The organism is Hoeflea sp. IMCC20628, assembly GCF_001011155.1.
Lineage (GTDB): Bacteria > Pseudomonadota > Alphaproteobacteria > Rhizobiales > Rhizobiaceae > Hoeflea.
In genome coordinates, this window is sequence record NZ_CP011479.1 from 3,342,450 (window position 1) to 3,573,135 (window position 230,686).

At 58.4% G+C, this 230,686-nt stretch carries 214 protein-coding genes, 1 tRNA gene, 3 pseudogenes and 2 riboswitches (2 of these 220 only partly in view); of the genes and pseudogenes, 100 read left to right on the forward strand and 118 right to left on the reverse strand.

What is annotated here, in order from left to right; genetic code table 11:
• The 5 genes in view from IMCC20628_RS15740 to IMCC20628_RS15760 are tightly spaced (at most 1 nt apart) and all read left to right on the forward strand, a layout consistent with a single transcriptional unit that may run on beyond the window.
• Positions 1-199, forward strand: the 3' portion of a protein-coding gene (locus IMCC20628_RS15740; RefSeq protein WP_047031008.1) for a sugar ABC transporter permease. The gene continues 707 nt to the left of window position 1, outside the view; 199 of the gene's 906 nt are visible here — the last part of the coding sequence; the start codon falls outside the window, past its left edge; its stop codon occupies positions 197-199.
• A 1-nt stretch (position 200) separates the two neighbouring features.
• A complete protein-coding gene (locus IMCC20628_RS15745; protein WP_047031009.1) occupies positions 201-1,163 on the forward strand; it encodes a carbohydrate ABC transporter permease in 963 nt (320 codons plus the stop codon).
• Positions 1,160-1,432 (forward strand): hypothetical protein, encoded by a 273-nt coding sequence (locus IMCC20628_RS15750; protein ID WP_082128167.1) that lies wholly within the window; start codon positions 1,160-1,162, stop codon positions 1,430-1,432. The genes IMCC20628_RS15745 and IMCC20628_RS15750 overlap by 4 nt, the downstream gene beginning before the upstream one ends.
• Positions 1,432-2,520: an ABC transporter ATP-binding protein gene (locus IMCC20628_RS15755; RefSeq protein ID WP_047031010.1), complete on the forward strand. Its 1,089-nt coding sequence runs from the start codon at positions 1,432-1,434 to the stop codon at positions 2,518-2,520. The genes IMCC20628_RS15750 and IMCC20628_RS15755 overlap by 1 nt, the downstream gene beginning before the upstream one ends.
• Positions 2,520-3,590 carry an ABC transporter ATP-binding protein gene (locus IMCC20628_RS15760; protein WP_047031011.1) on the forward strand — a complete coding sequence of 357 codons (1,071 nt, stop codon included), beginning with the start codon at positions 2,520-2,522 and terminating at the stop codon, positions 3,588-3,590. Before IMCC20628_RS15755 ends, IMCC20628_RS15760 begins: the two co-directional genes overlap by 1 nt.
• Positions 3,591-3,625: 35 nt before the next feature.
• Here IMCC20628_RS15760 and IMCC20628_RS15765 read toward each other — a convergent pair whose 3' ends face one another.
• The 4 genes from IMCC20628_RS15765 to IMCC20628_RS15780 are packed head-to-tail and all read right to left on the reverse strand — an operon-like array spanning position 3,626 to position 7,474.
• Positions 3,626-4,600: an NAD(P)-dependent oxidoreductase gene (locus tag IMCC20628_RS15765; RefSeq protein WP_245307796.1), complete on the reverse strand. Its 975-nt coding sequence runs from the start codon at positions 4,598-4,600 to the stop codon at positions 3,626-3,628.
• Between the two features lie 28 nt (positions 4,601-4,628).
• Complete coding sequence (locus IMCC20628_RS15770) at positions 4,629-5,360, reverse strand: FadR/GntR family transcriptional regulator (protein WP_052766459.1); 732 nt, start codon at positions 5,358-5,360, stop codon at positions 4,629-4,631.
• Positions 5,357-6,526 (reverse strand): mandelate racemase/muconate lactonizing enzyme family protein, encoded by a 1,170-nt coding sequence (locus IMCC20628_RS15775; protein ID WP_047031012.1) that lies wholly within the window; start codon positions 6,524-6,526, stop codon positions 5,357-5,359. Before IMCC20628_RS15775 ends, IMCC20628_RS15770 begins: the two co-directional genes overlap by 4 nt.
• Positions 6,527-6,586: 60 nt before the next feature.
• A complete protein-coding gene (locus tag IMCC20628_RS15780; protein ID WP_047031013.1) occupies positions 6,587-7,474 on the reverse strand; it encodes a sugar phosphate isomerase/epimerase in 888 nt (295 codons plus the stop codon).
• 249 nt (positions 7,475-7,723) lie between these two features.
• Here IMCC20628_RS15780 and IMCC20628_RS15785 point away from each other — a divergent pair, with 249 nt between their 5' ends.
• The 3 genes from IMCC20628_RS15785 (at position 7,724) to IMCC20628_RS15795 (ending at position 10,977) form a co-directional block, all read left to right on the forward strand.
• On the forward strand, positions 7,724-8,569 hold the full coding sequence (locus IMCC20628_RS15785; protein WP_047031014.1) for a sugar phosphate isomerase/epimerase: 846 nt from the start codon (positions 7,724-7,726) through the stop codon (positions 8,567-8,569).
• A gap of 152 nt (positions 8,570-8,721) precedes the next feature.
• A complete protein-coding gene (locus tag IMCC20628_RS15790; protein ID WP_047031015.1) occupies positions 8,722-9,777 on the forward strand; it encodes a sugar phosphate isomerase/epimerase in 1,056 nt (351 codons plus the stop codon).
• A gap of 15 nt (positions 9,778-9,792) precedes the next feature.
• Positions 9,793-10,977, forward strand: a complete 1,185-nt coding sequence (locus IMCC20628_RS15795; protein ID WP_047031016.1) for a Gfo/Idh/MocA family oxidoreductase — start codon at positions 9,793-9,795, stop codon at positions 10,975-10,977.
• A 105-nt stretch (positions 10,978-11,082) separates the two neighbouring features.
• Here the strand turns inward: IMCC20628_RS15795 and IMCC20628_RS15800 are convergent, their stop codons facing one another.
• The 10 genes from IMCC20628_RS15800 to IMCC20628_RS15845 form a co-directional block, all read right to left on the reverse strand.
• Positions 11,083-11,973: an amidohydrolase family protein gene (locus IMCC20628_RS15800; RefSeq protein ID WP_047031017.1), complete on the reverse strand. Its 891-nt coding sequence runs from the start codon at positions 11,971-11,973 to the stop codon at positions 11,083-11,085.
• Positions 11,970-13,139 carry a VWA domain-containing protein gene (locus tag IMCC20628_RS15805; RefSeq protein WP_047031018.1) on the reverse strand — a complete coding sequence of 390 codons (1,170 nt, stop codon included), beginning with the start codon at positions 13,137-13,139 and terminating at the stop codon, positions 11,970-11,972. Before IMCC20628_RS15805 ends, IMCC20628_RS15800 begins: the two co-directional genes overlap by 4 nt.
• Positions 13,136-14,014 carry a MoxR family ATPase gene (locus IMCC20628_RS15810; protein ID WP_047031019.1) on the reverse strand — a complete coding sequence of 293 codons (879 nt, stop codon included), beginning with the start codon at positions 14,012-14,014 and terminating at the stop codon, positions 13,136-13,138. Before IMCC20628_RS15810 ends, IMCC20628_RS15805 begins: the two co-directional genes overlap by 4 nt.
• A 2-nt stretch (positions 14,015-14,016) precedes the next feature.
• Entirely contained in the window at positions 14,017-15,039 is a 1,023-nt protein-coding gene (locus IMCC20628_RS25810; protein ID WP_047031020.1) for a molybdopterin cofactor-binding domain-containing protein, read from the reverse strand.
• Position 15,040: 1 nt separating this feature from the next.
• The gene (locus IMCC20628_RS25815) at positions 15,041-16,408 is read right to left on the reverse strand and encodes a xanthine dehydrogenase family protein molybdopterin-binding subunit (protein WP_047031021.1); all 1,368 of its coding nucleotides are present in this window, start codon (positions 16,406-16,408) and stop codon (positions 15,041-15,043) included.
• Between the two features lie 11 nt (positions 16,409-16,419).
• Positions 16,420-16,902: a (2Fe-2S)-binding protein gene (locus IMCC20628_RS15825; RefSeq protein ID WP_047031022.1), complete on the reverse strand. Its 483-nt coding sequence runs from the start codon at positions 16,900-16,902 to the stop codon at positions 16,420-16,422.
• A 61-nt stretch (positions 16,903-16,963) separates the two neighbouring features.
• Positions 16,964-17,764, reverse strand: coding sequence for an FAD binding domain-containing protein (locus tag IMCC20628_RS15830; RefSeq protein WP_047031023.1), 801 nt, complete (start codon positions 17,762-17,764; stop codon positions 16,964-16,966).
• Between the two features lie 23 nt (positions 17,765-17,787).
• Positions 17,788-18,231 carry an SRPBCC family protein gene (locus IMCC20628_RS15835; protein WP_047031024.1) on the reverse strand — a complete coding sequence of 148 codons (444 nt, stop codon included), beginning with the start codon at positions 18,229-18,231 and terminating at the stop codon, positions 17,788-17,790.
• Between the two features lie 81 nt (positions 18,232-18,312).
• On the reverse strand, positions 18,313-19,170 hold the full coding sequence (locus tag IMCC20628_RS15840; RefSeq protein WP_047031025.1) for an AraC family transcriptional regulator: 858 nt from the start codon (positions 19,168-19,170) through the stop codon (positions 18,313-18,315).
• A gap of 300 nt (positions 19,171-19,470) precedes the next feature.
• Positions 19,471-21,168 carry a sulfatase-like hydrolase/transferase gene (locus IMCC20628_RS15845; RefSeq protein ID WP_052766460.1) on the reverse strand — a complete coding sequence of 566 codons (1,698 nt, stop codon included), beginning with the start codon at positions 21,166-21,168 and terminating at the stop codon, positions 19,471-19,473.
• A 14-nt stretch (positions 21,169-21,182) separates the two neighbouring features.
• Between IMCC20628_RS15845 and IMCC20628_RS25165 the strand changes: the two genes are divergently transcribed.
• The 5 genes from IMCC20628_RS25165 to IMCC20628_RS15875 are packed head-to-tail and all read left to right on the forward strand — an operon-like array spanning position 21,183 to position 25,816.
• Positions 21,183-21,668, forward strand: a complete 486-nt coding sequence (locus IMCC20628_RS25165; protein WP_156174536.1) for a hypothetical protein — start codon at positions 21,183-21,185, stop codon at positions 21,666-21,668.
• A 30-nt stretch (positions 21,669-21,698) separates the two neighbouring features.
• Positions 21,699-21,959 carry a hypothetical protein gene (locus IMCC20628_RS25170; RefSeq protein ID WP_156174537.1) on the forward strand — a complete coding sequence of 87 codons (261 nt, stop codon included), beginning with the start codon at positions 21,699-21,701 and terminating at the stop codon, positions 21,957-21,959.
• 58 nt (positions 21,960-22,017) lie between these two features.
• Positions 22,018-23,391, forward strand: coding sequence for an aspartate aminotransferase family protein (locus IMCC20628_RS15855; protein WP_047032649.1), 1,374 nt, complete (start codon positions 22,018-22,020; stop codon positions 23,389-23,391).
• Between the two features lie 28 nt (positions 23,392-23,419).
• Complete coding sequence (locus tag IMCC20628_RS24315) at positions 23,420-24,910, forward strand: M81 family metallopeptidase (RefSeq protein ID WP_052766461.1); 1,491 nt, start codon at positions 23,420-23,422, stop codon at positions 24,908-24,910.
• 30 nt (positions 24,911-24,940) lie between these two features.
• Positions 24,941-25,816: a MurR/RpiR family transcriptional regulator gene (locus IMCC20628_RS15875; RefSeq protein ID WP_052766462.1), complete on the forward strand. Its 876-nt coding sequence runs from the start codon at positions 24,941-24,943 to the stop codon at positions 25,814-25,816.
• A 295-nt stretch (positions 25,817-26,111) separates the two neighbouring features.
• Here the strand turns inward: IMCC20628_RS15875 and IMCC20628_RS15880 are convergent, their stop codons facing one another.
• From IMCC20628_RS15880 to IMCC20628_RS15910, 7 genes are all read right to left on the reverse strand, one after another.
• The gene (locus IMCC20628_RS15880; protein WP_047031029.1) at positions 26,112-27,089 is read right to left on the reverse strand and encodes a 2-dehydropantoate 2-reductase; all 978 of its coding nucleotides are present in this window, start codon (positions 27,087-27,089) and stop codon (positions 26,112-26,114) included.
• Positions 27,090-27,217: 128 nt separating this feature from the next.
• Entirely contained in the window at positions 27,218-28,753 is a 1,536-nt protein-coding gene (locus IMCC20628_RS15885) for an acyl--CoA ligase (protein WP_047031030.1), read from the reverse strand.
• A gap of 74 nt (positions 28,754-28,827) precedes the next feature.
• Complete coding sequence (locus IMCC20628_RS15890; RefSeq protein ID WP_047031031.1) at positions 28,828-29,580, reverse strand: ABC transporter permease subunit; 753 nt, start codon at positions 29,578-29,580, stop codon at positions 28,828-28,830.
• 6 nt (positions 29,581-29,586) lie between these two features.
• Positions 29,587-30,387 carry an ABC transporter ATP-binding protein gene (locus IMCC20628_RS15895; RefSeq protein WP_047031032.1) on the reverse strand — a complete coding sequence of 267 codons (801 nt, stop codon included), beginning with the start codon at positions 30,385-30,387 and terminating at the stop codon, positions 29,587-29,589.
• Positions 30,374-31,132, reverse strand: coding sequence for an ABC transporter permease (locus tag IMCC20628_RS15900; RefSeq protein ID WP_047031033.1), 759 nt, complete (start codon positions 31,130-31,132; stop codon positions 30,374-30,376). The genes IMCC20628_RS15895 and IMCC20628_RS15900 overlap by 14 nt, the downstream gene beginning before the upstream one ends.
• A 75-nt stretch (positions 31,133-31,207) precedes the next feature.
• The gene (locus IMCC20628_RS15905; protein ID WP_047031034.1) at positions 31,208-32,185 is read right to left on the reverse strand and encodes an ABC transporter substrate-binding protein; all 978 of its coding nucleotides are present in this window, start codon (positions 32,183-32,185) and stop codon (positions 31,208-31,210) included.
• Between the two features lie 211 nt (positions 32,186-32,396).
• Complete coding sequence (locus IMCC20628_RS15910; RefSeq protein ID WP_082128170.1) at positions 32,397-33,092, reverse strand: FCD domain-containing protein; 696 nt, start codon at positions 33,090-33,092, stop codon at positions 32,397-32,399.
• Between the two features lie 159 nt (positions 33,093-33,251).
• Between IMCC20628_RS15910 and IMCC20628_RS15915 the strand changes: the two genes are divergently transcribed.
• Entirely contained in the window at positions 33,252-33,935 is a 684-nt protein-coding gene (locus tag IMCC20628_RS15915) for a fumarylacetoacetate hydrolase family protein (RefSeq protein WP_047032651.1), read from the forward strand.
• Between the two features lie 108 nt (positions 33,936-34,043).
• On the opposite strand, the gene IMCC20628_RS15920 is transcribed toward IMCC20628_RS15915, so the two are convergent.
• Positions 34,044-35,264: a 2-isopropylmalate synthase gene (locus IMCC20628_RS15920; RefSeq protein WP_047028627.1), complete on the reverse strand. Its 1,221-nt coding sequence runs from the start codon at positions 35,262-35,264 to the stop codon at positions 34,044-34,046.
• A 256-nt stretch (positions 35,265-35,520) separates the two neighbouring features.
• Here IMCC20628_RS15920 and IMCC20628_RS15925 point away from each other — a divergent pair, with 256 nt between their 5' ends.
• From IMCC20628_RS15925 to IMCC20628_RS24770, 3 genes are all read left to right on the forward strand, one after another.
• Positions 35,521-35,829 (forward strand): hypothetical protein, encoded by a 309-nt coding sequence (locus tag IMCC20628_RS15925; RefSeq protein ID WP_047031036.1) that lies wholly within the window; start codon positions 35,521-35,523, stop codon positions 35,827-35,829.
• A gap of 35 nt (positions 35,830-35,864) precedes the next feature.
• Positions 35,865-36,608 carry an FCD domain-containing protein gene (locus tag IMCC20628_RS15930; protein ID WP_047032652.1) on the forward strand — a complete coding sequence of 248 codons (744 nt, stop codon included), beginning with the start codon at positions 35,865-35,867 and terminating at the stop codon, positions 36,606-36,608.
• 138 nt (positions 36,609-36,746) lie between these two features.
• A protein-coding gene (locus IMCC20628_RS24770; RefSeq protein WP_156174391.1) for an IS630 family transposase occupies positions 36,747-37,704 on the forward strand; the annotation gives its coding sequence in 2 pieces (ribosomal slippage) (positions 36,747-37,097 and positions 37,099-37,704; 957 coding nt in all).
• A 12-nt stretch (positions 37,705-37,716) separates the two neighbouring features.
• Here the strand turns inward: IMCC20628_RS24770 and IMCC20628_RS15945 are convergent.
• The 6 genes from IMCC20628_RS15945 to IMCC20628_RS15970 all read right to left on the reverse strand — a co-directional run bounded on the left by IMCC20628_RS15945 (position 37,717) and on the right by IMCC20628_RS15970 (position 42,800).
• Positions 37,717-38,589 (reverse strand): dioxygenase, encoded by an 873-nt coding sequence (locus tag IMCC20628_RS15945; RefSeq protein ID WP_047031037.1) that lies wholly within the window; start codon positions 38,587-38,589, stop codon positions 37,717-37,719.
• A 21-nt stretch (positions 38,590-38,610) separates the two neighbouring features.
• A complete protein-coding gene (locus IMCC20628_RS15950; RefSeq protein ID WP_047031038.1) occupies positions 38,611-39,921 on the reverse strand; it encodes a TRAP transporter large permease in 1,311 nt (436 codons plus the stop codon).
• Entirely contained in the window at positions 39,918-40,502 is a 585-nt protein-coding gene (locus tag IMCC20628_RS15955) for a TRAP transporter small permease (protein ID WP_197078316.1), read from the reverse strand. The genes IMCC20628_RS15950 and IMCC20628_RS15955 overlap by 4 nt, the downstream gene beginning before the upstream one ends.
• A gap of 92 nt (positions 40,503-40,594) precedes the next feature.
• A complete protein-coding gene (locus IMCC20628_RS15960) occupies positions 40,595-41,653 on the reverse strand; it encodes a C4-dicarboxylate TRAP transporter substrate-binding protein (protein WP_245307952.1) in 1,059 nt (352 codons plus the stop codon).
• A gap of 82 nt (positions 41,654-41,735) precedes the next feature.
• Positions 41,736-42,197 carry an OsmC family protein gene (locus IMCC20628_RS15965; RefSeq protein ID WP_047031041.1) on the reverse strand — a complete coding sequence of 154 codons (462 nt, stop codon included), beginning with the start codon at positions 42,195-42,197 and terminating at the stop codon, positions 41,736-41,738.
• Positions 42,198-42,218: 21 nt separating this feature from the next.
• Entirely contained in the window at positions 42,219-42,800 is a 582-nt protein-coding gene (locus IMCC20628_RS15970; protein WP_047032653.1) for a malonic semialdehyde reductase, read from the reverse strand.
• Positions 42,801-43,074: 274 nt separating this feature from the next.
• On the opposite strand from IMCC20628_RS15970, the gene IMCC20628_RS15975 reads away from it, so the two are divergent.
• Entirely contained in the window at positions 43,075-43,467 is a 393-nt protein-coding gene (locus IMCC20628_RS15975) for a YciI family protein (protein WP_197078318.1), read from the forward strand.
• A 94-nt stretch (positions 43,468-43,561) separates the two neighbouring features.
• On the opposite strand, the gene IMCC20628_RS15980 is transcribed toward IMCC20628_RS15975, so the two are convergent.
• The 11 genes from IMCC20628_RS15980 to IMCC20628_RS16030 form a co-directional block, all read right to left on the reverse strand.
• Positions 43,562-44,266, reverse strand: a complete 705-nt coding sequence (locus IMCC20628_RS15980) for a sulfite exporter TauE/SafE family protein (protein ID WP_047032655.1) — start codon at positions 44,264-44,266, stop codon at positions 43,562-43,564.
• A 63-nt stretch (positions 44,267-44,329) separates the two neighbouring features.
• The gene (locus tag IMCC20628_RS15985; protein WP_047031042.1) at positions 44,330-44,869 is read right to left on the reverse strand and encodes a cupin domain-containing protein; all 540 of its coding nucleotides are present in this window, start codon (positions 44,867-44,869) and stop codon (positions 44,330-44,332) included.
• A gap of 21 nt (positions 44,870-44,890) precedes the next feature.
• On the reverse strand, positions 44,891-46,774 hold the full coding sequence (locus IMCC20628_RS15990) for a TRAP transporter fused permease subunit (RefSeq protein ID WP_047031043.1): 1,884 nt from the start codon (positions 46,772-46,774) through the stop codon (positions 44,891-44,893).
• Positions 46,775-46,862: 88 nt separating this feature from the next.
• A complete protein-coding gene (locus tag IMCC20628_RS15995; protein ID WP_082128172.1) occupies positions 46,863-47,795 on the reverse strand; it encodes a TAXI family TRAP transporter solute-binding subunit in 933 nt (310 codons plus the stop codon).
• Between the two features lie 353 nt (positions 47,796-48,148).
• Positions 48,149-49,042 (reverse strand): VOC family protein, encoded by an 894-nt coding sequence (locus tag IMCC20628_RS16000; RefSeq protein ID WP_047031044.1) that lies wholly within the window; start codon positions 49,040-49,042, stop codon positions 48,149-48,151.
• 43 nt (positions 49,043-49,085) lie between these two features.
• Positions 49,086-49,919 (reverse strand): fumarylacetoacetate hydrolase family protein, encoded by an 834-nt coding sequence (locus IMCC20628_RS16005; RefSeq protein ID WP_047031045.1) that lies wholly within the window; start codon positions 49,917-49,919, stop codon positions 49,086-49,088.
• A gap of 85 nt (positions 49,920-50,004) precedes the next feature.
• Positions 50,005-50,820 (reverse strand): glutathione S-transferase family protein, encoded by an 816-nt coding sequence (locus IMCC20628_RS16010; protein WP_082128173.1) that lies wholly within the window; start codon positions 50,818-50,820, stop codon positions 50,005-50,007.
• A gap of 22 nt (positions 50,821-50,842) precedes the next feature.
• Positions 50,843-52,231 (reverse strand): MFS transporter, encoded by a 1,389-nt coding sequence (locus IMCC20628_RS16015; RefSeq protein WP_082128174.1) that lies wholly within the window; start codon positions 52,229-52,231, stop codon positions 50,843-50,845.
• A gap of 6 nt (positions 52,232-52,237) precedes the next feature.
• Positions 52,238-53,335 carry an ABC transporter ATP-binding protein gene (locus IMCC20628_RS16020; RefSeq protein WP_047031048.1) on the reverse strand — a complete coding sequence of 366 codons (1,098 nt, stop codon included), beginning with the start codon at positions 53,333-53,335 and terminating at the stop codon, positions 52,238-52,240.
• Positions 53,332-55,113, reverse strand: a complete 1,782-nt coding sequence (locus IMCC20628_RS16025; RefSeq protein WP_047031049.1) for an iron ABC transporter permease — start codon at positions 55,111-55,113, stop codon at positions 53,332-53,334. The genes IMCC20628_RS16020 and IMCC20628_RS16025 overlap by 4 nt, the downstream gene beginning before the upstream one ends.
• A 72-nt stretch (positions 55,114-55,185) precedes the next feature.
• The gene (locus IMCC20628_RS16030) at positions 55,186-56,355 is read right to left on the reverse strand and encodes an extracellular solute-binding protein (protein ID WP_047031050.1); all 1,170 of its coding nucleotides are present in this window, start codon (positions 56,353-56,355) and stop codon (positions 55,186-55,188) included.
• A 645-nt stretch (positions 56,356-57,000) separates the two neighbouring features.
• Here IMCC20628_RS16030 and IMCC20628_RS16035 point away from each other — a divergent pair.
• From IMCC20628_RS16035 to IMCC20628_RS16105, 15 genes are all read left to right on the forward strand, one after another.
• Positions 57,001-57,696, forward strand: coding sequence for an FCD domain-containing protein (locus tag IMCC20628_RS16035; protein WP_047032657.1), 696 nt, complete (start codon positions 57,001-57,003; stop codon positions 57,694-57,696).
• A 207-nt stretch (positions 57,697-57,903) separates the two neighbouring features.
• Positions 57,904-58,683 (forward strand): SDR family NAD(P)-dependent oxidoreductase, encoded by a 780-nt coding sequence (locus IMCC20628_RS16040; protein WP_047031051.1) that lies wholly within the window; start codon positions 57,904-57,906, stop codon positions 58,681-58,683.
• 1 nt (position 58,684) lies between these two features.
• Positions 58,685-59,341: a hypothetical protein gene (locus IMCC20628_RS16045; RefSeq protein WP_047031052.1), complete on the forward strand. Its 657-nt coding sequence runs from the start codon at positions 58,685-58,687 to the stop codon at positions 59,339-59,341.
• The gene (locus IMCC20628_RS16050; RefSeq protein WP_047031053.1) at positions 59,334-60,173 is read left to right on the forward strand and encodes a cyclase family protein; all 840 of its coding nucleotides are present in this window, start codon (positions 59,334-59,336) and stop codon (positions 60,171-60,173) included. The genes IMCC20628_RS16045 and IMCC20628_RS16050 overlap by 8 nt, the downstream gene beginning before the upstream one ends.
• A 33-nt stretch (positions 60,174-60,206) precedes the next feature.
• Positions 60,207-61,685 (forward strand): coproporphyrinogen-III oxidase family protein, encoded by a 1,479-nt coding sequence (locus tag IMCC20628_RS16055; RefSeq protein WP_047031054.1) that lies wholly within the window; start codon positions 60,207-60,209, stop codon positions 61,683-61,685.
• Positions 61,678-62,112, forward strand: a complete 435-nt coding sequence (locus tag IMCC20628_RS16060; protein ID WP_047031055.1) for an SRPBCC family protein — start codon at positions 61,678-61,680, stop codon at positions 62,110-62,112. Before IMCC20628_RS16055 ends, IMCC20628_RS16060 begins: the two co-directional genes overlap by 8 nt.
• A gap of 134 nt (positions 62,113-62,246) precedes the next feature.
• A complete protein-coding gene (locus IMCC20628_RS16065) occupies positions 62,247-62,753 on the forward strand; it encodes an EVE domain-containing protein (protein WP_082128176.1) in 507 nt (168 codons plus the stop codon).
• On the forward strand, positions 62,750-64,039 hold the full coding sequence (locus tag IMCC20628_RS16070; RefSeq protein ID WP_156174538.1) for a beta-ketoacyl-[acyl-carrier-protein] synthase family protein: 1,290 nt from the start codon (positions 62,750-62,752) through the stop codon (positions 64,037-64,039). Before IMCC20628_RS16065 ends, IMCC20628_RS16070 begins: the two co-directional genes overlap by 4 nt.
• Positions 64,036-65,136, forward strand: coding sequence for a beta-ketoacyl synthase N-terminal-like domain-containing protein (locus tag IMCC20628_RS16075; protein WP_047031057.1), 1,101 nt, complete (start codon positions 64,036-64,038; stop codon positions 65,134-65,136). The genes IMCC20628_RS16070 and IMCC20628_RS16075 overlap by 4 nt, the downstream gene beginning before the upstream one ends.
• Positions 65,137-65,169: 33 nt before the next feature.
• On the forward strand, positions 65,170-65,430 hold the full coding sequence (locus IMCC20628_RS16080; RefSeq protein WP_047031058.1) for an acyl carrier protein: 261 nt from the start codon (positions 65,170-65,172) through the stop codon (positions 65,428-65,430).
• Positions 65,431-65,432: 2 nt separating this feature from the next.
• Positions 65,433-66,980 carry a fatty acid--CoA ligase family protein gene (locus IMCC20628_RS16085; RefSeq protein WP_082128177.1) on the forward strand — a complete coding sequence of 516 codons (1,548 nt, stop codon included), beginning with the start codon at positions 65,433-65,435 and terminating at the stop codon, positions 66,978-66,980.
• A complete protein-coding gene (locus tag IMCC20628_RS16090) occupies positions 66,977-68,440 on the forward strand; it encodes an SRPBCC family protein (RefSeq protein WP_047031059.1) in 1,464 nt (487 codons plus the stop codon). Before IMCC20628_RS16085 ends, IMCC20628_RS16090 begins: the two co-directional genes overlap by 4 nt.
• Positions 68,437-69,585, forward strand: a complete 1,149-nt coding sequence (locus IMCC20628_RS16095) for an alpha/beta hydrolase (RefSeq protein ID WP_047031060.1) — start codon at positions 68,437-68,439, stop codon at positions 69,583-69,585. The genes IMCC20628_RS16090 and IMCC20628_RS16095 overlap by 4 nt, the downstream gene beginning before the upstream one ends.
• Before the next feature lie 347 nt (positions 69,586-69,932).
• A complete protein-coding gene (locus IMCC20628_RS25820; protein WP_052766466.1) occupies positions 69,933-70,637 on the forward strand; it encodes a helix-turn-helix transcriptional regulator in 705 nt (234 codons plus the stop codon).
• Positions 70,638-70,970: 333 nt separating this feature from the next.
• Positions 70,971-71,417, forward strand: coding sequence for an SRPBCC family protein (locus IMCC20628_RS16105; RefSeq protein WP_047032661.1), 447 nt, complete (start codon positions 70,971-70,973; stop codon positions 71,415-71,417).
• A gap of 188 nt (positions 71,418-71,605) precedes the next feature.
• On the opposite strand, the gene IMCC20628_RS16110 is transcribed toward IMCC20628_RS16105, so the two are convergent.
• From IMCC20628_RS16110 to IMCC20628_RS16155, 10 genes are all read right to left on the reverse strand, one after another.
• Positions 71,606-72,445: an NAD(P)-dependent oxidoreductase gene (locus IMCC20628_RS16110; protein WP_047031061.1), complete on the reverse strand. Its 840-nt coding sequence runs from the start codon at positions 72,443-72,445 to the stop codon at positions 71,606-71,608.
• A gap of 79 nt (positions 72,446-72,524) precedes the next feature.
• Entirely contained in the window at positions 72,525-73,742 is a 1,218-nt protein-coding gene (locus tag IMCC20628_RS16115) for an FAD-binding oxidoreductase (protein ID WP_047031062.1), read from the reverse strand.
• Between the two features lie 376 nt (positions 73,743-74,118).
• Entirely contained in the window at positions 74,119-74,592 is a 474-nt protein-coding gene (locus tag IMCC20628_RS16120; RefSeq protein ID WP_047031063.1) for a 6,7-dimethyl-8-ribityllumazine synthase, read from the reverse strand.
• Positions 74,593-74,671: 79 nt separating this feature from the next.
• Positions 74,672-74,801, reverse strand: a riboswitch (FMN riboswitch).
• A gap of 98 nt (positions 74,802-74,899) precedes the next feature.
• Positions 74,900-75,847 (reverse strand): FAD:protein FMN transferase, encoded by a 948-nt coding sequence (locus IMCC20628_RS16125; protein WP_047031064.1) that lies wholly within the window; start codon positions 75,845-75,847, stop codon positions 74,900-74,902.
• Entirely contained in the window at positions 75,844-76,395 is a 552-nt protein-coding gene (locus IMCC20628_RS16130; protein WP_245307797.1) for a nitrous oxide reductase accessory protein NosL, read from the reverse strand. The genes IMCC20628_RS16125 and IMCC20628_RS16130 overlap by 4 nt, the downstream gene beginning before the upstream one ends.
• On the reverse strand, positions 76,392-77,225 hold the full coding sequence (locus tag IMCC20628_RS16135; protein WP_047031065.1) for an ABC transporter permease subunit: 834 nt from the start codon (positions 77,223-77,225) through the stop codon (positions 76,392-76,394). Before IMCC20628_RS16135 ends, IMCC20628_RS16130 begins: the two co-directional genes overlap by 4 nt.
• On the reverse strand, positions 77,225-78,142 hold the full coding sequence (locus tag IMCC20628_RS16140) for an ABC transporter ATP-binding protein (RefSeq protein ID WP_047031066.1): 918 nt from the start codon (positions 78,140-78,142) through the stop codon (positions 77,225-77,227). The genes IMCC20628_RS16135 and IMCC20628_RS16140 overlap by 1 nt, the downstream gene beginning before the upstream one ends.
• Positions 78,139-79,407, reverse strand: coding sequence for a nitrous oxide reductase family maturation protein NosD (locus tag IMCC20628_RS16145; protein ID WP_047031067.1), 1,269 nt, complete (start codon positions 79,405-79,407; stop codon positions 78,139-78,141). Before IMCC20628_RS16145 ends, IMCC20628_RS16140 begins: the two co-directional genes overlap by 4 nt.
• A 19-nt stretch (positions 79,408-79,426) precedes the next feature.
• On the reverse strand, positions 79,427-81,343 hold the full coding sequence (gene nosZ / locus IMCC20628_RS16150; RefSeq protein WP_047031068.1) for a TAT-dependent nitrous-oxide reductase: 1,917 nt from the start codon (positions 81,341-81,343) through the stop codon (positions 79,427-79,429).
• 15 nt (positions 81,344-81,358) lie between these two features.
• Complete coding sequence (locus IMCC20628_RS16155; protein ID WP_197078321.1) at positions 81,359-83,611, reverse strand: NosR/NirI family protein; 2,253 nt, start codon at positions 83,609-83,611, stop codon at positions 81,359-81,361.
• A 442-nt stretch (positions 83,612-84,053) separates the two neighbouring features.
• Between IMCC20628_RS16155 and IMCC20628_RS16160 the strand changes: the two genes are divergently transcribed.
• Positions 84,054-84,749 carry a Crp/Fnr family transcriptional regulator gene (locus IMCC20628_RS16160; RefSeq protein ID WP_047031069.1) on the forward strand — a complete coding sequence of 232 codons (696 nt, stop codon included), beginning with the start codon at positions 84,054-84,056 and terminating at the stop codon, positions 84,747-84,749.
• Between the two features lie 91 nt (positions 84,750-84,840).
• On the opposite strand, the gene doeB is transcribed toward IMCC20628_RS16160, so the two are convergent.
• From doeB to IMCC20628_RS16210, 10 genes and pseudogenes are all read right to left on the reverse strand, one after another.
• On the reverse strand, positions 84,841-85,848 hold the full coding sequence (gene doeB, locus IMCC20628_RS16165) for a N(2)-acetyl-L-2,4-diaminobutanoate deacetylase DoeB (RefSeq protein ID WP_047031070.1): 1,008 nt from the start codon (positions 85,846-85,848) through the stop codon (positions 84,841-84,843).
• A 4-nt stretch (positions 85,849-85,852) separates the two neighbouring features.
• Positions 85,853-87,046, reverse strand: coding sequence for an ectoine hydrolase DoeA (gene doeA, locus IMCC20628_RS16170; RefSeq protein WP_047031071.1), 1,194 nt, complete (start codon positions 87,044-87,046; stop codon positions 85,853-85,855).
• Positions 87,047-87,077: 31 nt separating this feature from the next.
• Entirely contained in the window at positions 87,078-88,070 is a 993-nt protein-coding gene (gene eutC, locus IMCC20628_RS16175; RefSeq protein WP_047031072.1) for an ectoine utilization protein EutC, read from the reverse strand.
• Complete coding sequence (gene eutB / locus IMCC20628_RS16180) at positions 88,067-89,071, reverse strand: hydroxyectoine utilization dehydratase EutB (RefSeq protein WP_047031073.1); 1,005 nt, start codon at positions 89,069-89,071, stop codon at positions 88,067-88,069. Before eutB ends, eutC begins: the two co-directional genes overlap by 4 nt.
• Positions 89,068-89,853 carry an ectoine utilization protein EutA gene (gene eutA / locus IMCC20628_RS16185; protein WP_047031074.1) on the reverse strand — a complete coding sequence of 262 codons (786 nt, stop codon included), beginning with the start codon at positions 89,851-89,853 and terminating at the stop codon, positions 89,068-89,070. Before eutA ends, eutB begins: the two co-directional genes overlap by 4 nt.
• A complete protein-coding gene (ehuD, locus tag IMCC20628_RS16190; RefSeq protein WP_047031075.1) occupies positions 89,850-90,512 on the reverse strand; it encodes an ectoine/hydroxyectoine ABC transporter permease subunit EhuD in 663 nt (220 codons plus the stop codon). Before ehuD ends, eutA begins: the two co-directional genes overlap by 4 nt.
• 3 nt (positions 90,513-90,515) lie before the next feature.
• Positions 90,516-91,175 (reverse strand): ectoine/hydroxyectoine ABC transporter permease subunit EhuC, encoded by a 660-nt coding sequence (gene ehuC / locus IMCC20628_RS16195; protein ID WP_047032664.1) that lies wholly within the window; start codon positions 91,173-91,175, stop codon positions 90,516-90,518.
• Positions 91,176-91,287: 112 nt separating this feature from the next.
• Positions 91,288-92,136: an ectoine/hydroxyectoine ABC transporter substrate-binding protein EhuB gene (gene ehuB / locus IMCC20628_RS16200; protein WP_047031076.1), complete on the reverse strand. Its 849-nt coding sequence runs from the start codon at positions 92,134-92,136 to the stop codon at positions 91,288-91,290.
• A 62-nt stretch (positions 92,137-92,198) separates the two neighbouring features.
• Entirely contained in the window at positions 92,199-92,984 is a 786-nt protein-coding gene (gene ehuA / locus IMCC20628_RS16205) for an ectoine/hydroxyectoine ABC transporter ATP-binding protein EhuA (protein WP_047031077.1), read from the reverse strand.
• A 121-nt stretch (positions 92,985-93,105) separates the two neighbouring features.
• Positions 93,106-94,526 (reverse strand): annotated as a pseudogene (locus IMCC20628_RS16210) (PLP-dependent aminotransferase family protein).
• 71 nt (positions 94,527-94,597) lie between these two features.
• Between IMCC20628_RS16210 and IMCC20628_RS16215 the strand changes: the two are divergent.
• From IMCC20628_RS16215 to IMCC20628_RS16230, 4 genes are all read left to right on the forward strand, one after another.
• Complete coding sequence (locus tag IMCC20628_RS16215) at positions 94,598-95,074, forward strand: Lrp/AsnC family transcriptional regulator (protein ID WP_047032665.1); 477 nt, start codon at positions 94,598-94,600, stop codon at positions 95,072-95,074.
• Between the two features lie 119 nt (positions 95,075-95,193).
• Entirely contained in the window at positions 95,194-96,690 is a 1,497-nt protein-coding gene (locus tag IMCC20628_RS16220; protein WP_047031079.1) for an NAD-dependent succinate-semialdehyde dehydrogenase, read from the forward strand.
• A gap of 33 nt (positions 96,691-96,723) precedes the next feature.
• Positions 96,724-98,103 carry an aspartate aminotransferase family protein gene (locus IMCC20628_RS16225; RefSeq protein WP_047031080.1) on the forward strand — a complete coding sequence of 460 codons (1,380 nt, stop codon included), beginning with the start codon at positions 96,724-96,726 and terminating at the stop codon, positions 98,101-98,103.
• Positions 98,104-98,330: 227 nt separating this feature from the next.
• On the forward strand, positions 98,331-99,101 hold the full coding sequence (locus IMCC20628_RS16230; protein ID WP_047031081.1) for an SDR family oxidoreductase: 771 nt from the start codon (positions 98,331-98,333) through the stop codon (positions 99,099-99,101).
• A 104-nt stretch (positions 99,102-99,205) separates the two neighbouring features.
• Here the strand turns inward: IMCC20628_RS16230 and IMCC20628_RS16235 are convergent, their stop codons facing one another.
• The 4 genes from IMCC20628_RS16235 to purU all read right to left on the reverse strand — a co-directional run bounded on the left by IMCC20628_RS16235 (position 99,206) and on the right by purU (position 102,768).
• Positions 99,206-100,489 carry a glycerate kinase gene (locus IMCC20628_RS16235; protein WP_047031082.1) on the reverse strand — a complete coding sequence of 428 codons (1,284 nt, stop codon included), beginning with the start codon at positions 100,487-100,489 and terminating at the stop codon, positions 99,206-99,208.
• Positions 100,486-100,797 (reverse strand): Dabb family protein, encoded by a 312-nt coding sequence (locus IMCC20628_RS16240; RefSeq protein WP_047031083.1) that lies wholly within the window; start codon positions 100,795-100,797, stop codon positions 100,486-100,488. The genes IMCC20628_RS16235 and IMCC20628_RS16240 overlap by 4 nt, the downstream gene beginning before the upstream one ends.
• A gap of 47 nt (positions 100,798-100,844) precedes the next feature.
• Positions 100,845-101,663, reverse strand: a complete 819-nt coding sequence (iolB, locus tag IMCC20628_RS16245; RefSeq protein WP_047031084.1) for a 5-deoxy-glucuronate isomerase — start codon at positions 101,661-101,663, stop codon at positions 100,845-100,847.
• A 220-nt stretch (positions 101,664-101,883) separates the two neighbouring features.
• A complete protein-coding gene (gene purU, locus IMCC20628_RS16250; RefSeq protein WP_047031085.1) occupies positions 101,884-102,768 on the reverse strand; it encodes a formyltetrahydrofolate deformylase in 885 nt (294 codons plus the stop codon).
• 301 nt (positions 102,769-103,069) lie between these two features.
• Here purU and IMCC20628_RS16255 point away from each other — a divergent pair, with 301 nt between their 5' ends.
• The 5 genes from IMCC20628_RS16255 (at position 103,070) to glp (ending at position 106,666) form a co-directional block, all read left to right on the forward strand.
• The gene (locus IMCC20628_RS16255; protein ID WP_047031086.1) at positions 103,070-103,300 is read left to right on the forward strand and encodes a sulfurtransferase TusA family protein; all 231 of its coding nucleotides are present in this window, start codon (positions 103,070-103,072) and stop codon (positions 103,298-103,300) included.
• Positions 103,301-103,378: 78 nt separating this feature from the next.
• Complete coding sequence (gene fdhD, locus IMCC20628_RS16260) at positions 103,379-104,281, forward strand: formate dehydrogenase accessory sulfurtransferase FdhD (protein ID WP_245307798.1); 903 nt, start codon at positions 103,379-103,381, stop codon at positions 104,279-104,281.
• Positions 104,278-104,898, forward strand: coding sequence for a molybdenum cofactor guanylyltransferase MobA (gene mobA, locus IMCC20628_RS16265; RefSeq protein ID WP_047031087.1), 621 nt, complete (start codon positions 104,278-104,280; stop codon positions 104,896-104,898). The genes fdhD and mobA overlap by 4 nt, the downstream gene beginning before the upstream one ends.
• A complete protein-coding gene (gene mobB, locus IMCC20628_RS16270; RefSeq protein ID WP_047031088.1) occupies positions 104,895-105,413 on the forward strand; it encodes a molybdopterin-guanine dinucleotide biosynthesis protein B in 519 nt (172 codons plus the stop codon). Before mobA ends, mobB begins: the two co-directional genes overlap by 4 nt.
• Positions 105,410-106,666 carry a gephyrin-like molybdotransferase Glp gene (glp, locus tag IMCC20628_RS16275; RefSeq protein ID WP_047031089.1) on the forward strand — a complete coding sequence of 419 codons (1,257 nt, stop codon included), beginning with the start codon at positions 105,410-105,412 and terminating at the stop codon, positions 106,664-106,666. Before mobB ends, glp begins: the two co-directional genes overlap by 4 nt.
• Here glp and IMCC20628_RS16280 read toward each other — a convergent pair whose 3' ends face one another.
• The 4 genes from IMCC20628_RS16280 to IMCC20628_RS16295 are packed head-to-tail and all read right to left on the reverse strand — an operon-like array spanning position 106,667 to position 110,181.
• Complete coding sequence (locus IMCC20628_RS16280) at positions 106,667-107,485, reverse strand: substrate-binding domain-containing protein (RefSeq protein WP_047031090.1); 819 nt, start codon at positions 107,483-107,485, stop codon at positions 106,667-106,669.
• A gap of 31 nt (positions 107,486-107,516) precedes the next feature.
• Positions 107,517-108,302 (reverse strand): ATP-binding cassette domain-containing protein, encoded by a 786-nt coding sequence (locus IMCC20628_RS16285; protein ID WP_082128179.1) that lies wholly within the window; start codon positions 108,300-108,302, stop codon positions 107,517-107,519.
• Entirely contained in the window at positions 108,295-109,002 is a 708-nt protein-coding gene (locus IMCC20628_RS16290; protein WP_047031091.1) for an ABC transporter permease, read from the reverse strand. The genes IMCC20628_RS16285 and IMCC20628_RS16290 overlap by 8 nt, the downstream gene beginning before the upstream one ends.
• A gap of 3 nt (positions 109,003-109,005) precedes the next feature.
• A complete protein-coding gene (locus tag IMCC20628_RS16295) occupies positions 109,006-110,181 on the reverse strand; it encodes an Mrp/NBP35 family ATP-binding protein (RefSeq protein WP_047031092.1) in 1,176 nt (391 codons plus the stop codon).
• An 89-nt stretch (positions 110,182-110,270) separates the two neighbouring features.
• Here IMCC20628_RS16295 and IMCC20628_RS16300 point away from each other — a divergent pair, with 89 nt between their 5' ends.
• A complete protein-coding gene (locus IMCC20628_RS16300) occupies positions 110,271-110,549 on the forward strand; it encodes a DUF3144 domain-containing protein (protein ID WP_047031093.1) in 279 nt (92 codons plus the stop codon).
• An 8-nt stretch (positions 110,550-110,557) separates the two neighbouring features.
• Here IMCC20628_RS16300 and IMCC20628_RS16305 read toward each other — a convergent pair whose 3' ends face one another.
• Positions 110,558-111,286: a DUF3306 domain-containing protein gene (locus IMCC20628_RS16305; protein ID WP_197078322.1), complete on the reverse strand. Its 729-nt coding sequence runs from the start codon at positions 111,284-111,286 to the stop codon at positions 110,558-110,560.
• Positions 111,279-111,824, reverse strand: coding sequence for a DUF3305 domain-containing protein (locus IMCC20628_RS16310; RefSeq protein ID WP_245307799.1), 546 nt, complete (start codon positions 111,822-111,824; stop codon positions 111,279-111,281). The genes IMCC20628_RS16305 and IMCC20628_RS16310 overlap by 8 nt, the downstream gene beginning before the upstream one ends.
• 92 nt (positions 111,825-111,916) lie before the next feature.
• On the opposite strand from IMCC20628_RS16310, the gene IMCC20628_RS16315 reads away from it, so the two are divergent.
• Together IMCC20628_RS16315 and IMCC20628_RS16320 are read left to right on the forward strand one after the other, a co-directional pair.
• Positions 111,917-113,947, forward strand: coding sequence for a 4Fe-4S dicluster domain-containing protein (locus IMCC20628_RS16315; RefSeq protein ID WP_047031096.1), 2,031 nt, complete (start codon positions 111,917-111,919; stop codon positions 113,945-113,947).
• Positions 113,948-114,063: 116 nt separating this feature from the next.
• Positions 114,064-114,321, forward strand: a complete 258-nt coding sequence (locus tag IMCC20628_RS16320; protein ID WP_047031097.1) for a hypothetical protein — start codon at positions 114,064-114,066, stop codon at positions 114,319-114,321.
• 6 nt (positions 114,322-114,327) lie between these two features.
• On the opposite strand, the gene IMCC20628_RS16325 is transcribed toward IMCC20628_RS16320, so the two are convergent.
• The 13 genes from IMCC20628_RS16325 to IMCC20628_RS16380 form a co-directional block, all read right to left on the reverse strand.
• Positions 114,328-115,320 carry a DUF6352 family protein gene (locus IMCC20628_RS16325; RefSeq protein ID WP_245307800.1) on the reverse strand — a complete coding sequence of 331 codons (993 nt, stop codon included), beginning with the start codon at positions 115,318-115,320 and terminating at the stop codon, positions 114,328-114,330.
• 26 nt (positions 115,321-115,346) lie between these two features.
• Entirely contained in the window at positions 115,347-116,081 is a 735-nt protein-coding gene (locus IMCC20628_RS16330; RefSeq protein WP_047031098.1) for a biotin/lipoate--protein ligase family protein, read from the reverse strand.
• A gap of 8 nt (positions 116,082-116,089) precedes the next feature.
• Complete coding sequence (locus IMCC20628_RS16335) at positions 116,090-116,281, reverse strand: DUF6494 family protein (RefSeq protein ID WP_047031099.1); 192 nt, start codon at positions 116,279-116,281, stop codon at positions 116,090-116,092.
• Positions 116,282-116,309: 28 nt separating this feature from the next.
• Positions 116,310-116,438, reverse strand: coding sequence for a hypothetical protein (locus IMCC20628_RS25825; protein ID WP_280949420.1), 129 nt, complete (start codon positions 116,436-116,438; stop codon positions 116,310-116,312).
• A 19-nt stretch (positions 116,439-116,457) separates the two neighbouring features.
• Positions 116,458-117,624: a formate dehydrogenase subunit gamma gene (locus IMCC20628_RS16340; protein WP_245307801.1), complete on the reverse strand. Its 1,167-nt coding sequence runs from the start codon at positions 117,622-117,624 to the stop codon at positions 116,458-116,460.
• Positions 117,625-117,716: 92 nt separating this feature from the next.
• Complete coding sequence (fdh3B, locus tag IMCC20628_RS16345; protein WP_047031100.1) at positions 117,717-118,313, reverse strand: formate dehydrogenase FDH3 subunit beta; 597 nt, start codon at positions 118,311-118,313, stop codon at positions 117,717-117,719.
• Between the two features lie 12 nt (positions 118,314-118,325).
• Positions 118,326-121,307: a formate dehydrogenase subunit alpha gene (locus IMCC20628_RS16350; protein WP_047031101.1), complete on the reverse strand. Its 2,982-nt coding sequence runs from the start codon at positions 121,305-121,307 to the stop codon at positions 118,326-118,328.
• 51 nt (positions 121,308-121,358) lie between these two features.
• On the reverse strand, positions 121,359-121,556 hold the full coding sequence (locus tag IMCC20628_RS16355; protein WP_047031102.1) for a twin-arginine translocation signal domain-containing protein: 198 nt from the start codon (positions 121,554-121,556) through the stop codon (positions 121,359-121,361).
• A 105-nt stretch (positions 121,557-121,661) separates the two neighbouring features.
• Complete coding sequence (locus IMCC20628_RS16360) at positions 121,662-122,267, reverse strand: molecular chaperone TorD family protein (RefSeq protein ID WP_052766469.1); 606 nt, start codon at positions 122,265-122,267, stop codon at positions 121,662-121,664.
• A gap of 239 nt (positions 122,268-122,506) precedes the next feature.
• Positions 122,507-123,793: a TRAP transporter large permease gene (locus tag IMCC20628_RS16365; RefSeq protein WP_047031103.1), complete on the reverse strand. Its 1,287-nt coding sequence runs from the start codon at positions 123,791-123,793 to the stop codon at positions 122,507-122,509.
• A gap of 1 nt (position 123,794) precedes the next feature.
• Positions 123,795-124,277 (reverse strand): TRAP transporter small permease, encoded by a 483-nt coding sequence (locus tag IMCC20628_RS16370; RefSeq protein ID WP_052766470.1) that lies wholly within the window; start codon positions 124,275-124,277, stop codon positions 123,795-123,797.
• Between the two features lie 83 nt (positions 124,278-124,360).
• The gene (gene dctP, locus IMCC20628_RS16375) at positions 124,361-125,383 is read right to left on the reverse strand and encodes a TRAP transporter substrate-binding protein DctP (protein WP_245307802.1); all 1,023 of its coding nucleotides are present in this window, start codon (positions 125,381-125,383) and stop codon (positions 124,361-124,363) included.
• A 21-nt stretch (positions 125,384-125,404) separates the two neighbouring features.
• The gene (locus IMCC20628_RS16380; protein WP_047031104.1) at positions 125,405-126,106 is read right to left on the reverse strand and encodes a GntR family transcriptional regulator; all 702 of its coding nucleotides are present in this window, start codon (positions 126,104-126,106) and stop codon (positions 125,405-125,407) included.
• A 340-nt stretch (positions 126,107-126,446) separates the two neighbouring features.
• Here IMCC20628_RS16380 and IMCC20628_RS16385 point away from each other — a divergent pair, with 340 nt between their 5' ends.
• The 3 genes from IMCC20628_RS16385 to IMCC20628_RS16395 are packed head-to-tail and all read left to right on the forward strand — an operon-like array spanning position 126,447 to position 131,091.
• Positions 126,447-128,528 carry a hydantoinase/oxoprolinase family protein gene (locus IMCC20628_RS16385; protein ID WP_052766625.1) on the forward strand — a complete coding sequence of 694 codons (2,082 nt, stop codon included), beginning with the start codon at positions 126,447-126,449 and terminating at the stop codon, positions 128,526-128,528.
• The gene (locus tag IMCC20628_RS16390) at positions 128,525-130,306 is read left to right on the forward strand and encodes a hydantoinase B/oxoprolinase family protein (protein ID WP_047031106.1); all 1,782 of its coding nucleotides are present in this window, start codon (positions 128,525-128,527) and stop codon (positions 130,304-130,306) included. The genes IMCC20628_RS16385 and IMCC20628_RS16390 overlap by 4 nt, the downstream gene beginning before the upstream one ends.
• A complete protein-coding gene (locus IMCC20628_RS16395; RefSeq protein WP_047031107.1) occupies positions 130,306-131,091 on the forward strand; it encodes an SDR family oxidoreductase in 786 nt (261 codons plus the stop codon). The genes IMCC20628_RS16390 and IMCC20628_RS16395 overlap by 1 nt, the downstream gene beginning before the upstream one ends.
• A gap of 74 nt (positions 131,092-131,165) precedes the next feature.
• Here the strand turns inward: IMCC20628_RS16395 and aldA are convergent, their stop codons facing one another.
• The gene (gene aldA, locus IMCC20628_RS16400) at positions 131,166-132,731 is read right to left on the reverse strand and encodes an aldehyde dehydrogenase (RefSeq protein ID WP_245307803.1); all 1,566 of its coding nucleotides are present in this window, start codon (positions 132,729-132,731) and stop codon (positions 131,166-131,168) included.
• A 162-nt stretch (positions 132,732-132,893) separates the two neighbouring features.
• Here aldA and IMCC20628_RS16405 point away from each other — a divergent pair, with 162 nt between their 5' ends.
• From IMCC20628_RS16405 to IMCC20628_RS16415, 3 genes are read left to right on the forward strand one after another with little or no spacing between them, the layout of a single operon-like run.
• On the forward strand, positions 132,894-133,868 hold the full coding sequence (locus tag IMCC20628_RS16405; protein WP_082128182.1) for a dihydrodipicolinate synthase family protein: 975 nt from the start codon (positions 132,894-132,896) through the stop codon (positions 133,866-133,868).
• 37 nt (positions 133,869-133,905) lie between these two features.
• On the forward strand, positions 133,906-134,667 hold the full coding sequence (locus IMCC20628_RS16410) for an aldolase (protein WP_245307953.1): 762 nt from the start codon (positions 133,906-133,908) through the stop codon (positions 134,665-134,667).
• Between the two features lie 42 nt (positions 134,668-134,709).
• Positions 134,710-135,609: a dihydrodipicolinate synthase family protein gene (locus IMCC20628_RS16415; RefSeq protein ID WP_047031111.1), complete on the forward strand. Its 900-nt coding sequence runs from the start codon at positions 134,710-134,712 to the stop codon at positions 135,607-135,609.
• 81 nt (positions 135,610-135,690) lie between these two features.
• Here the strand turns inward: IMCC20628_RS16415 and IMCC20628_RS16420 are convergent.
• Together IMCC20628_RS16420 and IMCC20628_RS16425 are read right to left on the reverse strand one after the other, a co-directional pair.
• Positions 135,691-135,894, reverse strand: a pseudogene (locus tag IMCC20628_RS16420) (4-oxalocrotonate tautomerase); the annotation flags it as partial.
• Positions 135,895-135,983: 89 nt separating this feature from the next.
• A complete protein-coding gene (locus IMCC20628_RS16425; protein ID WP_245307804.1) occupies positions 135,984-137,504 on the reverse strand; it encodes an altronate dehydratase family protein in 1,521 nt (506 codons plus the stop codon).
• Between the two features lie 304 nt (positions 137,505-137,808).
• Here IMCC20628_RS16425 and IMCC20628_RS16430 point away from each other — a divergent pair, with 304 nt between their 5' ends.
• From IMCC20628_RS16430 to IMCC20628_RS16445, 4 genes are all read left to right on the forward strand, one after another.
• On the forward strand, positions 137,809-138,441 hold the full coding sequence (locus IMCC20628_RS16430) for a hypothetical protein (protein WP_047031113.1): 633 nt from the start codon (positions 137,809-137,811) through the stop codon (positions 138,439-138,441).
• Between the two features lie 330 nt (positions 138,442-138,771).
• The gene (locus tag IMCC20628_RS16435) at positions 138,772-140,133 is read left to right on the forward strand and encodes a diguanylate cyclase (RefSeq protein ID WP_052766472.1); all 1,362 of its coding nucleotides are present in this window, start codon (positions 138,772-138,774) and stop codon (positions 140,131-140,133) included.
• A gap of 88 nt (positions 140,134-140,221) precedes the next feature.
• Complete coding sequence (locus tag IMCC20628_RS16440; protein WP_047031114.1) at positions 140,222-141,481, forward strand: response regulator; 1,260 nt, start codon at positions 140,222-140,224, stop codon at positions 141,479-141,481.
• A 105-nt stretch (positions 141,482-141,586) separates the two neighbouring features.
• Positions 141,587-141,934, forward strand: coding sequence for an Hpt domain-containing protein (locus tag IMCC20628_RS16445; protein WP_047031115.1), 348 nt, complete (start codon positions 141,587-141,589; stop codon positions 141,932-141,934).
• A 171-nt stretch (positions 141,935-142,105) separates the two neighbouring features.
• On the opposite strand, the gene IMCC20628_RS16450 is transcribed toward IMCC20628_RS16445, so the two are convergent.
• Both IMCC20628_RS16450 and IMCC20628_RS24325 read right to left on the reverse strand, forming a co-directional pair.
• Positions 142,106-142,492 carry a response regulator gene (locus tag IMCC20628_RS16450; RefSeq protein WP_047031116.1) on the reverse strand — a complete coding sequence of 129 codons (387 nt, stop codon included), beginning with the start codon at positions 142,490-142,492 and terminating at the stop codon, positions 142,106-142,108.
• A 116-nt stretch (positions 142,493-142,608) separates the two neighbouring features.
• Positions 142,609-146,961 carry a CHASE domain-containing protein gene (locus IMCC20628_RS24325; protein WP_052766473.1) on the reverse strand — a complete coding sequence of 1,451 codons (4,353 nt, stop codon included), beginning with the start codon at positions 146,959-146,961 and terminating at the stop codon, positions 142,609-142,611.
• A 309-nt stretch (positions 146,962-147,270) separates the two neighbouring features.
• Here IMCC20628_RS24325 and IMCC20628_RS16460 point away from each other — a divergent pair, with 309 nt between their 5' ends.
• From IMCC20628_RS16460 to IMCC20628_RS16475, 4 genes are all read left to right on the forward strand, one after another.
• Positions 147,271-148,404, forward strand: coding sequence for an aminotransferase class V-fold PLP-dependent enzyme (locus IMCC20628_RS16460; protein ID WP_047032676.1), 1,134 nt, complete (start codon positions 147,271-147,273; stop codon positions 148,402-148,404).
• A gap of 232 nt (positions 148,405-148,636) precedes the next feature.
• Positions 148,637-149,512, forward strand: a complete 876-nt coding sequence (locus IMCC20628_RS16465; protein ID WP_047031117.1) for an amidohydrolase — start codon at positions 148,637-148,639, stop codon at positions 149,510-149,512.
• Between the two features lie 111 nt (positions 149,513-149,623).
• Positions 149,624-150,169: an invasion associated locus B family protein gene (locus IMCC20628_RS16470; RefSeq protein ID WP_156174541.1), complete on the forward strand. Its 546-nt coding sequence runs from the start codon at positions 149,624-149,626 to the stop codon at positions 150,167-150,169.
• Positions 150,170-150,174: 5 nt separating this feature from the next.
• Positions 150,175-150,558: a hypothetical protein gene (locus IMCC20628_RS16475; protein ID WP_052766474.1), complete on the forward strand. Its 384-nt coding sequence runs from the start codon at positions 150,175-150,177 to the stop codon at positions 150,556-150,558.
• Positions 150,559-150,630: 72 nt separating this feature from the next.
• Here the strand turns inward: IMCC20628_RS16475 and IMCC20628_RS16480 are convergent, their stop codons facing one another.
• On the reverse strand, positions 150,631-151,131 hold the full coding sequence (locus tag IMCC20628_RS16480) for a GNAT family N-acetyltransferase (protein WP_245307805.1): 501 nt from the start codon (positions 151,129-151,131) through the stop codon (positions 150,631-150,633).
• A gap of 129 nt (positions 151,132-151,260) precedes the next feature.
• On the opposite strand from IMCC20628_RS16480, the gene IMCC20628_RS16485 reads away from it, so the two are divergent.
• Positions 151,261-152,538 carry an IS66 family transposase gene (locus tag IMCC20628_RS16485; protein WP_047029005.1) on the forward strand — a complete coding sequence of 426 codons (1,278 nt, stop codon included), beginning with the start codon at positions 151,261-151,263 and terminating at the stop codon, positions 152,536-152,538.
• Positions 152,539-152,568: 30 nt separating this feature from the next.
• Positions 152,569-153,330: pseudogene (locus tag IMCC20628_RS16490) on the forward strand (transposase); the annotation flags it as partial.
• Between the two features lie 20 nt (positions 153,331-153,350).
• On the opposite strand, the gene IMCC20628_RS16495 reads toward IMCC20628_RS16490, so the two are convergent.
• The 3 genes from IMCC20628_RS16495 to IMCC20628_RS25175 all read right to left on the reverse strand — a co-directional run bounded on the left by IMCC20628_RS16495 (position 153,351) and on the right by IMCC20628_RS25175 (position 156,782).
• Entirely contained in the window at positions 153,351-155,426 is a 2,076-nt protein-coding gene (locus tag IMCC20628_RS16495) for an inverse autotransporter beta-barrel domain-containing protein (RefSeq protein ID WP_047031119.1), read from the reverse strand.
• Positions 155,427-156,139: 713 nt separating this feature from the next.
• Positions 156,140-156,583 (reverse strand): Lrp/AsnC family transcriptional regulator, encoded by a 444-nt coding sequence (locus tag IMCC20628_RS16500; protein WP_245307806.1) that lies wholly within the window; start codon positions 156,581-156,583, stop codon positions 156,140-156,142.
• 10 nt (positions 156,584-156,593) lie between these two features.
• Entirely contained in the window at positions 156,594-156,782 is a 189-nt protein-coding gene (locus IMCC20628_RS25175) for a hypothetical protein (protein ID WP_156174542.1), read from the reverse strand.
• A 50-nt stretch (positions 156,783-156,832) separates the two neighbouring features.
• On the opposite strand from IMCC20628_RS25175, the gene rocF reads away from it, so the two are divergent.
• The 5 genes from rocF to IMCC20628_RS16525 all read left to right on the forward strand — a co-directional run bounded on the left by rocF (position 156,833) and on the right by IMCC20628_RS16525 (position 162,041).
• Positions 156,833-157,756, forward strand: coding sequence for an arginase (gene rocF, locus IMCC20628_RS16505; protein ID WP_047031120.1), 924 nt, complete (start codon positions 156,833-156,835; stop codon positions 157,754-157,756).
• Positions 157,757-157,796: 40 nt separating this feature from the next.
• Complete coding sequence (locus IMCC20628_RS16510; protein ID WP_047031121.1) at positions 157,797-158,849, forward strand: ornithine cyclodeaminase; 1,053 nt, start codon at positions 157,797-157,799, stop codon at positions 158,847-158,849.
• A gap of 66 nt (positions 158,850-158,915) precedes the next feature.
• Complete coding sequence (locus IMCC20628_RS16515; RefSeq protein ID WP_047031122.1) at positions 158,916-159,398, forward strand: YaiI/YqxD family protein; 483 nt, start codon at positions 158,916-158,918, stop codon at positions 159,396-159,398.
• A 125-nt stretch (positions 159,399-159,523) separates the two neighbouring features.
• A complete protein-coding gene (locus tag IMCC20628_RS16520; RefSeq protein ID WP_047031123.1) occupies positions 159,524-160,459 on the forward strand; it encodes a LysR family transcriptional regulator in 936 nt (311 codons plus the stop codon).
• Positions 160,460-160,682: 223 nt separating this feature from the next.
• Positions 160,683-162,041, forward strand: coding sequence for a nucleobase:cation symporter-2 family protein (locus tag IMCC20628_RS16525; RefSeq protein ID WP_047031124.1), 1,359 nt, complete (start codon positions 160,683-160,685; stop codon positions 162,039-162,041).
• A gap of 86 nt (positions 162,042-162,127) precedes the next feature.
• Here the strand turns inward: IMCC20628_RS16525 and rpe are convergent, their stop codons facing one another.
• Positions 162,128-162,790, reverse strand: coding sequence for a ribulose-phosphate 3-epimerase (gene rpe / locus IMCC20628_RS16530; RefSeq protein WP_047032680.1), 663 nt, complete (start codon positions 162,788-162,790; stop codon positions 162,128-162,130).
• 189 nt (positions 162,791-162,979) lie between these two features.
• Here rpe and IMCC20628_RS16535 point away from each other — a divergent pair, with 189 nt between their 5' ends.
• Positions 162,980-163,372 (forward strand): VOC family protein, encoded by a 393-nt coding sequence (locus IMCC20628_RS16535; protein WP_245307807.1) that lies wholly within the window; start codon positions 162,980-162,982, stop codon positions 163,370-163,372.
• 30 nt (positions 163,373-163,402) lie between these two features.
• On the opposite strand, the gene IMCC20628_RS16540 is transcribed toward IMCC20628_RS16535, so the two are convergent.
• On the reverse strand, positions 163,403-164,617 hold the full coding sequence (locus IMCC20628_RS16540; protein ID WP_047031126.1) for a mandelate racemase/muconate lactonizing enzyme family protein: 1,215 nt from the start codon (positions 164,615-164,617) through the stop codon (positions 163,403-163,405).
• A 184-nt stretch (positions 164,618-164,801) separates the two neighbouring features.
• Between IMCC20628_RS16540 and IMCC20628_RS16545 the strand changes: the two genes are divergently transcribed.
• The 13 genes from IMCC20628_RS16545 to IMCC20628_RS16605 all read left to right on the forward strand — a co-directional run bounded on the left by IMCC20628_RS16545 (position 164,802) and on the right by IMCC20628_RS16605 (position 177,342).
• Positions 164,802-166,004, forward strand: coding sequence for a glycosyltransferase family A protein (locus tag IMCC20628_RS16545; protein ID WP_047031127.1), 1,203 nt, complete (start codon positions 164,802-164,804; stop codon positions 166,002-166,004).
• On the forward strand, positions 166,001-167,176 hold the full coding sequence (locus tag IMCC20628_RS16550) for a glycosyltransferase family A protein (RefSeq protein ID WP_047031128.1): 1,176 nt from the start codon (positions 166,001-166,003) through the stop codon (positions 167,174-167,176). The genes IMCC20628_RS16545 and IMCC20628_RS16550 overlap by 4 nt, the downstream gene beginning before the upstream one ends.
• Before the next feature lie 53 nt (positions 167,177-167,229).
• Entirely contained in the window at positions 167,230-168,075 is an 846-nt protein-coding gene (locus tag IMCC20628_RS16555) for a phytanoyl-CoA dioxygenase family protein (RefSeq protein WP_047031129.1), read from the forward strand.
• On the forward strand, positions 168,068-169,237 hold the full coding sequence (locus IMCC20628_RS16560) for a class I SAM-dependent methyltransferase (RefSeq protein WP_047031130.1): 1,170 nt from the start codon (positions 168,068-168,070) through the stop codon (positions 169,235-169,237). Before IMCC20628_RS16555 ends, IMCC20628_RS16560 begins: the two co-directional genes overlap by 8 nt.
• A 52-nt stretch (positions 169,238-169,289) precedes the next feature.
• A complete protein-coding gene (locus tag IMCC20628_RS16565) occupies positions 169,290-169,967 on the forward strand; it encodes a formyltransferase family protein (RefSeq protein ID WP_047031131.1) in 678 nt (225 codons plus the stop codon).
• Positions 169,964-170,686, forward strand: a complete 723-nt coding sequence (locus IMCC20628_RS16570) for a WbqC family protein (protein WP_047031132.1) — start codon at positions 169,964-169,966, stop codon at positions 170,684-170,686. The genes IMCC20628_RS16565 and IMCC20628_RS16570 overlap by 4 nt, the downstream gene beginning before the upstream one ends.
• On the forward strand, positions 170,673-171,452 hold the full coding sequence (locus IMCC20628_RS16575; protein ID WP_047031133.1) for a cephalosporin hydroxylase family protein: 780 nt from the start codon (positions 170,673-170,675) through the stop codon (positions 171,450-171,452). The genes IMCC20628_RS16570 and IMCC20628_RS16575 overlap by 14 nt, the downstream gene beginning before the upstream one ends.
• A 234-nt stretch (positions 171,453-171,686) precedes the next feature.
• The gene (locus tag IMCC20628_RS16580; RefSeq protein ID WP_047031134.1) at positions 171,687-172,613 is read left to right on the forward strand and encodes a branched-chain amino acid ABC transporter permease; all 927 of its coding nucleotides are present in this window, start codon (positions 171,687-171,689) and stop codon (positions 172,611-172,613) included.
• A complete protein-coding gene (gene livM, locus IMCC20628_RS16585; RefSeq protein ID WP_047031135.1) occupies positions 172,613-173,968 on the forward strand; it encodes a high-affinity branched-chain amino acid ABC transporter permease LivM in 1,356 nt (451 codons plus the stop codon). Before IMCC20628_RS16580 ends, livM begins: the two co-directional genes overlap by 1 nt.
• Positions 173,969-173,979: 11 nt before the next feature.
• Positions 173,980-174,960, forward strand: a complete 981-nt coding sequence (locus IMCC20628_RS16590; protein WP_047031136.1) for an ABC transporter ATP-binding protein — start codon at positions 173,980-173,982, stop codon at positions 174,958-174,960.
• Entirely contained in the window at positions 174,957-175,688 is a 732-nt protein-coding gene (locus IMCC20628_RS16595) for an ABC transporter ATP-binding protein (protein ID WP_047031137.1), read from the forward strand. The genes IMCC20628_RS16590 and IMCC20628_RS16595 overlap by 4 nt, the downstream gene beginning before the upstream one ends.
• Before the next feature lie 29 nt (positions 175,689-175,717).
• On the forward strand, positions 175,718-176,068 hold the full coding sequence (locus IMCC20628_RS16600) for a DUF6867 family protein (RefSeq protein ID WP_047031138.1): 351 nt from the start codon (positions 175,718-175,720) through the stop codon (positions 176,066-176,068).
• A 170-nt stretch (positions 176,069-176,238) separates the two neighbouring features.
• On the forward strand, positions 176,239-177,342 hold the full coding sequence (locus IMCC20628_RS16605) for a branched-chain amino acid ABC transporter substrate-binding protein (RefSeq protein WP_047031139.1): 1,104 nt from the start codon (positions 176,239-176,241) through the stop codon (positions 177,340-177,342).
• Positions 177,343-177,513: 171 nt separating this feature from the next.
• On the opposite strand, the gene IMCC20628_RS16610 is transcribed toward IMCC20628_RS16605, so the two are convergent.
• The 4 genes from IMCC20628_RS16610 to IMCC20628_RS16625 form a co-directional block, all read right to left on the reverse strand.
• Positions 177,514-178,152: a nucleoside triphosphate hydrolase gene (locus IMCC20628_RS16610; RefSeq protein WP_047031140.1), complete on the reverse strand. Its 639-nt coding sequence runs from the start codon at positions 178,150-178,152 to the stop codon at positions 177,514-177,516.
• Positions 178,153-178,160: 8 nt separating this feature from the next.
• The gene (locus IMCC20628_RS16615) at positions 178,161-178,937 is read right to left on the reverse strand and encodes an ATP-binding cassette domain-containing protein (protein WP_047031141.1); all 777 of its coding nucleotides are present in this window, start codon (positions 178,935-178,937) and stop codon (positions 178,161-178,163) included.
• A complete protein-coding gene (locus IMCC20628_RS16620; RefSeq protein ID WP_047031142.1) occupies positions 178,937-179,998 on the reverse strand; it encodes an ABC transporter permease in 1,062 nt (353 codons plus the stop codon). The genes IMCC20628_RS16615 and IMCC20628_RS16620 overlap by 1 nt, the downstream gene beginning before the upstream one ends.
• Positions 179,999-180,131: 133 nt before the next feature.
• Complete coding sequence (locus tag IMCC20628_RS16625) at positions 180,132-181,169, reverse strand: sugar ABC transporter substrate-binding protein (RefSeq protein WP_156174544.1); 1,038 nt, start codon at positions 181,167-181,169, stop codon at positions 180,132-180,134.
• A gap of 221 nt (positions 181,170-181,390) precedes the next feature.
• Between IMCC20628_RS16625 and IMCC20628_RS16630 the strand changes: the two genes are divergently transcribed.
• The 12 genes from IMCC20628_RS16630 (at position 181,391) to IMCC20628_RS16685 (ending at position 197,672) form a co-directional block, all read left to right on the forward strand.
• Positions 181,391-182,614, forward strand: coding sequence for an ROK family transcriptional regulator (locus IMCC20628_RS16630; RefSeq protein ID WP_047031143.1), 1,224 nt, complete (start codon positions 181,391-181,393; stop codon positions 182,612-182,614).
• A 236-nt stretch (positions 182,615-182,850) separates the two neighbouring features.
• Positions 182,851-183,741, forward strand: coding sequence for a metal ABC transporter substrate-binding protein (locus IMCC20628_RS16635; RefSeq protein WP_047031144.1), 891 nt, complete (start codon positions 182,851-182,853; stop codon positions 183,739-183,741).
• Entirely contained in the window at positions 183,738-184,649 is a 912-nt protein-coding gene (locus tag IMCC20628_RS16640) for a manganese/iron ABC transporter ATP-binding protein (protein WP_047031145.1), read from the forward strand. The genes IMCC20628_RS16635 and IMCC20628_RS16640 overlap by 4 nt, the downstream gene beginning before the upstream one ends.
• Positions 184,646-185,509, forward strand: coding sequence for a metal ABC transporter permease (locus IMCC20628_RS16645; protein WP_047031146.1), 864 nt, complete (start codon positions 184,646-184,648; stop codon positions 185,507-185,509). The genes IMCC20628_RS16640 and IMCC20628_RS16645 overlap by 4 nt, the downstream gene beginning before the upstream one ends.
• Positions 185,509-186,357: a metal ABC transporter permease gene (locus IMCC20628_RS16650; protein ID WP_082128185.1), complete on the forward strand. Its 849-nt coding sequence runs from the start codon at positions 185,509-185,511 to the stop codon at positions 186,355-186,357. Before IMCC20628_RS16645 ends, IMCC20628_RS16650 begins: the two co-directional genes overlap by 1 nt.
• A gap of 369 nt (positions 186,358-186,726) precedes the next feature.
• Positions 186,727-187,146 carry a cupin domain-containing protein gene (locus IMCC20628_RS16655; protein WP_047031148.1) on the forward strand — a complete coding sequence of 140 codons (420 nt, stop codon included), beginning with the start codon at positions 186,727-186,729 and terminating at the stop codon, positions 187,144-187,146.
• A 381-nt stretch (positions 187,147-187,527) separates the two neighbouring features.
• A riboswitch (glycine riboswitch) is annotated at positions 187,528-187,615 on the forward strand.
• 148 nt (positions 187,616-187,763) lie between these two features.
• Entirely contained in the window at positions 187,764-188,903 is a 1,140-nt protein-coding gene (gene gcvT / locus IMCC20628_RS16660) for a glycine cleavage system aminomethyltransferase GcvT (protein ID WP_047031149.1), read from the forward strand.
• A gap of 20 nt (positions 188,904-188,923) precedes the next feature.
• Positions 188,924-189,286, forward strand: a complete 363-nt coding sequence (gene gcvH / locus IMCC20628_RS16665; RefSeq protein WP_047031150.1) for a glycine cleavage system protein GcvH — start codon at positions 188,924-188,926, stop codon at positions 189,284-189,286.
• An 8-nt stretch (positions 189,287-189,294) separates the two neighbouring features.
• Positions 189,295-192,147: an aminomethyl-transferring glycine dehydrogenase gene (gcvP, locus tag IMCC20628_RS16670; RefSeq protein ID WP_047031151.1), complete on the forward strand. Its 2,853-nt coding sequence runs from the start codon at positions 189,295-189,297 to the stop codon at positions 192,145-192,147.
• A gap of 395 nt (positions 192,148-192,542) precedes the next feature.
• Entirely contained in the window at positions 192,543-193,166 is a 624-nt protein-coding gene (locus tag IMCC20628_RS24330; protein WP_156174545.1) for a TetR/AcrR family transcriptional regulator, read from the forward strand.
• Between the two features lie 11 nt (positions 193,167-193,177).
• The gene (locus tag IMCC20628_RS16680; protein ID WP_156174546.1) at positions 193,178-194,377 is read left to right on the forward strand and encodes an efflux RND transporter periplasmic adaptor subunit; all 1,200 of its coding nucleotides are present in this window, start codon (positions 193,178-193,180) and stop codon (positions 194,375-194,377) included.
• A gap of 10 nt (positions 194,378-194,387) precedes the next feature.
• Positions 194,388-197,672 carry an efflux RND transporter permease subunit gene (locus IMCC20628_RS16685; RefSeq protein WP_047032683.1) on the forward strand — a complete coding sequence of 1,095 codons (3,285 nt, stop codon included), beginning with the start codon at positions 194,388-194,390 and terminating at the stop codon, positions 197,670-197,672.
• Between the two features lie 22 nt (positions 197,673-197,694).
• On the opposite strand, the gene IMCC20628_RS16690 is transcribed toward IMCC20628_RS16685, so the two are convergent.
• The 5 genes from IMCC20628_RS16690 to IMCC20628_RS16710 all read right to left on the reverse strand — a co-directional run bounded on the left by IMCC20628_RS16690 (position 197,695) and on the right by IMCC20628_RS16710 (position 202,248).
• Positions 197,695-198,381, reverse strand: coding sequence for an ABC transporter ATP-binding protein (locus IMCC20628_RS16690; RefSeq protein WP_047031153.1), 687 nt, complete (start codon positions 198,379-198,381; stop codon positions 197,695-197,697).
• The gene (locus IMCC20628_RS16695) at positions 198,378-199,130 is read right to left on the reverse strand and encodes an ABC transporter ATP-binding protein (protein WP_047031154.1); all 753 of its coding nucleotides are present in this window, start codon (positions 199,128-199,130) and stop codon (positions 198,378-198,380) included. The genes IMCC20628_RS16690 and IMCC20628_RS16695 overlap by 4 nt, the downstream gene beginning before the upstream one ends.
• Positions 199,123-200,112 carry a branched-chain amino acid ABC transporter permease gene (locus tag IMCC20628_RS16700; RefSeq protein WP_047031155.1) on the reverse strand — a complete coding sequence of 330 codons (990 nt, stop codon included), beginning with the start codon at positions 200,110-200,112 and terminating at the stop codon, positions 199,123-199,125. Before IMCC20628_RS16700 ends, IMCC20628_RS16695 begins: the two co-directional genes overlap by 8 nt.
• On the reverse strand, positions 200,105-201,025 hold the full coding sequence (locus IMCC20628_RS16705; RefSeq protein WP_047031156.1) for a branched-chain amino acid ABC transporter permease: 921 nt from the start codon (positions 201,023-201,025) through the stop codon (positions 200,105-200,107). Before IMCC20628_RS16705 ends, IMCC20628_RS16700 begins: the two co-directional genes overlap by 8 nt.
• Before the next feature lie 80 nt (positions 201,026-201,105).
• Positions 201,106-202,248: an ABC transporter substrate-binding protein gene (locus IMCC20628_RS16710; RefSeq protein ID WP_047031157.1), complete on the reverse strand. Its 1,143-nt coding sequence runs from the start codon at positions 202,246-202,248 to the stop codon at positions 201,106-201,108.
• A 339-nt stretch (positions 202,249-202,587) separates the two neighbouring features.
• On the opposite strand from IMCC20628_RS16710, the gene IMCC20628_RS16715 reads away from it, so the two are divergent.
• Positions 202,588-202,824 (forward strand): Lrp/AsnC ligand binding domain-containing protein, encoded by a 237-nt coding sequence (locus IMCC20628_RS16715; protein WP_047031158.1) that lies wholly within the window; start codon positions 202,588-202,590, stop codon positions 202,822-202,824.
• 108 nt (positions 202,825-202,932) lie between these two features.
• Here the strand turns inward: IMCC20628_RS16715 and IMCC20628_RS16720 are convergent.
• Positions 202,933-203,009 (reverse strand) — tRNA-His (locus IMCC20628_RS16720).
• Positions 203,010-203,168: 159 nt separating this feature from the next.
• A complete protein-coding gene (locus IMCC20628_RS16725; protein ID WP_047031159.1) occupies positions 203,169-203,627 on the reverse strand; it encodes a phasin family protein in 459 nt (152 codons plus the stop codon).
• 244 nt (positions 203,628-203,871) lie between these two features.
• On the opposite strand from IMCC20628_RS16725, the gene IMCC20628_RS16730 reads away from it, so the two are divergent.
• A complete protein-coding gene (locus tag IMCC20628_RS16730; protein WP_047031160.1) occupies positions 203,872-207,783 on the forward strand; it encodes an ATP-binding protein in 3,912 nt (1,303 codons plus the stop codon).
• A gap of 306 nt (positions 207,784-208,089) precedes the next feature.
• Here the strand turns inward: IMCC20628_RS16730 and IMCC20628_RS16735 are convergent, their stop codons facing one another.
• The 4 genes from IMCC20628_RS16735 to IMCC20628_RS16750 all read right to left on the reverse strand — a co-directional run bounded on the left by IMCC20628_RS16735 (position 208,090) and on the right by IMCC20628_RS16750 (position 214,251).
• Positions 208,090-209,424 (reverse strand): cytochrome c, encoded by a 1,335-nt coding sequence (locus IMCC20628_RS16735; RefSeq protein WP_047031161.1) that lies wholly within the window; start codon positions 209,422-209,424, stop codon positions 208,090-208,092.
• 12 nt (positions 209,425-209,436) lie between these two features.
• A complete protein-coding gene (locus IMCC20628_RS16740; RefSeq protein ID WP_047031162.1) occupies positions 209,437-211,209 on the reverse strand; it encodes a GMC family oxidoreductase in 1,773 nt (590 codons plus the stop codon).
• Positions 211,210-211,212: 3 nt separating this feature from the next.
• Positions 211,213-211,914: a gluconate 2-dehydrogenase subunit 3 family protein gene (locus IMCC20628_RS16745; RefSeq protein WP_047031163.1), complete on the reverse strand. Its 702-nt coding sequence runs from the start codon at positions 211,912-211,914 to the stop codon at positions 211,213-211,215.
• A gap of 384 nt (positions 211,915-212,298) precedes the next feature.
• Positions 212,299-214,251 (reverse strand): acetoacetate--CoA ligase, encoded by a 1,953-nt coding sequence (locus IMCC20628_RS16750; protein ID WP_047031164.1) that lies wholly within the window; start codon positions 214,249-214,251, stop codon positions 212,299-212,301.
• 271 nt (positions 214,252-214,522) lie between these two features.
• Between IMCC20628_RS16750 and IMCC20628_RS16755 the strand changes: the two genes are divergently transcribed.
• Positions 214,523-216,400: an AsmA-like C-terminal region-containing protein gene (locus IMCC20628_RS16755; RefSeq protein WP_047031165.1), complete on the forward strand. Its 1,878-nt coding sequence runs from the start codon at positions 214,523-214,525 to the stop codon at positions 216,398-216,400.
• A 110-nt stretch (positions 216,401-216,510) separates the two neighbouring features.
• Positions 216,511-216,753 (forward strand): DUF6460 domain-containing protein, encoded by a 243-nt coding sequence (locus IMCC20628_RS16760; RefSeq protein ID WP_047031166.1) that lies wholly within the window; start codon positions 216,511-216,513, stop codon positions 216,751-216,753.
• 27 nt (positions 216,754-216,780) lie between these two features.
• Here IMCC20628_RS16760 and IMCC20628_RS16765 read toward each other — a convergent pair whose 3' ends face one another.
• The 6 genes from IMCC20628_RS16765 to IMCC20628_RS16790 form a co-directional block, all read right to left on the reverse strand.
• Positions 216,781-217,602, reverse strand: a complete 822-nt coding sequence (locus IMCC20628_RS16765; protein ID WP_047031167.1) for an ABC transporter permease — start codon at positions 217,600-217,602, stop codon at positions 216,781-216,783.
• On the reverse strand, positions 217,599-218,507 hold the full coding sequence (locus IMCC20628_RS16770; protein WP_082128187.1) for an ABC transporter permease subunit: 909 nt from the start codon (positions 218,505-218,507) through the stop codon (positions 217,599-217,601). Before IMCC20628_RS16770 ends, IMCC20628_RS16765 begins: the two co-directional genes overlap by 4 nt.
• A gap of 10 nt (positions 218,508-218,517) precedes the next feature.
• The gene (locus IMCC20628_RS16775) at positions 218,518-218,886 is read right to left on the reverse strand and encodes a hypothetical protein (RefSeq protein ID WP_156174547.1); all 369 of its coding nucleotides are present in this window, start codon (positions 218,884-218,886) and stop codon (positions 218,518-218,520) included.
• Between the two features lie 9 nt (positions 218,887-218,895).
• Positions 218,896-220,035 carry an ABC transporter ATP-binding protein gene (locus tag IMCC20628_RS16780; protein WP_047031170.1) on the reverse strand — a complete coding sequence of 380 codons (1,140 nt, stop codon included), beginning with the start codon at positions 220,033-220,035 and terminating at the stop codon, positions 218,896-218,898.
• Positions 220,036-220,107: 72 nt separating this feature from the next.
• Complete coding sequence (locus IMCC20628_RS16785; RefSeq protein ID WP_082128350.1) at positions 220,108-221,166, reverse strand: polyamine ABC transporter substrate-binding protein; 1,059 nt, start codon at positions 221,164-221,166, stop codon at positions 220,108-220,110.
• Between the two features lie 283 nt (positions 221,167-221,449).
• The gene (locus tag IMCC20628_RS16790) at positions 221,450-222,889 is read right to left on the reverse strand and encodes an XRE family transcriptional regulator (RefSeq protein WP_047031172.1); all 1,440 of its coding nucleotides are present in this window, start codon (positions 222,887-222,889) and stop codon (positions 221,450-221,452) included.
• Positions 222,890-223,136: 247 nt separating this feature from the next.
• On the opposite strand from IMCC20628_RS16790, the gene aceA reads away from it, so the two are divergent.
• A complete protein-coding gene (gene aceA, locus IMCC20628_RS16795; protein ID WP_047031173.1) occupies positions 223,137-224,426 on the forward strand; it encodes an isocitrate lyase in 1,290 nt (429 codons plus the stop codon).
• 84 nt (positions 224,427-224,510) lie between these two features.
• Positions 224,511-224,747, forward strand: a complete 237-nt coding sequence (locus IMCC20628_RS16800) for a hypothetical protein (protein ID WP_047031174.1) — start codon at positions 224,511-224,513, stop codon at positions 224,745-224,747.
• A gap of 107 nt (positions 224,748-224,854) precedes the next feature.
• Here IMCC20628_RS16800 and IMCC20628_RS16805 read toward each other — a convergent pair whose 3' ends face one another.
• Positions 224,855-226,057, reverse strand: a complete 1,203-nt coding sequence (locus IMCC20628_RS16805) for a multidrug effflux MFS transporter (RefSeq protein WP_047031175.1) — start codon at positions 226,055-226,057, stop codon at positions 224,855-224,857.
• Between the two features lie 1,241 nt (positions 226,058-227,298).
• On the opposite strand from IMCC20628_RS16805, the gene IMCC20628_RS16810 reads away from it, so the two are divergent.
• Positions 227,299-227,778 (forward strand): hypothetical protein, encoded by a 480-nt coding sequence (locus IMCC20628_RS16810; protein WP_047031176.1) that lies wholly within the window; start codon positions 227,299-227,301, stop codon positions 227,776-227,778.
• Between the two features lie 4 nt (positions 227,779-227,782).
• Here IMCC20628_RS16810 and IMCC20628_RS16815 read toward each other — a convergent pair.
• The 3 genes from IMCC20628_RS16815 to IMCC20628_RS16830 form a co-directional block, all read right to left on the reverse strand.
• A protein-coding gene (locus IMCC20628_RS16815; protein WP_156174385.1) for an IS3 family transposase occupies positions 227,783-229,134 on the reverse strand; the annotation gives its coding sequence in 2 pieces (ribosomal slippage) (positions 227,783-228,798 and positions 228,798-229,134; 1,353 coding nt in all).
• Between the two features lie 44 nt (positions 229,135-229,178).
• On the reverse strand, positions 229,179-229,853 hold the full coding sequence (locus IMCC20628_RS16825) for a NotI family restriction endonuclease (protein ID WP_082128188.1): 675 nt from the start codon (positions 229,851-229,853) through the stop codon (positions 229,179-229,181).
• 249 nt (positions 229,854-230,102) lie between these two features.
• Positions 230,103-230,686, reverse strand: partial view of a methyl-accepting chemotaxis protein gene (locus IMCC20628_RS16830; RefSeq protein WP_047031177.1) — the 3' end only. Its footprint extends 1,945 nt past the window's final position; only the last 584 of its 2,529 coding nucleotides appear in the window; its start codon lies beyond the right edge, outside the window — the gene reads right to left on this strand; it ends in the stop codon at positions 230,103-230,105.

Below are 230,686 nucleotides of genomic sequence, written 5' to 3' on the forward strand. Positions count from 1 at the left end.
AGCCTTCAAGACGTTCGATCTGGCCTATGTGCTGTCTTCACAGCCGACAACAGAACTGATCGCGATCCGGCTTTACAAAATGGCATTTCAGGAATGGCAGACCGGCATGTCATCGGCTTTGGCCTATATCGTGCTGATCATGGTGGTCGCAATCACCAACATCTATGTGAAATACCTCAACAAAGTGAAGGCGCGCTAAGATGGCCGGCGTTCGTACCCCCCAAGAAAAATGGACGAACCGCGTGGCGATTGTCGCAGTGTTCGTTGCCGTAGCAATCATGCTGACCCCAATCTACTGGATTGCCGCAACGTCTTTCAAACCGCGCAACCTGGCGACCACGATTCCCCCGACTGTGGTGTTCCAGCCGACAGTGTCGCCATTCGTCAAGCTGTTCACCAAGCGCTCGCAACTGCGCGATCAACCAAGCGCGGAAGAGTATGCCGCGGCCCCCTGGTGGGAGCAGATGGTCTTCGACGGTGGCGAGAAGGTGGTTCGAAACGGCAAGACCGGTGAGGTCAGATCATCAGGCTATGGCGACCGTTTTACCAATTCGCTGATCATCTCGATCGTGTCGACCATTCTGGCTGTCTCGATGGGAACACTGACGGCCTACGGGTTCAGCCGATTCAAGGTGAAGGGCGAGGATGACTGGCTGTTTTTCATCCTGTCGACCCGAATGCTGCCGCCAGTTGTTGTCGCGATCCCCATGTTTCTGATGTACCGGGTGGTAGGCCTCAACGACACCCATCTGGGGCTGATCATCCTATACACCGCGTTCAATCTGAGTTTCTCGGTGTGGATCATGAAAGGCTTTATTGACGAAATCCCCCGCGAATACGAAGAAGCGGCGCTCGTCGATGGCTACACAAGAATGCAGGCGTTCTTCAAGGTCGTACTGCCCGAGGCACTGACAGGCATGGCGGCCACGGCAGTGTTCTGTTTCATCACCGCCTGGAACGAATATGCTTTCGCCCTGATCATGACCAACCGCAACGCCCAGACCGCGCCACCCTATATTCCGTCACAGGTCGGCAGCGGTCTGCCGGACTGGACCGTGATCGCGTCAGGCACGCTGTTGTTCCTGATCCCGGTGGCGATTTTCACCTTCCTTCTGCGCAATCATCTGCTGCGCGGCATGTCCTTCGGAGCGATCCGCAAATGAGTTTTCGCAGCATCAACCAACGCTTCCTCGCCCCCGCGGCACAAAGCCTGATGATCTTCGGCATCATCTCGCTATGCCAGCCCTGGAGCCTGTTCCTGCACCAATACGGCGTCACGCTGACGCTGATCGGACTTATAACCTTCATGATCACCTCGAAAATTGCGCCTGATCCGGAGCCCGAAGAAAGCTTCATCGACGAATCCCTCGACATGCTCGAACTCAACGACACGTCTGCCAAGAATGGCTCCGGCATTGCGGGGACCAACTGATGGCACAGATAGATATCCGCAATGTGCAGAAGTTCTTTGGCCATCACCAGGTGCTCAAGGACCTGAACCTGACTATCGCGGACGGCGAGTTCGTCGTCATGCTGGGCCAGTCCGGTGGTGGCAAAACCACCGCCCTGCGCGCCATTGCCGGCCTCGAAACCGTGACCTCAGGACAGATCCTGATCAACGGCACCGAGGTGCAGGACCGCAAGGCCGCCGACCGCGACATCGCTTTCGTGTTCCAGTCGTTCTCGCTCTACCCGCACATGACGGTCCGCGAAAATATCGCCTTTCCGCTGCGCGCAGTCCGAATGAATGCAGCCGAGCGTGACAAGGCTGTCAACGAGGTCGCAGAAACGCTGCAGATCGCCGAGCACCTGAACCGCAAACCGTCTGCGCTATCAGGCGGAGACATGCAGCGTGTGGCGATCGGCCGGGCGCTGGTCCGGCGCCCACAGGCGCTGTTGATGGATGAGCCGCTGGGCGTGCTTGATGCCAAGTTGCGCGAGCAGATGCGCGCCGAAATCAAGCGTCTGCATATCGCGCGTGGATCGACGTCGGTCTATGTCACCCATGATCAGATCGAGGCGATGAGCCTCGCCGACCGCATTGTCATTCTGCACGATGGCGTGTTGCAGCAGGTCGGTGCGCCCGATGAAGTCTATCTACATCCCACCAATTTGTTCGTTGCCAAATTCGTTGGCTCACCGGTGATGAATATCAACGACGTCCGCATTGAAAATGACACGGTTGCATTGGATGGCGCTCAATCGGGCTTTCACTTTCCAGCCGATGCGTTGACCAAAGTCCGCAATGCCGGCGCCGCACTTACGCTGGGCATTCGTCCCGAAGCGGTGCTGCTCGAGCATGTAAAACACAACGGCTTCATTGAGGCCGAGACAACAAACATCGAGCCATTGGGCAGCCATGATATCGTCGATGTCCGCGTCGGCAACACATCGTTCCGTGCCCGCACCGCAAGCGGGTTTGTCTCCGGTGAGGGACAGCGTGTCTGGGTCAACCTGGATCCCGCACAAGCGCATTTCTTTGACACGGCCACCGGCCTAAATTTGCGGGGAGCAAACTGATGGCCGATATTTCGCTGAAAGGCATCACCAAGAAATTCGGCTCCAACAGCGCCTTGCGTGATCTTGACCTCGACATCAAGGATGGCGAGTTCTTTGTGCTTCTCGGACAGACCGGGGCCGGCAAGACCACCACGTTGCGGGTGATCGCCGGGCTGGAAACACCCAATTCGGGCCAGGTCATGATCGATGGGCAGGACGCAACCAGGTGGAACGCGGCCGAGCGCGACGTCGCGCTGGTGCTGCAGCAGTACTCGCTCTATCCACGCCTGACCGTGCGCGGAAATCTGGAATTCCCGTTGAAATCCCGGACCCAAAACTTTACCGCGGCCGAGATCAAGGAACGCGTCGATCGTGTCGCTGAAACCCTGCAAATCACACGATTGCTGGATCGCAAGGTCGAGCGCCTTTCGGGCGGCGAAATGCAGCGGGTCTCGATCGGCCGTGCAATTGTTCGGCAGCCGCGCGTATTCCTAATGGATGAGCCACTGTCGGCGCTTGACGCCAACTTGCGCGATGTCCTGCGGGTCGAACTCAAGAAGCTGCACAATGAACTGGGGGCGACTTTCGTATTCGTGACCCACGATCAGGTCGAGGCGATGTCGATGGGCGACAAGATCGGCGTGCTCAACAAGGGCAAACTCGTGCAGGTCGGGACCCCATCAGAAATCTATGCCAAACCGATCAACACATTCGTCGCCCGCTCTGTCGGGACACCACCGATGAACCTGCTCGACGGCACGCTGAAGGGTTCGGCGGCGATCCTGGATGCCGGCAAATTCAGTCTGCCGGTCAATGCACCCGCTGGGTCAGATGGCGCAAAGCTGCGTTTCGGGATCCGGCCAGAGGATGTGCTGCTGGACCCCGAGGGTCTCGCATCAGGCCGCGTGTTTGACATCGAAAACCACGGTGTGATCAAGATCCTGACGCTGGATATTGACGGTGTTCATCTGCATGCCACTGTGTCGGCGCAGACAAAGGTGCAAATTGATGAGACTCTCAAATTCGGCTGGAAGCCGGAGAAGGTGCTTTATTTCGATCCGGCGACCGGGCGCAATCTCGGCCTGAACTGAGCCCGGAGCGTCTGGCAGAAGGCAGCAAAACTACGTCAGCCGAACCGGCTGACGTAATTGTCCCAAACGGCTGGATTGCACAAATTTACCGGCTTGTTTCCGGCCAGAATTCGTCTGGTTTCCATCACCACGCCCTGTCCCATGCGCAGCATGCTTTCTTCGGTAATGCCCGCCATGTGCGGTGTCAGGATGACGTTGCGCATCGACAGGAAAGGATGATCGTCGGGCAATGGCTGCCGGTCGAATACATCCAGAACGGCTCCGCCGATCGGGCCCGATCGAAGCGCCTCAATGAGCGCCTTTTCATCGATCACCGGACCGCGGGCAACATTGACAAGGATCGCGCCCGGCTGCATCAGCGCCAATTCGTCGGCTCCGATGATTCCGCGGGTCTTGTCATTGAGTGGACAGGCGAGGACGACGACATCGCTGTGTGAGAGCACATGCTTCAGATCCGCAGCTTCGGCACCTGCTGGCAATGCCTCCGGCCTGCTGGTAACGGCCAGAACCTTCATACCAAATCCACCATGCGCGATCCGGAACAGTGCGTTTCCAACATTTCCCATGCCGACAATGCCGATGGTCCGTTGGCTCAATTCGCGTCCATGATCCGAATGGGCCCGCGCCACGGCCCAGCCAGCCGACCTGAGATCAGCGCTTACAGCCGGATAGCGCCTCAGCAGCGCCAGAGATGACCAGATGCAATGCTCGGCCACGGTGACGGCATTCACGCCGGGCACATTGGCCACCAGAACACCTGCGTCGGTGGCCGCGTCGAGAGGGATCATGTCGAGCCCTGCCCCGTGCCTGACCACTGCTTTCAAGGCTTTCTCGCGGCCAAAGATCTCGGACGGGATCGGTGCCCGCACCACGATGATAGACGCACCGGCGCTTTCTCCAAGGATTGCCGAAGGAGACGGTTCGCTGGCGATGACCAGGTTTCCAAGCGTCTGCAGTTCGGCTGTCACATCGGGATGAAGCGGATGGGTGGAGAAAATCATGTCAGGCATCACATTCCCCGGAATCGAAAAGCGGTGTTCAGACGTGCGCCGGCGGCAAATCCGCGGCTTGTGAAGCCTGCTCGCCATTGGGATCGAGAATTTCGGTCCAATAGCTCTGTGCACGGCCCAGATGTGTGTTCATCAAGGCCTGCGCCAAGATGCTGTCGCGACGCGACAGCGCGTCGAAAATCTGTTTGTGCTCGTTGTGCGACTTGATGTTGCGCTCGGTCTTGCCGAAGTAAATCGGCAAGCGCTGTTCGCTGGCGGCATAAAAGCTCGCACAAATCTTGTAGAACATCTCGTTCTGAGTAGCGCGAACGATCTCGAGATGAAATTCGCCGTCAAGCCGATGCAGGCCGAGTCCCGCTGCGATCTGCTTTTCCGACCGATCCAGAATATCACTCAACCGTTCGAGGTTTTCGTCGGTGGCGCGCTGCGCTGCCAGTTCGGCAGCCTTGATTTCGTGAATTTTGCGCAATTCGACAGCTTCAAAAATCTGACGCGGCTTGAGTTGCACGCCAGCCCGGGCAAGCAGCGCCATCGAGCTCAACCCGGCTGAATCCATGGTCAGATAGATGCCGGATTTGGCACGCCGCTCGATCAGTTGCAAGGCTTCGAGAATGGCCAGCGATTCGCGCACCTGGCCGCGGCTGACCGCAAAATGCTCAGCAAGCTCCCGCTCCGAAGGCGCCTTGTCTCCATTGGCGCTGGCCGTTTTGACGATATAGGCCACAAGGGCGGGGAGAAATTCGCTTTCGGTATTGTTCATATGGGCTTGGCATATTTCTGCAAAATGGCTTCGTTCATGGTGAAGCCGAGACCCGGTTTTTCGGGAAACTCGATCATCCCGTCGCGCGCTTCGACTGTTTCATCAACGATATCATGTATCATCGGGTTGGCGCCAAGGGAAAACTCAATGGTAAAACTTGCCGGTGACGCCGCACAGACGTGCAGCCCGGCAAAAAAGCATGGCGCACCCGCCCATAAATGCGGCGCCAATCGTAGATTGAAGGCCGACGCAATTGTGCCGATACGCATGGCTTCGGTAATTCCGCCACAGAAAGCCGGATCAGGCTGGAAGATATCGGCAGCGCGCATGACGGCAAGGTCTCGGAAGGCGTAACGGGTCGCTTCGCTTTCGCCAGTTGAAACCGGGATCGAAATCGAGGCGCGCACCTCGGCGATACCCGCCTTGTCGTCAGCGATGATCGGTTCTTCGAACCACGCCAGATCGCAATCCGCGACCAGGTGGGCGAAGCGCTTCGCCCCAGCGACTGTGTAGGTGCCATGTGCGTCGACAGCCAATTCAATGTCCGGTCCGAGCGCCTTGCGCGCTGCCTTGACGCGCATTGCGGAGGCATGGGGCGATGCATCCATCGCGCCAACCCGCATTTTGACCGTACGGAAACCGCCGGTGTCGATGTAGGATTGCAATTGTTCGCCGATCTTGTCGGCGCTTGCCCACCCACCGGAGGCATAGGCCTGCATCCGGTCGGCTTTGCGGCCGCCCAGAAGCTTCCAGACCGGCTTGCCATCAGCCTTGCCGAGAATGTCCCACAAAGCGATATCGATTGCGCTGATGGCGGAAACCGTCAAGCCACGGCGGGCCATTTCGGGCATGGCGTGGCCTGCCATCGCAGCCTTCTGAGACCGCACACCATTGTAGAGATCCTCCCAGATGAAGGAGATGTCTGCCGGGTCGCGCCCAATGATGCGCGGCCCGAAATCCTCGTTGAGAATGCGGACCAGCGTTGCATAGTCACCGGCGCTGCCGGCCGCATTTTTGCCCTCGCCCCAGCCGACGATACCGTCATCCGTCTCGATCCGCAGAATCGCTGCGTCAAACGTCCGCAACGTGCCGAAGTCGCTTGTGTGCTGCCGCGCTTGCTCGATCGGTATCTGAATCCACCGCGCATGGACGGATTTGATTTTCATGACTGGACCCTCGCCCCTCCGGCGGCGGAACATTCCGCCCCGGTGGGCCGCCTTTTCGGATTACTTGATCAGCGGCAAAAGCGTTTCTGCCGTTATGCGCATCTGGTCCGAATAGAATTTTTCGGTCAGCAGACTTGATCCATGGTCCTGGATGAATTTCAGCTGTTCGGGCGAGATATCGACCGGATCACGTTCCACCATGTCGGGATAGATCGCAGCAGGCGTGCGGTCGACGGGTGCTACAAACTCGTTGGTGAGTGCGCCGTCATAACCGATCTCTTTCAGCGTTTCGACGATCTTGGGCCAATTGAGATGACCAAGTCCTGCGGCAAAGCGATTGTTGTCGGCAACATGGAAGTCGAACAGGCGTTTGCCCGCCAGACGGATGGCATCGTAAATGTCCGATTCCTCCATATTGAGATGGTAGGCATCAAGACACACGCCGCAATCGGGGTGCACCGCATCGGCGAGAGCCAGCGCCTGGGCCGCGCGGTTGAAGATGTAGGTTTCAAACCGGTTGAGGGGTTCGATACCGATCTTGACGCCAACCTTCTGTGAATGAGCGAAACACTCCTTGGTCGCATCGACCAACCAGGCCCATTCCTCTTCCTCTGTGGCGTCGGGCTGCACCTTGCCAACGGTCGCCGGCACAAGTGTGATCACTTCGCCTTCCAGTTCGCTGACCATGGTCAGCACGCTCTTGACGTAATCTACAGTCCGGGCCCGCTGGCCTTCATCCTTGGCGGCCAGGTTGCGTTCGCCAAGTGTCAGCGTCACCGCGCCCCAGCAGCGAATGCCATGCTCCTTGAGAAGCGCCCGGGTTTCCTTGGTGTCGTACTGCGTCGGCTCGCCCGAAATCTCAATGCTTTCATAGCCGAATTTCTTGATCCGGCGAAGCGTGACTTCGAGCGGTTCGGCGCGCATCCAGTTGTGGGTCGACAGGTGCATGATATTCCTCCCTTGCAGCGGGACTCCACAACCCCGCCACTCGTTTCACTAGTTCATTCTGGTTAGACCAATTAATCCCAATTTCAAATCTAATCAAGCCTTCGAGTGTCATTTTCCAGATGATCGTCGCTCTATAGCCATCATTTTGGGGCTTGCGTACGGCTAACAAACATGATGACGTATTCTCATTCGTTGTTTTGGTATTACCAGTTTGACGAAAACCCGAAACAACTGAATTGGGAGTCCGCGATGAAAATCGGTATGAACATGTTCTTGTGGACCACGCATGTAGGCCTTGAACACCAAGCTCTGCTGCGCGACATAAAGGCGACCGGTTTTGACGGTGTGGAAGTTCCGGTGTTCGAGGGCGACATCAACCACTACAAAGAGATCGCTGCCATGCTTGATGACATCGGGCTTGAACGCACGGCAGTATCAGCGATGGGCGATCCGTCGATGAATCTCATCGGTGATCCAACGGCCCGCGCCAAAGGTATCGACTTCATGCGCGCTACGCTGGACAAATCCCAGGCGCTTGGCGCGAAACTTATCTGCGGGCCGTTGCACTCGACACTGGGGCATTTTTCCGGTGAAGGTCCGACAGAACAGGAATTTGCCAATTCCGTCTTATCGCAACGCCTGATCGGAGATCACGCGGCTGGTCTCGGCATCACGGTAGCTCTTGAGGCGCTGAACCGTTTCGAATGCTATCTGGTCAACACCATGGATGGCCTGGCGTCCCATCTGGCTGAGGTTGACCATCCGAACATTCGTGCGATGTACGACACGTTCCACGCCAACATCGAGGAAACCGACCCTATCGGCGCGTTGACACGGAATGCCGGCAGCGTTGCCCATATCCATATTTCCGAGAATGATCGCGGTGTTCCGGGTCGCGGCAACATCCCATGGCAAGAGACCTATTCAGCAATCGGCAATATCGGCTATGACGGATGGCTGACAATCGAGAGCTTCGGCCGGGGGTTGCCGGATCTTGCGGCGGCCACCAAAGTGTGGAGAGATTTTGCTGAAAGCCCGGAAGCGGTGTATCGCGAAGGTTACACACACATTGCCAATTCGCTGAGGGTTCACTGAGGAGACGAACCCGACAAGTAAACTGGAAGGCTGGCTGTCAGTATGACGTTACCGCCGGCGACAAACCCAACCCTGTCTCTGGCCCAGCCGGAGATTGTATTTATAACAAGCCCCTAGCGGCCGAACCGAACTGAATTCTGGAGGAGAGATCAATGAAGACCATCAAGGGCCCGGCACTGTTTCTTGCGCAATTTGCTGGCGACGCGGCACCGTTCAATTCCTGGGACTCCATTACCAAATGGGCGGCAGATTGCGGCTACAAGGGTGTGCAGGTCCCCAGCTGGGACGGACGTCTGATCGATCTTGCCAAGGCTGCGTCATCAAAAGACTATTGCGACGAATTCAAGGGTGTGGCGCGCGAGAACGGTGTGGAAGTCACCGAGTTGTCTGCGCACCTGCAAGGGCAGCTTGTCGCCGTGCATCCCGCCTATGACGAAGCCTTTGACGGGTTTGCAGTACCGGAAGTGCGCGGCAATCCAAAAGCGCGGCAGGAATGGGCGGTCGACCAGGTGAGAATGGCGCTGTCGGCCTCGAAGAATATGGGCATCAGCGAGATGGCGAGCTTTTCCGGCGCGCTGGCCTGGCCTTACATCTATCCATGGCCGCAACGGCCGGCAGGCCTGGTCGAGACCGCCTTTGACGAGTTGGCCAAGCGCTGGCACCCGCTTCTCGATCACGCCGAGGACTGCGGCGTCGACATCTGTTACGAGATCCACCCGGGCGAAGATTTGCATGACGGCGTCACCTTCGAGATGTTCCTCGAACGCGTCGGCAATCATGCCCGCTGCAACATGCTCTACGATCCTTCGCATTATGTGCTGCAGTGTCTCGATTACATCGACAATATCGACATCTACAAAGACCGGATCAAGATGTTCCACGTCAAGGATGCGGAGTTCAACCCGACCGGTCGGCAGGGTGTGTATTCCGGCTACCAGCCTTGGGTGGACCGGGCCGGGCGGTTCCGTTCACTCGGCGACGGACAGGTCGATTTCGGGGCGATCTTCTCAAAGATGGCAGCCAATGATTTTGGCGGCTGGGCCGTTGTTGAGTGGGAATGCTGCCTCAAGCACCCCGAAGACGGCGCACGCGAAGGCGCACAGTTCGTCTCCGACCACATCATCCGTGTGACCGAGAGGGCTTTCGATGATTTCGCCGATGGCGGAACCGACGATGCTGCCAACCGTCGCATGCTCGGCATTTCCTGAGCGGGAGGGACAACAATGGCTATTGAAGGTTCCAACGCATCAGCACCCCGGCGCATCCGTCTCGGCATGGTCGGTGGCGGACGTGACGCATTCATCGGCGGCGTCCACCGCATCGCCTCACGCATCGATGACCGCTACGAGCTGGTCGCCGGTGCTTTTTCTTCCACACCGGAGAAATCCAAGGCCTCGGCCGCCGATCTCGGTGTGGCCGCTGACCGGGCCTATGGCGACTATGTCGAAATGGCCAAGCGGGAAGCGCGGCTGAAAAACGGTATTGAGGCGGTCTCAATTGTTACTCCGAACCACATGCATTATCCGGTCGCGCGCGAGTTTCTCAAGCGCGGCATTCATGTGATCTGCGACAAGCCGCTGACCTCGACGCTTGCCGATGCGCGCAAGCTCAAGAAAGCTGCCGAAGCCTCAGGTGCGCTGTTCGTGCTGACGCATAACTACACCGGCTATCCGATGATCCGGCAGGCGCGCGAGATGATTGCCGCTGGCGAACTTGGGGCGATCCGGCTGGTGCAGGTTGAATATGCGCAGGACTGGTTGTCGGAAAAGCTTGAGGAGACCGGACAAAAGCAGGCGGGTTGGCGTACTGACCCTGCCCGCTCCGGCCTTGGAGGCTCGACCGGCGACATCGGCACCCATGCCTTCAACCTGGCGAGTTTTGTCTCGGGCCTTGAGCTCGAGCAGCTTTGCGCCGATCTCGACAGTTTCGTCGAAGGCCGGCAGCTTGATGACAACGGTCATGTGCTGATGCGGTTTTCAGGTGGTGCCAAGGGCATGCTGTGGTGCAGCCAGGTTGCGCCCGGAAACGAGAATGCTCTGAAACTACGCATTTATGGCGAAAAGGGCGGACTCGAATGGGCCCAGGAAGACCCGAACTATCTCTGGCACACGCCGTTGGGACAGCCGAAGCGATTATTGACCCGCAACGGTGCCGGTGCCACAGCCGCCGGTCAACGTGTCAGCCGCATTCCTGGCGGGCATCCGGAAGGCTACCTGGAAGGTTTTGCCAATATCTACACCGAAGCCGCCGAAGCGATTGTCGCACGCCGGGACGGCAAACCAACGCCGGACGGGGTGATGTTCCCCGGCATCGATGAGGGGTTGGCAGGTGTCGCGTTCGTGACAGCCTGTGTGGACTCCTCGCGGCGTGGAGGGTCCTGGGTGAAGTTCAGCAATTACGCTTCATAATCCGAAAGCAGCTTGACCTGCCAACTCTCACTACGGAGTTGGCAGGACCGCCTCCAGCGGTTTGGAACACCGCTCCATTAGCCGCCCCGCCTCACCCTCAGGTTTTCAGGCCGGGCGGTAGACCCGAGTGGCCGTGCCCCGAAAAATCGCAGAGCGGGTCGCCTCATCGTATTTGGCAGCGGCATCATGGAAGGACGAAACCATTGTCAGGTGATCGGTCCAGAGTTTCTCGATTGGAAAGTTCGAACCGAACATCACCCGGTCGCTGCCGAGGATTTCGACCGCATTGGAGACAACGTAATCGATCAAGGCTGGATCATTGCGGTGCAGAAAAGTGCCGAGCCCGGATAATTTGGCGCTGAGATTCGAATAGGGCGCGAGCGCGCGCAATCCTGCCTGCCAGGCCTCCTGCGTGGCCGGGTCCATCCCGGTCAGCATGCCGGCATGGGTGAGAATGAATTGTGTTTCCGGGTTTTCTGCCACCAGTTCGGCGCCGTCAGCCATCTGTCCGGGGAACAGTTGCAGATCGAAGGACAGACCGTAATCCTTCAGCCGGGCTACATTGGCGCGCACATTCGGCTCAAACATTTGCTTCGCCGATGGCGCAAAGCGGAACTCCGGCGTGTCGTGCCAGTGCAATTGCATGCGGACGCCGCGCAACAGCGGATAGTTTTTCAAACGGTCAAGTTGTGGCCGCACATCCTCAACTGTCATGTCAGCATAGCCGACGATCGCATGTGGCCAGCCGGTGCGCTCGGCGGTTGCCTGAACCCAGGCCACTTCGTCTTCAAAGTGCTCCTTGGCCCAATTGGTCTGCACATAGATTGCCTTGTCGATACCGGACGACTGCTGATCGGCAAGAAACTCCTCGACCGGATAGTCGCGGCGAATAGACTGATACGGACCAAAGATGCGCGGAACCATGGGGCCGGCAAGCCAGGGCAGATCCGCCTGCCGCCAGATATGAAAATGCGAATCGACAATTCCTGAGGTCACAGGCCCCTCCCCGACATGGTTTCAATTTGTGGAGCGGCACGCCCCAATGACAGAAGAAATTTCGTCAGACCGGCTACCGACGATCCATCCACCAGATCATCGAGCGTCGGCAGGATGGCGCGCAAAGCCTCGGTCTCCGGACGAAAGCGCGGATCACCCGCCAGTGGTGTCGCCAGCGACAACCGGTGCGCCGAGGCGGCGAAGCGGCGGAACGCGGATTCCATCTCGGTCGGCTCGCCGCGTTCAAGTGCGTCGGACAGGATGACTACAACAGCGCCTCTGGCGAAAGCCGAGAACCGCGGCACTGACAAAAACGCCAGCAATGTCCCGCCGATGCGGGTGCCACCGTCCCAGTCTTCGACCAGTGCTGCCGCCTGCGCCAGCGCCTGCTCGCGATTGCGGATCCGCAAGGCTGATGTCAGTCGTGTCAGTCTGGTTCCGAAGCAGAACACCTCGGCCCGTCCGGTGCCATGGACTGCGGCATAGGCAACCTTGAGATAATCCTCGGTGTGAAGCTTCATTGATCCCGAGACGTCAAGCAGCAGCAGCAGCCTGCGCGGCACACGTTGCTGGCGGCGCAGTTGCGGAGACGGAATATCGCCATCGGCTGACAAAATCTTCCGCATCGACCGGCGGATGTCGAGATTCTTGCCGGTCGCGGTTCTGACCGTTCGAAAAGACCGGCGACAGGGAAGGGCCGAGCCAAGCTTGCGCTCAAGCGCATCGAGGCGAAGTCCATCATTTGCGAAGGCGCGAATGCTGAGTTGTTCCGTCCCCGATGTCAGTTCGCCACCGGTTTCTTCCTGCACCGGGCCGGTTTCTTCCTCTGCGGTATCGCTATTGTCCTTGATCTGGGGCTCGTCCTCGTCTTGCCCCTCGCCCTCAATGTTGACCCTGGCCTCGCCATGGAACCAGCTTTCAAACAGCGCATCGAACTCGACGCGCCGCTCCGGCGCCGGCGCGAATGTGGCGACCGCCGAGCGGCGGATATCGTCCATCGAGCGTGGCCCAAGCAGGGTTACCGCCTGCATGAAGGCAATTGCCTGTTCGGGTGCGATGGCAAAGCCGAACCGGCGCAACAACCGGGCAAAGCCGAACAAGGGGGCGGAGCCGCGCGGCAATTCACCCGGAACCGATGCTGTATCGCAAACCAGAAACTTGTTCATGACATCGCAGCCTCAATGATGCGCCCCATCTCGGGCTCAATGTGGTGAACGTCTTCCTCATCCTTGATCAGAACGCCGATCGCACGGCGAAACGCCTCGGGCCAGGGACTGCCGCCTTTTTCCAGGATGGTTGCCGCATTGGCCCATTCAATCGCCTCGGCGATACCCGGCGGCTTGGCCAGTGGCCGCGCGCGGATGTCACGCACCGCGCCGGCAACAGCTAGCGCCGTCTCGCGCGCCACATCACCGGCACGCGCCATGATGATCGCGGCCTCGCGGTCTGCGTCCGGATAGCCGATCCAGTGATAGACGCAGCGGCGGCGCAGTGCCTCGGCCAGTTCACGGGTGCGGTTTGACGTCAGAACCACCAATGGCCGGGCAGCAGCGCAGATGGTGCCGCGTTCAGGAATGGAAATCTGGAAATCGGAGAGAAATTCGAGCAGCAAGGCTTCGAATTCATGGTCCGATCGGTCTATCTCATCGACCAGAAGAACCCGCTGTTCTGGCGACTGCAACACCTGCAGCAGCGGACGGGCGATCAGGAACCGGTCGCCGTAGATATCGATCTCGGCTTCACCGGCCTGACGGATGGCCAGCAATTGCCGCTGGTAGTTCCATTCGTAAAGCGCATGCGCGGCATCGATGCCTTCATAGCATTGCAGCCGCACCAGATCGCGGCCCAGCGCCTCGGCAACAGCCTTTGCCGCTTCCGTCTTGCCGACGCCCGGCGCGCCTTCGAGCAGCAAGGGCTTGCCCAGTCGAATGGCCAGGAATATCGCCGTTGCCAGGCTTTCATCAGCCAGATAGTGCAACTGCGATAGACGGGACATCACGGCTTCTGGCGAGGTTGCCATCGCGTCAACGCCGTGGGCCATCGTCACTCGGTCCGGCCTTCGCCCGCAGCGGCTTTCGCCCTCAGCGCGCGCAGGATCCGCTCCGGGGTGATCGGCATGGTGTCGATGCGGACCCCGACGGCGTCGAAAATGGCATTGGCCACCGCCGGAATCTGCGGGTTGGCGCACATCTCGCCCGGCCCCTTGGCGCCATAAGGTCCGTCAGACGACGGCCGTTCCAGCACATAGGTTTCGGTCTCTGCCAGATCGCCGGGTCCGGGCATGAGATACTGATTGAAATCGGTGCCGCCATGATCGCGGTTGGGATAATAGGGTTCGGTGGTCTCGTAGAGCGCGTGGCTGATGCCCATCCAGGAGCCGCCGACCAGTTGCTGCTCGACCATTTTCGGGTTCAGCGCCCGGCCGACCTCATAGACATTCTTCACCGATTGCACGGTGACTTCGCCGGTCTCGTCATCCACCTCGACATCGGCCACAACGCAGGCATGAGCGTAGCACGTGGCAGGCTTCATCGCGCCGGTCTCGGTGTCGGGATAAGAGCGCTGCACCAAAAACATTCCACGTCCGGAGATCGACCGGCCCTGTTTGAAATGCGCCGCCAGCGCGGTGTCGAAGATCGAAATCGACTTCTGCGGCGCGCCCTTGACGTGAATATTGCCTTCGCCATCGGTCTCGAGGTCGGACGCATTGACCTCCAGTTCCTCGGCCGCCACTTCGAGCATCACCTGGCGCGCTTCCTGGGCTGCCTGCAGCACCGCATTGCCGACCCGATGCGTGCCGCGAGAGGCAAATGTGCCCATGCAATGTGGTCCGGTGTCGGTGTCCGCGGTATCGATGGTCACGCATTCAGTGGGAACGCCGATGGTTTCGGCGCAGATCTGCGCCATCACCTGCTTGAGACCCTGGCCGAGATCAACACTCGACAGCGAGACCATGAAATTGCCGGTGGGGGTCGAGTGGACCAGCGCCTGGCTTGGGTCACCGCCGAGGTTCATGCCTGTGGGGTAGTTGATTGCCGCGACACCGCGGCCATGTTTCATTGCCATTTCAAGCCTCCCTGGTCCGCGAGGACATGTCGAGATATTTTTGTGCGACAGGCCAGCCTGAAACCCGCGCGGCTTCCTGCATGCACTCGATCAGCGCAGCACCTTCTGTGGGCTGACGGTGTGCCTTCATGTCGCCGTCGCGATAGGCATTGATGAAGCGGAATTCGAGCGGGTCCATGCCGATCAGTCGCGCCAGCTTGTCCATCTGAACTTCCAGCGCAAAATCGGCGATGGTGACGCCGAAGCCACGCATGGCGCTCGATGGCGTCCGGTTGGTGTAGACGCAGTAGGTGTCGATCCAGACATTGGGCACCGTATAGGGGCCGGGATAATGCGCCGCACCCTTTTGCGCGCCATAGGGTGAATGGCGCGAATAAGCGCCGGCATCGGTGTAGCCGGTGACTTGCCGGGCGATGAGGCGTCCATCTTTGGTGACGCCATCCTTGATGGTGATTGTCTCGGCAGCACGCGGCGAGGAAATCTGCATTTCCTCCTCGCGGCTGTAGATGAATGACACCGGCCGTCCGGTCAGTTTGGCTGCCAGAATGGCGATCGGTTCGACGATGACATCGACCTTGCCGCCAAAACCACCACCAACGGTGCCGCCGACCATGTGCAATTTGTGGCCGGGCATCTGGAGGATGATCGAGGCGTTGTCGAGAGTGAAGAACATCGCTTGCGTGTTGGTGTAGCAGGTGAAGCGGTCATTGCCTTCAGGGGCGACGATACAGCCGGTGGTCTCTGTCGGCGCCTGCTCTATCGGCGAGGAAGAATAGGTCTCCTCGAGAATGTGGTCGGCCGCCGCAAAGCCGGCCTGAACATCTCCAAAGCGCACCTTGCGGTGATCGCCGCTGTCATAATGATAATAGTTGCCGGGATGATGCTCGTTGACCTCGGGCGCATCCGGCTTCAGCGCTTCGAGCACGTCGAAGACGGCTGGTAGCACCTCATAATCAACCTTGACCTTGGCGGCGGCTTCCTGGGCAGCACGCTCGCTGGTGGCAACCACCGCGACCACCGCCTCGCCTTTCCAGCTGACCTTCTTGTCGGCCAGAACAGTCTCGTCCTCGGGGCCAACCTGGATCAGGATCAGGATCGTGTAAACATTGTGCGGCACATCCTTGGCTGTCAGCACCCGGATGACGCCGGGATGTTTCTCGGCCTCCGATGTGTCAATCGACCGGATTTTGGCGTGATGATGCGGACTGCGGACCATCTTGAGATGCAGCAGGTCGGGAAAAGTCCGGTCGGCGAAATAGACGGTCTTGCCGGTGACATGGCCCGGTGCGTCGGAGCGCGGCCGGGAATGGCCAATTTCGTTAAGGTCGTCTTTGCGTTCATCGGCGAAATAGTTCTTGCGAAGTTCCATTGCCTGTCTCCTCAGCCTGCGTTCTGCGAGTTTGACCGGGCAGCGGCGAGCACCGCATTGATGATCGGTTCATAGCCGGTGCAGCGGCAGATATTGCCGGAAATTGCTTCGATCACATCTTCACGGGTGGGGTTGGGGGTGTGGTCGAGCAACGCCTTGGCGGCCATCACCATGCCTGGTGTGCAGAAGCCGCATTGGGTGGCAAAGCCATCAAGGATGGCGCGTTGCACCGGGTGCAGGACGCCGTCCCGGCCCAGGCCGGCCGTTGTCTCGACTATGGCGCCCTCGCAGGCTTCAACCAGCGTGAGGCAACTCAGCCGCAATTCGCCATCGACGATCACGGAGCAGGCACCACAGGTGCCCTGATGACAGCCGCCCTTCGGCGAAATATCATCCATTGTGTCACGCAGTGCGTGAAGCAGCGTGGTGCCGCTTTCGACAAATTCGGCCCGGTCTTCACCGTTGAGCCTGAATTGAACCGGTACTCTGGCCATCCGTCCTCCTCCCGCCGCCTGCCTCCCAGCAGTTGGCAAATCTTCTTTGCAGTCCTTTGTCTCAGTCGAGCAGCAACCTGCCGAAATGCACCGGCAGAACCTCGCCCCGGTACCAGGCGCTGCCGATCGCGTCGGTCATCGGATCCGTCCCCGCCCCGATGACGCCGATGGCTTCAGCGATTCCGTCTTTTGTAAGCTTCGCCCCTGACAAGGCCTTTTCGGCGGAGATCGCCCGCATCGGCCGGTCAGCCATGCAGCCCAGCGCAATCCGCGCCGATTTGACCGTGCCGTTTGCATCGGTTTCAATCACCGCTGCGAGGCTGAGAACCGACACACCCTTGGGCTTGACCCGAGAGACCTTTAGGAACCGGAAGCTGTCTTCCGCCGGGATCGTGAAGCTCACGGCGATAACGATGCCGCGCTCAGTGAGATCATCGCGGCTGGCGAGAAAGGCATCGACATCCATGTCACCGTCGGAACAATGGACCGTGGCGTCGAGCGCCAGAAGCGCCACGGCGAAATCGCCATAGGGGGCGGCGGCAAACAGATTGCCGCCGACAGTTGCCATGTTGCGAATGGCCGGTCCGCCGACAGCCTTCGCAGCCCGGCTGATCATTGCAAGATCTTTGCATCGGGCGACCGCGGCCATCGTCACCGAAGCGCCGATGCGCACCCAGCCATCCGAAACGTCGATGCCGGACATGACCGGGTCGGTGGTCCGGACATAACCAGTGGTGGCAATGTCTCCCTCATTGACCGCCCGCACCACCAGGGTGCCGCCGCCGAGATACCGGGCGCCGCCCTGTTTCAGGGCAGCCGAGACCTCCTTGGCCGATGCAAATGTAGTCAGAGCAAGCGACATGGCGACACTCCTTCAGGCCTTGGTCATGATTTCGAGGTGAAATGCTCCTGCAGCGCATTGAAGCCGCCCTGGAACACATTGGCGCCCATGCCGGCGGCCAGCTCGTCGGCTTTTTCTGCCGGCGCGTCGAAGGTTGCGGTCCACTCCGCATAGGTCCGGTCGCCATCAGTGACGCGGCGCAATTGCAGCGTGGCGCTGTGACTGCTGATCGGCTGCGGCGTTTCCACAATCGCGTAGCTGGTCAGAAACTCATCATCGGAGAAGGCGGTCAGCTGCTCGCGCAGCTTGGGGCCGCTGGCCAAGGTGAAATTGCGGATACAGCCGATTTCAGTGGCCGGCTTGCCATCTTCGATGTGACTTTCAACCATCCGTGGATGCCAGCTTGGCAATCCGTTGAAATCGCGAATACGTGCCCAGACTTTTTCCACGGGCGCGTCGATGATGCTGGAAATGGTTACAGTCGTCATTGATAGAAGTCCTCACGAGTTCAACAGGTCTTAACTGTAAGACGGTCAAACTGGCGGTGCTTATCAATGCGTCTTGACGGTTTATCTCTCAGTCGGAAAAACGGCAGGCCAGTCGATACGAGCCGCTGCGGCCTTGCGATACTGGATCGGCGGGACCCCGACATGATCCCTGAAAAAGCGCGAAAAATTGCCTTGAGTGGTGAAGCCAAGATTGCAGGCAACGGAAATGAGCGAATCCTGCGAGCCCTGCAATTGACGCCGCGCCTCCTCCATCCGCAGCGTGTTCCAGTAGACATTGGGTGTCAGCCGGGTCTGTTCCTTGAACAGCGAAAAGAAATGCGCCCGAGAAAGCCCGACATTGCGCGCCAGTTCGTCAAAGCAGATCCGTTCGCAGATATTGAGCTTCATCAATTCGATTGCCTTGCGGACACGGAAATCGAGCAGGCTGGATTGAGAGCGCAGCGGGCGCAGCCGCAATGATTGCGGACGCGCCACATCGAGAAGACTGTCAAGCAACCGCTCCATTTCATAATCGACAAGATCATCAATATTGGCATCATCATAAAGCAGTTCGAAAATCTGCATGGCCGCGCGATAGAGCCAGAGATCCATCGGGATTGTCGGCCGGGCAAACAAGGCGGCCCCTGCCGGCAGATCATAGCGCCGCCGGGCCCAGTCAGGGTCGATGTAGAACGCCAAGAACAGACCCGCTTCATCTTCACTGGACATGGAGTGGCTGTGCGGCTCGAACGAATTGACGGCTGCCGCGATACCGGGTCCGAGCGTGACCGCCTCGTCTCCGATCATCATCGCGCCTGAGGCGCCCTCGAGCCAGATGATGATGTGCGCCTCGGTATGGGCATGGGTGACCAGATCGCTGGAAACGGTGAGCACGGAAACATGCCCGAACTCGCCCCGAAAGAGCTTGATCGATGACATTGGCTATTCCTCCCGAAGCGGCATCCTCCTGCGCTTCTGGGTGAAATCTTGGGCTGCACGAATGCTTCCGTCAAGAGGTCGATGATTGTTAGCGGTTAACGAGGCAACAGCGACAGGCCAAACCTGCCCAGCAATTCAGCCAAATCGCCAGCTCCAAATGCTTTTCAGTTATCTGCCTTTGCCGCCGTCAGATTGGCTTTGCATATTCATACAAGCAGGCCGTACAAGTCGACTTTGTGAGCGAACCAGCAGTTCCAATTACCAGGTCACCACACGCAGAATTTCGTTACGGTGCGCAGCCTATTCGACAGATAGAAAATTCGATGCAATGCGTTTTTGCAGGTGCCGGTCCACTGCAGCCCGATCCGCGCAGAAATGCAGCTTGCCTTCGCATCGGTCCCTGAGTGCTGCAAGGTCAGCGAACATGGGAGATTTGGCCATTCCCGCTGCTTCCAGCAAAGACACCCCCAAATATCCGATATCGAGGTTGGCATAATCAAACGGACCCATATCGAGTTCAATTCCCATGCCGTGAACGGTATAATAGGTCTGGTAGGCCGATGATGTCAGCTCGTCGATAGCAAAATCCGGATACAAATGATGGACCAGCTCACGCGTGGCAAATGATTGATGGTCGCCAAATTCCAACACAATGGAAGGGTGATCTTTGCTCTCAGCCTCAGCTTGGCCGAGATACCATTCGAAATCTTTCTGGGACTGAGCAACCCGCCGCACATATTCGTCGAGTTCAAAGATACCGCTCTCGCCGGAGATTTCTGAATCAGAGTCAGCCAAATGGTCCGAATAGGGCGAATGCGCGAACATGGTTTGTACTTCGAGAAACAGCGGTCTGCCGTCCGTTTTCCGATGCTCTTCAATGAACGCTCGGGCAGCTTCGAAATAGAACCGGTCGTGGTGGGCGTATTGGGTGGCTCCGATGCGATTGAAATCGAGAACTTCGTCAAAACCGATCGACTCGAGAAACGGCCCTTCGTTGACAAAACCATGATCCATCGGCATCAGCACCGCGGTTCTGTATCCGCAACGGGACAATTCCGTTGCAAGAGATTGATGGATTTTACCTTCCATCGCGGTGGTGAGATAGGGAGCCCGCCATCCGAAATCGAGGCTGGAAAGCCCTGTCATCAACGAAAAGTTTGAGATCCAGGTGCCGCCGCCGAAGGTTTCCACACGGAGGGCCCGGTGTTTTCCATCTGCCGATTTGAACTGCTGGGAAAACTGCTGGTCGATGCCGTATTGGTTGAGACGACTGAGATCGGTTTGGCTTTCACTGAGAACGACAAACAGATCGGGCTTCGGTCCCGTTGTTTCGCACGGGCCGGCAGAGGCGAAAGGCGCGACCGCCGGCATGTCTGTGAAGCGATCGGCGATACCTCTTCCTATAGCTGCATCCCTGAGGTCGAGGAAGGAGACGAAAAATGCCGAGGCATTGAAGCCGCCGAGATAGTGAAAATACCGCGGCTCGTCTTCTGCCAGCGGATAACTGACCGGGATCAGCGCAAAGGTGATGACCACGAGGGAACCTCGCTTCAGAACAGTCATCCCGTTCTTTCCGTCCCAAATGAAGATGAGAGAAAGCACGATGAGGGAGCAGAGCATGAGCCCGGCGATCGGCACGATATAAGCCGCAAACCCATCGAGAAGGAAAGCAAAGGCTTTTGGATCGGTTCCGGTGAAAACGAAGTCGTAGATGTGAAGATCAAACCCCTTGGTCCGGTATTTCAGCACCGAGGAGATGGATATCAGGGTTGTCACCACAAGTGCGGTGTAGATGGAAAAATAGATACGCCGGCTCAAGAGGAAAAGTAACGTGGCTATGCCCAGAACCGAGAGCATTACAAACGGCATGTGTTTAACTGCCTGCTCAAGAGCATATAGAAATCCTGTGCAGGCAAGTGTTGCTACGATCGCCGTCACCGGATTGAGGATCAACGCCGAGACCCTGTCAATCAACGTTTCACTGTTTGCTTTCGTCATGTGACCGTCTCCGCTTGCAATCGCGCAAGTGCGCATTCTTTGCCCGACAGTTCAAACGCAATGATATTTTAACCTTAACAGGCAGAGCGTCGGCCAACGGCCTGAAGCGAAGCTGTCGGGCAGAAGAACAAAGCGCACCAAATTTCCCGATGCGTCTGTCAAGGCCAGGATTTTGGTGGTCCTGCCACCCTTTGATCGGCGATGCCTGGTTTCGGGGCCCCTTTTGCGCCCTACCCGTGGCGATGAACTTTGATGATGGTGGCGTCAACCATGGCGCAGTCGATGTCCGAACCGCCGGAACACTTCGAAAATCTAATGAAAACATCGACATCGACCCAATCGCGATGCCATTTCAACGCTCGGCGATTGAAGCCGAAGTGTCCCCACAAAAAGCATTCTTCGGAAACCGACAGAACTCCATGAGCGGCGTACTGGCGATGCCTGCCGGACACCTCTGCCGAACTTCTCTGAGACAGAGCACGGATAGTCAAAACCCTTGACAATGGCCGGTAAAATGAATGTTTTATAGAATGAAAAACGCACGCATCTGTTTTACAATGGCCTCCTGTCATATGGGGAAACTTACCACTCATGATTGCCATGGCTCCTGCTCCGCGGTGGACATTGGAGGGCTGAAAAGAGCATTGACCAAGACAAGGTTCTGCGCTGATCCGCAGCATCCATGCCTTGCCGCTGATACCTCTATGCCGATCGAGGTCCAGACGTTGGCCGCAATGACCTATCTCGCGCAGGCCCTTGCCGTGAGCCAAGTCATTCATCTGCTGGAATGAAAAATGGATGTCACAAGGGCGCGCGCATGAAGCACAGATGCCGGACGGAGAGACCAGAATGAAAAACAGTTTTCATAATCGCACTGCGGAGGCTCTGAAGGCAGCCGATCTGACGCATCACCTGCACCCGTTCACCGATCACCGCGCCCTTGCCGCCGAGGGCGGGCCGCGCATCATCACCCATGGCGAGGGCGTCTACCTGTGGGACACAGAAGGGCGCCGGCTGCTGGATGGCATGGGTGGTCTGTGGTGCGTCAATATCGGCTATGGCCGTAAGGAGTTGGGCGAAGTGGCGCATCGCCAGATGGATCAGCTGGCCTTTTACAACACCTTCTTCAAGACCTCGCACGAACCAGTGATCGAACTGTCGGAACGTCTGGCCGCCCTGACGCCCGAAGGTATAAACGACTTCTTCTATGCCAATTCCGGGTCCGAGGCGAATGACACCGCCTTGCGGCTGGTGCGCGGCTATTGGGCGGCTGAGGGCAAGCCCGAGCGCCAGGTCATTATCAGCCGAGAATTTGCTTATCACGGATCGACCGTCGCAGGAGCCAGCCTTTGTGGCCTTCCGTCGATGCATGATGTGCCCAGCCTGCCTATCCCCGGCATTGTCCATGCGGATGGCCCCTATGCGTGGCACGCCGGGCGCGATCAGCACGATCCCGTTTATGGAGTCGAGGCTGCCGATGCCGTCGAGACCAAGATCCTTGAGGTCGGCCCCGAAAACGTCGCCGCCTTCATCGGTGAGCCTGTTATGGGTGCAGGCGGCGTAATTACCCCGCCGCCCGGCTATTGGGCCCGTGTGCAGGAAATTTGCCGCAAATATGATATCCTGCTTATCGTGGATGAGGTGATCTGCGGATTTGGCCGGACCGGCGAATGGTTCGGGTCCCATACATACGACATTCAGCCCGATATCATCTGCATGGCCAAGGGGATGAGCAGCGGTTACCAGCCGATTTCGGCGGTCGGCGTGGGCGCACGAGTGGCTGATGCGCTGCGTGGGCGTGCGGGTGTTCTGCCGCATGGCTTCACCTATTCCGGCCATCCCGTAGCCTGCGCCGTTGCACTGGAAAACATCGATATCATCGAGCGCGAAGGGATCGTCGAACATGTGCGCGACACCGTCGGTCCCTGCATGGGCGACAGACTTGGCCGTCTTACCGCACATCCGCTGGTGGGCGAGGTGCGCGGCGTTGGCGGGATGTGGGCGCTGGACCTAACCGCCGACAAGGCCACGCGGGCGCCGTTCGATCCGCTGGGCTCGGTTGCGACGCAGGTGCGCAACCTCTGTTTCGAGCGCGGCCTTGCCACGCGCGCGGTGCGCGAAGGGCTGGTGTTTTCGCCGCCGCTGATCATAACCGAGCCACAAATCGACGAGTTGGCCGGTATCTTGATGAGCTGTCTGGATGACGTGGCAGCGACGCTCTGATGCGCGTGCAGGGCAAGGAGAGACAAGCATGAAGATCGGGATCGCACGGCTCTGGCACGAGGCCAACTCATTTACCACAGGCACGGTCGGGCTGGAGCATTTCCAGGGGCGCGAATATGCACGCGGTGCGGATGCGGCTCAGCGCTTCCGCGGCACCACGGTTGAAACTGGCGGCGCTTTCGAATGGGCGGACCGGACAGGCGCGGAACTGGCATTCTCAAGGCTCGCGGCTTCTGCCCCTGGGGGGCAGGTAGAGCAGGACCTGCTGGACGCACTGACGGATGAGATCGTGGACGATCCCATTTTCGACGATGTGGACGGCATATACCTGTCGATGCACGGCTCCTGCATCGGCACGGTTGACGCGTCGCCCGAAACCACGCTGATCACGCGGCTGCGCGCGCGCTTTCCCAAGCTGCCGATTACGGCATCCTTTGACATGCACTGCATCCCTACTCAGGAGATTTGTGCTGCACTGGATGGTGTAACAGTTTACCGCGAATACCCGCACACGGACATGCCGCAATCCGCAATCCGCGCGCTGAACCTGCTGGCCGATCTGATTGAACGCGGCGCACGGGGCCAGGTGGTTCTGGCCTGTTGCGACCTGATCCTTCCAAGCTTCAACATGCGGACCGATGAGCCCGGCCCGATGGCCGAGATCGAGGATCTGGCGCAGCGGCTGGAGATCGAACAGGCTTCTGCAGGGCATCCTCTGGCCATCTACCCCTACGCCAGCTTCGCCTATGCCGATGTGGCAGCCGCCAATTCAGGTGTGATGGTCAGCATGAATACACATGATGACCCAGCGGCCTTGCAGGCGGCGCAGGGCGTGGCCCGGCGTGTAGTGGATGAAATGCTGGCGCGCAAAGCCCGCTTTCGCCCTGATTTGCCAAGCGCAAAGAGCCTGCTGGCGCAAGCCCCGTGGCGCGATGGTCGCCGCTGGGCGATCCTCGAGCCGTCCGATAATCCCATGTCAGGCGGCAACGGCGACACGACCGGCCTTTTGTCCGCAGCACTTGCGGCCGATCTGCCCGATGGCACCGTCTTTGCCTTCATCAGCGACCCCGGCGCGGTCGACCGCGCCCGCCATGCGGGCGTGGGCGCGTCCCTGACGCTGGATCTTGGCGGCAGGCAAGACGCCAGATTCGGCAGTCCGGTCCGGGTCAACGGCATCGTGGAAAAGCTGACTGACGGGAGATTCGTCAATTCCGGCCCGATGGAACATGGCATTTCAGTAGCCCTCGGCCCCACCGCGCTGCTGAAGGTCGGGCCGATGCGGATCATCATTACCAGCCACGTCTATTCGCCAAATGATCCCGGCTATTTTCATCTGCACGAGATCGAAGCCACGGAAATCCCGTTGTTGCTGGCCAAGGCCAAGAACCACATCCGTGCCTCCTTCGGGCGTAGCTTTGACGTATTTGCGCAGGTGGAAACGCCTGGGCCTGCGATGGCCGATACCACGCAATTGCCGTTCCGGCATATTCCGCCCCGGCGGTTGAATCTGGAGATCTGAAATACGAAAGTTACACAGGATACCACTTTCATGACCCTGGCCGAGCTTCATGCCCGTATCATGGACAGCCTACCGGACATGCCCCGCCAAGTGGCGCTGGCCGCGCGATATGTGGTGGATCATCCCGACGACGTGCCGCTGATCTCTATGCGTGATCTGGCGTCGCGGGCAGGTGTATCGCCGGCCACGCTTCTACGCCTCACCCAGACGCTGGGTTTCGGAAACTGGGGCGATTTTCGGATACTGCATGTCAATCATCTGCGCCAGGCCCCGATCCCCTATACCGAACGCGCCAAGCGCGCGCTGTCCAGGAATGGGGTCGATGCACTGGTGGCCGAGTGTTTCAGTGCCTCCCGCGCCAACCTGGATCAATCCGAATGGGCCAACCCGCCCGAGGTGTTCGCCCGCGCCGCCTCGCATCTGGTCCGGGCCGATCGGGTATTCATCTCTGCCTTCATGAGCTGCCGGGGGCCGGGCATGACATTCGCCTATCTCTGCCGGATGCTGCGCAACAATGTCGCTCTTCTTGGAGCCGAAGCAACCTCACTCGGCGTTGATCTGGCGCTGCTGCGACCCGGCGACCTGGTCCTGTCGATCAATTTCAATCCTTATGGGCGGGAAATTCACCAGATCGCTCGTGCTGTCGAGTCAACAGGCGCCACGCTGATATGCATGTCGGACAGCCGTGCTACGCCGCTCACACGGTTTGCGGCAGAAACATTGATCTTTCCGGTTGACGGGCCATCCTTTTTTCCATCCATCGTCGCTGCCCAAGCGCTGGTCGAGGCGCTGATCGCTGCTGTGCTGACGGAACTTGGCTCCGATGCTACCGCACGCATCGGCCATATCGAAAAAGCTCTTTATGATAGCGGTACATACGCCGACCCCCACAAATGGAACTCATGACCTGAGCGACATTTTCAACCGCTGCGCCCAGAGCCGTACGGGTATAGGACGCGTGTGTCTTCGGCACCAAAAGCAGGGGTTATCTGGATGCGTCGGGGCGATTGAATGAACAGAACCAGATACCGTGACTCTGGCCAAGGGGCTGAGCGGTGGCTATCTGCCCATAGGGACAGGTGCCGCCGCATCGGTTTCGCAAGCTGGCAGAAGCAGAGCGGACCAGTCGGCGCTGTACCGTATTGCGGGAATTTGCCGATTTGCCAAAGGCGACCCAGCTTGAAGAGATCAGCGCAGATATTTACGGGTACAGGCCGGCGACCCTTGCCCTGAGCTGCGTCAGTCCGAGGACGGTATCGATAATGGGCGTGGGGGTCTGGGTGATCTGGCCCAACTCCTGAACAGAACGAACCAGAGCATCAATTTCCATCGGGCGGCCGGCATCGAGATCCTGCAGCATCGAGGTTTTATGCGCGCCAACGGCAGCCCCGCCATCGATGCGCCGGTCGACGTCGACTGGAAATTTGACGCCAAGCTTTTCCGCGATGATCTGGGCTTCGAGCATCATGTTGCGCGCAACCTGCCGCGTTCCCGCATCCGTGCACAACACATCAAGTGTGGCATGCGTCAGCGCCGAAATCGGATTGAACGACAGATTGCCCCAGAGTTTTGTCCAGATTTCGTCGCGAAGCTTTGGACGCACCGGCGCCTTGAGCCCCGCTTCGGTGAGTGCTTTGGACAATGCAAGCACGCGTTCGGATTTGGAACCATCCGGCTCCCCGAGCGAAAACCGGTTTCCCTCGATGTGCTTTACAATTCCGGGCTCAATGACTTCCGCGGCCGGATAAACCACGCAACCCAGGACATTGTCGGGGCCAAACCCATCCCATTGCGCACCGTCCGGATCGACGCTTTCAAGGCGTGTGCCTTCCAGCGGCCCGCCGATTTTGTGAAAGTACCACCAGGGCACACCGTTGACGCCGCTGACAATCGTCGTGTTTTCGCCAATCAGTGGCTTCATCCTGCCCACGACTGCCGGAACAGAATGCGCTTTCAGCGTTACGATCACATAATCTTGTGGCCCCAGATCGGCAGGATTGTCGCTGACAGTGACAGCCACATTGGTCGTGCCACTTTCCTCGATCAGAGTAAGCCCGTTTTTGCGCATCGCAGCCAAATGAGGCCCACGGGCGACGAGACTGACGTCCGCACCTGCATGAGCCAGTTTTGCACCCACATAGCCGCCAATTGCACCGGCGCCAAAAATACAAATCTTCATCAGGTTTGCCCTAACCCCTAGAGCGCCGTGCGTCCAATTGGACGCACAAAGGTCGCTCTACCTCTGTGATTCTAGAGCATCTTGTCTGCAAACCGGCGATTTCGCCGGATTGCAGGATGCTCTGGTCGTCATGCTGATGTGACCAGGCCCAGTTTTTGAGCGAGCCCGATGCGCTGCATCTTGCCGGTCGCCCCTTTGGGAATCTCATCGAGGATGAGCACTTTGCGTGGGACCTTGAAATCAGCCATTCGTGTTGCGGCAAAATCGCGAATGTCGCGCTCAGTTGCCTCCATGCCTTCTCTCAACACCACCGCTGCCGCCACTTCTTCACCCAGCTTCGGATGCGGCAAAGCAAAAGTCACAACCTGCGCAACAGCCGGATGATCCATCAAAACGCCATCGACCTCCAGCGGGCTGATCTTCTCACCGCCGCGATTGATGATTTCCTTGAGACGACCGGTCAGTCGCAAATATCCCTCATCGTCAAGCAAACCGCGATCCCCGGTGCGGAACCAGCGTTTGCCTTCGGCAACGAAGAAACTTGACTGGTTGGCTTCATCGTTGCTTTCGTAGCCGAGCGTCACATTCGGACCGGAGATAACAACTTCACCCGCATCATTGATCAGGGTGTTTTCAAGTTCGGCGGCAATTCGTACCAAGGGTCCGGCAGCGATGCCGACCGAACCTGGTTTTTGAGCTCGTGGTGGCAGCGGGTTGCAGGTCATTTGATGAGCTGCTTCCGTCATCCCATAGGCTTCAATCACAGGCGCGTTGAACGTGGCGACGAGTTCCCCCATCACCTGAGCGGGAAGGGAAGCCGACGAAGACCGCAAAAAGCGTAGCGGAACGTTCTTGATGACATCTTCGTTCCGCGACGCACGGGTCAGCAAGGCCTGATGCATGGTTGGTACAGCCGTGTACCATGTGGGACGGGCATCCTTCATCCACCCGAAAAAGCGCAATGCGTCAAAACCCGGCGCGCACCAGATGGAAGCTCCCGCTGCCAAAGATGCAGTGACCGCAGCAATCAACCCGTGAATGTGGAAAAGCGGCATGACATTCATGCACCGATCATCCCGCGTGAGCTGCAAGGTTTCCTTGATGTGCTCAGCCGACGCAACGACATTGGATTGCATCAGCGGCACGATCTTGGGGCGTGATGTGGTGCCTGACGTGTGAAGGATCAGCGCGATGTCATCGTGACTTGGTTGCCTCACATCGGCACTCGACGACATCTCACCGTCCGGCTCCAAAGTGAAATGGCCTGCTGGCGCGGACGCATCGGTTTTCAACCTTAGAATGGAGATGCCATTCGCCCTCGCCGCCGCGACCGAGGGGCCCTCGTCCCCTTCCAGCACGACCAAAGCCTTGGCTTTCAGGTCATCCAGATAGAAGACATATTCCTCCTCGCGATAGGCCGGGTTTAGCGGCGCGGTGACTGCTGCCTGGGCAATCGTGATAAAAGCTGTCGCCATTTCCGGGCCGTTTGGCAGGACAATGGCGACGCGGTCCTTTGCTCCAATACCCAGGCCGTTCAGCGTGCGGCCGACACTGGCCGCGAGATCGCGCAAACCGCCATAGGTGAGCCATTCGCGATCAGGTGCACCAATGGCGAGAAGGGTTTCATCATGGTCTGCAATGAGTGCTTTGAGGGTACCGCTCATCTTGCTCTTTCTTGCTATTGCCCGGCCCGGACGGGAATTCCAATCCGGCCTCCGGCGTTTTATCGCTTGGTGCTCTAGCGCGAGGCAGCGTAGTAGGACACGCGCCGCTCCAGATAGGCCAGGAATTCAGACATTGTGAACGCGACGGCGAACAACACGATCAGCACCGCCCAGAAGTGTTTCATCATGAAGTTGTTGGAGTAGAGCTCAAACAAGGCGCCGAACCCGACAATCGAAATCAACAACTGGCCGATGATGACACCCTTGACCGCGCGGATCACGCCGATACGCACACCGCCCAAGATCTCGGGCAAGGCCGCCCAGAAGTAGATCTTGAAGAACGCATCCATCGGCGTCGCGCCGAAGCTTCTCGCCATATCGACCAGAGATCGGTTGATCTGCTTCACACCGGCACGCGAATTCAGGATGATGATCCAGATTGCAAACAGGGTTGTCGTGATGATGATCGACTTCATACCAAACCCGAACAGAACCATCAAAACCGGAACGAGCGCGGTGAGCGGTGCGCTCAGAAAGATGTTCACCCATGGCAGGATCAATTCATCGAGCAAGCGGCTTTTACCGATCAGGATGCCGACCGGAATGCCGATGATGACGGCGAAGAATACGCCGGCAAAAAACGCATAGGCAGTTTCATACATCGCCTTGAGGAAAGCCGGCGTGCCGATCACCTCAAACAGCGTGATGAGAACATCTGACAGGGGTGGAATGAAGAATGTCCAACCTGTCCGCCCGACAATTTCCCACAGCAGCGCCCATAGCAGCAGTGAAGACATTCCCGGCAGTCTGTATCCAAATACCGTCATGTCACCCTACTCCACATAGTTGCGCAACGACGCCCAGATTTCATCCACGATATCGAGATATTCCGGCGAACGACGAATGTTCTCGATGCCGGTTCCCCGAAAGCTCTGGGGACGAATAATCTCGGAAACACGGCTTGGCCGCGGCAAGAGAATGGCGATTTGGTCAGATACGTAGACCGCTTCTTCGATCGAGTGGGTCACGAAAATGAAGGTCTTGTTTTCGTGGCGCACCAGTTCGAGCATATCCTCTTGGAACTTGCGCCGGTTCTGCTCATCAACCGCTGAAAACGGTTCATCAAGCAGCAGCACCTGCGCGTCGACCGATAGGGCCCGGGCCAATCCCACACGCTGGCGCATGCCCCCGGAGAGTTCGTGCGGATAGGCTTTTTCAAATCCAGACAGCCCGACATTCTTGATGTATTTTTCGGCGATTGCATCGCGTTCGGACTTGGCCACGCCGCGCAATTCGAGGCCGAAGGCGACATTGCGGATGACACTTGCCCAGGGCAGCAGGGCAAAATCCTGAAACACGAACGCACGATCCGGTCCGGGGCTGTCGATGATCTTGCCTTCGATCTCGACTTCGCCGGAGTCCGGCTTGAGCAGACCGGCAATGATCTTGAGCAAGGTGGTCTTGCCGCAGCCGGACGGTCCCAGCAATGACGTCAGTTGCCCGCGTGGAAACTCGAGAGACAAGTTTTTCAGCGCCTCGACTGGCCCATAGTTCTTGGAGACATTGCGAACAGAAACAGCGCTGTCGCTGTCCAGAGGAACCGCCTTTGTGAAAGCATCATTAGTCTGAGACATAACCACGATTGTTCCCTTCGAACAGATAGTTTTCGGTGCGCTCAAGCAGGTTCAGGAAGAGAACGGCGAGCACGATGATGGAAAAGATCGCCGCGTACATCGACGGATAATCGGCGATTGAGCGGCTATAGGTGATGATGTCCCCGACACCGGTCGGGGTGATCTTCAGTTCGGACAGGATGGCGCCGATAAAGCCCGCCGAGATCCCTAGCCGAAGGCCCGAGAATATGACGGGAGACGCTGCAGGTATGATGATCTTGAGGATGATGTCGCGATCGGAAGCCAGAAAGGATTTGCCCATATCCTTGATTGATGCGGGCGTATTGCGCACCGCACTTGCCGTATTGAGGACGATCACCGGCATCGCCATGATGCACACGACAAAGACTTTGGATGTCAATCCGATGCCATAGGCCATGACAAGAATGGGGATGAGCGCGGCCAGCGGGGCTGCCTGCATGACCACGAAGATGGGCGAAAACAGCCATTCGAAACGGCTGCTCAGACCAACCCAGAGGCCGATGATGATGCCGAAGAACGCCGAGATCGCGACCCCGATGACAAGTGGCTTCAGCGTTTCCGCATAGGCGGTGAATATCGACCCGTCGAAGGTCATGACGACCAGGGCGCGCATGGATTCGAGGAATGTCGGAAAGGCGTAGCTGACAGGGACCCGACCGGCGATCTCCCATGCGCCGAACACGATGGCGGCAGACAACAGCTTTAATGCAAGAGAACGATTCATCGTCTTGGATCACCCCAAGCTTGAGAAAATTGCCACCCGTCCATGTGGAGGACGGGTGGCTTCCATAAATGTGTCTTATTTCTTCATCGCTGCATCGAGCGGCGCCAGGTACCAGAAGTCCTCGATGTTCAAGGTCGACGGATCGCCATCAAGCTGTCCGGCAGCAGAGTACCACTCCATGTCGGCCTGAGCCGCTTTGCGTCCACCGCCATTGGGATCATACAGACCACCCGCGACTGCGTCCGTGTAGAAGCCATCCAGTTCGGCGAGGATCTCTTTCGGCAACTGGCCGATCGGACCATCAGGATTGGTCTCTCTGGAAATGATGGTCGGATCTTCCTGCATGTCCTGCCAGACGCTGGACAGTGCCTTGACCAGGATATTGACCTGCTCTTCATTCTCCTTGATCCAGTCAAGGTTGGCGAAGAGCGCTTCGTCGCTGGAATCGACTTCAAACATAGGCAGAACGTTGAACTTGTCCGGGAACTGCTTCACGACCTTGTTCTTGTTCGAAAGGTCGATGATTGTTGCATCGGTCTGCCCCGATACCAGCGCCACAACACGGTTGGACGATCCGGGCACATAGGAACGGTCACCGAATTTGATGCCGACCTTGTCTTCAATCACGTTGGCGATCGAATCCGTTCCGCCACCGCGCGAGTGCAGCAGAATTGGCTGACCATCAAGGTCCTTCAATTCCGAATACTTCTTGGATGTGACCGGAAAGAACTTCAGCTTTGAAAGCTGGAAGATAATCCGGATTGGCGCCTTTGAACGCTGCATTGCCGAATAGGGCGTGCCAAAGCCGATATTCATCTGACCGCTCAACACCGCTTGAATGGCAAGTTCCTCGTCCGAGAATGCGGTCCATTCATAATCGAGACCATTGGCTTTTGCGCGGTCAAGGGCGACGAAGAACGCCGCCAACTCGTCCGATGGCGTCTCCGCCAGTGCAATCTTGAGCGTTGCGGCTTGTGCGCCTGACAGCATCAGGCCAACGGCCATCGGTACTGCGACCGCCAAACCCGCCATTTTTTTGAGTATCTGTTTCATCGGTTCTCCTCCCAAAGTGCAGGGGCACATGCCCCTCCGGTTAAAACGTCTCTAATGCATACAACTCCAATAATTCAACTTTTTCAATATTTTTTTTAGTGTTTTAAATAATTATCGATTTAATCTTTCTTTTTAATTTTTTGTCTATTTAATTGATTGTGACGACGGGTTTGGATCTTGATCCTGAATCGGCAGTCCCGATCTCCGCGAATCATATTTCGCCAAAAAGACGCTCAGCCACTGAACGCAAATGTTTGCGCATCGCCTCATGGGCCGCAGTTGGATCACGGTTGGTAATCGACAGCACAATCTCTTCATGTTCTGCGAAGCTCCCGTGATCTGCAGGCGGTCTGACTGACTGTCGCTTGACCGCCCCCCAGGCAACGGCACGCCGAACCAAATTGAGTTGATCGAACACCGAAAGCAGCAAAAGATTGTCACTCGCCTCTGCAACTTCGCGATGAAAAACATCATCTTGCGTTTCATAAAGCTGCCAGTTGGGTGCAGCGCGCATGCGCTGTATCGTGGCATTCAACCGCGCAAGCACATCGCCAGAGGCGTTGATTGCAGCTTCGCGTGCAATCGCTGGCTCGATCGCCAACCGCGCTCGCATCATACGATACGGCGTCAGCTGCTTTCCAAGCTCAACCGGTGACTTGGTCATCTTGTCGAGATCGTCTGCTGATGCGGCGACAAACGTGCCCTTGCCGACGTGGCGCCATATCCTGCCATCGCGCTCCAGAGCATCAAGCGCCTTGCGCAATGTACTGCGCGTAATGCCCAACTCCGCCGTCAGAGCCCTTTCAGCGGGCAATCTCTCACCGGGCTTCAGACCATTTGACGTGATGTACTCACGCAAACCGGTAACTGCCTCGCCTGCCGACAAAAAACTGTCCCTATTGAGCATACAGATCTCCATATTGGTTGACCAATTACCCAACCAATCAACAGAGGATTACAAATTGGTTTGGAAACTGCAACCGATTTATTCACATTGGTTGCGATTGATTTTCATCAGACTCTGCAATATGTCGTTACCACAACGCATTTCAGCTGGGAGACTTCAATGTCTGATTACGTAATTTCTGCTCCGAAAATTCCGACAATTCCCGTACAGGGCGGCGGGGAGTTTCCCGTGAGGCGTGTCTATTGTATTGGCCGCAATTATGCTGCCCACTCCATCGAGATGGGTGACGATCCGGATCGCGATCCGCCGTTCTTTTTCCAGAAGAACCCGGATAACCTTGATAGTTCTGGGGAATTTCCTTACCCGGACAAGACAACGGACGTGCATTACGAAGTCGAAATGGCGGTCGCGCTGAAGACCGGCGGGACCAACATTCCTGTCGCCGAGGCGCTCGATCACGTTTATGGCTATGCGGCGTGCCTCGACATGACTCGCCGCGACCTGCAAAACGAAGCCAAGAAAAAGGGGCGCCCGTGGGAAATCGGCAAGGCCTTTGAGCGCTCCGGACCAATTGCACCATTGCAGACCGTTTCCCAGGTCGGGCACCCGGCCGTTGGGCGCGTAGAACTTCTGGTCAATGGCGAAGTCCAGCAGGAAGGCGATCTCAACCAGATGATCTGGAAAGTGCCTGAGATGATTTCCTACCTGTCTGACTACTTTGAACTTCAGCCAGGCGATGTGATCATGTCAGGAACACCATCGGGCGTCGGTCCGATCGTCAAGGGCGATGTCATGGTGGTCAATATTGAAGGACTTGAATCCCTCACCATCAAGGTTGTGTAACGCATCAGCCCGTCGCACATATCTATGTGCGACGGGCTGGCATTATCCTGCTCGGACGCAGGTAGCCCATAATTGAATGCTCCACTGTGCGTCTGATGGCGACGAAACTTAAGCGGCTCTACGGGCGAGAACGGGCTCGGCAATTGCCTTGAATTCATCGTCGGTCAGGGTATCGCGCTTCTTGATGCCGGCCTGCTTTACAGCATCCAGAATCTCGGCGAGATCAGCATCTTCTGCGGTCCCCATGCCCAACTGATCGAGCTTGTAGACAACCGATGCCTTACCGCTCTTCTTGCCAAGCACCACTTCGCCCACGCGCCCGGTCAGGGCCGGATGGGTTCCAAACATCACCAGCGGATCATGCATCACATACTGGATGCCGATGCCGGATTCACGGGTGAAGTTGCTGGCGCCCAGGATCGGCTTGTTGCGGGCAATCGGAATATTGGCGCGCTCGGACAGCAACCGGCCGAGTTCAGGCATCAGGTCGAAGCGGTACCCGGTGTCATAGCCATAGAGCAGATCAAGCGCGAGCATGAGCTCCTCAAGCGCCGCATTGCCGGTGCGCTCGCCAAGTCCGTTGCCACAGCTGTGAACCACTTCAGCACCGGCCGTGACCGCGGCCAGTTCGGTTGCCACACCCATGCCGAAATCATTGTGCGTATGGATCTCGATCGGAAGTCCGGTCATGCGCTTGACCCAGCGCACCATGTACTTGATCGCTTCAGGGGTAGCGCAGCCCATCGTGTCGACGATGCCGATGGAGTCCGGCGGCGATTCCGCCATGATTCCCTTGCAGAGGTTCTCCAGATCATCCGGACGGGCGCGCGTCGTATCATAGGGAAAGAACACGGCGTAGAGCCCGTTTTCACGCGCATAATTGATCACCGGCGCGCTGCGCTCGAGGACATCTCGCCAGGTCCAGCCGAATTGGGTCGTGAGCTTGGGGTAGCCAATCGGCACTTCGATGATGACGCCCTGCGCACCACATTCGAGCGCCATGTCGATATCCTGCTTCATCGCCCGGGCAAAGGTGAATATGCGGGACTTCAAGCCCATCTTGCTGATTTGCTTGATAGCTTCCGCATCCTGAGGCGACACGGCAGGCATGCCCGCCTCGATGCGGTCGACGCCAACATCGTTGAGCATCTGGGCGATGGCAATTTTGTCATCGACCGAGAACACCACGCCGGGCGTCTGTTCGCCGTCGCGCAAGGTTGCATCATGGATCTGCACTTTCGGGGGCAACTCAAGCGAATTGCGCACTTCGGGCACAAAATTATATGGGCTCACCCACCATTTTCCGTCTTCAAAATGCGTCTCGCGCATGAATTGGCCTCCTCTGCCTTAAAATGTGATCTTCGAAAATACGACCATGAACATCATGATAGTCAGCCAATGTTATGTAGTTTTTAGCGTGCAACCCAAATATATCAACATTTTATTCCATCTTGATTTTTGATGGCTTTGCCGAAAATGCCGATCCAGCGCCACCAAACGAACATTAGCTGTGTAAATATACGAATTATTTATACATTTTTCGCGTCTATCAGTTTTTCGTACTCAGAGTTCCGAAAACTGATGCTTGCAGATTGACTACAAAATCGATATTTTTGACGCAATGACGCCTTCATTGATCCAATCACGATCGCAAACCGTTGCCGATAAAGTCTTCTCCAACGCCTCAGGCGCCGCTATCCCCGGCGAAATTCTGACCTGCTACAAACCGCTGGGCGACTGCCACGAGATGTTTGCCAACAAAGGAGTGGTCGTTGCATCACCCGTCGTTATAAAGGCGGCAAAAGCTTATGGCAGTGTGCTTGCCAGGCAAAATCCGGTGGAAGCCTCGTCAGAAGGCGGGGCTGCTTCCATCGAATCATCGGGAGTGCCATGATGCCGGTAAAGACAGAACCCAGGTCGGGGACAAATTTGGACGAGCTTAGCCAGAAAAACGAGGTAGCAGCCCAGGATGAAACCACGCTTGGGCAGCAGGAGGATTCGTCCGGATCAAGCTCGATTACAAGCCAAGCTTACACAAGACTTCGCGCCGACATCATGTCAGGCGTTCTTACTCCGGGTAAAAAACTCAAGATTGAAGAGCTGCGCAGCCTTTATGACTTCGGCTCAAGCCCGATCCGTGAAGCGCTGAGCATGCTGACCTCAGATCTTTTCGTCGAACGTATCGACCAGCGCGGTTTTCGCGTCGCCGATGTCAGCGAAAAGGAGTTTGACGAGCTTCTGCGCACCCGCCGCTGGCTCGAAGAACGGGCCTTGCGGGAATCCATTGCCCATGGAGACAGCAATTGGGAGGAACAGGTGGTCCTTTCAGCCTACCGGCTTTCACGTGTGCCGCGTTCGCAGACAAATGATCATTTCGTTGCCAATGAAGAATGGGAAAGGCGCCACAAGCATTTCCATATGTCGCTGATTGGCGCCTGCCCCTCCTCAATCATGCTCAAATTCTGCGACCAGTTGTATGATCAGAATGTGCGCTACCGCCATTTGTCCGGTTCAAAGGCCTATCCCTCGCGCGACATCAACGCAGAGCACAATGCCATCACAGATGCCGTGCTCGAGCGGAATGCCGATCTCGCTGTCGAACTCTTGATGTCGCATTACGCAACGACCGGAGGTTTTCTCAAGGACGAGCTGGCGGCGAAGAAAAAGGCCTGATGCATGTCAGCGCCGCGCATACAACTTGCCTTCGGCTGTTCGAGGATGACGCAATCTACAGCATCGGTCACGAAACGTGAATCAGGTGGGATTCCATTTCGTTCGGTTTCATGGTTGTTTCGGGAATGGAGGTGTCTCATGGGCAAACCGCATTCCGTAGATATCCGAGCACGGGTCATTGCTATGGTTGAGGCCGGGCATTCCTGCCGGGCAGCAGCACGTCGTTTCGCCATCGGCGACAGCACGGCGATCCGTGTCATGCAGCATCGCCGCAAGACCGGGTCTGTGTCGCCACCGCGCCAAGGCCGCCCGCCGGGCGGCGGCAAGCTTGCGGCTTACCGCTCCTTCCTGATTGCCGAAGTCGAGAAAAAGCCCGATATCACGATGCCGGAATTGGTCGACAAGCTTGACGAGACGCATTGCGTTCGCGTTCCGCCATCGTCCCTGTCGCGCATTCTGGTGGCGGAAGGGTTCACATATAAAAAAAGCGCTGATGGCATCCGAACGCGCCCGCGCGCCAGTGCGGCTTTCTCGTGATGTCTGGATCGCCAAGCGACAGCCGAGGATGCGGCTCGAACCGCATCGTCTTGTCTTCATTGATGAAACATCGGTGAATACGAAAATGGTGCGTCTTCGCGGGCGCTGCCCGCGCGGTGAGCGGCTGCATATGGATGCACCATTCGGTCATTGGGGCACGCAGACCTTCATCGCCGCCCTGCGCTGCCATGGCCTGACCGCTCCGTGGATCATTCACCACGCCATGAACCGCATATCCTTCGACACCTACGTCGAGACACAACTCGCCCCGACCCTATCGCCCGGCGACGTCGTCATCCTGGATAACCTCGCCGTTCACAAAAGCGAAAAAGCCGCCGAGATCTTGAAGGAAAGCAAAGCCTGGTTCCTGTTCCTTCCGTCCTACAGCCCAGATCTCAATCCCATCGAAATGGCTTTCTCGAAGATCAAGGCACATCTGAGAGCCGCGGCCGCCAGAACATTCGACGCGCTTTCAGACGCACTTGGCTCTATCTGCCATCTCTTCGAAAGAACCGAATGCTGGAACTATTTCAAGGCAGCAGGCTATGCGCCGGATTAAACGTACGATGCTCTAGGCTTCCCGAACCAGAACAAAGTCGAAGTCCACCTTGTAATATGGATCGGTGAGCGCATCGCCGGCTGCAAGGCCGCTTGGAACAGGATCGCCTGCGGACTGCTTCTCATAGACCATGATGAGTTTCTCGCGAACGCCGAATACCGCATCTGCGTCGAGATAGGGATCATCACTGGGGAAGACTTCAGTCACCAGCGAACGATAGCCCGGCGCCGTGATAATGAAATGCAAATGCGACGGCCGCCAGGGATGACGCCCCGTGGCATGTAGCAATTCACCGACCGGACCGTCATCGGGAACAGCATAAGGTTGCGGGCGAATGGTCGTGAAAAGATAGCGCCCATCGTCGCCGACAACCATATGACCGCGCAAATTGTATTCCGGTTGTTCAGGGTCCTGGTTCGAATACAGGCCATTGTCAGCGGTCTGCCAGATTTCGATTTCTGCTCCCTTGATCGGCGTGCCATCCGGCTCGCTCACAATTCCGGACACGATGACGGTCGGACCATCATTGTCCCCTTTCAGGTCACCTCCGACCGGCAGGTCGGGTGCACCCAGAATATGGAACGGGCCGAGGACGCTCGATGGCGTGCAGTCATCCGGCGAGTTGATCATGTCGACCAGGGATGACAAACCAAGCACATCGGAAAACAGCACGAACTCGTTGCGTTCGGAGTCCGTGATCTCCCCTGCCTTGGTCAGCAGTTCCAGGCCTTTGCGCCATTCGGCATGGGTCAGGTTGTTTTCCATCGCAAAGGCGTGGAGATGCCTGACAAGGCTCTCCAGCACGGATCTCAGGCGCGGATCAGTTTCGGCGCCGCAATAATCCAGGAAAGTCTGGGTCAGGGTGTCGCGAGTTACGTTGCGCATACATCTACCTCGATGTCATTTTCAATGGATGATCCCCGTCGAGAGAATGGGGAAACGGATAATCAAGATCAGCACCAGCAGCATGACGAAGGCGAATGGCAGGGCGCCAAGAAACACATCTTTCAAGGTCACGTTCGGATCATTCAGCGTTGCCTTGATGACAAAACAGGAAATGCCGAGCGGCGGGGTCAAAAGGCCTATTTCAGCACCGATTACCGTGACGATGCCAAACCATACGAGGCTGTGACCACTTGCTTCAATGAGGGTGATGAACAACGGTACAACGATCAGGATGATCGATGCGGTATCGAGCAGTGTGCCAAGAAACAGCATCAGCAGAACATAGACCACCATGATGCCAAAGAAACCGAACTGGTAGTGATCTAGGAACGCATGGAGCTCTCCTGGGAGGTCGGCATAGCCCAGCATGCGGCTATAGAGCGACGCCATGGTGATCAAAAACAGGATAGACGCGGTGATGTAGCCAGTATCAATCGTTGTTTCCCACAGACCCTTGATGCCGATTTTGCGGCGCGCCAGCGCAATCAACAGCGCGATCAAAGCGCCGGCAGCGCCCGCTTCCACCGGCGTCAGCCATCCGGTGTAGATCCCGCCAAGCACGACGACAATGAGGAACATTATCGGCAGCGTCTTGTCCGCCAGTTCCGCATAGGTCAGCGGTGGCGTATCGCTTTGTCCGGCGTCCTCGCCCACGAAGGACGGCCAGAACTTGCCCATCAGCATGATGGTCAAGATATAGGCGGCAGTCAGCAACAACCCCGGTACGATGCCCGCCATGAACATCTCGCCGACCGATTGTTCCGCCACAAAAGAATAGATAATGAGCATAGCACTCGGCGGTATAATCATGCCGAGAACGGATGAGCCGGCAACCACGCCTACGGCGAATCTCGGGTTGTAGTTGAAACGCTGCATTTCCGGCACAGCGATCTTGGTAAACACCGAGGCCGATGCGATCGACGATCCGGTCACAGCGGCGAACACTGCATTGGCGCCCACCGTTGCCATACCGATGCCGCCGGTTATTTTCCTGAAGCCGCGGTTCATGACCTCATAGATATCTGTTCCCACGCCTGCTTTGGAGACAAGAAGTCCCATGACGGTAAACAACGGTATCGTGGCAAAGGAGTACTCCGTCACTCCGTCACCGACAGCCACCTTCAGGAAATTGAAGGCAAGGATTGATTTGCCGCTGATGATCCAGATTGACGCGAAAGACACAAGGCCAAGCGCCACGGGAATGTAAACTCCCATATAGATCATCACCACGATAGCGATGACCGAGATGATACCGATTTCAACAGGGCTCATGATTGTTTGTGCTGTGTGCTGGAGGAATTATTATCGGGTTCCGGCAAGGCTTCACCATACTCAGAACCTACAAGCGCTTTGAGGAAGAACAGGACGGTCGAAAGCCCGACGCCAAAGAGGATTGCAAGCTTGGCAGGCCACCACGGCGTTGTGAAAATGCCCGGCGTGCCAAAATAGTCGCAGCGTCCCCAGGCCTGCGCCAGGTCTCCCCACAGACTACCGGTTGGCGCGCCGCCAAACTCCGGTTGGACGAAGAATCCGCAACTGCCAAAGGAGTCGAGAAATTCCGGCCACATCGTCCATGTAATCAGCGCCATGAAGACGCAGGACACAGCATCGATCAAACGCGATGCCAAGTGCGATACTTTCGGACGGATGGCCTGCATCAGCAGAAGGAACCCGTCGGATCGGGTTAGCCTTCCTCCCTGCACCACGTTTGGCAACTGCAGGAAAACGATCAGCACCAGCGAGAAGATAACGACTTCGACAGTTCCGCGTAGTGGCGCATGGAAAACCCCGCGCGCCACTACGTCGACATTCATGATAACAACCAGCAGCAGGATGAACGTGGTGCCAATCACGTTCGCGCCAACGGCAAGACTTGTGGCAATGGTTCTAATACCGGTCACCAATTTCCGCATGTTTCACCGTCCCCTGCCATAGCTGGTTTGCATCAGTTTGCGAGTTCAGCCGCCCAGTCACGGACCGGCACAGCACCAGCGTCAGTCAACTTCTTCATGTAAGCCTTCAGCATGTCGGAACCCGGCGCACCGGCCTTGTCCAGTTCTGCGGCCCATTCGACAGCGATGTTCGGCATTGCATTTGCCCATGCCTCGCGATCGGCTGCGGGGAGTTCGACCACACTGCCGCCAGCAGCCTCGAAAGCTGCAACCGAAGAAGCCGCTTCATCCATGGCAACATTGGCCACCTGGTCGCGGTATTCGACAGCAACCTGCTGAAGGACACCCTTCACCTCATCCGGCAGCTTTGCCCAGACATCCTTGTTGATGGTCACGGTTTTCGAGTTCACCGCACCAAGGTCAACCTTGAGCATGTAGGGCGCCACTTCGGCCATCTTGAAGGTGACCGCGGCTTCAGGCCACAGCATGGCGGCGTCCACGACACCGGTCTGAACCAGATTGTAGAAATCCGGCAAACCACCGCGTACTCCGGCTGCATCCTTGACACCTTCAAGATAGCGCAAGTTGTAACCCGCACCGGCGACCTTCTTGCCCTCAAGATCCGTCAGCGAACTGATCGGGGTCTTGGAAAAGATCTGATAGCTGTCGAGTACAACACCTGTTGCCAGGTAGACCTGATTTTCCGCATCAAATTCCTTGTTCATCTGCGGGAATTCCTTGGCGATCTCATCGACCGCCTTGGCAACCACTCTCGCGTCTGCAGACACCATCGGAGTTACCGCCGAAATGCCCTGGCTGGGCAGCGCGGAATTGTGGAAGATGGTCGTCACAATGCCTATATCTCCAAGACCGAGCTTGATACCTTCGAGCACGCCACGGGGCTTCACGATGGTGCCGCCATAGGCCTCTTGCCAATCGATCTTGTAGTTTCCAGTCTTGGCGAGTTCCTCGTTGACCCGCGGAATGAAGAAGCCGGAAAATTCCTTCACCCACATTGATCGGTCAGGATAGCCGTCTATCGCGATCATCTTGATCGTTTCTGTTGCCTGTGCCGGCGAAGCCAGCGGCGAGAGAGCCATGCCCAGGGACATAGCTGTCAAAAGACACATCCGGCGCGATATACTCGTCATATTCTCATCCTCCCAGTTTATCGTCTCAATGCATTTTGCAGATTCAGACGGATTTCTTCTTCCAGATTTCCTCGATTTGAGTGCCCGCTTGCCTGAACAGTTTCGAAACCGGACAATATTTGGCGACTTCCTCAGCCAGACGCTGCAGGTCGGCTTCACTGGCTGAACCGTCTGCCTCCACGGTCAGTATGATCTTGGTAAAGGGAACGTCGACCTCCTCCATCAACGTCACCCCCCGCCTGTCAAAATCACACACTGCAGAAATATGGAAATGGCCGGCATCAATGCCCAGGCTGGCCGCGCATTTGCTTCCTATCGTGTTGGTGCAGCCAACGAGTGCAGCAATCACGGTATCGGTCGGCGTCGGCCCCATATTGGTGCCACCGCGCTCCAATGGCTCATCAATGACAAACGAAACATCACGTGTGCTCAGCTCCGACAGCGAATGCGACGGACATTTGGCCGCCATCCTGAGTTTCACCGTCATTTTCGGCCTGATTTCCATGCTCAATACACTTCCTTGAAGTTACGCAAATGTGAAGATATCTTCAAATTCAAAGCGAGGCAGCCGCTGGAAAAGCGCCTTCTCATCAGCATAGCCGAGATTGCAGAGAAAATTTGATTTCAGCGTCGTGCCCTTGAAAAACTCTTCGTCGACGATGGCGTTGGAAAACCCCGACATGGCGCCGATATCCAGTCCGATCGCGCGTGCGGCAATCATGAAATAGGCGCCCTGCAGTGTTGAATTGCGGAAGGCCGTGCTTTCACTATGTTCCAGCTTGCCCGCAAACAGTGGCCGACGGTCTTCGTGCGGAAACAGCTTGGGCAGTTCACGCCAGAACTCTGTGTCGTAGGCAATGATGGCCGTCACCGGCGCACCAGCCATCTTGGCAACGTTGGCAGGCTTCAGAGATTTGGCAAGCTTCTCCTTGCCTTCCTTGGAACGGACATAAACAAACCGGGCCGGGCATGAATTCATGCTGGTCGACCCCATTTTTACAATGTCATGAATGCGTCGGAGTTGCTCTTCAGAAACAGGCTTGTCCGTCCAGGCATAATGAGAGCGGGCCCGTGTCAGGATGAGGTCAAGGGAGTCTTGGTCGAGCATCCGGATTCGCTCCCGCAATGCCTTTGCATCCGCTTGCGCGTTTGCCCGAAGCTCTTCAGGTGTGTTTCCGTCTGGTATGTGCATGTCCATTCCTATTTTCATTCCCAAAGCCATTTCGCCAGCTTCGACAGGATGCAGCATTCGCGTACGAAACCGCCACCCCTCTCTAACCTGAAAATACACATATTAATTTCTCAAGGTCAATTAATATCGATTTTTTATTTTCTGTACCAATTATCTATGCAAAAATGCAAACAGAACCGACAGAGGAGACATGACTGTGCCAACTTGGAATGAATATCAGACAATCGCGCAGGGACGTGGCGCACTGGCTTTTGAATTGTTCATCGTGGAATCGAAGGCCAATGCAACACCCGAAGAGATGCAGAAAATCCTGCCTCGACACCTTGCCTACCAAAAAGAGATGGAAGCTGCTGGAAAGCTGTTTTTGGCCGGACCGGTTTCGGATGATACCGGCACCGCCATGAGCGGTGGAGGCCTCATCATTTATCGTGCCGCAGACATAGGCGAGGCGCGCACTCTTGCCGACAATGATCCAATGCACAAAGAAGGCGGCCGGACGTTCAGCGTTCGCGCATGGTTGGTGAATGAGGGAGCTTTGAATTTCCAGCTCAGGCTTTCGGAACAGCGAAGCATTCTTGGCTGATGAGATGCTTTGATAGCGGGGCCTGCAAAGAAGCAACCGCCCCGCTACTCATAAGGCATGAACGGCGAAGACCGTATTCGGATGGCGCTACGGGTCATGACATTTCTACATAGATCAAGCGGATCGCAAGGATGGCGAGAAATGTCAGAATCAGCATGTCGAATACTCTCGGGCTGATGCGCCGGCCAATCCAATCTCCAACAGGGAGTGCGGCAAACAGTGGAATGGCGGCAAGAAGGCCAAGCGTCGCAACATCTCGCGTCAGGAGACCGTAATAAATTTGTGTCGGGATCTGCACAAATGCCATGGATATAAAGAAAATCGAAATCGTGAAGATAAAAGCCGGCCGAGCCAGTTTCATGGCATTGAGAAACGTGACAGCCACCGGCGCCGAAACTCCAACGGCGCCTTGCAAGATGCCGCCAAGCATCGCGACCACTGCAACCGCTTTCCTGGCACTTGCCATGGAAAGCTGAACGCTCGGTTTGAGCGCACGAAGCAGAATATAGGCAATGATAATTCCAGCCATGCAAAGGCTCAAAAAGCTGGATGGCAATTCAGCCAGTGCAACGGTACCGATGCCCGCACCGATCGCTCCAAACACCGCCAGTTGCCAGCAGAAACGCATATCCGTCGGATGGGCGCGGAATTTGTAAATCTGCCATAGGTTGGAAATCAGATTTGGCAGAACCATGACTGCGACCGCGATCTTGACATCGTATACAGCGGCAATGACTGGTACGGCAATGACAGGAATCCCGGCACCGGTCGCGCCTTTCAACATGCCACCGAGGATCATGGCGACCGCAATGGCTGCCAGACCCCCGATGTCGGTAAACAGGATTTCCGGTGGCATGGACGCTTATTTCACCGCATCGTTGAGAACGAACATGATGATGCAGGGTTCGGTGCCACGGTTGGCCCAGGCATGGTTGGTGCCCTGCTGGACGATCACATCGCCCTGCTTCAGCAGCACGTCTTCTTCATCCATCAGCATCCAGACTTCGCCTTGCAGCACGATGGAATAATCCAGCGAATCCGTGCGGTGCATATAGGGGTGGCGGGCGTTTTCGACCACATTGGCACCGGCCCCCATCGCAGCAAAAGCTTTCTTGCCATCAATGTTGGCGATGACATCGGGGTCTTCGGGATCAAATTGCACCACGCGGAAAACCGCGCCATTCTTTGGCGGGTGCAAAACCAATGGGCCTTCGACAGGATCGTCATGGCTTTCCATCGGCGCCGGAGACTGGCTGTGCTGCCAGAAATTTGTCAGCGTCACGCCGGGCCGGGTCGGGCGCTGCAAGATGCATGAGGCTGTATCGTCCCGGATGACCTTCGCGACGCCGTTGGCATCATGCCCGGTGACCACACGCCGGAATTTCCTCGCTTCATATGCCATTGTCGTTTCTCCTGAGTTGTATCAAAACTTTATCGGTGCACGCTTAAGGGCCATCGATCCGGTGACCCAAACAACAGCGATACCTGCGAGGCCCAACAGGTTGGACTCAATCCCCTGATCCATCAGCGCAATACCGGAGCAGAAGATGACCGCCCGTTGCCAGACGACGAGTGGCAATCTGAAATAACCCACCACGCCTGCGGCCACACAAAACACGCCGACCAGCCCGCTTATGACGGCCATACCGATTTCAATCGGTGTACCCTGCAACATCAAAGCCGGGCCATAAAAGAACATGTAAGGCAGGACAAAGCATGTGATGCCGTAACCAAATGCCGTCCAGCCGACCTTGTTGATGTCCGCCTTGGCGATGCCTGCAGCCACATAGGAGGCGAGCGCAACTGGCGGCGTAATCGTTGAAACGCAGCCGAAGAAGAACACAAACATATGCGCGGTCAGGATAGGAACGCCCATCTTCGCCAGTGCCGGTGCGACAACGGTTGCAAGAATGAGATAGGCCGCCGTAGTGGGCAGGCCCATGCCCAGGATGAGAGCGGTGAACATCGTCAGGATCAGCGCGAGCAGCGTATAGCCCATCGACGCATCAATGATGAGGCTCGAAATTTTCGACCCCAAACCGGTAATGCCCAGCGTACCTGCGATGATGCCGGCGGCGGCGCAGGCAATCGCAATCGGGACGACGCTTATTGCGCCTTCGACAATGGCAGTCCCGATCTTGCGAAACGTGTCGAGCGTAATGCTGCGGTTCCAGATGACGTCGCAGGCAAGAAGCAGCAGGATCGAATAAAACGAGGCCATGAAAGGCGAATAGCCATAGACCATCATCACGATCAGCGTGACGAAGGGAATAAGGTATTGCCCGCCCTTGAGAAGGATCAACCAGATGGATTCATCGTCCTCCACCGGCTGTTCAAACGGGACGATGTTGTTCTTGTGTGCCTGAAGATGGACGACGAAAAACATCGAACTGAAGAACAGGAAGGCGGGAATGAGTGCTGCGCCCATAACTGTCGAATAGGGAACCCCGACAATTTCCGCCATGATGAATGCGGCAGCGCCCATCACGGGGGGCATGATCTGGCCGCCGGTCGAAACCACTGCTTCAATCGCACCGGCCTGATGGGCCTGGTAGCCTTCCTTCTTCATCATCGGAATTGTCAGGGTCCCGGTGACGGCGACATTGCCGGCTGCCGAGCCTGAGATCATGCCGAGCAAAGTGGAGAAAATGACCGCCGTTTTCGCGCCCGCCGCGCGTGTTCCACGGGTCAGACGGTTGGCAACACGGAAGAAGAAATCCCCCGCGCCAAACGAGCTCAGAAAAGCTCCATACATCGAAAACAGAATGATGTAGGTCGACGACACACCGATCGGCACGCCGAAAATTCCATTGGATGTGGTGGTCATATATTCGGCAATACGGGTCAGGCTGTAGCCACGACTGGCAAGCGGCCCCGGGAGATATTCAGAGAAAAACGGATAGGTGAAGAAGAACGTGCACAAGATTGCGAGCGCCAACCCTGCTCCACGCCGCGCCGCTTCCAGCACCAGCAATATGACGATGATGCCAACAGTCGCGTCCATCGGCACTGTCGCGCCGCCGGACATGGCAATGTCTTTCCAGCGCGACAGGAGATAAACACCAGCCCCGATGGTGATTGCAATCAGCACGAGCCGGAGCAGCTTCTCCCAGGCTGCATCCTTGAACTGCCTGGCAAGCGGCGTGACCATGAAAAGCAGCACCAGCATCATGACCAGGTGAAAAACGCGAATTTCACGCGTCGACAGAACCACGATACCCGACACATTGAGCAGGTGGAAAAGCCCGATCACAAATGCAAAGGCCACCGCACCGTATTTGAAGAACTTATCGACCGGATTTTTCATTGGATTTCTGCGGATCCCTGCATGGCGTCAGCGGAGGAAGGCGGGCCCTTGCGGCCCGCCCGTCACATTGTCTCACAGTGGGGACAGTCTACTCTTTGAAAAAGCGCTCGGCACCGGCGTGAAGCGGGATAGCCAGCTGCATCGACAAGGCTGGATCAATCTGCTTGGCCAAGGCATTTTCCGTGCGAAATTCATCCATGTTGCCGTAGACCGCCTTGGCGATCCTGTAAGCGGTGTCTTCATCCATGCTGGCGTTGACCACCAGCACGTTTGACACGCCCACAACCAATCCGGCCTCATCGGTATCGTAGACATCTGGATCTACGGTGAACGAACCATAGGCAGGGGTCTTTTCTTTTAATGCGGCCAGTTGAGCTTCCGACAGATTGAGAAACCGCAATTTGGCCGAGGCTTTTGCCTGCATCACTGCACCGGCGGGGAAACCTGAAAGCGCGAATGAGGCGTCAACGATGCCATCGGACAATTGGCTAAAACCGTCTTCATAGGACACAAAGCTTGGCGTGATGTCATCACTGGTCAGCCCTTCAAGTGCAAGGATTGCGTTAAGGAACGGGATTGTGCCGCCGCCGGCAGGACCAACCGCCACACGCTTGCCCTTGAGATCGGCAATCGACTTGATGTCGGAATTATCCAGTACCATCATGTGCAGAATACTGGGATGCAACGTTCCGATGGCGCGCAGATCGAGACCGGCATCCTTGTAGGGACCGATATTCTTGTTGGCGAGGACGGCCAGATTATTGTTGGTAATACCAGCATCAACCTCGCCTGAACCCAGAAGGCGCGGGTTCTGGACCGAGCCTTCGGTGACGATCGGAACCATGGTGATGCCGTCGCCTGCATGTTTTGAAACCAGCGTAGAAATGGCCTGGCCAACAGGATAGAACGCACCACCCTGGCTTGCCGTTCCCAGGCGCAGTTCAGCGGCATTGGCCGTTATCGCTGAAAACGCGAGCGTCGCGCCAACGGCGATCGACACAATAAGGGATTTATACTTCATGAATGTCTCCTCCCGAGAATTCTGAGGCTGTCATCTGCCCCGCATCCCCGACTCTAGCACAATATTTTCTCCTGACAATTAAATATCGATTTTTTATGAAATTGCATCAAAATACCCAAATTAATACAAACCTGGCGAGGCGACCGGGGCACACGCAGTTTATCGTCCAGAACAACAAACCAGATCTGTTGTCAAAAATTGGATATTCCAGACCCGAATGCCGCTGTTGAACGGCACACCATCCCTGCCAACACGGCTTGACCATCAGGACTCAATGCCCGGGCGCCATCGCTGAATGCGTTCCGGATATATCCGGTCAGTCCCGCAGCCCAGCGGATGTCCGCCCTGGAAAACTATTTGAACCCGATTGCAAGCTGTGCCGCTTTGCATGCCCCGGATTTTGGCGGGGCGACCCCCCAATGATCCGTTCGTCCAGCCGGCCAGACCCAGTCCTCGGGGCCACCGACGCGGTAGGTGTCGTCGACCTGCAGCACTTCGGCTGTGTGCTCGACCACAAACCCTGCAGGGTCGACGAAATAGGCAAATACATTGTCGCCCGGACCGTGTCTGCCCGGCCCCCAACCCATCGGATAATCCGCATCCACCATCCGACCCGAAGCCTTCATCACGTCCTCCCAGGTCGGGTGATTGAAAGCAATATGATTGAGCGTATCAACGGGAGCTTTCGCCAGAACGACGGTATGGTGATCGCTGTTGGTGCGGACAAAGCCCATCATCTTGCTACGGTCGGTGACCCTGAACCCGAAGCCAAGCTCATAAAAAGCGATATCGCGCTCCAGATCGGTTGTGTTGATATTGATATGCGACAGGCGGTCGGGGCGGCTTTGACCGGAGTTGAATGGGTCAAGCCGTGTATCACCCTGCACGACGCGCAGCTTCCGCCCAACTGTGTCGCGCAGGGAAAAGCCTGTTCCGCCGCCCGCCTCCAACATCGGAGCAATGTCTCCGTCCGCCACCCCGCCTGCAGCAATTGCACGCGCGCGCAAGGCCGCCAGGTCGGTGCCGTCAGCCGCCCGGAGCGTATAGGAAAGGATGGCCGGTACGCTGGCTTCATTCAGCCGAACAGCATAGGCATCCTCGCCTTCGCAGCGCAGATAGATATGGCCGTCCGCGCGCTCTGCTTCGACCAGGCCCCAGACATCCATGTAGAACGCTGCCGATCTGGCAAGATCCGGCACTTCCAGCTCGACGCTTCGCAAACCGCTTATCAGAAAATCACTGCCCATTGCCGCTCGCCTCCAACACTTCTTCTCAAGTTACACGGTTTCTTCAGGCCTCATCGACTATCTGGCTGACCAGCGTTCCCACTCCGGATATGCGCACCTCGATCGTGTCGCCCGCCTTCATCCACACTGGCGGATTGCGTTTCGCACCGACACCGCCGGGTGTGCCGGTGGCGATGACATCGCCCGGCGACAACGGCGTGAACGTGGAGATGTAGGCAATGATCAACGGAATGGGAAACAACATGTGATCGAGCGTTGCGCTCTGCATGACCTGGCCATTGAGCACCGAAATTACCTGAACTTTGTCAAGGTCGGCGATCTCGTCAAGCGTCACCAGTTCCGGGCCAAAGGGAGCTGTGCCGGGAAAGTTCTTGCCCGGTGTAAACTGGTTGGTATGCCACTGCCAATCGCGCAGCGAGGCATCATTGAAACAGGCCACGCCAGCAACGTGACTCATGGCTTCGGATTCACTGATATTGCGCCCGCCCTTGCCGATCACCACCGCCAGTTCACCCTCAAAGTCCAGACTTGTGGATACGGCGGGTCGCACAATGGCATCGTCCGCACCAATCAATGTGTCGGCAAAACGGATGAAGATCGAGGGATGCTTGGTCTTGTCACGTCCGGTCTCAACCCGGTGGGATTCGTAATTATGGCCAACGCAGAATATCTTTGACGGGTTGGGCACGACCGGCAGCAACCGGACAGAAGCGCGTGCGCGTCGGGGTGAATCGCCCACCATGTCGAGCTTTCCCGCTGTGATCGCGGCCTTCAGATCTTCCGGTGCGTCCGGCTGCGCGCCAAGATCGATGATTTCGTTTCCATCCACGCGCCCCCAGGATGCGCGCCCATCCACTTCAAAACTTACATAACGCATTCAATATCTCCCGATCTCTGTTTTTGCCTGACTGGCTGCGCGGAATGCCAAGTGTCCCGGAACGCCAGACACTCGCTTTTGCGGGTCAAGCCGACGCACGCCAGCGGTCTTCCAATTCGCTCCAGAACTCGGATCCATCCCGGAGTTGCGCTTCGGCCATCTGCGCTGGTATCTTGCTCTGGACTTCCACCTGATAGCTCTGGCGGGATTGCATGCTGGCCAACCAGTCGGCGACGCGCGGTTCAGTGTCGAGCCAGAGCCCTCTAAAGCCGAGGCGTTCGAGCCGGTCGATATAGGAGATGAGCGCGATATCGGCGATTCCGAATTCGGGGCCAGTGACCCAATCGCCTTCGGAGAGCACCTTGCCCATATCCGCAAAGGCGCTACGCAAATGCATGAGAGCCTGAGACACGTAGGGGGATTTCAACCCATTGGCGTAGAGGTCCTTGCGTTTCATCTGCGAAACCGGATCTGGCTTCCGGGCGATCATCGCTTCGATTTCCTGCGGGGTTTTGCTCGCAAGGTGTCGTTTGCGATTGACCGTAGAGTGGGTGAGCGTGTTGACGGCGGCATGAATGGCGAGACAGCGCAGAAGCCAATGACGCGCCGCAACTGCCTTGGCACGATCAACCGGCATCAGCCGGTTCTGATTGTAGGTCTGGTCGAGATACTCAAGGATCAGGCTTGATTCAACCAGAACAAGCCCGTCATCGATCAACGTCGGAACGACAGCCGCCGGATTGAGCTTCATATAGTCGGGGTCAAACTGGTCGCCCTTTTGTATATCAAGCCGTTGATCCTCATAGTCCAATCCAATTTCCGCAAGCCCTATCCGGACCTTGACAGAGCACACACTGGTGACACCGTTATATAATTTCAACATTTCCAACTTCTCCTTCATTCACATTCTATAATTTGCAGTTTTAACGGGCCCGGATGGCCACTGCCCGACCCATGCTTGCAACCGCACCCACAAGTGCCAGGACGCCTGCAATGTTGAGGACCACGAGCACACCGGAAATTGAACTTGTGGCAAGTGCAAATGCCGCTATGGCCGTTCCTGAGGCGCGGCCGAATTGGCGCGCCAGCGAGATCATCGCGCTGGCCGCGCCGCTGCGTTCCCGCGGCGCACTCAGCATCACAAGCCGATTGTTGGGTGTCTGAAACACTGCAAACCCAATGCCGCACAAGGCCAGCCTTAGCGCAATGCCGGTGGCACTGGCATCAACGGGCATTGCAGCCAGCAAGAAAAACCCGCAGGCATAAATGCCAAGCCCTGCCGCTCCCACCGGTCCGGCCGGGATGCTGTCCGAAATCCAGCCCAGAAAGGGGGCAAGCAGCGCTGTTGTCAGCGGCCATATGCTCAAAACTGCCGCCATTTTCATCGGGCTCAGCCCAGCATCATTCAAAAGGTAAAATGGCAGCAGCACAAACCCCAGTGACTGTGCCGCGAAGACGCAGATTGAAGCAATGATCGACAAGCTGAAAACCGGAAGCGCAAGCAGATCCAGCGGGAACACTGCCCCCACCCTGCCCTTCGAGGTACGACCTAGAACCATGAAACCGACAGCCGACGCCAAACCGGCGAGCGCCAGTGACCAGCGGGCCCAGTCATTTGCCAGGCCGTTCAAAACGAACAGAAGACATGACAATGTCAACGCGACAAGAACCGAGCTCTTGAGATTGAAACGGCGGCCGGAAGGCCGGTTCGCGGGCAGCAGTAGCAGTCCCCCAACATAAGCGACTGTGCTGAAAAACAGCATGAGACCAAACACTGCTCTCCACCCACTGTATTCGAGAAGCACCCCGGATATCGCTGGCCCGCCAGACGACGCCAAGGCTACTGTCGTGGCAAGAAAACCGATGGACCGCCCCAGTGATTTATCCGCATAGATCGTCCGTGCCATCGCGAAACCCACGCTCATGCTCCCAGCCGTACCGATCGACTGGAAAGCCCGCGCAACCACAAGCGCGTTGAAGCTTGGTGCGGCGATGCAGGCCACCGTGGCGAGTGAAAACACCAGCAGGGCAGACAGATAGAGGCGCCGATAGCCGATCGTATCGGCCAGCGATGCCATGGGCAGCAGCAGCGCCACGATGATGAATTGCGACATGCCCATGACCCATGTCGCAGAAGCAGCCGACACGTCAAACTCACGTGCAATGGCAGGCAAGGCGACAGTGACCGCCATGCTTTCCAGGGCAACCGCGCAGGTCGCCACCAGAACCATTGCAAAGGCAAGGTGCGCGCGTAGTCCCTCCCCTTTCGGGTCTGGCAAGTCATCTGCCATGGTTGTGTGGTTCTGCGTCATCACCAATCAGGCCGCAAGAATTGCTACGTCGTCGGGTCTTATAACAACGTCCACCTTATCGCCGGCCACGACGGCACTGCTTGGGTGCATCCGCGTGATCAAATTGGAGTCACCGAGATTGATCCGGCATTCAAGTGCTTCGCCAAGAAACACGATTTCCGACACCTCACCCGTGATCCGCGGCACGCCAGCCTGGGTGTGATCGTCGGCAAGCCGTACGTTTTCGGGCCGAACCGCGATGGTGACGTCATCTCCCGCCGCGCGCCCTCTCCCATCCGAAAATGCCAGCGCCCCCCATTCCGTATCAATGTGCCCGAGCGCGTCACCAGTCGGGAGCGCGCGGATGGTGGCCTTGGCAAAATTGCACTGCCCGATGAAGCTGGCGACGAATTGAGAGACCGGACGTTTGTAAATTTCGACCGGCGTTGCTTCCTGGGCGATTTGTCCATCGCGCATCACCGCAACACGGTCTGCCATGGTCAGGGCTTCGGTCTGATCATGGGTGACATAGAGTGCGGTCATGCCCAGCCGTTTTACCAGCCGGCGAAGCTCCAGCCGCGTTTCGGCCCGCAGCTTGGCATCAAGGTTTGAAAGCGGTTCGTCAAACAGCACTACGGACGCCTCGCGGACGATGGCGCGCGCCAGCGCAAGCCGTTGTTGTTGCCCCCCACTCAGGAAGGGCGCCGGACGCGTCTCATAACCGCTCAACTGAACAAGCTCGAGCGCGTTCTTGACGCGACGTTCAATCTCGCTTTCCGCCAGCTTCGGCCGCATTTCGCGCAAGGGAAACGCCACGTTCTCAAAGACAGTCAGATGGGGCCAGATTGCATAGGATTGAAACACCATCCCTATATCGCGGCGATAGGTCGGGATCGAGATATCCTTGTCGGTATCGTGGACCAGAACGTCGCCGATGGTAATGCTGCCGCCCGACGGTCTTTCGAGGCCTGCCAGACACCGGAGCGTCGTGGTTTTGCCGCAGCCGCTGGGCCCCAGAAGAGTGTAGAATTCACCAGGTGCGACATTGATGCTGACACCGCGAACCGCGTGAACCTGCCCCTTGTCGGAGTTGAAGCGAACATGAAGGTTGTCGATGCCAATCATAGCGCACCCCCACCATTCTTTTGACCGAAGCCAAACACACGAAGCGAAAGTGCGAAGCCGAACATGACCGTCATTAGCATTATCCCGATTGCTCCTACTGAGTTGATATTTCCGTTGTCCCACAAGGACCAGATCATCACGCCGAGGACTTCATTGTTGCCACCCTGCGACAGGATCAGCGGCAGGCTGATGAACCGGACACTCAGCATGGCAACATAGATCCAGATACCAACCAGCGTCGGCATGAGAAGCGGCGCAAAAATCCGTACAGCGACCCGCCAGGGCGGCGCTCCGCAAAGCATGGCGGCATCCTCGAGGTCGGGATGAACCTGTATCATCGCCACGCTCATGGCCCGCACCGCGTAGGCAAGGAACAGGATGGTGAAGCCGATCACCAGCGAGTAGAGCGATCCAAACGAACTGGCGCCGGTAAGCGAGTCAAACTGGATCAGCAACCAGAATAGCGCCAGGCCGAGAACAATGCCCGGAATCGAGTGCGGCATGAACGCCAGAACGTCGAGCGTGTACCGCGCTGAAAATCTCGTGCGAACAACGATATATGCAATCACAAATGACAGGATTGTCACCGCAGTTGAGGTCATCACTGTCAGGAAAATCGTGTTCCACAGCACCCTGCCGACGCGCGGTTGCTCGAATACGGCCAGGTAGTGCTTGAACGAAAAGCTCTGAAAGGCTTCGAGCGATGGCTGCCGCAGATAGCCCACCAGCGATACATACAGCAGCACAAGGAAAGGCAGGACAATTGTAACAAACAGGAACAGCGCCGACATAGCCGCCGCCGGATACCGCCACGCACCAAGCCGCACGGCGCGCGGCGTATAGCCTTTGCCGGTGATGATCGAATAGCGTTCGGAGTGGCGCACCAGCCTCAAATAAAAGAACGAGATCACCAGAGCGATCCCGAGATAGAAAACAGCGGCCGCATTTGCCTGGCCGAAGGCCGGTATCGCACCGATATTGTCAATCAGATTGAATACACGGGTACTGAAAACATGGATATTCACCGGCAATCCGAGAATGCCGGGTACCTCAAAATTTTCCATCGCGGTGATCGCCTGGAAGATGCTGATTGCCAGAACGCCGGGAAGCAGCAGCGCGAATGTCACCCGTCGCACAGTGCGCATCGGGCTCGCGCCGCTGGCCGCGGCTGCTTCCTCAAGACTTGGGTCCATGCTGCGCATCAGCGGCACCAGCATCAGGAAGGCCACCGGAACCAGCCGCAGTCCTTCCGCGAAAATCAGTCCGGTCATGGAGTAAATGGTAAAAAGCGGTTCTTCGGCGCCGGTAAGATACATCCAGCTGCGGTTTATGAATCCCGACCGGGGGCTCAGCAGGAGGACCCATGCAATGGCGTGAAGAATTCCCGGCACGGCAATTCCAAGCGGTACGCCGGCATAAATCCAGATCTTGCCCGGCATATCCGAGCGCTCAACCAGCCAGGCCAGGATTGCGGCAGTTCCAATGCCGAAGATGGTTGCACCGGTTACATAGACAGCGGTGTTCCAAAGGACCAGATCGATGCGCTGCTCGACCCAGACTGCGTAAAAATTGCCAAACCCCATATTGTCCATGGAGAATTCATTGGGCAAACGCGCCAGGCTGAAAGCGCCGACAACCAGCGAGAAAATCGGGGCGAAGACCATCGCCGCGACCAGCAACAGGACAGCCCAGGGGAAAAACCGCCGCGCGGCATTGTACAGATTGAACGGGCGGCTGTGGCCCTGATCCCGGATAGGATCGATAGCGGTATTGCTCATGCTCTTGCCTGTAATGTGCACTTAGAATTCGGGCCGGCGCATTTTGCAGCGCCAGCCCAATCGACCTTGCTGTCACTGCCCGCCGGAATTGGCCCAGAGCGGATTCCAGACATCATAGAGTTTGGGCAATCCGTCAGTGAGGCCTTCAATGGTCCGAAGGGCAATATCCTTGCCGACAAACTCTTCGCTAAGCGCGGATGCGCCGGCAATCTGCAAGTCCTTGTGCACCGGTCCGTCGCCGCCCGCCACAAAACGAACCAGCTGACCTTCCTGGCTTAAAATCCAGTTGATGAAGATCTTCGAGGAATAGTGGGTGGGGGAATCGCGGAACATGCCGATGAGGTTGAAGTACTGCGGGACCGGTTCGGGGCAATGCCATCCGACAGGTGCACCGGTCTGCATCAACTCTTCGGTCTCGTCATTCGGCGCGGGCAGAGCCACGTCAAATTCGCCCACCAGCATCAGGTTGGAAATTCCCGAAATCCCTTCCTTGCGCAGTTGCGGCTTGAGCGTGTCAAAGAACGCGGGCAGCAACTCGTTGGCCATACGCTCCGGACCATAGTCGGGATGGGTCCACAGGTTCAGCGTCCAGAGTTGCGCGCGGTTGGCGGCTCCGACACGGCCACCGGCGAGTGGAGAGTCGGGTGAGACCAGATCCCACCAGGTGGCGGGCAACTCGTCCTTTGAAACCGTGTCCTTGTTGTAGGCCAGACACCAGGTTGTGTTCTGCATGCCGGCATAGGTTCCGTTCGCCGCACGCCGATCGGTGGGGACACCGTCCCAGGCTGGCAGGTCGTCGATTTCAGCCAATGCATCGGCTTCGATGAAATCGGGAAGCGACCCTTCGAAACTGACCAGCACATGACGGACCAGGCTGCCCGCCTTGTAGGCAAGCAACGGCTGCACAGCGCGCGCTGCGCCGGACGTCTCGGTTGCGACAATGTTGATGTCCGGATAACGGGCCTGAAAGATCGGCAGCCATGCCGCAACATGTGCTGGTGCATCGTTTGTACTGAAATCGATGGCCTCCTCTTGCTTGGCCTTGTCGATCCATTCCTGCGGAACATCGAGCTCGGTCGCTGTTGCAGAATCGACCTGTTCAATGAGTGCGGCGTCAACACCACCCCCGGCCAGATATGAACGGGCCTCGTCCGTCATCTCTGCCGCAGCAGACCCTGCGAACACCAATAGCGCTATGGCCGAGCAGCCGACCGCCCTCGACATCTTCTGAATCGAAGTCATCTTATTCCTCCCTAGCTTTTTCACGCACCCTCCGTGCGCTCCTCATGACCCCATTGGCCCCGAGGGGCGGTATGCGGCTGACCAACAGTAGATCAAGGATTACTAGCAGGCAATCACTTGATCGATTATTCTGTAATAATTACAACATAATCTATCAAATCAGATATATCGCTCAATAATCTGACGAAATGATCGGAATTTCATTGCTTTGGAGAATTTTTGCGGTTCTGGGCGTGCGTGCCTTTTGGTATCGACATCGCGCCGAGAGTAGATGGATCACTGCATCAGATAGACCTTTTGAAGTGAACAAGCACCCATTATTGCACGAAAGGAAACGTTCTGAAGGGAACTCACCCACCTTCTATCATCCATTTATTCAATGACTTAATTGAAAATTATAGTGCATCATACCGCTGTGCGAACCGAAAAACTGGAACAAGAATCTTTCGGTTGCGACAGAGCAATCTCCCCACCCTCTACATCCATAACCCTGTTTCTCAACGCGTGAATTCCGGCGCTACTGCATATCAACGATGGATTTCTGAATAATCGATTATTTTTGAAAATGCTCAAATCAGGGTTTAACTTTCCCGGTTTGAGCGATAAGTTCGAATCCAATCAACACTTAGAATGGGTTCAAGTTATATGGTCATCGCAGCAACCGAGCAGAAACAGACGCGGGCGTCATCGATCTATCTGCTTTTGCGCAATGATATCCTCAACGGCGCGATGCTACCTGGCACAAAGCTCAATATCCGCGACCTCTGCGAACATTATTCTTCCGGGTTGAGCCCGATGCGCGAAGCATTGAACCGGCTCTCGGCCGAGGGGCTGGCACAACAGTTGGACAATCGCGGCTTCAAGGTCCAGCCGGTCAGCGTGCCTGAATTAATGGATCTCACCCAAGCCAGATGCTGGGTCAACGAAATTTGTGTTCGCAAATCGGTCGAAAAGGGTGATGGAGATTGGGAAGAGTCGGTTCTGCTGACCTGTCATCGCCTGAGCCGTACACCACGCGATCTTGCCGAAGGCGACTCCCGGCCAAACCCGGACTGGGTTACTGCTCACAAAGCGTTCCATCAGGCATTGATATCAGCCTGCGGTTCCAACTGGATGATCGACACATGCAGCCAGCTCTTCGACGCAGCCGAGCGCTACCGCAATTTGGCGCGCGTTGCCGGCGTGTCCAGAAGCGATCCGCGTGACGAGCATCAGGAAATCATGAACGCCGCCGTCAACCGGCAGGCGGATCTTGTCGTTGAGCTTCTCAATTCACACTTTGAGCGCACCGCGCATCTGGTCCGTTCAGTGGTGAGTCAAACAGAGGCGGACGCAGAATGAATACTGCCACCCGACATTTGGCGTGGTCTGCTGTGCTCACCCGTCTCTGTCTATCTCCTTACAGGGTTGCGCGAGGCGCCATCAGACTAACGAACAGTGCTCAAAGAGAGCTTAAACCACCAATGCTATCATTGTTGGTAGTTACATAAATATTCCCTTTTAAGTAGAAATAGCTCCATCGAGAAAGCGATTTTTCCGGAGCAAAACATGACGAAAAGGGCATTGATTACTGGCGCCTCCGGAGGAATCGGAACGTCCATCGCGCAAAAGTTTGCGAAGGATGGCTTTGAGCTTTTTCTAGTCAGCCAAAACACGGCCCGCCTGGAACATGCGGCCCACGGCATCGAGAATTCCCATCCAGAGACCCGTGTCGAAACCATTGCCCTGGATGTTTCGGATGCCGCCGCCGTGAGCGCAGCCTTGAGCGGGCTCAAGGATCGCGGCCTGAGCTTCAGTGTTGTGGTCAATGGCGCGGGCATTTCCGGTGGTGGCATCACCGGTGAAGTTACCACGGAGCTTTGGGACCGGATCATCGACGTCAATCTCAACGGGGCTTTCTACGTCATCCGCGATGTCTTGCGTCTTGATCTCATCGAGGCGGGTGGGCGCATCATCAACATCGCCTCGACCGGCGGCAAACAGGGCGTCATTCATGGCGCTCCTTACTGCGCCTCAAAACACGGTCTCATCGGGCTGACCAAAGCACTCGGACTGGAGCTTGCCCGCAATGGTTCCGGCATCACGGTGAATGCAGTCTGTCCCGGGTTCGTCGAGACGGAAATGGCTGGACGGGTACGCGAACACTACGCCGCTATCTGGAACACGGATATAGCTGAAGCCAAACGCCGCATCGAAGAACGCGTCCCGATCGGCCGTTATATTGCCAGCGAGGAAGTCGCCGCGATGGTTGGCTACTTGACCGGCCCCCATAGTTCGGGGGTCACAGCGCAGGCGCTCAATGTCTGCGGCGGGCTGGGGAACTATTGAAATGTCCCACCTCACGCCTTTCTCCGAAATGGTCGAACTGGTTGTTGTCCAGCTTCACAAAGATGATGACGTCGAAGCTCTGCCACTTCGGGAGGAAATCGACAGGCTGGCCTGTCAACGCATTCGCCCAGCCCAGCGGCGTCGCCTGTTTCACTTTCGCCGCGCGGCGTTCTTCGCGCTGCTGACGCGTTTCCGGAAGGGCTCGACCGTCCTTCGTGATGCCGCGGGTCACATCAGGGCGCTCCTCGACGCCAGGGAAGCAAGCCACGTGTGCACGAGCGCATCCGGGGCAGTTTGCGCAGTGGCATTTTGCGACAAGCCGGTGGGTGTCGACATTGAACGAGCTGACGGTCCGGTCGATCTGGTTTCGCTACTCGACTTCATTGCCGCACCCTGCGCTACCGGCCTCAAGTCGCTGCCACCAGACATCGCTGCCTTCGAGGCGCGCATGGCCTGGACACGGATTGAAGCCCGGTTGAAGCAGGTGGGGCGCGGCATCCATGATTACATCGTTGGCGGTCCGGCAATCCTTACGGAGGAACAAGGCGAAACCCGTGTCATGGCAGCAATCGGCTGGGTCTGCGCATTGACTCATGCAGGTGGTCCGATCGAGATCCGCGCACGGCTTATCGATTTCAGGACGTTGTGCGATGAGTGACGTTACGATTATCGATCTCTCTGTCGCTATTTCGCCCGAGAACTGGGAGCCCGAACCGATCGTCATCGATTGGATCGACCATGTGGCTGGCGCCGACAAGCTCGGCAAGAGCGCCTATTACTTTCAGCAGAACAAGGGTTGGCGCGGATTGCTCGATGGGCTTTTCTGTCGCCGCCAACAACCGATTGATCACTGCGATTTCCCGGACGGGATGGGGTTGTCACAAATGTTCTACCGGCTCTCAACCCATACCGGCACCCATATCGATGCGCCGATCCATTATGGCTGGCGCAAGGACGCCGGGACCCTTCCCTGCACTATTTCCGAGATCCCGCTCGAATGGTGTTACGGCGCCGGCATACTTCTTGATTCCAGCACTGATCGTGGAGAGATCGACGCTGAGAACGTCGCCCGGCAATGCAAATCTGCAGGCTTGACGGTCTCCGCAGGCGACATTGTGCTGATCAATACAGGCGCGAACCGGCTTTTCAGTCGACGAGAATACTTCATCGACTACCGGCCGATCGGACCCAGCGCTGTTTCCTACCTGCTCGACCGGGGCGTCAAGGTGATCGGAACCGACGCCTTCAGTTTCGATGCACCGTTCATGGAGATGATCGAGGCTTACCGCAATACCGGCGACACCTCGACTCTTTGGCCGGCCCACATGATGGGCCGGGACCGGCCTTACCTGCAGATCGAACGTCTCGGCAATCTTGACCGCTTACCCCGGGCGAACGGCTTCACAGTGAGTTGCCTGCCGATCAAGCTCGAACACGCCGACGCCGCCTGGAGCCGCGTTGTCGCGATATTCGAGGGTAAAATTCAATGAAAACCCGCGCCTTTCCAGAAAGCGAGAACCGCCATGTATACAATCGATATGGTCGATCTTGACCGTCCCTACCCCAACAAATGCTACCTGCCCTTCATCCTTTATCCACCGGGCATGCATCGCAACACCGAAGGCGAAGCCTTCCTCTCACGCCTCAAGGCGCTCGATGAACAAGGCGAGGACTTCGTGCTTTACCTTGGCGTTCCCTTCTGCCGGACCAGATGCAAATCCTGCCCCTATTTCATCAGCCTGCTGCCGGAGAACGACCAGCACAATCGCGAAGATGCCTATGTCGAGGCGCTGATCAAGGATCTTGAACACTGGGCAACGTTCCGGCGCTGGAGAACCGGGCTGGTGCGCAATATCTATATTGGCGGCGGGACCGGCAGCGTCTTGAGGACTGACAATCTGAAGCGCCTGGTCGACAAGATCTTTTCTCTCTTCAGGGTCGCCGATGACTACGAGTTTACCCTCGAAGGCAATGCGCGCGATTTCGACGATGAGAAAATCGACTTCCTGGTCGGCTCGAAGATCAATCGTCTGAGCCTCGGGGTTCAATCATTCCAGCCCGAAATCCTCGCGACCATCGGCTCGCCGCATGCCGCGGAAGATTCAATCCGCGTGATCCGGGCGTTTCAAAGCCGAGGCTTCAAGAACATCCAGCTCGACCTGATGTACAACATGCCGGGCCATACGCTGAATGTGTGGCGGCGGGATCTCAAGACGCTCAATGATCTCGATATTCCGCATTTCACCATCTACCTCTACCGCATCCACAAGCAGACACCGCAGGACAAGCTGATCACCAAAGGCAAGGTTGTCCAGCCGCAGGACGCCGAAACGCCGATGGTGAAGGCGATGTACACACAAGCGAAAGACATCGCCGAGGCGATGGGCTTTACGATGTACATGGTCGATCACTTCTGCAAACCCGGTTTTGAGAACATGTACAATCACTGGAACTGGAAGGCCTATATCGACACGCTCGCCGTGGGCCCGGGTTCCTACAGCTATTTCGATGGCTACCGGCTGGGAACCGACACCGATGTCGAAGGCTATGTCTCCGCGTGCAACAAAGGCCAATTCGTCATCAGCTCCGTGACCGACAAGCTGTCGCCTCGGGTGCAACGCGAACGCTATGTGATCTTCGCACTGCTCTACTACGAGATCGAATTCAGCTTCTACCGCAGCAAGTTCGGATCGTCGCTGCTCAAGGACTTCGCCAGCGAAATCGAACGTCTGACGGCGAAAGATCTCATCGACGTGTTGCCCGACCGTATCACGCTCACCCAGCTCGGACTGATCTGGCACACCAACATCATCCTGGAATTCTTCAACCAGGCCTTCTGGTCAGATACCGCGTCATTGAACGAGCCAAACTGGTCCCTCAATGGCGTCATGGTCGAGGTCGGAGCCCATGAACGCAGTTACTGGCTGGGCGATCCGGTGTTGGCTGACCCGAATTCAACGCCGTATCCGGGCACATTCATGGAGGTAGACGCACATGTCTGAGACCGAACAATTCTTCGCAAGCGAGACCACCACCATCAATGCTGACCCCAGCGACATCTGGGCTATCTGGGTCGACATCAACGGCTGGCCACGTTGGGATGACGGATTGGAAAGTACGAAATTCTCCGAAACCTTTCGCGAGGGCAACAGTTTCGAGTTGACGCCCAGAGGCGGCGATCCCCTCACAGTCACGCTGCGCAGCGTGACCCAGGGCGAAGAATTCTCGGACGAAGCAGTCCTGCCTTTTGGCAAGATCAGAAATGCCCACCGGTTGAGGCCAATCGGCGGCAAGGTCGAAGTGACCCATGAGATCCAGGCCATGATCAACAAGCCAGAAGCCGGCTTCTTCGCCAAGGATATCTGGCCGCACATGCGGGACGGCCTGCCTGCAGCGCTGTCCAATATCCGCAGGATCATCGAGGATTGAAAGGCCGGGAAGGCAAAAGGCCGAGTGCAATCAAAAGGAAAGCCCGAACCGGAGGGAAGACGCACCTCACGGGCTCCAGGCCGCACCGATCATCATTTCATGGCTCAACGTCGCGTCAAGGAAAGGAAAAACCAATGTCGGCCTTCTGGTGCGGAGTTGTTTCCCGGGATCATATCAAACGGGGCGAGCGCGAAGGCTTCTGCCAGGTCTGTCGTGGCAAACGGTCGCCACTTGACCGCATGGCTGTGGGGGATGGAATTGTTTTCTACTCGCCAACAACGGCTTTTCGCGGCGCCGAAAAGTGCCAGGCATTTACGGCGATCGGCGAGATCGTAGGACCGCAGTCGTACCAGTTTCAGATGACGCTGGATTTCATGCCGTTCCGAAGAGATGTCGCCTATTTCAACGCATCGGACGCCCCCATCAGCCCGCTGCTGGACGCGCTCGAATTCACCCGCAAGAACAAGAACTGGGGCTACAGGTTCCGCTTCGGCCACTTCCAGATCAGCAGGCATGACTTCGAGTGCATAGCCTCGGCCATGATCTGCGGAGACGCCTGGCGTGAGCGCTTTGCCGAGGAACGAAATACGGCCAGCGCAGACTCCGCACCTCCGCCCGCAGCACCCATTCCATTTTATTGAAGGTCGGGCTCAACCGAGGGAAAGGAGCCATCATGTCTGGACAAAGAGTCGTCGTGACCGGCCTCGGTGTCATTGCGCCGAACGGAATCGGCAAGGATGAATTCTGGAACAATGCATGCGTCGGAACATCCGGCCTCAAGCCAAACTCGAGAAATGCCGACTTCGGATTCAAATCGCGCGTCATTGGCGCGGTGGAGGGTTTTGACAGTCTCTTCTCTGGGCCGGGCGGCCGCCATCAGGCCTTTGCAATCGAAGCAGCGCGGATGGCGCTGCAAGACAGCGAGACTACGCTCACTGCCATCGATCCGTACCGTTTCGGCGTTTGCGTCGCCAGTGCCATCGCCGGGGCCGCACAGATGGAGGACAATCTCCTCATGCTCGCTGCCTGGGAAGAGACGGATGCGAATGGTGCCCCCTGCCCCGACCTGCCGGTGAACGCATTTGAAAGCTTCGACTTCGGTCTGGCGGCAACATCGGTCGCACGCCTTTTTGGTGCCAGCGGGATGGTTGTCAATCTCTCCACCGGCTGTACCGCAGGTCTGGATGCGCTCGGCTTTGCCTATAACCAGATCCATTCCGGCGACATGGACTTCATGCTGGCAGGCGCCACCGAAGCGCCGCTGTGCCCATTGTCAATTGGAGCGTTCGAAGCGCTTGGCGCGCTTTCGACTCGGGAAACGATCGCCCCCTGTCTGGCATCAACGCCGTTTTCCGCAGAGCGCGACGGGTTCGTGATCTCCGAGGGTTGCGGCATGCTTGCGTTGGAAAGCTACGACCATGCACGGGCCCGTGGTGCGACTATCTATGCAGAGGTTGCAGGCTATGCCTCTGTCAACAATGCCTATCACATGACGGATCTGCCTCCGTCAGGTGAAGCGCTCGCTCACTGCATCAAACTTGCCCTCACCAACGCCGGCATCGAGCGCGGTGAAATAGACCACATCAGCGCACATGGGAGCTCGACGCCTCAAAACGCCGTCAACGAAACCGGAGCCATCAAGTCCGTTTTCGGTGAGCTGGCGAAGAGCATCCCGGTCAACTCGCTGAAATCGATGACTGGTCACGCGCTCGCGGCGGCCAACGCAATCGAATGCGTGGCTCTCAGCCTCGAACTTTACCATCAAAGGCTCCACCCGACCGTGAATTATCATAAAGCCGATCCGGCCTGTGACCTGGACTACGTTCCCAATATAGGGAGATATTCCCGAATACGGTCAGCAATGAAACTGACCAGCGGCTTTTCCGGCATCCACAGTGTCCTTGTCATGAGAGCCGAACAGCCATGAACCGCACAGTCGTCATAACAGCCGCCAACACCCTAACGCAGTCCGGTGCAGATACTGGCTGCATCGCCCCGGATGCCGCAATTTGCACAAAGACACGCACAATCCCGGAATCCCTTGTCGATGCCGATTGCCCGATTGGTCAGCGTCTGAAGCGCAAAGTCGATGGCTTCTGCCGCAAGGGTCTCGCTGTGGCCAACAGGGCGATCGCCGAGAGTATGCTTCTCGAAAGCGATACGGACCCCGATCGTATCGGGATCTATGTCGGCAACTGCCTCGGCGGCTGGGGCCACATCGATGCGGAAATCCGCGCACTTCACCAGGTCGGCGTATCGGCGATAGGCCCTTACGTAGCCACGGCCTGGTTCCCTGCCGCGCTGCAAGGGCAGATTTCCCTGCACTACGGTTTTCGCGGCCATTCGAAGACGTTTTCTGCCTTCGACGTCGCGGGTGTGCAGGCCTTGGCCTATGCAGCCCAGGCAATCAGGCTCGGTGTTGTTGATGCAGTGGTCTGCTGCGCCAGCGAAGACCTGTCGAGCGTTTATGTGCGGCGCGTATTGGAAGAGACCGTGGCGCGGGGATGGCCTGCTTCACCGGTGTTCGAGCAGAAGCGGGCTGGCAGCGGCGTTGAAAGTGCTGTGGCCTTCGTTCTGGAAAACCGGGAGATGGCTATTGCACGCGGGGCACCGATCCTTTGCGAATTGGCAGGATGCCACGACGGTTTCATCAACGTCAGGAGCCAGATCGGGCCGATGCTGCACGCGTGCATGGAAAAGCTCGTCGAAAGCAAGAGCGACCCGCTTCTCTGCATCCTCGATGGCCGATTTTCCTGCGAACATTCGGCTACAGCCAGCACTCTTCAGGACCGCTGCATTGACGGCCGGATGATCGACGTCTCCGCGATTCTCGGCGAGCAGTTCTCGGTCGGTGGACTGATGGAAACCGCCATCGCCGCGCGCGCGCTTTATAAAGACCGACTGAGCCCGGCAACCTTCGGACAGTCAGGTGAAAACCTGTTCCGTCAGGCGATCATCCAGCGCCTTTCGGCAAACGGAAATCTCGTCGCCCACGGACTGCGCGCGGTCAATCGCGTGAATTGACCTTCCTTCTCAGCAAGCCAGGAGTTCAAGACAATGATCCAGAATTTTGCAGATGTACGAACAATCCTTGCGACCTACACCGAAACGCCAATCGAGGAATTCGACATGTCGGAGGATCTCGACCTGACCTATGACATGGACTCGACCGAACTGACGGACTTCGCCAAACAACTCACCCAGCAATACGGCGTTGTCATTGCCAAAAGCGATCGAGCTGATTGGACAACGGGCAACGACATCGTTGCTTTCCTGAAGCGAGCGGCGTCGAACACGGATCACACGGCGGCGGTCTAGCGATGAAACTCATATCCTGCCTGCTGCAAGGCGGAGAGCGGTCGGGGCAAATGCCCTTCGCCATGACGCCTCACGAAATCTGGACACGTGCTGACGCAGCGGCGTCCGTGGCGCATTTCGTAACTCGCCTCAGAGAAGCGGGAGTCAAACCAGGGGACCGCGCACTCGCGATCCTCCAGCACGATCATCACGCGATCTGCCTGATTGCCGCGGCGAGCGCTTTGGGGCTGAAACTCGTGATGCCTTACAATCTTCAGTCGGCCGCGCTCGGCGAGTGGCTGGGTATCGTTCAGTCGATGCAGCCTGAGCATATCGTCTGTCTTGATCAACCCGCCGGCAGGCAACTTTTGGAAGCCGGAATGTTCCCCCTTGATCTCGGCGACGACATTCTTGAAAAGCCTTTGGCTTCAGAGCCAGTCGTAATCACCGCGCCGGATGCAATCGCCGGATTTCTGACTTTGTTTTCCAGCGGAACGACCGGGCAGCCAAAGGCAATCAGCCTTGCGGAGGACATGGTTGCGAGAAAGATCCTCAACGTTTGCGATCATCTCCAATTTGACGCAAACACGCGGGCTTTCTTTTCGGGCCTGATCAACAACACAACGGGCTTCATCTTTGCTTTTGGCGCGCTCGCCCATTTCGCGGTGCTGTGCGTTCCAGAGACGAGAAACATCGCGCAGTGGCCGGGTCTCGTTTCAAAATTCCAAGCCACGCATATCATGCTGCGCCCCGTCGCCCTTGATCATTTTGTCGCTGCAACTCTGGCATCTCGGGCCGATCTGTCGAGCTTGCAAATGCTGGCCTATGGCGCAGCAGCAATGCCTGCCGAAACGCTTCGGCTGGCGCGTGAGATCCTGTCCTGCGATTTCACGCTCGGCTATGGCCTCAGCGAGACATTCGGTCCCTTCACCTTTCTGGACGAGGCGGCACACCGTGCCGGGTTTCAGCTCGGAGAGCCATATCGGGTTGGCGTCGCCGACAAGGACACGAAGATCTGGATAGACCTCCCGGATGCAGACGGTATCGGCGAAATTCTGATCGATGGAGCTCTGCGGATGGAGGGCTATATCGATCCGGCGACACGCAACGTCATTACACTGCAAGGTCCTTTGCGGACAGGCGACCTCGGACGTATCGACGCTGACGGCCATCTGATTCTCAAGGGTCGCTTGTCATCGAGCATGCTTACGCCGTCCGGTCATCGGATCTATCCGGAAGAGATCGAGGCGTTGCTGCGCACTGTCGACGGCGTGGATGAAGCTGTGCTTGTTGGACTTCCAACCGGTGACAGGCTCTCGCTGCGGCCCGTGGCCTGTATCCACGGCGATCTGGCGCGCCGAAGCGCCGACACTGTCCGGCAAACCCTGCGCCTGAAACTCGAGAAAGCGCTCGGTCGAGAGAAATGGCCTGACTACATTTTCGCCAGCGCTTCCCCGTTTCCCAAGAACGCCAACGAGAAAATCTTGAAGACCGAGGTCGTGCGTCTGGCATCCACGACCGAATTGATCGCCCTGCACATCAGCCGCTTCGAGGAGATGACCTTACCATGACACTTGTTCTCTCACACTCAGTCCTTTGCAAGGCCGAACCCTGGCAGGTGTTTTCAATCATCGCTAAACCAGAAGACTGGCCGACGCTGTTCGAGCCTTGCCTTGCTGTCGATGTCGTCGAGCGCGCGAACGGTATCGAGCGCATTTGCGTCACGGCCAAGGTAAACGGTGAGCCTCGCACCTGGCAGTCGCGCAGGGTCGTCGATCATGCAGAGCTCAAGATCGACGCAGAGATGATCGCTCCGCTCACATTGGTGGCAGCCATGCGCACACGTTGGCGGATCTATGGAGTCGGTGATCGGGAGACCCTTCTGGTTCTTGAACACGACTGTGATCTCGCAACCCGGGTTGATGGGCTTGTCGCAGGTGTCGAAACACCCGCGGAAGCCGAGAACTGGATCAGAACCGCGATTGATACGAATTCCGCGACCGAACTGGAAAACATCCGGCAACATGCTGAAGGTTCTGCCGGATCAACGCCAGGTGGTGACGGCCTCTACCGAACGAGCCATATGGCGATTTGCGATGCGCCAGCTGATCTTGTCTTTCCCTTTGTTTCCGACCCCTCGCAGTGGCCGCGCCTGTTCAAAGCCTGCCTGTCGGTCGAAATTCTTCCGTCCGACAACAAGTGGCAGATTGCGAAGATCCACGCCGATCAGGAAGGACGGGCGGTGAGCTGGACAACCCGGCGCCGGGTCGATGTTGAGGCGTTGGTCGTCGACTACGAACTCCTTGATCCGATGCCTTATACCGCGGCAATGAGCGGACGTTGGCGCGTCGTACCGCTTGGGCCAGAGCGGTGTCTCCTCGCAGTCGATCGGGCCTGGTCGATCGCTGATCCCGTCGCGCCTCTGCGCGGCGACATCACCAGCATCGAGGACGCGGCTGCCTTCATCGCCCGGTTCGTCGAGACCAATGCGAAGCGCGAGATGGAGGTGATCGCCGCTTTAGCTGGCGACCACACGGCTGGGACGTTGTTCATCGAGACCGAGATTGATGTCGAAGCCAGCGCCGACGAAATCTATCATGCGTTGGCAAACGCCGCGGCCTGGCCGAGCTTCGCGCCACATTGCCGATCCCTCAACGTCGTTTATGACGACGGTGTTTATCAGGAGCTGCTGTTCGAGATCGAGACACCAACAGGCGCGCCCGAGGTGTTTCGTTCCTTCCGGGTCTGTGACCGCGTCAACCGGCGGATTTCCTTTGTCCAGGTGGAGCCGCCGCGTACGCTTGAACGGCAACATGGCGGCTGGAGTGTTGAAGCAACGCCAACCGGATCGCAGGTCACGTGCCGCCATTATGCGACACCCCAACGATCTGTTCTCGCCGAGGTCACCGGAGAAACCACCGAAAGCGGACAAGACGAGGCGATGCGCAAAATGATCGAGGCCAACAGCAGGGCGATTGTCACGGCTTGTGCTGCGCAAATTCAAGCACGCCGCAAAGAGCAAGCGGCATGAACACGCGCGTCCGGCCACCCCGGATCTCGTCAACAATTCTTGACCGAGTCGGCTATTTCTTGCCTCGATTGCTGTTTGCCAACGCCCGGATTGCACCGCAACTCCACTGGGGCGACATCACACGCGCGCTGGATGGTTTTGCGCCCGACCTGGTTGATCCAGCGTCCGCAGCGTTCTGGAACGAATGGCGGCGGCGCTTCAGCGCTGTGGGCGAAAGCTACGAGACGCTCGCCGACACGAGCACGTGTGGCGCCGGCCGTGCAGCCGCTTTGCGCTCCGCCTCCGCAGCCTATCATTTCGCCGAGTTCATGTTTTTCGAGGACGCCGCGATCAAGACCACCCTCCGGCTGGCCGTGCGCCGTTGCTTCACGGCGGCGATGGCAAACTCCCAGACACCTTTCGAAAGTTGGATCGTGAAAGCCGGTGGGGATGAGGTTCAGGTCTTTCTCTTCCTGCCGCAGGAAAGTCGTCAAAGTGCCAAGCTGCCCTGTGTGTTGCTGAGCAATGGTCTCGATTCGATGACCGAAATCGAGATTCTTTCGATTGGCGAGCACCTTCTGGACCGGGGAATCGCGATCCTCCTTTTCGAAGGCCCAGGCCAAGGGCTCGACCTCGGTATTCGCCCGCTGCGCATCGATATGGAGGCGGTCGTCGCCGATCTCGTCAGTAAGCTGGACAACAGCTTTGACATGGACCGGATTGGTTTTTTCGGTGTTAGTTTCGGCGGCTATTTCGCGCTGCGCATGGCCGAGACGCTACCCAAGACTTTTCGCGCTATTGTCAACCTGTCCGGAGGACCGGCAATCGCACCTTTCTCGGGCTTGCCACGACGGTTGAAGCAGGATTTTGCCTTCGCGTTCGGCTCCCATGACGTCCACGACCTTCAGTCCCGCTTCGACGATCTTCAACTGTCCGGAGGGAGAGTGGCAAATGGGCCCAACGTCCTGTCGATCCACGGCCGTCTGGATGACATATTCCCTGTCGACGCGCTCGAGACCTATGCAAGCGCCCAGGGCGATCGCCATGAGCTTCGTATTTTCGAGGCCGAAGCCCATGTCTGCATGAACCACCTTCACCCCAATCTGATACGCGCTTCTAACTGGATGGTGCAGACGCTCGATCCAAAGGGGATGATTGGCAGATGAAATTGCGCCTCGCTATTAAAGTGTCGCAATCCTCAACCCTTCCCACTACCAATGTTAGTAGTTCCATTTTTATTCCCTTTAAAGTAGTAGTAGCTTCATCAGAACAGGCTCTTTTCGAAGCCTGACTGATGGCAAGGGCATTGATTTACAGGCGTCTTAAAGAAGTAGGCGCCCCGGTTTGCCAGGCACGGAAATGTCCGTTGCAGGTTGGCGAAGCCTCCGCCGCCCAAGGGCATACCGATGTGGCGGTGACCCAATAACCAAGGAGTTTAATGCAGTTAGAACGCAAACGACACAGGCCACACAAATCGCGGTGCGCGATTTTTGCAAAGGAAAGCGAGGTTGCTATGCACAGAACGAGCTTTTTGGCCGGCATTCGCGCGGCTAACGATCCTGCAGAGTTACGAAAGGTGATTGCCGATGTCGGTACAGCCTTTGGTTTTGATGACTTCGCCTATGCAAGTTGGCCGTCCAACTGGCGCAACTACAGCACACCTGACACGATCAGCAGTTGCCACAACTCATCGACGTTCCGCTTTGAAGAGTGCGTCGCCGCAAGCGCGGATGACGGTTTCGTCGCCGAGGCCATGGACACGATCCTTCCCATACTCTGGAACTACAAGACAGATCGGCACCGCGGCCCGCTGACAAAAGAATTCTCGCGACAAGGCTTTCGCGAGGTCTGGGCAAAAAGTGAGCGGGATTCACACAACAATCGCGGCCTTGTCTGCTTTCTTCGGTCCCGAACCGCACTTGACCGCCCCGAAATGCTGCATGAGGAGGAACTCGTCTGGATGAGTTATCTCATTCACCTCCATGGCGGTGAAATATTCGCGCCAAAACGGCAGGCAAATCTCACAAAGGAACTCTCGGCGCGGGAACGCGAGGTCCTGCGCTGGACGGCTGAGGGCAAGACCTCCGAAGAGATATCATCCATCCTCGCAATCTCAAAAAACACCGTGAACTTTCACGTCAAGAATGCCGCTCAGAAGTTGGGTTGCGTCAACAAGACAGCTTCTGTCGTCACGGCCATGACACTCGGTCTGCTTTGACCCGGGGACTGTGGGCAGGGCGTCAGGCGCCCAACCGAAATGTTGGATTGATACTTGTCGGCATCGAATGGATTGAGGCCGACAAGTTTTTCCAAAGATTGGAGTTTGCGGACGGTTCAGTATCCAGGATGCAAGGCGAATAGACTAATCGCGCCGACGAGGAACGCGCGTTTCTCTCCCGGATTCGGACCAACCGCCACAAGGGCACCTCACTTGTTCAAACGCCTTGAACCGCGTGTTCGCACGGCGATCTGAGTAAGAGAAACAGTGCGATCAAGACAGGGTTGTCTTGATGAAAACAGTCCAATGATGAGAGAAAAAGGAGTTTATGATATGAGTTCGTCTTCAAAGACAGTCAGGTTTGTGGCATCGCACACAAACACATTTGAGGCCTCCTCCAGCGATGTCTGGGCGGTCTGGTCTGACGTGAGCAAATGGCATGCCCTGGACGCAGGAAACGGCAAGGCCACCATCCAGGGCCCCTTCGCCCCCGGATCCGTCGTGACCTTGGGGCTCAAGGGCGGCGATTCCGTCGAAGTCGTCCTTACCAGTGTGCAGGAGAACGAAGAGTTCACCGATGAGACCACCTTACCGTCCGGGGTTGTCCGAACCAGGCACAGCATGGAACAGAACGGCAAGAACCTCATCCTCACTTACGCCGTTGAGGCAGAGATCGCGGAAGGAGAGGCGCGCGCCTTCGATTCCGGGATGTGGCAAAACCTGATCGCCGGCGTCCCCGCTCAGGTCGACAACGTCGCGGCGTTGGCACGGGCCGCCTGACACAGGCGTGTGTCGTTTGTCCATTTTATTGCGAAGAAATGACACTGCGTTGAACTGGGGGCGTTACTGGAGCCAACCCGGCTTCGGCAACGCCCCTTGTCGGGGCATTTTGACCTGAAAGATGGCCCCACCCGTCGGGATCCCGCCTGGGTTGTCTCAACGGTCATCAGGCCAGCCTTGTTGATGGGTCAGCTCTTGCCCTTGTCGCCATCCTTCAAGTTCAGAAGCGCAACGCCACTATTGCCCAATTCAACCGATGCGAATGGACCACCGTGACGCATGTTGCCGGGGTCCTTCGGGTCGAGCGGACCGGCCTCGGCATAGATTTCCTTGGCGAACTGTTCGGCATTGTCCTTGGGGCGATATCCCAGATGCTGAGCCTTGGCGTTGTCGACCGGGGCGCGATCATTGTTGGAGACGCCGTAGACGACGGAAAAGCCGGTGACGGGCGTGTCGATGGCGCGCTCCACCAACTGGATGAGATCATCATAGCTGAGCCAGCTGCCAACTGCGCGGGGATTGGAAACCTGGGCGCAGGAGAGAATCCGCATGCAGACTGATTCCAGTCCGCGCTTGTCCCAGTAAAGGCTCGCCAGATCCTCGGCAAAGCACTTGGCCAGACCATAGAAGGTATCGGGCCGGTGCGGCGCATCGATGCCGATAAAATCAGTCTTCTTGTGCATGCCGACCGCGTGGATCGAGGAGGCGTAAACCACACGGCGCAAGCCATTGCGATGCGCGGCTTCCCAGATGTTGTAGGCGCCGATGAAATTCGGACCAAGCAGCTTCTCAAACGGAGCCTCGTCGCAGACAGCGCCGAAATGAACCACCATGTCGGCGCCTTCCAGCAGTGCCACCATGGCGTCCAGGTCCTGCAGGTCTGCCTTCACATAGCTTTCGCCCGGATACAGATTGTCTATGCCTTCGGCCAGATCAGTGGAGACGAGCTCATCACAGAGCTTTGAGAGTGGCTCGCGCAGGTAAGAGCCAAGGCGGCCGGCGGCACCGGTCAGGACGAGTTTCTTCATGTTAAATCTCCGCAAGTTTCGTGAAATGTCAATTGCGTCACCACGGCAGGGCTGCGGTGACGGGATTTGGCGAGCAATATCAGATGATGGCCTTTTCGACGATCGAGCGGCCCGCCTGAATACGATCGAAACTGAACTGCGTCAGATCCAGTGTGCGATACTCACCATAGGTGAGCCATTCCGCGGTGCCGCGTCCCATGGCAGGCGACTGCTGCAATCCGTGACCGGAAAAGCCGTTGAGGAAAATGAAATTCTGCAACTCCGGATGCGGCCCCGTGATCGCGTTCTGGTCGAAGGTGTTGTAGGCGTAATGCCCGGTCCATTCCGACTGCACCTTGATCGCCTCGAATTGCGGAATCCGCGTCGCCACAATCGGCCAGACATGGGATTCCCACAAGGAATGATCCATTGAGAAGTCGTCATAATCGACAGCCGGATCTATCTCGGAATGGGCGCCGCACTGGTATGTGCCGCCACCGATTTCACGCACATGAACGCCGGAAGGGTCGATGGTCAATGGAAGATCTCGATCAAGCGGCTTTTCAGCCTTGAATATCCAAGTGTAACGCTTGCGCGGCTCGACCGGCACCTCGATGCCCGCCATCCGAGCCGTTCGCGCCGCGCGCGGTCCCGAGGCATTGACCAGTTGATCACAGGCGATGACCTCGCCTGATTTCAGCGTGACGCTTTCGACACGGGTGCCTGCGGCGTTGCGGTTGATCGCCATCACCTCGTTCTCGACATATTCCACGCCGCGCTCGCGCGATTGCCGGCGCCACCAGTCAAACACCGCGCTTCCATCCCAGTAACCTTCATCGACCAGATTGATCGAGCCCAGAACGATGTCGTCAAGATTGTAGAAAGGATAGGCCGCGGCGATCTCTTCTGCCGACATCAGTTGCGTGGCTGCACCAGCAGCGAGCTGGACTTTCTGATTTTGACGCAGAACATCGGCGAAGGCGTCATTGTCGGCCAGGTACATGTAGCCGAAAGAATGAATCGAAAGTTCAGGAACACGGACATCACCGCCCATGTAGGTGCGCAGATTTTTGACGAAATCGGCGGCGAACTGGCTGATACGGACGTTGAGTTCAGCAGAGAATTGCTGGCGCATGCAACTGTTGGTGTGAGCCGTCGAGCAGGACTGATAACTGGTGTCACGTTCGACCACCAGGACCTTGCCGTTGAAGTCCTTGTTATCGGTCAGGAACCAGGCGGTCGATGCGCCCATGATTGCGCCGCCGACGATGACGACATCATAAGATGTATGTTTTGGTGCTTCCGTCTTGCCGGCCATTACAATTCCTTCCCTTTGCTGACAGCCGCCGCAACGGCTTCGTTATCATGTTGGCTCTGACCGGAATCGCAAGCGATGCTTTTTGCCGAGATTTGGCCGTAGGCGAGGTCGTGCCTGACAGCGCTTTGGTGCCAATTAATGTACCGCCATAACCTGCGGCGGCGGGGATTACCATAACCACAGCGCGCCCTTGAGGCACAAAATGCTCGGCCTGCCCGGCAGCGTGTTTCATTGCCCTTGCCAACCGCGGCAGACCGGCTTTTTGAGCAAGAAACATGACGGGTGAAATTGTCTGAAATATTTCAGCAGGTTTTTCTGGGGTTCATCACTACGCGTCGTTCCGACGCGTAGCCGGTCTTTCCGCAAGCCTTGCTGATCAGGCCGCTTCGGCTCTGGCGTCGGCTGTCGTGATCTGCGCAGTCAATGCGACGATCTGAGCCGCCGCATCTGCGGCTTCGCGCCCCTTTTGCACAAAATGCCTGGTAAAAAAGGCTTCATGCTCGCCCTTGGGCTGGAAGTGGTGCGGCGTAAGCGAGACGGAGAACACCGGCACTTCGGTCTTCAACTGAACATCCATCAACCCAGTGACCACCGCCTGGGCGACGAAATCATGCCGGTAGATGCCGCCGTCAACGACAAGAGCAGCTGCAACAATCGCATCATAGTCGCCTGTCCTGGCCAGTTTTTGCGCCAGCAGCGGCATTTCAAACGCGCCGGGCACATCAAAGCTGACCACCTCGGCATCGAGACCGAGCTCACCAACCCGCGCCAAGAAACCGGCATAGGCCTGATCAACGATATCGGCGTGCCAGCGTGCTTTGATGAAAGCGAATTTTAGGGATTTTGTCATTGCTCGGATCCTTTCATAAATGACAAGATCCCAGAGCGCACGAGCGTTCGGAACAGGTTTGACGACCTGTTGCCTCACGTCCCATTCTCTACCATCCGGACTATACCGTCGGCTCCGGAATTACACCGGATCTGCTGACCTTTCAGACCCTGAAAGCGCTCGCGGGCTATACCGCCGGTGGGGAATTTCACCCCGCCCTGAGAATGCTGATTTGTTAACTTATCGACACCTGCGCGTCAACGCAGTTTTGCCGCAAGGAAAAAGGTCGGCCGAGAATCAGATTTGGTCAAACCCGGGGAGTTCAAGATCAAACGATCAACTCGTGTCCGGATTGATCAACGGCACGGACTGATGCTCCAGGGAACTGAAGCGCCAGATCGCGCAGTGCAGCTGAATTCAGCATGACCCCGGCTGTGGAGAGGCCATCGGCAATTGCCGCCGAGGAGTGAATGATGCTAACCCGCCGCCAGGCTGACGTGGCAGGCAAGCCGGTGACCGGATTGAGAATGTGTCCGGCCTGACCTGCACCAAACATGGTTCCCGTCGCACTGGAGGTCGCAACCGCTTTGTCCCGCAAATAGACCGTTGCGTCGGGCTGACCGTCTTCATGGTCTGCAAGGCCGACCGGCCAGTCTCCGCCAACTGGCGAACCTCCCACCGCGGCAATCTCACCGACCGAAACAAGCCCTGCCTCAAGACCGTTGGACACCAGCAGTTTGACTATCCTGTCGGTGATGAAGCCTTGCGCAATCCCGTTGAGCGTCAGGCTGCCACCCGGCGCGAGCTCGATGCGATCCAGTGAGATCCGGACCTTGGACCAGCCGACCATTGCCCGGGCGGCCTTGATGACCTCCCGATCCGGTGCGCCGCCGGCACGAGCATAGGCCATCCACAAAGGCTGAACACTTGGATCGAACAACCCGCCGCTAGCCTGATGAATCGCCGAGACCAGAGACATCAGCTCGACCATATCGGCCTCGGGCTGATGCAGGGCACCGGTCGCGTTGAGCCGAGCTAGAGCGCTGTCGGTTCGGTACAGGCTGAAGATCTGCTCCAGCCGTTCGATCTCGGCGCGCGCAACGGCAAGCAGCTCTTCAGCCTCGCGTGACGGCAATCCTACCAGTCGAAGATCGGCATGCGCGCCAAGTGCGACACCCTGCCAGCGTGCGCCGGGAAACGAAGCGGAAAATGCACTGTTGGCAGTGAGCATGCAGCCTGCGGTGATGCCAATGAAACGGCGGCGACTGATCGTCATTGGATCGCTCCTGTAACCGGATTGTTTGATTGCTGGTCGAGACCGACGGGGCCCAGAACATAGGCGTCGGGGATGCCGGCAAGCCGGACCACCATACCGCCATTTTCACCGACGAAAGCGGACGCTGATTGCTCGCTGCCGAAAGGGATGACCTCGGGCGTGCCCATTCCGCCGGTCTTGCGGGACTCGATCACGAACCAGGCCTGCTGCGCGTCAATCCAGGTGTCATCACCGGGAAAGTCCCACTGGCTCGCCTTGCCCATATCGTTGACGTAAACGGCGGTGGTTTCATAATGCTCTTCGGGTGAACGGAGGAAGGCGATGCCGTCGCGGACCTGGCTGAACCAGATCGGGTTCGGGTTGTTGGCGAGATGGATCTGCGCCTTCGGGCCGGTGTGCTCGAGAATGGTCATGTTGCAATAGTGCCCGACTGATTCCTCGGTCAGCGCCACCGGCTGCGGCACTTCGATTTTGGCCTCTTGCTCGCTGCAGGCCGAAACAGTGATCGCAACGACGGCTGTGGCTGCGAGCTTCATGAGCATGTTCATGGCCGGACCCTTTTGAGAATGAAGGTTGCGAGGCCCAATGCGATGACGGTCCAGACTACCGGGCTGAGCATGGTCGCAAGGCCGGACACGGGCAGCGACGAGCCAACACTGCCACCCAGATTGCTGCCCACCGCGGCCGCATCGATAGCGCTCATATTGTAAAGACGGAAAGCATCCGCCGGATTGAATACCAGCAACCAGGGGAAAATCTGGCTGGCGAAAAAGCCGTCCTGGCTGGCCAGCAGCCCGCCCAGCAGCGCCAGATCATAAAGCACCACGGCAAACAGCCATATCGCGATGGCGAGTGCGGCCGCGGTGCCGGTCTGGCGCACGCTTGCGCTGGCGATATAGCCAATGGCAATGAAGGTGGCGCCAAGGATGACAGAGCTTGCGATCAAGCGGCCGACGCCAATAAACGCGCTCACCTCGCCGCCGCCATTGGCAAAAAAGGCAACCAGTCCGGCAATGCCATAACCAAAGCTGACAGCGATGCTTAGAACCGCGACGTGGCCCAGAAACTTGCCGACAAGCACAGTGCCGCGCGAGACCGGGCTTGCGAGCACCAGTTGCAGCGTTCCGCGGTCGATTTCACCGGCAATCGCGTCAAATGACAGCAACAGCGCAATCAACGGCACCAGATAGACCGATAGCGTCGACAGGCTGGCGACCACCACGGTGACCGCGTCGGTCTTGACCTCGCCGCCCGGCGCACTGCCCAGGAGCACAAGAATGAGGGCGAAAGCCAGGAGGATCAGCGTCGACAGGATGATCCAGCGGTTGCGAAGACCGATGCGGATTTCCGTTGCAGCTATGGTCAGAACGCCGTGCATCACAGTGCCCTCTGCGGAGCTTCGTCGGCCCCTATCTTTGAAAAATAGCGGTAGACTTCGTCCAGCGTCGGGGCGGCGACATCGACGTCTTCCACCTGCGCGCCAAGGCCGCTGATCTGTGAAAGAATGCGCATCTTGTCGCCTTGGGCACAAAACAGTTCCACCGAAGCGCAATTGATCCGTCCGCCGCCCATCTCCGCATGAACCTTCTCAACAGCACCGGCAGCGGCCCGCACCCGGATTCTGATCGGCAGATTGGCCTCGCGCTGCAGATCTGCCAGCGGCGCGTTGGCAACCAACCGGCCTTTGCGCAGGATCGCCACGCGATCGGTCTTGGCTTCGAGTTCACTCAATCCGTGGGAGGACAGAAGCACCGCGCCACCCTGACGGGCCACGTCGGCGATCAGTTCATAGAAATGCTGCCGCGAAAGCGGGTCGAGGCCCGAAGTCGGCTCGTCAAGCAGCAGCAGGTCGGGCTTGCCGACCAGCGCCTGGGCCAGTCCCAGCCGTTGCCGCATGCCCTTCGAATAGGTGTCCACCCGGCGGTCTGCCGCCTCGACCAGTTCGACCTTGTCGAGCACGGATTGCACATCGTCCAGTGCTGCGCCCTTGAGCTTGGCATAGAAGCGGACGACCTCGCGGCCGGTCAGCATTTTCGGGAATGCGACCTGTTCTGGCAGGTAGGAAACCGTGCGCCGCGCTCCATCGCTGCCCGGCTCAAACCCGGCAATCGAGATCGAGCCGGCGGTTGGTTTGATGAACCCGAGGATCAGACGGAACAGCGTGGTCTTGCCGGCGCCATTGTGACCGAGCAGTGCCACCTGCTCACCGGGCGCAACATCGATCGAGACATCCGTCAAAGCGTCAACCGCCTTGAACTTCATGCTGATATTTGAGGCTTTGACGATCTCGCTCATTGCAGCGATGCCTTCCAGTTGCGCGCTGTTTCGGGCAACTCATGTGGTTTCATCAAGGGCCGGTCGTCGACAATACCGCCTGGCAGCAAGGCTGGAAACTCGCTTTGCGCCCAGCGCACCAGCTGCACAGCCGGACTGCCAAGCAGCAGTTTCGCGGAAGGCTGGGTCCACAGCACCTGATCCATCGCGTCATTGGGGCGGAAAGCCTGGTCGGCGATGCCGTCGCCGTTGACGTCATAGGCGGCGTGGTCGCTCCAGTAATTTCCGGACCAGGTGTGATCCTTGGTGCTGACAAACTTGATCTGGGTGCGGTTGCCGACAAATGCGTTGCCGGTAATTTCGTTGCGCGCCGAGCCTCCGGTGAAGTGGATGCCGATCTCGCAGCCTTCAATCCGGTTACCTCGGATGAGGTTCTTGTTTGCATTGTAGACGAACAGGCATTTTTCGCCACCGCCGACCACGGCATTGCCTTCGATAATGGCGTTGTTGGCATAATTCAGCATGATGCCATGATCACGATCGTCGAGCGAGATGTTGTCGCGCATGGTCACGCGCTTTGAAAACATGATGGCGTAACCAAGATGGTTGCCAATCGAGATGTTTCCCGAAACCTCGCTGTCATCGGCATTCATGTAGTGAATGGCAAAGCGTAGGCCCTCGAAACGGTTGTTGGTGAATGTGTTCTTGCGGCTGGTGTTGACGAAAATGCCGTCCCGGCCTTGGCGCATCGTGTTACCTGTCACCGTGGCGCCGGGCGCGTTCCAGACATAAACTCCATTGCCGCGCCGGCTCATCAACCTGTCGTCGCCGCCAATGATGGTGTTGCCTTCAACAAGTGCATCGCGCGCGCCGTGAATGTCGACGCCGTAAAGATTGTCTTCAATGTGATTGTTGCGGACGATGGCGCGGATGGCTTTTTTGGTCATCTGCACGCCACTGTCGATGGTTTGATGCGACGTGCCGGAGCCCGTCAGTTTCAGACCTTCGATGATCACGTCTGGCGCATCAATGGTGATCACCGAGCCTGTGCCCGTGCCAACAATATGAGCCTTGCCGCTGCCGTCAATTTCAAGCGGCTTGGTCAGGACAATGCCGCCCTGATAGGTCCCGCCGGACAACAGCAGCCTGTCGCCCGGTTGAGCCAGTTCGACCGCCCGCACCAGTGCATCCGGACCCGGGTCGACGCGGATATCGGCGGAATACGCCAACCCCGCGAAGAGGGAGGTTCCAAAGAGCACTGCAAATGTGCGGGCGGTCAGGTTCATGGTCGTTTGGTCCTAAGTGTTACGCCGGTTCAACCAGCATGCGTCCGCGCATTTCCATGTGCAGGGCATGGCAGAACCACTGGCAGTAGAACCAGTGAACGCCTGGACGGTCTGCAGTGAAGGTGATCGACGCAGTTGCCTGCGGCGCCACTTCCATCGCAATCCCGTAGTTGGAAATACTGAAGCCGTGGGTCACGTCGTCGACATCGTCAAGGTTCGTGACATACACCGTGACTTCCTGTCCCTGCTTGACCGTGAACTTTTCAAGGCCGAACTGCGGAGCAACCGAGGTCATGTAAACGCGGACCTTGTTGCCATCCACGATGACCACGTCGTCATAGTCCAGATCGACACCATCGGCTTTCGCCTGGGCGTAAGCGTCCTCGAACACCTTGTCATCGCGGGACCAGACATTGACCGGATTGACGATGTCCGCACGCACAAGACACACATCATGGGGTTCGGCAAAGGTCGGTCCGTCGTGAACCACTTTCATCTCATCGGTCGAAATGTCGATGATCTGTTCGTTTTCCGGCTTCAGCGGTCCAACATTCAGGAACCGGTCCTTGGAGAACTTGTTAAGCGAGATCAACCACTCGCCGTCAGCCTCCAGGGTTTCACCCATCGTTGTATGGTTGTGACCCGGCTGATAATGCACATCGACCTTCGAGACGATCGGATCGACTTCCTCACCGGCGAAGGCGCGGATGGCCTTGTCGATGTCCCACTTCACCATCTGGCTGTCGAGGAACAGCGTCGTATAGGCGAAGCCCTTGCCGTCGAACGCGGTATGAAGCGGCCCAAGCCCCAGTTCCGGCTCGGCAACAATGCACGACCGCGGATCGGCATCTTCGTCGAACAATGCGTCAACTTTTGTCACATCAATAACAGACACCGTCGGCGACAGCTTGCCGGCAATCATGATGTGCTTCTTGTCCGGCGCGGTGTTGACGCCGTGCGGGCTGTTCGGAATCGGAATGTAGCGGGTGTACTTCTTGTTCTGGCCCTTGCGACCGTCGATGACCGGCACACCGTTGAGCACCTGCACGTCGCCAGCTGCAACGCCTTCCTCGATGGCCTTGATGTTGAACACGACCACATGGTCGAGTTCGCTCTCGGTCATTTCGGCGAGATTCATGCCCATTTCCGAGTTGTAGCTCGTCGAGAAGGCGTATTTGCCCTGATAGTCACAATCGGTGTTGTCGAGGTTGCCCGACACGATGACCTGCCAGGCCACTGTCATCTCATCACCATCAATCGCGGTGAAGATGTTCACATACTGTGACGGATCATCCAGAATTGTGCCGTCATTGACCAGCGGTGCTTCGTGCTCGCCATTGGCAAAGACGTAGCCGGTGCGCGGGAATTTCTGCGGACGCATGCCGTGAATGTCATTGGCGTTCGGGATCTCGAGGATCTTGTCACACTTCATCACGTCGCAACGGATACGCGCAACCCGGGTATTGGCCTTGTCGTTGGCGAAAATGTAGCGTCCATCATAGGTGCCGTCGGTGAACGACATGTGCGGATGGTGAAGGTCGCCATTGTCATAGGTCTTCATGCCCTTGGCCGCCAGAAACGTCTTGGTTTCTTCGGTCAGGCCTTCGGTGAGGACTTTCAGGCTTTCGTTGGTCTGGCCCCAGCCGGTGGCCGAGCAGCGGTTGAAAACCGGAACCCGCATCAGTTCGCGCATAGACGGAAAGCCGAGAATGCGCAGTTCGCCCGTCTGGCCGGAGGACCAGAAGCCATAATAGGGATCAAGTTCGCCAGGTTCGAAATTCAGTTTCGGCGAGGATGACGCATGCGCCTGAGTTACAAGCGCTCCGCCCAGCAGGCTTGCGCCCATTCCTGAACCGGCCAGAACGGCGCCACCGGCGGTTGCGGTCATCAGGCTGCGGCGCGACAGGCCTTTTCTTTTGGTTTCTTCGGCTGACATATGCTGTCTCCTTTTTTAAGTTGTAGGCTGTGTTGTCGGATTGGTTCCCACGAGCGGCTGCCCCTTGCCTGCTGGCGCAGGAGCAATCGGATCGAGAAGGTTCTGCTTGCGGAACTTCTCCCGCTTGGATTCTTTCTTGATGCACACCGGGCATTTGGTGGCACTCTGGTAGAGCACCTGGCAGTGCAGGCACTGCAGGCATTCATTGGGATTGATATTGCCCTCGGGATGGATCGCCTGAACCATGCATTCCTTGGCGCAGCGCTGGCACGGATCACCGCACTCCTTGTAGCGCTTGAGCCAGTCGAACATTCTCAGCCGGGCCGGGATCGCCAGCGCAGCACCGAGCGGGCACAGGTAACGGCAGTAGAACCGCTCGATGAACAGGCCGGCGCCGAGCAGCACGACGACGAACAGGATATACGGCCAGCCGCGCTGGAATTTCAGGATGATCGCGGTTTTGAACGGCTCGATTTCGGCATAGCGTTCGGCCATTTCCAGCGAATAGAGCGACAGGCCGAACAGACCGAGGAAGATCATGTATTTGAGCGGCCACAGCCGTTCGTGCAGCCCCCAGGGAACCGTATATTGCGGAATCTTGAACAAGCGCGCGACCTTGTTGGTCAGTTCCTGCAGCGCGCCGAACGGGCAGAGCCAGCCGCAATAGACACCCCGGCCCCAGAACAGCAGTGACGCCGCCACCGAGAACCACAGGATGAAGACCAGCGGATCCATCAGAAAGGCGTTCCATGAGAAGCCTGCCATCACAGCCGAGAAGAAAGCCAGCACATTGACCACCGACAATTGCGCGTTGGCGTACCAGCCGAGGCCGACCAGCGTGAACACCAGGAATCCGACGCGGAACCAGTAGGTGAAACGCTCGTATTTCGTCACCTGCATCTGGAAAAAGAACACACCGGTCAGGATGGTCAAGGCGGCGATCAGCACGACGACTTCGACACGCTTTTGCAGCCAGATCCGCTTCCAAAGATGGCTGAGTTCGCTGGTATCGGACACTGCCACGTCACTCTGGATCTGCGGATTGTTGACCGCAGCCGTTTCGACTGCCAGCTTTTCGGTGTAGCGGTCTGGAATGCGGTAGCCGAGATCGAAGGTGATGAAAGACTTCTCGATGGCGCCAACGGCGCGCTGCACCAGCAATTGCAGGCGGAATGGTTCAGCCGGATCAAAGCCGCTGTCGGCCTTCACCTTGAAGATATCAAGCTCGGTGAAGGATGGCGCATCCTCTGTCGCCAGTTTGCCAAGGCGCCTGTGCTGCTTGTCGTGGAACCGGACAGAGGTATCGCCCTGGATCAGATGCATGCGATCAAAGATCCCGCCACGCACATAGCCTGAGCCCTTGAAGGAATATTTGCCGCGACCAACCACCAGAATGGCCTGGTCGCCTTCGTCGAGCCATTCGAGCAGATTTGCGTATTCGCTGTCACCGAGCAACGTGCGACCGATTTCGGGCGCGCTGACCAGCGCCACCTGCATGTCGATAAATGTGTCTTCCGGTGGGCCCTTTTCCGCGCGCTTGATGGCACGGGCATCGCCGGTCTCTTCAAAGGCCGCGTTCACCTGCCCGATATCAAGCCGCAAGCTGCGGATCGACCCATCGCCGGCAAGCGTTTGCCAGTCGGTTATCGTGATATCGGCATCGCTCGGCATCACAAGCTTCTTCGTTGGCCCGGCGCTCGCCAATTCGGGTTCAAGGCCGCCAAGACCAAGCGAGCGCGCCACTTTCAGACCCGCCCTAACGATGGAATCGTCGATAACGATGATGGTCACGGTGGCGCCAGAAACGATATCGAGATCATGCGCCGAACCGCCGGCGGCGGCCTCGGCGATCAGATCAAGTCCGGCATATTTTTCCGTCACCGCGGTGATCTTGGATTCGGGAATGCCGACCAGTACGATTGGCTCGGAGTGCTTGACCAGGCGAACGCCGGTCACCTTTGCATTGTCGTCAACACCCATCAACGTATGGATCGGCTTCCCGGAATAGCCGGTTGTGGTGACGAAGTCAGATGTGAGAAACACATAGCCGACGACCTTGCCCTCTTTCAGGGCCTCGACCACGGGTAGATCGGAGCGCAACTGACCATACTCGGTGGCGCCGGGCACGATCTCCCCGACACTGGCCTTGTCCAGAAATTTCATCACCAGCGGTTCGGCTTGCGCGGCGGCGACGCCAAGCACAAGGCTTGCCAACACAGCAAACACCTTCATCATCCATTCGCGACTGCCGTTTGGCTTGCCCATCATTTTCGCATTTACCCGGTTTCCGTCATCCACTGTGTAGGCTTGCGAGACCAGGTTCTCTTTGATCTAGCGCAATCCAGACATCGATCTGGACAGATATTTTTGTCCGTTATATCTTATATTGTGAATTTACAATCAATTGATTTATGTACCCTTTTGTACTCACAAGTATATAATTCCTATATCGCATTATATACAGATCGAGAATTTTTCAGGTTCTCGTTTTTTATCAGTTTATACTTATTGATTTTTTGTTCTCCGCATATTTTCACGTCCTGTTCACGGTGTAAGCGACAACAACGTACAGTCCAAAAGTGAACCTCTAAAGCCTGTATCGTGCCGCGATCATCTCTCATCCGAGCGGTATCCTGATTGCGTCGAAGTGACGATATGGCTATCAGTCTGGCCCGCCCTGTCTTTGCGTTTTCGCAAACTGGAGAGCCTGTTGAGCCGTCTTGATGCTTCCCTTCTGACTGATCTGCCTCCCTTTGCCGGGTTGAGCCGTGAGGCGCTCGACGACATGCTTGCGCGCGCCGTTTCCCACCGCCACGCAAAAGGTGGCTATATCTTCCGGGAAGGCGAGCAAGCTCACTCGTTCTTTCTGCTTCTCGACGGATATGTGCGCGTAGTGAAAGTGACACCCGATGGCGAACAGGTCATTGTCCGCTACATCGCAACCGGTGAACTGCTCGGCATCGCAAAAGCCATAGGACGTGACACCTATCCGGCAAATGCAGTGGCTGCGGCCGATTGCGTCGTACTTGCCTGGTCATCATCAGCCTGGGAAAGCATGGTTGCAGCACATCCGGGCTTTGCCACCAATACCTATGCCATGGTTGGAAGCCGGCTGATCGGAACCCAGGACCGGGTGGTTGAACTGGCCACCGAACGGGTGGAGCAACGGGTTGCCAATGCAGTCCTCAATCTTGCCCGGCAGACCGGTCGCCAGACCGACGACGGCATCCTGATCGATTTCCTGATTTCGCGGCAGGATATTTCCGAGATGACCGGAACAACGCTGCATACGGTCTCCCGCCTGCTCAGCGGCTGGGATTCGAAAGGCTGGATCAAAAGCGGTCGCCAGAGGATTACCCTGGTCGAGGGCCACAAATTGACGTCGCTGACCTCCGCTCGGGAGTAACCCCAGCCATAGGACTCTGGCATCGGGTTCATCCTCGCGCCAACTAAGCCGAGCCCCCTGAAGCCGAAAGGTTGCTCCTAGGTGGCGCGGCTCAGACGGCGACCGCAATCACGCCGACGCAGTCTCCCGGCTTGACCAGACCCGGCACATGGCGCGCTGTCAGGATTCCGCTCATCTTGGCGTGGATTTCGCGGGGTGTCGCACCGGTCCGGGACACCGGATAGATCCGCGCGATCGCCGATCCCATGGTCACCGGATCGCCAAGATTGACGAGCAATTCGATCAGCCCGCCATCTTCGGCAAAACTGAAGCAATCGCCATCAGGCATGTCGAGCCATTGCGTTGGTTGCGGCTCGACCGTTCCAGCCAGGATCCCGGCTGCTTTGAGCACGTTGGAAACCCCGCGCTTGGCGATCATCACACTGGTGGCGGTTGCTGTTCCGGCACCGCCGATCTCGGTGGTAATGAAGGTCTTGCCCATTTCCTCGGCGGCGGTGTCGTACATGCCGATGGCATCAATCTCCAGCATTCTCATCGAGAACGGCGCGCCGAAGGCCTCGACGAGTTCAAAGGATTGCGCCTCCTGGATCTTGTCAGCGAGAATATGCGCTGCACAAAACGGCAGGAAGTCGAGGGTTTTGCCGCCGGAATGGAAGTCCAGCACAATATCGGCATTGGGAAGCAGGACACGCTGGAAATAATCGGCAATCTTCTCCGTTGCCGTTCCATCCGGCCTGCCGGGAAAACAGCGGTTCATGTTGCCCTTGTCAATCGGCGAGGTCCGCGTGCCGGCCGCAAAGGCCGGATAGTTCATCGCCGGAACGATGATCACCCGGCCGCTGACATCCTCCGCCTTGAGCGAGCGCGCCAGATCGAAAAGCGCGATCGGCCCCTCATATTCATCGCCGTGATTGCCGCCGGTGAGCAGCGCCGTCGGCCCGGTGCCATTCTTGATGACAGTCAGCGGCACCATGACCGACCCCCAGGCGGAATCGTCACGGCTGAAAGGCAGCCGCAGAAAACCGTGCTGGACGCCCTCCTCCAGCAGGTTGACGGTCGGCGAAACAGGCGACGGGCGCAGGGTCGGCAACAGGTCCATGGCTTTAATCCTTCACGACAAGCTTGCGCGGTACATTGGCAAGGCACTCGACGCCGGTTTTGGTAATGAGAATGCTTTCGGTGACCTCGAAGCCCATGTCTTCTAGCCACAGACCAGTCATGAAATGGAAGGTCATTCCGGGTTCAAGCACAGTCTTGTCACCGGGCCGCAGGCTCATGGTGCGTTCGCCCCAGTCCGGTGGATAGGACAGGCCGATCGGATAGCCGGTGCGGTTGTCCTTGACGATGCCGTGTTTCTTCAACACCGCGAAAAACGCGTTGGCGATGTCCTCGCAGGTGTTGCCGGGCCTGGCGACGGCGAGCCCCGCATCCATACCCTCGGCCGTCGCCTTTTCGGCATCAAGAAAGGCCTGGGTTGGTTTGCCAAGGAAGACAGTGCGCGACAGCGGTACGTGATAGCGATTGTAGCAGCCGGCGATCTCGAAAAAGGTCCCCTCGCCCTTTTTCATCGGTCTGTCATCCCAGGTGAGATGCGGCGCGGACGCCTCAACGCCCGAGGGCAGCAGCGGCACGATCGCCGGATAATCACCGCCGATCCGCCCGTCGGGACCATCGACACCGCGTATGCCGGCGTCATAGATTTCCGCCACCAGATCGCATTTGCGCATGCCGACCTCGATCTTGTCGAAGATACGCGCATGCATCGCCTCGACGATGCGGGCGGCGTTGCGCATATATTTGATTTCGGTCTCGCTCTTGACCGCCCGCTGCCAGTTGACCAGCGCAGTCGCGTCGACGAAGCGGGCGTTGGGCAGGTGCTTGACCAGCGACGCAAAAGCGGCTGCCGAAAACCAGTAATTGTCCATCTCGACGCCGATGGTCAGCTTGCCAAAGCCCTTATCGGCCAGAATGCCCGAGAGATAATCCATCGGGTGCCGCTCGGTCGATTGCACATAGTGATCCGGATAGCCCATGATGTTGCTGTGCTTTAGATAGGCGGTCAGCTTGGCGCCATTGCCGTCCTGGCCGCGGCCAAACCAGATCGGCTCGCCGGTGGGCGGCACAATCACTGCCTGATGCACATAGAACGACCAGCCGTCATAGCCGGTGAGCCAGTTCATGTTGGATGGATCGCTGACGATCAGCAGATCAATCCCCTTGGCTTCCATTGACCGGCGGGTCTTGGCGAGCCGCGCTTCGTACTCGGCAAGTGAAAACTTGAGGCTGGGTTGTGTCATGTCAATTCCTCATTTGCCGGTCTTGCCGGGGTCAGCTTTCGAAGGTGGTTCCCGCCCCGGCTGCCAGGGCACGGTCATAGGCGAGCGAGGCAATCGCGGTGTCCTGGATGCCGGTCCCGGTCAGATCCGCGACGGTGATCTGTCCAGCGTGGGTGCGGCCGGGTTTTTGACCCGCGACCACCTGACCAAGTTCGGCAAATTCGGTATTCGCCCCGACCAGCCCGGCCGTAATGGCATGATGGAGTTCCCCCAATCGGCGGGTCTGGTTCAGGCTGTCGGCGATATAGAGCCCGGCCTTGGCGATCAGCGCTGGTTCGAGTTCATTCTTGTGTTCAGCGTCCGAGCCCATCCCCGTGATGTGTTGGCCCGGCTCGAGCCAGTCGGCCTTCAGGATCGGCGTTACGGATGGCGTCGTCGTCACGATGATGTCGGCGCCGGCGACAGCCGCCTTTGGATCGGCAAAAGCCGTGACGGGAATGCCGAGCTCTGCGGTCAATTCACCCGCCAGCGCCGTCGCCTTGGCGTCATCGCGCGCCCAGATCCGGGCCTCGCGGATTGGCCGCACCAGCATCACGGCCTTGAGCTGGAGCCGGGATTGCATGCCGGCGCCGAAGATCGCGGCAATGGCCGAATCCGGACGCGACAGGTGTTTTGCCGCCACCGCTCCGGCTGCAGCCGTTCGCACATCGGTGAGATAGCCATTGTCGAGCAGCAGCGCCTGAACCTGGCCGGTGCGGCTCGACAACAACACCATCATGCCGCTGGTGCTGGGCAGGCCAATCTTCGGATTGTCGAAAAAGCCCGGACTGATCTTGATGGCAAAGTCTTCAATGCCTGGCACATAGGCGGCTTTCACATCGACCTCTCCACGGTATTCCGGAATATCGAGCCGAAGGATCGGCGGCATCACCACGGCCTTTGTGGCCAGCGCATGAAACGCATTTTCCACGCAAGCGACCGCGTCTGCGTCGAGAGACACGAGTGATTTGAGATCTCTCTCGGTCAGTATTTTCATCTCGGTCATGGTGCTGCCTCTGCCCAGGAATCGCTCTGTCCATTGATCACACGCCGGTGCACCGCCATGTCGACATTGCGCCCGGACAGGATGATCGCCACAGGGCCGTCGATTGTCTTGATCTTGCCGGCGAGCAAAGCTGCAATTCCGACCGCGCCTGCCCCTTCGATGATCTCGCGTTCCTGCGCGTAGGCATGGCGCATGCCGGCAGCGATTTCGTCTTCGCTCAGCAGGATCAGATCGTCGAGCAGATCCCGGCACATGGCAAAGGTCACGCGGTTGTCGAGCCCGATGCCGCCGCCGAGCGAATCCGCCAGGCTTTGAAATTCCTCGACCATCACCGGAGCCCCGGCATCGAGGCTGGCTTTCATTGCAGCGCCGCGCTCCATGGTGATGCCGATGACACGGGTATCCGGCTTGCGCGCCTTGACGGCCGCAGCGATGCCTGCCGCCAACCCGCCGCCGGAAACCGGCACCAGCACGGTCGAAACCTCCGGCATGTCCTCAAGAATTTCGAGCCCCAGCGTGCCCTGACCTGCGGTCACTGCCGGGTGATCGAAGGGCGGCACCATGACCAGCCCGTCTTCCCGGACCAGCCTGTCGACTTCTTCCTGGGCCTCGTCCTGCGACTTTCCAACAATGCAGACATTGGCGCCAAGATTGCGAATTTCGTCGATCTTGTTCTGCGGCACCAGCCGCGACATGCAGATGGTAGCGATCGAGCCTTCCGCCTTGGCGGCATGGGCGAGCGCCCGGCCGTGATTGCCGGTCGAGGCGGCGACCACGCCGCGCGCGCGTTCCTCCGGTGTCAGCATCAAAACCGCATTGGTGGCGCCGCGCAGTTTGAATGCGCTGGTTGTCTGGTGATGTTCGAGCTTGAGCCCGACCGGCACACCGCACAATTTGCTCAGCGAGGCCGAATTCACAAAGGGGGTGCGCAAGACGCGACCGGATATGCGACGCGCTGCGGCTTCGATGTCGCTGATGGTGACGGGGAGAGGTGCGGTCATTGAGAGTTCTCCGGCAGCGGAAGCGTCATCAAGCTACCCAGTTCAGGACGGACTGTGGTGTCGCCGCAAAGCCTGAGACAGGCCCAGGCGGTCGCCAGATTACTGGTGACGACAGGCTTGCCGATGGCCGCTTCAATTTCGGCAACCACGGCAGCAGCCCGCACGGCGGTGCAGGAAATGAACAGCGCGTCGGAGTCCGGCGCCATGGCTTGGCGTGCAAAAGCGACAATCTCGCTCAGCGCAATCCGCGCCATTTCCCGGTCATCGGTCAGGCCAAGACAGGTGAAGCGGTCGATGGCAAATCCCAGCCCGGCAAAATGCTCTGCCATCGGTCGGCTGGTCTCTATTGAATAGGGTGTCAAAATCGAGATCCGCCTGGCACCAAGCGCTGTGAGGGCTTTGGCGGCCGCAGCGGTCGGCGTCACAACACTGGCCTCAGGCTTGGCTGCCTTGATCGCTGCCTCGATATTCTGGTCGCCGATGACAACCGAAGCGGCGGTGCAGGAATACATCACCACATCCAGCGTCTCACCCGGCAGGATCAATTCCGCCGCAGCCGTCATTGATGGCTGCATGGCGCGCAGATTGTCCGGCGTCACCGGATTGGCATAGGGAATGCGCGTCACGTAGACGCCGATGTGCTCGCTTGCAACCATGCGGCAAAAATCGGGCTCGGTGGTGTGATCCGTCGCCAGGATGATCAGTCCGATCCGCTTGCCGTGCGGCCGGACGTCGAGGCGCGGCTTGCGTGACGCGAGCGAGAGTTCGACAGCCTGGCTCATCGCTCATCCACCCGTGAATAACGCGCTTCCAGCCGGCGCAGGAAGAACACCGAGATCAGGCTGATGACCAGGAAGAACACGCCGACCAGCGTCATCGGTTCGATATAGCGGTAATTGCTGTTGGCGATGCTCTTGGCCTGGTTCATCAGCTCCAGCACGGTTATCGCCGACAGCAGCGGCGTCTCCTTGAACATGGCGATCATGTAATTGGCGAGCGCCGGAATCATCGGCGGAATCGCCTGTGGCAGGATCACATGGATCCAGGCCTGGCGGGTGGTCAGGTTGGTGGCCTTGGCCGCCTCCCACTGGCCGCGCGGCACGTTCTCGATACCGGCGCGATAGACTTCGGCGATATAGGTGCCGTAGTGAATGCCCAGACCAATGACGCCCGCGACCAGAGCCGGCAGCCGGATGCCGATATCAGGCAGGACGAAGAACAGGAAATAGAGCTGCACCAGAAGCGGCGTGCCGCGAATGAATTCAACGATGAAGCCGGTCACCTGTGCAATCGGCTTTGGCGCGGTCATGCGCAGAACCGCAAACACCAGACCAATAACAATGGCAACCATGGCGCCAAGGACAGTTGCCACGATGGTGATCTTGAAGCCTTGCAGCAGGGTCGGCATGATCTGCCAGACGAAATTCCAATCCCATTCCATCACTTATGCCCTCACCCCATCCAGACCGCGTGTCACACGGCGTTCAAGCCAGCGCATGCCGCGCGATATCACCCAGGCCATGGCGAAATAGAGCAGCAGGATGGTCACAAACGGGATCAGCGTGCTGCCGGTCTGGGCCCGCACCACCTGGGCCTGAAAGGTCATGTCATTGAGCGAAATCAGCGAGACGACGGCGGTGCCCTTGAGCAATTCGATGGCGTTGTTGCCGAAGGTCGGCAACATCAGCGGCAGCGCCTGCGGCAGGATGATATGACGCATCGCCTGCAATCGGGTCAGATTGAGCGCGACACAGGCCTCGCGCTGTTCGCGCCCGATCGCCTTGATGGCGCCGCGCACCACCTCGGCTCCGTAGGCGCCTACATTAAGCCCCAGCGCCAGCACGCCTGCCTGCAAGGGCGACAGAGTGATGCCGGCAAAAGGCAGCACGAAATAGGCCCAGAACAGTTGCACGAAGATCGAGGTGCCGCGAAAGAATTCGATATATGTCGTGGCCAGCATCCGGACCGGCAGAAAACGGCTGACACGGCCCAGGCCTGCGGCAAACGCTGCGACCACGGCCAGGGCCGAGCCCATGACAGTCAGTTGCAGCGTCACCAGCGCGCCCTGCAGGATAAGCCCAATATAGCCCGACCAGTCGATCATGATCATTGAGTTCCAGTGTGAAAAAACATCCAAACGTCCGCCAGCAAACGCTCTGTCCGGCAGTCTCCCCCCGGCTTGCGGGGGGAGACGTGTTCGTCAACGACAGGGGGCCTTATTGCGGCGCGCAGAGTTTGTCGCGTGAGGTCGACATCGCGGCTGCGGCGGAGAAACCGTAAGGCTCGATGATCTTGGCGAAATCACCGGACTCCTTCATCTTGGCGAGTTCGACGTCAAAGGCATCGCGCAGAGATTCATCGCCCTTCTTGAAGGCTGCGCCATCGCAATAGACCGGTGCGCCGATGACCGGCGCCACGACTTCAAGGTTTGGATCCTCGGCCTTGGCCAGCAGGTCGTTGATCGACAGGACCGGCAGCGAATAGACGTCGATGCGACCATCCTGCAGCATCTTGATGCCACTCTGGCCATCCGGCACAACAATCACCCGGTCCCGCGGAACGCCGGCTTCGAGCGCCAGCTTTTCTTCGGTTCCGCCGCCCGGTGCGCCAATCCTGGCGTCGGCATTGTCGGCGATGTCCTTGAAGCTGGTGAGGCCGAGCGGGTTGCCCTTCTTCAAGGCAAAAGCTTCGGCATCGCAGAGAATCGGCTCGGAATAGGAGACCGCTGCACAGCGTTCCGGCTTCATGAACAGCCCGGCGGTGATGGCATCGTGGCGACCGGCCTGGAGACCGGGGATCATGGCTCCGTATTCAGAGATCGAGGCGGCGACATCTTCGATGCCCAGCCGCTTGAATATTTCGCGTGCCACATCCGGGGCAGCGCCCGAGACCTTGCCGTCAGCGCCGACAGCGGTGAACGGCGGCTCATTGGCGATGGCGATGCGGGCAAAGCCCTGGTCTTTGAGTTGCTGCAGCTTGTTGTCATCTGCCGCCGCGGGTGCGGCCCAGACCGCAGCCAGGGCTGCCACGCTTGCAGCCAATGTCACGAGATTTCCTGTTTTCATAGTTCCCACTCCTTGTTTTGTTTTTCGTCTCGATAAAGGGCTTTGCCGGGGCCGGTCAGGCCTCAGACGCGGTGCCCCGCCGCGATGATCTTGCGCAGGAAGGTTTGCGTCCGCTCCTGCTTCGGATGACTGAAAATCTCGTCCGGCTTGCCTTCCTCGACGATCTTGCCGGCGTCGAAAAAAAGCACCCGGTCGGCAAAGTCGTGGGCAAAGCCCATCTCATGGGTGACGAGCAGCATGGTCATGTCGGTTTCGTCGGCGAGTTTGCGCATCACGCTCAGCACCTCCTCGACCAGTTCCGGATCGAGCGCCGAGGTGACTTCATCAAACAGCATGATCTTCGGCGAGAGAGCCAGCGCCCGTGCAATCGCAACCCGTTGCTTCTGCCCGCCGGACAGCTGGGACGGCATGCTTTTCGCCTTGTCGGCAAGCCCGACCATGTCGAGCAGCTCCATGGCCCGTGTCTCCGCCTCTGCCCGCGGCGTATTCTTGGTCAGCATCGGAGCCAGCGTCACATTGTCGAGCACGCATTTGTGCGGAAACAGGTTGAAGTGCTGAAACACCATGCCGATCTTTTCGCGCATCATGTGCAGATGGCGCTCATCGGCAGCCACCAGGCCACCAGCCTTTTGCATGTGATAAAGCTGGGACCCATCGACTTCGATCTGGCCACCATTGATCCGCTCAAGCGTCATCAGAATGCGCAGAATCGTCGTCTTGCCGGATCCCGAGGGGCCGATCAGTGCCAGTTTCTCACCCGGCATCACGTCCATCGAGAGGCCGTCGAGCACGGTCAGACTGCCGAAGCTCTTGGTAATATTGTCAATGCGGATGATCGGCGCTGTCATTCGTGTCTCTCCCCGTTGAGACCGGCATGACCTAACGATGACCATGACTTTAAATCATGTCAATGTGAATAATAATATCAGTACAATTATTGTCGAAACGGCTATATTCTGTCCACGCTGCTCAAATCACAAGCAACGGCGCCTCGGGATCTCCGATCGACATCGATGCAATGATCTCGAGACCGATGCTCAATTCTTCTTCCGTCGTTGATCCAAGCGAGATCCGCACGGACGGACGCCAGCCGAGGTCGGCAATGCGGAAGGAAGACCCCGGCGCGATGGCCACCCCGCGCAACCGGGCCTGGGACACGAACCCCTCTTCGGTGTGGCCAGCCGGCAGATGCAGCCAGATATGCAGGCTTTGCGGATGCGCCCGGTAATCCAGTCCGGCAAGCTTTTCATCGGCGATGGCATGCCGCGCCGCCAGAGCCTTGCGTTGCCAGTCGACCAGTTCGAGCGCGGTCCCGTCATCCACCCAGCGGGTGGCAATCTCGGCGATCGCCGGCGTCGCCATCCAGTTGGAAACCAAATGCCGGTTGGTCACCGCGGAGACATAGCGATCCGGCGCCGCCAGATAGCCGATCCTGACGCCGGGGACCGTGATTTTGGTGAAACTGGTGACATAGAGCGTGCGTTCGGGCGCGAAGGCGGCAACAGGCGGCACCCCTGCCTCGACAAGAGGGCCGAGGACATCGTTTTCGATAATGGCAATATCATGCCGCCTGGCGACATCCGCCAGTGCCGCGCGCCGTTCCCCGCTCATCAGCGTGGCCATGGGATTGATGACCGAAGGCTGCAGGAACACCGCGCGGATGACACCATTGCGGCATGCCTCGTCGAGCGCCTCCGGGATCATGCCGTCATGGTCAATCGCCAGGCCTTTGAGATGCAGGCCAAGATAGGTCACAAGCGGCTTCAGTGTGTGATGGCTGATGGCTTCGGCAGCGATGGTGGCTCCGGGCTGGGCGACACTCATCATCGCCACGGTCATGGCCGGGGTAGCGCCATTTGTGATGCTGATATTGAGCGGCGAGACATCCAGCCCACATTGGGCCAGCCATAGGGCTGCGACCTGACGGTGCCGCGGGAAGACCATGTTGGGACGGAAGGACAGCGCCGAACTTGACGGCAGGTTCTCACCCAGCCAGGCGAAGGCTTCCCGCATCCGGTCGAGATGGATCTGGTCGCAGGCGGGCTTGAGAATCGACAGGTCGATCAGCTCACCCAGCCGTTCCGGCAGATAGGGAGAGGCTGGCTCTCCCGACTGGGTTTGCACGAAACTGCCGCGCCCGACCTCCCCGGCGACCAGACCACGGCGGATCAGTTCATCATAGGCGCGACTGATGGTCTGCACCGAGAGGCCAAGATCGTCGGCCAGACGCCGATGCGTCGGCAATCGGGCGCCATTGACGAGCATGCCGCCCTGGATCGCACGGGTGAATTGTTCGGCGAGCGAGAGATAGGCCGGCCGGCGAAGTTGTGATGGATCAGGCTGCCATATTGTCATGATTTCACAGTGCAAAATATCATATCAATTGACAACACCAAACTACGGCATCATTGTCGTTTTTTTGACATTGAACACGTTTTGGACCGCGCGGGAGCGCAACTCTATGAAACTCGACGCCATCGACCTTCGCATTCTGGCAGCCGTTCAAGCGGATGGGCGCATCACCAAGCTGGCGGTTGCCGAAAAAGCCGGCCTGTCGCCCACACCCTGCTGGATGCGGCTGCGCAAGCTGGAAAAGGCCGGCATCATCGCCGGTTATCACGCCCATATTGATGTCCGGCGTATCGCGCCGGTGGCCAGTGTCTTGATGGAGGTGACGCTCACCAATCATCGTCAGGCCGATTTCGAACGCTTCGAGCGCGCGATCGCCGCTATCCCCGAAATCACCGCCTGCTGGTCGGTCGGCGGCGGGGTCGACTACATCCTGAAGATCATGGCGTCTGACATCGACGCCTATCAGCGCCTGGTCGATGGCCTGCTCGACCGGGAACTCGGCATAGATCGCTACTTCACCTACATCGTCACCAAAACCGTCAAGGAAGAGACCGTGCTGTCGCTTGAGGCGCTGCTGCCGCAATAGACAAAGTCTCTGCATTGTCCGGTCAATTCGGCCCGTCTCTCTCTCCCACGCCCATGGAACAGACAATCTCTCGCAGGCTTCGTGACATCTTGTTGCAAGACCCAAGAGGAGATCCGGACATGAATGCAGTTTTTGCCCGCGCCGAGTTCCATGATGCGCTCGGCCGCCTCTCCGACCGGCATTTGCTGCGTCAACTTGCCTATGTCGACGGCCGCTGGATGGCCGGCAATGACGGCAAGGCCTTTGAAGTCAGCGATCCGGCGACCGCCGCCACGCTCGCCTGGGTCGCCACGCTGGGCCTTGACGAGACCACACAGGCCATTTCCGCCGCCCAAAGTGCATTCATGCCGTGGTCCAGCCTGCTGCCGCAACAACGCGCATCCATCCTGCTCACATGGCATGAACTCATTCTTGCGGCCAAGGAAGACCTGGCGCTGATCATGACGCTGGAACAGGGCAAGCCGCTGGCCGAAGCCCGTGGCGAGATCGACTACGCCGCGTCCTTCATCGAATGGTATGCCGAAGAGGGCAAGCGCCTCAACGCAGAGTCCGTTACCAGCCACCTGCCCAATGCCGAGATGATCGTCCGGCGCGAAGCCCTTGGCGTGGTCGGCATCGTGACGCCGTGGAACTTCCCGCTGGCGATGATCACCCGCAAGGCGGCGGCAGCGCTTGCCGCAGGCTGCACGACAATTGTGCATCCATCTTCGGAAACTCCGCTTTCGGCGCTGGCGCTGGCCGAACTTGGCGAACGGGCCGGCATTCCCGCCGGCGTCTTCAATGTCGTCACCGGCGATGCCGCCACCATCGTTGGCCGCCTCTGTGATGACGCAAGGGTGCGGGCGATGAGCTTCACCGGCTCGACCGGCATCGGCAAACTGATTGCGGCCCAGTGCGCACCGACGATGAAGCGGCTGGTGATGGAATTGGGCGGGCACGCGCCGCTTATCGTCTTCGCCGATGCCGACATCGCCAAGGCCGTCGACATTGCCATCCACGCAAAATTCGCCACGTCGGGCCAGGATTGCCTGGCCGCCAACCGGATCTATGTTCAGCGCCCGATCTACGGGAAATTCTGCAAGGCCTTCGCGCAGCGGATCGCGGAGCTTAAGACCGGGCCCGGGCTTCAGGACGGAACAGACATCGGCCCGCTGATGCATGAGCGTGCCGTCGTCAAGGTCGAGGCGCAGATCAGTGACGCCATTTCGCTGGGCGCCAGGCTGGCGATTGGCGGTGCGCGCCACACCGCCGGACCGTTGTTCTTTCAGCCGACATTGCTGACCGATGTTCCCGATACCGCGCTGATCATGCGCGAGGAGACCTTTGGTCCCGTCGCCGCCGTCACCGCATTTGACAGCGAAGAGGAGGTCGTCGCCCGCGCCAATGACAGCGACTACGGGCTGGTGGCCTATCTCGTCACGGAAAACGGCGCCCGCCAGCTGCGGCTTTCGCGCACGCTCGAATACGGTATGGTGGCGGTCAACCGGGTCAAGATCACCGGCGCCCCCATCCCCTTCGGTGGCTGGAAGCAATCCGGCCTCGGCCGCGAGGGCTCCCGCCATGGCATGGAAGCCTTTACCGAACTCAAATATCTCTGCATCGACACGGCTGCCTGAACCGGCAGCCCGATTTTACGAAAAGGAATGACCATGCTCGACCAAAGCAACGAACTCAACGCCTGGGACCGGGACCACTTCTTCCACCCGTCGACCCATATGGGCACCCATGCCCGCGGTGAAAGCCCGACACGGCTCATCACCGGCGGTGAAGGTGTCTACATCACCGATTCCACCGGCAAGACCAGCCTTGATGCCTTCGCTGGCCTTTACTGCGTCAATGTCGGATATGGCCGCCAGAAGATTGCCGATGCAATCGCCGAGCAGGCCAAGAATCTCGCCTATTACCACGCCTATGTCGGCCACGGCACCGAGGCCTCGATTACCCTTTCCAAGATGATCATCGACCGTGCGCCCGAAAACATGAGCCGGGTCTATTATGGCCTCTCCGGGTCGGACGCAAACGAGACCAACATCAAGCTGATCTGGTACTACAACAATGTGCTGGGCCGGCCGGAAAAGAAGAAGATCATCTCGCGCTGGCGCGGCTATCATGGCTCCGGCGTCATGACCGGTTCGCTGACCGGGCTGGACCTGTTCCACACCGCCTTCGACCTGCCGCGCGCGCCGATACTGCACACCGAGGCACCGTATTTTTTCCGCCGTGAAGACCGCAGCCAGACCGAGGAGCAGTTCTCGCAGCATTGCGCCGACAAGCTGGAAGAGATGATCCTGGAAGAAGGCCCCGATACCGTCGCAGCCTTCATCGGCGAACCGATTCTGGGCACTGGCGGGATTGTGCCACCACCGGCCGGCTACTGGGAGAAAATCCAGGTCGTGCTCGACAGATACGACATCCTGCTGGTTGCTGACGAAGTGGTCACCGGGTTCGGCCGTCTCGGCACCATGTTCGGCTCCGACCATTACGGCATGAAGCCCGACCTGATCACCATCGCCAAGGGCCTGACCTCGGCGTACGCGCCGCTGTCTGGCGTCATTGTCGGCGACAAGGTGTGGGAGGTTCTGGTGCAGGGCTCCGACAAGCTTGGCTCCATCGGCCATGGCTGGACCTATTCTGCGCATCCGATCTGCGTGGCAGCGGGTGTCGCCAACCTGGAACTGATCGACGAACTGGATCTGGTGACCAATGCCAGGGAGACCGGCGCCTATTTCCGTTCCGAACTGGCCAAGGCTGTCGGCGGCCACAAGCATGTCGGCGACGTCCGCGGCGATGGCATGATCGCAGCAATCGAATTTGTCGAGGACCGCGATGACAGCAAATTCTTCGATCCGGCCAAAAAGATCGGACCGCAGGTTGCTGCAGCGCTTGCCGAACGCAATGTCATCGGCCGGGCCATGCCGCAGGGTGATATTCTCGGCTTCGCGCCGCCGCTCTGCCTGACACGGGAAGAAGCCGATATCGTTGTGAAGGCAGCAGCGGAAGCAATCGATCAGGTCTTCGACCGGCTGTAGGTTTATCCCCGGGCAAACGCCTGGTCGACTTTTAACATGGAGATCTGTCCGATACCTTGGGCAGATCTCCGCTAAAACTCCGCCATCTCTTCGGCTTTTGACACTGCCAATCGCCGTCAAGGCGATGTCACGTGAGTATCGGTCTCCTCTGAACAACATTGACTATGGTTTCAATAGCCGACAGGTTTCGCTCTGAATGTGACAACACTTTCAGAGAGGATGCTGCCATGGCGGATCTTGGTCTGTTTGACCTGAGCGGGCGCACTGCGCTCATTACCGGCTCTTCCCAGGGCATCGGCTACGCGCTTGCCGCAGGGCTCGCACAAGCCGGGGCAAATCTGGTGCTCAACGGGCGCGATGAGACCAAACTGGCGGATGCAGCAGCCCGGCTGGCCGGCACCGGCACATCCATCCACCAGCTTGCCTTTGATGTGACCGACCATGCTGCAGCCCGCGCTGCAGTCGACGGTTTCGAGGCATCCGTGGGCGTCATCGACATTTGTGTCAACAATGCCGGCATGCAGCACCGCGCACCGCTCGAGGATTTTCCCGCCGATGCATTCGAGCAGCTAATGCGCACCAATGTCAGTTCGGTTTTCAATGTGGGACAAGCGGTCGCGCGGCACATGATCGGGCGCGGCCAAGGCAAGATCATCAACATCGCATCAGTGCAAACGGCGCTGGCCCGTCCCTCCATCGCCCCCTACACCGCCACAAAGGGCGCCGTGGGCAATCTGACCAAGGGCATGGCGACTGACTGGGCCAAATATGGCTTGCAGTGCAATGCTATCGCACCGGGATATTTCGACACTCCGCTCAATGCCGCCCTGGTGGCTGATCCTGAGTTCAGCGGCTGGCTTGAAAAACGCACCCCGGCCGGCCGTTGGGGCCAGGTCGATGAACTCGTCGGCGCTTGCATTTTTTTGGCCTCCAAAGCTTCATCCTTCGTCAACGGCCATACTCTCTATGTCGATGGCGGCATTACTGCTTCGCTCTGAGATGGCTGAGAACTCTGGCGCCTTAAGGGCGCAGGCAGCAGGTTACGTAGCACCGCCACCTTCATGGAATGCCCAATGCGAAAAGGCCCGATAGAGGGTGATGGCTACGCCTGACCAGGTAGAGCGCCGACCAGGATCGCCCGGAAATCATTGACATTGGTCCCGGTCGGGCCGGTGACGAACAAATCGCCGATGGCGTCGAAAGCGCCCCAGGCATCGTTGGCCGCCAGGCTGGCCAGCGGATCCAGTCCCTGGGCTCGCAGTCGCCCGGTCGAGGTTCCATCTGCAAAGGCACCGGCATTGTCTTCCGAGCCGTCAATCCCATCCGTGTCAGCGGCGAGTACAGTGATCCCTTCGACGCCTTCGATAGCGGAGGCAAGAGACAACAGAAACTCGGTGTTGCGCCCGCCCCTGCCCTTGCCACGCAGTGTGACGGTTGTTTCGCCGCCAGACAGAATGACCACGGGCTTGACGAAAGGTCTGTCACGGCTAGCCACTTCCCGGGCAATGGCTGCATGAACCAGCCCGACATCGCGGGCTTCGCCTTCCACCGCATCCGACAGGATCACCGCATCGACGCCGGCACGCTTGGCCAGTTCGGCAGCGGCCTCGAGCGACAATCCGGCTGACGCAATGATATGAACTTCATTGTTCGCAAACACCGCATCATCCGGGCGCGGCGGCAAATCCTTGCCGCTGGCCAAATGGGCTCGGATCTTTTCGGGCAATGCAATGGCGCGCGCGGAAATCATCGCCTGGACTTCGCTCAATGTCAGAGCGTCTGGAATTGTCGGGCCGGAAGCGACCTGGCAGGCTTCATCGCCGGGCACATCGGAAACCACCAGCGACACTACTTTCGCGGGCCAGGCGGCGGCGGCAAGCCTTCCACCCTTGATGCGGCTTGAATGTTTTCTGATCGCGTTCATCACCCCGATCGGAGCTCCGGAGGCAAGCAGTACCTGGTTGAGTTCCTGCTCATCGGCGAGCGACAGACCTTCAGGCGGGGCTGGCAACAACGCCGAACCGCCGCCGCAGATGAGAGCCACGACCAGATCATCTGCAGTCAGGCCGGAAACCGTGTCAAACAACGCCTCGGATGCCGCCAGACCGGCGCTGTCAGGCACCGGGTGGCTTGCTTCAATCACTTTGATTGTCCTGCAGGGTGCTGCATAACCATATCGGGTCACCACCGTGCCCGTCAGTGGGCCATCCCACAACTCTTCAAATGCGGCAGCCAGTTGCGCAGCACCTTTGCCGGCGCCGACAACCACCGTCCTGCCCTTGGGCTTTTGCGGCAGCGCATCCATCAGCGCCCGCTTTGGATCGGCGCGCAGCACTGCGGCCTCAAACAGGCTGGCCAGAAATTCTCGCTTACGGAGATCAATCACACTTCAATATCACACACAAATACGCCATCCGCACCGCCGTCGAGCTTGGCCACAATCCGGGCGCCAATGGCTTGATGAACACTGTCTTCGAGATAGGTATCTCTGACGGTAATGTCGGCAAAGTCAAACCAGAACATGTCGTCAAAGCCACGCACCAGTGGAATTTCCACACTGACATTGGTCCGATGCTGGAAATCAAGGACACCGTCGATGTGACCGGACAGGGCGCCGAGGTCCTTGTAAATTGCCCTTTTATCGGCCTCGGAGGTGTCTTTGGCGAACCGTAAATGAACGAGGTGACGGATCATGATCTGGTCTTTCCTGAAAGTCTCAATTTGGTATGACAGCACACCGCTTACGCGTCGCGTTTAGCGATCCAGTCATGATCGGGGTGGTTCTGGAATCGCCATTTGCGTATCGGGCCGGCCATCACGTTGAGATAATACATGTCGTAGCCATAGGGCGCGCCGCAGGGGTGATGGCCCTTGGGCACCAGCACCACATCATGATTTGATACGCTCATGGTTTCATCCAATGTCCCATCCTCGGTAAAGACACGCTGGTGGCCATAGCCCTGTTCGGGATTGAGCCGGTGGTAATAGGTCTCTTCCAGATAGGTCATGGCAGGAAAATTGTCGTCGTCATGACGGTGCGGCGGATAGGACGACCAATTGCCAGATGGAGTAAAAACCTCGGTGACCAGAAGTGAATCCGCGACATCACTTTCTTCCATGGCGATCGGGAAAATATAGCGCGTATTGGCGCCCTTGCCGCGAGTGACCAGATCCGGCACATCCAGAATGCGTGCTTTGTGGTTGCCCATGCCGGGTGCGGTGCAGATGGCAAGAGTGCAATCGGTCGTTGCCCAGGCAGTCCAATCGCTGCCGTTGGGAATGTAGACACAAACAGGCTTCGTGCGCTCGAAAACATTCATGCGCTGGCCTAGTTCGCCAAAAGCTTCGCTGCCAGCCGAAATTTCGGCCTTGCCTTCAACCAGCACAAGGATCACCTCCCGGTCGAGGGTTGATTCCGAAGCGCTTTCGCCAGCTTTTAAACGGTAAACACCAAAGCCTACATAGCCCCAATCTGGCGATTTCGGCGTTTTGGCATTTTCGACCGTAATGTCATGAACCTTGCCGGTTACTCCAGCCGGGTGCACCAGTAGATCAGACATGCTGAGATCCTTTCGGTATGCTGTCCTCGCTGCGAGGAGGCTCCCAATCGCCGCAAGCCTTACCATGCCAGGAAAGCCCTTGAAATGAACGAGATCAATCCGATTGCTGCACCGGCAAGCATGTCGTCAACGGAGCAGCGACTGATATTGATCAGATCAGCGTTTTCCAGTTCGGGATTTCAGATCTCTGATTTCACAGATCCGATGCAATCGGGCCCCCTCACCCCCTGCGCTCCGAGGCGAACGAACCGGGGGACGGCGGAAACACAACCGTTTTATTGCCATTGATGAAAACCCGGCCATGAATGTGAGCATGGATGGCGCGTGCCAGAACCTGAGCTTCGACGTCGCGACCGAGCGAAACATAATCCTCCGCTGACTGCGCATGGGTGACACGGATCGTGTCCTGCTCGATGATCGGGCCCTCATCAAGATCCGCCGTGACATAATGCGAAGTCGCTCCGATCAGCTTCACACCGCGCTCGAAGGCCTGCTTGTAGGGATTGGCGCCCTTGAAGGATGGCAGAAACGAATGGTGGATATTGATGATCCGCCCGGACATTTTCTGGCACATGTCGTCAGAGAGAATTTGCATGTATCGCGCCAGCACAATCAACTCCGCGCCGGTCTCTTCAACGACATTCATGATCCGGGCTTCCGCATCCGGCTTGTTGGCTTTTGTTACCTTGATGCAGTGAAACGGGATGTCGTGGTTCACAACCAGTTTTTGATAGTCCATGTGATTGGAAACGACGGCGGCGATGTCGACCGGCAGGCCTCCTATCCGCCAACGGTAGAGCAGGTCGTTGAGGCAATGGCCGAAGCCTGACACCATGATGACGACTTTGCGTTTGACCGCTTCGTCAAAGAACTCAGCTTCCATATCGAATGATTGTGACACCGGTTCGAACTTGCCGATGAGGTCATCGAGACTGCGGCCGTCTTCGGATCGGAAACTCATGCGCATAAAAAAATTGCCTGTTTCCACGTCATCAAACTGGGCACTGTCGGTGATATTGCAGCCCTGTTCCGCCAGAAACGCGGATATGGCGGCGACAATGCCGCGCCTGGATTGGCATTGAACGCGAAGGGCGAAGCTTGTCATGTTATCTTTGTCTTTCTATTGGAGCGCCAAAACTGGATAGCTGGACATGCACATTCAGGGCGGTAATGACGAAAGCACCTCATCCGCGAAGCACGACCGTGTCAACATTGGGCGCTGAAGCAGAGAATACTGATTGTCGGCATCCGGCTTTACCCGATCCGACCTGTCTGGGCGCATATGGAATAGCGTCTTACGAAATCAGAGATGAACGGCTACACTTGCCCCAAGAATATCTTATCGCGCGTCCCTCCACTGCTGTGCAGCGGCGGACATGCAGAGCCCAAAGGCAACAGGAAGCGACATGAATTTTGACGCTGAACTCGATACGCTCGGGCTGCAATGTCCCTTGCCTGTCCTCAAGGCCCGCAAGCGACTGGGCGAAATGCCCGCGGGCGCCGTACTTTGCTTGGTCTCCGATGACCCGCTCTCGGCCATCGATGTGCCATTTTTCTGCAGCGAGGCCGGGCACGAACTGCTCTCTTCCGTCACCGAAGGCTCAGCGATCAGCTTCCTGATCCGCAAACGTCCCTGAGAACCATCCGGAACGAGTTGCGTTTGAGGGAAATCGCTTTAGCATCCCGGCGATGTGCTCGAAGTGAAAGTTGCCCCAGTGACGATAGACAATTCGCCGTCCGACGACGGCTTTCTGCTCAAGACCGACCCCTCCGACCCGCGTTTGTCCGCCGAGGTCACCGGCGTTGACCATCTGGGCGCCAAGGTGACCACGAGGGTGGTCACCGAAAAGGCGCTGACGCTCTATCTCAATCGTCAGGAAATCGTCACCATGATGACGATCGGAGATCATCCGGACCTGATGGCTGTCGGCTATCTGTTGAACCAGAACATGCTGCATGCCGACGATAAGATCACCGCAATCGATTATGATGATGATCTCGAAGTGGTGGTGGTGCGCACCGAGCGCGAGACCGATTACGAGACCAAGCTGCAGAAGAAGGTGCGAACTTCCGGCTGCGCACAGGGAACCGTGTTCGGCGATGTGATGGAGAATTTCTCCGACATTCATCTGGCACCGGAGGCGCGGCTGAAGACCTCGTGGCTCTATACGCTAACCCACAAGATCAACACCGCCCCGAGCCTCTATCTGGAAGCCGGCGCCATCCATGGCTGCGTGTTGTGCCAGGGCGATGTGCCGATGGTCTATATGGAGGATGTCGGCCGGCACAATGCGGTCGACAAGATCGCCGGCTGGATGTTCATGAACAAGGTCAAACCCGACGACAAGATTTTCTACACCACCGGGCGGCTGACCTCGGAAATGGTGATCAAGACCGTGATGATGGGCATTCCAATTCTGGTATCCCGCTCGGGCTTCACCGCCTGGGGCGTCGAGCTTGCCCACAAGGCCGGATTGACGCTGATCGGGCGTGCCCGTGGCAAAAGGTTCCTGGCGCTCGCCGGACTGGAACGGATCGAATTTGATGGCGACCCCACCGAGGCAGCCCGTGAAGCGCCGCGGCATCGCCGCAAGGGCGCTTCGGAGGACGCGTCATGAGCGGCTCAATCGCGGGACTGGTACTGGCAGGCGGCCTATCGCGGCGGATGGGCGGCGGAGAAAAGGGCCTGCAACTGCTCGGCGGACAAACCATGATCTCGAGGGTCATAGACCGGATCGCGCCCCAGGTCGAAACGCTGGCGATCAATGCCAATGCCGACCCTGAACCTTATCTGCAATTCGGACTGCCGGTGTTGCCCGACACCATAGGCGGCCATGCCGGTCCGCTTGCCGGCGTGCTGACCGGGCTCGAATGGGCGTCCACGCTACCGGGCGTCACCCACCTTGTCAGTGCCGCGACCGACACGCCGTTTCTGCCGCTCGATTTGGTCCGGCGCTTTGCCGTTCTGTCCGGTCCGGAGCGCATCGTCATTGCCCGTTCAGAAGGCAACCGGCATCCGGTTTTCGGTCTCTGGCCTGTGGCGTTGCGTGAGGATCTGGCTGAGTGGCTGGCCACCAGCGACACCATGAAGGTACTGGCCTGGGTGCACCGGCATGATTTCACCTTTTGCGATTTCGAGGCGGCTGGAGATGATGCGCCCGATCCGTTTTTCAACGCCAACACACCCGACGAACTAGCCGAGGCGGAACGCTATCTCGCCGGAACCGCTGCATGACACCGCCCGTTTTCGGCATCACCGGATGGAAGGACTCAGGCAAGACAACGCTGACCTGCCTGCTGGTGGAGGAATTCACCCGCCGCGGCTATCGGGTTGCCACGGTCAAGCATGCGCATCACCTGTTCGATGTGGATCATCAAGGCACCGACAGTTATCGCCATCGTCTGGCAGGCGCTGGAGAGGTGGCGATTGTTTCGGGCCGCCGCTGGGCGATCATGCATGAACTTGGCGATGCCGACGAGCCGTCGCTCAAGGACGTGCTGGCCAAGCTGTCGCCCTGTGACCTCGTGCTAATCGAAGGCTACAAGCGCGAGGGCCATCCGAAAATCGAGGCGCGCCGGCTTGCCACATCGGAACGGGAACCGCTCTCCAATGCCGACGCGAACATTTGCGCCATCGCTGCCGATCATCCGGTCACCGGTGCAACAATTCCCGTCTTCGCGCTGGACGACATTGCTGGTATCGCCGATATGATCGCGCTCAAGACCGGATTGGGAGAGACTGCCGCATGACCTCACGCAAGCTATTGAACGACTGCTTTCTCACCGACAAGGATAGGCTCAGCCATGAGGAATGTCTGGCGATCCTCACCGGACGGCTGTCGGCGGTAACAGGCGTCGAGGAACTGCCGCTGGTCAAGACCTCGGGACGCTGGCTTGCGTCCGATATCATCGCACCGCGCAATGTGCCCTTGCATGACAATTCCGCCGTCGACGGCTACGCCTTTGCCGCCCCCGTCACTGGCCCGATGCCGGTGGTCACCCGCATAGCTGCAGGCGACCTGGCCAGCCACCGGCTTGAACCGGGCCAGGCCGCGCGCATCTTTACCGGAGCAGCCATGCCGAAGGGCGCCGATACGGTGGCCATGCAGGAAGACTGCACCGTCGACGGCGATCAGGTGACTGTTCCGCTGACGCTCAAGCGCGGCGCCAATGCCCGCCGTGCCGGCGAAGATGTGGCAGCAGGAAGCGCCGTGCTGCAAAGCACGTCGCGGCTCCGGCCGCAGGACATGGCAGCACTCGCCTCGTTCGGCCTGCCGCGGATCAAGGTGCGGGCCCCCATCCGGGTGGCGATCCTGTCAAATGGCGATGAATTACTGGAGCCCGGCGCAGAGATCGCCCAGGGGCAGGTTTATGATTCCAACCGTTCGATGCTGCATGCGCTGCTTGACACCATGTCCTGCGAGATCACCGATCTCGGCATCCTGCCCGATGACGCGGCGCTAATCGAGGCGACGCTGGCAAAAACCGCCAAGACCCATGATGTGATCCTGACCAGCGGCGGCGCCTCGCGCGGCGACGAGGACCACATTATCAATGCCATCGATACTTTGGGCATCCGCCATCTCTGGCAGATCGCGGTCAAGCCGGGGCGGCCGATGAGCTTTGGACAAATCGGCGATTGCGTCTTTCTCGGCCTGCCAGGCAATCCGGTCGCGGCCTTTGTCTGTTTCCTGCTCTATGTCCGCCCGGCGCTGACCGTGCTCGGTGGTGGCAGCTACCGCGAACCGGTGCGCTTCCCTGTGGCAGCCGGCTTCGATGTGCCGACCAAGAAACCCGGCCGCCGCGAATTCTGGCGCGGCTGGCTTGAACCGGGCGCGGACGGGCGACCCGTCGCGCATAAATTCACACGCGACGGCTCTGGCCTGATATCCGGCCTGCGTCAGGCCACGGGCCTGATCGAGATCACCGAAAGCGTGACCTCAGTGGCCCGGGGCGAGTTGGTGTCATTCCTGCCCTTTTCAGAGTTCGGAATTGACAGCTGATCAGGGTTTGGCGTTGGGGAAGAACAACTGCTTTCCGTCCAGCGTGTTGCCGGCAATCAATTCCTGACCATGCGGCGAAATCATCCAGTCGATGAACTGCTGGCCCAGTTCGGCCTTGACGCTCGGGCATTTGTCCGGATTGACCAGAATGATGCCATATTGATTGAACAGCACCGGGTCGCCTTCGACCACGATCTGGTAATCACCCTTGTTGCCGAAGCTGATCCAGGTTGCCCGGTCAGACATCGTATAGGCGCCCATGCCGACACTCGCATTCAGGGTTGCGCCCATGCCGGACCCGGTGGCGCGATACCAGTCGCCCGAAACCGATGTGATATCGACGCCAGCCTGGTTCCAAAGCTTGAGTTCAGCCTTGTTGGTGCCGGAATCATCGCCGCGTGAGGCAAATAGTGCCTGCTTTTCGGCAATGGTCTTGAAGGCTGAAACCGCATCATTGCCGCCGGCAATCGCCGCCGGATCCGCCGACGAGCCGACAATGACGAAATCATTGTACATCAGATCGGAGCGCGCCACACCGAACCCGTCGGCGACGAATTTCTCTTCCGCCGATTTGGCGTGAACCAGAAGCACGTCGGCGTCGCAGTTCTGCGCGTTCTTGATTGCCTGTCCGGTTCCCACAGCCACCACATTGACGGTGACGCCGGTCTCTTCCTTGTAGATCGGCAGGATGTAGTCATAAAAACCGGAATTCTGTGTCGATGTCGTCGACTGAACCAGGATTGACGGATCTTCGGCAGAAGCCGCCGTCGCCAGAACGGAGAGCAATGCGGCTCCGAACAGGGTGGTTCTTGTTGTCATCTTGTTTCTCCTCAGTGTTTCAATTTTTTCGTCAAAGAACTATCCGGCCCGATAAATAGGCCTTGGCAGCTTCGGATGAAGGCTGCGCAAAAAACGCTTCTGCAGGCCGATGTTCGACCAGTTCTCCGTGATGCAGAAACGCGACGTCATCAGCCAGGCGACGCGCCTGGCCGATATCATGGGTGACGAAAATCACCTTTGTCTCATCAGTGTTGCTTGCCAGCACGATCTGCTCGATCATCTGAACCGATGCCGGATCAAGGCTCGCTGTTGCCTCGTCAAGCAGTAGCACCTTTGGCCGCGTCGCCAGCGCGCGCGCCAGTGCCAGCCGTTGCTGCTCGCCACCTGAGAGAAGCCGCGCCGGCTGTCCCGCCTGACCGGACAGGCCAACGCGGGTCAGCAACTCATCGCAGCGCGCGCGGCGCTGAGCAGATGTTCCGGCACGCAGACGCAGCACAAAGTCAATATTGGAAGCCACCGAGCGGCGCAGCAGCACCGGCTTCTGAAACACCATCGCCTGGGTTGACCGGGTTGCTTCACCGCAGGCGACCTCGCCCCAGCTGATCCAGCCCTGCGTCGGCGCAATCAACCCGTGCACCAGACGCAGCAGCAGGCTTTTTCCGGCTCCGTTGGGTCCCATGATGACGGTGACTGATCGCGGATCGAGGGTGAGCTTTTCGATATTGACGAGCAATTTTCCGGCCATCTTGAGCGACAGCCCGTCGACCCTGAGCGCACCCGGCAAGATCCGGTCACGCGTTGTCTGTGCCCCTTCAATAGGCGATGTTGGCAGGGTCACCGGAACAACATCAGGCATAGGCCTGCCTTTCCGCCATCGCCCGCAGCGCCCCCGCGCCAAGATTGACCGAAATGGCGATGCTCATCAGGATGATCCCCAGCGCCAGCGCCATGCCAAGGTCGCCCTTGGAGGTTTCAAGGGCAATCGCCGTGGTCATCACCCGGGTCAGGTGGTCAATATTGCCGCCAACGATCATCACCGCGCCGACCTCGGCCACCGCGCGGCCAAAACCGGCCAGCGCGACTGTGACAAGGCCGTAGCGGCCATCGACGATCAGTGCCAGCACAGCGCGTCCCCGCGAGATCCCGAGCGAGCGAAATTGCTCGTCATATTCGGCCTGCAACGCTTCCAGCACTTGCCGCGACAAGGCCGCGACAATCGGCGCGATCAACAGCGTCTGGGCAATGATCATCGCGGTCGGACTGTAGAGCAGCCCGAACGAGCCCATCGGCCCGGCCCGTGACAGAGCCAGATAGACCAGCAATCCGATCACCACAGGCGGAAAGCCCATCATCGAATTGACCAGCGCAATGACGATGCCGCGGCCGAAGAACTTGCGGACCACCAGCAGAGCCCCGATCGGAAAACCGACAAGGCAGGAGAGCAGCAACGCTGTCAGGCTGACGCGCATCGAAAGCCCGACAATTTCGAACAGATCCGCATCGCCCGACGCGATCAACCGGAAAGCCAGCCCGAATGCACCCGCAAAATCCTGCATGGCCTATTCCTGACCTCCCGCCAACATGCGTTCCTCGGTCAGCCGGGCCCACATCCCGCTGGCAATGTCCTTGTAGATGCGCGCCTGTTCGCTTTCGGGATCCGAAACCACGATCGGCGTACCGCCGTCCGATGTTGCGCGGATCGCCATGACCAAAGGCACCTCACCCAGAAACGGAACGCCGATGCGCTCGGCTTCTGCACGGGCTCCGCCATGGCCGAAGACAGCCTGCTGGCCACCACAATCGGGGCACTGGAAATAACTCATGTTTTCGACAATGCCGAGGATCGGTACATCGACCTTGCGGAACATCTTCAGCCCCTTGCGGGCATCGATCAGCGCCAGATCCTGCGGCGTCGACACAATCACGGCGCCAGCCAGCGGAGCATTCTGGGCCAGAGTTAGTTGCGCGTCACCGGTGCCCGGCGGCATGTCGACGATCAGCACGTCGAGCTCACCCCAGGCAACCTCGCGCAGCATTTGCGTCAACGCCTGCATCACCATCGGCCCGCGCCACGCCGTGGCCGTGTCCTCATCGACGATAAAGCCCATCGACATCACCTTGAGCCCGAAAGCCTCGAACGGGATCAGAGTGCGGTTTTCGCCGCTCTGCGTCCGCCCGGACAGGCCAAGCAGGCGCGGCATTGAAGGCCCGTAGATATCGGCATCGAGTATTCCAACCCGCAGCCCGCTGGCCTGAAGCGCCAGCGCAATGTTGACCGAAGTCGTGGATTTTCCGACACCGCCCTTGCCCGAGGCGACCGCGATGATGGCGCCGATTCCGGGAACCGGCGCCTTGGCTCCCGGCGCTGGAGCCTGTGGCGGAGCGCGTTTCTGCATCGGCGGAGGGATGGCCTCGGACTGGGAAACCGATGGTGCGGACCGGACCGGCTGCGGCGGCGGGCTCGCTTGTTCTTCAGTATGGTCCACCTTGAGCGTCACTTGCGCTCCGGCAACGCCAGGCGACGCCAGAGCGGCCTTTTCGGCCGCGGCGCGCAATGGTTCGAGTTGAGTGGCAAGCCTGGCCGGCACGGTGATGGAGAAGCTGAGCTGGCCGCCCTCGATGACAATTCCGGACACCAGGCCGAGATCGACAATATTGCCGCTCAGCTCGGGCCCCTTGACCCGTTTGAGCTGATCCAGAATCTGGGCAGTGGCGATTGTCACAGCAAACCCCATAGTCGATAGTGCATCCCGGTTGCCGCAGTGTTCGTCATGGTTTCGGTGACTGTGCGTCGACAGATATCGAGTAACGAGGAGATCCCGGCATGAACGGCACCGAAAACGGCACGGCACGCACCGACAAAAGCTCCGAGACGGAGAAGTTTGTCAGACTGGCCGACCGGTTCATCCGAGTTGCCAATTCGGCCAATTCCAAGCTTCTCGCCACCGACATCCACATGGCGTTCCTCTATGGCGCGGCACGCTACAATGCCTTTGTCGCCAAGAATGTGATGGACGTCGACGATCACGAGGCTTTCGTCACCGAAATGGCCGCTGCCTATACAGAGATGCTGCGCAATCATCTGGCTGATCCCTCGGTCTGACACGGGCCTCACCCGTTCATCCGCTGGCGGATCGAGACGCGCTTTTGTTGCGGCAGTTCCTGATCCGGTGTGTCATCCACATCTGGCTCATTGCTGACCATCTCGGTTTCATCCGTCGAGCCAGGCTGATCGTCATCCGGCATGTCGCTGTCTTCTGCCGGCTCTTCGGCAGTCAATTCCGGGGCATCATCATCCAGCTCCGCCGTGTCGTCCGTCAGTTCCGCATCGTCTTCGGCCAGCTCTTCCGGCATCTCATCAAGCGGTTCATCCTCTGTCAGCCGCCCCGTGGCCTGCTGCAACAGCTTCTCGGCTTCAGTGAGAAACCCGCGGGTCACGTCCCATGAAGATTTGTAGACCATGTGCAACGGGTTGTTGTAATCCTCGTCATAGTCATTCAACCCGTCGAGATTGGCCAGGACCGGATTGGAATTGAAGAATTTTTGCAAGGCCTTCTTGCGCAACTGGCCCGGCACGCCACGCTTGAGAAAGATCGAAAAATCAAAACCGGATTCGATCTCGTCCAGATCCACAGCTTCGGCCACGAGACGATTGGCTTCCGCTTCCTCGGTTTCGATAAGCAGCTGCGCTTCTTCAGCTTCAAGCTCTTCCGCCAGCAGAACCTTGGCGTCTGTCGCATCAAGTGTCTCGGGTGCATCCGGGTCACTCTCGGGATTTGCCTCATGCGCCTGCTTGCGCCTCGACCATCGGGACAGGAATCCGTCTTTGTCTTCAGCCATCGAGGTCCCCATTATCTGAGCGCTTGCGGGGCAGGAAGATCGGATGCTTGCCGAATTTCTGCTCTTCGAGATCAAGCTTGTCGCGCCGCCGTTTTATGAAGGGTGTCTCAACGTGGTAGGCATCCAGGAATTCGAGAATTGCCTCGGAAATCTCCGGCGGCATCGGCAAGCGCTCGACAATGTCTTCACTGCCGACTTCGTAGTCCTGCGCGGCGTGCGGCGATGCCGTGACGCTCTGGACATACCAGTCAAGCGGATGCAGGTTTTCGCTGTCACGCCGCAGCACCACATAGAGCGCCGGGGTGCCGCTGTTGAAGTTTTCGACATAGGCCTCGGTGTCGGCGGCATAGCAGGTGAGATCGACCCGACCCATATAATAGCGGGTCATGCGGTCGTCGCTGACCAGAATATCGCCCGGATTAAGCTCCGCCGGCGCCAGCATCACGCCAACGGGCATCCAGTAGTCCTTGGCCCACCGCGAAACCGATTGCCGCTTTTCCGCAATCACCCCGAGCATTATGGTCAATTCCCGCGACACGCCGGTCAGTCCCTCCACGGTGTTGAGGCAATCACGGTTGTCTCTTGTCGTTGAAAGTATAAGGTGTTTGGGGAAACAACAAGGGTGATCCAATGGTTTTAGATGCAACCCGGCTTTTTGTATGCGACTGCGAGAAAACCATGGTGTTGAACCCGGAAAAACTGGGTGGCAGCCATGCAAATGTCTCGGCGCATCATCACCTGTGCCGCAGCGAAATCAATGTGCTCGAGGCTGCATTGGCAACCGACAGCCCGATCTGCATTTCCTGCACCCAGGAACGTCCGCTGTTTGAAGAGATTGCCGCGGAATCGGGGCATGGGGCGGTTTCCTTTGTCAATATTCGCGAGATGGCGGGATGGACCGCCGACACCGCATCGACCGCGCCGAAAATGGCAGCGCTGCTGGCGGCAGCAAAACTGCCGGTCACGCCGGCGCGCCTGAGGGCGATTGAAAGTGACGGGCTTTGCCTGGTGATCGGCAGCGGCCAGGCGGCGTTTGATACGGCCCAGCGCCTCAACCGGACATTGTCGGTGACGCTGCTTCTGACCCGGAACGATGATCTGGTGTTGCCGTCGGAATTGCAGTTTCCGGTTTTTGCCGGCCGTGTGGCTGCAGCAGCCGGTTCGCTGGGCGCTTTCGAGCTGGTTGTCGACGGCTATGCGGCGATGCTGCCGTCGTCGCGGGCGCGCCCGGAATTTGCCATGCCACGCGACGGCGCAAAAACCACCTGCAGCGTCATTTTCGACATGTCCAGCGACACCTCGCTGTTCACTCGGGCGCATGGCCGCGATGGCTATTTCCGCGCAGACCCCGGCAATCCGGTGGCGGTGCTGGAGGCGGTGCTCGAGGCAGCCGATTATTCCGGCAGTTTTGAAAAACCGCTCTATGTCACCTATGACGCCTCGATCTGCGCCCATGAGCGCTCGCGCAAGACCGGCTGCACCAAATGTATCGATCAATGTCCGGCCGGCGCGATCACCGGTGACGGCGATGTGATTGTCGTTGATTCCGGCATCTGTGGTGGCTGCGGAAATTGCGCCGCCCATTGCCCGACCGGGGCCGTCGCCTATGCCTATCCGCGGCGAACCGACCAGATATCGCGGGTTCAGACTCTTGCCCGCACTTATCTTGCCGCCGGCGGCAAGGCGCCGGTGCTGCTGCTGCATGACGCTAGCCACGGCACACCGCTGATCGGGGCGATGGCGCGGTTTGGCCGCGGGTTGCCAGCACGGGTCATCCCGCTGGAAATGCATGCAACGAGCGGCGTCGGCCACGACCTGATGAGCGCGGCGCTGGCAGCCGGTTTTCGCCAGATTGTCGTGCTCGGCGATCCCCACAAAACCGAGGAATTCGGTGCAGTTGGCGAAGAAGGCGCGCTGACCGAGGCGCTGCTTTCAGGCTTCGGTCAAAAAGCTGGACGTATCGTGACGCTTCTCGAAGCCGATCCTGATCAGGTTGAAACCGCGCTCTATACGCTGCCCGACCTGCCGGAAATTTCCCGCGCAGCACCGGTTCCGCTAGGCGGCAAGCGGGAAGTGGCGCGTGCAGCGCTGCTGGTTCTAGCGGATGCCGGCAAGCCCGCATCGACCATCGTGCCGCTGGCAGCCAATGCGCCCTACGGAACCGTTCATGTGGACACCGCCGCCTGCACTCTGTGCATGGCCTGCGTGTCGTGCTGCCCGGCCGATGCTCTGCGCGATACACCGGACACGCCGGAATTGCGCTTTGTCGAATCGGCCTGCGTGCAATGCGGAATTTGCGAAGCAACCTGCCCGGAAACAGCGATCACACTGGAGCCGCGCTACAATCTCGCCGCCAGCGTCATGCAACCGGTGACACTGCATGCGGATGAACCGGCTTGCTGCACCTCGTGCGGAAAGGCCTTTGCTGCGGGCGGAATGCTCCGCGCCGTGGAACGGCGCCTGGAGGGCAACTGGATGTTTGACAGCGACGAACGCCGAGCCCTGATCCACATGTGCGAGGGCTGTCGGCTTGAGGCGCTGTCGCGTGATGGGGCCGATCCTTTTGCCATTGCGCATCAGCGCCGGACACGTACGACCGAAGACTATCTCGAGGCTGGCCGTCAGGGTTTGACGGTCGATGATTTCCTCTCCAAGGAGTAGGAAAACGCTGCAGGAAAAGGGGGCGGAAGGCTCAAATATATATCGCATTCCACCCCCTTGCAGGAATGACGGGACGAGCGCACATTCAGCATTCTTCAAGCCGTCTGGAGGACGTCATGCGCCCATTTTCTGCAGCCGTAATTCTCGGGTCAATGCTGGCAAGCCCTGCCTTGGCTGATTCGACAAGTGGTGTCGTTGTTGCCTATGATCGGGTCGATCATGTCCTCATTCTGGATGACAAGACAGTGTGGGACCTGACACCCGCAGGTGACCTTGTTCCCGAAGGGCTCAGGGCTGGCGATAATGTCACCATCGACTATGATTCTGCAGGTGACAGCGGAGTTGGCAAAATCACGGCGATCACAACCAACTAGAGCCGGCTACTGAAGCGCCGGCTTCAGAGGCAGGTTGATCAACAGGTTCTGCGGTTTCATCCGGATGCGGTCATGCGCATCGATGGCCAGCCCGAGAAAGGCCGGCTTGCGGCGCATTTTGTCGACGACCCGATCATAATCCAGAAATTCCATCCGGAACAGCGCGGCAATGCTGCCTTGGCCGTCTTCGGGCAGATATTCGCCTTGGTAGAGCGCGTTGAGGATGCGGTTGGATTCGGCATCCAGCCCGACATGCCAGGACCAGCGCTCGTTCTTCACCGACTGCAGCGGTTGCACCCGGACGCGCAAATCGAGAAAATGCTTGATCCAGCGCTCGATCAGCCGGGCGAAGGCGTCCTGCCCCGGCTCGGAGAAGCGGAAATCCAGCGCCAGGTCAAAATGGTCGGCGCGGGCCCAATACTCGTCCGCATTGTCTGCGTCGAGAATATCGAGGGCGACTTCTGTGCCGGCGGGCCCGGACAGGGCCAGCAGAGCGGTTTTCTGGGCGCGAGTTTCGACCACCTCGGCATCGGCCAGCATCATTCGCTCCTCCGACGTCGTCGCGGTCTGCTCGCGGAAAAACAATTCCGCAGCGCGCGCCACCGTCGCATCGCGTTCGCCCATCAGGATGTTGCCCATGATCAGGTGAACCATCTGGCTGATGAAAACCGGCGGAATAACCGGCGCGCCGGGCGCAAACAAGGATGCATAAGCCGCTTCGATCGATCCCTTGGCAACCAGATGGTCACGGAACCGCAGCACCAGCGCATAATTTGCCGCAGCATCGGGGTCGGCAATGGCAGCAAGGTCCTCAGCGCTGATCGGTGCAAAGGGATCCAGCATCAATCGCTCGAACAGTGCGTGCTCGACAGCACAGCTTTCCTCGACAGGATGAATTTCGGGACGGGTGTAATAGGCCCGCAGAAAATCATCACTGACAGCAAGCCAGCCATTGTCGAGCCTGTGTGTCAGATGCTGGCCGGCGGATTTCCAGATCATGCCTTGCATCCTGTCCTTTGTCTGCGTCACCCGGCCATCCCTAGTCCCTGTTCCAATGATATGCCTTTGGCGCCGTCGGCGCCCTCAAGCAGCATACCGCCATCTTCATCTATGCCGATCATCCGGCCTTCATGGGTCACGTCTCCGATGCGCAGTGATAGCGTGTCCGCAGGTTGCATACGGCCGAGAAAATCGGGATGGGCAGCGGCAAAGCCGTCATGCTCCCAGGTATCAACCCAGGACAGGAAATGGCGTGCAATCGCCTCGATCACCTGTGTCCGGTCGAGATCGCCACAGCCTTCCTCGAACAGCGCGGTTGTGTTGCGCGCAAGACCCGGCGCATCAAGCACCTCGGCCGGCAAGCTCATCGCCACGGAGAAGCCCAAGACGATGAAGGAAGGGATTTCCTCAAGCCCGGCGCCTTCCGGTCCGCGCAAAAACACTTCACCAACTTCGCCGCCATTGACCAGCAATGTCAAAGGCCAGCGGTACATAAGGGCAAGATTCGGCGGACCGATTGCGCCCAGCGCATCACCAATGGCCACCATCATCAGTGGTGCCATCTGCAAGGCTTTGGCCAACGAACATTCGGGCTCCAGAACGATCGCCGCAAAGGCATGGGTTTCAGCCATCGACCAGCACAAATCGCCTGCACTGAAGCGGCCATCCCTGGCACCTTCAAAGGCAATCTGCATCGGGTCATCTGAGGCCGGCACCGCATAGCCGCTCAGCAGCGGCGGAAATTCGGGGGTGGGCAACATGTCGGCGATCAGGGCAACTCGATTTCGCCGGTGACAACATGCTCCAGGTCGGTGCCTTCCGCTGTCAATACGGCCTTGAGTTTCAAGGGGCCGGTACCTGTCGCGCCCGAGCGTACCAGTGCTTCGATCTGCTGCTGTGAGGTTACGCCGACTTGCTTGAGAAATTTCCGCATCGACAGGTTAAAGGCTTCGTCGCTCATTGTGTCACTTTCATTATCCGTGCCTGTATCAATTCAGGCGAACATTTCCGGTCGAATAGGCCTGGTCCGACGGCGTCTCCAGAAGCGGTTTGAGCCCGAACATGGCGACAACCACGACCAGCAGCAAGACCGCGATGCTGAGAAGAAATGCTTTCATATCAGGTTCCTTCCCATCATCATTCGGCCGGCGCGGCAACCGCCGCGTCAGCTTTTTGTGTCTCTTCAGCCATGACCTCGTCAACCCAAATCGAATGGTGTTCCTTGGCCCAGTTCAGATCAACCTCGCCCGAGCCCATGGCGTCAAAGGCACCCTGCATACCAATGGTACCGATATAGATATGGGCAAAGATCAGACAGATCATCACAACGGCGATGATGCCATGCCATGCGCTGTTGAGCTGCTGCTCCTGAATGGCGCTGTAGGGCGCCGCTGGCAGACCGAGAAGATGCGGGATATCGACGCCGATCGCACTGAAAAGCGCAAACGTATCCGAAAACAGGCTGTGTTCGAACGGAAACAGCAAAGCCCAGCCGGAGACCGACAAGGACAAGCCAAGCAGCATCACGCCCCAAAAGATGACCTTCTGGCCGGCGTTGAATTTCTTTGCCGGCGGATGGCTCGATTTGCTCAACAGCCCGCCGCCTTTTGCCAGCCAGTTCAGGTCGGTGCGGTCGGGAATGTTGTGCACGACCCACAGCACGAAGGCCATGGCCAGGCCGAGCATGAAAGCGAAAGCAGTGTAATTGTGAGTGGCCTTGAGAAAGCCCGACATCGGGCCGAAGAAATCCTTGCCGACCAATGGCAGGATCAGCGAACGCCCGAAGGTGACGTTGAGGCCGCTGATGCCCAAGGTGATGAATGACAGCGCCATCAGCCAGTGGCTCATCCGCTCCAGGGTGGAGAAGCGCTTGATCTTGACGCCGGACAGGCCGTGTTCAACCTTGATGCGTCCGCGTATGGCCATGAACAGCGCCAGCAGGACCAGCGTGGCAAGCATCGCATAGCCCAAATAGTCATGGGTCGGACCCTCACGATAAAGCCGCCAGTCTTCACCCTGCGACTGGATCATCTGCCCGCCGGCAGCGTTCGGTGTCGCCGAACGACCAGTCTCTCCAAGCCGAATATCGTGCCAGATTTCCGCATCCGACTGGGTGCTCTGAACGCCGCCCTGCATGGGGGGGCCGGGCGGTGCAATGCTGGTCGTCGCATTTTCCGGTGGCCGAACCGAACTCTGGGCGTGAGCCTGAAGCGGCAGATACAATCCGACAAGGGCGACAAGGGCAAAGGCGAGCACGGCCATGAGCGGCTGCGTGGGCGCGAAGCGGGTCTTCAGACTATTCATCGATGAACTCCCGGTGTTCTGACAGGTCTAGCGAAAATTGGCAGGCGGACATCTGCCCGCCTGCCAATCCGACTGAGATCAACACATGTCGGTCAACCGCCACTCTTCTGCTCGTAGGCCGTACCCCAGCCCCAGGCGCCGGCGCCGAAGCCGCGGGCAACGATACGCTCGCGGTAGATCTGCGATACCGTGTCGCCGTCACCGGCGAGCAGTGCCTTGGTCGAGCACATCTCGGCGCAAAGTGGCAACTTGCCCTCGGCAATCCGGTTACGCCCGTACTTCTGGAACTCGGCGGCGGACATATCTTCTTCCGGGCCACCGGCGCAGAAGGTGCACTTGTCCATCTTGCCGCGTGAGCCGAAGTTGGAAGCCTGCGGATATTGCGGCGCACCGAACGGGCACGCATAGAAGCAATAGCCACAGCCGATGCACAGGTCCTTGTCGTGCAGGACGATGCCATCTGCCGTCTGGTAGAAGCAGTCGACGGGGCAGACCGCCATGCACGGCGCATCCGAGCAGTGCATGCAGGCAACCGATATCGACCGTTCCCCCGGCTTGCCGTCATTGATGGTGACGACACGACGCCGGTTGACGCCCCAAGGGACTTCGTTCTCGTTCTTGCACGCCGTGACGCAGGCGTTGCATTCGATACAGCGTTCAGCGTCGCAGAGGAATTTCATTCTAGCCATTGTGTGTCCTCCCTATGCCCGCTCGACGCGGCAAAGCGTGGTTTTTGTTTCCTGCATCTGCGTCACCATGTCGTAGCCATAGGTCTGCGCCGTGTTGGACGCCTCCCCAAGCACGATCGGATCGGCGCCTTCAGGATATTTGTGCCTTTGATCGACGCCCTGGAACTGGCCGCCGAAGTGGAAGGGACAGAAGACGACGCCCCGGCCCACCCGTTCGGTGACCATGGCCATGATCTTGATCTTGGCGCCCGACGGGCTGTGCAGCCAGACGGTCTCACGATCCCTGATCCCCAGATTGTTGGCATCAAAGGTGTTGATTTCAACAAACATGTCCTGCTGCAACTCGGCCAGCCACGGATTGGAGCGGGTTTCGTCACCGCCGCCCTCATATTCAACCAGGCGACCCGAGGTCATGATCATCGGATAGTCCTTGGCAAAATCGACATCCTGGATCGACTTGAAGGCCGTCGGCACGCGCCAGAAGGTCTTGTCGGCAATCGTCGGATAATCGGCCACGAGTTCGCGATCGGGTGCGTAGAGCGGTTCGCGATGCAACGGCACCGGATCCGGGAAGGTCCAGACCACCGCGCGGGCCTTGGCGTTGCCGTAGGGCGCGCAGCCATGCTTGATCGCCACGCGCTGAATGCCACCGGAAAGATCGATCTTCCAGTTCACGCCTTCGATCTTCTTGTCGTAATCGGACGGGATCTCGCCCTGGTCGGAGGTCTCGCCGACCTCTTCTTCCGCAGGCCGTTTTTCGAGAATGCCAGCGACATATTCGATCATGCGCTTTTCATAGGGGGTGAGATCGGCATCCCATCCAAGGCCCTTCAACATGGCCATGGTGAACTCGGGATAGCCGTCCTCGATCTCGGAGCCGACCGGCCAGCTGTCTTCCGCCAGCAGGTTGTCGCCGTTGCGTTCGACGCCGAAGCGGGCACGGAAACCCATTCCGCCCTGCGCGACCGGGGTCGACACATCGTAAAGCACTGCCGAACCGGGGTGTTTCATCTCCGGCGTGCCCCAGCAAGGCCACGGCATGCCGTAGAATTCGCCATCATGCGGCCCGCCAACGCCACGCAAGGTGGTCTTGTCGAAGGTGTACTGATGCTCCATGTGCGATTTCATCCGCTCCGGAGACTGCCCGGTCATGCCGATGGTCCACATGCCACGGTTCCACTCGCGGGTGATGTCCTCGACCAGCGGTTCCTCGCCATTGACCTCGATATTGCGGAACATCCTGTCCTCAAATCCGAACTTCTTGGCGAACTTGTACATGATGGTGTGGTCGGGCAGTGATTCAAACAGTGGATCGATCACCGTCTCACGCCACTGGATCGAGCGGTTGGACGCCGTCACCGAGCCATAGGTCTCGAACTGGGTCGAGGCCGGCAGCAGGTAGACGCCATCCTGGCGATCCTGAAGCACCGCAGTCATCGTCGGATAAGGATCGACGACGACCAGCAGATCCAGCATCCCCATTGCCTTCTGCATTTCAGGCAGGCGGGTTTGCGAGTTCGGCGCATGGCCCCAGAACACCATGACCTTGGTGTTGTCGGGCTGATCCAGGTTTTCCTTGGCTTCGAGAACACCGTCGATCCAGCGCGACACAGGAATTCCGGTTTCGTACATCATCGGCTTGTTCTTGCCGTCCTTGCCTTTCATGGTGGCGAAACGGCCCTTGAGCCAATCCAGGTCTTCGTCCCAGACGCGCGCCCAGTGTGCGTAGGATCCGGCCGTCAGGCCGTAATAGCCTGGCAGCGTATCAGCCAGCACGCCCAGATCGGTGGCGCCCTGCACGTTGTCATGGCCACGGAAAATGTTGGCACCGCCACCGGACTGTCCGATATTGCCCAGCGCCAGCTGCAGAATCGAATAGGCGCGGGTGTTGGACGAGCCGTTCGAGTGCTGCGTGCCACCCATGCACCAGATCAGCGTGCCCGGCCGATTGTTGGCCAATGTGCGGGCAACCCGCTCAAGCTGCGATCCAGGCACACCTGTCACCCGCTCGACTTCCGCCGGGTTCCATTTCTTCACTTCGTCACGGATCTGATCCATGCCCCAGACGCGGGTGCGGATGTATTCCTTATCTTCCCAGCCGTTCTCGAAAATGTGGTAGAGAATACCCCAGATCAGTGCCACGTCGCTGCCCGGCCGGAACCGCACAAATTCATCGGCATGTGCCGCCGTGCGGGTGAAGCGCGGATCGCAAACGATCAACGGTGCGTTATTTTCTTCCTTGCACTTGAGCAGATGCAACAGCGACACCGGATGCGCTTCAGCCGGGTTCGACCCGATCAAAATCATCGATCTAGAATTGTGGATGTCGTTGTAGGAGTTGGTCATCGCGCCATAGCCCCAGGTGTTGGCAACACCGGACACCGTGGTGGAATGGCAGATGCGGGCCTGGTGGTCGACGTTGTTCGTCCCCCAGTAAGCCGCGAACTTGCGGAACAGATAGGCCTGCTCGTTGGAATGCTTGGCCGAGCCCAGCCAGTAGACCGAATCCGGTCCAGAGGCTTCACGCACCTCAAGCATCTTGTCGCCGATCTCGTTGATGGCGTCGTCCCAAGAGACGCGCTGCCATTTGCCGCCGACCAGCTTCATCGGGTATTTCAGGCGACGATCGCCATGGGCATGCTCGCGGACGGACGCTCCCTTGGCGCAATGGGCACCGAGGTTGAACGGGGAATCATAGCCGGGCGCCTGACGCGTCCAGACACCGTTTTCGATCTCCGCAATCACCGTGCAACCGACGGAGCAATGCGTGCAGATCGTTTTCTTGATTTCGGTTTTCCCGGTACCTGCGGCTGTCTGAGCTTCTGCTCGCTTGACCATTCCGCCCGAAAGCGAGGTGATGGCTGCTGCCCCACCAATGGTCAGACCCGAACGTTTGAGGAATGTCCGGCGATCGATCGCCGTTGCTCCAAGCTCTGCTACCGCCGAGGACAGCCGGGGGCCTCGCGCAACCCCATTTGTCTTCTTCCTGAGCATGCTAACTCTCCCTTTTGTTTATTCTTTCGCCACACCGATCAGCGCAGTTCCTCAGAACCGCGTGCTCGCGTAGTAGGCCTTGATATGATCGGTCTCCCGGTACCCAGCGCCTGCCTGCGGTTCGGCAGTCTGTGCTGCCTCGACTTCAGTGCCTGCGACCAGGGCCGCCCCGCTGGCAATCGTGCCAAGCCCGGCGAACTTCAGAAAACCACGACGGTCGGTCGCAGCATCTTCTGTCTTTGCCTTCATGATGGTCTCCATTCATCGACACCCGGAACCGTCTGCGGCAGTCTGGCCGGGTGTCTTGGCCGGACTGCAATACGCATTGAAACAACGTCAGGCCGCAGATGCGGCCTACATCTCGAAGGCGCCTTGCTCGATCGCCATGAAAAGGCGTCCGATACGGCCGACAGGCTTGAAAAACCCTGCCGAGGGGCAGTTCTCGAGATCCTTGAAAAAATGTGGGGTCCAACTGGCAACGTGCCGGTCGAAAAACACCTTTTGTGCCGGTATAGGCTGAACAGAGCCGAAGCTGCCATCAATCAGGCCGGCCATCATTTCCATCAGCGCCGCAACGTGATCTTCCGGATCCTTGACATCATCACTTCTGGCAATGCCCAGCGGACCCATGTCGTCGCGCAAACGGGCCAACGGCTTTTCATGCAGAAATCCGGTGAGATAATAGGACCCGAAGGGGGTCAGAATGCCGCGACCCAAGCCGATGAACAGGACATTGTATTCATCACGGCTGGCAGCAAGGCTGGTAGCAGTAGCGGCCTGCGCAAGTTCGGTGATCGCCTGACCAAGCTCGGAATCGTCACCTGTCATCTGTTTCAAAACAGTCAGGAGAGGTGCATCCGGCGGCTGGCGCAGCAAACGGGCCAGAAGCCTGTATACATTGACCCGTAATTGATCGCTCTCATCAATCCGGTCAGTCGAAAAAGCTTGTTGATTCAACACATACCTTCTCCCAGACCGCAGGAAACCACTTTTCCAGTTGTAAAGCAATCCAATTTCAGTTTTCGCTGTGAGTGCAGATTTTCGCCACTCCAGATGAACGGATATCGGCTTCATCGATGTGGCAGCGCGTGATTGATTCAGACTGAATGATTCACGCGAAACGCTCCTGAGACCCCAGCAAATCAGCCCAAGACGCCCCGCTTTTCAGCGTCGCAGAGCGCTTCCGCCGCCACAGGTCTCTAGTATCCAGCCATCCGGGGAATGAACAGGACAAGGTCGGGAAACAGGATGATCAATAGCAGCGCAATCAACAGGGTCAGAATGAAGCCCCAGATTTCCCGGATCAGTTCGGCCAGCGGGATCTTGGAGACCCCACCGATGAGGAACAGAAGTTCGCCGTAGGGCGGCGTGATCAACCCGATCATCATGTTGACAATGACCACAACGCCGAAATGCACGGAATCAATTCCCAGCGCATGAACGGAGGGCAGAAGGATCGGAACCATCACCAAGAGCATCAGCAGCGTGTCGAAAACAGCGCCAAGCAGCAGGAACAGCAGCGCGGTGACGAGCAGGAAAGCAAGTGGCGAGAGTGACATCGAGGTGATCCAGTCAGCCACCATGCCCGGTATCTGCTCGCCCGCGACCACATAGTTGAAGAACAGGGCTCCGACCACGGTGATTGCGACAATCGCCGTACCCCTCGCCGAAGCCAGTAGGGTCTGCCACATCGATTTCCATGTCATGTCGCGAAAGATGATGGCGATGATGATGGCGTAGAGCGCTGCAACGGCGGCAGCCTCCGTCGGCGTGACAGCGCCGCTGTAGATTCCGCCAAGCAAGATGACCGGCAAAAACAGTGGTGGCACCGCCCTGAGCGAGATGCGGCGCGCTTCCGGCAGGGTGAATTTTTCTTCAATCGGAAAATTCCGGCGCCTTGCGACGATGAATGTCTGGATAGCCAGAACCAGCCCCATCAGGAGCCCCGGGATGATGCCTGCAAGAAACAGGGCACCGATCGATGTCCCCGAGATGGCGCCATAGATCACCATCGGAATCGAGGGCGGAATAATAGGCCCGATCGTCGCCGACGCCGCGGTCAAGGCGCCAGCGAAGGCCCGGGGATAGCGGTTGTCCCGCGTCATCATGTCGATCATCAGTTTGCCGGGACCAGCGGCGTCAGCCAGTGCGCTACCGCTCATTCCGGCGAAAATGATCGAAACGATGATATTGACGTAGGCTAGGCCACCGCGCACGCGTCCGACGATCAGCACCACAAACTGCAGGAGCCGGTTGGAAATGCTCGATGCCGTCATGACCTCGGCTGCAAAAATGAACAGCGGCACCGCCAGCAGGATAAAGGAAGAAAACAGGCCGTTGATGCCCTGCGCGGCAACCAGACCGAGGTCTTTGCCGGTAATCAGGAGATAGGCAAATCCGCTTCCGATCATCGCGAAGCCGATCGGCACACCGATGCCTCCAGCCACCAGGAAAAGCACCATCATGATAGCTGCAGCAAAACTCATTTCACGGTTCCCGGTGCCCGTCGCTCTGCATCAAGCGGTAGATGCGAACGGCGGAATTGACGATGAGCAGCACCAGGAAAACTCCGAAGGCTGAGAAGACGACAGTCATTGGCAGCCGCAATGTCGGGGTTTTCTGACGTGCCGTGAATGCGATGTAGTCAAAATTTCCGTAGAGCGACAGCAACAGGACAACCAGCATGAACCCTGTCCCGATCAAGGCGAGGACCCTGCGTTTGCCGGGGGCGACGCTCTCGTAAAGCAGGTCAAACGAGACGTGGTCGCGCTCTTTGACAATCGTGGCGGAGCCGACACAGACGATCCACACATAGAGAATGCCAGCTATTTCCTGTGACCATGGCAGAGGATTGTTCAGCACGTAGCGAAAGAATATCTGGATGATGAAAACAGCGAACAGACTTGCAAACCCGATGCCGCAGAAGATTTCACCTGCATTGGTTGCGAATTTCCCGAACTTCTTGATCACCTGCAACTCCGGTCATTGCGCCACGGCCATAATGGCCGTGGCGTGCATCTGGGATCGTTCAAGTCATGTGAAATCAAAGCGTCTTAAAGCGCGTTGATCCTGTCGATCAGACCTTCAGGCCAAGCCTTGGCGTAATCGCTTTCGAGATAGACGCCCTGCACGTGCTTGCGGAAAGCCTCGAGGTCCGGAGTGGTGACCTTCAAGCCATTCGATTCCAGCAGGCTTGTGCCCTCGGCTTCGGTGGCCATAGTGCCTTCGTCGACAAAGGCAGACTGTGCGGCGACAGCATCGCTTACTACCTTCTTCTCTTCTTCGGTCAATTCGCTCCAGAACGAATTGGACATGGCGAAGAACAGCGGCGCGACCATGTGGGCAGTGAGAACAAGTTGCTCGCTGACTTCATAGAACTTGGCGGCAAGCATGTCGGCGATGGGGTTTTCAAGCCCGTCGACAGTGCCTGTCGAAAGCGCGAGATATACCTCGTCGAATGCGATCGGTGTCGGGTTCGCGCCGAGCGCACTGCCGAGGAACTGCCAGGTGTCGGAGCCGGGAACACGCAACTTGAGGCCCGCGAGATCGGCCGGGGCTTTGACGTCTTTGGCCTCGCGCAGGATGACGTGTCGCGTACCGAGATATTGGGAGCCGAGAATGGTGACATCCATCTCGCTTGACACGCGGTCACGGTATTCCTTGGCCACGTCGCTATCGTCGAACACCTTGTGGAGATGTGCCGCGTCGCGCAGCAGGTAGCCGGCGGTGAAGATCGAATATTCGGGAATGTAGCTCGCGACATCCTGCGGCGAGATCATCCCTACTTCGAGATTGCCGCGCTGCATGGCGGCGGTTTCTGTGCCCTGGTCAAACAGCGTCGCGTTGAGATGAACCTGGACCTCCAGCGAGGGCGCGTTCGCCTCTACCTGTTCCTTGAACTTCATCAGACCCTTCGCCTGCCATTCTTCATTGGCGGCGGGAGTCGAAATGCGGATGACCTTCTTGTCCTGGGCGAATGCTACCCGGGACAGGGCAGGCGTTGCCAAAGCCGCACCGGAGACCGCGAGAAGCGTTCTGCGGGTGATGTTATGAATACCTTGCTTGCTGTCTTTCACTTTGCTCTCCTAGGGTTGTTGTCAGCCCGGTTTATCCCGGCTTGTTTCCGCGGATTTCTCCTTGGCCGAGTCGGCCAGAAGGCGCTCCACTTCTGCGTTGTTATGGCTTGCTGCGAGTTCGGCGGCCTTGTCGGCATCGCCCTTGACGACGGCATCTTTGAGCGCGCGATGATCTTCCAGAAGATGAGTCAAGTCACGCGCCGTCAGGCCGATATGAATCATCTGGAACCGCACCTGCTGGATCAGCTTTTCATGCTCACGGACCAACCGGCCATGTCCCGACATTCCAACCAATACCCGGTGCAGATTGAAGTCGGCGTCGATGGTGTCGTCGCGAATCCCGGCCTTGGCGGCGCTTTCTAGCTCTACAAACGCCTTTTCAAGTTGCGCCCTGCTTTCCGGCGTGGCCCGTTGAGCCGCCAGCCGCGCAGCAAGCCCCTCGAGGGCTGAGCGCAATGTGTAGAGCTCCCAGGCCTCATGAACCGAGGCGGGCGCTACTTCCCATTTTGTGAAGGCAACCTGACTCACCAGGCCCTCGGTGGTCAGTTGCATCAAGGCCGAACGAATGGTCCCGCGGCTCACCTCGAGTGAGGCGGCCAGGTTTGATTCAAGCAATCTGTGGCCAGGCGGCATTGTGCCGTTGACGATCTGGCGCCGGATGCTGTTGGCGGCTTGGTTGCCCAAGAGCCGGTCTTGGGTTTTCAGGCTTTCGAGACCCGTCATTGTTGCTCATGTCCTTATTGGTGGTTGCGATCGCGAGTGCCAATTATACGCCACCCGCCGCTTATACCAAAGGAGCCTCCTGCTCACTGCACTGCTTTCTGCGTCGGCGAGCGAGCGACCTTGTCGACGATCAATTTCGCCTTGAAGCCCGCATCCACCCGCTTTTGTCTGCGGCCGAACCTCAATGGAACAGCGGCTGATACAGCAATGAGAGCCCAACATCAGTCGATTGTCAACAATTGATTATAGGTTGCCAGGACCCCGCTACCTCTTTCTATTGCGTTGACAAGAGGACGATTGCTGACAATAAATGATTTACTATCCAGTCGAGGTGAGCAGAATGTCGACCAGCGCGCGAATAGGTGCAGACATCGGTGGAACATTCACCGATCTGGTTCTCGTTACCGACGATGGTCGGCGATACGCCAAGAAAGTCTCGTCAACACCGGCCAACCCCGAAGCTGCAGTTCTTACAGGTGTAGCCGCGTTGCTAAACGAGGCCGGCCTGCAACCCGGCGACGTTACGGCAGTCCTGCACGGGACAACGGTCGGCTCGAACGCCATCCTGCAGAAACGTGGAGGCCGGATCGGACTTGTCACTACGAAAGGCTTCCGCGACCTGCTGGAAATCGGACGCCTGCGCACGCCCGGCATGTTTGATCTGACATGGGACAAACCAACGCCGCTGGTGCCGCGACATTTGCGCTTCGAGATCGGTGAGCGGATTGCGGCAGACGGCAGTATCGTGACCCCGCTGGACGCCGAAGAACTGAGTGCGCTTGTTCGGCGCATCGCTACCGAGAACCTGGACACGCTGGCGCTCTGCTTTCTCAATTCCTACGTCAATCCGGAACACGAATTGCAGGCCGCGGACTTCATCCGTGCTGCTCTGCCGGATCTGCCGGTCACAGCATCGGTGTCAATTCTTCCCGAACAACGTGAATACGAACGCACCTCGACAACCGTGGTCAACGCCTATGTGCTGCCGGTAATGCGCACTTATCTGATCGCGCTGCAGAAAGGCCTTCGCAACGCAGGCGTCACCGCCCCTCTTTTCATCTCCAATTCCAATGGTGGCCTCGCTCCGGTGCATGTCGCGCAGGAAAAGCCGGTGATGTTCATTTCGTCTGGCCGGGCCGCGGGCGTGGTCGGTGCGGGGCATATGGGCGAGCTTTCCGGCATCGCCAATCTTGTCGCTTTTGACATGGGCGGCACCACCGCTTCCGCCTCGCTGATCAAGGGCTGTGAGGTGACGCGCACCACCGAATATGAATTCCGCGACGGCATCTCCACACCCAGCCGCTTCATCAAGGCCGGCGGCTATCTGATGCGAGTGCCCACCGTGGATGTGGCCGAAATCGGCAATGGCGCCGGGTCCATCGCGCATGTTGATGATGGTGGTCTGATCTGTGTCGGCCCGGTATCGGCCGGCGCGGTGCCCGGCCCGGCCTGCTACGGCACCGGCGGGGATTGCCCGACTTTGACTGATGCCAATTTGTTGCTGGGTTACCTGCCCGACCGGCTGGCCGGCGGCAGCATGATGCTGTCAGTCGATCTGGCCGCCGCTGCGATAGACAAACACGTGGCCAAGCCCGCCGGGCTTACCGTGGTCCAGGCTGCGCTGGGAATGCGGGCGATCGCCAATTCCAACATGGCGCGTGCCATTCGCGCGGTCACGGTCGAACGCGGCCAGGACCCGCGCGACTTCGTGCTGTTTGCTTTCGGCGGAGCAGGACCAAATCACGCTTGCGATCTGGCCAGCAGCGTCGGTATAGGCAAAGTGGTCTTGCCACCGGAACCCGGTGTCTTTACCGCATCGGGGATGCTGGAGGCGGTGGTTGAGTATTTTTTCATCCGGTCCTATCCGAGGCAACCCGGCGAGATAAATCCGGCAGACTTGCGCGCAACGGCCGCATCGCTGCGGGATGAAGCAAGCCGAGAGCTTGAAGAGCAAGGTTTTGACCCGAACGATATCAATTTCGGTTTCGAACTCGACATGCGCTTCGGCGGGCAGGATGCGGAAATCCAGATCAGCTTCGATCCCGAGGCGCATGACCTGCAGATTGAAGACCTCAATGCCCGCTTCCTGGCTGCCTACGAGGATATGTTCGGATATGTCTCTTCCGATGGCGTCGAGACCGTCAACCTGCGCCTGCGTGCCCATTGGCCGCTCAAGGACCAGCATGAAGCCGCTACCGTCAGGCCGAGCGGCGGGCTGGAGGCCTCGCCCGCTTCGCGGCGCGATGTGTTCTTCGACGATGCCAGCAAACCGGTTCTGACACCAGTATATGATCGGGCGATGGTTTCCAGCATCATCGAGGGGCCGGCAATCTTTGAAAGCGCTGACACCACCTTCGCGATTCCGCCAGGCGCTACCGCGGAACCGGACCCGCACGGCAACCTTGTGGTGACCCTCCCATGACTGTTCCAACCAAAGCCCACGCAACTCAGGACTTCACCCCCGATCCGGTCAGCTTCGCCGTGATCAAGTCCGCCCTTGATGCAATCGTTGACGAGATGGCAGGCACCGTGATGCGCACCGCCCGCTCCCCCATCGTGCGCGACGTGCTCGACTATTCGTGCACGCTGTGTGACAGCCGGGGACAGATCCTCAGCCAGGCCAAGACGGTGGCGCTTCATCTCGGCGCCGTGCCCGATGCGATGGAAATGATCGTCGAGCGGTTCTCCACGACCGCATGCGAGGGCGATGTCTATGTTCTCAACGACCCCTATGCCGGCGGCATGCATCTGCCCGACATCTTTATGGTCAAGCCGATCTTTCACCAAGGCCGGCTTCAGGGTTACTCGGTTGTCATTGCCCATCACTGCGACATGGGCGGCCGCGTGCCGGGCTCCAATGCAGCCGATTCCACCGAGATATTTCAGGAAGGCCTGCGCATTCCGCCGCTACGCCTGTTTGATGCGGGCAAGCGCAATGAGACGTTGTTTGACCTGATCCGCACCAATGTGCGCCTGCCGGCCATGGTGCTGGGGGACCTCGATGCCCAATATGCCACCTGCCGCACCGGAGAGCGGGAACTGATCCGGCTGATCGAACGCTATGGCGAAGCGGAGTTGCAATCCTATTTCGACGCTCTGCTCGACTATGGCGAGGTGCTCACCAGAAAAAGCATCGCCGCTTGGCCAGATGGTATTTACACTTTTGAGGACGCGATTGACGGCGATGGTTTCACCACCGAACCAATCCCGATTTGCTGCGCGATCACGGTGAAACATGATGGCCTGGAGATCGACTTTGCCGGATCCTCGCCGCAGGTTCGCGGGGCGATCAATTCGACCTTCTCCTTCACCAAATCTTCCGCCTATCTGGCGGTACGGTGCGCTCTTGATCGTGATGTGCCGAACAATGCCGGTGTCTATCGCGCCATCAGCGTCACCGCGCCGGATCATTCGATCCTCAAACCCGACCTGCCTGCGCCTGTCGCGGCGCGCGCGCTGACCGGCTACCGCGTCGTCGATTGCGTGCTGGGCGCGCTGTCCAAGATCGCACCCGCCCGGCTGATGGCGGCAGGTGAAGGCGGCAACACGGTTTTATCGATGGGCGGCTATGACAAGGAAACCGGTGAGCACTTTGTACTGGTGGACATGATCAATGGCGCCTGGGGCGGCCGCGCCAACAAGGATGGCATCGAGGCTATTACCAACCCGGCGCAGAACATGTCGAACCTCCCCATCGAAACACTGGAGAAACGATACCCGCTGCGAATCGAGGAATATTCGCTGCGCCCTGACTCCTGCGGTGCCGGACGGTTTCGCGGCGGTCTCGGCTTGACCCGGACATACCGGATTCTGGCCGATGACACGATGCTGCAGGTTCGTGCCGACCGTATCACCACGCCGCCCTACGGCGTTGACGGGGGCCTCCCGGGAGGTCTGTCGCGCAATATTCTCAACCCTGAAACCGAGAACACCCCCCTGCCCGGAAAGCTGACCCGAAACGTCGACAAGAATACGGTGATCCGCCACGAGCAGGCCGGTGGCGGTGGCAATGGCGACCCTCTCGATCGGCATCTGGAAGCAATTGCCCTTGATCTGAAAGAGTCGAAAATCACACCGGGCTATGCCGTGCGCTATCATGGAGTGGTCTTTGACGTTCATGGCGACATCGATCCCGGGGCAACTAATTTGAACCAATCCCGGCTTCGGGCCGCACGTGACACCAGCAAGGAGAGCCGCTGATGAAGTTCAACAAAACAGCCGTCGTGACCGGCGGCGCCAGCGGGATAGGTGAAGCGACCGTCATGCGCTTTGCCAGCGCCGGATGGCACGTGGTGATCGGAGATATCAACGCAAGCCGCAGCGAGACCGTGGCGCAAGCCGCCCGCCTGGCGGGAGCCGCTTCAGTCAGCGTTTTGCCGCTCGATCTGGCCGACGAAGCCAGCGTCGCGGATTTCGCCGCCAATACCTATGAGAGGCACACTGCTGTCGATGCGGTGGTCAATTCGGGCGGCATCTTGCAGAACGGAATCCGCTTTGTAGACATGCCCATTGAAGAATTCGATATGGTCTGGTCGGTCAATGTTCGCGGCACCCTGCTGATCAACCAGGCCTTCGGGCGCCGCATGATGCAGGCAGGATCGGGCAGCATTATCAACATGTGCTCGCTGACCACCTATCGCCCCTCACCCCAACCGGCCTACGCGCCGGCGAAAGTCGCCTTGAAATCCATGACCGAGATCATGGCCGCCGATTTCGGCCCATCCGGCGTCAGGGTCAACGCGGTGGCGCCGGGCTACACTTTGACACCGGCGATGCAGGCGCGGATCGACGCGGGTGTACGCGATCCACAAGCCATACTCGACAAATCGGCGATCAAGCGGCTGGTGCAGCCTGCCGATGTTGCTGAAGCAATTTTCTTCCTGTGCTCCGAAGCGGCCGCAGCCATCACCGGGGTTGTGCTGCCGGTGGATTGCGGCTGGCTGGCATATTCGTCCTACGCATCCTACGCCTCGCAGCCTGAGTAAAACGACGCGGGAGCCTGCTCGCCGCCGCGCAAGGAATGCACGGCGGCGGCTTTACTGCTTGAACTCGGTGCGGATCAGTTGAAGTTCAAATAGGTGGTCTTTTTCTGGAAATAGCCTTCCAGACCATATTTGCCATCTTCGCCACCGATGCCGCTGTCACGCATCCCGGCATGATGCGCCTGCACCACGTCGCCACCCGCCTTGTTGACGTAGATTTCGCCGAATTTAAGCTCGCGCGAGAGCCGCATGATGCGCCGCATGTCCTTGGTAAAGACATAGGCTGACAGACCGTAGCGGCTTTCGTTTGCCAGCCGCATCGCTTCGTCGAAATCGCCAACCCGCATGATCGGAACGACCGGGCCAAAGACCTCGTCCTGCATGATCTCCATGGCGTTGTCGTCAACGCCGAGAACCGTTGGCTCGAACCAATGGCCGCGCGAAAACTCGCCGCCGCTGAGCCGCTTGCCGCCGGTAAGCACCTTGGCGCCCGACGCCACAGCGCGGTCCACCATTGTCTCGACCTTTTCGAGTTCAGCGCCGCTGAACTTGGGACCCACATCGACGAGTTGGCGTGGATCACCGACTTTCAGCGCTTCCACAGCCTTGATGAACCGCTCGGTGAACTCGTCGGCGATCTTCTCGTGCACATACATGCGCTCGTTGCAGATGCAGATCTGACCGCAGTTCTCGAAACGTGACTGCACGGCGGCATTGACCGCTGCAGCGATGTCGGCATCTTCAGCAACCACGAACGGCGCCTTGCCGCCGAGCTCGAGCCGCAGGATCTTCAGATCATCTGCTGCCGAGCGATAAATCGCCTTGCCGGCGCGCACGCTTCCGGTGAGCGTGATCAGACGGGTATACGGGTGCTTGACCAGCGCCTGCCCCAGCCCTTCGCCGGTGCCAGAGACAACGTTGATCACGCCGGCCGGGAAACCGGCCTCTGCGGCGAGCTGGGCAATTTCAAAGCTGGAAAGCGGTGTGCCTTCATGAGGTTTGACCACCACGGTGTTGCCGGCAAGAAGCGCCGGTCCGATCTTGCGCGTCATCAGCGCAGCCGGATAGTTCCAGGCAGTCAGGGCGACGACGACGCCATGCGCCACCTTCTGAATCCAGATCTGCTCGTTGGGATTGTCGGACGGAATGATGTCGCCGGTCACCCGGCGCGCCTCTTCGGCAGCGTAGGTCAGATAGAGCGCTGCTCCCTCGATCTCGCCGCGCGCTTCAGCCAGCGGCTTGCCCTGTTCCGCGATCACGACCTGAGCCAGCCGCTCGCGGTTCTGAAGAATCAGGCGTGCGAGTCGCTTGAGTAATTCGGCCCGTTCGACCGGAGGCAAAGCCTCCCACGCGGGCTGGGCACGCCATGCTGCCGAAAGCGCACGATCCGCATCGGCTTCGCTGCCGCGCGGGACCGATGCGATGATTTCTTCCGTCGCAGGGTTTTCGACCTCGATCCATTCCTTGACCGTGGAATCGACCCATTCGCCGTCAATGAAATGGCGGTAGCGGTCAGACCCTTTGACCAGTTCCTTCATAGGCTGCAAAGCGAAAACTCCTGTGTCCGTGGCGGCTTGGATAAACAGGCAGGGCCGACTAGAGCAACGAGACGCCGCATCTTCGCAAATCACGCCGCGCCCCATTTCCGAACCCCCCTATCAAGAGAGGGATAACGTATCCAGGCACCTGCCTTAGGCCATTACAAATGCCCCGAGCACCCGACCTCGTCAAGAAGAATGTTGACAATTAGCGATTAATCTTGTCAATTGTCGACAATGATTATCCCTCTGGGAGCCTCCTGACTTATGTCCCGTCTACCCTCTTCCCGATGCCTTGCCGCAGCCATTGCAACCCCGGTAAACTCGAGCTTGCGTCCGGATTCGCAACGCATGGTCAGTTTCGCTCGCCATCTGTTCAGTCAGGGCGTCGACGGCATCACCATCTTCGGCACCACCGGCGAAGGTCCGGAATTCTGTGTCAACGATCGCATGGCGACCCTTGATGCGTTGATCTCGGCAGGGATAGAGCCGCAGCGGATCATGGTTTCTGTCGGAGCGCTTGCTTTTGAGGATTCGGTGACGCTGGCGCGACATGCAACGGGCCACGGGGTCTATGGCTGCCTGTTGATGACACCTTGCATGTACCGGGGCGGCATCACGGATGACGGTGTCTTCGAGTTCTATCGCCAGATTATTGAACGTTGCGGACGCGATGATTTGCGGCTTTTCGTCTATAATTTTCCCGATATTTCCGGGGTCACGATCTCTCTACCCATGCTGCGACGCCTGACTGAAAAATACCCCGAAATCATCGCCGGGCTGAAGGACAGTGGCGGCGACCCGGACTTGACCAAGCAATATATTCTTTCGTTCTCGAAGATGTCGATCTTCACCGGTAACGAGCTCGACCTGCCCGAACTCAATCCGCTCGGCCTGACCGGCACCGTCTGCGGGCTGGCCAACATCATGCCGGGCTTCATGCGCGCGCTCACCGACACCCGCAACAGCTATGAAGGCCGGCCGTTTGTCGAAGCCTTGCGCGCCGCCGATGCGGTGCTGTCGCGATACCCGTTCATCCCGTCGGCGAAAGCTATCATCGCTGACACGATGCACGATCCCAACTGGCTGCGGCTGATGCCACCTATGGCGCAACCACCTGCGCCACAACGCGTTCAGGTGGTTGAAGCCTACCGGAATTGGGAACTCTCGGTCGAAAACCTTCTGGCAGTTTCAACCGAAGAGCCATCCCGCACCAATGTGACCCCGATCAGAATTGCCTGACCGGCGGCAGATTCTGGCAAAAATGGCGCAAAAAACAATGACCGTGACAGCCAATACGCCGCATTTTGACACCGCCGAAATTCTGACCGCCCGGCGAGAACTGGCGGCCTGCTTTCGCATGGCGGCCCGACTTGGCATGCATGAAGGCATCTGCAATCATTTCTCATCCGTCGTGCCGGGCTACAATGAACTGTTTCTCGTCAATCCCTATGGCTATGCCTTTTCCGAGATTACCGCCTCAAGCCTGCTGATCTGCGATTTCGACGGCAATGTTGTTGCCGGCGATGGCGTACCGGAATCCACAGCCTTCCACATCCATGCCCAATTGCACAAATTCAAGCCTCACGCCCGTGTCGCGTTCCATACCCACATGCCGTATGCGACCGCTCTGGCAATGGTGGAAGGCGAACCACTGCACTATGCGGGCCAGACTGCAACACGGTTCATTGGCCGGGTCGTGGTCGACGAGGATTACAATGGCCTTGCGCTGGATGACCGCGAAGGTGCCCGCATCGCCAGCGCCATAGGCGAGGCAGACATTGTCTTCATGCGCCACCACGGTGTGATGGTGCTGGCCGACAGTATCGCCAAGGCCTGGGACGATCTCTACTATCTCGAACGCGCCTGCGAGGTGCAGGTGCTGGCCATGTCGACCGGTCGGCGCCTGCTGCCGATCGACCGTGACCTTGCCCGCAAGACCGGTGAGCAGATCATGAGCGAAGCGGCGGATGCTGCAGAGCTTCATCTTGCCAGCGTCCAGCGCCTGCTGGACCGCACGGAAGCCGACTATAAAACCTGACTGACCTGCCCGAATTGCGGGCACCCTTGAAAGGAACCGGACATGACATGGAGCGGCGTTTTCCCCGCAGTGACGACGAAACTCAAGGCGGATGGCAGCTTTGACCCGGTGGCCATGGCCAAAAGCCTTGAACGATTGATCGAGAATGGCGTCTCCGGCCTGATCGTACTGCCGATGCTGGGTGAAAATGCCTCACTCAGCCAGAAGGAACGCGATGAGGTTCTTGACCTCTCGGTGGCCACCGTGGCCGGGCGTGTACCGTTGCTTTCCGGGCTTGCGGCAATCTCGACCACTGAAGCCACCTTCATGGCGAAAAATGCCCAAAAGCGAGGGCTTAACGGGCTGATGACGTTCCCGAGCCTGGCTTACAAGACAGACCGGCGGGAAACAGTCGCCTGGTACAAGACGGTTGCTGCGGCGAGTGACCTGCCGATCATGATCTACAACAACCCGATCGCCTACAAGGTCGATGTGGACGTGCCGACGCTGGAAGCGCTACGCGACGTCGACACCATCACCTGCATCAAGGAAGAAACCGGCGACATCCGGCGAGTGACCGATCTCTACAACGCCTTTGGCGACCGCTACGCGGTCTTCTGTGGTGTCGATGACCTCATCCTCGAAAGCCTCTCGCTCGGTGTCACCGGCTGGGTCTCGGGTATGACCAATGCCTGGCCGAAGGAATGCGTCGAGATCTTCAATGCCGGACGCGCCGGTAAATACGACGCCATCCGGCCACTTTACCGCCTGATGACTCCGGCCTTCCACCTCGATACCGATGTGAAGCTGGTCCAGTACATCAAGCTTGCCGAAAACATTGTCTACGGCGCTCCCGCCGGCGTGCGAGCACCGCGCCTGGAACTCGAGGGCGAGGAACTGACCCACGTAACAGCGGTGATCCGGAAAACGGTCGAGGATCTTGCGAAGTATCAAGCAGGCTGAATAACCACATGAGCGTGGGCACCGGCCAAGTGCTGATGCCCGCGCGCTCAAAGCCGGAATAAAAGACTTTGTGGAACGGCCTCAGGAGCCTTCGGCAGATATGTCCGATTGCAGCCGTCCGCCATTGGCCCAATCGGTTGGCTCTACCTCATCGAACACCACGGCAACCGCTTCGCGCGAGCAGCCCAGGATCTCGGAGGCCGTATTGGTAACCGATTGAGCAAACGCGCGCTTCTGTTCAATCGAGCGGCCCGCCAGCATCTCAACTCGAATAATCGGCATATCACTGTCTCTCCTGTCTGCTTGTTATTGCTGATACGTACGCCGGACACACCCTTATGGTGATACGAGAATGCAGCCGAACCCGGCCTGGTTCAAAGCCAGGCATTGATGTGCCAGGGAGCGAATTCGTCTTCTCCGTAGCCAAGGCTTTCGCTCTGCGTGGCAGCACCCGACGCGGTCGCCAGCATCAGCAGGAAGATGCGCTCGCCCATTTCCTCGATGCTTTCCTTGCCGTCAAGCACAGTGCCACAATCAAAATCCATGTCGTCGCGCATCCGCTCGAAAATCGGTGTGTTGGAGGCTAGCTTGATTGACGGGCTTGGCCGGCAGCCAAAGCACGAGCCGCGCCCCGTGGTGAACGCAATCAATGTCGCGCCGGAAGCCACCTGGCCCGTGGCCGAGACCGGATCGAAGCCCGGCGAATCCATGAAGATCAGGCCAGGCTTGTCCGCCGGCTCTGCATAGTTGATCACATCGACAAGATTGGTGGTGCCGCCTTTGGCGACAGCGCCGAGTGATTTTTCCAAGATGGTGGTCAATCCGCCTTCCCTGTTTCCGGGCGAAGCGTTGCCATCAAAGCCATGTGGCTCCCGCTTGGTGTAGTCTTGCCACCAGTCGAGAAGTCCGATCAGACGTTCGCCTACCTCGCGGCTGACGGCACGTTCGAGCAGCAGATTTTCGGCGCCGTGAATTTCCGGGGTTTCGGCGAGAATTGCTGTTCCACCGCAGGCAACAAGACGATCAACTGCCGCCCCAAGCGCCGGGTTGGCAGTCAGGCCCGACAGTCCGTCCGAGCCGCCACATTGCAATCCGACGACCAGCTCGGATGCTGGCACAGCGGTGCGCTCGGCCTTCGCCGCAATCGCGATCATTTCGCCGACATCCGCGATCCCCGTCGAGATCGCGGCGCGGGTGCCGCCGGCATCCTGGATGGAAAGCGTCCGCAGCATCGGGCCGGAAACCAGATGCTGGTCTGCCAGCATGGTGTCAATCTGATTGTCCTCACAGCCAAGCCCAACGATGAGCAGGCCGGCAAAATTCGGGTGGCGCACATAACCACCCAGAGTTCGCCGCAGTATGTCCATGCTGGTGGAACCATCCGAAACACTGCATCCTGATTTGTGGGTGAGCGCAACGACTCCATCGCATCCGGGATAGGCATCGAGCGCTCCCGGCGCACTGAAATGATCGGCGATCTTCCTTGTCACCAGGCTGGAACAATTCACCGAAGCGATGACGCCAATGAAATTCCGCGTACCAACCTTGCCGTTATCGCGCCGGTAGCCCTGAAACACCGGAACCTGCTCGCTCTTGAGAAACTGCGTATTGTGCAGCCGTGATCCTATATCCCGCGCGGCATGGGACGTTTCATAGCCGAGATTGTGCTCGTGCACCCATTGGCCGGCGACGATGTCGGCGGTCGCACGGCCGATGACCAGTCCGAGACGGCGCACCTCCTCGCCTTTGGCGATGGCAGCAACCGCGATCTTGTGGCCGGCAGGAACCCGCTCGCGTGCGGTGAATTTTGCATCAGGCAGCCCCTCTCCAGCCTCAAACCCATCCACCGCGATGGCGATCTGGTCACCCTTGTTCATGTGCAGGAGTCTTTTCAAAACGATCTCCGAATTCGGCGGGATTGGATATTGACGAAGGTCGACAAACCCCAGGTGAGACATCATGCGACAGCAGCTTGACTGCTTGTCCGTCATCTTAAATTAATTGTCGACAAATATCTATACGGCTTGCCGTAGGACTTGCGCTGCAACGGTTCGAAAATTGCGACAGGTCAGACGTCTATAAAAACCGGCACATGGTGGGCAGCGAGATTTCGGGGCATTTCGAATTGCCAAACCCGGACCGGGTGAGATACCCAACAGCCGGACACTGACAAAAGGGCCGCACGGAGAACTTCGGATCATGCAAAGCGACCCAGTAAGTGGCTTTCGAATCGACAGCCTTGATGACTTGGAAATCCGACTGGGACGGCTCGACACAATTGTCTGCCTCGGCAATGGCCCATCCTCCGAAGATCCCCGCCTGGCTGAATACCAGCGCGCCACCCTGTTCAGGGTGAACTGGATCTGGACACAGCGCGCCTGGCTTGCTGCGCCGGACATGGTTTTCACCGCTGATCCGGATCTGGTTCAACTTCCCCGGCAACCCATCCTCGCTTTTCCGACTCAGCTGATCGGGGAACCGATTTTGCGGGACAATGCCGCCAAAGACCATTTTCCGGAGACAGGCTATTGTTATCTAGACCGTTTCACACCGCCTCTTGCCGACTTCTCGCAACCGCGCATTCCGACAAATGGCGCCCTTATGGTCGCACTGGCAGCGGCCCTGCGGCCGCAGCGGCTTGTGATCGCCGGCATGGACCTCTACCGCCATCCGCAGGGCAAATACCCAGGCGAGATCGACAATTCCGAAGGGTATACGAGCCAGCACTGCGCGGAAATCGACCTTGATCTGATTGAACGCGCGCTCGCCGATCATGACGGAGAGACTGTCATTCTGAGTGATAATCTGCGCCAGGCGCTTCCGCCCATCTAAAGCGCCCCGGCGCCAAGCGTCTGCTTCCGTGGGCTTTCGAGCGGCCGCGGTCTCCGAGAAATCATGTATTAGAATCGAGACTACCCGCTTAAGGAACATTTAAGCGCGAATTAATATTGGTATATTGTAATGTTTTTGATCCGTCGGAACCAGTTTGAAATATAACCTCGAATTGCCTTCGGTAGATTTCAAGGATACCCACGCGGTGAAGTTTGTACATATTAATACAGATGGCACAATACGTAACTGCGATTATCAGTATAACATTTCATTTTATTTCAAGTTCAAGCCATCCTGCACTTACTTTACAACCAGAATCGCGAGATATATATGACCATGCTGAATGCCATATCTCTAGATACTGGCATCGAGTCGGACATGTCCGAACCGGTTGAGACCGTATTCAGCAATGCGTCGCAGCCTTCGGTGCATGTCATTGGCGGCAGACAATTTCTCCACTCCATAGCGCTCATCCTAGCGCCCATGAGCTACACATCCACGCCCGTCAACGGCCGGCCCCATCTCGCAGTGGTGGATGAGCCCAGTGCCGGAACAATCGTGGTGATCGATGGCTCGCTTCCCGATGCGCTTGAAATCTGCAGTGACCTTGGCGAGACCGCGCCAAAGATACTGGTTTCACCTGAAACATCGTTCTCCTTTCGGGCGAAATGCGCTCAAGCGCATGTCAGCACGGTCATGAGCGCGCCGATCGATCAAGCCGAATTCATAAACTGGCTGGAGTATCTCGGCGGCCAGATGACCAGCCAACCCGCGTCGATCTTGCTGGTCGATGACGACCCCCTGGCATCTGCAGTCTATGCAGAGATGCTGCGGGCCAATGGCATGACGGTTGCGGTCCTCAATGATCCACTCAAGATCATCATGACGATCGAACGCTCCTATTTCGATCTCATCATCATGGACCTTCAAATGCCAGGCACCGATGGCATCGAGATCGCCAAGATCATTCGTCAGCATCAAAACCACCTCTCGATCCCGATCGTGTTCTTGTCGTCCGAGGAAGACAAGCAGGTCCAGATGAAGGCGCGGCAATTCGGCGGCGACGATTTCATCTCGAAACGGGCTGACCTTGATGCACTGGTCTCTCTGATCCATCTCCGAGTGCAGCGAGCACGCGTTCTGCGCAACCTCATAGAGCGCGATGGCTTGACCGGTCTGCTCAACCACCGCCGCTTCAAGGAGCGTGTCGGGCAAGAGATGTCACGGACCAAGCGGACAAATCTGCAATTTTGCATTGCCATGATTGATGTCGATCATTTCAAGAAGGTCAACGATACCTGGGGACATCCGGTCGGTGACAAGGTCTTGTCAATTCTGGCGCGGGCGCTGGTTGGCTGGGTTCGCAAGACCGACGTGGTTGGCCGATATGGCGGTGAGGAGTTTGCGGTTTTGCTGCTCGACACATCACCGGATACGATCTTCGAAGTGATGGAAAATTTCCGCAAGCACTTCGCGAAAATGGTCTTTGACGGCCAGGATGGAAAATTCTCACTCACCGTCAGTATTGGCGTTGCCGGCAGCGATGCAAATGGCGACAGCGCTGCTCTCTTTGCCCAGGCAGACAAGGCGATGTACCTGGCCAAGAGCAATGGCCGCGACCAAGTGGTCATCGCCGGCACTGATGAATTGCCCTCTTCTCCCGATCATGACGCATTGGCGGGCAAAAGTTGACAGAGATCCGGAAACCCACGGCTGACCCAGCATCATCTGATGTAGCCTCCCTCCCGGGTTTCTCGATCCACAGGATTGGACCAGACAAATGAATGTGGCCTATGACCATGATCTCGATAAATCAGAAATAGTTCTTGATGGCCGTTCGGTCTGCATCGTCGATGACGACAGTCTGTACCGGGGACATCTTGCTGCGCTGATCGGGCAGGCGCATATCAGGACGTCGGAGGCAGGCGACAGCGCTGAGCTGGTTCAGGTTCTGGAAAAGGAGATGCCCGACTGCATTCTTCTCGACTACAACCTCCATGCCGAGAACGGCTTCCGGCTGCATGAACAGTTGAAGCTGCGCTTTCCCAACCTCGCACCGGTGGTGATGCTGTCGGCGGACGAATCGCAACGCACGGCGATCAAGGCCTTCCGCATGGGGTTTTATGATTTCCTGCCGAAGCGAAATCTCCGTCTTGAGGAAATTACCACCGTCATTCAGAAAACCATTGCACGCCATGACGGCGAAAACGCGCAACGTGATGAGGTTTCCTCCTTGCGCAAACACGCGATGTTCGACGATCTGACAGGAATGTACTGCCGTAGCGAACTTGACAAGAAACTGGCGTATGTTGCGAACTCCGCCAAAAAACTGACCAAGAAATACGCAGTCTTTTCAATTTGTCTGGCCGAGTACCGGGCAATCGGCACCCATTTCGGCATTGGCAATGCGGATGAAATTCTTCGCAGCTTCGCTGGCAAAATCCGCTCAACCATCAGGACTGATGATTTCTGTGGCCGTTTCGACGAAGACAGCTTCCGCTATGTCATGGACCGGAATGTATCAGAGGCCAGCATCCTCGAGTGCCAGAGGCGCCTGACCGAGAAGCTGACCTTCTCTCACCACCTCAAATCGGTGGAACTTCAGATTTCGCCCCTGATCGGGGTATCGATATCCAATGAACATGACGATCTCGCCGAGATGATGCAGTCACTTGCTGTCGAGCAAGAGCACCAACTGGATGCATTACGTGCGCAAGGCGGCACCAACGGCTGGAGCGTGTTGCCCGACGGGTCAGTGCCGGCAAGTTCAGGCGTTGCCGAAGCCCAGGAGCGGCGGAAATCGGTTCGGATGCGGACCCTGAAACCTGCCTTCATCGCGATTGAGGAATGGTCGTCAAAGATCAATTGCACCGTGCGCAATATTTCCGATGGCGGCGCTCGGATCCGGCTGGATCAACCATTGGCACTGCCCGAGTTCTTTCTACTCAAGATTACCGGCACGGGGCCACTCAGACGGGTTCGTAAATGCTGGCACATCAACAATGAAATCGGTGTCGAGTTCTGTGACGAACAAAACTAGAAGCCCGCGCCTACGCGAACCACATCGAGACCGACGGGCTGTGCGGCAGTGAAAACGATGGATGGCCGAACAGCCGGTCATCGCCACAACAAGGAAACCCGACCTATGGCCAGCCAACCAAAGAGCGTCGACAAACTGGACCAGTTGCCGGATGAGGCACAAAACCGGATTGCGCAACTGCGTCTTCTCTTTGTTGCGCGATGCAAGGAAAACCTGATTCAAATCAGGCAGGTTCTGGACGACCGAGCCGCCGCCAACGGGCCGATGACGCAGGATCCTTCACTGATCAAACTGGCTCATTCCCTTGCGGGCGCATCGGCGATTTTCGGATATAAAGACCTCGGTCGCACTGCGTTCAAGCTTGAATCGACACTGCGGGAAGTCAATTATCCAGAGGCAGACTTCACCCAGGCTGTCGAAGATCTGATTGAACAACTCACCGCGCTCGACTGAAAACACCTGACTGGATAAAGCAGTCCTATAGCGGTCAACGCAATCACGCGGACACCAACCGTTGCTGGCCTGGTTCCTCGGTGGCAAGGCATGTCGAACTGATCATGCATGAATAGGCTCGCAATATAGCGACGCCCCCGGCCAACCGAATGCAAGTGCCGCCGCCCCTTTTCAGCCATTGATCGTTGCAAACAGTTCTCTTGTCTGCGTGGCCAGGGTCATTGGATCAAATGGTTTGGAAATCACACTTACAGCACCCAGAGCCATAAATGTTTCGATGTCTTCCGGCTGGGTTCTCGCCGTTATGAAGGCCACCGGTATGGACGCGCTGACCGGGTCAAGCCGCAGACGAGCCAAGGTTTCCGGTCCGTCCATCCCCGGCATCATGACGTCAAGCAGGATCAGATCCGGCAGCCATTCCTGAACGACGGACAACGCATCCGCACCTGACGCAGAGGTCCTGAGTTCGATATCGGAATCCAGCTCAAGCGCCATGCCGGCAATTTCGCGGATATCATTTTCGTCGTCCACGTAGAGGATTTTCAAAGATTCAGCCATGGGATGTCTTTCGTGTTCGTAGACTCTGGGGCTTGTTCGGGACGCCTGGGATGTCTGCCGGGGTCCGGCTCTACAGAAGATGCGTTTGTCACCATCCTCGCACGTGGGTGGGTCCCTTACGCCGCCATCAGGCTTTGTATTTTCTTGACGATTTTCGCCTCCGAGGCCCGCGACTTCACCATCACCGAGGCGACCGATTGTTTGACGGCGTCAGACACTTCCGAGGCTGACAGGATCATAACCGGAACTGGGAGTTCGACAAGACCGGACAAGGTGTTGAGAAACTCAAGCCCCGAGCCATCCGGCAATCCCAAGTCCAGAACAATCAGATCGAATTGCTTGGAGCGTAACAAGACTTCAGCGCTTTTCAGTGTCGTCGCCGTGACAACGGTGGCGGTGCCCTGCAGATAGGTTGCCAGCACCCGGCTCAGATCCTCGTCATCCTCGATATGGAGTAGCGTCGGCACATCACGCTGACGATAATGCAGCAGGGAGCGTCGGCCATCATCCGGTTCAATCGTTTCCGCCAAAACTTCCTGGGTCGGAATCGGAAAATCGATCCAGAAAGTGGTGCCCTTGCCGGTTTCTGTTTCGAAACCGATCACTCCACCCATTCGCTCGACAATCTGCTTGCTGATGTGAAGACCCAGGCCGCTGCCGCCTTTGACCCGTGTCGAGGAGGAATCGCTTTGCAGGAATTTCCCAAAGATTTGCGGGCGGAATTCTTCGGGAATTCCTTCGCCGTTATCCTTGATCACAACACGGATCAGATCCCCGTTCCGGTGGGCCGAAATTTCCACCTGGTCGTCCCTGCTGGAGAATTTGGCGGCATTGGAGAGAAGATTTGCCATCACCTGCGCGAACCGTTCCGGATCTGCGTTGACAGCGAGGTCCGGATCAATTTCTGAAATTTTGATGGTCACACCGAGATTGTCCGCATAGGGCTGATTGACATCAACCGCCTGCTTGAGAAGCGACGCCAGTTCCTGCTGCTTCATGTCAAACCGCATCTGGCCGGAGGCTATCTTGTCAATGTCGAGAATGTCATTGATCAGAAGCGTCAATCGCTCGCAGTTCTTGTGAGCGATATCTATCAGGCGGAGGGCCTTGTCCGGCATTTCCTTCGACATCGCGCCCATGACCAGGCCCAGCGCGCCACGAATGGATGTCAACGGAGTGCGCAACTCATGACTGACGATGGACACGAAATCGGATTTCAGGCGCTCGATTTCCCTACGTTTCGTCAGGTCTACGATAACACCGAGATAGCCTGTGGTCTGGTGGGATTCATTGCGCAAAGCAGTTACTGTTAGGAGAACAGGAATACGCGTCCCGTCCCTGTGAATGTAGGTCCATTCGTTTTCATCGATGCCGTTTACGTCGACATTTTTGGTGAAAGTCTCAAAGTCAGCGCTGACCGGAAAGCCAAGCTCCGCCGAGAGCACACGAGAACGCTCCTCGACTTCGGACTGATCGTGCCACAACGCCGGGGATTGCTTGCCAACGATTTCTTCGGCCGAGTAGCCCAATGCAGTTTCGGCCGCCTCGTTGAAGACCATGACCTTGCCGTCCATATCGGTCGCGATAATCAGATACTCGGTACTGGCCATGACCGCGGATTTGAGCGCATTGGACTCACTTAGAGCGCGGGCCGCCGCCACGGCTTCGCTGGTATCGCGAAGAGTGCTGACCAACATGCGTTTGCCATCAAGACGCATCTCATTGACGGAGAGATCTACCGGGAAGATCGAACCGTCCTTGCGCCGGGCGGACATTTGCTGGCCGGTACCGATTGCCAGACCTTCACCGCTCTTCAGGTAATGGTTCATGTAATCATTGTCAGTCGGCATCAGCATATTGACGTTCTTGCCTACAACTTCTCCCTGCGCATAGCCAAAGAGCCGCAGTCCCGCCGGGTTGATGGATTCAATCGTGCCTTCGGAACCAATGGTCAACACCCCGTCCAGGACGGTATTCATCACCGTCGAATTCCGGGTTGATTCCTGCTTGATGCGTTCGTTGGACTCTTGCAGATCCGCTGTCTTCAGCCGTGACAAAAGCGTCATGTGCGCGGTCATGGCGGTCAGAATCGAAATCAGAAGACCGGCGATCAAAGCGGCGTCCGGCAGCAGGGACTGCTGCGACTTCAGGAACTGCGTTGTCGGAATGATTTGTATCGACCAGAGCTTGTCCGGGATTTGTATCGTGCTTTCAAGCGCCCAAGGCCTGGCAATCGACTGGTTCAGATTGCCGAACTCACGTTGGACATCACCGTCATAGGTAATCAGAAACTGGTAGCGGTCGAGTGTTTCGGGAAGAATCTCATTGCTGAAAAACTCGCTCACCGAGAATATCGCGGCAAGGTAGCCAGCCGAGGCGCCCTTCGCGTTGAGCGGTAAATACGCAGTGAAAGCGCGCTCTTTTGCGGTCAACCGGATTGGAGGGCCGATTATGGGGATGTCCTGCTTGACCGCCATGGCTGCCAAATCTGCTTGCGAGGCGTCCATGATGGCATCAACCCAGACCGACCGATCATTCCGCGTCGATTGCTCGGATTCCACCATCTGACCTTTTTCATTGATCCACGCAACGGCCCGGAGGCCAGCGAGATCGTCAATATAGTTTCGTGCATCCACTTGCCATAAATGCACCGGACGATCGGTGGCGGTCTCCATCCTTGAGGCCATGCGTTTCAATGCCAGCATTTTCGCTTCGGTTTCGGCGGTGATGAGCAAATCAATCTTGCTGATTTCGCTGCTGATCATGGCCTTGAGATGAGCCTCCTCCTTGTCATCGAGAGCGCGATAAAGCGACACTGATCCCACTGCCAGCACTGCAAACACGACACCTGGCAGCAACAACGCCTTTCTGCCATAGGCCCTATCCGCAGTTCCTGACAGGCGCGCGGTGGTGACAAACAAAAACAGGCCTGACAAAAAGGTAATCAGAAGGCCACCAGACAGGATCAGAATCGGGTTGTTGCTGCGCCAATCTTCTTCAAACCCGAGAGTGCTCTCCCAGACGATCAGCCACTCCTGCTGCATGATCTCAACATGCTCGCTCTTGGAAAAAGTTGGAACATGCCCACCCGCGCGGGACTTGTTGCTCTCATATATCAGCGTATCGACATCTTCCTGGACATTGTCGTAGACACGCAGACTGACTGTGTTGCCCTGGCTCTTGGTCAGTTCCCGCATGAAGTTTTTGGCGATGAACGGCGCATAGATCCAGCCATCGAAAAGTGCCCATTTTTCAACTGACGATCCAGGCTGAAATCCATCCCGGTACATGGGATGCAACAGCAGGAAACCGGCCGTTTTCTCCTCGTCCTGTACGAGAATAATGCGTTTGGTGATGGCAGGTTTTCCGGTAAGCTTCGATAGATCGGCTGCCTGCTTCCGGTTTTCTTCAAAGGCTATGTTCAGTCCCAGCGCCTGCCGGTTGGCATTTTCCGGCTCGATGTAAGTGATGACATAGCGAGCTTCGTCGGCCTCTTCGGGATGAATTGTAAAGTTTTTGGCCCCATCCGCGTGGGTGGTCCGCACGAACTGATCTACCCCGTTCGGCGCCAGCGATGAAATCCATCCCAGGCCATTGATGCCGGGAAAATTCTTCTTGATATCCAGCACATCAACATAGCGCTTCCACTCATGGCGATTGATGGTGCTCGAACCCTGGAAATAGGCAACGCCGCCCAGAAGTGCATTCTCATAGGAATTAATCCGGCTTAAAAGTGCCTTCTTGCTCTCCAGCGCCAGTGCTTCAAACTGGATCTTGCCATTGTCGTGGGCTGCCTCGGACGAAATCTTCCAGGCATAGAATGTCAAACCGAGAGGAATCAGCAGTAACAACATTGCCGTGACTTGCAGATTGCCCAAAGTTTTACCGCGCCAGGAAAGCCTCTGCGGCCCCCCCGGGGCTATCAGCACCAGTGGCAAGAACACGATGATGCCAAAAATGCCGCCCGTCCACCAAGTCTGCCAGTTATCCAGGACCTTCTCGGCTGGCAGGGCGCCAGAGAAATACAAGGCGGCGACACCAATTGTCGGCGAAACCAGACAAACCACCGGCCCGACAGCGAAGAACAGAACCAACACGTCGCGGATACGATTGAAACTCAGCGGAATACCAAGCAATCGCCTGACCAACGCATATCCCACCAAGGCCTGAAGAGTGGATCCCGCAGCGATCACCAATGCGCTCAGGGCCTTTGCCTGATCCAGGCCGGTTTCGGCTGAATAGACGCCTGCCCCATAGACACTGATAAGGACAGAACCGAGAAAAATGCCAGGCCAGAGGCGCCAACCGTAAAGAATCATTGCTCCAAGAGCTATTCCCGACGGTGGCCAGATGACCGTGGCGTAGCCAGGCGGAACGGCCAGCGACAAGCCTAGTTGCCCCGAACCAAAGTAAACCACGGCGACCAAAAGCATCTTTGCCAGAAGCACGACATTCCGATTTTGTACCATATTGAGATATTTACCTTGGTTGGCATTTCCGCCAAGGCTGCAAGAACCCAGACTGCTTCAAACTGGTGTTTTGTTGTTAAAGTTCCCTTAGTGCGCGCACCCGATAAATCGCATCAGAATTGGTACTGCCCCGACATTTTCCGGTGACGCCGGCATGAATATCTTCAAAATGATGGGGGTGGAGCGACACATTTGATGGACATTCGACACGCTGCCTTCTGCTTTGTGACTTCAATGTTGCCAAAAACAGGCCTATAGCGTGGGGCAATCCTGTGCATGAACCGGCATTTGAGAAGAGGAGTTATGGACATGAATATGACAACGTCACCAGTGGATCCTGATGGTCTCATGGAGTTTTCAGTGGTCTTTACCGATCGCTCGCTCAACCATATGTCCAAGACGTTTCAACGCGTCATGACCGATCTCAACGCCATGCTGTGCGAAGTCTATCAGGCCGAAACCGCCATCATCGTGCCGGGCGGCGGAACCTTCGGCATGGAGGCCGTTGCCCGCCAGTTTGCCACCGACCAGAAAGTGATGGTCATCCGCAATGGCTGGTTTTCCTATCGCTGGACGCAGATCTTCGACATGGGCGACATTCCGTCAGAAACAGCGGTGATCAAGGCCACGCAGGTCGGTAACGAAAGCACCTCGGCTTTTGCCCCCCAACCTATTGAAGTGGTTGCAGCCAAGATTCGCGATGAGCGTCCAAATGTTGTCTTTGCACCGCATGTGGAGACCTCATCAGGTGTCATCCTTCCGGACGATTATCTCAAGGCCATTGCCGAAGCGGCCCACGATGTGGGCGCGCTGTTTGTGCTCGATTGCATTGCCTCGGGCAGCATATGGGTTGATATGAAGACAACCGGCGTCGATGTGCTGATTTCCGCACCGCAAAAGGGCTGGAGCGCATCGCCATCGGCCGGTCTTGTCATGCTGAGCGCCCGCGCGATCGAGCGGCTCAATGAGACCAAGAGTTCAAGCTTTGCTGTGGATTTGCGCAAATGGCACGACATCATGCAGGCCTATGTCGGTGGCAGTCACGCCTACCATTCGACAATGCCGACCGATGCCCTGTTGGTGCTCAGAGACCGGATGATCGAAACCCGTGACTTCGGCTTTGATCTGGCCCGCGACCGGCAGTGGGAGCTTGGCACCAAGGTGCGGGCATTGCTTTCCCGCAACGGCTTCAAACCTGTCGCAGCTCCAGGGTTCGAGGCGCCAGGCGTTGTTGTGAGTTACACAAAGGATCCCGAATTTCAAAACGGCAAGAAGTTCGTGGCACAGGGCATGCAGATCGCCTCCGGTGTGCCGCTGATGTGTGACGAACCTGCCGATTTTCGAACATTCCGCATCGGCCTGTTCGGACTCGACAAGCTTGGCGATGTCGACGGCACCGTGGCCAGGCTTGAAACCGTTCTCGACACACTCGCGGCGGGCTGAGTTCAAACCGTAAGCGGACGACAACCTTGAACGACCGCGCATTCAGTTTGATGCGCGGCCGGCCCATGGTTTTGACGCGCTCTTGTGCCGCTTCACGCCGACATGCGGCAACAGCCTGTGTCGGAGCCGGCTCAAGCGCCGCGCAATTTCCTATTTGAACATTTCATTTCCCTGTGAAACTATTTGCTGCGGCCGGGTTTGCCGGAAGCCGTCTTTTCGAGGAGGCAGCAGCATGATCGTCGACACCCATTTGCATGTGATTGATCCGTCGGTACTGGAGTATCCCTGGCTTGCAAGTGTGCCTGCACTTAATCAGCCATGGTCCTACGAGGCTTACGCACTGGAAGCCCGACGCGCCGGCATCTCCCGCACGCTGCATATGGAGGTCGACGTCGCACCGGACCATATCGAGGACGAAATCAGCAATGTCGCAACCCTCGCCGCCTTGCCTGGCAGCCTGATCGTTGGAGCAATCGCCTCCTGCCGGCCCGAGGATCAGGGTTTTTCTGCCTTTTTAGACCGGGTGTCGGGCAATCCGCTGGTCAAAGGATTTCGCCGCGTCCTTCATGTCATGCCGGATGAACTCTCAGAACAGCCGCTGTTTCGCGAAAACATTGCCCGCCTTTCTGGAACCGGCCTGACCTTCGATCTTTGCGTGCTGCCGCACCAGTTGCCCAAAGCCATTGCCCTGACCGACCTCTCGCCTGACGTGCACTTCATTCTCGATCACTGCGGCGTACCCGACATCAAGGGCGACAGCCGACAGCCATGGCGCGACAACATGGCGGAGATCGCCAAACGCCCGAATGTAACCACCAAGATTTCTGGGGTTGTCGCCTATGCCGACCCCGAAAGCTGGATCGCCGACACCCTGCGGCCCTGGATGGAGCACACGGTCAATTGTTTCGGATGGGACCGGGTTGTCTGGGGCAGTGACTGGCCGGTGTGCACGCTTGGGGGCGGTCTTCTGGCCTGGGTTGCGGCTACGCATGCGCTTCTGGAGGGCGCGAGCTCTGACGAGAAACAGAAACTGCTCCGTGGCAATGCCGAACGGATCTGGTCTCTCGGGGTTGAGACCGGAATTCCAACCCACCATAACCATGCCTGAAACCTGCTGCGGCAAGCAGAGTATACTGTAGCTCTGGCTTGAAAGATTTCATCGGCGATGTAATAAGTTGAATTGTATATTGCCAGATAAAATGAACCGGGAGTTTCATTCTTGACCCTTAAATATCTGATGACAAGCGGTCGCGCGGCGATCCTGGTGACGGGCTTGGCCTTGTCGATGTCGGCAGCCTATGCGCAAACCACCGATCGTCCGGCGGCAGCAGCAGCGGCCCAGACCTCGAAGAACAATTGGGCGGTCAATTGCGGCACGGGTGAAACCGCAGAGGCACCGCTTTTGTGCCAGATGATGCAGAATGTTGTTGTTCAGGAAACCAACCAGCGGCTTCTCACCGTTGTCGTGCGCCCACAAAAAGACTCCGCCAATCACACCCTGACCCTGGCATTGCCGCATGGCGTTGACTTCATCAAGGGCGTGGAAGTGCAGGTGGACGAAAAGGAAGCCTTCAACGTTCCGGTGCAGACCAGCAATGGCCAAGGTGCATTTTCGAACCTCCCGATCAGCGACGAACTGCTTGCCGATCTGAAAGCCGGTACATCCGTGAAGTTCACCTTTCATGCTGTATCGGGGCAGACCTTTGCCGTGCCGATCAGCCTGATCGGCTTTTCGACAGCCTATGACAAACTGTCCGCCGGCTGAGCATTATGACTGGCGACATCAAGGGCGGGTTCAAGGATCAGAACTTTTTTGACAAAAGTGTTGCTCTGGACGGCTCGTCCTTCGTCAATTGCGTGTTTTCGAAATGCACCATGATCTATTCCGGAGGCGAGGTTCCGACGCTGTCGGGATGCCGGTTTGACGACTGCGGCTGGCAATTCGGCGGCGATGCGGCCAACACGATCGCTTTCCTGTCCGGCATGTATCGCGGCGGCTTCGACCGGCTGATTGAATCGACGTTTCACGAGATCCGGCGCGGCGCGATTATCAGCCAGCCTGCCCCGCCAAGCCCAGCTAAGACCGGCGCGTCGGCTGCAGCCAGGTTCCTCAAACCCTTGCGGATTTTCCGAATACCTAAACAGGAACAGTGATCATCGTGCCCGTCGGCCAGGACAGCGACGGGGTTCGCCACGAGGCCGTGTTCTTCTGATAACACCAAGCTGTCAGGCCGGCGGTTGCCATCGCAACAGATCGTAAACGCCCTTGTCCTCAACCGTCTCGAAGCCAAGCCGCTTGTAAAGCCGCATCGCCGGGTTGGTCTTCTCGACATGAATGCTGACCGCCTTTGACAACCCCGCGGCTTCATCCATGACATCGCGGAGCAATGCCGAGCCGACCCCCTGTCCGCGCGTGTCAGGCATCAAGGCGATGTCGATGATGCGGTGTTCACTCGGCCACTGTTCCAGGTAGAGCCGCCCAATGGGCTTTCCGGCCCGTTCCAGCACAAGCCACAGGGCATCGGGGTAGTGCTCGCGGTAATGGGCGTGCTGGGCCTGAAACTGCATCTCCAGGAATGTGGCCTTCTGCTCGTCGCTCCAGGGCCAGGGCGCCAGTTCGTCCTCGCGGGTGGAAGCGTAAAGCGCGGAGAGGAACCCGAGATCTTCGGTCGTCATCGACCGGCATGTCAGCCCCAGCGCCTCGGCCCGGTGATAACGAGGGACCACAGGACTGTTTCCCCCGCAGTCCTGGTCTCCACACTGCGCGCTCCCCGCCAGATGCTCTGATGCTTCACCCATAGAATGGTAATTACCCACCCCCTTGCCATGCACCACAATGTCTGAATCCATGATGATATGGATCGGACTGATTTGCAGCAGCTGAGCAAGGACGAATTGATCGAGATGGTGCTTCGGCTCCAACGGCCTGCCAAGGATTCTCGGACGTCTTCCAAGCCGCCCTCTACGGACAAGAAAGAGAAACGCGTCAACTCACGACCGGGTGGAGCCAAGCCCGGGCATGAACCCCACAATAGGGTGCTGGCGGATTTTGCCGACATGTTTCGCGATCATGAACCGACCGCCTGCAAGAGATGCGGCCATGCGTTTTCCGGTGATGATACGATGGTGCTGGCCGGGGCCTATGACGAGATCGATATTCCTGCGATCCGTCCTCATGTCACCCGGCATCGGCGTTTTTCCTGTCATTGCCCGCAATGCGGCACGACGACAAAAGCCACCGCACCTGCCGTGGCAACCGCAACGCCGTTCGGGCCAGGCATTCACGCGCTGGCGATCTACCTCAAGAGTTTCCATGCATTGTCTTACGAACGCCTGAGCGGTGTGTTCATGGATATCTTCGGCCTCCATGCGAGCGAGGGCGCGATCATGAACATGTTTGCCCGCTCCCGTCCGAGCTTCCAGGCCACAGCACAGGCCGCCAAGGCCAGCCTTCGAGCCGCCCGCGTTGTCGCCAGCGACGAAACCGGTGTGCGTATTGAGGGCACAAATGCCCAACACTGGGTTTTTCATTGCAAGGATGCCGTTGTCCACCAGCCCGATTACTCCCGTGCAGCACGGGTCGTTCACGAGACCATGGGCGGCCATGTCCCCGAGGTATGGATATCTGATCGGTATTCAGCCCAGCAATCTCACGGCCATCGACATCAAACCTGCCTTGCACATTTGGCGCGTGATACAGCCTTTGCGCTGGAACATGGCGAGGATGATCTCCCTCTTCGCTTCCAGCTTTGGTTTGGCCGTGTGTTTGATTTCGCCAGAGCCATAAGCACATTCGCTGCGTCTACCGTCGCAAGCAAGAAGCGCAAATTCGATAAACAGCTTGCCGGGCTTCTATGCGCCCCGACTTCATGCGACCTGGCCCAAAAGCTCCAGGCCAAGATCGGGCGGGCCCGCGATCAGCTGCTGACGTTTTGCGACTATCCCGGAGAAGTCGATGTCACCAACAACACATCTGAGCGAAAGCTCCGTCCATGGGTCATTCAGCGAAAGGTGACAAACGGATATCGCGCCATGTGGGCCGCCCAAGCCGAAGCGAACATACGCACGACAGTCGATACCGCACGCCTCAAAGGCGCAAACCCCTTCCAGGTCATCGCATCCGTCCTGGCATAGGCCGGTAGAAGAACCGGAAATCACGAATTCAGGGGTGGGTAATTACTGAACATGTTTGCCCGCTCCCGTCCGAGCTTCCAGGCCACAGCACAGGCCGCCAAGGCCAGCCTTCGAGCCGCCCGCGTTGTCGCCAGCGACGAAACCGGTGTGCGTATTGAGGGCACAAATGCCCAACACTGGGTTTTTCATTGCAAGGATGCCGTTGTCCACCAGCCCGATTACTCCCGTGCAGCACGGGTCGTTCACGAGACCATGGGCGGCCATGTCCCCGAGGTATGGATATCTGATCGGTATTCAGCCCAGCAATCTCACGGCCATCGACATCAAACCTGCCTTGCACATTTGGCGCGTGATACAGCCTTTGCGCTGGAACATGGCGAGGATGATCTCCCTCTTCGCTTCCAGCTTTGGTTTGGCCGTGTGTTTGATTTCGCCAGAGCCATAAGCACATTCGCTGCGTCTACCGTCGCAAGCAAGAAGCGCAAATTCGATAAACAGCTTGCGGGGCTTCTATGCGCCCCGACTTCATGCGACCTGGCCCAAAAGCTCCAGGCCAAGATCGGGCGGGCCCGCGATCAGCTGCTGACGTTTTGCGACTATCCCGGAGAAGTCGATGTCACCAACAACACATCTGAGCGAAAGCTCCGTCCATGGGTCATTCAGAGAAAGGTGACAAACGGATATCGCGCCATGTGGGCCGCCCAAGCCGAGGCGGATGTACGCACAACCGTCGATACCGCCCGCCTTAAAGGCGCAAATCCCTTCCAGGTTATCGCATCCGTCTTGGCGTAGGCCGACATCAAGGCCCGAAATCATAAATTCAGGGGTGGGTAATTACCCGAACCGCCAGTGTTGCCGTTCAGCGAGATCGCATTGGCAGCGTTGTTCTGGGTAATCGTACCGTTGTAGTTCACCGTGGCGGTGCTGCCATCCACGCTGAAGGCCATTCCCGTTGGCGACAGGATCGCCGTATTGGCGCCAAAAGTGAATGTGCCGGACGAGCCGCCCAGAATATCAATGCCAGCGTCGCCGCCATTCAAATTGGAAGCGCCGTTGAAATTGTAGGTGCCATCGGCATTGTTGAACTGAAACCCTGTACCGTTGGTGCTGCTGATTTCTGCATCAGAGGTCAGGGTGCCGGAATGACTGTTGAGCACTTCAATGGTTGCGCCAGCCCCCGATTGGGTCAGCGACGAAGTGCTGTCAAATGCGGCGTTGAGAGAACCGCCATCAATGCTCAAGCTGGTTCCGCCGGTGCTCACCACATCAACATTGGTGAAGCTGGCGGAGCCCGTGAGATTGGTAAGTACAATGCCGGGATTGGCGCCATTGTTCAGGGCTGCATCGGTCACGCTGATCACCGCAGCAGAATTGGCAAAATCCAAACCGCCGCCTGTGGTGATAACGTCATTGATCGTGGCCGATCCGGTAAATCCGCTGCCGGTAATTCCCGTCACGGAATTGGTGGTCAGGCCGGCAATCCTGGTGTCGGCAAAATGACCAATATTGATGCCGGAGACGATTGGCCGCCCGCCAAGACTGGTGATGATCAACACACTGCTGGCCGAATCGGGCAGGATCACCGTGGCGCCGTCACTATCGCCCGCACCAATCACCTGCTGTCGATCACTGTTGAGCGTGAACACGCTGCCGATCGCACCGGCGACATCTACCGGCAGGAACGTGTCGCCCGCACCGGCAAGTCCCTGGGCGGTGACGAACTCGCAGGCATTGGCGACGCTGGAGCAGTCATCCGCCCCCCGCCCCGTGTTGGCGACAAAAAACGCCTGAAGTGTTTCACCGCTCTCCGCATCCGTGACTGGCGCCAAGGTCTGAACCGTGCCGCCTTGCACCACCGGCGTAACGATATCATCATCGCGGTACACCCGCCGTTTCATCAGCCGGTCCAGACCGCTCAGTTGCCGCTCGTCCTCGACCGACTGGCTGGCGCCACCGATCGGCATCCGCAAACGGACGATACCGCTGGCTTCGGTGCCGCGCACCTTGTCGGTGCGAATTTCGCCGCCAAAACTGAGTTTGGCGCCATCAAACCCAAAGGGATCGTCGATCTCGACTTCGGCGCGGAAGCGAGGCCCTTCCACAAGGGTATTTCCGCGTTCAAATCGGAAATACCCGGCGTTCAGTCGGATGGCTACTTCGGAAAAATCAACCTTGACGCCGGCTTCGACATCAAAGCCCGGCAACGCCCGCTCAACCAGATCGGTGCCGACATTGACGATGTTGAAGCCGTCCAACGCGACGCCGCCACCTGTTACGCCGACCACATATTGTTTTCCGGATGGCAAGTAGGCGTTGGCGCGGAATTCCAGGTGCTCGGTGATCAGCTCGGCGCCAAGCGTGCCCTGATAGAACATATTGTCATAGGCAGTGCGGCGGGCATCAATAAACCCGTAAACCCCGAAAATAGCATCGGTTCCGAAAAAGCCGCCAGGCACTATTTGCCGGTAGCCGAGCCCGAAATTGCCCTCCTGCACATCACCAGTCCAGGCCGAGGCGCGCAAGTCGGTGAACAGCATCGAATCCTGGGTCTGCACCAACGGCGCAAACAGATTGACCTGACCCATGCTGCGGCTGCCGGGCGCAACGGTAAACTCAACATGCGGATGCCATTTCTTGCCGCCGGCGAGACCGTCTATGCCGGGAACAAATTTCCGGGGCGGCGCGGTAGCAGCCCCATAGGAATGGTCGAGAAGGACCCCGAGATTGTCATCCATGTCCTGCTGCGAAACCGCATAGCTGGCGTCGGATGTCTCCAGCTTTGACGCCTTTACAGGCTTGGAAACCCTGGCAGCCTCAGGCTTTTTGGCTAAATCGGTATCACCACGGAGATTTTTCCATAGGTCTTTCGCTTCTGTAGCCGAGGTCATCCCTGCCGAAATAGTAGCAAGGGTCGCAGTCAGACACGAAGAGCATGCGAGTCTGTTTCGAAAATGAAACACGTTTTCCCCCAACGAAACACTGGCATGCCCGGTGGCTGAATCAATAGAGCATCGCCTTTGTTTTTACTGACCATATCTTAGGGTTGAATTCAAGCAGGTATTCCATTTGCAGCAAAACAGAATCTTGAATCTGTCACCAACAGGCAACATCCTTTAAGTATATAATTTGATTTCGCCTTTCCTCATACAGATTTTGCTATTGAATCCTATAATGATTTTAATGAGATTCCATCAGTCCGCGGAAATTGCTTCCAATTCAAACCGAAACGTTGCCCTTGGTTCTGCTTTTTGCAGCTCATCTACAATTTGCACAACCATAGATACTACCGAATCTTCAGTTTTCTCAGATGTAAAATTGGTTAACAAACTGTTAGTAAATGAAAATTCACGCACAATTTTGAATTTCGGCGAATAAAAGCGGTTTCTGTCCAGATGCGCATCGCGTGATGCCGGATCAACATGATGCCCACTGAACCTTCAGATCAGCATGTTGTTGTCGAGCAGCGCTCTTGAACCCTCTGCGGCGGATCTGCCTGGTTTTTCAGCGACAATTCCACAGCATCGTTCGACTGACTGACAAAAATCCGTCTCAGCCCATGAAACCAATGCGGCAGAATGCGTCTTACCAATCCGACGATGCTCTAACGCCGGGTCGACGGTCGACGCGACGAGAGGATCAGATTGGTCTCGCTTGAGGTAATGCCGTCCAGCTTACGTATACGCACCAGGGTATCGTCAAGCTGCTGCAACGTATCGGTCGCCAGCTCAATGATCAGATCCCAGCGACCATTGGTCGAATGCACCGCCTGAACGGCGGGCAAGCCCTGCAATTGGGAGATGATCCGTTCAGTTCCCCGCCCCTCGATGCAGATCAGGGTCAGCCCCCTCACCGGCGCGGCGGTGACGTCGGCTCGGGTCAGGACAGAGAAGCCGGCAATTTCGCCGCTGGCGACAAGGCGCTCAATGCGGCTGCGCACGGTGGCGCGAGCCAGTTTCAGCATGCCTGCAAGATCGGAGATCGAGGCCCGCCCGTCGCGCCGAAGTGCAGCAATCAACCGAATGTCATTTTCATCCAAAGGAGACATTGTCTCTTGCCTATCTGGTTGGGTGGTTTTCCGATTTGATCATAATTGGATTAATCCCTTGTGCAAATAGCCAAGTCATTTGTTCCATACCCCGAAATCTGACCGCAAAAATGCGCGCCAGACCTTCATCAATTGCCAAAATGGAAATTGGGACTGCCACAAGTGGTGTTTTCACCGCTGGAACGGCAAACATTCCCATTCAAACCGCCATCAAGCTCTGCGAGGGTCTGGTTGAATTGAGGAAAACCGATGAACCAACATTGTATTCTGGTCGGCGCGCCCGTTGACAGCGGCCAATCCAATCCCGGTTGCCTGATGGGACCGGCGTCCTACCGTGTGGCCGGACTGGCTGCCACGCTCGAGGACCTTGGCTGCACAGTTGATGACCGCGGCGATGTCGCACCGTGTTCGCCGACAGCCGCCAGCAGTCCCAACCCGGCGATACATCACCTCCCCGAGACAATCGAATGGACCAAAGCGCTGGCTTCGGCTGCGCAGGAGGCCATGGCTGCAGGATTTCCGATTTTCCTCGGCGGCGATCACAGCCTTTCGCTTGGCACAGTGGCGGGGGTCGCGGCTCACGCCCAACAGCAGCAGCGGCCGTTGTTTGTGCTCTGGCTCGACGCCCATAGCGATTTTCATACGCCGATGACTACGCGCTCGGGCAATCTGCACGGCACACCGATGGCCTACATTGCCGGACTTGGTGAGTTCGATGCATTTCCGGCCTTCCCCAATCCGGTCCCCGCCGACCGTATCTGCCTGTTCGGCATCCGCTCGGTTGACACGGACGAACGCAAGGCGTTGCGTGCGCATGGCATCACCCCGGTCGACATGCGCGAGCTTGATGAACGCGGAATTGTTGCACCGCTGAGCGGCTTTCTGGATCAGGTCCGCGACGCCAACGGCTTGTTGCATGTCTCACTTGATGTCGATTTCCTCGACCCGGCCATCGCGCCGGCTGTCGGGACAACTGTTCCCGGCGGTGCGACGTTCCGCGAGGCCCATCTGGTGATGGAAATGCTGCATGAATCACAGCTTGTCAGTTCGCTCGACCTGGTCGAACTCAACCCGTTTCTCGACGAACGCGGACGCACCGCACGCCTGATGGTCGACCTCACCGCAAGCCTGATGGGCCGCAAGGTGTTTGACCGGGTCAACAGGGGTCTTTGAAGTTCGAAACAGCTGCCATTTTCACGACTGGAGACACTCAATGACACCCCCTTCCCATCTGGCCTATGTGCCGTTCATCAGCGTCGAGAACATGATGAAGCTGGTCCACTCCATCGGCATCGAAACCGTGCTGAAGGAACTGGCCGACGCGATCGAGCATGATTTCACCCGCTGGCCGCTGTTTGACAAGACACCACGCGTCGGCAGCCATTCCGATGTTGGGGTGATCGAACTGATGCCGACCTCGGACGGCGATCTCTACGGCTTCAAATATGTCAACGGCCATCCGTCCAACACCAAGCAGGGCCTGCAAACCGTCACCGCCTTCGGTCTGCTGGCGCAGGTTTCATCCGGCTATCCTGTGCTGCTGTCAGAAATGACGGTGCTGACGGCGCTGAGAACCGCGGCGACCTCTTCCATGGCGGCGCGGCATCTGGCGCCAAAAGGCTCTAAAGTCATGGCGCTTATCGGCAATGGTGCGCAGTCAGAGTTCCAGGCACTGGCTTTCAAGGCCGTGGTCGGAATCGAAGAAGTTCGGCTTTTCGACATCGATGCGAACGCCACCGCGAAATGCGCCCGCAACCTTGCCGGCTCCGGTCTCAAGGTCACATCTTGCAAGTCTTCCCAGGAAGCCATGGAAGGTGCGCAGATCGTTACTACCTGCACCGCCGACAAGCAGTATGCCACCATCCTGACCGACAACATGATCGGCGACGGTATTCATATCAACGCCATTGGCGGCGACTGCCCCGGCAAGACCGAATTGCACAAGGACATTCTCTTGCGTTCGGAAATTTTCGTCGAGTATCCGCCACAGACCCGGATCGAAGGCGAAATCCAGCAAATGCCCGAAGACTACCCTGTGACCGAATTGTGGGAGGTGATCACCGGCCAGGCGGAAGGACGGAAATCAGCCTCGCAGATCACCCTGTTTGACGGCGTCGGCTTTGCCATCGAGGATTTTTCGGCTCTGAAATATGTGTATCAGCGGGCGCTGAAAACCGGCCATTTCCTGCAGCTCGACATGATCGCCGATCCGGACGATCCGCGTGACCTGTTTGGCATGCTGGCGCGCGCCGGCGAGCCTGCTTGAACCGGAACAGTTCCGATTGGCTCCAAACATCTTGGCTAAGCAGGCGGCACGGGCTATTGGACGGGCATGACCAGTCCAGACCCCGATATCCCACCGATCCGCCTGCTTGTTGATGCCGACGCCTGCCCGGTGCGCGAGGAATGCGTCAAGGTGGCGCTGCGCCACGGTATCAAGGTGACCTTTGTTTCCAACAGCTTCTTTCGGATCGAGACTGACCCGCTGGTGGAGCGCGAAATTGTGCCCGGCGATTTCGACGCTGCCGATGACCGCATCGTCGAGCACGTGACAAAGCGGTCCGTGGTGGTAACGGCCGACATCCTTCTCGCCGAGCGCTGCCTGAAGGCAGAAGCGGCAGCTGTGATGAGCCATACCGGCAAGGCGTTCACACATGATTCCATCGGCATGGCAGTGGCGACGCGTTCGATCATGGCCGACCTGAGAGCCGGCGGTGCGCAAGTCGGTGGGCCGGCGCCCTTCGTCAAGGCCGACCGATCCCGCTTCCTCTCCGCACTTGATCTGGCTTTGGTCCGGTTAAAACGCCACGGCTGACAGGGTTTTCGGCAGCGAACATTTTCACCGCGATCAAGTCAATCGACCTGGGCTTCTGTTTTTTCTCGACAATCATCGCTTTGCGCGATCAACTGCTCCCAGAAGCATATCGGGGGATATAGATCATGGCCTATGTGGACACGCTCAAGACATTTGTACGCGTGTATGAACTGGGCAGCATGTCGGCTGCAGCGCGGGACTTGCGGGTTTCCGCCGCGGTTTCGTCAAGCCGCATCTCGGACCTCGAAAAAAGCCTCGGCGTCCGGCTGTTCAACCGCACCACACGCAGTTTGCGCGCCACCGCGCATGGCGAGTTGTTCTACAAGGGCGCGATCAAGATCCTTGATACGATCCGTGAAGTCGAAGGCGGCATTGCCGAAATCACCGCCCAGCCGAAAGGCACCCTGTTTGTCTCGGCGCCACTTGCAATGGGCAAGAAACTGGTGGCGCCGCTGATTCCGGCGTTCAAGGCTGAATATCCCGATATCAATGTCCGGCTCCGGCTGTCGGATCGAAAGGTCGATATCGCCCAGGAAGGCCTCGATGCCGCCTTTGTGCTCGGGCCGCTGCCCGATTCCGACCTGCGGGTGCGCGCGATCCATGATTTCGAGCGTGTGCTGGTCGCTTCACCGGATTATATCAAACAACACGGCATGCCCCGGGATGGCGACGAGATCATATCGAACAAGCACAAGTGCCTGTTGCTGCGCTATCCCGGCGCAACCGAGTTTTACTGGAATCTGATAGTCGACGGCGAGATCCGTGGATTCCACCCGGAAGGATCGCTGGAAAGCGACGATGGCGACGTGTTGACTGCATGGGCGCTCGCCAGTTGCGGCATTGCCAGCAAGACCCGCTATAATGTTGCAAGTCAGCTTGATGCGGGCACTCTGGTCGAAGTCGCGACTTCAACGCCAGCAACGCCGCAACCGTTTTCCTGTCTGTATCCGCACAAGCGGCTGCAGGACCCGAAGGTCAAATTGTTCATCGATCACGTGATCAAGGGCATCCGCACAGAGATAGACAACGCGGCAGCTTCAACATCTTCAGGAAAAATTTGAAAGCAGAGTGCATTTTCTTTGACTACTGTCCGGCTTGACCGACAGTCTCTGCATATGATGGCATGGGACTTGCTTTGAAAGTGGGGCGACGGCTGGGGATAAGGGAAAACGCTCGCTTCAGTCATTGGAAAGTCTGGAATGGCCGGCAATTCAGCCGGTTCGCGGCAATTGGGGGCGGCGAACCGGCAAGACAATCGCCCCCTGGGGAAAAGGACCTGATTTAATGGCCGACACATCGATTGGAACCGCAGAACAATTGCGGGATCCGAATTACACACCACCGCTTGCCAAAGCCATACCGCTGGGGATCCAGCATGTGCTGGCAATGTTTGTCTCCAATGTGACCCCGGCAATCATTGTTGCCGGTGCTGCCGGCATCGGCTTCGGCTCGGATCAGGGGGCACTCGGGTTCCCCGACATGACCTACATGATCCAGATGTCGATCCTGTTCGCCGGTATTGCCACGCTGCTGCAGACCATCGGCATGGGCCCGGTCGGCGCACGCTTGCCAATCGTTCAGGGCACCAGCTTCGCCTTCGTTCCGGTGATGATCCCGGCTGTTGCAGGTCTTGGAACAGCTGGCCTCGCCGGACTGATGACCGGCGTGATGATCGGCGGCATTTTCCACTTCTGCCTCGGCTTCTTTGTCGGCCGCATTCGCTATGCCCTGCCACCGCTCGTGACCGGCCTCATCGTGCTGATGATCGGTCTGGCGCTGGTCAAGGTCGGCATTCAATATGCTGCCGGCGGCGTTCCGCTGATGGGCAAGCCGGAATTCGGAAGCCTGGCGATGTGGATACCTGCGCTGGTGGTGATTGTCGTCACCCTGGCAATCAAGTTCTTCACCCGCGGTTTCGCAGCCGTTGCAGCAGTGCTGATCGGCATCATCGTCGGATATATCGTTGCACTGATGATGGGTCAGGTGAACTTCGGAAACCTGGCGCGTGCCAGCTATTTCGCACCACCGATCCCGTTCAAATGGGGCTTTGAGTTCAACTTCGCCATTGTTCTGGGCATGTGCTTCATGGCCATTGTGTCAGCCATCGAAACTGTTGGCGACACCAGCGGCATCACCAAAGGTGGAGCAGGTCGCGAAGCCACCGACAAGGAAATCGAAGGTGCAACCTTCGCCGATGGTCTCGGCACTGCGGTTGCCGGCGTTTTTGGCGGCCTGCCCAACACCTCGTTTTCGCAGAATGTCGGCCTGATCGCCATGACCGGTGTGATGAGCCGTCACGTGGTGACCATCGGAGCATTGTTCCTGATCGTCTGCGGCTTCATCCCGAAGATCGCCGCAATCATCAACACGGTTCCGATCAATGTGCTTGGCGGCGGCGTCATCGTCATGTTCGGCATGGTCTGCGCCGCCGGCGTCAGCATGCTGTCCGACGTCACATGGAACCGTCGCAACATGGTGATCTTCGCAACCGCACTGTCGATCGGCCTGGGCCTGCAGATGGTTCCCGAAGCGCTTCAGCATCTCGGCAAGACTGCCCAGATCCTGCTGACCAGCGGCCTGCTGCCTGCAGCGCTGATCGCCATCGTGCTCAACCTGGTGCTGCCTGAAAATCTCGACGACTGAGATCGGCACCAGGACTTAATAAAAAGCCCCCGGTTTGCGCCGGGGGTTTTTTGTTGGAACGAAGCCGTTATGGCTGCTTGAAATCCTTATACGGACTGCCGAATGGCGGTGATGTTTTTGGCCCAATCGGCCTCGCCCGCGCCATTGAAGACGGCGGATCCAGCAACCAGTACATCGGCACCGGCAGCGGCCACCAGGGGGGCGGTTTTGGTTGTCACGCCGCCATCGATCTCGATGTGGATAGGGCGATCGCCAATCATCTTCTTCACCCGCGCCACCTTGTCGACGACGGACGGAATGAAGGCCTGGCCGCCGAAGCCCGGGTTGACGGTCATCAACAGGACCAGATCAAGCCGGTCGAGCACATATTCAATGACGCTTTCAGGCGTCGACGGGTTGAGCGACACGCCAGCCTTCTTGCCCAGCGCCCGGATTGCCTGCAATGAACGGTCAAGATGTTTGGTCGCTTCGGCGTGAACCGTAATGATGTCGCAGCCGGCGTCGGCGAAAGCCTCGAGATAGAGGTCGCACGGCTCGATCATCAAATGGCAATCAAAGACTGCCTTGGTGCGCGGGCGCACGGCCTTGATGATGCCGGGGCCAAAGGTGATGTTGGGGACGAAATGACCATCCATCACATCGAGATGGATCCAGTCGGCACCAGCGCGCATGACGCCTTCGATGTCGTCGCCGAGGCGGGAGAAATCAGCGGACAGGATGGACGGGGCGATCAGCACGGGACGGGTCACGATGGGTTCCTCGACGTTGGGGCGCAAGTGGTCGGCATCAGGCCGGCCCGGGCCATTTGCTGCGGTTTGCCCGAATTGCTGCACCGAGGTCAAGCGTGGCATTGATCAAGCCTGTGCAAAGCCCTGCGACCTCTTGCCCGAATCATGACGTGGCAGGCAGTCTGGAACTGCCAATATCAGGAGCCCGCCATGACCAGACCGCCGATCAGCCATTCCATCGTTTTCACCTACACCAGCGATCTCGAGCGCGGCTCACGTTTTCTGCGCGAGGTGATGGAACTGGATTTCGTCGTTGATCAGGGCGCCTGCCACATCTACCGGCTGACACCGCTGAGTTACATTGGCGTCTGTAATCTTCCCGACCGGCCGCAAGGCACCGCGGGGGTGACGCTGACCATCGTCTCGCCGGATGTCGATGGCTGGCGAGACTTCCTCGAGGCCAAGGGCGTAACCTATGTCAGCGGCCCCGAGCACAGCGACGAATTCGGTGTCTACAGCTCGTTGTTTCATTCACCTGATGGCTACAGGGTGGAAATCCAGAGTTTTGACAATCCGGATTGGGACAAGGGCAGCATCGGATAACGCTGCCCTCTCATAGCTGGAAGGGGACAATCAGAACCGGATCGGTTCGCGGGTCATTTCCAGATGCAACATGTCACCGCTCCAGGGGTTGGCTTCGCAGACCGCCTCGTCGAGCTCGACGCCCAGGCCCGGCTCGTCTGACGGAATCACATAACCGTCGTCCCACTCGATTTTCTTCTTCAGCAATTCGGCGTGGAAGCCGTCCCAGGTCTTGATCGATTCCAGCACCAGGAAATTCGGCAGCGTCGCCGCAAGCTGGATGTTGGCGGCGGCGACCAGCGGTCCGCAATAGCAATGCGGCGCGATCTGGATGCCGAAGGCCTCGGCCATGCCGGCGATCTTCTTGGTTTCGAGAATTCCGCCCGAGCGACCCAGATTGGGCTGCAGGATGGCAGCGGCACGGGCCTCGATGACACGGGCGAATTCGTGCTTGGTCACCAGCCGTTCGCCGGTGGCAACCGGTATAGACGTGGCGCGCGCCACTTCCGCCATGGCGGCAATCTGGTCGGGCGGCACCGGTTCCTCGAACCACAGTGGGTCGGCGGACTCAATGGCGCGGGCCATGCGAATGGCGCCAGCGGCTGTGAACTGACCATGCGTGCCAAACAGGATATCGGCGCGGGTGCCAACGGCTCCCCGGACGGCGCGGACCATGCGGGCGCACAGATCGATGTCGGTCAGCAACGGCTGATGGCCGCCCTGAACCCGGTAAGGACCAGCCGGATCGAACTTGACCGCGGTAAACCCTTGACGCACGGCCTCAAGCGCTGCGGCTGCTGCCAGCTCGGGATCGTTGTAGACGTTCTTGGGTGTGTCGGTCGCCAGAGGATCGGCGCTGCCGCTGGCCGGATAGAGATAGGTGTAGGAGCGAAGCCCCTCATGCACCCGTCCGCCAAGCAGTTTGTGCACCGGCTGGCCGGCTTCCTTGCCGATAATGTCCCAGCAGGCCATTTCCAGCGCCGAGCAGCAGGCCATCATGGTCATGTCAGGGCGTTGCGAGAAGCCGGAGGAATAGCAAAGCCGGAAGAAATTCTCGATGTCATGCGGATCGCGGCCGACCAGATAACGTGAAGCCACATCTTCGATCAGCTTTGCGGTCAGGTGCGGATCAAAGGCGGCGTCATAGGCTTCGCCGTAACCCACGACGCCGCCGTCAGTGGTCAGTTTGACAAACAGGAAGTAGCGTCCGCCAGTTTGTGGCGGCGGATTGGCAACGACAAAGGTCTTAACGTCCGTGATTTTCATGGCACCCTCCGGCAATTCAACTCATTTGCGCGCAATCGATCAGGTATAGACCGCAAAATCCAGTGCGTATGAACCCACAGCCCAAAAATGGCTCTTGGAATACAAAGCTCTAACAGAGGGCAAGCACCGGGCAAGCTTGGCCTGACAGGCTGGGGGCAGCTAAGGCCTCATGCGAAGAAACCTGATGATCCAACTTTCCATCTGCCTGCCCACCCGCAACAGGCAGACATACTGCATCGAAACGATCCGCGCACTCGCCGCCAGCGACCGCACGGATTTCGAAGTCATTGTCGGCGACAATTCCGATGACGGCTCGGTGCTGGCCGATTTCTTTGCCACAGATTTCCACGATTCCCGCTTCCGGTTAATCGGACCTGAGGACACGGTGCTGCCCATGGTCGACAATTGGGAACGCCTGGCCGGGCAGGCCAAGGGCCGCTGGGTATCGGTGATCGGTGACGATGATTATCTCGATCCGAAACTTGTTTTGCTGCTCAAATATTACGAGCGGCTCTACCCCGAAGTCGAGGCCGTCAGCTGGGCCCGAATGAGTTTCAACTGGCCGGACAACCGGCCAAGCCCGGCATTGTCGGTGCTGCCGGTCAGCCATGAAACCCTGGTGGTCATCAAATCCGACGTTCAGGACCGACTTTTCCGCTGGTCTGAAGGTACGCGCCGCCCCGCCGGAGGCTTTGGCGTCTATCATGGCGCGATCCGGAAATCGCTGATGGAGCGCATCAAGCGCAAATATGGCGGCCGCTATTTCGAGCATCCCGTGGTCGATTTCGAAAGCACCTGCAAGACCATCCGTGAAGCGCGCATGCTGGTTCATTGCCAGCGGCCACTCTCCGTACTGGGCGCGTGTGCGGCTTCCAACTCGGCCGGTACAAAATCACAAAAGACCCTGATCGAACGCGCCAGGGTCTTCAAGGAAGAAACCAGGGGCAAGGTCGACATGGACGACCCGGTGTTTCCGTTTCCAATCAGCGACAAGGGCGCATCGATCTGCGCATCGATCGCTTCAACGACGTCGTGGTTCTGCCGCACCTACGGGATCGATCTGACTGGGTTTCCCGAGAACTTTGCCCGCGCGGCCGTCGATGAACTGAAAAATGTGCACGTGAAGCAGGATTACGAAGACAAGAGGGCCTTCTTTGAGCGCGGCTTTGATACCTGGGAGAACGGAAAATGGCGCGAGTGCTTCAAACCTCTGCCGTTTCAGGGTGAACGTTCGACCAATGAAATGTGCGGCGTCCTCAAGGACTATCTCTATATCCGCGAAGACGCAGACCCCTCGCAAACACCGGCTGAATTTTATCGCTTCGGCGAACATGCCATTCTGCCGGTAGAGCATGTTGCATCAGGCGTCCGGACCTTTGCACGATGACCCGGCTGACCATCTGTATACCCACCCGCAATCGCCAGATCTACGCCATGGATGCGGTGCGCCACATGTTGGCCTCGCCACGCGATGACTTCGAAATCCTCATCGGCGACAATTCCGACGATGCGGCACCGTTGGCGGACTTCGTCAAAGAAATCAATGACAGCCGGTTGCGGCGCCTGCCGCCCGAGGACAAGCCACTTTCGCTCAGGTCCAATTGGGAAAGAATGCCGCCGCATGCACGTGGCGAATGGGTCAGCTTCATCGGCGATGACGACTATCTGGACCCGGAACTGTGTGAAGCTCTTAGGGTAGCCAGTGACCGGGTTCCCAGCGTCGATGCCTTCAGCTGGGGCCGCTCCTACTACGTCTGGCCTGAAGCCAGGCCGCTACCCCAGATCACAAAAATCCCGACCGGCAGCCATCTGATCCACATGGAAAAGAAGGATTTGATGCGCAAGATGTTCTTCTGGGAAGGTGCCAAGGACCGTCCGGCCTGCCCATTCGGAGTCTATCACGGCGCGCTGAAAAAAGACCTGATGGAACGGATTCGTGACGCTTTCTCCAATCGCTATTTCGAACATCCCAATGTCGACTATGACAGCAATTGCAAGACGGTGATGATGGCGGATGCCTGTATCTACTGGGAGCGCCCGCTTTCGGTGTTCGGATCCTGCAGCGCTTCCAACAGCGCAGGTTTGGGTGACAAAAAGCTCGGCGCGGAAAGGCTCAAAACCTTTCGAGAGGAAAATGACGGCGAGTTGGAAGCGAAGGACTTTCCGTTTCCGATAGAATTGGGTCTCACCGCCTCCGTGGCGCACACCATCGAATGGTTGAAACAACGCTACGGCATAGAGTTGAACGGCTGGGAAGAGGGTTTCATTTCCGCCTGTGCAGGTGATTGCGAATCCCAAAGCGACCGCACCGGGTTCAACGAGAAGAAGGCTGATTACGCCGCCGCTATCCGGACATGGGGCGGAGACAAGGCCCTGAAACTGTTCAATCCCGTCTACCGTTACCGGGCCGACATACCGAAATTCATGGGCCATGCCGAGGGGCATCTCAATTTCGACATGGCGATCGGCAATGCCCAGACTGCGGCAGAGTATTACAAGATCATTGACGGCATGCTTTTCCCGGTACGGCTTCTGGAAAGCCGCCTGAGCGAGGGCTAACGCGCAATACGCTTGCGCCTCCGTGCCATAGCGACCTCTTGAGGATCACGAAAATGCAGCTGAACCAGACACAAGTGAACGACTTCACTCAGAACGGCTTCCTCGTCATTCAAGGGTTCTATGATCCTTCCGATGTCGAGACCGTGCAGAAGGGCATTTACGCCATCATCGGCGCAGTCATGGCACGGCACGGGATGACTGACGCGAGACCAGCATTCTCAGCTCAAACCTTTGACGCAGGCTACATGGACCTGATCCGTGCCAACCGCAGCTGGGGCGGCGAGGTCTATGATCTGGTCAAGGAAATCCCGGCCTTCAACCGGCTGATCGCCCATGCGACGCATGAAGATCTGATGCGGCAATTGCGGACTGGCGCGGTGCCGGGCCTCGCCGCTGGCGGATCGGGCATTCGCATCGACAATCCCAATGAAGACAAGTTCCGGGCGATGTGGCATCAGGAATATCCGGCACAGCTCAAGAGCCCCGACGGGCTGGTGTTCTGGTCGCCGCTGGTTGAAGTGACGCCTGATCTGGGGCCGGTGATGTTCTGCCCCGGCTCGCAGCGGGAAGGCCCGCTCGCCGTGTGTCATGCGGATCCCGAAAATGCTGGCCGCAGCGGCGCCTATGCGCTCAAGCTTGCCGGTGAAGACGATGTGCTGTCTCGCTATGAGCAAGTGGCACCGCTGTCAAAACCCGGCGACCTTGTGGTCCTGGATTTTCTGCTGCTTCACGCCTCGGGCTACAATCGAAGCGACAAGCCGCGCTGGTCGATGCAGTTCAGATACTACAATCTGGCCAACCCGACAGGACAAAGCCACGGCTGGACAGGTTCCTTTGCCGCTGGCGTCGATTTCCGGACGGTGCATCCGGAATTGTTTGTGGAGACCGTCAATGACTGATGCCGTGAAACATCGCTGCAATGTGTGTGGCTCCGATGATTTCGACATCATTTTCAAGTCGCGTTCGGCACAAGGCCTGACATCGCTGTGCCAATTGCGACCAGGAAGAGTGGAAGTCAGCTTCTGTCGATCCTGCGGCCATCTGGGCACGAATGCTTTGGAAGATGTAGAGGCTTTCTACGAGAGCGATTACACCATACTGATCAGCAGCGTGGACGAAGATCAGATTTACGAAACCGACGGTGACACCGTCATTTACCGAACCGACCACCAACTCCGCGTTTTGCAGGAGAAGCAGGACATCGTCGCCGGCATGAAGGTGCTCGACTACGGATGCGCTAAGGCCGACATGGCGCGCAGATTGAAGTCCTCAATCCCGGCCACCGATATTCACCTGTTCGATGTCAGCCGGATGTATATTCCCTTCTGGGAAAAAATCACCGACGAAAGCCACTGGGCATTGCATGAGACGCCGGACAACTGGGCCGGTCAGTTCGATATGGTAATGAGCTTTTTTGCCTTCGAACATATCCCCGATCCGGCTGCCTCGATCGCTCACGTGGCGTCATTGCTCAAGACCGGCGGCGTTTTCTACACTGTCATCCCCGATGCCTTCGGCAATATTGCCGATTTCGTCGTCAGCGATCACGTCAACCACTTCACCGCGACATCGATGACCTGTTTGCTTTCAGCGGCCGGTTTCTCCAACATCCAGATCGATACAGACATCCACCGGGGGGCCATGGTGGTGCGCGGCGTCAAGTCAGACCAGCCAGCGGTTGCCTCCACTCCAGAACCAGCGCAGCTCGCGGCCCTTGAGGCCAAGGCGAAGGAAATTGCGGCGTTCTGGGACGGGGTCGGTGAGGTGATTGGCAAGCAGGAAGCCGTGGCAGAGGCGCCGGCGGCGATTTACGGATCCGGTTTTTATGGCGCCTATATCTACTCGCAACTGAGCCACTCTGAAAATGTCCGGTGCTTCCTCGACAAGAGCCCCTACCAGCAGGGGCGCAGATTGTTCGACGTGCCGATTGTCGCGCCGTCCGAACTCGCCCGTGAAACCCGCACCCTTTATGTCGGGCTCAATCCATCGATTGCACGCAAAGCCATGGCAGGCATGCCCGAACTTTCCGCCGATGACCGCGACCTGGTGTTCCTGACATGAATGGCAAGCCGGGATTTTGTGGCAACCGGATCACAGCCGCAGAGCCATGCACATGAAACTCGCCATCATCTGCTCTGCCGGTGGCGGGTCCGTGCTGCAAGCCTATGATCTGGCAGCCGCAGCAGGCCTGGTGACTGCCGCCGACATACTTGTCATCGTAGACAGGCCCTGTGGCGCGGAAAGCGGTGCTGCGGTCCGATCGATTGCGACCTGCCGGATCGACGAACCGGATCGGCTGGCTTTTTCGTCTCGGGCAGCTGGCGAAATCAAGCGGTTTGGCGCAACGGCTGCATTGCTGAGCTTTTCACGGTTGGTCTCTGAAGAACTGTTTGGCGCTTTCACGACGCTCAACATTCACCCTTCCCTGCTTCCCGGATTTCCGGGAATAGGTGCGGTGGTGGCGGCGCGGGCGGCATCAGCACGAGTTCTGGGCGCCAGCCTTCACCGTGTCGACGCCGGGATCGATTCAGGCCCCATGCTGGGCCAGGCATGGAGTCCCGCCGATCCCGAGGCTTCGGAAGAGGCCTGGAACCGACATAGTTTCATCCACAAGACCTATCTCGCCGCCTTGGTGATCGAGCAGGCGGCGCGCGGCCACGACCTTGCCAGGATAGGCCTTCAGCCCGAACGACGAACCCCGAGCGCATGCCCGGCACTCAGCGACCCCGGCCTGATCAATGGCTTCCGGGAATTGGTGACGACACGTAAAATGGAACATTTCGTGCCATGAGAGTGGTGATCAGCCAGTCGATGTATTTTCCTTGGGTGGGCATGCTCGAGCAGATCCGTCTGGCCGACGTGTTCATCCACTATGACGACGTCCAGTTTTCCAAGGGCAGTTTTTCCAACCGGGTTCAGGTCAAGATGCCCGGCGGGATGGCCTGGATGACCGCGCCGCTGCACAATCATCAACTGGGGCAGACAATCGACGAAGTCCGGCTGCAGCCCTCTCCCGACTGGCACCATCGCCATCTGGCCATGCTGACGCAGAGCTTTGACGGCGCGCCTTATGCGGCTGACGCGCTGGCGCTGGCAAAAACCGTGATTGATGGCGAGCACGAGACCGTTGCGGACCTTGCCCGAGAGAGCATGCTGGCTTTGTGTCGATATTTCGGGCTGGATCGCGCGACCCGTTTCGCCGATTCACGCGTTTTGGGCATCGAGGGCTCCGGCAGCGACCGGGTGCTGGCGCTGGTCAAGGCGGTCGGTGGCAGCGACTACATCACCGGACATGGCGCACGGAACTACCTCGACCATGAGCGTTTCGAGGCTGAAGCCGTGTCGGTGTCCTATATGGACTATCAACGGCTGCCCTATCCGCAAGTGCATGGCGCGTTCACGCCCCATGTCACGGCGCTGGATCTGGTGGCCAATTGCGGTCGCGACGGCTTGGCGGCAATCGCGTCACAGACGCGGAACTGGAAGGAATTTACAGATGGACCCGCATGAAACATTCCGCACTGAGGTCGAGAAAAACATCGACGGTCTTGTTGCCGACACCGATCTGCAGGCGCTGTCGCGGACATGGGTGCGCGAGATCGCGCCGCACAACTGGGCCTATAATTTCTCCTGGCTCGGACGCCCGGCGATCCAGTTTCCCAACGACGCCTGGGCGCTTCAGGAACTGGTCTGGAAGGTCAGGCCTGACCTGATCATCGAAACCGGCATCGCCCATGGCGGCTCGCTGATCTATTCGGCTTCGCTGCTGGCACTTCTCGATCTATGTGACGCGACAGAGCGTGGCGAAATGCTCGATCCGCGCAATCCGGCGCGCAAGGTGCTGGGCATCGATATCGATATCCGCTCGCACAATCGCGAAGCCATCGAGGCGCATCCGCTGTTTCCGCGCATCGACATGATCGAAGGCTCCAGCATCGCCGCCGACACCATCGCCCAGGTGGCCGCGATCGCCTCCGGTTACAAGCGGATCCTGGTGTGCCTGGATTCCAACCATACCCATGATCACGTCCTCGCTGAACTCGAGGCCTATGCGCCGATGGTTTCTCCGGGAAGTTATTGTGTTGTCTTCGACACCCTGGTCGAGGACATGCCGGAACGGCTTTCGGCTGATCGCCCGTGGGGTCCCGGCAACAGTCCGAAATCTGCTGTTCATGCGTTTTTGAAGGGCAATGCGGATTTTGAAATCGACAGCCGGATCGACAAGAAACTTCTGATTACCGTGGCGCCGGACGGATTTCTCAAGCGGAAGGGATGAATTCGGCTCATATCCGCTCTCGATAACGGAAAAATTCCTCATTTGGTCATTTGCAACCTTGGGAAACCAAGGATTTTGTTCGGTATTTTATTTTCAATCGATTGAAAATCTGAAAACGTGCAACCGGCCGATTTTTCCTATTCTCGGTCCGAGAAAACACGTTATAGAGTCTGCAAGGGGAAAGAGGGTGCATGCAAGCACCCCCCGCAAAATGACAAGAGGGACACCGGCCTCATGGAATATTTTCTGCAGCAGCTTATCAATGGGCTCACATTGGGTTCCATTTATGGGCTTATCGCCATTGGCTACACGATGGTCTATGGCATCATCGGCATGATCAACTTTGCCCATGGTGACATTTTCATGGTGGGCTCGTTCATCGCGCTGGCGACCTTCCTGGCGCTTGTCGCCCTGGGCATCACCGCATTGCCGCTGATTCTGTTTCTGACACTGCTTGTGGCCATGCTTTTCACCTCAGCCTGGGGCTGGACAGTGGAGCGGCTGGCCTACAGGCCATTACGCGGATCGTTCCGGCTGGCGCCGTTGATCACCGCCATCGGCATGTCGATCGTGCTGCAGAACTTCGTTCAGATCACGCAAGGCGCACGGGTCAAGCCGCTGCCGCCACAGATCCAGGGCGGTGTCACGCTGATTGAAGGCGTCACCGAAAACGGCACCATCGCGGTTCAGCTTTCTTACATGCAAATGATCATCATCTTCACCACGCTGGCGCTGATGATCGGCTTTTCGCTGCTGATTTCCAAAACCTCGCTTGGCCGCTCGCAGCGCGCCTGCGAACAGGATCAGAAGATGGCAGCATTGCTCGGCGTCAATGTCGATCGCACCATCTCACTGACCTTCGTCATGGGTGCTGCTCTGGCTGCCGTGGCGGGCTTCATGTTCCTGCTGCTCTACGGCGTGATCGATTTCTACATCGGCTTCCTGGCTGGTGTGAAGGCCTTCACCGCAGCCGTGCTTGGCGGTATCGGCTCGCTGCCGGGCGCGATGCTCGGGGGCCTGTTGATCGGCCTCATCGAAGTGTTCTGGTCAGGTTACTTCTCGGTTGAATACAAGGACGTTGCCGCATTCTCCATTCTGGTCATCGTGCTGATCTTCATGCCATCCGGATTGCTCGGTAAACCTGAAGTCGAGAAAGTCTAATGAGTACCGCTCCGAAACCCGGCCTGATGGCCGAATCCGTCAAGGACGCGGCGATTGCGGCGGTTCTTGTTGCCGTGCTGGGCTTTTTCTTCCTTGCACTCAGAACAGACATCGTGACCGGTGGCCTCGACCTGACTTACCGGTGGGGCCTGTGGTTCACTGCAATTGCGATCGTGTTTGCCGGCCGGTTGCTTCTCAACGTGTTTGTGTTCAAGGCAAAAAAGCCGGTCACCAGCGAACTGAATATTACGGTTCCCGCGGGACTGACCACGGCAATTGGCAAAGTGCTCGGGCCGGTCCTGCTGCTGATCGCGCTGACCCTGCCATTCATCGTGATGGCAATTTACCCGGATCGTGACCGTCAGTTCATCGACCTGGCGATCCTGATCATGACCTATGTCATGCTCGGCTGGGGCTTGAACATCGTCGTCGGCCTCGCAGGTCTGCTGGACCTTGGCTACGTGGCGTTTTACGCGGTCGGTGCCTATTCCTTCGCGTTGCTGGCGCAGTATTTTGACATCGGCTTCTGGACAGCGCTGCCGCTGGCCGGACTGCTGGCGGCAACATGGGGGATCATTCTCGGCTTCCCGGTGCTGCGGTTGCGTGGCGATTACCTGGCCATCGTGACGCTGGCCTTCGGAGAAATCATCCGCATCGTGCTGCTCAACTGGTATGAATTCACTGGTGGCCCTGATGGAATTTCGGGCATTCCGAAGCCCAGCTTTTTTGGTCTGGAGTTCTCCAGAACCGGCGGCTTCGCGGAATTCTTCAATCTTGACTACGATTCAATCCATCGCTTCATCTATCTTTATTACATCATCCTGGTGCTGGCACTGATCACCAACTTCGTCACGTTGCGGCTTCGCAAGCTGCCGATCGGTCGCGCATGGGAAGCCTTGCGCGAAGATGAAATCGCCTGCCGGTCGCTTGGCATCAACACCACCAACACCAAGCTGACCGCCTTCTCGATCGGTGCAATGTTTGCCGGGTTTGCCGGATCTTTCTTCGCAACCCGGCAGGGTTTCATCTCGCCGGAAAGCTTCACCTTCCTTGAATCAGCGATCATTCTGGCGATCGTGGTTCTGGGCGGGCTTGGCTCGCAAGTCGGTGTCGTCATCGCCTCGGTGGTGATGATTGGCGGGATCGAACTTTTGAGAAACCTTGGGTTCCTCAAGGAAATCTTCGGGCCCGACTTTGAACCCACCCAGTATCGCATGCTGATTTTCGGCCTGGCCATGGTGCTGATCATGGTGTGGAAACCACGCGGTATCATTTCGAGCCGAAACCCTTCGGCGTTTTTCAAGGAACGCAAGAAGATCGGCTCTGACATGGTCGCTCAAGGTGAGGGCCACTGATGGAACCCGCAATGAAAACAACTTCCGCGCACAGCCGGGATGACAATGTGGTTCTCTCGGTCGAGCATCTGACCATGCGCTTCGGCGGCCTGGTTGCCGTCAACGACCTGAGCTTCAATGTCGGTCGCGGCGATATTACGGCTCTGATCGGACCTAACGGCGCAGGCAAGACCACCGTGTTCAACTGCGCGACCGGGTTTTACAAACCCACCGAGGGCCGCATTGTCATGCGCCACGGCAAGAGCATGCAGAGCGAAAAGATTGAAGCGCTGACGCGCACCGGTCGACAGTTCAACGATGACGGCGACGACCGTGTCTTCCTGCTCGAGCGGATGCCGGATTTCGAGATCTCCAAGCGCGCCAAGGTCGCCCGTACCTTCCAGAACATTCGTCTGTTTGGCGGGATGACCGCGCTGGAAAACCTTCTTGTGGCGCAGCATAACCCCTTGATGATCGCCTCGATGATGACAATTGGCGGCATCTTCAATCTGCCGGGATACAAAAAGGCCAGAGCTGAGGCGATCGACTTCGCCGCCTACTGGCTTGAGAAAACCGGCCTGATCGAGCGCGCTGACGATCCTGCGGCGGATCTGCCCTATGGTGACCAGCGGCGGCTCGAGATCGCGCGGGCCATGTGCACCCGCCCGCACCTGCTTTGTCTCGATGAGCCTGCGGCTGGTCTCAACCCGCGCGAATCCACCGAACTCAACGATCTGCTGCAATACATCCGCAAAGAACACGGAACCTCCATCCTGCTGATCGAACACGACATGGGCGTGGTCATGGAGATCTCTGACCATGTGGTGGTGCTGGACTACGGCCAGAAGATCTCTGATGGCAGCGCCGATCATGTGAAAAACGATCCGAAGGTGATCTCGGCCTATCTCGGCGTCGATGAAGATGAAGTGGCAGCTGTTGAGGAAGAAATCGACATGCCCATCCGCCATGCCGTGAAAGGCCCGACAGAGACCGACAAGGAGGGCAAGTCATGAGTACCGACCAAAACCTCCTGACGATCCGCGGCGTTGAAACCTATTATGGCAAGATCGTTGCTCTGCGCGGCGTCGACCTTGATGTCAAAAAAGGCGAAATCGTCACGCTGATCGGAGCCAATGGCGCCGGCAAATCGACCCTGATGATGACCATCTGCGGCAGCCCGCGCGCGCGCGCCGGCGAGATCATCTTTGACGGTCAAGACATCACCCGCATGCCGACCCATGAAATCATCCGGATGGGCATCGCCCAGTCTCCGGAAGGGCGCCGTATCTTCGGCCGCATGACGGTCCTGGAAAATCTCCAGATGGGCGCACAATTGGTTGACGACAAGCATTTCGACGACGATCTCAAGCGGGTCTTCGACCTGTTTCCGCGGCTCAAGGAACGCGCCACCCAGCGCGGCGGCACGCTGTCGGGCGGAGAACAGCAGATGCTGGCGATCGCGCGGGCGCTGATGAGCCGTCCGAAGCTGTTGCTGCTCGATGAGCCGTCGCTCGGCCTGGCGCCGCTGATCGTCAAGCAGATCTTCGAAATCATCAAGGAACTCAACTCCAACGAGGGACTGACGGTGTTCCTTGTCGAGCAGAATGCGTTTCACGCGCTCAAGCTCGCCCACCGCGGCTATGTGATGGTCAATGGCAACATTACCCTGTCGGGAACGGGCGCAGAATTGCTCAAACGCGATGAAGTGCGCGCCGCCTATCTTGAAGGCGGGGCTCACTAATGCGTGTCGCAGGAACAGGGAGCTAAGACATGGAAAACGGCCTCTTGTGGGAAGTCTCGATTTCCGAGTTTATCATTGTCACGATAATCCTTGGCGGCGGCACCGCCTGGATGACCGGGCGGGCCGTGGCCTCGACCTGGAGAACACCCTTGCAATTGGCGTGGTACATGGTGATTTTGAGCTTTGCGGTCCGCTTCATCCATTACGCACTGTTTGAGGGAACGCTGCTGTCAGGCTATTATTTCGTGGTCGATTTCATCGTCATCCTGATCTTTGCGTTTCTCGGCATGCGGTTCACCCGTGCCGGGCAAATCGCCGAGCAGTACAGTTTCGCCTTCACTCGTTCCGGGCCGTTTGGCTGGCGGCAGAAGGACAATTAACCGCATAAACGGGCGACTTGAATTGCCATCTAAAAAGCTCTGTATTTCTTTGGAAATATCGGCTTAAATGGTTGTACACGGGGAATTATTCCCCCCTACACCGGCGCCGAACACAATCAGCGCTTGCGGACCGGTTATAGGAAAACGAACAAGCGTTGCAGGGAGATAACATGAAGAAGATTCTTTTGGCTGGAGCCGCACTTGGTTTCGCAATGTCTTCGGCTTCCGCCGAGATCGTCATTGCCACCGCAGGTCCAATGACAGGCCAGTATGCATCCTTCGGGGAACAGATGAAAACCGGCGCCGAACAGGCCGTGGCCGACATCAACGCTGCGGGCGGCGTCAATGGCGAAATGCTGAAGCTCGAAATTGGTGATGACGCTTGCGATCCGAAGCAGGCTGTTGCTGTCGCCAACCAGTTCGCTGGTAGCGGCGTGGTGTTCGTGGCAGGTCACTTCTGCTCGGGCTCTTCGATCCCCGCTTCGGCTGTCTATTCCGACGAAGGCATCATCCAGATTTCGCCAGCTTCGACCAACCCGACCTTCACCGATGAACGTCCGGGCGGTGCCGATGGCGGTGTCTACCGCGTTTGCGGCCGTGATGACCAGCAGGGCGAAACTGCTGCTGCGTATCTGCTGAAAAACTTCGATGGCAAGAAGATCGCCTTCGTTCACGACAAGACCGCCTATGGCAAGGGTCTCGCAGACGCCACCAAGGGTTCGTTTGAAGCCGGCGGCGGCACTGCGGCCATGTACGAAGCCTACACTGCTGGTGAGAAGGATTATTCCGCTCTCGTCTCGAAGATGAAGCAGGAAGGCATCGACGTGCTTTATGTCGGCGGTTACCACACCGAAGCCGGCCTGATGGCACGCCAGATGAAAGAACAGGGCATGTCCACTGTTCTGGTTTCGGGCGACGCTCTGGTTACCGATGAATACTGGGCTATCACCGGCGACGCCGGCGAAGGCACGCTGATGACCTTCTCGCCGGATCCGACCAAGCGTGAAGGTGCTGCTGCAGTCGTCAAGGCGCTGCAGGATGCCGGCAAGACCACCGAAGGCTACGTGATGTACACCTATGCGGCCATTCAGGCCTATGCACAGGCTGTCACCACTGCCGGTTCGACCGACTATGACGCCGTTCGCGAAGCGCTCAATTCGGGCGATTTCAACACCGTGCTTGGCGATCTGAACTTCGACGCCAAGGGTGACGTTTCGCTTCCGGGCTACGTGTTCTACCGCTGGTCCGACGGCAAGTACGCTGAAATCGAATAGTCTTTCAGTTTGACTGTTTGACTGGAGCCCCGGCGTGAAAGCACCGGGGCTTTTTTTTTGATATCGAGACCATGCAAAACCGGGACTTGCCTGTGACGGCTGCCGGAAAACACGCTATCGGCAATGCCGGACCGGTGCAGATGCGGGAGCGTTTAAGGCAAATTTGATGCCCTATAATCCGGTGGAGATTTCCAGATCGGCTTGCCGCGATGCGCCCAGCACCAGTTCGGCATTGGGGATGTCATTGGACATGGCCCTTGCCCGGGCGTCATGATGGTTGAGGCCGTGTGCAAGCCAGCGATCAATCAGCCGCAGGCGCAATTCCTCAAGTCCGGCTTTCATCATGACGGTCAGATCAAACAGGGCCACCATCTGGCGCCAGACCGGCTCGTCCAGCAGCAGGTAATTGCCTTCAGCGATCAGAAACCTGTGCTCCGGCCGGATGATGCTGCCGCCGGCGCGGGCCAGATCCAGCGCGCGGTCAAACACCGGCACCGCGATGTCGCGATCGGGTTCTGCCCGCAGACGCACAAGCAAGGCCGCGTAGCCATCGGCATCAAAGGTAAACGGCGCACCCTTGCGCGCCCTTGTCCCGCGGACATCAAGCACGGCATTGTCGAGATGAAACCCGTCCATGGGAACAATTGCCGCGCCCTGCCCGCGCCGGGTGAACTCAGCCACCATCGCATCCGAAAGCGTTGACTTACCAACTCCGGGAGGGCCCGCCAGCGCAATGATAAAGCGCTGGCTCTGTCCTGCCCTGCCGATCGCGGCATCGACCAGCTGTGCGGCGGTGTGTTCGAGTTTCATCGCCGGTTTCAGGCCGCTATGGCTTCTTCCGGCGGCTCCTTGGCCCCGATCATGAAGGCGACAGCATCGGACATTGTGTAGTCTTTCGGATTGATGACGCAAAGCCGTTTTCCAAGCCGGTGGATGTGGATCCGGTCGGCAACCTCGAAGACATGCGGCATGTTGTGCGAGATCAGAATAATCGGGATGCCGCGCGAGCGGACATCGAGGATCAGCTCGAGCACCCGGCGGCTTTCCTTGACGCCCAGCGCTGCCGTCGGCTCGTCAAGCACGATGACCTTGGAGCCGAAAGCGGCGGCGCGCGCCACGGCGACGCCCTGGCGCTGACCACCAGAAAGGGTTTCAACCGCCTGGTTGATGTTCTGGATAGTCAACAGGCCGAGTTCATTGAGCTTGTCACGGGCGAAGGCTTCCATCGCCTTGTGATCGAGCTGCCGCATCACCGAGCCGAGAAAGCCGGGTTTGCGCAGTTCGCGGCCCATGAACAAGTTGTCGGTAATCGACAGGGCCGGCGACATGGCAAGCGTCTGGTAAACGGTTTCAATGCCGGCATGACGTCCGTCCAGCGGCGTTTGGAAGTTGATTTCCTTGCCTTCGAGCCAGATCTTGCCCGAGTCCGGAATGACAGCGCCCGAAACAGCCTTGATCAGCGTTGACTTCCCGGCGCCGTTGTCGCCGATGACAGCGAGGATTTCGCCGTGGTGGAGATCGAAATCGCAATTGTCGAGTGCGACCACGCGGCCGTAGCGTTTGACGAGGTTGCGGCCTTTGAGAATGGGTTCCATCAGACTGACACCTTTCTGATCCACTGGTCGACAGAGACGGCGGCAATGATGAGCACGCCAATGAGCAGGTAAGTCCACTGCGCGTCGGTGCCGAGCAGCCTGAGGCCGAGCGAGAACACGCCGACGATCAGTGCGCCGAAGAGCATGCCCATGATCGAGCCGCGCCCACCAAACAGCGAGATGCCGCCGATCACCACCGCAGTGATGGATTCAATGTTTCCAAGCTGGCCGGATGTCGGCGAGACGGAACCGATCCGTCCGATCAGTGCCCAACCGGCAAAGGCGCAGATCAGGCCCGAGAGCATATAGACCGAGATCAGCGTCCGCTTGACCTGGACGCCGGCCAGTTCGGCCGCCTCCGGGTCATCACCCACCGCATAGACATGACGTCCCCAGGCGGTCTGTTTGAGCACGTAGGCCATGAACAGAACCAGCAGCACCAGGAAGATCACGCCATAGGTGAAGACAGCGCCGCCGACGGAGATCTTGTTGCCAAAGAACTGCAGCAACGGCGCCTGTTCGGCGATATCCTGAGCGCGAATGGTCTCGTTGGCCGAAAACAGGAAATTGGTGGCCAGCACGATCTGCCACATGCCCAGCGTGACGATGAAGGGCGGCAGTTTCATCACTGCGACGAGAAAGCCGTTGATATAGCCGCAGAAGGTTCCGCAGGCGATGCCGGCAAGAACGGCCAGTTCAGTCGGCAATCCGTAGCGGAAAGAGGCAAGTCCCATGACCACAGAGGACAGCACCATGATCGCACCGACTGACAGGTCGATACCGGCGGTGAGGATGACCAGTGACTGGGCGACGCCAAGAATGCCGACGATCTGAACCTGTTGCAGGATCAGTGTGAGGGCAAAGGGCGAAAAGAATTTCTGCCCCAACAGCAGACCGAAAACGACGATCGAGCCGACCAGCACAATGGCCGGGACTGCCCAGGGCGTCTGGTGCAAACCATGTTGCAAGCGCTTGACCAGGCTCCTGTCGTGCGAAGCAAACTCAGCGACAGTCGTCGGACTGGTTGCTGCAGCTTTTTCGAATTCCTGCGTATTGGACATGGTACCTCCCCATCGTCACACGGCATGGATATGCACCCTTGCGCAGGGCCTCTTGCAGGCGCGCATGGAGTGCACTTTGCAATGAGGCGGCCCGAAAGCCGCCCCAATACCTTTTACCTAAAAACAGGGGCAATCAACCCCAGCAGCGGTCCATGCCTTCGGCAACGGAGATCGACTCGACACCGTCAACAGGCTTGTCAGTGACAAGCGACACGCCAGTGTCGAAGAAATCCTTGCCTTCGGTCGGAGCCGGCTTGGTACCGTCCTTGGCCCAGGCTGCGATGGCTTCAATGCCGAGCGATGCCATCAGCAGAGGATACTGCTGCGAGGTGGCGCCGATGATGCCGTCCTTGACGTTTGCAACGCCCGGGCAACCGCCATCGATGGAGACGATCAGCACGTCATTTTCGCGGCCGATGGACTTGAGCGCCTCATAGGCGCCTGCGGCGGCTGGTTCATTGATGGTGTAGACGACGTTGATCATCGGGTCCTTGGCGAGGAGATTTTCCATCGCCTTGCGGCCACCTTCCTCGTTGCCGGCTGTCACGTCGTTGCCGACGATGCGGGCATCATCTTCGTCACCCCACTTGGCGGGATCCTTGACGTCGATACCGAAACCGGTGAGGAAGCCCTGGTCGCGCAGCACGCCAACCGTCGGCTGGCTGACGCCGAGGTCTAGCATGGCGATCTTGGCGTTGGCAGCTTCCGCACCAAGCGAAGCAGCTGCCCACTTTCCGATAAGCTCACCGGCCAGGAAGTTGTCGGTTGCGAAGGTGGCGTCAGCTGCGTCGATCGGATCGAGCGGTGTATCGAGCGCGATGACCACGAGACCTGCGTCGCGGGCCTGCTTGACTGCAGTCACGATGGACGAGGTGTCGGAGGCGGTGATCAGGAAACCCTTGGCGCCATCGGCAATGCAGGTCTCGATGGCTGCAACCTGGGTTTCATGGTCGCCGTCAACCTTGCCGGCATAGGACTTCAGCGACACGCCGAGTTCCGCGGCCTTGGCTTCGGCGCCTTCCTTCATCTTGACGAAGAACGGGTTGGTGTCGGTCTTGGTAATCAGGCAGGCGCCAATGCTGTGGCTGGCGGCATAGGCAGGCGCCGTTGCCAAGGCGCCAAATGCTACGGCTGCGAGCAGTGCGGTCTTAAGTGTGGAATTCGACATCATTTGATCCTCCCGGGATGTATTTTGCAGATTAGTCTGCATGCGCGGCGAACTGAAAATCCTCACTCCCTTCCTCCGCGTCCTCACTAAAACAGCATAAACAAATTGCCTCGTCAATAAATAAATCAATCTTATTTAATAATTGACGAGAGTCTTTCTTTGGGCCATTGTTTTGATAAGGAACGCCCGTACAACGCATACGGACGTCGGGAGGAAACAGACACGTGACGGATGATCCGAAGATCGGCGACGACCGCAATGGCTCAGCGAACAGATCGTTGAGAGGATCGAACCAGAGCGGCCTGCGGGCCTATAACCAGCGCCTGGTGCTCAGCCTTGTCTATTCCCATGGAAACCTGACCAAGACCGACATTGCGCGGATGACCGGACTGTCGGCGCAGACCGGATCGGTGATTATGCGCGAGCTCGAAGCCGAGGACCTGATCGTCAAGGGCGAACCGGTTCGCGGCAAGGTGGGGCAACCTTCGGTGCCGCTGTCGATCAACCCCGACGGCGCCTTTTTCTTTGGCCTGAAAGTCGGCCGCCGCAGCGCCGAGCTCATCCTGGTCAATTTTCTTGGGGAACCACAGGCGGCGCTGCGCAAAAGCTATCCTTGGCCAACGCCGCCGCTGGTGATCGATTTCGCCAGCAACGGCATTGCCGAGATGCTGGCCGGACTGCCGGCAGAATTCCGCGATCGGGTGGCCGGAGTGGGCATCGCCACGCCGTTCGAGCTGTGGAACTGGACCGAACAGGCGGAAGCGCCGCGCGAACAGATGGACCTGTGGCGCGGTTGCGACCTCAGGGCGGAACTTGCCGCCATCTGCCATATGCCGGTCTACCTGCAAAACGACGCCACCGCGGCCTGTGCCGCCGAACTGGTGTTCGGCAAGCATCCCGGACTGCATGATTTTCTCTACCTCTATATCGGCACCTTTGTCGGCGGTGGCGTGGTGCTCAATGGCAGCATCTATTCCGGTCGCAGCGGCAATGCCGGCGCGCTGGGCCCGCTGCCGGTTGCCGGACCGGACGGCAAGCCGGTGCAATTGATTGAAAGAGCGTCGATCATGTTGCTCGAGCGCATGCTCAAGGCCGCCGGCCTCGACCCCTCGCCGCTGTGGAACAGTCCCGACCATTGGGAAGGGTTTGAAGAGCTGGCCGATGAATGGATCGGCATCGTGGCGCGCGGCCTCGCCCAGGCGGTCGTCTCGGCCGCCTCGATCATCGATTTCGAGCATGTCATCATCGATGGCGGACTGCCGGTCGATGTCCGGGAAAAGATCGTCGCAGCAACGCAGGCAGAAGTAAGCCTTTACGATCTTCGCGGCCTGGATGTGCCGGGCATCCTGCCGGGAACCGTCGGCCACCTCGCCCGCGCGCTGGGTGCGGCCAGCCTGCCGCTGTTTGACAAATACCTGATTGACCGTAACGCCCGCCTCGGCGGCTGAGTCACACCTGCTGCCCTGACAAAGGACTTGCCGTCCGGCTCGCATGTGTTCGGCAACCACTTTCATTCCGTCGATTTCCGGCCGCTTTCATTTGATAGATGAGTCGAGCAATGGCGCGCATTCTGCCGCAGCAGGACAGACCGCCAATGCGCTTCTTGCGAATGATTTGCAAAAACATTGACAACGATTGGAATATGCATAGATTGCCACTTGCAAATCATTCGCAGGAAGAACCTATGCGCCTCCTTACAGTTGTTGGACTTTTCATCACGCTCAGCCTTGCCCCAGCATCATCGGCGCTGGCAGAGATCAAGGTGCTGACGTCCTTCACCGTCTTTGCCGATATGGTCCGCAATATTGCAGGCGACCATGCCGAAGTGGTGTCCATCACCCGCGAGGGTGCCGAGATCCACATGTTTCGGCCAACGCCTGGCGACATCAAGAGAGGCCTCGGCGCCAATGTGGTGTTGTGGAACGGTCTCGGGCTTGAGACATGGTTCGAGCGATATCTCGAAAACCTCGGCAATGTGAAAGCCTATGTTCTGTCAGATGGCGTCGAGCCAATCATGATCGGCGAAGGCGCCTATGAAGGCAGGGCCAATCCGCATGCCTGGATGTCGCCTGAAAACGCGATGATCTATATCGACAACATCGTGCGCGCCCTGTCTGAAACCGATCCGGCCAACACAGCCGCCTACGCCGCCAACGCCGAAAGCTACAAGGCCGAAATTGCCGCCACCTTCGCACCGATCCGCGCAGCGATCCAAGCGCTGCCCGAAGAAAAGCGCTGGCTGGTGACAAGCGAAGCGGCGTTCTCTTACCTCGCAAGGGATTTCGGCCTCAAGGAGGCTTCAATCTGGGCGATCAACGCCGACAGTCAGGGATCTCCACAACAGGTGCGCCGTGTCATTGATCTGATCCGCGACAAGAATGTTCCGGTGATCTTTTCCGAAAGCACCGTCTCCCCCAAGCCCGCACAGCAGGTGGCACGGGAAACCGGCATAGCTTATGGCGGCGTTTTGTATGTGGATTCACTTTCGACCCCTGACGGGCCGGTGCCGACCTACATTGATCTGCTTAAAGTGACATCTCAAACCATTGTCACAGGACTGACGGTAAAACCATGAACATCTCCGCCCCCCGACAGACCCAAGCCGCCGAAACCACTGGCCTCGAAGTACGTGACGTCACGGTGATTTACCGGAATGGCAACCGCGCGCTCGACGGTGCTGAGTTCTCGGTTCCGAAGGGCTCGATAACCGCTCTTGTCGGTATCAATGGCAGCGGCAAGTCGACCTTGTTCAAGGCGTTGATGGGCTTTGTTCCTCTCGCCAGCGGCCAGATCAGCATCATGGGCCTGGCAGTCCCCGAAGCGCTCAGGCGCAATCTTGTCGCCTATGTTCCGCAAAGCGAGGAGATCGACTGGTCGTTCCCGGTGCTGGTCGAAGACGTCGTGATGATGGGCCGTTACGGCCACATGAATTTTCTGCGGATGACCCGCAAGCAGGATCGCGTCGCCGTCGATGAGGCGCTGGAGCGGGTTGGCATGTCGGCATTCCGCAAACGCCAGATCGGCGAATTGTCCGGTGGTCAGAAAAAGCGCGTGTTCCTAGCCCGCGCACTGGCCCAGGAAGGCCAAGTAATCCTGCTCGACGAGCCGTTCACCGGTGTCGATGTGACCACGGAAACGCAAATCATCGAACTGCTGAAAGTCCTGCGCACTGAGGGCCGGGTGATGCTGGTTTCGACCCATAATCTGGGCAGCGTGCCCGAATTCTGCGACCGCGCAGTACTGATCAATCGCCGCATCCTCGCCGAAGGACCGACCAGCGAAGTGTTCACACAAGCCAATCTGCAGAAGGCCTTTGGTGGCGTGCTTCGCCACTTTGTTCTCGGCGGACAGGATCTGCATGACGATGACGACCATCGTCAGGTCACGGTTTTGACCGATGACGAACGGCCCTTCGTGATCTACGGCGAGACCGAGCGCAATGCCCGCAAGGGCAAAGGCGCAGGCAAGGAAGGCAGCAAATGAGCCTGCTGCTTGAACCTTTCAGTTATGGCTACATGGTCAACGCCATGTGGGTGTCAGCGCTGACCGGCGCGATATGCGCATTTCTGTCCTGCTATCTGATGCTCAAGGGCTGGTCGCTGATCGGCGACGCGCTCTCGCACTCGATCGTGCCCGGTGTCGCCGGTGCCTATATGCTCGGCCTGCCGTTTGCAGCGGGCGCGTTTCTCGCAGGCGGTCTCGCCGCAGCCGCCATGCTGACCATCCGCGCCCACACTAGGCTGCGCGAGGACGCCATCATCGGCATGATCTTCGTGTCGTTCTTTGCGCTGGGGCTGTTCATGGTGTCGATCTCGCCGACGCCGATCAATGTGCAGACCATCGTGCTGGGCAATGTGCTGGCGATCACGCCCAACGACACCACCCAGCTGATCATCATCGGCGTGGTCACGCTGGTGGTGCTGTCGGTGATCTGGAAAGACCTGATGCTGGTGTTCTTTGACGAGAGCCATGCACGCGCCATCGGTATCCGCGCCACCGCGCTCAAGGCGGTGTTCTTCACCCTGCTTGCAGCCTCGACCGTGGCAGCGATGCAGACAGTCGGCGCCTTTCTGGTGATCGCGCTGGTGGTGACACCGGGGGCCACCGCCTACCTTCTGACCGACCGGTTTCCAAGGCTGATCGTCATTGCCGTGGCAATTGGGTCGATCACCTCGTTTGTCGGGGTCTATCTGAGCTATTTCCTCGATGGCGCGACTGGCGGCGTGGTGATCATGCTGCAGACCGGCCTGTTTCTGCTGGCCTTCCTGTTCGCGCCCCGGCACGGGCTGCTGGCCCAACGTGCCAAGGCGCGCGGCGCAAGCGCTGACGCGGGAGTTGCATGATGGATGTCTGGGTGGATTTCTTTGTCGATCCGTTCCGCTACGCCTATATGCAGAAGGCGTTTCTTATCACCTTCCTGATCGCGATTCCGATGGCGGCAATGAGCAGTCTTATGGTGCTCAAAGGCTGGTCTCTGCTGGGTGACGCCATGAGCCACGCCGTGCTGCCCGGTATCGTCATGGCCTACATTGCCGGCCTGCCGCTGGTGATCGGGGCGTTCGCCGCCGGGCTTTTCTGTGCGGTGGCCACCGGCTGGCTCAATGCCAACAGCCGGGTCAAGGAGGACACGGTGATGGGCATCGTGTTTTCCGGCATGTTCGGCCTGGGGATCGTGCTGCATGTCAGCGTTCGCTCAAGTCTGCATCTCGATCACATCCTGTTTGGCGACATGCTTGGTGTCAGCTGGTCGGACATTGGTGCGACGGCGCTGCTGGCCGGCTTGTGCAGCGCGTTTCTGCTGACCAAATGGCGCGACCTTGTCGCACAGGCCTTTGATGGCCTGCATGCCCGCGCCATCGGACTGCGCACCGGCTGGCTTCACTACGGATTGCTGACAGCCATCGCGCTGATGATTGTCGCCAGCCTCAAGGCCGTCGGCATCATCCTGTCGATTGCTCTTCTGGTCGCGCCCGGCGCCATCGCGTTCCTCGTCGCCCGGACTTTTGTGGGTATGCTCAGCATTGCTGTCGGATCGGTGATCCTGAGCGCGCTGATCGGCATTTTCGCCAGCTATCATATCAACAGCGAACCGGCACCCACCATGGTGCTGGTGATGACCGGGTTCTTTGTCGTGGCGCTGGTCGTCAGCCAGGTGCGGGATATGCGGATGCGTCGGGTGGCGCGGGGGTGAAGGCTGAGGCCTGGTGGACACAACCAACGGAGCATAAAGACGGGACAATTTCAGTTTACATGCAGCCCATTTGCGATGCTGTTTTCGGCCCATTGCTGACATGGGCGAGCACGACAACGAAAGTCTGCAAGGAACCCGTTCCTGACCTTTTAGGTCGAACTGACGTGCGCTCCAGTTTCAGTTTTTTGATGCAATTCCGCCCTGAGTTTCGGGCCTTAAGTTCCTGGACGAAATCCTGATCGGAATACCTGCCACGGAATAATGTATTGGTAGACAATCTGTCGCAGACCTCACGGATTGTTTGTGCGCTGCCACTGCATACCTCCATTAAGTACGATTGATTAGGACACTCATTTTAAAGGACGGCACATGACTGATACCAAGGACTATGGCTCCGATCCCTATGTCGTGGACATCGAGAAAGACACGCTTGAAAATCCCAATTTTCGCACCACGCGCTGGACCGGCAAGAACATCCAACTGACACTGATGACGATCCCGGTGGGCGGCGATATCGGGCTCGAGGTGCACGAAACCCATGACCAGTTCCTGCGCCTTGAGCAGGGCACGGGCCGCGTTCAAATGGGACCATCCAGAGATCAGTTGAACTTTGAGCGGGAGGTTGGTGCGGACTGGGCCGTGTTCGTTCCTGCCGGATTCTGGCACAACATTACCAATATCGGCGACGAGCCAATCAAGCTGTATGCAATCTATGGTCCGCCGGATCACCTCCACGGCACGGTACACGCAACGCAGGTCGATGCTGAAAACGACCCGAACGAGCATTGAATTACAATAGCCGCTCCTTGGGGGCGGCTATTCCGCTTCTGGCCGTAATTATGGCCAGAAGTGCTAGAGCATCTTTCGAGAAAGGCCGCTTCGTCCGCATTGCTAAGCTCCGCGCACCCGCAGCGAACGTCTGCTTCCCGCGCAGACTGACCAAATCCGTATTCAAACAGAATGCCAGATACGTCTCCACAGGTGCGGTTGGGCGGCGCCCACTCGGCATTGCCGTGCCCCCAACCCGGTTACCTGCCTAAAATCTTGTCCTCCGTAACACTGTCCCGAAATCCGACGACCAACCTCCTTTTCCCCAATATTTATCCTGTCGGCGCCACCCCCGAACCGCGCGTCCCCTCTTGCTATCCTGCGAAAATTCGGCATAGGTACGGCTTCCCGTTGGGAGAAACCGGAGTTATCCGGTGCCGAAGGAGCAACCGCCCCGGAAACTCTCAGGCAAAAGGACCAGCGGTACAGGACGGACTCTGGAGAATGGCGCCCGCTAGCGTCTGCCGAAGGGATAACAATCTCAGGCAAAAGGACAGAGGGGGCTATTCGAAGGCGTCTGACGCCTGAAGATTGGCCCGTGCGCGGACTTTTTCCCGCACCCAGACGGAGACTGCCGCGTGGACACCACTGCAGACCTTCTTAAAACACCGCTTCATTCCCTGCATCTTGAACTTGGCGCCCGCATGGCCGGATTTGCCGGCTACGACATGCCGATCCAATACCCCATGGGGGTGATGAAAGAACATCTTTACACCCGTTCCTATGCCGGCCTGTTTGATGTTTCTCATATGGGACAGATCCTGATCCGCGCCAAAAGCGGCGATGTGCGCGATGCGGCGCTGGCGCTTGAAAAAATCACCCCCGTCGATGTGGCGGATCTCAAGCCCGGCCGCCAGCGCTACGGGTTGTTCACCAACGCCGATGGCGGACTTGAGGACGACTTCATGGTCGCCAACAGAGGTGACCATCTCTATCTGGTGGTCAACGCCGCCTGCAAACATCAGGATCTGGCGCGCATTGAAGCCGCGCTTTCAGACACCTGCGAGATCGAGGCCCAATTTGATCGCGGGTTGATCGCACTGCAAGGACCGGAGGCAGAAACCGCATTGTCGGCCTATGCGCCGGAAGCCGCCGACATGATGTTCATGGATGTCATGGTGCTTGAAATCGCCGGGGTTCCGGCAGTGGTGTCGCGCTCCGGCTACACCGGCGAGGACGGCTACGAGATCTCGCTGCCAGCCGAGGAGACCGACCGCATTGCCCGGCTGATCCTGTCGGATGAAGAGATCGCCCCCATAGGGCTCGGCGCACGCGATTCGCTCAGGCTTGAAGCCGGGCTCTGCCTCTACGGCCACGACATTGACGAAACCACCACGCCGGTTGAAGCCAATCTGAAATGGGCGATCCAGAAGGCGCGCCGCAAGGGCGGAGCCCGCGAAGGCGGATTCCCCGGCGCCGACGTGATCCTCGATCAATTCGAGAATGGCGCCAAGCGCACCCGTGTCGGCCTGCAACCCACAGGCAAGGCCCCGATCCGCCCCGAGGTCGAAATTTTCAAACAGGAAACCGGCGGTGATGCAGTCGGAATTGTGACGTCGGGCGGATTTGGCCCGAGCGCCAACGCCCCTGTTGCCATGGGCTATGTGCCCTCGGAACTGGCGGCCGCCGGCACCAAACTCTATGCCGAAGTGCGCGGCAAGCGGCTTGAAATTACCGTAGCCGCCCTGCCCTTCGTCCCTTCCAATTACAAACGATAAGCCACGACAGGAACAAAACCATGCTGAAATTCACCGAAGACCATGAATGGCTCAAGATCGAAGGCGACGTCGCAACTGTCGGCATCACTGAACACGCTGCCGAACAACTCGGCGATCTAGTTTTCGTCGAGCTGCCCGAGGTCGGAACCAAGCTGGACAAGGGCGCCGATGCATCGACCGTGGAATCGGTCAAGGCAGCGTCTGATGTCTATTGCCCTCTTGCCGGCGAGATCACCGCAGTCAACCAGGCCATTGTCGACGATCCGTCGCTTGTCAACTCCGATCCTACCGGTGCCGGCTGGTTCTTCAAGCTCAAGCTCGATGACGCCAGTGCCGCCAATGAGTTGATGGACGAAACCGCCTACCAAGCAATGATTGGCTGAAACACACAATGAGCATCACCCTGACCGATTACGATCCCTATGATTTCGCCAACCGCCGCCATATCGGGCCATCGCCGACGGAAATTTCCGACATGCTCAAGGTGGTGGGCGCCACCTCGCTGGATGCACTGATTGATGAAACTGTGCCCGGCTCGATCCGCCAGAAGACACCGCTGGCATTTGGCGATCCGATGAGCGAGCGCGAGGTTCTGGATCATCTGCGCGCCACCGCGGCCAAAAACACGGTGATGGTTTCGCTGATCGGTCAGGGCTATCACGGCACCATCATGCCGCCGGTGATCCAGCGAACCATTCTCGAGAATCCGGCCTGGTACACTGCCTACACGCCCTACCAGCCGGAAATCAGCCAGGGCCGTCTGGAAGCACTGTTGAATTTTCAGACCATGGTCGCCGATCTTACCGGCCTCGACATCGCCAATGCCTCATTGCTTGATGAAGCGACCGCAGCAGCTGAAGCCATGGCAATTGCAGAGCGGACGTCAAAATCCAAAAGCAAAACCTTCTTTGTCGATCATCACTGCCACCCGCAGTCCATTGACGTGATCCGCACCCGTGCCGAACCTCTGGGCTGGGAAGTCATTGTCGGCGATCCGTTCACCGATCTCGATGCTGCCGCCGTGTTCGGGGCGATTTTCCAGTATCCCGGCACCCATGGCCATGTGCATGATTTCACCGATCTGATCGCCTCGCTGCATGCGGAGAAGGCAATTGCCGTGGTCGCCGCCGATCCGCTGTCGCTGACGCTGCTCAAGTCTCCCGGCGAGATGGGCGCCGACATCGCCATCGGCTCGATGCAGCGCTTTGGCGTGCCCGTCGGTTATGGCGGCCCTCATGCGGCCTATATGGCAGTGAAAGACGCCTACAAGCGTTCGATGCCCGGCCGCCTGGTCGGCGTCACTGTCGACGCGCGCGGCAACCAGGCCTATCGGCTGGCACTGCAGACCCGCGAGCAGCATATCCGCCGCGAGAAGGCCACCTCGAACATCTGCACCGCGCAGGTGCTGCTCGCCATCATCGCCTCGATGTATGCGGTGTTCCATGGCCCTGAAGGGCTGCAGGCCATCGCCGGCCGGGTGCACATCAGGGCTGCCACCTTGGCCGCCGGTCTGAAAAAGCTTCGTTTCGGCCTCGACACAGACCGGTTTTTCGACACGGTGACAGTCGCCGTAGGAGGCCGCCAGGCCGAGATCCTCGAAGCCGCGCGCGGCGAAGGTATCAACCTGCGCAAGGTTGGCGACGACCGCATCGGCATCGCACTTGATGAAGTTTCCCGTCGTGACACGGTCGAAGCGGTGTGGCGGGCATTTGGCGGAGATTTCACATTCAACGACCTGCTGGCAGAGCCGGTCATCACCGATACAATGGCCCGCAAGTCGGACTATCTCGAACACCCGATCTTCCACATGAACCGGGCCGAAACCGAGATGACGCGCTACATCCGCCGGCTGTCGGACAAGGATCTGGCGCTCGACCGGACGATGATTCCGCTTGGCTCGTGCACCATGAAGCTCAATGCCACGGCGGAAATGTTGTGCATCACCTGGCCGGAATTTGCCGACATCCATCCGTTTGCGCCCGCCGATCAGGCACTGGGCTACAAGCATATGATCGATGATCTGTCGGACAAGCTGTGCCGGATTACCGGCTATGACGCGATCTCGATGCAGCCCAATTCCGGCGCACAGGGCGAATTTGCCGGTCTTATGACCGTCCGTGCCTGGCACCAGGCCAATGGTCAGGGGCACCGCCATGTCTGCCTGATCCCGACCTCGGCGCATGGCACCAACCCGGCATCGGCACAGATGGCCGGCATGACAGTTGTTGCTGTCGGCACTCGTGAGAACGGCGATATTGATCTCGATGATTTCCGCGCCAAGGCAGAACTGCATTCCGACAATCTTGCCGCCTGCATGATCACCTACCCTTCCACCCACGGGGTGTTCGAGGAAACGGCAACCGAAGTCTGCACCATCACCCACAAGCACGGCGGTCAGGTCTATCTCGACGGCGCCAACCTCAATGCGCTGGTCGGACTGGCGCGGCCGGGCGACATCGGCGCCGATGTCAGCCACCTCAACCTGCACAAGACCTTCTGCATTCCGCATGGCGGCGGCGGTCCGGGCATGGGGCCGATCGGGGTCAAGGCGCATCTGACGCCGCATCTGCCGGGCCATTGCCAGACCGATGGCAAGCCCGGCGCAGTTTCTGCCGCTCCCTTCGGCTCGGCGTCGATCCTGCCGATCTCATGGGCCTATTGTCTGATGATGGGCGGCGAAGGCCTCACCCAGGCAACCAGGATCGCCATCCTCAATGCCAACTATATTGCGGCGCGGCTGAAGGGTGCTTACGACGTGCTCTACACCTCGTCCGCGGGCCGCGTGGCGCATGAGTGCATTCTTGACACACGGCCGCTGGCGCAAAGTGCCGGTGTGACTGTCGATGATGTCGCCAAGCGTCTGATCGATTGCGGTTTCCACGCGCCAACGATGAGCTGGCCTGTCGCAGGCACGCTGATGATCGAACCGACGGAATCCGAGGTCAAGGCTGAACTCGACCGGTTCTGTTCAGCCATGCTGGCGATCCGCGAAGAGGCGCAGGCGATCGAGGACGGCACGATGGACAGGGACAACAACCCGCTGAAGAACGCCCCGCACACGATCGAGGATCTGGTTGGACCATGGGACCGGCCCTATGACCGGGAAGCAGCCTGTTTTCCTGCAGGTGCGATGCGCAATGCCAAGTATTTCGCTCCGGTCAACCGGGTCGACAATGTCTATGGCGACCGCCATCTGGTCTGCTCCTGCCCACCGATGTCGGACTATGCAGAAGCGGCTGAATAGGCCCGCTCCGAGATACCAGGAGGCGGCTTTCATGTCGCCTCTTGTCTTTCCGACTTGAATCTCAGGGTTGCCACCTGTTCAAAACGGCAAATTTTTCAGGCAGGCTGCAAGCCGAAACGGCGCAGCACCGGGAACTCCTTCAAATCAGGTAGAAAATGCCCCCTGCAGCAAGCAAACTCTTGTCGCAGACGTGTTCACCTTCGGCAATCGCGGCGCAGGGTCTAGGCTTTTCGGATTGCTTCCTATCGTAATTTTCGTTCCGAGGCTTGATGAATGAATATTCATTCACTATATCTGCGATCGAATTCGAGTGTCTGTAATCCGGCCTATGCGAGGCTGCGTAAGGATGCTTGATCGTTTATGTGTTTGAACGCAGATTTTTCGAGGATCTTCCCATGGACACCGCCACGGCCAATATCGCCAACAAACGCGCCGCGGACATCCTCGACCAAGTCAAATCCATTTTCGCGCTGAATGGTTTTGACGGTACATCGATGCAGGATCTGGCGCAGGCGACGCAGATGAGCGTTGGCAATTTCTATCGCTATTTCCCGTCAAAGGACGCCATCATTATTGCGCTTGTCAAACGCGAGCTGATGGAGATTGAAACTGTCTTCGGTGCGGTTCAGACCGCCGCAGATCCCGGCGCGGTACTCATGCAGCTTCTGCGCCACCGGATCGAAACCTTGCCGTTCGAGGAAGCTGCACTCTGGAGCGAGGTGCAGGCCGCTTCATACCGCTCTCCCGAGATCGCCACACTGATCCGCACCGTGGACGAGACAGTGCGCAGCAATGTGGTCATGGCGCTGGTTCGGTTCCACCGTGACACCAGCGCAGATGCCATGATGATCTACGAGACTCGCGCTCATCTTATGTTGATGCTGATCCATGGCTTCACGCAGCGAAAGTACTGTACCCGCGACGCAGTCACCGCTGATCAATTCGTAGCGTTTGGGGAACTCGTGCTGTCCACACTGCACGACACCATTTTCGCTCCCCCAGCCAAACCCGCCGAATGACCGGAACAATCATGCGCCCACTATTTGCACTGCTGCTTGCACTCCCGCTCCTTTCCGCATCAGGCCTTAGCGCCGGTGCCGTCGACGCGGAAAAGGCACCCTCAACGGGCGCCCTGCCACCGGCGATTGTTGCCGTGCGCGCAGAGACGTCGCGCATCACCGACCGGGTTTTGTCCAACGGCATGATCACCGCTGTCGAAGAAGTTCTGGTCGCGCCGCAGGTTGAAGGACTGGCCATTGAGAGCCTGCAAGCAGATGTCGGCGACCGGGTCGAGGCCGGATCGGTTCTCGCCACCTTGGCGGACGACCAGCTGATCCTGCAACGCAGCCAGCTCGACGCCAACCGCGCCAAGGCTTTGGCAGCGATCGCCCAGCTTGGCGCTCAACTCGCCGAAGTCGAATCAAACGCGCAGGAATCAATCAAGACAGCCGCGCGCGCCAGAACGCTGGCCGACAAGGGCACCTATTCAACCGTACAGGCGGAACAGGCCGAAGCGCAGGCAACAGCGGCAAGGGCCCGGATCAGGTCGGTTGAAGAATCGATCAAGGTAGCCCAAGCCGACATCACTTTGATTGACGCGCAGGTGAAGGACGTTGACTTGCGGCTGGCCCGCACCGAAGTCAAGGCGCCGGTCTCCGGCATCATCACGGCGCGCGGCGCCCGTGTTGGGGCCATCGCCAGTGGCGCTGCCGGTCCCTTGTTCATGATGATCAAGGATGGAGAGCTTGAAATGCGCGCCGATGTCGCCGAGGCAGACATGCACCGGATCGCCGAGGGTCAGGCTGTTTCGATCCACCTCATTGGCGCAGCAGACCAGGTCGCCGGAACAATCCGGTTGATCGATCCTACCCTCAACACGACCACAAGGCTCGGCCTTGCCCGGATCGAGATCGGTGATGGCACGAGTTTGCGCGCCGGCATGTTTGCTGATGCGGAGATTATCGTGGCTGAACGCGAGGCGGTCACCGTCCCCGTGACGTCCGTCAACATTGCTTCCGACGGGGCTGACGTCCTCAAGATCGAGGACGGTATCGCCAAACGCACCCCGGTCATAACCGGCATTCGCGAAGGCGGAATGGTGGAAATCATCGAGGGCCTTCTGGCCGGTGATCTGATCGTCGCCAAGGCCGGTGCCTTCGTCCGCGATGGAGACCGGATCACACCGGTTGAACAAACCGATAGCGGCCATGTTGCCGCGATCACCGAGTGAGGGCCTCGAGATGAACTTTTCAGCCTGGGCCATTCGCAATCCTATCGCACCCATCCTCGCCTTCGCGTTGCTGACGATTGTCGGGATTCAGTCCTTCCTGACGCTGCCAATCACGCGGTTTCCCAACATCGATGTGCCGCTGGTTGCGATCACTGTCGTGCAGTCCGGCGCAGCCCCTTCCGAATTGGAAGCGCAGGTCACCAAGCAGATTGAAGATGCTGTGGCTGGTATCACCGGGGTTGACGATATCGCCTCCACCGTGTCCGACAGCGTGTCGACCACCACCGTCGTCTTCAGGATGGAAGTGCCCACCGACCAGGCCGTCCAGGACGTCAAGGACGCGATCGACGGTGTCCGGGGCGATCTGCCGGGCTCGGTGGAAGAACCCATCGTCACCCGTATCGATGTCGAAGGTCAGGCGATCATGACCTATGCGGTGCATGCGCCGGATATGACGCTGGAAGAAGCCTCATGGTTTGTCGATGACACCATCAAGCGCGCATTGCAGGGCCAGCGCGGCGTCGGCAAGGTCGAGCGCTACGGCGGCGCTGACCGGGAGATCCGCATCGAACTCGACCCGGCGCGACTCGATTCCTACGGCATCACCGCATCCGATGTGAACCGGCAACTCAGGGCAACCAATGCAAACCTTGGCGGCGGGCGCGGCGAAATCGGTGCGCGTGAACAGGTGATCCGCACCCTGGGTGACGCCACCAATACCAGAGCGCTGGAGCAAACCACCATTGCCCTGGCGAACGGGCGCTTTGTCCGGCTCAGCGATCTGGGCGTCGTGCGTGACACCTATGAGGAATTGAGATCCTTCGGACGCTACAACGGCGATCAGGTCGTGGCCTTTGCGGTGTTCAGGTCCAAGGGCGCCAGCGAAATCTCGGTCTCCGAAGTGGTGACAGAGGCGCTTGACGACATCCGCACCAAGCACCCCAATGTCGAACTGGTGCCTGTCGACGACACGGTGTTTTATACCTACGGCAATTATGAATCAGCGTTGCATACACTGGTCGAAGGATCGCTGCTGGCCGTCCTTGTGGTGTTCTTGTTCCTGAGGAACTGGCGTGCCACCCTGATCGCAGCCGTCGCGCTGCCGCTGTCGGCAATCCCGACATTCTATGTCATGGACCTGCTCGGTTTCTCGCTCAATCTGGTGAGCCTGCTCGCCATCACGCTGGCGACGGGCATTCTGGTCGATGACGCGATCGTCGAGGTGGAGAATATCTCGCGGCATATCCGCATGGGCAAAACGCCTTACCGGGCGTCGGTCGAAGCGGCTGACGAAATCGGGCTTGCGGTGATTGCCACCACCTTCACCATCATTGCGGTGTTCGTGCCAGTGTCCTTCATGCCGGGCATTCCCGGACAATATTTCATTCAGTTCGGCATGACCGTGGCGGTGGCGGTGATGTTCTCGCTGCTGGTAGCACGGCTGATCACACCGATGATGGCCGCCTACCTGATGCGCGACAGCGACGCCCATGAAGAACCCGAGGGTGGCGGCCGGATCATGCGTGGCTACACCTGGTTCATTACCAGAACCCTGCGCTGGAGATACACGACATTGCTGGCAGCCATCGGGTCGCTGGTTGTGGCAGTCTATTTCATGGCGCAGGTGCCGGGCTCGTTCCTGCCGCCCGAAGACGTCTCGCGTGTCAGCATCAGTGTTGAGCTTCCACCCGGCGCAACACTGGCCGACACCGACGCTACCACGCAAGCCATGCGTGATCGCATCAAGGATGTCGACGGCGTCGAGAACGTGTTCATTCTGGGTGGTACATCGCCCAAGGGCGAAATCGACATCCGGCGCGCCTCTGTCTCGGTGCTGCTCGAGAAGATCGAACACAACATCGTCAAGAAGGTGGTCAACGGGATTGCTGGCGCAATACCAGGCGATTTCGTGCCGCTCATGCATGTGAATGGACGAACACGGACACAGGCCGAAATCGAGGCCGAGATCTTCGACAATCTGGCTGGCATTCCTGACATCCGGGCCTACAAGCTCAATGACCGCGGTGAGCGCGATCTGACCTACAATGTCATATCGACAGACAATGACGCCATTGATCGTGCCGTCGCCATGCTTGAACCGAAGCTCAAGGCTGAAGCGGTGCTGGCGAGTGTCAGCGTTTCGGGCTCACTTCCCCGTCCGGAAGTCCAGATCCGACCGCGGGCCGAGGAAGCGGCGCGGCTTGGTGTCACCACCGCCCAGATTGCCGAGACCGTCCGGGTTGCCACCATCGGCGACGTTGATGCGGCGCTGGCCAAGATCTCGCTCGACAACCGGCAGATTCCAATTCGGGTGCAACTCGACCCGGTTTACCGAACCGACATCAACCGGATCGCAAATCTGCGCGTTCAGACATCCAGTGGCGCATCGGTACCACTCAAGACCGTCGCCGACATTGTCATCACGCAAGGCCCCTCCACCATCAAGCGCTTCAACCGCGAGCGGCTCGCGACCATCGGCGCCAGCCTGCCGATTGGCGTCGCACTTGATACCGCAAAGGAGCGGTTCAACGAGATTGTCACATCGACCGAACTGCCGGCCGGGGTTCAGGTGCTGGAATCAGGTGACGCGGAAGTTCAGAACGAGATGCAGGAGAGCTTCTTCAACGCCATGTTGATGGGGTTGATGCTGGTGCTGACCGTGCTGATCCTGCTGTTCAAGGATGTGATCCAGCCGTTCACCATCCTGTTCTCTTTGCCGCTCGCCATCGGCGGTGTCGCGGCAGGACTGATCATCACCAACAATGCGCTGTCGATGCCGGTGCTGATCGGCATCCTGATGCTGATGGGCATCGTCACCAAGAACGCGATCTTGCTGGTCGATTTTGCGGTCGAGCTGATCCGCACCGGCCGCGATCGCGTCGAAGCGATGATCGAAGCCGGGCAGAAACGCGCCCGGCCGATTGTCATGACCTCGATCGCGATGTCGGCAGGCATGCTGCCCAGCGCGATGGGCGTCGGCGAAGGCGGTTCATTCCGCGCACCGATGGCAATTGCGGTGATCGGCGGCATCATCGTCTCGACGGTTCTCAGCCTTGTGGTGGTTCCGTCGTTCTTCCTGATCATGGATGATCTGTCGCGACTGTTGAGCTGGATATTCAGCCGCTTTGTCGGTCCGAAGGAAGATGAGATCGAGGCTCTGGAGCCAGAGGCGATGACCGTGGCCATCGGCGAAAATGCAGAGGAAATCGCTGAATTGCGCGACCGGCTGACGCGACTGGAAGGTCAGGGACGGACGCCACCAAAGCTGGTGGTGACACGGGAAGCAGCCGAGTAATGGCAACTGGATTTCGGGGTTTTCATACCCCGAGGAACTCGGTTTCGATCTCGCGGGTCAGGCCAGCCGGCGTGCCGGTCCAGACGCTCTGGCCACGGGCAAGGATCACGCATCGGTCGGCCACGGCGCGGAGCTCCGAAAATGCCTTGTCGATGACCAGGATGGATTGACCGCCCTGCTTCAGCTTGGCGATTGCCGCCCAGATTTCCTGACGCACCACCGGTGCCAGGCCTTCCGTGGCCTCATCAAGGATCAGCAGACGCGGGTTGGTCAGCAGCGCGCGGGCGATTGCCAGCATCTGCTGTTCGCCGCCCGAAAGCGTCGACGCACTTTGCGTCATCCGTTCGCCAAGGCGGGGAAACAGGTCGGTGGCCTTGTCGATGTCCCAAGGGCCGGAGCGGGCCGAGGCCATCAGGTTTTCCGCAACCGAGAGATTGGCAAAACACCGCCGCCCCTCCGGCGCCAGACCGATGCCCAGCCGCGCGGCGCGGAACGACGGCAGCGCGACAAGGTCTTTGCCGTCAAAGCGGATCTCGCCACGCGTGGTGCGCAGCATCCTTGTGATGGCGCGCACGGTGGTGGTCTTGCCCATGCCGTTGCGGCCCATCAGTGCCACCAGCTCTCCTTCAGCAATTTCCAGATCGACACCGAACAGTGCCTGCGAAGCGCCGTAGAAGGCTTCGAGTTTGTTGACTTCAAGAAGGCTCATGCTGCGTCCTCACCGAGATAGGCGGTGCGCACTTCGGGATGATTGCGGATATCGTCAGCCTTGCCACGGGCGATGATCTTTCCAGCAACCAGAACGGAGATGCGATCGGCCAGCTGGAAGACGGCGTCCATGTCATGCTCGATCAGCAGGATCGGTGCTTCGGAGCGAAGCTTGTCGAGGAAGCCTATCAGCTTGCTCGAGCCTTCCTGGCCGAGACCTGCCATCGGCTCATCCATCAGGAAAATCCGAGGCCGCATCGCCAGCGCCATGGCGATTTCCAGAAGCCGCTTTTCACCATGCGAGAGTTCGCTGACGCGGACACCTGCGCGTTCACTCAGTCCGACACGCTCAAGCGCATCCATTGCCTCGTCAATCAGTTGCCGATCACGGGAGACCTGACGGAAGAAACCGAACACCGAACGGCGCCGGGCCTGGGCGGCGAACATGACATTGCCGCGCGCGGAAAATTCGGGGATCAGCGACGAGACCTGGAAGGTGCGGGTGAGCCCAAGGCGAGCGCGGGCAATCTGATCGAGTTCGCTGATCTCACGACCGTCAAAGCGGATCGAGCCGGCATCGGCGGCAAGCTCGCCAGCGACAAGCTTGATCAGGCTGGATTTGCCGGCGCCATTGGGGCCTATCAAAGCATGGATTTCACCGGGACGCAGGTCGAGATCGACACCGTCAGTGACCTTCAGGGCACCAAAAGACTTGGTCAGGCCATTGAGCGACAGCACTGGTTCAGTCATGACGCGTCCTCCCTACAACCAGCCCGATGAACCCGCCACGGGCAAACAGCACGACTGTGAGCAGCGCCGCTCCGAGGAAAAACTGCCAATGGGTGGTGAAGCTGCCGAACACATGCTCGAACAGGACAAACAGACAGGCGCCGACCACCGGACCGAACAAGCGGGCGACGCCACCTAAAATGATGAACACCATGATCTCGCCGGAGAGATGCCAGGACATCATCGAGGGACTGACGAAGCGGTTGAGATCGGCATAGAGCGCGCCGGCCAGACCGGTGACCATGCCGGAGATGACAAAGGCTGCAAGCTTGATCCGGTAGGGCGACAGGCCGAGGGCTGCGACGCGTCCCTCGTTCTGGCGGACCGCCTGCAGCGCGATGCCGAAGCGCGCGCCGGTCATCCGCCACTGGGCGATGAGAACCACCATCAGCACGGCGTAGCACAACAGGAAGAAGCTCAGAGGCTTGAGCGTGTTGATGCCGGGAAAAGCGTTGCGGACATAGATCGACAAGCCGTCCTCGCCGCCATAGGCGGGCCAGGAAATGGCGAAATAATAGATCATCTGGGCAAAAGCGAGCGTGATCATGATGAAATAGACGCCCGAGGTGCGAAGGCTGAGCGCACCGATCACAAGCGCTGCCAGACCGCTGACGACGATCGCCACCAGCCACAGCAACAGCATCTGGTTGGTGCCGTTGATGAGGAACGGAGCGGTCATCAGCGGTTCGTAATTCTGATGGTGGCTGGCAATGATGCCCACCGCATAGCCGCCAATGCCGAAGAAGGCGGCATGACCAAAGGACACCAGACCACCAAGCCCCAGCGCGATATTGAGGCCGACACCGGCCAGCGCCAGGATGGTGGCGCGGGTGGCCAGCGTGACCAGAAACGGCTCATCGGAATAGGACGCAATCAGCGGTCCGCACAGCAGGATCAGTGCCAGCACGATGTTGAGACGATGTTCGGTGATCAGGTCACGCATTGGCGGGGAACAACCCTTTTGGCTTGAACACCAGCACCGCGGCCATCAGCAGATAGATCAGCATAGAAGCCACCGCCGAGCCGACGCCGCGGGCGGCAGAGGCTTCCATCACCTGCGCCAGCAATGTCGGCAGCAGGAAACGGCCCATGGTGTCGACCAATCCGACGATCAAAGCTGCGACCAGGGCGCCCTTGATCGAGCCGATGCCACCGATGACAATGACCACGAAAGCCAGAATGAGGACGGGTTCGCCCATGCCGATCTGAACTGACTGGATGGCGCCGATCAAAGCACCGGCAAATCCGGCAAGCGCTGCGCCAAGCGCAAACACCACGGTGTAGAGAAAACGGATATCGACGCCGAGCGCCGCAATCATTTCGCGGTCAGCCTCGCCGGCGCGGATCTGCATGCCAAGCCGGGTCTTGCTGATCAGCAGGCCAAGACCTGCGGCAACAATCAGACCAGCGATGATGATGGCGAGGCGGTAGGCCGGATAAGGCAAACCACCCGGCAACATCACCGGGCCGGACAAAAATTCCGGTGGATCGAGATAAAGCGGGAACGAGCCGAAGACGAAGCGGACGCCTTCGGAAAACATCAGCACCAGTGCGAAGGTTGCCAGCACCTGATCGAGATGATCCCGGTCATAAAGCCTGCGGATCACAACAATTTCGACCAGCGCGCCGAGTGCCGCAGCGGCCACCAGGCTTGCTATCAGACCGAGCCAGAAAGATCCGGTCCAGGCGGCCACAGCGGCGCAGACGAATCCGCCGACCATGAACAGCGAGCCATGGGCAAGATTGATCAGCCCCATGACCCCGAAAATCAGAGTCAGGCCGGCCGCCATCAGAAACAGCATGACGCCGAGTTGAAGGCCGTTGAGAATCTGCTCTAGAAAGAGGGCAAGGGTCATTGTCTACCGGGCTCGCACCAGTGCAAGGCAATCAAACCGGGCGAACCATGACAGGTCCGCCCGGCAATGACGACAGATGATCACATCTTGCAATCGACGGCGTAGGCGTCGGCGTGATCTTCAAGGGCAACGCCAACCAGCTTGTTGGTGTAGACGTCGCCTTCCTTGACCACTTCGCGGACATAGATGTCCTGGATCGGGTGGTTGTTGTTGCCGAACTTGAAATCACCACGGGTCGACTTGAAGTTGGCTGCCTTCAAGGCTGCGCGGAACGCGTCCTTGTCGGAAATCGACGCCACATCCATGGCCGAGAGCAGCAGATTGGCGGTGTCAAAACCCTGGCTCGAATAGAGTGACGGCAGACGGCCATACTCTGCCTGATAGGTTTCGACGAAGGCCTTGTTGGTCTCGTTGTCGATGTCCTTGGACCATTGCGAGGTGTTCTTGACACCCAGCGCTGCTTCGCCAACGGCTTGCAGAATGTTCTGGTCAAAGGAGAAGGCTGGTCCAAGCAGCGGAACTTCCACCCCGGCGCCAGCATATTGCTTCATGAAGGCAATGCCCATGCCGCCGGGCAGGAAGAAGAAGACGTTGTCTGCGCCCGAGGCGCGGATTTCGGCGATTTCGGCGGCGTAGTCGGTCTGGCCGAGCTGGGTGTAGATTTCGTTGGCAATCTCACCCTTGAAGAAGCGCTTGAAGCCGGTCAATGCATCCTTGCCGGCCGGATAGTTCGGCGCAAGGATAAAGCTCTTCTTGAAACCGGCAGTGGTCGCATAGGCGCCCATGCCTTCATGCAGATTGTCGTTCTGCCACGCAATGTTGAAATAGTTCTCGTTGCAGCCGGCGCCGGCAAGCGCCGAGGGGCCGGCATTGGGCGACAGGTAGATCTTGCCCTGCGCCACTGCGCTGGGGACCACGGCCATGGCCAGGTTGGACCAGATGATGCCGGTCATCACGTCAACCTTGTCGGACTGGATCAGCTTGTCGGACAGCTGAACCGCGAGATCCGGCTTCTGTGCGTCATCCTCGATGATCAGTTCGATATCGGTGTTGCCCGACTGCTTCAGCGCCAGCTGAAAGCCGTCGCGCACGTCGATGCCGAGCGATGCGCCACCGCCGGACAATGTGGTGATCATGCCGACCTTGACCGGCTCAGCGGCGGCAATCGATACGCCTGCCAGTAGCGACGCAGCCGTCGCCATTGCGAATAATGTCTTTTTCATTGATTTTCCTCTCCTGTGTGTGATGCATTGCCGACCTTGTTACGGTCCGGTCTGCTGCAACAATTTCCCCGTCAGGCGATCTATGCATGCAGCGCTCATGGGTGTCCATTCGCACCAGCCATGCAGGCATCAAGTCTGAGCATTGGAGCGGCCAGGGCGCTTTGATGTCAACGCCGGACGCTCCAACGATCGCCATTGACTGCGACCTTACCAGCAGGCTTGCAGAATTCCAGTGCTTTTTTTAAGCTTAAAATAAATCATCGCCAATTGTCTCTTGCAACAAGCGCACGAGCATGGTTCCAAGGTGGGAACAGGTATGCTCACCCAGGGAGACAGGCGATGCAGTGTTTTTTCGTGGAGTTTCAATGCAAACTCGGCCAGGCCTATGTGGTCGCCGATGAACTCGCCAACCGCGAAATTGCCTCCGAGATCTACTCGGTCAGTGGGCAATTCGACCTGATGGCAAAGTTCTACATCGAGAATGATGTCGATATAGGCAGGTTCATCGCCGACAATGTGCACACTGTTCCAGGTGTCGAACGCACCCACACGATCCTGACCTTCAAGGCGTTCTGAGCAGCTGCACGGGCACAAGAGCCTGTCGTGCGAACGAGGTCGCAGCCGTGCTGTGTGCGCGGAGGATCAATCACCCGACGCCGTCGACAATATCAATATGGAAAAAAATGGTACGGTTGGCTGGGGTTGAACCAGCGACCTCCGGATCCACAATCCGGCGCTCTAACCAACTGAGCTACAACCGCACATCAGCGGCGATGAAACAAGTTCATCCGCTTTGTTGCCGTCACATACGGCGGGCAAGCGTTTTTTGCAAGAGGCATTGGACCAGTTTTACCGAATTCGAACAAGCAAAAGGCCGGACACCAAGGTCCGGCCTTTGAACATTTCGGTCTTAAGGGAAATCAGGCGACCTTGATTTCGGCCATGGCCTTTTCAGCAACGGTCTTGACCGGCTTTGAAACTTCTTCGGAAACCTTCTTTGCGGCTTCCTGCATGGTCTTGACCTGGTCAACCATCATTTCGGCCTGCTTGCGGAAGAAGCCGGTCTGAAGTTCGATCATCTGGGCAACAGTCTTGACGCCAAGCAGGGCTTCCATGTGCGAAAGCGAATGCTCTGCATTGCCGCGCGCAGCATCGATTGCCTTGAGGCTCAGTTCAACGGTGCCGGACTGTGCATTTTCCATCGTGGCTTCGATTGCCTTGGTGGCATTTTCGGCAACGGTCTTGACCTTGGCATAGGCTTCCTTGGTCTGGTTGACGGACTTATCAGCCATTTCGCGGTATCCGTCGCTCATTTTGGTCATGTCGAAAGCCGGGAATTCGAAGACGTCTGCTGTGGTTGCTGTTTTCTTAGTCGCCATGTCACTTCTCCTTGAAGGATTTGGGGACCGTCGTGGCCCCGTTCTTGATTTCAAAAAGACCATACCACAGATTATGGTGCGCTGCAATATATTTTGTGCGACGCACCATACGTTAACCGTCTCCGGACAAATACCCGGCTGGACAGCCGGCTATGCTGGACCCGCGGCGGCGTCAAAGCTATTAATAAAACCTTAATACGTCCCTATATAAGGGCGAAACCTGGCCGAAACTGGAATTCCGACCATGCAGGCTCACCACTATCCATTCATCGATCTGGCTGTCCACTCGTCAGTCCGGGACCGCTTTGCCAATGGCGACGCTGTTGCAGTGTTAAGCCCCGACCTTGGCGAAGTGTTGTGGGCCAATGGCGCGGCGGCCAATCTGTTGGGGTTCTCCAGCATTTATGATGTTCTGGATGAAGGATTTGAAGGCCAAACCGCGACCAGACGGCAAATTGAGAGCGCGCTCGCGCTGCTGCGCCGCACTGGCAAGCCGCAGACTTTCATGATGCGCACAAACAGTGGATTTTCTCGATCCATGGCAGCGGCAGGTCTCGAAGATTTCATGTTGCCCGATGGCGCCCCTGCCCTGCTGCTAACCAGCAGCAATGCCGGAAAAATACTGGCGCCGGGCGCACGGGCAAGGCAGATCATTGCCGGTTTTGAGGGCACCGGGACACATGTCGCGGTCCTGGACAAGGACGGCCGGGTTCTGGCCGCTTCCAGCACATTCGATGCTATCGGGCTTGCCGGCAGCGATATTGAACGGATGATTGCGGATGTGGCGAATGCTGATGACCGCCTGGTCAAACGCATGACCGACGCCTACAGCGGTCCGATGCCGACAGCGATTGGAAGGCTGGCGGACGATCCGGCGCTGCATCTTCTGTTTGCCGTAGAGCCCGCAACTGCAGACGAAACCTCCGCTGAAGCCGAGAGCTTTGCAGCACCAGAAGACGTGTCTGAGCAAGTCGACCTGTCGGACGGTTCAGACGCTCCAGTCCCGGCAGACATTGCGCGCAACGATCAGCCTGACGAAGCGCTGCCCGACATGACGCCGGACCTGAACGCCACTGATGAAGAAGACAACCAGAGCACGATGGAAGCCGGTACCGATCCAGTCGGCCAGAATGAGCTGACCGGCGAGTCCGCCTTGCCGGGCGAGCCCACCGATCAACCGGTGAGATTCGATACCAGCCGCGTCCGCGAAGACCTCACTGCGCGACTTGAGAAAGCCGAACAATCTGAACACTCCGCCGAGCTCGAGGATATCGCACAGTCTTCCGCCGACACAGGCGGGCTGGAAAGCCAAGAGCTGACAGACGACCATGCTGACGACACGCCTGCCGCCGAAGTGCAGGATGAGCAGGAAGAGACAACCGGCGAGGATCTTGCGGACAGCAAAACCGCTGGTGAAACCAACCCCGAAGCTGAACTTCCAGTGACAAAAGCCACTCTGGATGAACCTCAGTTCCGGTTTGATCCAGAAGGCAAACCGGTGCGATTTGTCTGGAAAATAAACCAGGACGGTGAATTCAGCGAGATCTCGCCCGAATTCGCTTTGGCCGTCGGCCCGCATTCCGCCGATGTTATCGGGCGGAAATTCCCCGACCTGGCACGGGTATTCAACCTCGATCCCGACCACGTCATCACCGACCTGCTCAACCGCCGCGACACCTGGTCAGGAAAGACAGTTTACTGGCCAATCCAGGGCACTGACCTGGTCACACCGGTCGATCTGGCGGCATTGCCGACCTACACCCGTGACCGCCGCTTTGACGGTTTCCGTGGATTCGGGATTGTCCGCACCGGGGAGACCCGCCAGGACTCCGAAGCCCTCGGCCTGGCGCTGGCGCCCGGCATGCAACCGCGCTCCGGACCGGATACTTCCGCGCATGCTGCCGATGATGAGGCCAAAACGGACGAAACCAACTTGCCCGATTCAGCTCACCTGCCGGAAACCGAGCATCCGATCGCCGAGGACGACGCCTTTCTCGAGATGCAGGATCTTGAGCGCGATATCGAAGACCTTGCCCGCATGGACGGTGCAATGGCCGAAACCACGGATGATCAGGACAACCCGGCAGAGTTCACCACAGCCACGTCTGACGAGACATCCGACGCTGACGAAACCGGCACGAATGGCGCTCCTGACACAGATTCCGAAGACCCTTTCCAGGGTGAACGTCCGGCACTTCATCTCGTCGAAACGCCGATGCGACGTGACAGCGACAAGGTCATCAATCTGGAAGCGCGCCGGGTCCGCCCGCGCGAGAGCCTTTCACCCGGCGAACAGGCAGCCTTCCGCGAAATCGGCGTCCGCCTCAACGAAACCACGTCACGTCAGGCCGAGGCCGATGCTGCAGAGGAAGCCAAGTCTTCCGAGGTCCGCAAAACCTTCGGCAATCGCCAGCCGCCCTTGACCGACGATCAACCTGCCACGGACAATGGAGATCAACCGGTCGAACCGGCTGCACCCTCCGAGGACAGACCGGATGCCAATCATGCGGAGGCCGATGCTGCTGAGCATGACGAGCGTGCGCATGAGGAAACCGCGTCCGTGCCAGCCAGCGCGACCAGATCCGAAACACCAGCGCCCACACCGATGCCATCGGCATTTGCCTTGCCAGCGCGGCAGGTCATGCACACCGGCATGAATGCCGGTTTCATCGATGCCATTCCCGTGGCGCTGCTGGTGCAAGCTGGCGACGCGCTGATCCACGCCAATTCAGAGTTTTTTGATCTGACCGGATATGGCTCGCTTGACGAGCTTGCCGCCAGCGGCGGTCTTGATCACTTGCTCGACCGGCCGTCGGAAGATGAACCCGCCATCGACGGAGCGATGCTTGTCCGGCAGGCCAATGGCGGCACTCGCATGGTCACCGCACGGCTGCGTTCGGTCAATTGGCACGATGGCCACGCCTTGCTGCTGGCCTTGTCGCCGATTGACGCCGACGCAGACGCAGGTATTGCCGAGCCAGCGTCGGTCGAACTGGCAGACCAGCCTGAACCGTGTGAACCGGAGCAGGACAATGCCTTGAAAATCGAAGCGCAGGAGCTTCGTTCGATTCTCGAGACAGCAACTGACGGCGTCGTCATTCTCGACAATGACGGAACCATTCGCTCGATGAACCGGTCGGCCTGCGCGTTGTTCAATTATGACGAGACAGAGACCCACAAACAGCCGTTCGCCATGCTGTTCGCTCACGAAAGCCAGCGCGCGGTGATGGAATATGTCAGCGGGCTTGCCGACCACGGCGTTTCCAGCGTGCTCAATGATGGACGCGAAGTGATCGGCCGGGAAGCTGCCGGCGGGTTCCTGCCCTTGTTCATGACCATCGGACGCCTGTCCGGCTCCAACGGCTACTGCGCGGTTCTGCGCGACATCACCCAGTGGAAACGCACCGAAGACGAATTGCGCGCCGCCAAACGCGCTGCCGAAACCGCGAACTCGCACAAGACCGATTTCCTTGCCCGCGTCAGCCATGAAATCCGCACGCCGCTCAATGCCATCATCGGGTTTTCCGAAATGATGGTGGAGGAACGGTTCGGCCCGATCGGCAGCCCGCGCTATCTCGAATATGCCCATGATATCGGCAATTCAGGCAAGCATGTCCTCGACATCGTCAATGATCTGCTCGACATCTCGAAGATCGAAGCCGGCCAGGTGCAAATGGAGTTTGTCTCGGTTTCGCTCAACGACCATCTCGCTGAAAGCGTTTCCCTGCTGCAACCGATGGCCAACAGCCAGCGGGTGATCATCCGCACCAGCCTGTCGACGAGTGTGCCGGAGGTGGTTGCAGACAGGCGCTCGATCAAGCAGATCGCGCTCAACCTGTTGTCCAACGCCATCCGTTACACGCCGTCCGGCGGGCAGATCGTGGTTTCAACATCCTACGAGCCTTCCGGCAATGTCGTCATCCGCATCCGTGACACCGGCATCGGGATGAACCGCAAGGAACTCGAGCAGGCTATGAAACCGTTTGGACAGGTCGGCCCGGGACCGCGCCAGCGCGGTGAGGGTACCGGACTTGGCCTGCCGTTGACCAAAGCCATGGTCGAGGCGAATCGCGCCCAGTTCGACATCGTCTCGGCACCGGGCGAAGGAACCTTGGTGTCCATCGCCTTCCCGCCGCAACGGGTCCTGGCTGATTGACGAAAAAAACGGAGACCACTGGGGTCTCCGTTGAGAATTGATACTGTGCTTACGATCACCGTGGGACAAGAAACTATCCAAGGTTGACGTGATTAATGCGCTAATCCCGTTACCGAGACCTTTCACAGATTACTAAGATCTTACCGATCACTTGTGCTTCACCGATGGTGGTTAAATTCCGGGTAAGATCCGGTTAACCATGAAGACCCGAGCCGCGCTGAGCAAACCGAGGCAGTGTCGGTTTCGAAGCCGAATATCCGATCCGGTGAAACGGGGCCTCGATTGAGGCCCCGTGTCTTGTTCAGATCAGTTGCGTTGTGCGGCAATCGCAGCTTCATCGACGGCAGAAGCTGAATTGCCCCACGCACTGCGCAGGAAAGTTTCCAGCGTTGCGACATCGGCGTTTGACAGACGCTTGTTAAACGCCGGCATACGCAGGCGTTCGGGACGCTTTTCCGTCGAAGGCATTTCGGCCCCGTACAGGACAGTTTGTGTCAGGCCGGTGGTTTGATCGGCAGTAACCAGCGAATTGCCAACCAGCGAGGGAAACACACCCGCCGCGCCACGGCCATCGGCCATGTGGCAGGCATTGCAGTTATCGAGATACAGACGTTCGCCAGGCGTCAGGTTCATTGCCGCCTTGAGTTTGGCTGTCGTCGGATCATTTGCTGCCGCCAGCCGGTCGGTCAGAATCTGATCGTGCGGAGGATGCGGCAATGGCTGCGGTTCAACCGTCGAGATCGACCGCAGATAAGCCACCATGGCGTCGGCATCTTCATCTGTCATGTACTGCAGGGATTCGCTGACGACGAGATTCATCTCACCGGTGACTGCCGAGTGGTTGTTCCGGCCGGTGGTGAGAAAATCCTTCAGGTCCTCATCCGACCAGTTCTGCAGTGCCGAGTGGGCGGTCCGCAGATCGGGAGCAGACCAGCCGCCGATCTCGCCCCCCGTCAGGAACGCAGAACTGCTAGCATCGCCGCCGTCCTGGGCCATGATCACATTGCGCGGGCTGTGGCAGGCAGCGCAGTGCCCCGGGCCTTCGACCAGATAGGCGCCCCGTGCCAGAGCATCATCGGCCGCAGTCTCGGCCACAGGCTGAAAGCCAGCCTTGCCGAGTGCGACCCAGTTCCACAGGCGAATGCCCCAGCGCTGATTGAAGGGAAATGCGAGCTCGGTTTCCTTGACCGCATTTTCGACCGGCGCTGCCTCATGCATGAGGTAATCGTAGATCGCGCGGATGTCCTGTTCGGAAAGCTTGCGATAGTTCTCGTAGGGCATGGCCGGGTAGAGATGCTCGCCATCGGCGCCTATGCCATCAACGAGCGATGCGCGGAACTGGTCCAGCGTCCAGTCGCCAATTCCGGTGTTGGGATCGGCCGTAATGTTGGACGACCAGATCACGCCCATGGGGCTTTCGATAGCGCGGCCACCGGCTAAGGATTCTCCCTCAGGCGCGGTGTGACAGGCGGCGCAGTCGGCCATACGGGTGGCATAGAGGCCCTGTCCGGGGGCGGGCTTCCAGTCCGCCGCCAGATTTTCAGCCGGCCTGGTCGTCACCGGCGGAACGAAGATGATTGCCGCAAGCGCGACAAGGCCGAGCACCGCAAGGCCGAGGAGGATACGCAGTAGCGTTTTCATATCTTGCGCTCCTTAAACCAGTGGCCGTGGGTTGGGCAGGTAATCCTTGCGGAGTGCCTCTGCCGCCCAATAGGCCAGGCCGCCCAAAGCCCCGGTCGGGTTGTACTGGATGTTCTGCGGGAAGGCGGACGCGCCCATGACCCACACATTGTGACAGTCCCAGCTCTGGAGATAGCGGTTGAGCGCCGAGGTCTTCGGATCAGCCCCCATGATCGCTCCGCCGACATTGTGGGTCGTCTGATAGGGCCGCACGTCATATGCGGCGCCTTCGGACTTGTAGCCCGACGCCATGATATCGGGGTTCAGGCTCTCGGCGATCTCCTCGATCTTGGTTTTCATGAACTGGGTCATCTTGATGTCATTGTCCTTCCAGTCGAAGGTCATGCGCATCAGCGGACGACCGTGGCGATCCTTGTAGGTCGGATCAAGGTCGAGATAGGTGTCGCGATAGGCCATATCGGATCCGTGCGAACCGATCGACATGTTGTGCCCGTACCATTCGCCGATCGCCTGCTTCCAATCCGAACCCCAGCCGGGAGTGCCCGGCGGAAGCGACATCTGCTGGATCGGGCGCCCACCGCTGTGGGATCCGGTGATGTAGCTGCCGCCAATGAAGCCTTCCTTGGCAAAATCGATCTGCGAGGTGGAGAAATCGTCGATCGTCATGCCTGCCGAGCCGGTGCCGACAAACGGATTGAACTGCTTGTCCTTGAACCACATCGAAGTGCCGCCGGTCATCTGGTAGGAATAGTTGCGACCAATCACGCCCTCTCCGGTGACAGGATCATAGGGCTGGCCGATACCCGACAGCAGCAGCAGATGAACATTGTGCAGCGAGTAGGCACACACCAGAACCAGATCGGCGGGCTGGAACACCTGCTCGCCGGTGCGCTCGTCGAAATAGGTGACGCCCGTGGCTGTCTTGCCATCGGCCGCCTTTTCGATCTGCAGCACTTCGCTGCGTGTCTTGTAACTGAAATTCGGCTTGCGCTTCAAAGCATCGAGGATGCAGACATGCGGCGATGATTTCGAATAGTTGTTGCAGCCGAAGCGTTCGCAGAAGCCGCAGTAATTGCAGGGGCCAAGCTGCATGCCGTAGTCGTTGACATAGGCAGTGCTGGCATGGCCGGAGGGACGCGGGAAAGGGTGATAGCCCATGTTGCGGGCAGCCTCGGCGAAGAGTTCGGAATCCCAGGTATTCTTTAGCGGCGGCATCGGATAGTCGGCCGAGCGCGGTGCCTCGAACGGGTTTCCGCCCTCCTGGATTTTGCCGTTGATATTGCCCGCCAGGCCGGAGATGCCGGCCACGTTCTCGAACTTCGTATGGAAAGGTTCCAGTTCCTCGGCGGTGACATCCCAATCCTGGAGCTGCATGCCCTCAGGAATGATGTCGGCACCGAAGGTTTCCTCGACATAGCTGCGCAGGCGGTATTCAACAGCCTGCGGGCGCCACGTCTGACCGTTCCAGTGCGAGCCCGCTCCGCCGACACCATCGCCTGGCAGGAAAGAGCCGAGATGGCGTTGCGGCAGTGCGGTTTCCTCCAGATTGCGGCGGATGGTCAGCGTCGATTTGGCCGGCTTTTGCATCAGGCCGTAGCGGATGCCGTATTTCAGTTCGTCAAACATTTCGGGATACTGGAAATCCGGAACAGTATCGCGGTCTTCGCCACGCTCGAGCGCAAGAATTTCAAGTCCTTCCTGCGCCAGTTCCATGCCCATAATGGCCCCGGTCCAACCGAGACCGATGATGACGACGTCTTTCTTGGGATCTGTTCTTGTCGCCATGGTTCAGCTCCTGTCTCCGTTAAGTGCAACAGGACCCAGTGGATACTTTGCGTTTTCACGGCCGACCCACTCGGCATAGGCGCCGCGGGCGCCGGGGAAGCCGATATAGGCCCAGGATTGCATCTGGTAATTGCCACCATGACTTGGATCGGCGAAGTAGCCTTCCTTGGTGTTGGCCAACAGGAAGGCGAAGAAATCGCGCAGCTCCGGCGGAAGATTGACTTCGCCCTTCTGCAAGGCGGTCAGCGCGGAGTTTTGCGTGGCCACATCCAGGTTCTCGAAGCTTTCACCATGGGATTTTCGGCACCATTCCTGAAACAATGGAATTGCCTGCCGGTAGATTTCTGCCGGGGCGAGCGGGCTCTGGAACCCGAGATTGGGATCGGCCGCCGGAGCGTACGGGCCTTTCATGTACCAGGTTTCGGCCTTGCCGAATTCACCTGCAAGCTGCCGATCTATGAAGACCGGCACCCGACAGTCTATCGCACCCGGGCCGTCGCCGTCGGACGGAATAAGCCGGTCACAGGCGGCCATGACGAAACTCCACTCGTCGGCAGTCAGATAGACCGGTTCGTACTGATCAAGCGGTGGCGCTTCCTCTTTGGTCTGTGCGGCAGCCTGAGCGGCCAAGGGCAACAAGGCCGCGCCGGCAACGGATCCCTTAAGGAATCCGCGCCTGGACGGACGTCCGGGCATATCTCTCATAATCGTGTCCTTTTGTTTTTCGCAAGCAGAGCCCGCCGGTCGTCGATGACGGCGATCGCTTCTCCCGCGCTTCGGAGACGGGCAGTTTGAAAATCGACTGCCGAGTCCACGCAACGCCGTCAGTGAGACCTCACTTCCCGCACATGTCAAACCGACACCCGCAAAGTCACCGGCTTGTGAACGGACGTGATCGGGCGTTTGCAACCCAAGCCGGTTCGGCTCGACAAAGCCGGTCTCGGGGCGCGTTGCAGACGGGGGCGAGTGCAAGGGCCTGACTTTAATGCAGGCCTCTTTCCAAGGAATCCAGTCGAACGATTCCGTAGCGGCACCCGTTCAAGGGGCTGCATCGGCCTTAGCGCAGTTGATCCAATTCGAGGCGGTCGCCTAGTTCTTCAGCTCTTCAAGATCTGCAAACAGATCCAGTGCTTCCGGATTGGCCAGCGCCTCATGGTTCTTGACCTGCCGGCCATGAACGATATCGCGCACTGCGAGTTCAACGATCTTGCCGGATTTGGTCCGGGGAATGTCGCTCACCGCAATGATCTTGGCCGGAACATGCCGGGGTGATGCGCCGGTTCGGATTTTTGAGCGAATCCTGGCCATGAGCGCATCGTCCAGCTCAACGCCATCGGCGAGACGGACAAACAGCACGACGCGGACATCATCGTCCCAGTCCTGGCCGATGCAGATCGCTTCAGCCACCTCGTCGAGTTGTTCGACCTGGTTGTAAATCTCCGCCGTGCCGATGCGCACACCGCCGGGATTGAGTGTGGCATCCGAGCGACCGTGGATGATGATGCCATGGTGCGTGGTCCACTCGGCAAAGTCGCCGTGGGTCCATATGTTGTCGAAGCGGGAGAAATAGGCCGCCAGATATTTCTGATCATCCGGATCGTTCCAGAACCCGATCGGCATGGCCGGAAACGGCTTGGTGCAGACCAGTTCGCCCTTGACGCCGATGACCGGTTGTCCGTCTTCGTCCCAGACATCGACGGCCATGCCGAGACCAGGTCCCTGGATCTCGCCGCGCCAGACCGGCAGCGCCGGAATGCCGAGCACGAAGCAGGAAACAATGTCGGTACCGCCGGAAATCGAGGCCAGATGCACGTCCGGCTTGATGCCTTCATAGACGAAGGTAAAGCCTTCCGGCGACAGCGGCGATCCTGTCGAGGTCAACAACCGCAGCGATGACAGATCATGGGTCTTGCGGGGCTCGATTCCAGCCTTGCGGACAGCGTCGATGAATTTGGCCGAGGTTCCGAGAACCGCGAATTTCTCCTCGGCAGCGTAATCAAAAATGACATTGCCGTCGGGATAAAACGGGGAGCCGTCATACAGGCACAGCGTTGCCCCCACGGCCAGACCGGACGCCAGCCAGTTCCACATCATCCAGCCGCAGGTGGTGAAGTAAAACAGCCTTTCGCCGGGTTCGAGCCCGCAATGCAGACGTTGCTCCTTGAGATGCTGCAGCAATGTGCCGCCGGCGGAATGAACGATGCATTTCGGAATGCCGGTGGTGCCTGAGGAAAACAGGATATAGAGCGGGTGCGAAAACGGCAGCTTCTCATAGACGACAGGGGCTGCGGCATGGTCAGCCACGAAGGCTGCCAGGGTAACAGCGCCGTCCACGGCGGCAGCGACAGCTTCGCCATCATCCAGCAGCGGTACGATCACGGTTGCAGCCGGCTTGAGCGAGGCCGAGATGTCCACAAGCTTGGCAGTGACGTCCTGCCGCTTGCCATTGTACCAGTAGCCGTCACAGGAGATGAACAGCTTGGGTTCGATCTGGCCGAACCGGTCGAGTACGCCGGTGGTTCCGAAATCGGGCGAGCAGGATGACCAGATCGCGCCAATCGAAGCGGCTGCGAGCATGAAGGCGATGGTTTCGGGCATGTTCGGCATCATCGCTGCAACCCGGTCGCCCGGGCCTACACCATGGGCGCGGAAGGCTTTTTGCAGGCGCGACACCAAGGCCGACAGCTCGTCCCAGCTCATTGAGCGGCGCAGCTTGTCTTCTGCCCGGAACAGGATGGCGGGTTCAGCGCCGCTGCGGGTCAGCAGGTTCTCAGCGAAGTTCAATTCCGCATCGGGGAAAAAACGGGCGCCGGGCATGGCGTCGCCATTCTCGATGATGCGCTCGCCCTTGCTGCCGCGAACACCACAATAATCCCACAAGGCCGACCAGAAACCTTCCCGGTCGGTGATTGACCATTGCTGCAGCGCCAGCGGATCTACAAGCGATTGCCCTGCCAATTCACCGGCAATCCTGGAAAACTCCATCCAGGGGCTTTTCTGCAAGTCTTGCGGATTGGGGCGCCAAAGCGGTGTGTCGGTCATATCATGCTCCTGCAGGGTATCGCAGCCGGTTACTGCAGCACCGCAGCATTCCACCGGATACACAACGACACTGCAATTGACCAGAAGGACGCATGCACATGATCGTGCAAACAACGGTCTGGATGCGACCTGCATTACCATTGGAGCTGCAGGTTGCAAACACAAGATGGGATAGCCACCAGCCAAAATCAGCCGAAACATGGTCTTCAATTGCATTCGCCCCCGGCAAGCTTTAACCAGAGCATGGGGACAGTGGCTCGGGAGCTTGGGTTTGAATTTCAACATTGCGCAATGGCCAGTTGGACGCATGGTGATCGCGAGCGTCATCGCGGTGGTGAGCGTCATTCTGATCGTTTTCGCTTGCCTGCCGCTGGCTGTATCAAGCGGCGTAGTCCGGGACCGGCTGGAGCGTGACATCAGTGCATGGGCCGGTCATACGGTGTCGCTTGGCGATGCGCCTTCGCTGGATTTCTGGCCAACGCCGACGATCAAGCTCGACAATGTCGAAATCCGGCCGGGCACGTTCGCCGAGGGTGATCCAATCCTGCGTGCCGACAGCATCGTCGCCAATTTCAATCTTTTCTCGGCAGTTCGGGGCGCCCCCAGTTTTTCCGAATTCAGGCTGATCCGGCCAACATTCAATGTGGAACTGTATCCGGACGCAACGTCGAACTGGTCCTCGTCGTCCGGCGATCTCGCCGAGGGCGTTGCCGCGGCGGTGGCACGGGATCTGGCGCTGCAAGCGGGCAATGATATCCCGGCGTCAGCCGTCATTCCGAATTCTGCTGCACTTGGCACCGTGATGATCGAAGACGGCACCATCAAATGGATCAGCGATCCGGGAGCGGAAGCCGAAAAGCTGACATCCATCAACGGCACTCTGTCCTGGACCGCACCCACAGCCATAGCCCGCGCCAACATCGTTGCAATTTTCCGCGGAGAACAGCTGACGGTGACCGGGTCCACCTCGGCACCGTTGCTGCTGCTCGGTCAGCGCACGGCGCCGCTCGAAATCAAGGTGGCGTCAGCGCCGCTGAACCTCGACTTCAAGGGATCGGCAAGTCTGGGGGCGAACATGTTTGTCTCCGGCGCGCTGCAACTCAAAAGCGCATCTGTGCGACGGGCTCTGGAATGGTCCGGCACCGACATCAAGCCGGGCGAAGCGCTCGGCGCTCTTGAGCTGTCAGCCAAGATTACCGCCGAACAATCCAAGGCCAAGCTGGATGACCTGATCATTCTTGTCGATCATAACCGCGGGATCGGGGTGCTCGATATTACCATTCGCGACGAAGCGCCGCCTCTGGTTGCCGGCACGCTGGCGTTCAGCACGCTGGATATCGCCTCGTTCCTGCAGGCGTTCACGCCGCTGCCCGTGGCCGGCAAGGACATAGCCTCGACAATCGACACCCGCTTCCTGCGCGAGATCGGTCTTGACCTGCGACTGTCAGCCCAGTCGGCAAGTTTTGGCCCGGTGGCGTTGACCAATCTGGCGGCCGCCGCACGGGTGGAACAGGGGCGGGCGAATTTCGATGTCGGCGATGCCACCGCCTATGGCGGCAACCTGATTGGCCGCGTCGCGCTTTCGGAGAAGGGGGTTGATGGTGGGGTGAAAGTGCAGCTGTCGGCGCGCAGGACCGATTTTGGCCAGCTTTACGACGCTCTCGGCTTGACTGGTCCGCTGCCGCGCGGCATCGGCTCTCTCGACGTCGAAGTGACATCACCCTATCCGACCTGGGCCACGGCGATGTCGGATCTGACCGGCAAGATCGATCTGGCCGTGGGCAAAGGTACAGTGCCCAGTCTGAACCTTCCAAAATTCCGGGAATTGGCCAAGACCGAACGGTTTTTCGATCTGGAACAACTGGGTGAAGGCTCCAGTTTCGCTTTCGACAGCGCACGGTTCGAAGCCTCGATCTCCGATGGCGAGGCCAAGTTGACGACCGCTGAACTGATCGGACCGCAGCAGATGATTTCGCTTTCCGGGGTGATCCCCTATTCGCGCTCGAGCCTGGCCATCGCCGGGGTTCTCGGACCAAAGCCACTGCCTGCAGATGCGACTGCAGTCAACACCGATGCGGCCCTGCCCCCGCTTCGGTTCTTCGTCGGCGGCTCCTGGCCGCAACCGGTGTTCTCGCCGGTGACACCATAGAGCCGGTTGCAAAAAATGCGATACTTGCGAAATCGCGCATATTTGACGACAATCCACCAAATTCGGTGCTTCGGACAAATCGGCGGCACTGAAACGGATAAGGGCGCAACATGCTGCGGGTGATTTCGGCACTTGTCAAAATCGGATTGGCTTCGCTGGTAACTGGCGCGGTGCTGTCGGCGCTCAACCTTTCCGCCGCCGAATTGCTGCTCGAGATCGGGCTGACGCCGGAGCGGGTTTTCGCAGCTCTGCAGGATGGCGCAGCCTGGGCGATCCCGAATATTGTGCTCGGATCGCTGGTGATCGTGCCGATCTGGTTTGTCACCTATCTGTTGCGCCCGCCGCGGAACTGAACCCAAATGCATATCTAGCAGGCGCGTTCAGATACCGGCGAAAGCAGCCTGTTCGTCACGCTGGCGTTTGACCTCGCGGCTTTTGTTGAGAACCGAGGCGATGATAACGCCTATCGCGACAGCACCAATCAGCAGTGTGCAGACTGCGTTGATCTCGGGTGTCACTCCAAGCCGCACCTGGCTGTAGATTTTCATCGGCAACGTGGTGGCGCCGGGCCCGGAGGTAAAGCTGGCGATCACCAGATCATCCAGCGACAGCGTGAAAGCCAGCATCCAGCCGGAGATCACCGCGGGCAGGATCACCGGCAGGGTGATCTGCATGAAAGTGGTGACCGGACCTGCCCCAAGATCCATCGCGGCTTCTTCCAGCGACCGGTCAAAGCTCATCAGCCTTGACTGAACCACCACTGCGACGAAACACATGGTGAAGGTGATGTGCGCCAAGGTCACGGTCCAGAACCCGCGGCCAAAATCCACCGCCACGAACAACAGCAGCAGCGACAATCCGGTGATCACTTCAGGCATCACCAACGGCGCGAAAACCATTCCGGAAAACAGGATGCGGCCATTGAAGCGCGTGTAACGGGTCAGCGCCAGGGCTGCGAGCGTGCCAAGAACCGTGGCGAATGTGGCCGACACAAGCCCCACTCTGACAGTCACCCAGGCAGCATCCATCAGTCCCTGATTGTTGAACAACTCCCCATACCATTTGGTGGAAAAGCCGGACCAGACGGTGACCAGCCGGGATTCGTTGAAGGAGTAGACCACCAGAATCACGATCGGCAGATAGAGAAAGGCAAAGCCGAAGACGACCGAGGCAATATTAAAGCGCGACCAGTTCGTGTTCATCGTCCACTCTCCTGGGATTTGGCCTGCGCCTGCTGGAAGAACATGATCGGCACCACCAGGATCAACAACAAAAGCACGGCCACCGCAGAGGACACCGGCCAATCCCGGTTGTTGAAGAATTCACTCCACAGGGTCTTGCCGATCATCAAGGTACGCGAGCCGCCGAGCAGGTCGGGGATGACGAATTCACCGACCGCCGGGATGAAGACAAGCAGGCAACCGGCGATGATGCCGGGGATGGCGAGCGGAAAGGTGATTTTCCAGAATGCTGTTATCTGCGGACAGCCAAGGTCCTGCGCCGCCTCGATCAAGGTGTAGTCCATCTTTTCCAGCGCCGAGTAAATCGGCAGCACCATGAACGGCAGATAGGAATAGACGATACCGATATAGACGGCGGTGTCGGTGTTGAGGATGATCAGCGGCTCGTCGATCAGGCCGATGGCCAGCAGCAATTGATTGAGCAGGCCCTCGGGTTTGAGAATGCCAATCCAGGCATAAACGCGGATCAGAAAGCTGGTCCAGAACGGCAGGATCACCAGCATCAACAGTGTCGGGCGCAACGAGGTTGGCGCGCGCGCCATGCCATAGGCCAGCGGGAAGCCGATCAGCAATGTCAGCACTGTCGAGATGAATGCGATGGTGATGCTGGAGATATAGGCGTTGATATAAAGCGAATCCTCGGTCAGCCAAAGGTAGTTGGAAAAGCTGAACTGCTTGAAGGCAGCAATGATGCCCGAAATGCCATCGGCCAGATCAATGGTCGGCGCGTAGGGCGGCATCGCCATCATCGGTTCGGAAAACGAGATTTTCAGAACAATACCGAAGGGCACCAGGAAGAAAATCAGCAGCCAGGCATAAGGAACGATGATGACCAGGCGGCGGGTGATGGCAGAGAAGAGCTTCATTGGACAGTCCTCACTTCCGGTCAATAATCGCATACAGAACAAGGATCGCCATCACGATGGCGACAAGGACGAAAATCATGCTGCCAAAAAGTTCGATCATTTGCGGGGCGCCGAACAGCGTGGCGATAAACCCGATGGTCGAAATTGACACATAGGCGGCAAAATTCTGCTCGATCACCGGGCGCCGCTGTCCGAGAAGACCGTAGGTTCTGGCAAGGCTCAGAGAGAAGACCGACATTCCCACATAGGCGATAAACACCAGAAATAGCTCGGGACGCAGCACCAACAGGGTTGCAGCGGTCGCCAACGTCATGCCAATCGCCGCGATGCTGTTTACCTTGAAAGCTTGAGCCGGGTCAGCCTGCTCAGTGCGGTTCATGATCATTCCTCACTTGCCCAGCACAACGCCGCCGTCGGTATTGAAGCAAACCCAGATCTCTTCGTCATAACCGATCGGGTCTTCAACCGTGCGGACCGCGTTGAGCAGGGAAGCTTTGACCACATCCCCGTTCTTGAGCTTGACATGGAACACCGTCATGTCACCGAGATAACCGATGTCCCAGACTTCGCCCGAGGCGGCATTGATCCCGCCCTCGGGTTTGGTGCGGGAGACACGGAGTTTTTCCGGCCGAATGGCAAAACTGGCTTTCTGTCCCGGTTTCATCGCTTGCATGGATTCGGATCGAATGATCATCCCATCGGGGGTTTCGATGTCGACGACACCAGCGTTTGAAGCTGTGACCTCGCCACGGAATATATTGATGTCGCCAATAAAACTGGCAACGAATTCGGAGTTGGGTGCTTCATAGGTTTCCACCGGCGTGCCGATCTGGACGATGCGGCCAACATCCATTACCGCGATCCGGTCAGCCATGGTCATGGCTTCTTCCTGGTCATGGGTGACGACCAGGAAAGTCAATCCCAGATCCTGCTGCAGATCCATCAATTCGAACTGGGTTTCCTCGCGCAGCTTCTTGTCGAGCGCGCCGAGCGGCTCATCCAGCAAAAGCACTTTCGGGCGTTTTGCAATGGAGCGGGCAAGGGCCACGCGCTGACGCTGGCCGCCTGACAGCTGGTGCGGCTTGCGTTTGCCGAACTGGTCGAGCTTGACCAGCTTGAGCATGTTGTTGACGCGATCATCGATTTCGGACTTGGCCATGCCGTCCTGCTTGAGGCCGAACGCAATGTTCTTCTCAACGCTCATATGCGGGAACAGCGCATAGGACTGGAACATCATGTTGACCGGCCGCTTGTAGGGCGGAACGCCAGCCATGTTCTCGCCATCGAGCAGAATCTGCCCTTCGGTGGCGTTTTCAAACCCGGCCAGCATGCGCAAAAGCGTTGACTTGCCGCAGCCGGAGCCGCCGAGCAGTGCAAAAAATTCCTTTTGAAAAATGTGCAGCGTCAGGTCTTTGACCGCAACAAAGTCACCAAATTTCTTGGTGATGTTTTCAAAGGCGATGTAGGGGCGCTGGTCCGGATCATTCCATGGTTCGAAGCTGCGCCTGATGCTGCCCAGAGATTTCATGCCCGATTGTCCCCGTGATCAACTGATGAAAAACCCCCGGCTCGTTGCCGGGCCGGGGGTTGAGGTCTTGGGTTACTGACCGGTGACGATCTTGGTCCAGGTCCGGGTCATGACACGCTGGGTGCGCTGATCCTTGGGCGAGGTGGAATAGAGGCGACCAATTGTTTCCTCGTCGGGATAGATGGCGGTGTCACCAATTACATCCTCGTTGAGCAGCGGCTTGGAAGCCTCATTGCCGTTGGCGTAGTAGACGTAGTTGGACGCCTTTGCCGCGACTTCCGGCTTCATGATGAAGTTGAGAAACTCGTGTGCCTCTTCGACATGGGCAGCATCGCCGGGGATAGCCATGTTGTCGAACCACATCAGCGCGCCTTCCTTGGGGATGATGTATTCGATGGTGACGCCCTGATCGGCTTCGGCGGCACGGTCACGCGCCTGCAGCACGTCGCCGGACCAACCGACAGCCAGACAGATGTCGCCATTGGCAAGCGCGTTGATGTATTCTGACGAGTGGAATTTCTTCACGCTCGGACGAACGGTGAGCAAGAGCTCTTCGGCCTTGGCGATATCGTCGGCAGAATTCGAATCCGGATCAAGCCCGAGATAGTTGAGCGCCGCAGGAATGATCTCCTCGGAAGTGTCGAGCATGTAGACGCCGCAATCAGCCAGCTTGGCGAGGTTTGCAGGATCGAAAACAATGTTCCAGGAGTTGAGCGGCGTGTCGCCGAGCCGTTCCTTGACCTTGTCGACATTGATGCCAAGACCGGTGGTGCCCCACATGTAGTTGATAGCATGCTCATTGCCCGGATCGTATTTTTCCAGCCGCTTGGCAATGGCCGGATCCATGTTGGCAAGATTGGGAAGCTTAGACTTGTCGAGTTTCTGGAACACACCGGCAGTGATCTGGCGGGCCAGGAAGGTGCCGGTCGGCACCACGACATCATAACCGGTCGAGCCGGCGAGCAATTTGGTTTCCAGCACCTCGTTGGAATCAAACACGTCGTAGACGACCTTGATGCCGGTTTCCTTGGTGAAATCCTCGAGAATGGACTCATCAATGTAATCGGACCAATTGTAGACGTTGACAACGCGTTCCTGTGCGGTTGCGAGCACTGTCGATGCGGCAAGCATGACGGCTGCAGAAAATAGACGGGTCTTCAAAGGCATTCGTGTTCCTCTCGTTTTCTGATCTGGACACCTGCAAGGCTGCAGAGCCGCTGAGGTGGACGACCGCGCCCCCGCCTTTTGGCGGCAGGGTGCGGCGGATGAAATAACTTTAGGTGGAATCTCGTCTCGCACAAGAGGCCAACAAGTCATTTCCTGATTATGGTGCGCGCAAAATGTTCCGCCCCACTGAGGGCGTGCTGCCACCCGACCATTCTCGCCTCACAGATGAGCCCAATTACCGCTGGGATCACTGAAAATCGAAGGCCGAAAGCCCGGTTACCATCTCGTCCAGACCCAGCGGGCGCGTGATCGGCGGCTCGGCGCGAGCCAGGCAGCCGACGCGTTCGCACAGCCGGCAGGCCGGCCCTACCGGAATCGACACCGGTTGCGATGCCTTGCCACTGCTCATCGGCAAGGCTTCGCCATAGACCAGTTCATCGCGAAAGCCAATGTCGCAGCCGAGCAGGATCGCAGTGCGGCGCGGCCGTTCGGAAAACGCCCCCTGCGGCCCTTCCAGCGTCCGCGATATCGTCAGGAATTCAGCGCCTCCGGGCAGTTCCACCGCCTCCACGAGCACCTGCGAAGGCTGGGAAAACGCCGCGTGGATCGACAGTTTCGGGCAGTTGCCGCCAAAACGCTGTTGCGGAAACCCCTGCGCACCGGCGCGGCGAAAGCGATGCCCCGCCACGTCGACCTCAAGCATGAAGAACGGCACGCCCTCGAGGCTGGGCCGGCACAGAGTGGTCAACCGGTTGGCCGCCTGCTCGAACGAAACGCCGAAACGCGATTTCAGCACATCGATATCATAGCGGGCGCGCTGGGCCGCGGCATGGAACGGTTGATAGGGCATCATCAGTGCGTGAGCGGCGTAGCGGGCGAGTTCGAAGCGGGCGATGCGGCGGGCCTCGTCGCTCGACAGCTTGAGTTCGTTGATGCCTGCGCCGACGGCGACATTCATGCGGATCAGCGATGCCTCCATGGCGACCTCACGCAACTGATCGAACGGCGACAACCGCTCTGACAGGAACAGGCGCTGCGAATGGCGGTCATAGCGGCGGCGCCAGTTGGGCATGGTGGCGACCGGCAGCAAGCGGACGACGACGCCGTGCTCGGTCTTCAGCCAGGCCTTGAGCGCGCCCATCAGATCATCGCCGGGCTTGAGCAACTGGTGAAAGGCTTCCGCCTCCTCTTCAAGCGCCGGATGATGATTGGGACGGGTTTCGAGCATCTCGCGGACCTCGTCCATCGGCAGCCGCGCACCCGACAGCGCCGGGCTGTGGCCGTCGCGGGCAAGCATGGCCGAGAGATCCGACAGGCGCGCCGCCTGCTCACGATAGGCGCGATGCAGCTTGAGGATGGCGGCACTTGCATTGGGCGCAGCTTCGGCGATCTCGACCACTTCCTGGTCGCCCGGAAGTTCGCCGATCAGCAACGGGTCGGCGAAGACCTCCTTGAGGCTTGCCAGCGTGGTGCCGCCGCCCTCGCCCTGGAGTTCCTCGACATCGACCTTATAGACAGAAGAGAGTTTAAGGATCAGCTGCACCGTCAAGGGCCGCTGGTTGCGCTCGATCAGATTGAGATAGGACGGCGATATGCCCAGCGCCTCGGCCATCGCCGTCTGGGTCAGGCCCTTGGCGTTGCGGATGCGGCGGATGCGCGGCCCGGCGAATATCTTCTGTTCAGCCATTTTGTCTATCTTTACAGGTTTTGACAGATTTCAGACACCAGCCGAAGACCTGCGTCTTTTACAATTGTGACAAATTTACAGATGGATTTTGTAAAACACAAGACAGCGTGACTTCAATTATCGGCTGAAAACGTGGATTTATCTGGCCTAGTGTGCGGCGCAATGTAAATTCAGTCACATCGAGGGCGACCAAACAGCTCCCAAGCTGGCCCGCCCGAACCTGACACTTGCAGACCGGAGAGACATCATGACTGATTTTTACAACCTCGTTCCCACAGCTCCCGAAGGCCGTTATGACGGCGTTGAGCGGCCTTACAGCCCGGCAGACGTTCAGAAGCTGCGCGGCTCGGTCAACATCAAGCACAGCCTCGCCGAAATGGGCGCCAACCGGTTGTGGAAGCTGATCCACGAAGAAGACTTCGTCAATTCGCTCGGCGCCATGACCGGCAACCAGGCCATGCAGCAGGTTCGCGCCGGGCTGAAGGCGATCTACCTTTCCGGCTGGCAGGTTGCGGCTGACTCCAACACCGCCTCGTCGATGTATCCCGACCAGTCGCTCTACCCTGCCAACGCAGCGCCGGAACTTGCCAAGCGCATCAACCGCACCCTGCAGCGCGCCGATCAGATCGAGACATCGGAAGGCAACGGCCTTTCGGTCGACACCTGGTTCGCTCCGATCGTTGCCGACGCCGAAGCCGGTTTCGGCGGACCGCTCAACGCGTTTGAGATCATGAAGGCCTTCATTGAAGCAGGCGTTGCAGGCGTTCACTATGAAGACCAGCTGGCGTCGGAAAAGAAGTGCGGCCATCTGGGCGGCAAGGTTTTGATCCCGACCGCGGCGCATATCCGCAATCTCAATGCCGCGCGGCTGGCCGCCGACGTGATGGGCACGCCAACACTGGTTATCGCCCGCACCGATGCCGAAGCTGCCAAGCTGCTGACCTCCGATATCGACGAGCGCGATCGCCCGTTTGTTGATTACGACGCCGGCCGCACCATCGAGGGCTTCTACAACATCAAGAACGGCCTCGACTCCTGCATCGCCCGCGCCGTGTCCTATGCGCCGCATTGCGACCTGATCTGGTGCGAGACCTCCAAGCCGGATCTCGAACAGGCCCGCAAGTTCGCCGAAGGTGTGCACAAGCATCATCCGGGCAAGCTGCTGGCGTACAACTGCTCGCCGTCGTTCAACTGGAAAAAGCACCTCGACGACGCGACAATTGCCAAGTTCCAGCGCGAACTCGGCGCCATGGGCTACAAGTTCCAGTTCATCACGCTGGCCGGCTTTCATCAGCTCAACCACGGCATGTTCGAACTGGCCCGCGGCTACAAGGACCGGCAGATGTCGGCCTATTCCGAGCTGCAGGAAGCGGAATTCGCTTCCGAGGCAGACGGCTACACCGCGACCAAGCACCAGCGCGAAGTCGGCACCGGTTACTTCGACGCCGTGTCGATGGCGATCACCGGCGGCAAGTCTTCGACCACCGCGATGGGCGAATCGACAGAATCGGCCCAGTTCCGCCCGGCCGCTGAATAAACCAACTCCCCTCACCCGTTCCGGCGGGTGAGGGTCCCGGACGACCCCATTCTACATCACAAACCCCGTTAGAGGAGAAATGCCATGACAGCCCAGACCAGAGTCAAGGAACGCGCAGAAGAGCAGTCTTCCGCCATGGATGCCGACCAGCAGGCCGCAATCCGCAGCCTCGCCAATGATCTGCATCGCCTCAACCATTCGGTCATGAAGGCCGTGGATGCCGGTGTCTCGGTGGAGCTGGTCCGCTCCGCCCGCCACCATGGCGGCGATGGCAACTGGGGCGATTTGCTGATCCCGGTGATCGTCACGCAAGGACGCTGAGCCTGGCTTCATTGCCATCCCGGGACTTTGCCTTGGTCCCGGTTTGCCTCCAGGCAAAGCAACCCGTCGCGGGTCAGACCGCGACGGGATTTTTGTTTGCCTGATGCCTATTCAGCCGCAACCAGACGGCGGTTGCGGGCAGCACCGGTGATGCGCATTGCGGTGAACGACAACACCGCGGCGAGCGCGATCGCCGCCACCATCGGCAGCGGCGTGCCGTCGAAAAACGGGCCGGCGAGCATGGTCATGATGCCGCCCGCCAGCATCTGCAGCATGCCGCCGAGCGACGAGGCCAGACCGGCGATATCGCCATGATCATCAAGCGCCATCACCATGGCCGTTGGGATGACCAGACCGAGGCAGAAATTGGCGCAGATCAGCATGGCGACCAGCAGCGCGAAATAATCGACGCCGAGCCAGACCAAACCCAGCAGCGCCAGCGTGACCAGCAGGAAACCGCTGACCGCCCAGGCGACAACGCGCTCAGGCCCAAATTTATCGCCCAGGTTTGCCGCCAGCTGCGTGGCCGAGAAAAAGCCCGCGGCATTGGCGGCAAAGGCGGGGCTGAAGCCGGTCGGCGTCAAGCCGTAATGGCCGGTATAGACGAAGGATGCGCTGGCCAGAAAGACGAAGAAGCTGGCCATGCCGAAGCCGCCGACGAACGTGAGCCCCATGAACACCGGATCGCGCAGCAGGGTCCTGATGCCGGCCATGAGCGCCGACAGCCGCACCGGGGCCCGGTATTCGGGCTTGAGCGTCTCTGGCTGCAGCGTCAGCGTGATCAGGATCGAGACGCCGGCAGCGGCGGCCAGAATGGCAAAGATCGTCCGCCAGCCGGAGACCGCAATGATGCCGGAGCCGGCCAGCGGCGCCAGCATCGGCGAGACCGAGATGATCAGCATCACCAGCGCCATCAGCCGGGTGGCCTGCGTGCCGGTGTGCATGTCGCGGATGATGGCGCGCGGAATGACCATTGCCGCCGCCCCGCCGAGCGCCTGGACAACACGGGCGGCGACCAGCCAGTTCATGTCGGGGGCCACGGCGCAGCCAATGGAACCGATGGCAAACAGCGTCAGGCCGGCAATCAGCGGCGGCTTGCGGCCGACCACATCGGCCATCGGGCCATAGACCATCTGGGCCAGGCCAAAGGCGATGAAATAGGCGGTGATGGTCAGTTGCGCGCCTGAAATGGTGCCGCCGAGATTGGCGGCGATGGTCGGCAGCGCCGGCAGGAACATGTCGATGGCCAGCGGACCGGTGGCGCTGACCAGACCGAGCACGATGGCGGAACGAACGAAGGGAGACAACATGAGAATAGCCTTGTCATGAATGATACGCGGGCATCGGCACTGCGGCCGGAGCTCTCGTGGTAGGGAAAATCTCTGACAGATTTTGTCAGCAGTCGCTTACGACGTGAAGCTGCGGCGCGGATCTCCGCACGGCAGCCCTGACTGCTAGAGCAGCGTTTGATTGCCGAGACGCATTCTGCCGCGCTAGCGGGTGATTGGAAAAGTGTTCATGTGACCTGCTCCCGAAACTGGGTTTGCGGAATCCTGTGTAGCCCGCGGGTTTGCGTCTGCCCAGAAAAACCTGATGGCCGGCAGAGCGTTTTGGAGGGATCTGTTGCGGCTTTGCCGCAGGGTCTTCGCGGGCACGGCAATATCCCCGCCCGGCCCCATGTGCCGTCGGGTTGATGAAATTTGCGAGTCCGGAGGGCCGCGCGCGGGCGTCGCCTCTGAATAATTTGTAGTGGGTGGCGCAACCCGCGCGCAGACCCGAAGCACGCCGGATGATGTCCGCATCCGACAGGCAGCATCCTGCCAGCTTGTCCCGCTTGAGGGTTTGCCCGACGCGGGACTGTCCGGGTTGCCCCGGGCCGCAGCCCTGGACGATGGGCCGTGGCGCAGGCGTTCGGCGTGGTTTCCGGCACGAAGCTTGTCCCCGGTCACGGGAAACAACTCCGCCACAGGCCCGGTCCGCTGTCTGATCCCGTCCCCGCCAGATTGGCAGGGGCAAAACCCGAGGTCGTCCCGGTGGCCGGCTGAATTTGCTTGCCCCTAGGCACGCCAAATCCGCCGACGGAGCCACGCTGGTCACCGCCTCCCCTCGTCCATTGCCGCACGTTACGGCAACGACCAAGGGGCCTTCCTCCCGCCTGGTCCGATACGTTCGCGTTCCATCCGGCAGCGGGAGCAACATGAGTATCGCATGGGGGTGGTGGGTGGGGAAAAGATTGGGGGAGATTTTTGTTTGTTTGGTGCAAGTTTGTGCACGGCACTCGCGGGATTGCGCGGCCTATATTCCTTCCGTCATGCCGGACCCCGATCCGGCATCCAGCGGGCGAGCGTCCGCGAGCCGGAGGGCTCTGTGCCTGGGTTTTCGATAGGGTCTCTCACCGCGTGGACACGCGGTGGCTGGACCCCGGCTCGGTGGCCGGGGTGACGGGGTTGAGGGATTGCGCAATTATGCTAGTTGAGCAGTGTCCGTGCATTCCCCTCGAGGTGGCAGAGGAAAGCTGGTTCAACGGAAGCAGGAACTTTCCGGGGGAATCATGAGCCAGCAGCTTGTCCAGCATTTTCTGAATGATCTTGACCGGCTGAAGAAGCTATCCGGTTCGCTGAACGAACAAACAGTGCGTGAGGCTTTCAAGGATTTGTTGAAGGCCTGGGCGCGGCAGAACAACCTGCTGTTTGTCGCCGAACTGGACTACGCCACCGGGCAGAAAACCAAGGTCTATCCCGACGGCACCATCCTGCATGATCTACGCGTTCCGCTCGGCTACTGGGAAGCCAAGGACACCAAGGACGACCTGGACGAGGAAATCCGCAAGAAGTTTGCGCGCGGCTATCCGCAGGACAACATCATCTTCGAAAACACCGAAGAGGCTGTGCTGATCCAGCACCGGCAGGAAGCGTTCCGCTGCAAGATGGCGGCGAATACACTGTTATGCGGCTGCCCTAATTGTCCGTCGTCAGATAAAATGGGACATCAGAGCGGCTTGAGTATTGGAGGCTCTGGTTCGTTTGTGTGACTGATTATGCCGCTTGTTTTTGATGGTGCAAGCGACGTTGGCGGATTGTCAGCTTCTTGATCTCTTTCCTTTCTCTCAAGATGGCTTTGTCGCGCCCAAAGTAGACGTCGGCGGGTGTGACGTTCTTCAAGCTCTCGTGGTAGCGCCTGTTGTTATAGTAGTCGACGAAGGCCTCGATCTGGCGTTCAAGATCGCCTGGCAGATAGTAATTTTCCAGCAGGACCCGGTTCTTCATCGTCTGATGCCATCGCTCGATCTTTCCCTGGGTTTGCGGGTGGAACGGGGCTCCACGAACGTGATCCATCTTCTTGTCCTCCAGCCATTCAGCCAAATCGCCAGAGATGTAACATGACCCGTTATCGCTGAGCAGGCGCGGTTTGTGGCGCACGACGGCCTGGTCGCAGCCCGATGCCTGAAGCGCCAGTTCAATGGTGTCTGTCACGTCCTCGGCCCGCATGTTTGTGCAAAGCTTCCAGGCGATGATGTAGCGGCTGTAATCGTCCAGGATCGTGCTGAGGTAATACCAGCCCCACCCGATGATCTTGAAGTAGGTGAAGTCGGTCTGCCACATCTCATTGATGGCGATAGTTTTGTCTTTGAACTCATTGGCTGCCTTGATCACCACATAGGCCGGTGCGGTGATTAAATCGGCTTCCTTCAGGATACGATAAGCCGATGATTCAGAGACAAAATACCGCTTCTCATCAGTGTATTTGACTGCCAGCTCCCGGGTCGTCAGCGCCTCGTGTTCCAGCGCGAACTCAATCAGGTCATCACGCCGGTCTTGGGGGATACGGTTCCAGACCGACTTCGGCCGTGGAGACCGATCATCCAAGGCAACAACCCCACCGTCGAGGTAAAGATCATACCATCTGTAAAAAGTGGTGCGCGGTATGCCCAGCATATCGAGGGTCTGCTTGGTTGGCAGGTGCGATCCTTCGACCGTGCGAATGATCTCAAGCTTCTCGGTCGCAGGGTATCTCATGCCTCGTCCTCCCCAGCACCTGTCATGCTTTTTTTGAGCAGGCGGTTCTCCAGGGTCAGATCGGCGACGCATTCCTTCAACGCCAAGGCTTCAGAGCGAAGGTCCTTTACTTCCGGCGACGTCGCTTGCCGTGCTGTGTCACCCGAGAGCCGGCGCTTGCCTGCTTCCAGGAACTCCTTCGACCAGCTGTAATACAGGCTTTCGGCGATACCTTCGCGGCGGCACAGCACCGAGATGCTTTCCTCTCCACGCAAACCCGCCAAAACGATACGGATTTTTTCCTCCGCTGAATAGGTCTGGCGGGTCTTGCGGCGGATGTTCTTGACCAGCTTGTCAGCTGCGTTCTTCGATGTTTCAGGCTTCTGTCTCATCTCGATCTCCCAATCGGTAAGATGAACCAGAAATCCTCCGTTGTTCAAATCCTCAAATCTGTCCCACGGGCGCTGACGTCAGACAACTCTATACCCATGTTCTTACCCGAGAAGTAGACGGCCTGGACCTCTACCGCCACCCAATCCATCGGGCTTCCGGGTGCTCCATTTGACTTGACTAGGATCATATCTATCCGGCCCACATCCTCGCCGGGGTCACTATCAAGATTTCCGGTAGATTCGAGGAATCCCACTTCTCCGGCCTGAATAGGGTTCGGGTCGCCAAGCATCCTTTCGCTCACCCTCTTGAAGGCCGTTCCGTCTTGGTGGAAACGCCACGGACATAGGGAGCGCAACCGACCGCGTTCGCCGCCAAGCGGCTCGATACCTGCAGCCCCCTCAGTATATAGCCTGATTGAGCAGACCCCGCCGGGTTTGGTACAGGTCGGGTGCACCTTATCTGTCTTGAACGGACAGGGCAGTTCTTCCTGGAATTGGCGGGCAAGTTTTCCCCGCAAATCTTCAAGACGCCTGTCTTCGCGCGGTCGCAGCGGACCAAAAGCGGCCTTCTCTTCAAGAGCCGCAAGCCGGTTAATCTCAGCCTTGGTCATCGCGGCGCCGCCAACCTCATGGCGTGCCAGCCGCACCCGATCCCAGTCTCGGATCTTGTGGAACGGGTGACCGTACCATTCAGCGATGTGAAAGCGCTCTTCTGACAAATTATTACCCCGTTCCCTCCGGACTTACAGGTCTGATTCTCACTCCGTGAGTCAATCGTTATCGCTACACCAAAGACGGCGAGAAGATCGACAACATCACCGATTGAACGCTGAAGCAGTTCCGGGCGGCTTATGGGAGGAGCGGAACAGAGCCCTTCCCCAACCCCTCCCCACAGGTGGGAGGGGCTATCAGGGTTCACCGTTAGCTAGAGAGCCGAAGAACGCCAGCGGAATCATACGAAAACCGGGTCAGGCGGCTCTGCTGTCGTGGCTGTAGCCTTGCTCGAGTTCGAGGCGGAAATTGGCGACGAGCTGGCTGAGGACTGCTGCTTCCTGGGCCAGGGTGTGGCTGGCGGCGGTGGTTTGCTCGACCATTGCCGCGTTCTGCTGGGTCATCTGATCCATATGGTTGACCGCGGTATTGACCTCCGCCAGGCCCGCCGCCTGTTCATGGCTGGCCGCAGCCATGGCGCCGACATGGCCTGAAATTTCCTCGACGCTGGAGATGATCCGGGTGATGGTTTCGCCGGCCTTGCCAACCAGGGTGACGCCGGAGCGGACCTCCGCGCCCGAAGCTGCAATGAGCTGCTTGATTTCCCTGGCGGCGGTGGCGGAGCGACCTGCCAGTTCACGGACCTCCTGGGCGACGACGGCAAAGCCGCGGCCGGCATCGCCGGCGCGTGCTGCCTCGACGCCGGCATTGAGCGCCAGCAGATTGGTCTGGAAAGCGATCTCGTCAATGACGCCGATGATCTGGCTGATCTTGCCGGAGGCATCATCAATGCGGCCCATGGCTTGTACGGCATGGGTGACCACCTCGCCCGAGGCACGGG

Coding starts and splice junctions, on each gene's coding strand:
- IMCC20628_RS16800 (WP_047031174.1), top strand. CDS start 224,511: ATGACAGCCCAGACCAGAGTCAAGGAACGCGCAGAAGAGCAGTCTTCC.
- gcvP (WP_047031151.1), top strand. CDS start 189,295: ATGAGCATCACCCTGACCGATTACGATCCCTATGATTTCGCCAACCGC.
- IMCC20628_RS16620 (WP_047031142.1), bottom strand. CDS start 179,998: ATGTCCAATACGCAGGAATTCGAAAAAGCTGCAGCAACCAGTCCGACG.
- IMCC20628_RS16540 (WP_047031126.1), bottom strand. CDS start 164,617: ATGAAAATCACGGACGTTAAGACCTTTGTCGTTGCCAATCCGCCGCCA.
- IMCC20628_RS16740 (WP_047031162.1), bottom strand. CDS start 211,209: ATGGCGACAAGAACAGATCCCAAGAAAGACGTCGTCATCATCGGTCTC.
- IMCC20628_RS16805 (WP_047031175.1), bottom strand. CDS start 226,057: ATGTTGTCTCCCTTCGTTCGTTCCGCCATCGTGCTCGGTCTGGTCAGC.
- IMCC20628_RS16515 (WP_047031122.1), top strand. CDS start 158,916: ATGACCAGTCCAGACCCCGATATCCCACCGATCCGCCTGCTTGTTGAT.
- IMCC20628_RS16650 (WP_082128185.1), top strand. CDS start 185,509: ATGGATGTCTGGGTGGATTTCTTTGTCGATCCGTTCCGCTACGCCTAT.
- IMCC20628_RS16645 (WP_047031146.1), top strand. CDS start 184,646: ATGAGCCTGCTGCTTGAACCTTTCAGTTATGGCTACATGGTCAACGCC.
- IMCC20628_RS15890 (WP_047031031.1), bottom strand. CDS start 29,580: ATGACGGTATTTGGATACAGACTGCCGGGAATGTCTTCACTGCTGCTA.
- IMCC20628_RS16110 (WP_047031061.1), bottom strand. CDS start 72,445: ATGAAGAAACTCGTCCTGACCGGTGCCGCCGGCCGCCTTGGCTCTTAC.
- IMCC20628_RS16685 (WP_047032683.1), top strand. CDS start 194,388: ATGAACTTTTCAGCCTGGGCCATTCGCAATCCTATCGCACCCATCCTC.
- IMCC20628_RS15945 (WP_047031037.1), bottom strand. CDS start 38,589: ATGCGCAACGTAACTCGCGACACCCTGACCCAGACTTTCCTGGATTAT.
- IMCC20628_RS16730 (WP_047031160.1), top strand. CDS start 203,872: ATGCAGGCTCACCACTATCCATTCATCGATCTGGCTGTCCACTCGTCA.
- IMCC20628_RS15965 (WP_047031041.1), bottom strand. CDS start 42,197: ATGGAAATCAGGCCGAAAATGACGGTGAAACTCAGGATGGCGGCCAAA.
- IMCC20628_RS16380 (WP_047031104.1), bottom strand. CDS start 126,106: ATGACGGGTCTCGAAAGCCTGAAAACCCAAGACCGGCTCTTGGGCAAC.
- IMCC20628_RS16000 (WP_047031044.1), bottom strand. CDS start 49,042: ATGGGCAGTGATTTTCTGATAAGCGGTTTGCGAAGCGTCGAGCTGGAA.
- IMCC20628_RS16625 (WP_156174544.1), bottom strand. CDS start 181,169: ATGATGTCGAATTCCACACTTAAGACCGCACTGCTCGCAGCCGTAGCA.
- IMCC20628_RS25820 (WP_052766466.1), top strand. CDS start 69,933: ATGCACAGAACGAGCTTTTTGGCCGGCATTCGCGCGGCTAACGATCCT.
- IMCC20628_RS16325 (WP_245307800.1), bottom strand. CDS start 115,320: ATGATCTGGAAATCCGCCGGCCAGCATCTGACACACAGGCTCGACAAT.
- IMCC20628_RS16035 (WP_047032657.1), top strand. CDS start 57,001: ATGGTCATCGCAGCAACCGAGCAGAAACAGACGCGGGCGTCATCGATC.
- IMCC20628_RS16105 (WP_047032661.1), top strand. CDS start 70,971: ATGAGTTCGTCTTCAAAGACAGTCAGGTTTGTGGCATCGCACACAAAC.
- IMCC20628_RS16030 (WP_047031050.1), bottom strand. CDS start 56,355: ATGACTTCGATTCAGAAGATGTCGAGGGCGGTCGGCTGCTCGGCCATA.
- IMCC20628_RS16485 (WP_047029005.1), top strand. CDS start 151,261: ATGGATCGGACTGATTTGCAGCAGCTGAGCAAGGACGAATTGATCGAG.
- IMCC20628_RS16775 (WP_156174547.1), bottom strand. CDS start 218,886: ATGAACCGCACTGAGCAGGCTGACCCGGCTCAAGCTTTCAAGGTAAAC.
- IMCC20628_RS16785 (WP_082128350.1), bottom strand. CDS start 221,166: ATGCTTGCCGCATCGACAGTGCTCGCAACCGCACAGGAACGCGTTGTC.
- IMCC20628_RS16025 (WP_047031049.1), bottom strand. CDS start 55,113: ATGAGCAATACCGCTATCGATCCTATCCGGGATCAGGGCCACAGCCGC.
- IMCC20628_RS15915 (WP_047032651.1), top strand. CDS start 33,252: ATGTCTGATTACGTAATTTCTGCTCCGAAAATTCCGACAATTCCCGTA.
- IMCC20628_RS15910 (WP_082128170.1), bottom strand. CDS start 33,092: ATGCTCAATAGGGACAGTTTTTTGTCGGCAGGCGAGGCAGTTACCGGT.
- IMCC20628_RS16410 (WP_245307953.1), top strand. CDS start 133,906: ATGACCGTGACAGCCAATACGCCGCATTTTGACACCGCCGAAATTCTG.
- IMCC20628_RS16340 (WP_245307801.1), bottom strand. CDS start 117,624: ATGAATAGTCTGAAGACCCGCTTCGCGCCCACGCAGCCGCTCATGGCC.
- IMCC20628_RS16015 (WP_082128174.1), bottom strand. CDS start 52,231: ATGACGCAGAACCACACAACCATGGCAGATGACTTGCCAGACCCGAAA.
- IMCC20628_RS16045 (WP_047031052.1), top strand. CDS start 58,685: ATGTCCCACCTCACGCCTTTCTCCGAAATGGTCGAACTGGTTGTTGTC.
- IMCC20628_RS16285 (WP_082128179.1), bottom strand. CDS start 108,302: ATGCCTGATGTTGTTCCGGTGACCCTGCCAACATCGCCTATTGAAGGG.
- IMCC20628_RS16770 (WP_082128187.1), bottom strand. CDS start 218,507: ATGAAGCTCTTCTCTGCCATCACCCGCCGCCTGGTCATCATCGTTCCT.
- IMCC20628_RS16790 (WP_047031172.1), bottom strand. CDS start 222,889: ATGGCTGAACAGAAGATATTCGCCGGGCCGCGCATCCGCCGCATCCGC.
- IMCC20628_RS16605 (WP_047031139.1), top strand. CDS start 176,239: ATGAAGAAGATTCTTTTGGCTGGAGCCGCACTTGGTTTCGCAATGTCT.
- IMCC20628_RS16120 (WP_047031063.1), bottom strand. CDS start 74,592: ATGACAAAATCCCTAAAATTCGCTTTCATCAAAGCACGCTGGCACGCC.
- IMCC20628_RS15845 (WP_052766460.1), bottom strand. CDS start 21,168: ATGACGAAAGCAAACAGTGAAACGTTGATTGACAGGGTCTCGGCGTTG.
- IMCC20628_RS15750 (WP_082128167.1), top strand. CDS start 1,160: ATGAGTTTTCGCAGCATCAACCAACGCTTCCTCGCCCCCGCGGCACAA.
- IMCC20628_RS16750 (WP_047031164.1), bottom strand. CDS start 214,251: ATGACCGACACACCGCTTTGGCGCCCCAATCCGCAAGACTTGCAGAAA.
- gcvH (WP_047031150.1), top strand. CDS start 188,924: ATGCTGAAATTCACCGAAGACCATGAATGGCTCAAGATCGAAGGCGAC.
- IMCC20628_RS16225 (WP_047031080.1), top strand. CDS start 96,724: ATGCTCGACCAAAGCAACGAACTCAACGCCTGGGACCGGGACCACTTC.
- IMCC20628_RS16765 (WP_047031167.1), bottom strand. CDS start 217,602: ATGAACACGAACTGGTCGCGCTTTAATATTGCCTCGGTCGTCTTCGGC.
- IMCC20628_RS16220 (WP_047031079.1), top strand. CDS start 95,194: ATGAATGCAGTTTTTGCCCGCGCCGAGTTCCATGATGCGCTCGGCCGC.
- IMCC20628_RS15980 (WP_047032655.1), bottom strand. CDS start 44,266: ATGATCCTCGGTGGCATGTTGAAAGGCGCGACCGGTGCCGGGATTCCT.
- eutA (WP_047031074.1), bottom strand. CDS start 89,853: ATGAGCCAGGCTGTCGAACTCTCGCTCGCGTCACGCAAGCCGCGCCTC.
- aldA (WP_245307803.1), bottom strand. CDS start 132,731: ATGGGGCGCGGCGTGATTTGCGAAGATGCGGCGTCTCGTTGCTCTAGT.
- IMCC20628_RS16525 (WP_047031124.1), top strand. CDS start 160,683: ATGGCCGACACATCGATTGGAACCGCAGAACAATTGCGGGATCCGAAT.
- IMCC20628_RS16255 (WP_047031086.1), top strand. CDS start 103,070: ATGAATTTTGACGCTGAACTCGATACGCTCGGGCTGCAATGTCCCTTG.
- IMCC20628_RS15745 (WP_047031009.1), top strand. CDS start 201: ATGGCCGGCGTTCGTACCCCCCAAGAAAAATGGACGAACCGCGTGGCG.
- IMCC20628_RS16010 (WP_082128173.1), bottom strand. CDS start 50,820: ATGAAGGAGAAGTTGGAAATGTTGAAATTATATAACGGTGTCACCAGT.
- IMCC20628_RS16395 (WP_047031107.1), top strand. CDS start 130,306: ATGAAGTTCAACAAAACAGCCGTCGTGACCGGCGGCGCCAGCGGGATA.
- IMCC20628_RS16385 (WP_052766625.1), top strand. CDS start 126,447: ATGTCGACCAGCGCGCGAATAGGTGCAGACATCGGTGGAACATTCACC.
- ehuA (WP_047031077.1), bottom strand. CDS start 92,984: ATGACAGCGCCGATCATCCGCATTGACAATATTACCAAGAGCTTCGGC.
- IMCC20628_RS15975 (WP_197078318.1), top strand. CDS start 43,075: ATGACTGTGCCAACTTGGAATGAATATCAGACAATCGCGCAGGGACGT.
- IMCC20628_RS15760 (WP_047031011.1), top strand. CDS start 2,520: ATGGCCGATATTTCGCTGAAAGGCATCACCAAGAAATTCGGCTCCAAC.
- IMCC20628_RS16700 (WP_047031155.1), bottom strand. CDS start 200,112: ATGCGTGACCTGATCACCGAACATCGTCTCAACATCGTGCTGGCACTG.
- IMCC20628_RS25810 (WP_047031020.1), bottom strand. CDS start 15,039: ATGGCAATGAAACATGGCCGCGGTGTCGCGGCAATCAACTACCCCACA.
- IMCC20628_RS16550 (WP_047031128.1), top strand. CDS start 166,001: ATGACCCGGCTGACCATCTGTATACCCACCCGCAATCGCCAGATCTAC.
- IMCC20628_RS16290 (WP_047031091.1), bottom strand. CDS start 109,002: ATGCAGGATTTTGCGGGTGCATTCGGGCTGGCTTTCCGGTTGATCGCG.
- IMCC20628_RS16570 (WP_047031132.1), top strand. CDS start 169,964: ATGAGAGTGGTGATCAGCCAGTCGATGTATTTTCCTTGGGTGGGCATG.
- IMCC20628_RS15970 (WP_047032653.1), bottom strand. CDS start 42,800: ATGCTCGACCAAGACTCCCTTGACCTCATCCTGACACGGGCCCGCTCT.
- IMCC20628_RS16595 (WP_047031137.1), top strand. CDS start 174,957: ATGAGTACCGACCAAAACCTCCTGACGATCCGCGGCGTTGAAACCTAT.
- IMCC20628_RS16085 (WP_082128177.1), top strand. CDS start 65,433: ATGAAACTCATATCCTGCCTGCTGCAAGGCGGAGAGCGGTCGGGGCAA.
- IMCC20628_RS16715 (WP_047031158.1), top strand. CDS start 202,588: ATGCAGTGTTTTTTCGTGGAGTTTCAATGCAAACTCGGCCAGGCCTAT.
- IMCC20628_RS16280 (WP_047031090.1), bottom strand. CDS start 107,485: ATGACAACAAGAACCACCCTGTTCGGAGCCGCATTGCTCTCCGTTCTG.
- IMCC20628_RS16575 (WP_047031133.1), top strand. CDS start 170,673: ATGGACCCGCATGAAACATTCCGCACTGAGGTCGAGAAAAACATCGAC.
- IMCC20628_RS15805 (WP_047031018.1), bottom strand. CDS start 13,139: ATGAACAAGTTTCTGGTTTGCGATACAGCATCGGTTCCGGGTGAATTG.
- IMCC20628_RS16040 (WP_047031051.1), top strand. CDS start 57,904: ATGACGAAAAGGGCATTGATTACTGGCGCCTCCGGAGGAATCGGAACG.
- IMCC20628_RS16305 (WP_197078322.1), bottom strand. CDS start 111,286: ATGGCTGAAGACAAAGACGGATTCCTGTCCCGATGGTCGAGGCGCAAG.
- IMCC20628_RS16065 (WP_082128176.1), top strand. CDS start 62,247: ATGTCGGCCTTCTGGTGCGGAGTTGTTTCCCGGGATCATATCAAACGG.
- IMCC20628_RS15795 (WP_047031016.1), top strand. CDS start 9,793: ATGGCTATTGAAGGTTCCAACGCATCAGCACCCCGGCGCATCCGTCTC.
- IMCC20628_RS16215 (WP_047032665.1), top strand. CDS start 94,598: ATGAAACTCGACGCCATCGACCTTCGCATTCTGGCAGCCGTTCAAGCG.
- IMCC20628_RS16695 (WP_047031154.1), bottom strand. CDS start 199,130: ATGACTGAACCAGTGCTGTCGCTCAATGGCCTGACCAAGTCTTTTGGT.
- aceA (WP_047031173.1), top strand. CDS start 223,137: ATGACTGATTTTTACAACCTCGTTCCCACAGCTCCCGAAGGCCGTTAT.
- IMCC20628_RS16125 (WP_047031064.1), bottom strand. CDS start 75,847: ATGACGATCAGTCGCCGCCGTTTCATTGGCATCACCGCAGGCTGCATG.
- ehuD (WP_047031075.1), bottom strand. CDS start 90,512: ATGGAATGGGATTGGAATTTCGTCTGGCAGATCATGCCGACCCTGCTG.
- IMCC20628_RS16080 (WP_047031058.1), top strand. CDS start 65,170: ATGATCCAGAATTTTGCAGATGTACGAACAATCCTTGCGACCTACACC.
- rocF (WP_047031120.1), top strand. CDS start 156,833: ATGAACCAACATTGTATTCTGGTCGGCGCGCCCGTTGACAGCGGCCAA.
- iolB (WP_047031084.1), bottom strand. CDS start 101,663: ATGTCTGATCTACTGGTGCACCCGGCTGGAGTAACCGGCAAGGTTCAT.
- IMCC20628_RS16545 (WP_047031127.1), top strand. CDS start 164,802: ATGATCCAACTTTCCATCTGCCTGCCCACCCGCAACAGGCAGACATAC.
- IMCC20628_RS16710 (WP_047031157.1), bottom strand. CDS start 202,248: ATGAAAAAGACATTATTCGCAATGGCGACGGCTGCGTCGCTACTGGCA.
- IMCC20628_RS25170 (WP_156174537.1), top strand. CDS start 21,699: ATGAAAAACGCACGCATCTGTTTTACAATGGCCTCCTGTCATATGGGG.
- IMCC20628_RS15855 (WP_047032649.1), top strand. CDS start 22,018: ATGAAAAACAGTTTTCATAATCGCACTGCGGAGGCTCTGAAGGCAGCC.
- IMCC20628_RS16810 (WP_047031176.1), top strand. CDS start 227,299: ATGAGCCAGCAGCTTGTCCAGCATTTTCTGAATGATCTTGACCGGCTG.
- IMCC20628_RS15780 (WP_047031013.1), bottom strand. CDS start 7,474: ATGCACCTGTCGACCCACAACTGGATGCGCGCCGAACCGCTCGAAGTC.
- IMCC20628_RS16135 (WP_047031065.1), bottom strand. CDS start 77,225: ATGCACGGCGTTCTGACCATAGCTGCAACGGAAATCCGCATCGGTCTT.
- IMCC20628_RS16640 (WP_047031145.1), top strand. CDS start 183,738: ATGAACATCTCCGCCCCCCGACAGACCCAAGCCGCCGAAACCACTGGC.
- IMCC20628_RS25175 (WP_156174542.1), bottom strand. CDS start 156,782: ATGGGAATGTTTGCCGTTCCAGCGGTGAAAACACCACTTGTGGCAGTC.
- IMCC20628_RS15785 (WP_047031014.1), top strand. CDS start 7,724: ATGAAAATCGGTATGAACATGTTCTTGTGGACCACGCATGTAGGCCTT.
- IMCC20628_RS16390 (WP_047031106.1), top strand. CDS start 128,525: ATGACTGTTCCAACCAAAGCCCACGCAACTCAGGACTTCACCCCCGAT.
- IMCC20628_RS16335 (WP_047031099.1), bottom strand. CDS start 116,281: ATGAGCGACGAAGCCTTTAACCTGTCGATGCGGAAATTTCTCAAGCAA.
- IMCC20628_RS15905 (WP_047031034.1), bottom strand. CDS start 32,185: ATGAAACAGATACTCAAAAAAATGGCGGGTTTGGCGGTCGCAGTACCG.
- IMCC20628_RS16705 (WP_047031156.1), bottom strand. CDS start 201,025: ATGACCCTTGCCCTCTTTCTAGAGCAGATTCTCAACGGCCTTCAACTC.
- IMCC20628_RS16020 (WP_047031048.1), bottom strand. CDS start 53,335: ATGATTGGCATCGACAACCTTCATGTTCGCTTCAACTCCGACAAGGGG.
- mobA (WP_047031087.1), top strand. CDS start 104,278: ATGAGCGGCTCAATCGCGGGACTGGTACTGGCAGGCGGCCTATCGCGG.
- IMCC20628_RS16330 (WP_047031098.1), bottom strand. CDS start 116,081: ATGTTGCCCACCCCCGAATTTCCGCCGCTGCTGAGCGGCTATGCGGTG.
- IMCC20628_RS15885 (WP_047031030.1), bottom strand. CDS start 28,753: ATGAGCGGTACCCTCAAAGCACTCATTGCAGACCATGATGAAACCCTT.
- IMCC20628_RS16780 (WP_047031170.1), bottom strand. CDS start 220,035: ATGAAATCTCTGGGCAGCATCAGGCGCAGCTTCGAACCATGGAATGAT.
- IMCC20628_RS15985 (WP_047031042.1), bottom strand. CDS start 44,869: ATGGCATATGAAGCGAGGAAATTCCGGCGTGTGGTCACCGGGCATGAT.
- IMCC20628_RS16745 (WP_047031163.1), bottom strand. CDS start 211,914: ATGAGAGATATGCCCGGACGTCCGTCCAGGCGCGGATTCCTTAAGGGA.
- IMCC20628_RS15810 (WP_047031019.1), bottom strand. CDS start 14,014: ATGGCCCACGGCGTTGACGCGATGGCAACCTCGCCAGAAGCCGTGATG.
- IMCC20628_RS15835 (WP_047031024.1), bottom strand. CDS start 18,231: ATGACGACTGTAACCATTTCCAGCATCATCGACGCGCCCGTGGAAAAA.
- livM (WP_047031135.1), top strand. CDS start 172,613: ATGAGTACCGCTCCGAAACCCGGCCTGATGGCCGAATCCGTCAAGGAC.
- IMCC20628_RS16635 (WP_047031144.1), top strand. CDS start 182,851: ATGCGCCTCCTTACAGTTGTTGGACTTTTCATCACGCTCAGCCTTGCC.
- mobB (WP_047031088.1), top strand. CDS start 104,895: ATGACACCGCCCGTTTTCGGCATCACCGGATGGAAGGACTCAGGCAAG.
- IMCC20628_RS16560 (WP_047031130.1), top strand. CDS start 168,068: ATGACTGATGCCGTGAAACATCGCTGCAATGTGTGTGGCTCCGATGAT.
- IMCC20628_RS15840 (WP_047031025.1), bottom strand. CDS start 19,170: ATGTCATCGATCAAGCTCTTTCGGGGCGAGTTCGGGCATGTTTCCGTG.
- IMCC20628_RS15895 (WP_047031032.1), bottom strand. CDS start 30,387: ATGTCTCAGACTAATGATGCTTTCACAAAGGCGGTTCCTCTGGACAGC.
- glp (WP_047031089.1), top strand. CDS start 105,410: ATGACCTCACGCAAGCTATTGAACGACTGCTTTCTCACCGACAAGGAT.
- IMCC20628_RS16450 (WP_047031116.1), bottom strand. CDS start 142,492: ATGGCTGAATCTTTGAAAATCCTCTACGTGGACGACGAAAATGATATC.
- IMCC20628_RS25815 (WP_047031021.1), bottom strand. CDS start 16,408: ATGGAACTTCGCAAGAACTATTTCGCCGATGAACGCAAAGACGACCTT.
- IMCC20628_RS15830 (WP_047031023.1), bottom strand. CDS start 17,764: ATGTCGCTTGCTCTGACTACATTTGCATCGGCCAAGGAGGTCTCGGCT.
- IMCC20628_RS15875 (WP_052766462.1), top strand. CDS start 24,941: ATGACCCTGGCCGAGCTTCATGCCCGTATCATGGACAGCCTACCGGAC.
- doeB (WP_047031070.1), bottom strand. CDS start 85,848: ATGGACCTGTTGCCGACCCTGCGCCCGTCGCCTGTTTCGCCGACCGTC.
- IMCC20628_RS25825 (WP_280949420.1), bottom strand. CDS start 116,438: ATGAAAGCATTTCTTCTCAGCATCGCGGTCTTGCTGCTGGTCGTGGTT.
- IMCC20628_RS15825 (WP_047031022.1), bottom strand. CDS start 16,902: ATGGCCAGAGTACCGGTTCAATTCAGGCTCAACGGTGAAGACCGGGCC.
- IMCC20628_RS15765 (WP_245307796.1), bottom strand. CDS start 4,600: ATGCCTGACATGATTTTCTCCACCCATCCGCTTCATCCCGATGTGACA.
- IMCC20628_RS16350 (WP_047031101.1), bottom strand. CDS start 121,307: ATGCTCAGGAAGAAGACAAATGGGGTTGCGCGAGGCCCCCGGCTGTCC.
- IMCC20628_RS24325 (WP_052766473.1), bottom strand. CDS start 146,961: ATGGTACAAAATCGGAATGTCGTGCTTCTGGCAAAGATGCTTTTGGTC.
- IMCC20628_RS16320 (WP_047031097.1), top strand. CDS start 114,064: ATGCGCCCATTTTCTGCAGCCGTAATTCTCGGGTCAATGCTGGCAAGC.
- IMCC20628_RS16050 (WP_047031053.1), top strand. CDS start 59,334: ATGAGTGACGTTACGATTATCGATCTCTCTGTCGCTATTTCGCCCGAG.
- IMCC20628_RS16475 (WP_052766474.1), top strand. CDS start 150,175: ATGACTGGCGACATCAAGGGCGGGTTCAAGGATCAGAACTTTTTTGAC.
- IMCC20628_RS16090 (WP_047031059.1), top strand. CDS start 66,977: ATGACACTTGTTCTCTCACACTCAGTCCTTTGCAAGGCCGAACCCTGG.
- IMCC20628_RS15995 (WP_082128172.1), bottom strand. CDS start 47,795: ATGAAGTATAAATCCCTTATTGTGTCGATCGCCGTTGGCGCGACGCTC.
- IMCC20628_RS16760 (WP_047031166.1), top strand. CDS start 216,511: ATGCTGCGGGTGATTTCGGCACTTGTCAAAATCGGATTGGCTTCGCTG.
- IMCC20628_RS16435 (WP_052766472.1), top strand. CDS start 138,772: ATGACCATGCTGAATGCCATATCTCTAGATACTGGCATCGAGTCGGAC.
- IMCC20628_RS15960 (WP_245307952.1), bottom strand. CDS start 41,653: ATGTCCCTGGGCATGGCTCTCTCGCCGCTGGCTTCGCCGGCACAGGCA.
- IMCC20628_RS16615 (WP_047031141.1), bottom strand. CDS start 178,937: ATGGAACCCATTCTCAAAGGCCGCAACCTCGTCAAACGCTACGGCCGC.
- IMCC20628_RS16555 (WP_047031129.1), top strand. CDS start 167,230: ATGCAGCTGAACCAGACACAAGTGAACGACTTCACTCAGAACGGCTTC.
- fdh3B (WP_047031100.1), bottom strand. CDS start 118,313: ATGGCTAGAATGAAATTCCTCTGCGACGCTGAACGCTGTATCGAATGC.
- IMCC20628_RS16405 (WP_082128182.1), top strand. CDS start 132,894: ATGTCCCGTCTACCCTCTTCCCGATGCCTTGCCGCAGCCATTGCAACC.
- IMCC20628_RS15755 (WP_047031010.1), top strand. CDS start 1,432: ATGGCACAGATAGATATCCGCAATGTGCAGAAGTTCTTTGGCCATCAC.
- IMCC20628_RS15775 (WP_047031012.1), bottom strand. CDS start 6,526: ATGAAAATCAAATCCGTCCATGCGCGGTGGATTCAGATACCGATCGAG.
- ehuB (WP_047031076.1), bottom strand. CDS start 92,136: ATGAAAACAGGAAATCTCGTGACATTGGCTGCAAGCGTGGCAGCCCTG.
- purU (WP_047031085.1), bottom strand. CDS start 102,768: ATGACAAGCTTCGCCCTTCGCGTTCAATGCCAATCCAGGCGCGGCATT.
- IMCC20628_RS16690 (WP_047031153.1), bottom strand. CDS start 198,381: ATGAGCCTTCTTGAAGTCAACAAACTCGAAGCCTTCTACGGCGCTTCG.
- IMCC20628_RS16075 (WP_047031057.1), top strand. CDS start 64,036: ATGAACCGCACAGTCGTCATAACAGCCGCCAACACCCTAACGCAGTCC.
- IMCC20628_RS16415 (WP_047031111.1), top strand. CDS start 134,710: ATGACATGGAGCGGCGTTTTCCCCGCAGTGACGACGAAACTCAAGGCG.
- IMCC20628_RS24315 (WP_052766461.1), top strand. CDS start 23,420: ATGAAGATCGGGATCGCACGGCTCTGGCACGAGGCCAACTCATTTACC.
- IMCC20628_RS16005 (WP_047031045.1), bottom strand. CDS start 49,919: ATGCGTTATGTAAGTTTTGAAGTGGATGGGCGCGCATCCTGGGGGCGC.
- IMCC20628_RS16565 (WP_047031131.1), top strand. CDS start 169,290: ATGAAACTCGCCATCATCTGCTCTGCCGGTGGCGGGTCCGTGCTGCAA.
- IMCC20628_RS16365 (WP_047031103.1), bottom strand. CDS start 123,793: ATGAGTTTTGCTGCAGCTATCATGATGGTGCTTTTCCTGGTGGCTGGA.
- IMCC20628_RS16140 (WP_047031066.1), bottom strand. CDS start 78,142: ATGAGCGAGATCGTCAAAGCCTCAAATATCAGCATGAAGTTCAAGGCG.
- doeA (WP_047031071.1), bottom strand. CDS start 87,046: ATGACACAACCCAGCCTCAAGTTTTCACTTGCCGAGTACGAAGCGCGG.
- IMCC20628_RS16060 (WP_047031055.1), top strand. CDS start 61,678: ATGTCTGAGACCGAACAATTCTTCGCAAGCGAGACCACCACCATCAAT.
- IMCC20628_RS16460 (WP_047032676.1), top strand. CDS start 147,271: ATGAATATGACAACGTCACCAGTGGATCCTGATGGTCTCATGGAGTTT.
- IMCC20628_RS16095 (WP_047031060.1), top strand. CDS start 68,437: ATGAACACGCGCGTCCGGCCACCCCGGATCTCGTCAACAATTCTTGAC.
- eutB (WP_047031073.1), bottom strand. CDS start 89,071: ATGACCGCACCTCTCCCCGTCACCATCAGCGACATCGAAGCCGCAGCG.
- IMCC20628_RS16130 (WP_245307797.1), bottom strand. CDS start 76,395: ATGAACATGCTCATGAAGCTCGCAGCCACAGCCGTCGTTGCGATCACT.
- IMCC20628_RS16440 (WP_047031114.1), top strand. CDS start 140,222: ATGAATGTGGCCTATGACCATGATCTCGATAAATCAGAAATAGTTCTT.
- IMCC20628_RS16610 (WP_047031140.1), bottom strand. CDS start 178,152: ATGAAACTCGAACACACCGCCGCACAGCTGGTCGATGCCGCGATCGGC.
- IMCC20628_RS16240 (WP_047031083.1), bottom strand. CDS start 100,797: ATGATCCGTCACCTCGTTCATTTACGGTTCGCCAAAGACACCTCCGAG.
- IMCC20628_RS16355 (WP_047031102.1), bottom strand. CDS start 121,556: ATGAAGGCAAAGACAGAAGATGCTGCGACCGACCGTCGTGGTTTTCTG.
- IMCC20628_RS16230 (WP_047031081.1), top strand. CDS start 98,331: ATGGCGGATCTTGGTCTGTTTGACCTGAGCGGGCGCACTGCGCTCATT.
- IMCC20628_RS16655 (WP_047031148.1), top strand. CDS start 186,727: ATGACTGATACCAAGGACTATGGCTCCGATCCCTATGTCGTGGACATC.
- IMCC20628_RS16600 (WP_047031138.1), top strand. CDS start 175,718: ATGGAAAACGGCCTCTTGTGGGAAGTCTCGATTTCCGAGTTTATCATT.
- IMCC20628_RS16315 (WP_047031096.1), top strand. CDS start 111,917: ATGGTTTTAGATGCAACCCGGCTTTTTGTATGCGACTGCGAGAAAACC.
- IMCC20628_RS16520 (WP_047031123.1), top strand. CDS start 159,524: ATGGCCTATGTGGACACGCTCAAGACATTTGTACGCGTGTATGAACTG.
- IMCC20628_RS16445 (WP_047031115.1), top strand. CDS start 141,587: ATGGCCAGCCAACCAAAGAGCGTCGACAAACTGGACCAGTTGCCGGAT.
- IMCC20628_RS16500 (WP_245307806.1), bottom strand. CDS start 156,583: ATGTCTCCTTTGGATGAAAATGACATTCGGTTGATTGCTGCACTTCGG.
- IMCC20628_RS15790 (WP_047031015.1), top strand. CDS start 8,722: ATGAAGACCATCAAGGGCCCGGCACTGTTTCTTGCGCAATTTGCTGGC.
- IMCC20628_RS16300 (WP_047031093.1), top strand. CDS start 110,271: ATGAACGGCACCGAAAACGGCACGGCACGCACCGACAAAAGCTCCGAG.
- IMCC20628_RS16295 (WP_047031092.1), bottom strand. CDS start 110,181: ATGGGGTTTGCTGTGACAATCGCCACTGCCCAGATTCTGGATCAGCTC.
- nosZ (WP_047031068.1), bottom strand. CDS start 81,343: ATGTCAGCCGAAGAAACCAAAAGAAAAGGCCTGTCGCGCCGCAGCCTG.
- IMCC20628_RS16725 (WP_047031159.1), bottom strand. CDS start 203,627: ATGGCGACTAAGAAAACAGCAACCACAGCAGACGTCTTCGAATTCCCG.
- IMCC20628_RS16145 (WP_047031067.1), bottom strand. CDS start 79,407: ATGAACCTGACCGCCCGCACATTTGCAGTGCTCTTTGGAACCTCCCTC.
- IMCC20628_RS15900 (WP_047031033.1), bottom strand. CDS start 31,132: ATGAATCGTTCTCTTGCATTAAAGCTGTTGTCTGCCGCCATCGTGTTC.
- IMCC20628_RS15770 (WP_052766459.1), bottom strand. CDS start 5,360: ATGAACAATACCGAAAGCGAATTTCTCCCCGCCCTTGTGGCCTATATC.
- IMCC20628_RS16735 (WP_047031161.1), bottom strand. CDS start 209,424: ATGAAAACGCTACTGCGTATCCTCCTCGGCCTTGCGGTGCTCGGCCTT.
- IMCC20628_RS16495 (WP_047031119.1), bottom strand. CDS start 155,426: ATGACCTCGGCTACAGAAGCGAAAGACCTATGGAAAAATCTCCGTGGT.
- IMCC20628_RS15990 (WP_047031043.1), bottom strand. CDS start 46,774: ATGAAAAATCCGGTCGATAAGTTCTTCAAATACGGTGCGGTGGCCTTT.
- IMCC20628_RS16590 (WP_047031136.1), top strand. CDS start 173,980: ATGAAAACAACTTCCGCGCACAGCCGGGATGACAATGTGGTTCTCTCG.
- IMCC20628_RS16680 (WP_156174546.1), top strand. CDS start 193,178: ATGCGCCCACTATTTGCACTGCTGCTTGCACTCCCGCTCCTTTCCGCA.
- IMCC20628_RS24330 (WP_156174545.1), top strand. CDS start 192,543: ATGGACACCGCCACGGCCAATATCGCCAACAAACGCGCCGCGGACATC.
- IMCC20628_RS15880 (WP_047031029.1), bottom strand. CDS start 27,089: ATGAAGATTTGTATTTTTGGCGCCGGTGCAATTGGCGGCTATGTGGGT.
- IMCC20628_RS16535 (WP_245307807.1), top strand. CDS start 162,980: ATGACCAGACCGCCGATCAGCCATTCCATCGTTTTCACCTACACCAGC.
- IMCC20628_RS16465 (WP_047031117.1), top strand. CDS start 148,637: ATGATCGTCGACACCCATTTGCATGTGATTGATCCGTCGGTACTGGAG.
- IMCC20628_RS16115 (WP_047031062.1), bottom strand. CDS start 73,742: ATGGCCGGCAAGACGGAAGCACCAAAACATACATCTTATGATGTCGTC.
- IMCC20628_RS15920 (WP_047028627.1), bottom strand. CDS start 35,264: ATGCGCGAGACGCATTTTGAAGACGGAAAATGGTGGGTGAGCCCATAT.
- IMCC20628_RS15950 (WP_047031038.1), bottom strand. CDS start 39,921: ATGAGCCCTGTTGAAATCGGTATCATCTCGGTCATCGCTATCGTGGTG.
- eutC (WP_047031072.1), bottom strand. CDS start 88,070: ATGACCGAGATGAAAATACTGACCGAGAGAGATCTCAAATCACTCGTG.
- IMCC20628_RS16580 (WP_047031134.1), top strand. CDS start 171,687: ATGGAATATTTTCTGCAGCAGCTTATCAATGGGCTCACATTGGGTTCC.
- IMCC20628_RS16510 (WP_047031121.1), top strand. CDS start 157,797: ATGACACCCCCTTCCCATCTGGCCTATGTGCCGTTCATCAGCGTCGAG.
- IMCC20628_RS16155 (WP_197078321.1), bottom strand. CDS start 83,611: ATGATGGGCAAGCCAAACGGCAGTCGCGAATGGATGATGAAGGTGTTT.
- ehuC (WP_047032664.1), bottom strand. CDS start 91,175: ATGATCGACTGGTCGGGCTATATTGGGCTTATCCTGCAGGGCGCGCTG.
- IMCC20628_RS16430 (WP_047031113.1), top strand. CDS start 137,809: ATGCAAAGCGACCCAGTAAGTGGCTTTCGAATCGACAGCCTTGATGAC.
- IMCC20628_RS16055 (WP_047031054.1), top strand. CDS start 60,207: ATGTATACAATCGATATGGTCGATCTTGACCGTCCCTACCCCAACAAA.